Raw genomic sequence first — 225,343 nt, forward strand, 5'->3', positions numbered from 1 at the left:
CGATCACCCTCGCCCCCGGCGAGAGCACCGACTTCACCCTCAACCTCGGCACGGCCCAGGAAAACGCCGAAGACTCCTGGCTGCCCCGGACCGTCGCCGTCACCCCGCCCGACGAGACCACCTCCCTGACCCTGAAATGGCCCTGGGGCCCCCTCGTCGACCAGCGCAGCGCCACCCACCCCGCCACCTTCGTCAACCCCATCGGCTGACCCCACCGCACTGCCGCACCCACCGACCGCACGACTCGCCCGGCCCGCATGCTCCCGCGCGGACCGGGCTCCTGCCTCGTCAGGCTTCGCCGTTGAGCATGGCGGCGGTCAGGACGTCGCCGGCGACGCCCCAGCCGCCGTCGGCGACCTCGTCGACCAGGACGACGGTGGTGGGGCGGGCCCGCTCGCCGTAGATCTCCGCGTACAGGTCGGTGGTGCGCTCGACGATCTTCTTCTTGTCGTCGGCGGTGACGGTGCCCGCGGGAACCTTGAAGTGGGCGAAAGGCATGGGTGTTTCTCCTTGATGTGGTTTCTTCCGGCTCTTCCGGAGTGGGGGGGGGCGGGGAATCGGCTCGGCGGTGAAGCAGGCGTCAGGGAGGGCGGGGAACCGTCACGGGACGAGGAGCAGCCGACCCGCAGCACGTGTCGTTCCCGGTCACACCAGGCCGCCGTTGGCCCGCAGGATCTGGCCGTTGACCCAGTGCCCTGCCGGGCTGGTGAGGAAGGCGACCACCTGGGCGATGTCCTCGGGGGTGCCCAGCCGCTCCAGGGGCGGGGCCTTGGCGAGCTGCTCGACCTGCCCAGGCGTCTTGCCTTCGAGGAACAGGTCCGTGGCCGTGGGGCCGGGGGCGACGGTGTTGACGGTGATGTCCCGTCCGCGCAGCTCGCGGGCGAGGATCAGGGTGAGCGCCTCGACGGCCGCCTTGCTCGCCGCGTACGCGCCGTAAGCGGGGAACCGGGTGCCGACCACGGAGGTCGAGAACCCCACGAACGCGCCGCCCGCGCGCAGTCGGCGGGCGGCCTGCTGAGCGACGACGAAGGTGCCGCGGATGTTGGTGCGGTGTACGGAGTCGAGCACCGCCAGGTCGAGTTCGGCGATCGGTGACAGGGCGAGCCGCCCGGCGCAGTTCACCACGGAGTCCACACCGCCGAACTCCCGCTCCGCCCGGTCGAACAGGGCGGTGACCGCGTCCTCGTCCGCCACGTCCGCCCGTACACAGAGGGCCCGCCCACCGGCGGCGATGACCGCCGCCGCCGTCGCCTCGGCGGCAGCCGCGTCGTGGGCGTAGTTCACCACGACGGCCAGACCGTCCTGGGCGAGCCTGCGGCAGACCGCCCGGCCGATGCCGCGCGATCCGCCGGTGACGACGGCGACCCGCCCGCCCGCCGTGGCGGTAGCCGGTACGGGAGGGGCTGGTACATGGGCGGGAGGGGGATGGTTTGCCGTCATGGCCTCCACGATGCGCGGTGCCGGGCGACGTAACCAGGGGATGGCATCCCCTGGGTCGCCGGCCCGGCCGGGCGCACAATGCCAGGCATGGGGTCTGCGAAATACACCGAGCTGGGGGCCTTCCTGCGCTCGCGGCGTGCCCGTATCCGACCGTCCGACGTGGGACTCGCCCACGGGCCCCGCCGCCGGGTGCCCGGACTCCGCCGTGAGGAGGTCGCCCAGCTCGCCGGCGCGTCGGCGGACTACTACAACGAACTTGAGCGCGGCGCCGGATCCCAGCCCTCCGAACAGATGATCGCCGCGCTGGCCAGGGCCCTGCGCCTGACCGCCGACGAGCGCGACTACCTCTACCGCCTGGCCGACCGCCCGGTCCCCGCGCACGGCGGACCCGCCTCGCACGTCCATCCCGGCATGCTCGACCTGCTCACCCGCCTGACCTCGACACCCGCACAGGTCATCACTGACCTGCACGTCACCCTCGTACAGAACAGGCCGGCGGTGGCGCTGCTCGGTGACCACTCCGGCCTGCGGGGCGCTCGGGCGAGCTTCGTGTACCGCTGGTTCACCGAACCCGCTTCCCGGCGGCTGTACCCCGAGGCCGACCACCCGGGCCAGTCGCGGGCCTTCGTCGCCGACCTGCGGGCAGCCGCCGCCCGGCGCGACGCCAAGGACACCGAAGTCCGCTCCATGATCAGCTCGCTGCTGGCCGCCTCCTCCGAATTCGCCGCTCTGTGGGCCGACCACGAGGTGGCGTTCCGGCGCGACGACCGCAAACGCATCGACCACCCCGCACTCGGCCTGATCGAGGTCAACTGCCTCAACCTGTTCAGCGAGGACGGCCGACAGCGCCTCCTCTGGTTCACCCCCGCGGCCGGCACCGACAGCGCCGGCCTCCTCGACCTGCTGGCCGTCCTCGGTACCCAGGAAGTCACCGTCCCGGCGCGCTGACAGCCACGTACGCCGCGATCAGTCCGTCCCGACCCGCGCTCCGGCGGCACGTGCCGGCGCTCCTGCCCCAGGGCTGACGCCCTTCTTGCGGGGCGACGGCCGGGAGCCCGTCGCCTCCCGTCGGGCGACCGGCACCAGGCGCCTCGGCCCGGGGGCGCGACGACGCCTGCCCCCACACGTTTTTCGCCGGCCGAGCAGCGCGGCCGGTGAACCGCCGACTCTCCGAGCGCGGCGTTACGAAGCGAGCGAGGGATGCCGTGTGACCGGCAGGACCGACTGTTCCTCGGCGGTTTCCTCCACCCGGCTCATCTCGGCCCAGAGGGCGTCGAGAGACAGGCCGAGGGTGTCGGCGATCGCGGCGATGGTCGGGAAGGCGGGGGTGGCCACGCGGCCGGATTCGATCTTTCGGAGGGTTTCCGGCGAGATGTGGGAGGCGAGCGCCACGTCCAGCATCGAGCGGCAGCCCCGGGCTTGGCGGAGCAGGGCGCCGAGGCGCTGTCCGCGTGCTACCTCGGCGGGGGTGAGCGGCAACCTGACCATGGGCCCATTCTAATACCGGTATAGTTAGACCGGGATAGTTATTGGACGTACGCGAGAGGCCACCATGATCGAGATCCTGAACGCCGCACGCCTTGAGCGTGCGAGGGACGCCGGCGCCTTGGTCGGGGACATCCTGCACACGTTGCGGCAGCGCAGCACGGTCGGGACGAACCTGCTGGACATCGACCAGTGGGCCAAGGAGATGATCACCGAGGCGGGGGCGCAGTCCTGCTACGTCGACTACGCGCCGTCCTTCGGGCGCGGCCCGTTCGGTCACTACATCTGCACGGCCGTCAACGACGGGGTGCTCCACGGGCGGCCGCACCACTACACGCTGGCGGACGGGGATCTGCTGACCCTCGACCTCGCCGTGGCCAAGCGCGGGGTGGCCGCGGACGCCGCGATCAGCTTTCTGGTGGGCGAGGCCAGACCGGCGGAGAGCGTCGCGATGATCGAGACGACCGAACGCGCCCTCGCCGCCGGCATCGCCGCCGCCAGGCCCGGGGCGCGCATCGGCGACCTCTCGCACGCCATCGGCACGGTCCTCGGCGAGGCGGGCTACCCGATCAACACCGAGTTCGGCGGCCACGGCATCGGCTCGACCATGCACCAGGACCCGCACGTCGCGAACACCGGACGGCCCGGCCGCGGATACAAGCTGCGCCCCGGACTGCTGCTCGCCCTGGAACCCTGGATCATGGCCGACACCGCCACCCTCGTCACCGACGCCGACGGCTGGACGCTGCGCAGCGCTACGGGCTGCCGGACCGCACACAGCGAGCACACCATCGCCATCACCGACGACGGAGCCGAAATACTCACGCTGCCCTCGCATGCGAGGCCGTAGGGGACCGGGCCACCGCCCGCGCTTCGCACGCTGGACGCGAGGGGCGGGCGGCGCGGGCGACATGAGCCCCCGGGCAGCACGCAAAACACCCCCCTGACCGCGTTTCCGCAGATCAGGTGCCGCTTCGATGCTGTCGGGTCCTGTCCGGCCCCTCAAGCTCTGCTTCCGTGTTGCACGTGCAACACGGTCATCGTCACCGAATCAACCGTTATCTCGGAAGACCCCCATACCTATCGTTCAAGGAGGTATGTGAGCTGCGGTCAGTCTGCCCCGACCCGTGCTCCAGCGGCACGCGCCAGGGCTCGTGCCCCAGGGCTGACGCCCCTCTTGCGCGGGGACATCCGGGAGTCCGTCGCCTCTCGTTGGGCGACCCACAGGAGACGCCGTGGCCCAGGGGCCGCGACGACGCCCAGGTACCGAGGGTCGCCTGCGAACCACGCTTCGGTGGCCCGCCCGGACTTCACCGCGCGTACCCAGAAGTGCCCTTTCGTCCCGATCAGACCGCCATAGCGGAGGCTTACGGTCTTCTCCGGCCGTTCCGGGTCCGGCACGACGAACTGCGTACTGCCATTCTTCTTCGGCCGGGCCTCGGCGATGCCCACCTGCCACGGGTAGACGCGCAGCACCCGGAGTGTTCGTGTCAGGGAGGCTGCCGCGATCACCGCGAGCAGGGCATACCAGATGCCGACGCACAGCATCGGCATCCACAACACCAGCAGCCAGGACGGCGTCATGACGACGGCGAAGAGCCACGCGAAGAAACCCAGCAGCCAGATCAGCAGAGCGGCACACCGAGACATCGCGGCACGGCGCCACACCCGGCGGGTGTCCGGGTCTTCCCAGGCCGTCTTGTAGTGCACCGGAGACGTCATATCTGACCTCACAAGTTTCTCGTCAGCCGAAGGTGTCTCGCGCGGCGGCGACTTCCCGGGTCTCCGGCATCCGCTCGCGCATGTGCGGCGGAAGAGGATTGTCGAAGCTCACCATGCGGATGATGCCGTGGAACACGTCGCGGTAGTGCTCGTGGTCGGACTTACTCGTCGTGCTCAGCGCCAGCACAGCGACACGACAGCCGTCGGGATGCGGCAGACAGGCGGTCATCTGGAAGACTTCTCGGCCCTCGCGCTGACCCACCATCTCCACCACAGCCGCCGGACCGCAGGGCAGATCGACAAGGTCGGCGCTGCGAGCTCCTGCGGATGCCAGCGAAGCCTTCGCCGCTGAGAGCTTCGGTGGGGTCCACGGCAGCTCTTCCCACTTGATCAGAAACACGGAGTGCGCAACGCCGTCCGCCTCGTCGTGGTGCACCCCTATCGAGAGATGGGCGGCGCCGCTATGCGCCAGAAGCCCTCCCATGGCGCGGGCTTCTCCAATGCTTTCGCGGAACGCCCGGTACTGCTCCTCCGGTACCACTGTGGAGAGCAACTCCAAACCCTCCGCCGGTGCTTCGGAATCGGGCACCAGCGGCACTTCGACAAACCCGGGCGGCAAGGCGAACCAGATGTCGCATTCGGCACTCATCGCCGATCCAGCGATGGCGAAATCATCCATGTTTCCCTCAGTGGCCGACATCGAGAAGCACCTTCAGGGTTTTCAGGGCAGTGGCGCCGTGGCCAGCGCCGTCGAAACTGCCGGCGCGGGCGCCATCCATGCCAGTACCCACGCTGTTGACGGTGTCGTCGTCCAAAGCGCCGATCAGGTCCTTGGCTGTGCCGTACGTGCCGGTGGCGGCCCCAGCGCCGGCGACGCCGAGATCGATCATCCGCCCGGCTCGCTCAGGATTGGCGGCGCCCCTGACCACCCAAGTGGTCAGAGGGTTATCGGCCCCAGCGATCCGGTTCGCGGCCAACCACGTCTTGCTTCCTGCGCTTGCCAGGTGGTCGGTGAGGGTCAGAGCCTCGGTTGCCGCTCCGGCCGAGCGGGCTGCTCCATTGATGCCACGCGCCACGGCGCCGACTCCAGGCACCATTCCCAGGGTGTCCCCCGCCACCCCTACCGCGTTGCTCCAGAAGTCAGCGTCGAACTCGCCCTTGGTGAATGCGTCCTTGAGCGAGGCCCTGACGGCAGGGTCCGACAGACGGGAGGCCAGAGTGGCTGCGCTCGCTGTGGCGGCAATCAGGAGAAACGCCACGCCTATGGGGCCACTCAAGATCAATGCGAGGAGGCCTGTGATCGCAGCGACCGTGCCCAGCACATCCGTGAGGTTGTCGTCCAGCCAGTCCATGGCCTTGCCGAACCAGCCGGGCTCCTCAGGCGCCAGTTTGTCTGTCGCGTCGCGGATCGAGTTGGCCTTACTTCGCGCTGTGGACGAGTGCTCGCTTTCCAGGTCGCGGGCTCGCCGCTTGATGGACGAGAGGTGATCTTGTGCATCGGTGACGGAGCCACGTGCGTCGTTGAGCGCCGCCGTGGCCTTGTCCAGCCGGGCCTGCGCGTTCTGCAGTGATGCTGCGTCATCGAATGTCTGGTGCGCCAGTTTCAGGTCCGGGTTGTTGCTGGCGTTCTTCTCCCGCTCTTTGGCAACGTCGAACTTGTCCTGCGCGGCTTTGGCTTCTGCATCCAGTTTCTTCGCATCGCCTTGGTAGCCATGCAAGGCACGGCCCCAGCCATCTAGGGCATCTGCCGCCTTCAGCAGGGATGTATGGGCTTTCTTGAGGTTGTCCGGAAGTACACCGTCCAGTTCCTCACGGAAGGCGACGGCAGCATCGCCCTCCCACGAACTGCAGGACTGCAACTGCTGCACCAATCGATGCGCCTTCGCCAAAGTGTCTACCGAGGCGGTTAGCTTCGCCTTCAGGGCCGAGACGGCGCTGATGTTTCCGGGAGCGGGGTTGAAGCCCAGATGAGGGTATGGCTGTGTCACTTCGACCGTGCCTTTCCTGCGGCTTTCTTGAAAGCGTCCTCCAAGGCCTGTTCGACCTCTTCGTAATTCTGCTTGGTCTTACTGACGGAGTCGGTGAGTTTCTTGGTCTGCTCTGCGATCTGTTCGGAACCGTACTTCCAGTGCTCTTGGAAGTCGTTGCAGGCTTGGTCCAGGTCGTCGGTCCCCATGGGGTCCGATGTGACCTGGTTCATATGCTTCCGTACTTCTTCTAGCGAATCATGGGCTTTTTTGAGTGTTCTCATGAAGTCGCCCAATTCTCCGGTGTCGACCGAGAAATTATTCCCCACGCGATGTTCTCTTTGGTTGAAGCCGGTGCGATGGTTCGCCGAACGGATGGCTGGAGCGTCCGTACCTTACATTGTTCGTCAGTATTCTCGTGCCTTGTTCGCCCTTCATGAGAAACCGTTCCGTCTGGCAGTTGGGCCACAATTGTTTGAATGCGCAGGCTGTATCGAACAACCCCACGCCTGATCCGTCACATGAGAGCTGCGGTATCGCTGTGCAGGCGGGGCGCGCCCGTGCAATCTTTGGGGTGGCGGATGCACAAGGAGGCAATCTCTTATGCGGCCTCGACGCAGGGGTACTCGCACAGCACCGCCGTGCCGCACGTGCAACCCGCACACACAACCCTGCCCAGGAGAGCACTGTGAGCGGTAGCGGCGGGGCTTGGTCCCGTCAGATGTCTCGCCTGTGGTTCAACTTGGGTGTCGGAAAGAGTGGGCGAAGCGACGCCGTGGTGATCTGACGTCCTCCACTGTAGGTGCAGGGATACGAACTGATCTATGAACCTTTTCCGGGCATCGGCAAGTGTGGTTGCGGGCAGTGCCCGCAGAATGGAGCTTCGGCGCCGTTGATGCGCGTGAGTGAAAGCCCGGCGGGTCGAACATCCGACGCTTCCATCACAGACCGCACCGGCATTCGAATTGCGCGCCAACGCCTTTCCGCCGAAAGGTCAGGGAACTGCTGGGCATGCCGGACACCCGGCCGGTCCTGCGGCTGCTCTAGCGGTTGGCGGCGGAAGTGGACGGCCGTCGGGCGGGAAGCCTCCTGTGGGATCTGTGGGACCGGATCCCACAGGAGGAGACGGCGCGAAGCCCCGAGTTCTCAAGGGACACAGCGTCCATCCGGGTCACGTGTGTGGCAACGTGCAACACCACCGTGCTGCACATACACCACGCAAAACACCCCCCTGACCGCGTCTCCGCAGATCAGAGGGGTGTTACAAGCGGTAGCGGTGGGATTTGAACCCACGGAGGAGTTGCCCCCTCACGCGCTTTCGAGGCGCGCTCCTTCGGCCGCTCGGACACGCTACCGAGAGGAACTCTAGCCCACGGGGGGCCGTACGCCGAAATCGGTATCCGGCGGTGGGGGTGGGCGGGGGTCAGCGGGAGCGGAAGAAGGTGGTCAGGAGGGCGGCGCAGGGGGCGGCCAGGACGTCGGTGATCACCTCGGGGCGGTGGTTGAGGCGGCGGTCGCGTACGACGTCCCAGAGGGAGCCGGCGGCGCCCGCCTTCTCGTCGGCCGCCCCGTAGACGACGCGGTCCAGGCGGGACAGGACGATGGCGCCCGCGCACATCGTGCACGGTTCCAGGGTGACGACGAGGGTGCAGCCGGTCAGCCGCCAGTCGCCGGCCTGCCGTCCGCCGTCGGCAGGGGTGCTGCGCAGGGTGCGCGCCGCCTCGCGGATGGCGAGGACCTCGGCGTGCGCGGTGGGGTCGCCGGTGGCCTCGCGTTCGTTGCGGCCGGTGCCGATGACCGTGCCGTCGGGGGACAGCACGACGGCGCCCACCGGGACGTCACCGGTCCCGGGGGCACGGGCAGCCTCGTCCAGCGCCCGTCGCATCGCCGCGGTCCAGGGATCGCGCAGCGGGTCGGGCGCCGGGGTGTGGAGGGGGTCGGGCAAGGAGGCGGTCATGCCTTCCAGTGTCCGTGACGGGCGTTACCTCACGGCCTCCAGGACGTCCGTGCAGCCGAGGGCGTCGGCGATCTCGGACAGCGCGTCGGTGTCGAGCGCGAGCAGCTCCTTGTCGCCGATGCCCAGGTCGGTCAGCAGGCCCGGGTCACCGAGCGGCCCCGGGGGTGGCGCGGGGGCGTCGGAAGCCGTCGCCGTCTCGTCGCCCTCGCCCGTGCCGTCCGCCGGGTCGGGTTCGCCGTCCTCCGTACCGTCCAGGTCGAGGCTGTCGAGGTCGTCGGTGCCGTCCTCGTCGCGGCCGAGCAGTTCGTCGGTGAGCATCGCACCGTACGAGCTGCGGGCAGCGGCGGCGGCGTTCGAGATGAAGATCCGCGGATCGTCCTCGCCGTCCACACGGACGACGCCGAACCACGTGCCTTCCTGCTCGATGTATGCCACCACCGTGTCGTCGTCGACCGCGGCCTCACGGGCCAGGTCGGCCAGATCGGTCAGGGTCTCCACATTGTCGAGCTCCGTGTCGCTCGCTTCCCACCCGTCTTCGGTGCGCGCGAGCAGTGCGGCGAAGTACACCGTGACTCTCCCACTGGTCATAGGCGTGCCGGGCCGGACGGGGCGGCGCCTCGGCGCCGCAGGTCCCCGCCCATCGGAATCGTGGCAGAAACAACGCGATTGCGCGGGGTCTTCGGCGTTGCGTCGTGCGGGCGTTATGAGAGATGTGGCTCACGTCTTGTGGGACGAGAGGTTCTGATGGGGCAAAAGTGACGTTCGGCTACCAGCGGAACGTGCGCATTCTCATGGCCTGCCGCATCCGTGCGGCCCGGGCGCGGCGCGGCTGGACGCGGTCGCGCAGTTCCTTGGCCTCGCTGAGATCGCGCAGGAACTGGGCGCGTCGCCGTCGGCGCGCCGCGTCGTTCTCACCGCCGGTGGCGCCTTCGTCGGGAGTGCCTTCGTCGGGGGCGACTTCTTCGGGAACGACTTCTTCGGTGGTGGCTGTTTCTCGGCGATCCCGGGGTCCCCGGGGCTCCCGGGACGGTCGTACGGGACCGGCGCCGGCGCCTCTGCCGGCCCGGCGCCGGCTCGCGGATCCGCTGCCGCCCCCGCCGTTCCCACCGCGTCCGGCACCGCGTCCGGCCCCGGTTCCGTTGCCGCTCCCATTCCCGTCGGGCACGCCGTACACCGCCTTGGGACGAGGTCCATGCCCGGCGCCGGTACCGCGGACCGGGCGTTTGTGCCCACTTTCCCCCGGACCGGTGGTTCGATGCCATCGGGGACGGAATCGGTTTCCGGGCCGCGCGGCGCGGACGGGCGGGCACCGGCGCCCGTGACCTCGGCTACTGTCGATGTCATGCGGATCCACGTCGTCGACCACCCGCTGGTGGCGCACAAACTCACTACCCTGCGCGACAAGCGCACCGATTCCCCGACCTTCCGGCGTCTCGCCGACGAGCTGGTCACCCTGCTCGCCTACGAGGCCACCCGCGATGTGCGGACCGAGCAGGTCGACATCGAGACCCCGGTGACGGCGACCACCGGAGTGCGGCTGTCCCACCCCCGGCCGCTGGTCGTGCCGATCCTGCGGGCCGGTCTGGGGATGCTGGACGGCATGGTCCGGCTGCTGCCCACGGCCGAGGTCGGTTTCATGGGCATGGTCCGCAACGAGGAGACGTACGAGGCCCACACGTACGCCACGCGGATGCCGGACGACCTCTCGGGCCGCCAGGTCTACGTGGTCGACCCGATGCTGGCCACCGGCGGCACGCTGGTCGCGGCCATCCGGGAACTGATCAACCGCGGTGCGGACGACGTCACCGCGATCTGCCTGCTGGCGGCGCCCGAGGGTGTCGAGGTGATGGAACGCGAGCTGGCCGGCGCGCCGGTGACGGTCGTCACGGCGGCCGTGGACGAGTGCCTGGACCCCGACCGCTACATCGTCCCCGGCCTGGGCGACGCGGGCGACCGGATGTACGGCACGGCGGGCTGAGACCGGTCCGCGGAGGCCGGTGAGCTTCCGGGCCGGGTGGGGAGGCGCTCGTCCCGTCCCGTGCGGGCGTCCGGCCCGGGCCGGTCACTTCCGGCAGTGCGGGTCCGTCCTGGGCGGTGCCGTCAGCGCGGAGAGCGACTTCTGGGCCGCGGCCGGCTCGGCCAGCGCCTTGAACGTCTCGCCGATGAGCAGGTCGACGTCGCCCGTCTTACGGGTGTCGGTCTTCAGCTCCGCGCCGGCGAGCTGCGTGCCCAGCACCTTCTGAGCGCCTTCGGACGTCGTCCGCGCGCCCAGCAGCACGCCGGTGCCCTTGATCTTCTTGTCGTACGCGGGCGGGGCGTTGCCCACCTTGCCGACCTTGAAGCCGCGCTTCTTCAGCTCGTCCGCGGTCGTCTTGGCGAGGCCGCCGCGGGCCGTCGCGTTGAGGACGTTGACGGTGACGTCGGCGGGCTTGGGCAACGCCTTGCCCGTACCGGCGACCAGGGCGCCGGCCGGCTGCGTGCCGTCCCCGCCGCCCTTGCCGGGGCACTTCTTCTTGTCCTGCGCGGCCTGGGCCGTACCGCCCCGGCCGCCGAAGACGTCGATGAGCTGCAACGTGCCCCAGCCGGCCAGGGCCAGGGCACAGACGGCGGCGGTGATCGCCAGGGCGATCCGCCGGCGGTGACGGGGGCGGCGCATCCGCGGATATCTGTCGCCCGTGATGCGGTACTTCTTACCGCCCATGCCAGGGGGCGTCAGCATGCTCATGTTCGCAGCGTAGTGCGGGGCCGGTCCCGTGCCTATCAAATGATCAATACGCGTCGTGAGGCCCACCCGAAAGGGCCAATGCCGTGCGCCGATCGGGGGGCGGACCGTGTCGGGCGGCGGCCGTGGGGCCCGCGGCCCCGTACGTCGGCCACCCGTACCGGAGGGGCCGGCCGGTGCGTCAGCCCAGTTCCAGAACGCGGGCGTGCAGCACCTGGCGCTGCTGGAGGGCGGCGCGCACGGCGCGGTGCAGCCCGTCTTCCAGGTACAGGTCGCCCTGCCACTTCACGACGTGGGCGAAGAGGTCGCCGTAGAAGGTGGAGTCCTCGGCGAGCAGCGTCTCCAGGTCGAGCTGCTGCTTGGTCGTCACCAACTGGTCGAGGCGTACCGGACGAGGGGCGACATCCGCCCACTGGCGGGTGCTTTCCCGGCCGTGGTCCGGGTACGGCCGCCCATTTCCGATGCGCTTGAAGATCACACGGAAAGCCTACCGGGCCACCGGCTCCGGGCGCAGCCATGCGGCCGGAGAGCGAAGACGGCAAAGAGGGGCATTTCCGGAGTGGGGCGGGAGAACGGCGGCTGCGGTGCGGCACCGGGGAGGTGGTGCGCGTCCGGCGCGGCCGTGGTGGGGAAAGGGCCGCTCCCCGTGCCGAAAGGCGGCCGCCGCCCCGGGGAAGTGGCGCGACGTGCTCCCGAGGACGGCTGGAAATGAGCGTTCGGCGGGGTGAGGCGGGCGGGGCGGCGGCTCGCGGCAGGGCGTGAAGAAGGCCGAATTCCGCAACGTCCGTGAAGGATGGGGTGTGGGGGAATTCGACACGATCGGAGTACTGCTCGTCGCGCCGGGCGGTCGAAATCCGGGGTGAGTGCTAAGCGCGCCCCTCCTCAGTGGCCGGACGCGCTGCTCGAAGCCGCCGCCCGGCCCGGCCGCGGCGCGCTGTGCCCCGCCGTCGCCGTCCGGACCGGCCCGGCCGGGGGCGGTGCGGACGCTTGCCGCCGTGCCTTCGAGGGGGAGGGGTGTCCGCTCGGGTCGGGGGTGGCCGTACGCGGGGCAGGCGTGCCGGGCCGCGCGGTGGGACCGGACGAGGGGGGCCGCTCCGGCGGGGAAGAGGTGGCCGCGTCGGCGGGGGACGACGGCGAGGGGGTGGGGTCGGCCGGTCGGGGACTGGCCGGCGCGGGGCGGGTCGGTACGGGGCTGGGCGTCGCCGCGGGCACGGGGCGCGGCGGGACCGGGGTGTCCGGGGCCAGGACCAGGCAGCCCACCGCGGCGGCGGCCACCGTGGCCGCCGCCGTCAGCGGCAGGACGAGGCGCCGCACCCTCAGCCGTGGGCCGCGGAACGCGCCGCGGCGGAGGCCGGAGGGGCCGGGGGGTGCGGCGGGCCGCAGCTCACGGAGGTCGATCTGTTCGGCGCGGGCCGCGAGGGCGAGGCGCAGCCGTGCTTCGACGGGGCGGGTCCCGGGCCCGGAATCCGGTTCGTGGTCGGCTCCCGACCCCGGCCTGTGCGGTGTCATGGCCGCGCCTCCAGCATCTTCTCCAGGGAGTCCAGCGCGCGGCTGGCGATCGACTTCACCGCGCCCCGGCTGATGCCCAGCGTGGCCGCGATCTGCGCCTCGGTCAGCTCGCCCCAGTACCGCAGGACGAGGACCTCGCGGCGGCGGGCGGTCAGCCGGCCCAGGGCGGCGAGGACCTCGCGGTGCTCCTCGTCGAGCACGACGCGTTCCTCGGCGGAGGGCGCGTCCGTCTCGTGCGGGGGTGTGTAGTCGCGGGCCGTGCGCCGGCGCCGCAGTACCGAGCGGGCCGCGTTGACCACGGCGGTGCGCAGGTACGCGAGGGCGTTGTCGACCTCGTCGAGGCGCTCGCCGTGGCGCTTGTAGAGGGCCGCGAACGCGTCCTGGACGACGTCCTCGGCCGTCGCCCGGTCGTCCACCAGCAGCACCGCCAGCCGCACCATGGACAGCCGGTGGGCGTGGTAGAGGTCCGTGACGGTGGGGCTCTCGTCGGGGAGGCGGGCGGCCGGACCGTCACCGGGGAGGGGGGCGGTGGGGCCCACGGGGCCGACGGGGCCGGTGGGGCCGGTCCGGGCGGCGGACCGCTGGGCGGGCGCCGGCCCGTACGCGTTCTGCGGCGCCGTGGCGCGGGCGAGCAGGCGCCGGCGCAGGGCGCGCCAAGGCCCCGGCACGGCGGCCCGTGCCGGGGAGAGGGACGCGGCGGCGGTGAACTCCATCGGTTCCTCGGCCGTCGGAAGCGCTGCGGGTGGCTCAGGCGGTGCTGTCGCGGCGGCGGGCGGCGTACACGGCACCGCCGCCCCCGGCGATCAGCAGGACGGCTCCGGCGCCCAGCGCCACGTTGGTGGTCGTGGAGGTGCCCGTCTCGGCGAGTTCGTCCTTGGCGTGCGAGGGCGCGGGGGCGGGCTTCGCGGCGGAGCCGTCGGACGGCCGGGCGGAATCGGCGCTGCCGGAGCCCTGGCCGGGTACCTTGCTCGCGCTCGGCACGGGGCTCGGCGCGCGGCTGGGCTCGGCGCTGGGGCGCGAGGCGGACGGGGTGCTCGTTCCTGGCGCCGGCTGCGGGGCGGAGCCGGCCTCCTCCGGGGCGCTCGCCTTCGGGGCCCGCTCCTCGGCGTGCGCCGTACCGGTCAGGGAGAACGCGGACAGGGCGATTGCCGCCAGCAGTCCGGCGGTCACGGCACTCCGTACCCTGCGGCGGGCCCCGTGCCCGGCGCCGCCGGACGGTGCGTACGAGGGGGCGGGCGGGCAGGACGAGGGGGACGAGGCGGAGGTGCGGGAGTCGTTCACGATGGCTGCTCCACGATCGGCGGGACGACGCCGGACGGCGGCCTCACCCGTCACGACGTGCGGAAGTCACGGGGGTTGCCGGTGGGGCGGAAAAATTTTCGGGGCGGGCCGCGCCTCAGTGGTCGTCCCAGTGGTCCTCGTGTGCGGCGTGCCGGTGGCCGTCGTGGACGAAGTCCACATGGGTGCCGTGCGGTACGGCGACGTGGCCGCAGCCGGGGCGGTGGAGGTGGCCGTCGTGGACGTAGCCGACGTGGTCGTCGTGGGGCACGGCGACGTGGCCGCAGCCGCTGCCGTGCTCGTGGGTGTGGTGCGGACGCGGTGTGTGGGTGGTGGCTGTCATGGCAGGCGCCTTCTTTCCTTCCTCGCCATGGGGTCGCCTTGGACGCGCCTGGGACGCGCGCCCCCTCTTCGAGTCTCCCGCCGTCCGGCGCCGGGCGCATCGCCGAACGGGACGCACCGCCGTACGGGCCGCACGTCCACGGGCGCCGTGCTCCGCGACGCTATGGGCACGCCCGGTGCAGCCCGGTGCAGCGGGCGCAGATGCCGCTGAGTTCCACGGTGTGCTCGACGGCGCTGAAGCCGCTCTCCGCGCCCACCCGATCCGCCCAGCGCTCCACCACGTCGGAGTCCAGCGGGCGGCTGCGGCCGCAGCGGCGGCAGAGCAGGTAGTGGCGGTGGCCGTCGGCGGGCCGCGGCCGGTAGAGGCGCTCGCCCGCCTCGTCCCGTACGACGTCGACCTGCCCCGTCCGCTCCAGGGCGTGCAGGGCCCGGTAGACGGTGGACAGGCCGACGGATACGCCGGTGGCGTCCAGACGCAGGTGCAACTCCTGGGCCGAGACGAAGTCCTGGCACCCGGCCAGTGCGCGCAGCACGGCGGCGCGTTGTCGGGTCAGCCGCCCGCCCATGCCGGTTCGCCCTCGTGGTCGCAGGTGTCGTCCACGCCGTACGTGGCCCAGGCCGGGAACGGGTCGGCGCCGTACGCCTCCGTACGCGTCTCCGCGTCCGTGACGAGGCAGTCCCCGAGGGCGGCGTGCAGGGCTTCGGCGCGCAGCCCGGTCCCGATGAAGACCAGTTCCTGGACGTCTGCGGGAAGGCCGTCCCGGCCACTGTCCCCGTCCCGGCCGGCTCCGTCCGGGGCGTGGGTGCCCGACGGCTCGAAGCGGGCGACGGAGCCCGCCTGCGACCACAGTCCGGTCACGTGCGGGCGGGCGGCGAGGCGGAAGAAGCCCTTGGACCGCAGGATCTCCCCGTACGCCCCGCTGTCCATGCCCTCCGTGACGAAGGCCCAGAGCCTGCCGGGGTGGAAGGGGCGCGCCGCGCGGAAGACCGTGCTGGAGATCCCGTACTCCTCGGTCTCCGGTACGTGGTCGCCGTTCAGCTCCCTGACCCAGCCGGGAGCCTGCTGGGCGCGCTCCAGGTCGAAGCGGCCGGTGCCCAGGATCTCGGCGGGCGCCACCCGGCCGTGCCGGGCGGGGACGATCCGGGCCGCCGGGTTCAGCCGGGCGAGGGCGGCCCGCAGGCGTGCGGCCCGCGCCTCGTCCACCAGGTCGAGCTTGTTGACGACGATGACGTCGGCGAACTCGACCTGGTCGACCAGCAGGTCGCTGACGGTCCGCTCGTCGTCCTCGTACGGGGCGAGGCCGCGCTCGGCCAGGCCGTCGCCGCCCGCCAGTCCGTCGTGGAAGTGCGCGGCGTCGACCACGGTGACCATGGTGTCCAGCCGGGCCAGGTCGTTCAGCGTCGCGCCGTCGTCGCGCGGGAACGCGAAGGTGGCGGCCACCGGCATCGGCTCGGAGATGCCGCTGGACTCGATGAGCAGGTGGTCGAAGCGGCCCTCACGGGCCAGCCGGGCGACCTCGTCGAGGAGGTCGTCGCGCAGGGTGCAGCAGATGCACCCGTTGGTCATCTCGACCAGACGTTCCTCGGTGCGGGACAGGGCGGCCCGGCCGCCGCGGACGAGCGCGGCGTCGATGTTGATCTCGCTCATGTCGTTGACGATCACGGCGACGCGCAGTCCCGCCCGCTGGTGCAGGACGTGGTTGAGCAGCGTGGTCTTGCCCGCGCCGAGGAATCCGGAGAGCACGGTGACGGGCAGCGGGCCGGCCGGGTGCGGCGGGACCATCGGCGGTCAGTCCTCCGGGCGCAGCAGGCCGAGCCGGTACGCCTTCACCAGGCGGCGCGGCACCTGGCGGACGGAGCCGTCCACGGTCACCGGGACCAGGGCGGGCGTGCGGGCCTTCCACTGGGCGCGGCGGTGGCGGGTGTTGCTGCGGGACATCTTCCGCTTGGGAACGGCCATGGTCCGGGAACCTCTCCTGGGCGCGGGTGTGCTGACGGGCACGCGGTGCGCGGCACGCCGCCCCGAGGCGTTGCGCGGACACGAACCGGTGCCGGTTCCGGACGAGGCTATATGAAAATGAATCCCATTACTAGCTAAGGGTCGCGGCGTCCCGGACGGGGTGACGGCCGCGGGCCGGGCAGGGCGGCCATCTCCTCGTCCAGTTCGGGGTACGGGATGACGTGCCCGCGGCCGAAGCTCTTGTAGGCCGCCGGGCGGTTGCGGCGCCCCGCGTTGTTGGCGTGGCAGATCTCGCGGCGCCCGCACTGCGCGCAGTACAGGCTGGCGACGAACGGTGACAGGGCGACCGGGCCCGCCGGACTGAGGGCGTACACCGTGTCGTCGGCGACCGGGGCCGGGCAGGAGAAGGTCATGCGGTCGAAGTCCGGGTGGTCGCCCATCAGATGGTCCGCCACGACCTCGAACGTGCCGGTGCGGCGCTGGTAGGCGCACGAGACGGTGAGCAGCCAGGGCAGCCCGGTCAGGAACTGGGCGGACATCAGTGCCTGTTCGAGGGCGAGCTGATGCTCGGCGACGCGCAGGGCGGCCTCCTCCTGCGTCCGCGGCTTGTCGCCGTGCGAGGTGCGGTTGCGTTCGCCCTTGAGGCGGTCGAGGAGCTGGGCGAGCCCGGGATCGTCCGGCCGGGCCGCCATGTCGGAGTCGTCCCGGAGCGCCTCCGCCAGGCCGGGGATCACGTCCGTGCGCTCCCGCGCGACCTTGCACAGGTGGTGGAGCCAGACCGTCCAGGTGCCGAAGGTGGTGCCCGTGCCGGCGAGGGCGGTACGCAGCTCCGCGAGGTTGCGCTCACCGGCGCCGTGCGCCGTGAGCAGTCCCGCCGCGGTGACGGCGACGGCGGCGGCGAGCGTCTCGCCGGCTTCGAGCAGCGCCTCGTGGCGGTCCTTGGGAGTGTGCGCCCGCTGCATCTCGTGCACGGTCCGGGCCACGGGGTGCGGGAAGGCCCGGCGGGCGGCGGCCAGCGGGTCGGGGGACGGCGGGTACGCGGACTCGGGGCGGGCGGGTCCGTGGGGCGGCGGTGGGGGCGTGCGTCTCGGCGCGTTGGTGCGAGGGGGTGGCGGGTCGGTGCGGGGAGCTGGGGTGGTGCGAGGGGGAGGGGCGGTGTGGAAGGTCGCGGTGGTGTGAGCGGGTGGGGCGGTGCGCGGGGCCGTGGCCGGGGCCGGGGTCACGCCGGGTGACGGCTTCGGGTGGCTCGGCCGGTCGCGCCACCGCCACTTGCGGATGCCCAGCCGGGTCCAGGCAGGCACCACCCCGAAGAGCAGCGTGAAGGTGAGCACCGCGAGCAGGGTGTCCAGCCAGCGGGGCAGACCGCTCGTCTGCTCCTTGCTCGTGCCGATGCTGAGCGCCGCCAGGACGGCGAAACCGACGGTGAGCCAGAAGGCCCAGTCCCGGTGCAGCGGCGCGTCGTACAGCCGGAGCACGGTGTTGTACCGCCGCGGCGACGGCTGCGGCGGACCCGACGGCGCACGGCCGGTGGCCCTGGTCATGTACCCATAGTGCCTGTGTGGCGTGGATCACAGCCAGCCCTGTGGATAACCCCCTTGGGGAACATCGGTACGGCCGTATCCGGGGTGAACCGCTACGAGTTCTGGATCCCCGTGCCGTGCGGCCGGGCACCGGTCCGGCCCCGCCCCGAGCGCCGTGACGAGGTCTGACGGTCGGACAGCGCGCAGCCGTGGGACGTCAGGCTGCTCCGGCCCGGCCTCCGCGACGACCGTGAGGCGAGCGGGGGCTCGATGTCGGCGGTCTCCTCCGGCCGGCGCCTCAGCTTCGACTTGAGACTGGTCAGTCCGCTTTTGACGTACGGCGCGGCCTTCACCGCAGCGGCCCCCAGTGCGACGCCCGCGCCGAGGATCACCAGAGCCGTCTTGGTCCCGTCGAACAGCACGGCGTGCGTGACGAGCTTGTTGTCGTCGTCCAGCGCCAGCGGGCTCTTTCCGCCCGGGGTGCTCGACTGCGAGAGGTGTGTGCCGGTGGGACGCTGCACCAGCATCAGTTCCCAGTTCGAGTCACCCCGGTCGAAATCCATGACGCGACAGTAGAGGTGACCGGGCACGCCGCGGGCCGGAATGCCGCGTTCTCCATCACCGCGTAGCCGCGCAGCGATGGTCCCGGCGGGTCCGGGCCGTCCCGGGAGCAGAGCTACCGCTCCTGGCGGTCCGGGCTTTCGTACGCCGGGCTTCCGTAGGCGGGCCTGCCGTAGCCGGGGCTGGCGTACTCGGGGCTGGCGTACTCGGGGCTGGCGTACTCGGGGCTGGCGTATTCCGGGCTGCCGTATTCGGGAGCGGAGTAGCCGGGCCGGGTACGGGCGCGGGGTGCCGGTGCTGCTGTCGGGGCGGTGCGGGCCTCTTCCTCCTGGGCGCGGATGCGGTCCAGCAGGAACGGCAGGACGCCGCGCTCCAGCAGCGCGCGCTGCCAGGCCGCGCGGGCCCGCGCCACCTCGGACTCCAGGTCCCGCGCACCGGTACCGGCATCGGCGCCAGGACCCGGGGCCGGGCCGCCGTCCGCGGTCGTCGCCGAGCGGTTGCGGGCCGCGGTCACCAGCATCCAGGCCAGTCCGGCCACGGTCGCCGCCGCCGCGATGCCCGCGGCGAGCCAGCCCGCGTACACCAGCTCGTCGGCGAACTGCCGGTGGAAGCCGACGAGCCGCATGCCGAAGCCGATCGCGAGGAAGAGGACGGCGGCCACCGCTCCCAGGCTCGGTACCAGGACGGCGAGGGCGGGCAGCAGGCCGCCGCCGGAGTCCGCGGCCGTACGGGACCGCGGGTGTGTCTCGTCGGGCGGCGCGCCGTGCGCGGAGCGTAGCCGGGCGTACGTCTCGTACTCGGGTGCCGCCGCGGCGCAGAGGGTGTCGCGTGCCCGGTGGGCCTGGGTGCGCAACTGTTCCCGGCCGGCGGTTCCCGGGACGCGGCGCATCGCCTCCCTGACCTCCGGGGAGTCGAGTGCCTGGCCGAGGGCGTGCGCGAAGGCGGCGGCCACCTCGGTCCGTAGGGAGTCGGTGCCTGGCATGGGATCCCCCCGGCGGATCGGTGCGCTCCCGCGCAGCGCTGATTAAGTTGCTGGATTGCGCAACTGTACAACTCCGTAGGGTGGTGACCGTTCCGACGCTGCCGACTTCCGGCCATTCGGCAGCCCGTCGGCTGTCCGCAATCCCCGGATCGGGTGGCCGGCCACGGCCGGGTGAACCGTGCCGCGCGCGACCCGTGCCGGGTCGCGCGTTGACGGGCCGGTCGAACTTTCGACCGAGAGGGCGCCCGCGTGGGACCGTGACGGACGGTCCGCGGGCCTCGTTCTGCGAGCACCCGTCCGAACCGGCGTCAACCGAGGAGGAACTGTGCCAACCGTCCCGAACCCCGTCGCCGCCTGGGCCCGCAGCCGGGCCGGCGGTGAGATCACCGAGGTCCGCGACGTCTCGCGGCAGCGGGCCGGCGCGCGGGTGTGGGAGCTGACGCGCGCGGACGCGGCCCGGTTCTTCCTCAAGGTGGCGCCGACGCCGGACCGCTACACGCGTGAGACGCACGCGTACCGGCACGCCGTCCCCGCCCTCGGCCACGCGCACGCGCCGGTCCTCGTCGACAGCGACCCGGGCCGCCTCGCGCTGCTGCTCACCGCCGCGCCGGGGTCCGGTCTGCCCGCTTCCGCGCCCGGCCGTGCCGACCGTACGGAGCTGTACCGGCAGGCGGGCGGGCTGCTGCGCCGACTGCACGACGCGTGCGGCCCGGCGGGCGCGGCGGGCCCGGTGGGCGGCGCGGACCGGTGGGCCGCCGGCCGGCACGCCGCCGCCGAGGAGCAGGTGGCGCAGTTGACGGACGCGGGGGTGCTCGACGCGGCGGAGCGGCGGTTCGTCCTGGACCGGGCCGCGGTGCTCCACCTGCTCCCGCCGCTGCCCGCGGGCTTCCTGCACGGCGATGTCGGCGAGCACCACTTCCTCTGGGACGCGGCGGGCCGCCGCCTGGCGCTCGCCGGGTTCGCGCAGGCGCGGCTGGGGTGCGCGGCGGAGGATCTCGTACGGGTGGCGTACGGCGCGTGCCTGCGTGATCCGGCCCTGCGCGCCGCCTTCCTGCGCGGTTACGGGCGGGAGTTGACGGACGCGGAGCGGTACGCGCTGCCGGCGCTGGCCGCGCTGGACGCCGTGGAGGTGTGGGCGCGCGGCCTGCGGACGGGCGACGAGGAAGCCGTCGGGCGGGCCCGGGGGGTGGTGGGTGCGCTGATGGACGGTGTTGGGTTGCGGGTATGAGTGGTGACAACGACCTCACCGACGCCGCCGACACCGGCACCGGCCGCACTTCCGCCGCCACCGGCCTCACCGGTACCGACGCCGACATCACCGGCCTCACCTACACCGACGCCACCGACCTGGCCGCCCGCATCCGCCGCCGCGAGGTGTCCGCGCGGGAGGTCGTACAGGCCCACCTGGACCGCATCGAGCGCGTCAACCCACGCGTGAACGCCCTCGTCTCCCTCGATCCCGAAGGCGCGATGGCGGCCGCCGCGGCCGCCGACGAGCACCTGGCGCGCGGCGGGACGGCCGGGCCCCTGCACGGGCTGCCCATCGCCTTCAAGGACACCCACCTCACCCGCGGCATGCGCACCACGTACGGCTCGCCGCTGCGCGCGGACAGCGTCCCCGACGAGGACGAACTGCTCGTCCAGCGCATCCAGGCCGCCGGGGCGATCCGCATCGCAAAGACCAACGTGCCGGAGTTCGGCGCCGGTTCGCACACCTTCAACCCCGTCTTCGGTGTGACCCGCAACCCGTACGACCTCACCCGCTCGGCGGGCGGCAGCAGCGGCGGTGCGGCGGCCGCGCTGGCCGCCGGGCTGCAACCCCTCGCCGACGGCTCCGACATGGGCGGTTCGCTGCGCAACCCCGCCTCGTTCTGCAACGTCGTCGGGCTGCGCCCCACCCCCGGCCGGGTGCCGTCGTACCCGGCGTGGAATCCGTGGGACACGCTGACCGTGCCCGGCCCGATGGCCCGTACGGTCGCCGACGCCGCGCTGCTGCTCTCGGTCATGGCGGGGCCCGATCCGCGGTGCCCGGTGAGTCTGGAGGGACCGGGGGAGCCGTTCCGGGAGCCGCTGGAGCGTGACCTCGCCGGGCTGCGCGTGGCCTGGACGCCCGATCTGGGCGGCCGGGTGCCGGTCGACGCCGAGGTGCGGGAGGTGCTGGAGCCGCAGGCGGAGGTGTTCCGGCAACTGGGCTGCCGGGTCGAGGCGGACTGCCCGGACCTGGACGGGGCCGACGACGTGTTCCGCATCCTGCGGGCCCACCACTTCGACCTCGCGCTCGGCGCTGCGCTCGACGCGTCCCGCGAAGCCCTGAAACCGAGCCTCGCGTGGAACATCGAGCAGGGCCGCCGCCTGACCGGCCCCGACCTGGCCCGCGCGACGGCCTGCCGCGCGCGGCTGCATCTGAGCGCCGTCGACTTCTTCACCCGGTACGACGTGCTGCTGGCGCCGGTGTCCCAGGTCGCGCCGTTCGACGCGGCGGCGGAGTATCCGGCCACGGTCGCGGGGGAGCCGCAGCACACCTACATCGACTGGATGCGGTCGGCCTACTTCGTGTCCGTACTGGGCGTGCCCGCCCTGTCCGTACCGGCGGGCTTCACCCCGGACGGCCTCCCGGTGGGCCTCCAGATCGTCGGCCCGCCGCGCGCCGACCTGGCCGTCCTGCGGGTCGGTGCCGCCTACGAAGCGGCTACGGGGCACGGCCGACGCCATCCGGACATCCTTGGCAAGATCGCCACCTGAGCCCGCCGCCGGTCACTTCTCATCCTTAGAATCACCCTCATGAGCGAGGGGGAGCGTGCGGAGCAGCTCGGCAACCGGGCGGCCCGCATCACGGTGTCCGTGGTGTGTGCCGTTCTGGTGGTGGGCCTGGCCCTGTTGCTGGCCTGGTGGCGGGGGCTGTGGGTCCCCTGGTTCGCGTGGCTGTCGACGAAGCTGGCCGTCAAGGCCGCCGTCCTCGGGCCGATCGCACTCGTGGGACTGCTTGCCTGGCGGCGTAAGTGCCTCTGAGGAGCTGCCCGTTCGCGTCGTCCTGAGACCGCCGGCCCGGATCGCCGTCTCACCCCGGTTCGTACGCCTTCGCCCACGCCGTGGTGAACGGAAAGGTGACCCGGTGGGGCACCGTGGTGCCGTGGACCGGGTGGGGGTCGGGGGTGAGGGCCGAGTAGGCGTGGACGGTGGCGCAGTAGAAGCGCTTGGGGGAGCCGCCCTGGAACTCGGCGGGTTGGCGGGCCTTGCGGGCGCGGACGGCGGGGTCGGGGTAGCGGCGGGCGTAGAAGACCGCGAGGGCCGTCGGCAGGTCGGCCGGGGCGAGGGCGTGGGCGGTGCCTTCCCCGTAGAGGGCCTGCGCCTCGGCGTCGGACACCTGGGAGTCGAAGACCAGGACCGAGACGGCGGGGTTGGCCGCGATGTTGCGGGAGTGCGCCGCGTCCGACGCGGACCACCAGTAGAAGTGGTCCGCGTCGTCCCAGGCATAGGTGACGGGGACGGCCCAGGGGGTGCCGTCGGGTCCGGCGGTCCCGAGGGTGAGGTAGCGGTTGGTGTGCAGGAGGCGGGCCGCCTCGGCACGTAAGTCGGGGGTGGTGGACATGGTCAGGAGCCTTCCTGGGGGAGGGCGTGGGCGGGGGCCGTGGTGGCGAGGGTGTCGGGCGCGGTGCGGCGGCGGGCGATGAGCCAGTACGCGACGCCGGGGATCAGCAGGCCCACGGCCCAGGAGAGGTCTATCCCGTCGAGGGCCGCGGCGACCGGCCCGGTGTAGGCCGAGGTGTGCATGAAGGGGATCTCCAGCGCGAAGCTGACGGCGTAGACCAGGACGGCCGGGCCGTTGACGCGTCCGTACACGCCGCCGCCGGGGGCGAAGAAGGACGGTACGTGGTAGTGGCCGCGCCGGATCAGGTAGTAGTCGACGAGGTTGATGGCGGTCCACGGGATCAGGACGTACTGGAGGATCGCCAGGAAGTCGGTGTACGAGGCGAGGAAGGTGTCCTGGAAGGCGAGGGCCAGCGTCAGGCCGAGGGCGAGCGGTCCCGCGATCAGCGCCGTACGGGCCGGTCGGCCCGGCAGCCAGTCGTGCCGGAACGTCTGGGCGGCGGTCACCAGGCACAGGGAAGTGCCGTACAGGTTCATCGAGTTGACGTGGACGACGATGACGGCGAAGGAGCACAGGACGACCGCGGACAGGGTGCCGCCGAGGACGGTGTCCAGTCCGGCGATCGCGTCGTCGGCCACCGCCAGGGCCATCACGATGCCGAGGAACATCGGCAGCACGCTGCCCAGGACGCTGCCCCAGTAGGTGAACCACAGGGTGGAGCGGCGGGACGCGGCGTGTGCGGGCATGTAGCGGGTGTAGTCCGAGACGTACGGGGCGTAGGTGATCTGGAGCAGGATGCCGATCGCGGTCATGCCGACGAAGCCGGAGAGGGTGAAGCCGGTGGCGTTCGTGGCGCGTTCGAGGACGCCGGGGGCCATGAACACCCGTACGGCGCACAGGGCGAGCAGCGCGAGGGTGACGACGGTGGCCCAGCGCCCGACCCGGTGGATCAGGCGGTAGCCGACGACCGCGACGACCAGCCCGGCCAGCGCGCACAGCACCAGCCAGCCGGAGGTGGCCACGGCGGGCACCGACCGGTTCAGCGCCTGCCCGGCGATGACCAGGTTGGACGCGAACCAGCCCGCGTACATGAAGACGACCACGAGCGTGACGAGCAGCGAACCGTGGCTGCCGAACTGGCCGCGGCTCTGGATCATCTGGGGAACCCCGAGCCGCGGGCCCTGCGCCGCGTGCAGCGCCATCAGGAAACCGCCGAGCAGGTTGCCGAGGGTCACGGCGGCGACGGCGGGCCACAGGCCGAGGCCGAAGACGAGCGGGGCGATGGTGCCGGAGACGATGGTCAGCGGGCTGATGTTGGCGGCGAACCAGACGGCGAACAGGTCGCGCGGGCGGCCGTGCCGTTCGGTCTCCGGCACGGCGTCGATGGTGCGGCCCTCGACGAGGTGGTGGGCCTGGCCGCCGGGCCCGGCGTGGGGGCCGGTTCCGGCGGATTCCGGGGCGGCGGTGGGGCGGGGGGCTCCGGAACCGGAGGGGCCGGCGCCGGAGACGGGGTGCTTCATGGTCGGGACCCTTTCAGGGGAGGAGAACCCGGCGGGGGAAAGCGAACCCGATGGACGGCCCTCGGGGACGGTTCGCCGCGCCCACTGCGGTGTACATGCCCGTTTCCCCCGCGTCCGCCGCGCCGCGGGCAGACCTGGTCAGCGGGGGCCGCACGGCCGGTCAGGGCCGGGTCGGCAGCCGACGCGGGTGTGCGGCTGGGGCGGGCTGTGCCCGCGTACGGGCACGGACACGACCGCTTGTGCCCGGCCGTGGACGCTCATGTCCGTACGCCTTCGTGGGCGTGGAGGAGGTCCCAGGCCAGCAGTCCGGCGCCGATCCGGCCCGCCCGTTCACCCAGCCGGGCGAAGACGAGGTCGGGCAGCGCCTGGAAGGCGGCCCGCTGTTCGAGGCCGCGCCGCAGCGGCGCACGCAACTGCTCACCCGCCTGGCTGAGCCCGCCGCCCAGCACCAGGACGGCCGGGTCGAAGAGCGTGACCGCCGCCAGCAGCGTCCGGGCCATCGCGTCGGCCGCCTCCTCCCACACCTGTACGGCCACCGGGTCGCCGGCCGCCGCGCGCCGCGCCACCTCCTCGGCGCCGGAGACCGGGGGCAGGGCGCCGCACCGCTGGTTGTAGCGGCGGGCCACGGCGACGCCGCCCGCGATGGTGTCCAGGCAGCCGCGCTGGCCGCACGGGCACGCGTCGCCGTCCGGCCGGGTGACGACGTGCCCGACCTCCGCCGAGCGCCAGTGGCTGCCCGGGAACGGCTTCCCGTCCAGCAGCAGCGCGCCGCCCACCCCCGTACCGACGGGCACGAACAGGACGACCCGGTGGCCGCGCCCGGCGCCCAGCCGCGCTTCGGCGAGGCCGCCGGAGCGTACGTCGTGCCCGAGGGCGACCGGCAGGCGGAGGCGCTCGGCCGCCAGCCGCCGCAGCGGCAGGTCGCGCCACTGGATGGAGGCGGAGAACACGACGGTGCCCGCGTCCTCGTCCACCAGCCCGCAGGAGGCGATGCCCACCGCGCGGACGTCCTCGCCCGCGTCGCGGGCCACGGCCAGGGCCTCGGCGGCGTGGTCGAGGACGGCGCCCAGGACGGCGTCGGGGCCGTCCGCGCTCCGGGTCGGGCAGCGGCTCTCGTGCCGGACCGTGCCGTCGGCGGCGACCAGCGCGGACTTGACGAAGGTGCCGCCGATGTCGAGGCCGAGGGTGCAGCCACCGGGCCCGCCGGGCCCGCCGTTCACCCGGCCGGGCCCCGGTGGGGTGAGGATCGTGCCGGGCAGGGTCAGTACGGCGTCGGCCGCCCCCGCCTGCTGGTGGGCGCTCCGGTCCGGGTCCGTCATGCTTCCTCCGATCGCAGCCGGCCTCAGTGGTCCTGGGGCCGCGGCGCGCGTTCGCTCCGCGGGCCCATGGTCTCCAAGTGACGCCGGATACGGTCGTACTGCCGCACGCCCGTGTCGACCGCGAGGTGCGCCCCGTACAGGGCAGCCCGTACCTCCGGGGGTGTGAGGCGGGGGCGCTGGGCGCGCAGCCCGTCGCACAGTTCCCGGCTGTGGCGGGGATCGATGCGGGTGTGGGCGGTGTAGTACACGCGGGTGGCGTCGTCGTGGATGCCCACCCGCGTCATTCCCTCCAGGAGGAGGGTGAAGTGCGGCTCGACCCAGCTTTCGAAGACGAGGAAGCAGCCGTATGCGGCCTGCACGCGCGCCGGGCGCAGCAGCAGCGCGGCGAACAGGTTCGAGGTCGGCTTGGCGAACCAGGGGTGGGCGCGGCGGTACCGGGCCAGCGCTTCCCACCCGGCGGGGGAGCCGAGCTGGCGGCGCAGCCAGTACGTGTGGAAGTTCTCCAGCCGCCCGCGTCCGCACTCGTCCCACAGGTTGGCCGCCGCGACGGCCTTCTGCTGTCCCTGGAGGCCGACGACGAGCAGGGCGACCTCGTCGTCCACGACTTCGTTGCGGATCAGTTCACAGCGCAGGAAGTACTCGATCTGCTCGCGGGTGGCGTCGGCGGCGAGGAAGCGGAAGAGGGGGTGGGAGGCGCCGGGGTTGTCGGCGGCCAGCGCTTCCAGGTGGTCGGCGGCCGCTTCCTGGGTCGGCAGGGCCAGTACGGGCCCGGGGGCGCAGCCGTACGTCAGGAACTCGTGCTCCAGCCGGGTGCGCGCCGCGTACAGGGCGATCTCCAGGTCGTCGTCGGGGGCGTGGGCGGCCGGGCCGTCGCGGTAGCCGAAGGAGTGGGCGTAGAGGGTGGCCAGGTGGTCGTGGAGGAAGCGGCCGTGGGCCTCGGGGTCGGCGCGCAGGCGGGCGAGGTGCGCGGCCTGGGCGGGCGGGGGAGCGGCCAGGAAGCGGACGAGCGCGGGGTCGAGGGAGCGGAAGGGGTGGACGGGGGGCCAGTACAGGTCCTGGAGGCCGTCGGCGTCCTCCGGGGCGGCGTGCGTGGCGGAGGCCGGGGCGGCGGCGGGGGCCGGGACGGCGTCGGCGGGCGGGTTCATTCAACGCACCTCCTCTGGGGCGGACTGCGCGGTGCCGGGCATCCGGGGGTGGCCGGTCGTCGCGGCGCCGAAGTGCTCGGTGACCCAGACGTCGTCGTACACGGTGTCCAGGTAGCGGTCCCCGAGGTCGGCGGAGAGCGCCACCACGCGGGCGCCCGGCGGGATGCCGGACCGCAGCCGCAGGACGGCGCAGAGCACGGAGCCGGTGGAGCCGCCGACGGCCAGGCCGTGGGAGCGGGCGAGGCGGCGGCACATCCGTACGGCGTCCCGTTCGGGTACGGCGACCACCCGGTGCACGGCGCGCGGACGGCAGAGTTCCGGCACCCGGCTGGTGCCCAGGCCCGGTATGCGGCGGGTGCCGGGCGGTCCGCCGAAGGTCACCGAGCCCTCGGCGTCCACGGCGACCACGGTGGTCCGGGGCGAGCAGCGGCGGAAGTGCGCGGCGCAGCCCATGACGGTGCCGGTGGTGCCGGCGCCGACGAAGAGGTAGTCCACGGTGCGGATCTCGCGCAGCACGGCGGCGGCGGTGCGGGTCGCGTGCACGGCCGGGTTGGCGGCGTTGGCGTACTGGTTGAGCCAGGTCAGGGACGGGTCGAGGTCCAGGGCGCTGCGGATCAGGGCGATCCGGCTGCCGAGATAGCCGCCGTTGCCGTCGGGGGTGTCCACGACGCACACATGGGCACCGAACGCGCGCATCAGCGCGACGCTCTGCCGCGGTACGTGCGGGTCGGTGACGCAGGTGAAGGTGTAGCCCTTGGCCGCGCAGACGGCGCTCAGGGCGATGCCCAGGTTGCCGGAGGAGGACTCGATCAGGGAGCCGCCGGGGCGCAGCAGGCCACGGCGTTCGGCGTCCTCGACCAGGCCGGTGGCGGTCTTGAGCTTGACCGATCCGGCCGGGTTGAGCCCTTCCAGTTTGAGGAAGAGTTCGGCGTGCGGCAGCAGTCCGGGCAGGCGCAGGAAGACGTCGTCGGTGATCAGTTCGTAGGCGTGGTCGACGATCATGTGCCCGCGGTCCCTCCGTCCCCGGGGCCGCCGCCGCGCCCCGCGTCGGAGGCGCGGATGGCACCGGCTTCGCGGCGAGCGTCGGCCGTGGGGACTTCGTACGTCTCCTCCGGAACCTCCGGAGCCCCCGCCACGTCCGGCGCGATGCGCAGCGCGTTGGCGGCGATCGTCAGCGCCGGGTTGACCGCGGCCGACGACGGGAACCAGGAGCTGTCCGCGATCCACAGGTTGTCCAGCTCGTGGGCCTTGCACCCCGGGTCGACGACGCTGGCCGCCGGGTCGGACCCGGCCACCGCCGTGCCGCACTGGTGCGAGTTGACCGCGATGCCCAACCGCCGGGTGCGGACCAGGGGGAAGCCCGCGCGCCGCATCATCTGTACGGCGCGGCGCGTCAGTCGGCGGTGCGGCGGCAGGTTCCCCGGCCGCCAGTGCACCTCGGTCCGGCCCCCGGGGCCGACGGCCACCCGGTTCTCCGGCACCGGCAGGTCCTCGCTGGTGAGGTACAGGTCGACGCTGCGCCGGGTGGCGGCGGCGAGCAGCGGGCGCGGTGTCCGGGGCCACAGTCCGCCCGCCGACGGGGGACGCAGCTTGCCCAGGGCCTGGATGTTGCCCAGGGGCCCGTGCGAGCCGTCGCCCAGGTACCAGTCGTTGACGCCCAGCGTCTTCTGGAACACCACGTCGTTGGCGTGGCGCGGGTCGACGGCCATGAGGAAGGTGCTGTTGTGCACCATGTAGTTGCGCCCGGCCTGTCCGGACCCGTTCGCCAGACCGGTGGTCCGTACCGGTCCCGTACGCAAGGAGCCGGGCTCCGAACGCAGCAGCAGCGCGGCCGTGTTGACGGCGCCGCAGGCCAGGACGTACCGGTCCGCGCGGATACGCAGCTCACGGCCCTCGTACCGGGCCAGCGCCTCGGTGACCCGCCGTCCGGACGCGCCGGTCACCAGCCGGGTGACCGTGGCCCGGGTGAGCAGCGAGACGTTGCCCGAGGCCAGCGCGGGCCGCAGCGCGCACACGTCGGCGTCGCTCTTGGCCTCGACCAGGCAGGGGAAGCCGTCGCAGGTGCCGCAGCGCAGGCACCGCCCGTCCTCCCGGAGGTCGACGCCGGTGGGCAGGGTGAACGGGGTCAGGCCCTGGTCGCGCAGCGACTCGGCGAGCGCGGCGACCGCGGGTTCGTGGGGGACGGCCGGCCAGGGGTAGTCGCCGGAGCGCCACGGGTCGGTCGGGTCGGCGGCGCGGGTGCCGTGCACCCGGTAGAGGCGTTCGGCGTGCGCGTAGTGCGGTTCGAGCGCGCCGTACGGGAACGGCCAGCCGGGCGAGATGCCTTCGGCGTGCTCCAGCGGCCCGAAGTCGGCCTCGCGGAAGCGCGGCAGGGTGGCGCCGAAGACCTTGGTGTTGCCGCCGACGTAGTAGTGCACGCCGGGGGAGAAGTACCGGCCGGCCGTGGCGTCGTACCAGGGTTCGGCGTTGCGGTAGCGCGCGGCGGTGAAGACGTCGGGCGCCGACCAGTTCTGCCATTCCCGCGGCAGGAAGTCGCCGCGCTCCACGACCAGGACCCGTGCGCCGGTGCCGCGCAGCGCGTACGCGAGGGTCGCGCCGCCCATGCCGGAGCCGAGTACGGCGATGTCGCAGTCCAGGACGGGCCCGGCCGGGCGCAGCAGGCCGCGCGGGCGCCCCGCGGCGTCGGTGGCGTCAGGGGCGTCAGGGGGTGGTGTCGCTGTCACAGTGCCTCCTCGTGGGGACCTGTGGTGCGGAGGAGAGGTGGCGGGCGACGATCTCGTGCGCGAAGGCCATGACCGTGCCCTGGGGGCTGATACCGGACGGCCCCGGCAGCACCGACGCGTCGCACAGCCGGAGATTGGTGAAACCGTACGGTCGGCCGTCCTGGTCGCACACCCCGCCGAGCGCGGGCCGCCCCATCGGGCAGGACGCCATGGCGTGGACGGAGACCAGGTCCCAGCCGCGCGGGTCCGACCGGGCGGCGAACTCCTGCGCCGTACGGTCCGAGCGCAGCACACCCGGGCACGGCGGGTACAGCTCCACGGCCCCCGCCCGGAACAGCAGCCGTGCCGCCCGGCCGAGCGCGAAGCGCAGCAGGCCGTGGTCGTACGGGGTGATCCGATGGCGCAGGAACCGCGCCCCGCCCCCGAGGTGGCGCACGGCGACGCGACCGCTCATCCGTACCTGCACCGTGTACAAGGCGACTCTGCCCAGGTCCGCCAGCAGCGCGTCGAGCACCGCCGGGCCGTGTCCGGCGAGGGCCGCCGCCAGTGATCCGGCGGTGAGGTTGGCGGGCATCAGGTGGATGCCCAGCTCGTCGAACTCCCGCACCTGCGCGGTGAAGATGGTGCCCCGCACGGCGTGCAGCGGGTCCGCGAAACGGGCCGCCAGACGGAAATTGACGTGGAACCCCATGGCGCGTCCGGCCCGGCGGCGGTGGATGCCGCTGCGCTGGAGGAGGAGGGCGCTGCCGACGGCCCCGGCGGCGAGGAAGACCGTGCGCGGGCGGTAGTCGATGCGGGTGCGGCCGTCCGGGCTGTGCGTCCCGCCCGGATCATCCGGTCCGTCCGGTCCGCTGAGGGCCGTCACGCCGTGTACGGTCCGGCCGTCGTGCCGGAGCAGGACGGCCCGCGTCCCGGGTTCGATCCGGGCGCCGTACCGCTCGGCCTCCGGCAGGTAGCTGACGAGCATGCTGCGCTTGGCGCCACTCGGGCAGCCGGTCGGGCAGCGGTTGCGGTGCCGGCAGCCGGGGGCAGCTCTTCTGGCGGCGGCCCAGCGCCAGTTCAGGTCGTCGGCGGCGGTGGCCAGCAGCCGGGAGTCCGCGTTGCCGTCGCCGTGCGGCTGCTCGCCGACGCCGAGACGCTCGGACACCGTACGGATGTGCTCCGCCAGCCGGCCGGCGCGGTAGTCGGTGGTGCCCATCACCCGCGCCCAGCGTTGCAGCAGATCGTCCGGCGGTGCCCACAGGACCCCGCCGTTGACGACCGTGCTGCCGCCCACGCAGCGGCCCTCGCCGTACGGGACGACCGGGCTGCCGAAGAGCGGGGTGAGTCCGGCGTCGCGGTAGAGGCGGCGCAGGTTCTCGGCGGGCGCCGAGGCGGCTATCCGGGCGGTGCTCGTCCGGGGCCCTTCCTCCAGGACGACGGTACGGTGACCGGCCCGCGCCAGTTCCAGCGCGGCGACCGCGCCGCCGGCGCCGGAGCCGATGACCAGGGCGTCACAGGGGACGGTGCGGGACGGTGCACGGCGGCGGGTCATGTGTCCGGCTCACCGTCCCGTGCGCTGTCCGGTGCTCCGTCCAGTGCGCCGTACAGCGCGAGGGCGTCGGTGACGGCGAGGAAGCGGCCGAAGCCGGGGAGCCGCGCGAGCCGGTCGTACCCGGCGGCGGGTGCGGAACTCCGCGCCGGAACCAGCCCGGCGACGCGCAGCGCGACCTCGGCGCCGACTCGGTAGGGCCTCGGCAGCCGCTCCAGCGAGCCGCTGACATGCGCGGCGGCGCGCGCGCTCGCGAGGGGCCCGGCGAGTGCCGGGTAGCGGGCCGCCCACAGACGCGGCAGACCGCTGGCGCACAGTGCCCGCGCCATCCGGCTGCCGTGCCGTGCGCGCGCGCCGCTCACCGCGCCACCGCCTGCTCCCTGGCGTCCTTGCCCCGCATGGGCACATGCTGCGCCAGTACGTCCTTGGCGAAGCGGCCCAGCAGTCGTCCGGCCCCCTGCTCCAGCACCGAGTCCAGCGCCTGGAGGAACACCTCGACCTCGGTCTCCCCGGCGACCAGCGGCGGCGAGGCGATGAGCGGCAGGCCGTGGTTGGAGCCGTAGTAGGCCAGGACGCCGAAGTCGCGGTAGAGAGAGGCGATCACGGCGGCTGTGACGAGCTTGCGGCGGGCCCGCGGATCCCGGGCGAAGGAGGAGGGGACCAGGCGCAGCAGCCGGTCCAGTGCGGGGTTGCCGTCGTTGAGGAACAGGCCGTGCAGTGCGCCCCGCCCGCAGGTGCCGGACACCAGGGAGCGGTGGCGGGCGGCGAGGTCGGCGAGGCCGCCGCCCAGCCGCTCGCCGATCCGCACGGCGCGCGCCGGGTAGTCGTCCTCGACGGCGATGGCGACGGCTTCCAGCGCGGTCGCGGTCTCCTCGCCGAAGCCGTAGTAGGTGGTGCTGTGCAGGGTCGCGTCGGCGAGGTTGTCGTACGCGGCGCGGAATACCGGCTCGCGCGCGACGTAGCCGGAGATGGACGCCTTGCCGCCGCCGAACGACTTCGAGGTGGTCAGGACGTCGGGCAGCAGGCCGGGGTGGCGCATGAAGTGGAAGAGCGTGCCGGTCCGTCCCCAGCCGGTGTACACCTCGTCGAAGACCAGCACGATGTCCCGTTCCGTGCACAGCCGGCGCGCCTCGTACAGGAACTCCGCCGAGCACTCGCGCACGCTCGACGCGCTGAACGGCTCCAGCACCACCGCGTACACGTCGCTTCCGCCGTCCCCGGTGCGGTGCCGTTCCAGGGCGAGGGCGAAGGACTCCAGGTCGTCGTAGGCGAAGTGGTCGGTGCCGGGCAGGCCGGGATAGGGGAAGCCGACCTCGGGGGAGGCGGTGAGGCTGCCCGCGCCGAGGAGCTTGCCGTGGAAGGAGATGTCGCTGTGCAGCACGGTGCCGCGGTGGCCCCGGTGGTACTTGAAGGCGAGCTTCACGGCGCCTTCGACGGCCTCCGCACCGGAGTTGGGGAAGTAGCTGAGGTTCAGGTCGCCGGGGAGCAGCCGGGCCAGGTTGTGGCTGAGTGCGGCGACGTACGGGGACAGGAAGTTCTTGTGGACCTCCATGGCGCGCCGGTCGGCGAAGCGGCGGCGCGCGGCGAGCAGCCGGGGGTGGTTGTGGCCGTGGTTGAGGACACCGATCCCGCCGGTGAAGTCCAGGATGCGCCGCCCGTCGCGCAGGGTGATCCAGCAGCCCTCGGCGTGGTCGACCAGGTCCTGGCCGAAGCCGAAGGAGCCGAGCAGGGAGACCTGGGCGCGGCTGACGTACTGCCGGTAGAGGTCGTGCACCTGGTGGGCGGGCATCCGCTCGCAGTCGTCGACGCTGAACAGCTCAGACATGGTCCGCTCCGGTCCGATGGGTGGTGTGGGCAGGGGCGGGGGCGGTGCCGCCCGTGCGGCGCTCCGCCGTACGGACGCGGTCGGCGATCAGCCGTCCGGCGCGCTGCCCGCCCCGCAGCGCGTAGTTGGTGCCCCGGTCCTCGGGGAAGACCTGGGCCATTCCGGCGAGGTAGAGGCCGGGTACGGCGTTCTCGACGCCGGGCACGGTCCGCGAGTAGTGCCGGGTGATGACCGGCTGCGCGTACCGGGCGCGCCAGACGTGGTGGGCGCGCACCCACTCCGCGCGGAACGCCGGGAACATCCGCCGCAGGTGCGGAAGGCTGTACCGGAAGACCTCCGGGTCGCTCATCCGGTACAGCGCGGCGTCCGCCGGCAGGTACGTGGACAGGTAGACGAGGTGCCGCCCGCCGTAGTGTTCCGGGGCGTCGAGGTTGGTGTGCTCGATGACGCCGACGTACGGGAAGTGCGGGTCGGTGACGTTGAGCCAGTACGTGTCCGACAGCGGCCGGTCGTTCTCCAGCACCAGACAGAGGTTGGCCAGGTACGGGATCGCCGTGAGGCGGCGGCGCAGGGCCGGGGCGGCGGGGTGTGCCGACCGGTCGAGCAGCGCGGCGGCGGGCCCGGGGGCGCAGGTCACCAGCGTGCGCGGGGCGCGCGTCACTTCACCACCGCAGCGCACGCCGCGTACGCCCTCCGGCCCGGTCAGCACCTCCGTCACCGGGCTGCCGGTCCGTATCCGTACGCCCAGCCCGGCCAGCCGGGGCAGCCAGGCGTCCAGCAGGGCGCCGCAGCCCCCGCGCAGGTAGTGCAGCACCTCGCGGCCCGACCGGCTGCGGCTGCCGCCCCGCAGATGCAGCTTGGTCCACATCCAGGTGGCACCGACCTCGGGCGCGTACGGGCCGAACTTGCCTTCCAGCAACGGCCGCCACACCCGGTCGTACACCCGCCGCCCGCCCAGCCCGACCAGCCATTCCTCGGCGGTCAGCGCCTCCAGCTCGCGCCAGTGCCGGACCCGGCCCGCGCGCAGCACGGAACGGCCCAGGCGCAGCCGGTCGGCGGGCGGCAGCGGCGCGAAGCGCAGTACGTCGAGCGGGGTGGAGAGGCGGTGGATGCCGCCCGCGTAGTAGAAGCCGGTGCGGCCGTGGTGGCGCTGGACGAGGTCGGCGCGGCCGAGGGCGGTGCAGAGCCGGAAGATGTCCGTGTCGGAGGCGAACCAGTGGTGGTAGAAGCGCTCCAGTTGCCGGTCGCCGACGGTGAAGGTGCCCGCGAGGCCGCCGACGTGGTCGTCCGCCTCCAGGACCAGGCAGCGCAGCCCGGCGCGGCCGAGTTCGTGGGCGGCGGCCAGGCCGGTGAATCCGGCGCCGACGACGATGACGTCCCAGTCCGCGCCGCCGGGGCTCGTGTCCCGTACCTCCCGGTCGCCGTTAACGGCCGTCACCGCGCGCTCCCGGCGGCCCATGCCTCCCGGGGCCCGGTCACGTCGTCGGCCGTCAGTCCCGTCGGTGCCGGGACGCCGGCCGCCCACCGCTGGAGGACCACGTACGGCGGCCTGCCGCGCACCTCGCGGTGGACCAGCAGCAGGTACTCGCCCAGCACCCCGAGCAGCACCGCCTCGCAGCCGAAGGTCCACGCGGCCAGCGGCACCGGGCGGCGCAGCACGGCCGAGGTCACGGCCGTCCCGCCGAGCCAGGCCAGGCCGACGGCGGCGGGCACCCGGGCCGGGGCCGAGGAGCAGGCGAGCAGGCCGCGCCGGGACAGGCCCGCCATCTTGCGCAGCGTGTACTTCGTCCGGCCGGCGAGCCGCGGCCGCCGCCCGTACTCCAGGCTCGTCTCCGGGAAGCCCGCCCAGCACACCGAGCCGCGCAGGTACAGCTCGCTCTCCGGGAGCAGCGTGAGGGTGCGGACGACTTCGCGGTCCAGCAGCCGGAAGTCGCCGGTGTCGAGGCTGACGGGGTGGTCGGCGACCGCCGCCAGCAGCCGGTAGAAGACGTGCGCGGTGCCGGTCTTGAAGCGGGTCTCGCCCTCCCGGCCGGAGCGCCGCGCGGAGACCACCGGCCAGCCCGCGCGCCAGCGTTCGACCATGTCGGCGATGAGGCCGGGCGGGTCCTGGAGGTCGGCGTCGATGGTCACCACGGCGTCCCCGGCCGCCTCGCGCAGGCCCGCGAGGACGGCCGGCTGGTGCCCGAAGTTGCGGGTCAGCCGCACCAGCCGGATGCGTGCGTCGGCGGCGGCGAGCGCCGTGAGCCGGTCCCACGTCCCGTCCCGGCTGCCGTCGTCCACGTACACGACCTCGTACTCGCACTCCGGCAGGCCGCGCAGTACGGCGCGGAGCCGGCGGTGCGTCTCCCCGATGACGGCCGCCTCGTCGAAGCACGGCACCACCACGCTGACCAGGGGCCTGGCGGCCACGGCGGTGAGCTGCGCGGGCGTTCGGGTCGCGGGCATGACGGTCCTTAGGTCGGTGGGTGGTCGGGGGAGGGGAGCGGCGGATCGGACGGTTCGGCCGGTCAGCCGAGCACGTCAGCGACCGTCTCGCGGAACCGTTCGGCGACCTCGGCGACCTCGTCCGTACCGCTGAAGACGTTCACCCCGAAGTCGGCGCCCAGGTAGGTGTCGGAGGTGCCGACGGTCAGCGCCAGCGACCGGCTCAGCACGTCGTCGGTGCGCGGCAGCGCACCCGCCCGCCAGCCGTCCCGCCGCCAGGACTCGGCGGCCGGGCGGAACGGGCAGGAGGAGCCGTCCGGCGCGGCCAGCGCGGCCAGTTCGGGCATGCCGCCGTAGTGGTGCTTGGGCGAGTGCAGCAGCGTCTTGGTGCCGAGCCGCTTCGCGACGGCCTCGGCGTCCGCCCGCTCGTCGAAGACGTGGACCAGGAGGGTCGCGCAGTCGCCCGCCGCGTCGTGCAGGGGGCGGCGGACCAGCCCGTCCCGTACGGGGATCTGCGCCAGCAGTTCGTCCCGCAGCTCCCGGGTACGGGCCAGCACGGCGTCCAGCCGGCCGAGCTGGGCGCGCGCCACGGCCGCCGTCAGCTCCGTCATCCGCAGGTTGAGGCCCCACAGCCGGTCGCCGGGGCCGTCCTCGCGGCGGTACGGGAACCAGCCGTGGTCGTGGAAGCCGTACGCCCGCTGGAAGACCCGCTCGTCGGCGGTGAGCAGGAACCCGCCGTCCCCGCCCGTGATCACCTTGAACATGTTGAGGGAGAAGGCCCCCGCGTGCCCGAAGGTGCCCAGCGCCCGGCCCCGGTACGTACCGCCGCACGCCTGCGCGGCGTCCTCCAGCACCAGCAGCCCGTGCTCGTCCGCGATCCGCCGCAACGCCGCCATGTCACAGGCCGCGCCGAGCATGTGCACCGGCATCAGCGCCTTCGTGCGCGGCGTGATCCGCTGCCGTACGTCGTCGGGGTCGAGGGTCAGCGAGGCGTCCACCTCGGCCAGTACCGGCGTCGCCCCGCTGTACGCCACGGCGGCGAGGCACGCGCCGTACATGTATCCGGGCACGACGATCTCGTCACCGGGTCCGATGCCGAGCGCCGCGAGGCCCGCCTGGAGCGCGGACGTGCCGCTGTTCACGGACAGGCAGTACGGGCTGCCCAGCCGGTGCGCCGCGGCCTGCTCGAACAGCCGGGTCTGGGTGAGGTCACCGAGCGGGTAGGAGTGCGCGGCGGTCGTGCGCGCCCAAGCGTCCAGCACCTGCTGGACGTTGTCGCGCTCCTCGTCACCGAAGAAGGCATAACCGGGTCCGGGCATGGGGGACTCCTCGCAGGAAGACGGGTGGTGCGGTCACCGGCGGCTTCCCTCGGCCCGCGGGGACGCCGCGCGGCCTGCCGCCGGCGGGACGGCGGTTCGCGGGCCGCCGGTCACCTCACCGGCCTCAGAAGGCCGTCGGACAGAACGGCGCCGGATCGTGGCGGAAGGCGGCGGAGGCGGCGCGCAGCGCGCCCGGCCGCAGCTCCGCGACCCGGCCCGCGAGCGCGAGCTGGGCCGGCGATCCACCGCCGAGCAGCACCGCACCGACGTCCCGGGCGTCCAGCGCGAGATCGGCCGCGGCCCCCGTCCGCGCACACACGGCACCGCCCCCGGCTTCCGCGCACAGCCGCCAACGCCCCTCGTTCCAGGGACACATCACGTCCCGCACCTCCAGCACCACATCCACCGGCGCGCTGTACGTACGGGAGGTCAGCGCGCGGTCCAGGTCCACGGCACGGGCGTACAACTGATCACGAACGGTCGGCGCGGCGCTGCGCGGATCGTCGAGCAGTGCCAGCAGCGGGTCGTCGACCGGGCGGCACGCAGCGCTGACGGTCCCGGCCAGGTCGGTGTCCAGCAGCGCCCGCCACACGAAGGCGTACGCGGCCGGGTCGCGCGCGAACACCTCCCGGACCGACAGGGCATAGCGCGGCCGGGACCGCTCCCAGGCGGGCCGCAGCCGGTACAGCGCGTACGCGCGCGCTTCGCCGCCGGGCCCCGAGACCACCATGCACAGCAGCCGGCCCGCGCCGTGCCGTCCGTCCGGCTCGTCCTCGACGGCGCGGCGCTGCCAGGCGGCGTCCCGGCGCAGCAGACCGGGCCGCTGGGACAGACAGGCGCGGTAGACATCGGCTATGACCGCGTGCGCCTCGTCGGGCGGGACGACGTTCAGGGTCAGCCCCGCGGCAGCCACCTCCCCCGTGAAAGCCCGTGCCTCGGGCGGCACGGACACCTCCACGGCCTGGGAGGCGAGCCCGAACCCGAACCGCCCGTAGATCCCCGGCTCGGTCGAGTGCAGGACCGCGACCGGCTCGGCCCGCTCCTCGTGCAGCGTGGTGAGCGCCTGTCGCAGCAGCTCGCGCATCAGCCCGCGGCGCCGGTGCGGCGGCGCGACCGCCACGTACCCGATGCCGGCCACGGGGGCCGGGCCGCCCGGCAGCGTCATCTCCAGCGCGTACCCGGCGAGGGTGGCACACGGGCGGCCGCCGTAACACGCGACGAGGGAACGCTTCGGTTCGAAGAGGGCGCCGACCACGGCGCTGTGGGCCGGCGAGTGCGGATGTCCGCCGTACGCGAGGTCGAGCACCGCCCCGAATTCCGCCCATTCCGCGGCGGCCCGGAAGGTGTATCCCGCGGCGGCCCGGCCGCCTTCCGCACCGGTCCGCACGGCCGTTCCGGTATCCGGCCGCACGTCCTCCCGCGCTGCCATGTCCGCCACGTTCCCCATAACCCGCTCCAAGCCCGTCATCGGCCTCGTGCCCGGGAAGAGGTGCGGCGAGCGCGGCGCGTAAAGGTCGTCGGCGTTCGACGCAGAGGCCGTATCGGCTGCTCCGGTGCGGCGCGGTACGCCGCGGAACCGGAGAGATGGTGATCGCGAGGCCCGGATCGCGAATTCCTCATGCGTCGATGTGCCGGGGCCGCCGGAAAGGCTGGGTTCCAGGTTTGTGAGACGGCAGGGGACTGTCAACCCTCCGGAAAAAAGAATCATGCCCCCGCCCCCGCCGCCGGTTACGCCCGCCCCGCCCCCCGGTCAACCCTCCATTCCGGCCAGCGGGCCCGCCGCCGGCCCGCACTCCCCACATCTGGCCAACGTTGTCGAACGCCCTTGCTGGCCAGTGACGTCCGGGCCCAAACTGCCCTAGCCGTCGGTCAGTTGATCGCCGGCCCGCATTCCTACGAGGACGCGACAGGAGCAGGCAATGCAGAACGGCACGTTCCTCTCCGGCAAAACCGCCCCCGGCGAAGGCTGGCAGAACTACCCCGACCGCAATGGCGACGGCATCTACATCGACGTCGACACCAGCGCCGGGCAATTCACCGAAACCCCCGCCTATATCGCCGCCCTCACCGGAGACGACCGCATGTGGATGACCACCGGCGGAAACACGGTCTACGCCGCCACCCCCACCGGCTTCCGCATCTACGTCCGCCGCGTCGACCGCCAGCCCATCGACCCCGAATACGCCGCCAAGAACGGCTGGCACATCGCCTGGATAGCCGCCGAAACGTGACGCCAGGGCCTCGCCCGCCGGCCCCCGCGGGAAATGCCGCGGGGGCCGGCGGGGGCGGGGGAATTCCCACTGAGTGGATCAGCCCGTGACAGCGGCCTCGGCCGGGTCGGTCGCGGAGGTACGGCGTGCGGAGCGGCGCTCCGTGCTGCCGGACTGCGCGAGAGGGGCGACGACACTCGCGTAGAACCGGTCCACGGCTTCGTCGACGCTGCGGATGAAACCGGACTCGGCGTTGCCGCGGGTGCTGCCCATGCCCTTGAACAGGGACAGCCGGAACCCGCTGATGGGCACCCCGTCCTTGGGCAGGAGGTCTCCGGGCTCCGGGCGCAGCCGCTCCAGCGTGCCGCGCGGCCCCCTGTTGCCCTCTGTCAGAGTCTCCACATGCAGGTCCGCCGGTGCTTCGGCGAGCTGCCTGACCAGGCGCTTGGCCCAACTGAGGGGATAACCCTGCTCGGGCGCCGGGATCTCGATGGATGTACGCAGCTTCCCGGTCCGCAGGTCCGCGGCGATCGCGAGGATGCCGGGCGTGGTGTCGATGCGCAGCTCGGCGGAGAGGCGCCCCTCCTCGCAGAGCCGGTCGGCGAGCGCCGCGCGACGGCTGGCCTGGTCCGTCCCGCGCTTGGCGCGCTGCACCGGCAGCACTTTCTGGCCCAGTTCCCCGCCCAGCCGCAGACAGACCTGGCGGACGAGCCGCTCCCAGCTCTCGACGACGGCCACGGCACGCTCGTCACCCTGGCAGAGCGTGTCCGTGTCGATCCCGTTGCGCACCGGTACCCACGCCGGGCCCATGTTCTGGAAACCGTGGCAGCCCGAGTTCTCGTGCTGGAGGTAGTGCAGCAGCTCCTGGAGCAGCCAGGCGTGTGCCGCGTCGCCCACGCCCTCGTGGCGGATCAGCAACTGTGCCTGGTGCGCCACCTCGGCCCAGGACAGGTGCCACAGCGTCACCTTGTGCTTGCGGCGGCCGTCGGTCTTCACCTCGACCAGCGGACTGCCCTCCAGCGCCACGTCGTTGGAGAGGGTGATCACCACTTCGTAGCCGCGCCGGGCCGCGATATCCATGTAGTCCTGGACCTGCTCGGACTTGAGCGGGTTGCCGTTGGTCTTCGTCTCGACCAGGGCGGTCCACAGCTTGCCTGCCCGCTCCACCCGGATCACCCCGTCGGGGCGCCGGGGCGTGTCCCCGTTCGGCAGGGTGACTTCGGTGAACGTCTGCATCCGGCCGGCCGGGGCGCCGAAGGCCGCGGTGAGCCGCCGTCCGAACTCCGGAACCTGCGCCATCACGGCCAGCAGGACCGATGTCGCGCGCATCTCGCGCTCCCGGTCGCTCTTCAGGGTGGGCGCGGGGAACAGCCGGGCCTGGCGCCAGGAGTCGTTCTCGGCGAGGGACTTCTTCGCCACCTTGGGCAGGGTGACCTTCTTCTTCGCCGTACGCGGCCCACGGGGACGCCGCACGGGAGCCGGATCCGGCGTGGCCGACGGCGCGGGTACGGCCGCCGGTGCCTCGGCCGCCGGTACGGTGGCTGCCGCCTCCGGCCCGGAGAGCGTCGGCGCCTGAACAGCCCCCGCCCCCGCCGCGGTCCCGGGGTGCGGTGCGCCCGCTCCCGCCTCCTCCTCGTCCGCCGGCTCCTCCTCGTCCACGGAGATGCCGAAGTCCGTGGCCAGTCCCGCCAGGCCCGTCGCGTAGCCTTGCCCGACCGCGCGGAACTTCCACTCCCCGGCCCGCCGGTACAGCTCACCGAAGATGAACGCGCTCTCTTCCCCGGCGTCGGCGATGGTGAAGCCCAGCAGCGCCTCACCGGTACGGTCGGCGACCGTCACCCGCAGGTCGTCCAGCTGACCGAAACGGCCCGCGCCGTACTGACTGGCCGCCACGACCAGGCTCTCGACGTCCTGCGGGACGGCGGTCAGGTCGATGCTGACCCGGTCCTCACTGCCGTTGGCCGTCGGCGTCTTGCCCAGTAACTGCACGCTGCCGTCGGCGGCGGCCGGATTGTTGTAGAAGTAGAAGTCCGCGTCGCCGCGCACCTTGCCGTCGGCGCCCAGCAGCAGAACGGAGACGTCCGCGTCGCCGTCCCCCGACGCGCTGCTCCAGCTCAGGCTCACCATCAGTGAACCGGTGTCCTCGCTCAGGGCCGCAAGTCCGACGTTGCCACCCTTGGTCATCTCGTGCATGGAGCCCCCACAAATGCCGCCGCATCCAGGGGCACGGGCACACCCGGCAGGCTGCTACGTGGTGACCTGCGATGCAGCACAACTCAGTGTGTACGCCGCGAACCTTAAACCCCTATCAGGGGTTTCGGGAGGTGCCGGGACCAGCGGATGTCCGGATCTTCCGGATGCGGGACGACCTCCAGATGTCGATCTCCGCGCCACCCCACGTGCGGGCCCGTGCCACCGCCGGCCAAGGCCACGCCAGGCGTTCCGCGCCGAAAAACCAGGTGCGCTCCCCCGCCCCACCCTCTACCCTCGCCACCATGTCGACCCCCCGGATCTCCTAGCTCGGACACCCGCTTTCGCGCCACCCGTGTGTCCTTGAGCTGTTCCGGAGTGTCAAATCATGATTACCGTTCGTGGTGCCGACGTGCGCGTCGGTGCCCGGCTTCTGCTGTCCGGTGTGTCCTTCCATGTGGGGCCCGGTGACCGTGTCGGTCTGGTGGGCCGTAACGGGGCGGGGAAGACGACCCTGCTCGACGTCCTGGCGGGGCGGGTGCCGCCGGCTGCCGGGGAGATCGTGCGTACGGGGAGTCTCGGCCACCTGCCGCAGGACTCCCGGGCGGCCGACCCGGCCGTCACCGTCACCGACCGCATCCTGTCCGCGCGCGGGCTGGACCGGGCCGCGGCGGAGCTGCGGCGGGCCGGGGACGCGCTGGCCGCGGCCGTGGGGCCGGGGACGCAGGAGAAGGCGATGGCCGCTTACGCGCGGGCCGAGGACGCCTTCCAGGCGTCTGGCGGGTATGCGGCCGAGGCCGAGGCGGCGCGGGTCGCGGACGGGTTGGGGCTGCCCGAGCGGGTGCTGCGTCAGCCGGTGGGCGGGCTGTCGGGCGGGCAGCGGCGGCGGGTGGAGCTGGCCCGCATCCTGTTCGCCGGACACGGCACGCTGCTGCTGGACGAGCCGACCAACCACCTCGACGCCGACTCGGTCGCCTGGCTGCGCGGCTACCTGGCCGCTCACCGGGGCGGCCTGGTACTGATCAGCCACGACACCGGGCTGCTCGCCGACACCGTCAACCGGGTGTTCCACGTGGACCCGTCGCGGGCCGCCCTCGACGTGCACAACACCGGGTGGCACGCCTACCTCGCCCAGCGCGCGGCGGACGACCGCCGCCGGGCACGGGAGCGCGCCAACGCCGAGCGCAAGGCGGCGGCGCTGCACAGCCAGGCCGACAAGATGCGCGCGAACGTCGCGACGGCCGTCTCCGCGAAGAACATGGCCCGCCGCGCCGACCGGCTGCTGGCCGCGCTGGAGCCGACGCGCCGCAGTGCGCGGACCGCGCGCATCCGGCTGCCCGAGCCCGCGCCGTGCGGCCGGGTGCCGCTGGGAGCCGTGAGCCTGGCCAAGGCGTACGGGGAGCACCGGGTGCTGGCCGGCGTGGACCTGGCCGTCGACCGGGGGAGCCGGCTGGTCGTGCTCGGCCTCAACGGGGCGGGCAAGACGACGCTGCTGCGGCTGCTGGCCGGGCGGGAGACACCCGACGCGGGCCGGGTCGTCGCCGGGCACGGCCTGCGGCTGGGCTACTTCGCGCAGGAGCACGACACGCTGGACCCGGCCCGTACGGTCCGGGAGAACCTGGCCGCCGCGGCGCCGCACCTGAGCGACGGCGAGGCCCGGCACGTCCTCGGCTCGTTCCTCTTCTCCGGGGACGACGCGGACAAGCCGGTACGGGTGCTCTCCGGCGGCGAGAAGACCCGGCTGGCGCTGGCCGGGCTGGTCCACTCGCGCGCCAACGTCCTGCTCCTGGACGAGCCGACCAACAACCTCGACCCGGCCTCCCGGGACGAGGTGCTGGGCGCGGTCGGCACCTACCCCGGCGCGATCGTGATGGTCAGCCACGACCCGGGCGCCGTCGAGGCGCTCCGGCCCGACCGGGTGCTGGTGCTGCCGGACGGTACGGAGGACCTGTGGGGGCGGGAGTACGCGGAGCTGGTGGAGCCGGCGTGAGGGGCGGCCGGCCTCCGCGGGAGGTCAGGCGGGCTTGCGGGCCTCGATGAGGAAACGGGTGGAGTGGGCCACGAACGGGCCCTCCGCCCGGATCTTCTCGTCCAGTTCCCGCAGCCGGCCGCGGTAGCGGTCCACCGTGAAGCCCGGGACCATCCAGATCACCTTGCGCAGGAAGTAGACCACCGCGCCGATGTCGAGGAACTCCGTACGGAGGGCTTCGGCGCGCAGGTCGGTGATCTCCAGACCGGCGGCCTCGGCGTCCCTGCTCTCGTCGTCGGGGTGGCGCCGGCGCCGTACGTCCTCGGGCTGCGGGCCGAGGAAGTACTCGACCAGCTCGAAGACGCTGGCCGGGCCGACGTGCTGGGCGAAGTACGTGCCGCCGGGCCGCAGCACCCGGGCGATCTCCGACCACCACACGGTGGCCGGGTGGCGGCTGGTGACGAGGTCGAAGGCGCCGTCGGCGAAGGGCAGCGGCGGCTCGTCCGGGTCGGCGACGACGACCGCGCCGAGCGGGTGCAGCAGCGCGGTCGCCTTCGCGACGTTGGGCGGCCAGGACTCGGTGGCCGCCATGACGGGCGGCAACGGCCCGGCGCCCGCGAGGACTTCGCCGCCGCCGGTCTGGATGTCCAGCGCCGCCCGGGCGTGAGCCAGCCGCTCGCCCAGGCGGCGCTGGTACCCCCAGGAAGGGCGCTGCTCGGTGGCCCGGCCGTCCAGCCAGGAGAAGTCCCAGCCTTCGACGGATACGGATTCCGCCTCGGCCACCAGGTCGTCGAAGGTGCGTGTGGTCATGGGGGGATCGTCTCAGGGGGAGGGGGTGGTTTGCTACGTAATTTGGTGGTTTGTTCGGAAGGAGGGAGGGAGGTCAGGCCGGTGTCGGGGCCGGTGGCCGGGGCGGTGGCAGGCCCCGGGTCAGGGGTGATGGCGAGTCCGGTGTCACGGGCGCAGGGCTTCGCGCAGGGCGCGTACCTGGTCCGCCAGACTGCGCTCGCTGACCCGGGCCTTCGGGAACAGCAGGTCGAAGCCGTGCACGGCGCCCGGGACCTGGACCAGTTCGGTGGTGACCCCGGCGGCGCTGAGGCGCCCGGCGTAGGCGCGGCCCTCGTCGCGCAGCGGGTCCACCTCCGCCACGGCGATGTAGGCGGGCGGCAGTCCGCCGAGGTCGGCGGCCCGGATCGGGGAGGCGTACGGCTCGGGGTGGCTCTCTTCCGCGTAGTAGCGCCAGGCCAGCTCCATCGCGGCCCGGTTGAGGACCGGGGTGTCGGTGAACTCGCGCACCGAGGCGCTCGTCAGGCCGCCGTCCACGCCCGGGTAGGTCAGCGCCTGGAAGACGATGTGCGGCCCGTCGAGGTCACGGGCGCGCAGGACGGTGGAGGCCGCGATGTTGCCGCCGGCGCTTCCGCCGGCGACGGCGATGCGCTCCGGGTCGCCGCCGATCTGCGCCGCGTTGGCGGCGATCCAGGTCAGGGCCGCGTAGGCGTCGTCGGCCGCGGCCGGGTAGGGGTGTTCGGGCGCGAGGCGGTAGTCGACGGAGACGACGACGGCTTCGACGTCCCGGGCGTACCGCAGGGAGCGCTCCTCCTCGGCCTCGGGGGATCCGTAGGTGAAGGCTCCGCCGTGCACGTAAAGGATCATCGGCAGGCTGTCGCGGGTGTCGGGCCGGTAGACGCGCAGGCGCAGTTGTCCGCCCGGCCCCGGGATGAACAGGTCCCGGACCTGCACCCGGTCGTCGGCGGGAAGGTCGGGGTGCTCCCGCAGCAACGCGTACCGCTCGGGGTCGGCGAGGACGGCGTCCAGGCCGTACACGGGGAAGATGCCGGTGTCGGCGGTGTCGAGCAGCGTCTGGATCTCGGGGTCGACAGCGGGAACGGTCATGACGGGCCGCCACCTTTCGGGTGGGAGTGCGGAAAAGGAGACGGCACCAGCTTCTCCGGACTCCGAGAGCGACAGAAGTGGCCCGGGGGCCAGCATGTGCAACTATCGGGCCATGACTGTCGCAGCTCCGCACCGGGTGACGGTGCTCGCCCTCGCGCCCGTGGTCGCGTTCGACCTCAGCATCCCCGCCCAGATGCTCGCCATGGTCACCCCGCGGGCCGGAGACGCGGCGTACGAGGTGCGGGCCGTCACGCCGGACGGCTCCACGGTGGCGACGGTGAACGGGTACGGCGTCATGCCCCAGGGCGACCTGTCCCTGCTGGAGCACGCCGACACCGTGATCGTCGCGGGCACCCGCTGCCCGGACGTGCTCGACGACGGCGTGGTGGACCCCCGTGTCGCGGACGCGTTGCGCGCGGCCACCGGGCGTCGCGCCCGGATGGTGTCCCTGTGCACCGGGTCGTTCGTACTCGCGGCCGCCGGCCTGCTGGAGGGGCGCCGGGCCGCGACGCACTGGCGCTACGCGGAACAGTTCCGGCGCCTCTTCCCGTCGGTCGCCCTGGACACCGACCCGCTCTACGTCGCCGACCGCGGGATGCTGACCTCGGCCGGCGGCGCGGCGGCCATCGACCTGTGCCTGCACCTGATCCGGGAGGACCACGGCAGCTCCGTGGCCAATCAAGTGGCCCGGTACAACGTCGTCGCGCCCATGAGGGACGGCGGACAGGCCCAGTACATCGACCATCCGGTCGCGGAGGACGCGGGTACGTCGACGGCCGCGGCACGCGCGCTGATGTCGGAGCAACTGGACCGGCGGCTGTCCCTCAAGGAGCTCGCGGCGCACTGCCACATGAGCGTGCGGTCGTTCACCAGGCGGTTCCGGCAGGAGACCGGCACGTCACCGGCGGACTGGCTGACGTCCGCCCGCCTGAAGCACGCCCGCTACCTGCTGGAGTCGACGGAACTGCCCGTGGACGACATCGCCGCCCGTACCGGTCTGGGAAGCGGTACGAACCTGCGTCAGCACATGCGGGTCACCCTGGACACCACCCCCTCCGCCTACCGGAGGGCCTTCCGCTCGACCACCGCTTCCCGTACGGAACCACGGCCCTGACCGCGGCCCCGGGTGCACGGTCCACACGGGGCGTGTCCGGATGCGTGGCCCTCTTGCCCGTACGGCCATGGCGCCGGGCGGGCCGACGGGCGAAGGTGGAAGCCGGCCCCGGAACCCTGGGACCGAAAGGCCGGAACCCTGGGGCCGAGAGGAAGGAGGACGTCGTGAGCGAGGTGATCGCCGATGTGCGGATCCCGGACAGCGCCCTGGCGCGGGAGGCGACCGAGCTGGTGCGCGAGGCCGCGCCGCCGCTGCTGTTCGACCACTCCCGCCGGGTGTTCCTGTTCGGGGCGCTGCGCGGGCGGGAGCAGAAGCTGGAGTTCGACTCGGAACTGCTCTACGTGGGAGCGATGTTCCACGATCTCGGGCTGACCGAGCGGTACCGCCGCACCGACCAGCGTTTCGAGATCGACGGTGCCGACGAGGCCCGCGCCTTCCTGCACCGGCACGGCATCACCGGCGAACCGGCCGACCGCGTCTGGACGGCGATCGCCCTGCACACCACACCGGAGATCCCGCTGCACATGGCGCCCGAGGTGGCCCTGGTCACCCGGGGCGTGGAACTGGACGTCCTGGGCATCGGCTACGACGCCGTCTCCGACGAGCAGCGTGCCACCGTGGTCGCGGCGCACCCGCGGCCCGACTTCAAGAACCGCATCCTGGCGGCCTTCACCGAGGGCATCAAGGACCGGCCCGGCACCACCTTCGGGAACGTCAAGGCCGATGTCCTCGCCCACTGCGTCCCCGGGTTCGAGCGCGGCGACTTCGTGGAGGTCGTCCGGGGGTCCGACTGGCCGGAGTGACGGAGTGGGAGCCGTGCGGGGACGGTGCGGGGCTGCGTGTCAGGTGGCGCGTGAGGTGGACGAGCCGCCCGGACCGACCCGACCGCCCGGCCCCTCCGTCGCCCCCTCCGGGCGGCTGGAGGCCCGTACCCGCAGGGACCAGTCGTGGTGGCGTACGGTCAGCGGCCCGGCGCGGCCGGCCAGGATGTCGCAGAGCAGGGCGGCGCAGGCCCGCCCGTACGCGTCCGGGCGCAGGTCGATCGCCGTCACGGGCGGCGCGCAGGCGCGCAGGGCCGGGCCGTCCACGCAGGAGGCGACGAGCAGGTCACGCCCGGCCGTACGGCCGAGTCCGGCGGCGGCCCGCAGGACTCCGGCGGCGGCACCGTCGGGCGCGCAGACCACCGCGTCGACGGCGGGCGTGTCCGCGAGCAGGTCCACGGTGGCCTGCGCGGCCTCGTCGGGGGTGGCGGCGAACGGCACGGTCCGCACGGTGACGGGAAGCCCGTGCGTACGGCTCCAGTCGTCCGCCGTCCCGCGCAGCGCGGTGGCCCACGCCGAGGTGCCGGCGGGCGCGAGCAGCGCCGGGCGGCGGGCGCCGGACGCGCGCACATGGTCCAGCAGCGCGGTCAGCGAAGCGGCGTTGTCGCAGACCACGGCACCGGCGGGGGCGGCGGCCGTACCGAGGTACCGCTCACCCGTGACGACGGGTACGCCCGCGTCGAGCAGGCCGGGCACGTCGGCATCGGTGGCCTCCGGGTCGATCACGAGCAGGCCGTCCACCCGGGAGGCGAGCCGCCCGGCGGCCCCGCCGCCCGGGGCCAGCAGCACCACGTCCAGGCCGTCTTCCTGGGCGCGGGTCACCGCCCCGAAGGCGAGGGTCATGTAGTAGTCCAGCCGGGTCGCGGTACGGGGCAGGTGCAGGCCGATCGCCCCGGTGCTGGCCCGGCGCAGCCGCTGGGCGGCGCTGTTGGGCCGGTAGCCCAGCCGGTCGGCGGTGTCCCTGACCCGGCGGCGGGTGTCCTCGGCCACCCGGCCGGACCCCTGGAGCGCGTCGGAAACCGTGCTCTTGGAAACCCCGGCGGCCCGCGCCACATCGAGCAGGGTCACGGTGCGGCGGCTGGTCACGGGGCGCAAGTCTAGACGTACGAGGGCGCTGGCAGGCCGGGGCGCGGGCCGGGTACGGGGAGGGAGGAGGGGACGAGGGCGTCGCGTCGTGACGGTGGCGTGTCGTTGGTACGCCGGCGTCGCGTCGATACGCCTGCGGCTCGTTGGTACGAGGGTGTCGCGTCGCTACGCCCGGAGCTCGTCGATACGGGAGCGTCGCGTCGTCACGGTAGCGGCTCGTCGGTACGGGGGCGTTGCGTCGTTACGGCCCTGGCTCGTCGAGTCGTGTGCGCCCCGTCGTTACGGTGGCGTATCGCCGGTACGGGCAGGGCAGGTCACGTCGGTAACGGCGGTGATCCGTCGATGCGGGGCCGGTTCGTCGATACGGTCCCGTTGCGCCGATACGGGGCTGACCCGTCGCTACGGCCCCGACTCGTTGCTGCGGCCTCGACTCGTCGCTACGGGCCGTCCCATACGTCGGCCACCCCCTTGCCGGAACGTTCCGGCACTCGTACATTGCTCTCTGCCGGAACGTTCCGGCGCGGTGTGCCTGCCTCCGCGCTCCGCCGCATCCGTCTATCTACGCCCCCGCGACCTCCCGCGCCCCAGGAGCCCCCATGCGTGTGATCACGGCCCTCACCCCGCCCGCCTCGCCGGCCCGTACCCGGCCGGCCGACCGTGCCCCGCTGCGCGTCGCCCTCGTCCAGGAGCGCTGGCACCCCGACCCCGCCGAGCACCGCGCGGCCCTGGCGGAGGGTGTCCGGTTGGCCGCGGCGGAAGGCGCGCGCGTCGTCTGCCTCCAGGAGCTGACGCTCTCGCCGTACTTCGCGGTGGTCCGCAAGGCCGACCACCCCGAGCCCGCCGAGCCGGAGGACCTGCGCACCGGGCCCACGGTGACCTTCGCCGCCGAGGCCGCCCGTGCCCACGGCGTGTACGTGCACGCCTCGCTGTACGAGCGGGCCGACCCCGAACCGGGTCCGGACGGCACGGTGACGCCCGACGGCCTCGGCTACAACACGGCCGTCCTGGTCGCCCCGGACGGCACCCTCGTGGCCCGTACGCGCAAGACCCACATCCCCGTCACCGAGGGCTACTACGAGCACCACTGGTTCCGCCCGGGCCCGGCCGGCGCCGACGCCTTCCCGACCCACGCCGTCGAGAACGCCGTCCTCGGCCTGCCCACCTGCTGGGACCAGTGGTTCCCCGAGCTGGCCCGCGCCTACTCGCTGGCCGGCGCCGACGTGCTGGTCTACCCGACCGCCATCGGCTCCGAACCGGGCCACCCCGGCTTCGACACCCAGCCGCTGTGGCAGAAGGTGATCACCGGCAACGCCGTCGCCAACGCCACCTTCATGGTCGTGCCGAACCGTATCGGCACCGAAGGCCCGCTGACGTTCTACGGCAGTTCCTTCATCGTCGACCCGTACGGCCGCGTCCTGGCCCAGGCGCCCCGCGACGAACCCGCCGTCCTGGTGGCCGACCTCGACCTGGACGCCCGCCGCGACTGGCTGGAGCTGTTCCCGTTCCTCGCCACTCGCCGCCCGGACGCCTACGGCCCGCTGACGGTGACGGACTGACCGCGGTACGGACCGACCCCAGTACGGACCGACCGCGGTAAGGACCGATCGCGGTACGGACCGACCCCAACTCCCTGCGAAGACGGCCGACCGGCATCACCCGTAAAGACACCCGACCATCCCCATCCCCAAAGACAGCGGCGGGCGCCCCCGTCCAGGAGCCGCCCGCCCGTGTCACCTCACGCCTGCCTCTACTCCCCGAGCAGCCCCCGCTACTCCCCGAGCAGCCCCGGCAGCGCGCCCAGCGTCTGCGGCAGTTGGTCGGCCGCCAGGCCGCCGCCCTGGGCGAGTTCGGGGGAGCCGCCGCCGCGCCCGTTCAGCAGGCGCTTGACCAGGTCCGACGCCGAACCCCCGGCGGCCTTGCCGGCCTTGTTCAGGGCGACCACCAGGGCCGCCTTGCCGTCCGTGGCCGAGCCGACGGCCACGGCAGCGGGCTGCCCCGCCGGCATCCGGTCCCGTACGGCCATGGCCAGCGCGCGGGCCTCGTCGGCGCCGCCGTCCGCGGTGGCGGTGACCACCAGGAAACCGGCGGCCTGCACGGCGGAGCCGGCCAGCTCGGCGGCGCGCGCCACGGTGGCCTGCTGCCGCAGCCGCTGGTTCTCCCGGTCGCTCGCCTTCAGGCGCTCCAGCAGTCCGGCCACCCGGTCGGACAGTTCGGCGCGCGGGGCCTGGATCTGCTCGGCGACCCGGGCGACCAGGTCGCGTTCGCGGGCGAGGTAGCCGAAGCCCTCGATGCCGACGGAGGCCTCCAGGCGGCGCATGCCGGCGCCGACGGACGACTCCGCGGTCAGGGCGACGATCCCGACCTGCGAGGCGTGCGAGACGTGCGTACCGCCGCACAGCTCGCGCGACCAGGCGCCGCCGATCTCGACGACCCGCACCTTCTCGCCGTACGTCTCGTCGAAGAGCGCGAGGGCGCCCAGTTCCTTCGCCTCGGGGAGCGTCATCCACCGCACGCCCACCGGCAGGTCGCGGCGGAGCGCCCGGTTGGCGGCCTCCTCGATCTCGCTGCGGGTGGTGGCGGAGAGGCCGCCGCGCCACGGGAAGTCCAGGCGCAGGTAGCCGGGCCGGTTGTACGAGCCGGACTGGAGGGCCGTCGGGCCGAGGATCTCGCGCAGCGCGGCGTGCAGGACGTGCGTACCGGAGTGGGCCTGGCGTGCGCCGAGCCGCCACTCGGGGTCGACGGCCGCGTGCAGGGCGTCTCCGAGGGCGAGTTCACCGGCGGTGACCCGTACCTGGTGGGCGACCAGGCCGGGCACCGGCCGCTGCACGTCCAGCACCTCGGCCTCGACGGAGGTGCCGGACAGCCGTCCGGCGTCGCTGTCCTGGCCGCCGGACTCGGCGTAGAACGGAGTGCGGTCGAGGACGACGGTGACGATCTCGCCCTCGCGGGCCACCGGCACCGGGCCCTGGGCGCCGAGCAGGGCCAGCACCTTGGAGTCGGTCTCCAGGGTGTCCCAGGCGCGCCAGTCGGTGGGCCCGTGCCCGTCCAGGACCGTGCGCAGCGCGGAGGTGTCCACCGCGCCGCCGGACTTGCGGGCGCGGGCGTCGGCGCGGGCCCGTTCACGCTGTTCGCGCATGAGGGCGGCGAAGCCCTCGCGGTCCACCTCGACGCCCTGCTCGGCGGCCATCTCCAGGGTGAGGTCGATGGGGAAGCCGTAGGTGTCGTGGAGGAGGAAAGCCTGCTTGCCCGGGAGCGAACGGCCGCCCTCGGCCTTGACCTTGGTGACGGCGGTGTCCAGGACGGCGGTGCCCTGGCGCAGCGTCGCGCGGAAGGCGTCCTCCTCGCCGGCCGCCTGGCCGGCGATCCGCTCGTAGGCCTCGGCGACCTCCGGGTAGCTGGGCGCCATGCAGTCGCGGGCGACCGGCAGCAGTTCGGGCAGGGCCCGGTCCTCGTAGCCGAGCTGGCGCATCGAGCGGACGGCGCGGCGCAGGATGCGGCGCAGCACGTAGCCGCGGCCCTCGTTGCCGGGGGTGGTGCCGTCGGCGAGCAGCATCAGGGCCGTACGGACGTGGTCGGCGACCACGCGCAGCCGTACGTCGTGCTGCTCGTCGTCGCCGTAGCGGACCCCGGCGAGGGCGGCGGCGCGGTCCAGGATGGGGCGGGTCTCGTCGATCTCGTAGAGGTTGTCGACGCCCTGGAGGAGGGTGGCCATCCGCTCCAGGCCCATGCCGGTGTCGATGTTCTGGCGGGGGAGTTCGCCGAGGATCGGGTAGCCGGACTTGCCGGTGCCCTCGCCGCGCTCGTACTGCATGAAGACGAGGTTCCAGAACTCCATGTACCGGTCCTCGTCGACCTCCGGGCCGCCCGCCCGGCCGAACTTGGGCCCCCGGTCGTAGTACAGCTCCGAGCAGGGCCCGCACGGTCCCGGCACGCCCATCGACCAGAAGTTGTCCTCGTCGCCGCGCGAGACGATGCGCTCCTCCGGCAGCCCGGAGATCTCCCGCCACAGGGTGCGCGCCTCGCCGTCGGAGTGGTGCACGGTGACCCAGATCCGTTCGGGGTCCAGGCCGTACCCGCCGTCGGCGACGGACTTGGTGGACAGCTCCCAGGCGAACCGGATGGCGTCTTCCTTGAAGTAGTCGCCGAGCGAGAAGTTGCCGTTCATCTGGAAGAACGAGCCGTGCCGGGTGGTCTTGCCGACCTCTTCGATGTCCAGGGTCCGCACGCACTTCTGCACGCTGGTCGCCCGCGGCCAGGGCGCCGCCACCTCACCGGTCAGGTACGGCTTGAAGGGCACCATGCCCGCGTTGACGAACAGCAGGGTCGGGTCCGGCGTCGGCAGCGGCGCGCTGGGGACGACGGTGTGGCCGCGCTCGGCGAAGAAGTCGAGGAAGCGGGCGCGGATCTCGGCGGTACGCAAAGGGGGCTCCGGGGCGGTCGGTGGCGGAAGGGGGCGGTGGCGGTCGGCCGTCGGGCCGTCAGGCTGCGGTCGCCGCCGCGGCCCGCGCCGCCCTGGCGACCGGGTGCAGGGCCGCGTACTCCAGCGGCGCCGACGGGTCGATCGAGAGGTCCAGCGGAGCCGGTGCGGCGCCCGCCCGGACGAGGAGGTCGCCGACGGCGGCGATCATCGCGCCGTTGTCCGTGCACAGCCGCAGGGGCGGCACGCGCAGCGTGATGCCCGCCTTCTGGCAGCGCTCCTCGGCGAGGGACCGGACGCGCGAGTTGGCGGCGACACCGCCCACCACCACCAGGGTGCCCACGCCGTGCTCCTTGCAGGCCGCGACGGCCTTGCGGGTCAGGACGTCGGCGACCGCCTCCTGGAGGGAGGCCGCGCCGTCCGCGACGGGCAGTTCGCCGTCGGTGTGCCGTTCGGCCCAGCGCGCGGCGGCCGTCTTGAGGCCGGAGAAGGAGAAGCCGTACGGGTCGTCGCGCGGCCCGGTCAGCGGGCGCGGGAACGCGACGGCCTTCGGGTCGCCCTCGCGCGCGGCCCGGTCGATCGCGGGGCCGCCCGGGTACGGCAGGCCGAAGACCCGCGCGACCTTGTCGAAGCACTCCCCGGCGGCGTCGTCGAGGGTGTCGCCGAGGTGCACGATCGGGTCGCGCGCCAGGTCCCGTACGAGGAGGAGGGAGGTGTGCCCGCCGGAGACGATGAGCACCATGCAGGGGTCGGGCAGCGGGCCGTGTTCCAGGGTGTCGGCGGCGACGTGCCCGGCGAGGTGGTGCACCCCGTACAGCGGCACGCCCAGCCCGTACGCCAAGCCCTTGGCACCGGCCAGGCCGACCTGGAGGGCGCCCGACAGGCCGGGGCCGGTGGTCACGGCCACCGCGCCGATGTCGGCCATGGTCAGGCCCGCGTCGTCGAGGGCGCGGTGCACGACGGGGGTGAGGGAGTGCACGTGCGCGCGGGCCGCGATCTCCGGCACGACGCCGCCGTAGCGCGCGTGCTCGTCCATGCTGGACGCCACCGCGTGCCCGAGCAGCTTTCCGTCGCGGACCAGGCCCGCCCCGGTCTCGTCGCAGGAGGACTCGATCCCCAGCACCACTGGAGAGCCTGGAGATGCCACCGCACCGCTCCTTCGTACCCGTTCCGTACCCGGCTTCGCCGCCGCCTTGCTGCAAGTGGGGCGCCTTGTTGCGAGTTATGTGCAACAACTCGTCTCCGACCAGGATACGGCGGCCCGTACCGGCCCGGGCGGGGGCCGCGGGCGGGCCGGCCCCGCCGGGGAAGGGCCGCGGGGCGGTCCGCGCGGGCGGTCACGGCGCCCTGGGAGCCGCCGGCCCGCCGAGTTCCCCCGCCACCCGGGCGTTCCACCGGCCGTCCCGCCCGCTCAGCGCCGTCACGGTCAGCGGCGGTACGTCCACCCGCCAGAAGGACGAGGGCGGTGCCCCCAGCGCGCACACCACGCACGCACGTACGACGTCCGGTTCCGCTACGGCCACGATCCGGCCGCCCTCCGCCGCGAGGCCCGCCAGCCAGTCCGCCACCCGGCCGAGGAACTGCGCCAGCGTCTCGCCGCCGTGCGGCGCGCTGTGCGCGTCGGACAGCCAGGCCGTGACTGCCGCGGGCTCGGCGGCCAGCACGTCCTCCAGGGCCAGCCCCCGCCAGCGGCCCATCGCACGGCCCGCCGCCCCCGGAGCCGGGTCCGCGCGCAGGCCGAGCGCTTCGGCCGTCTCCCGGCAGCGCGCGGACGGGGAGGTCAGAGCCCGGTCGGCGGGCAGTGCGGCGGCAGCGGGGCGGGCGGCGTGGGCCCGGCGCAGACCGTCCGGTGTCAACGGTTCGTCGGCCGGGAAGCGCACGGCGCCCAGGGCGTCGTCGAAGGACGGTGAGACCAACATCACCCGAGTTGTCATGCGCACCTCTTTCGACGGGGAGAACTGAGGGCGCACCAGGGGAACGGCCGGGCGCGCGCCCGTCGCCGTGCGCCCTCGGCGCCGTCCGCGGGGCCTTGGCCCGGCCGCCGCCACGCGGTACGTTCCCGATGATATTGACGATGACATGACGGAAGCCGGTGGAATTCCGGCGCGGTCGCGCCACTGTGAACCCGCACCGGTCCCGTACGGGACCGACGGACGAGCCAGACCCGTCCTGTCGTCACGACTCCCCGACCGGGACGCGAGTTCCCCAGGAGGTTCCGCCATGGCCCAGTCCGTCGCGCCGCCCGCCACCGGCCGCGCCGCGCCCGCCCCCCTCCCCGTCCGGACGGTCCTGCCGTGGGCGGTGTTCGGCGGCATCCTCATGCTCGTCCTGCTCTACTTCGTCGGCGCCGAACAGGGCGCCACCGCGCTGTTCTCCGGCACCGGCGTGCACGAGTGGGTCCACGACGGACGCCACCTCCTCGGCTTCCCCTGCCACTGACCGGGGGCTCCGCACATGAACTCCGCCACCGTCAGATCCCTCCTGGTGCGCGGCATGCTGGCCGGCCTCGCCGCCGGCCTGCTCGCCCTGCTCGTCGCCTACCTGCTGGGCGAACCGCAGGTCGACGCCGCCATCGCCTTCGAGGACGCGCACGCCCACGAACACGGGGCCGAGGTCGTCAGCCGCGCGGTGCAGTCCACCGCGGGCCTGGCCACCGGCGTCCTGGTGTACGGCGTCGCACTGGGCGGGATCGCCGCCCTGGCCCACTGCGTCGCCCTCGGGCGCGTCGGCCGCTTCGGCCCCCGCGCCACCGCCCTGCTGCTCTCCGGCGCCGCCTTCGGCGCGCTCTGCCTCGTACCGTTCCTGAAGTACCCGGCCAATCCGCCGTCCGTCGGGGACCCCGACTCCATCGGCACCCGCACCGCGCTGTACTTCCTGATGATCGCCCTCAGCGTGCTGCTGGCCGTCGCCGCCGTCATCCTCGGCAAGCGGCTCGCACCTCGCCTGGGCACCTGGTACGCGACGGTCGCCGCCCTGGCCGCCTTCGCCGCGGCCGTCGGCCTCGCCTACGCGTTCCTCCCGGCCGTCAACGAACTCCCCGCCGACTTCCCGGCCCTGCTGCTCTGGAAATTCCGCCTCTCCGCACTCGGCGTCCAGCTCGCCCTGTGGACCGCCTTCGGCCTGCTCTTCGGCGAACTGGCCGAACGGGCCGTGGGAGTACGGGCGGCCACCGCTCCACGAGGGGCGGAGGGGGACGCCGTGCCGTCGGCGCACTGAGCCGGGGCGTCACCGCGGTTCCGGAGCGCGAGCATCCGCAGCGGTCCGGGACCGTAGGGGGTGCCGGCCGGGGCACGTCCGGTGCCTCCCGGAGACGTACGTGCCGTCAGGTGGCGTACGCCGGCCGGGGCGCTGGCACCCCTCTCAGAGTGAGCGGATCCCAGAAGGGCGGACCTCGGAGTGAGCAGATCCCAGAGGGGGAGGACCTCGGGGTGAGCGGATCTCAGAGGGGGCGGGCCAGCAGCAGCGTCCACCACGGGCCGCGGTCGTCCGTGCCGCTGTTGATCCCCACTCCCGCGTGCCGGAACGCGCAGTCCGCCAGCACCACCTGGTGCTCCGGGCTGCGTGCCCACGCCCGCACCACCTCCGCGGCCCCCCGCTGGCCGCGCGCGATGTTCTCGCCCGCGCGGCGCCAGTCGTACCCGACGGCCGAGAGGCGGCTGCCGGGGCCGGAGCCGCCGCGTTCCCGGTGCGAGAGCGAGCCCTCGCGGGCCATGTGGTCGCTGTGCCGCTGGGCGGCCTTGGTGACCGTACGGTGCGCCCGTACGGGACGGCAGCCGGCCTTCGCGCGCTCCCGGTTGACCAGCCGGACGACGGCCGCCCTGGTAGCCGCGGCGTTACGGGGGGCGCGGGCGAGGGCGGGTGCCCGGAGGGTCTGCGAGGCCGGGGCCTCGTACGGTGCCAGTGCCGTGTACGGCGAAAGGGCCGGGTGGGCCAGCAGTGTCTCGTACGGCGCCAGTGCCTCGTACGGCGCCAGTGCCTCGTACGGTGCCAGTGCCGCATACGGCGACGGGGCCGCGTACGACGAAAGGGTGGTGGACGCGGCTTCCGGAAGCCCCGAGCGTCCGCCCGGAGGCGTCGCGATGGCGGACCCGCCCACCGTCAGCCCCGCCAGGGCCAGTACCGCCACCACCGCCCGTACCGCGTACCGCGCAGCCCGCCGGTCCGCTCCGCGTCCCCGACGCCCGCGCGCTCCCGCCGCCGCGCCCCGGTCCGCGGTCACGTCCGTACTCCCGCCCGCACTCCCGCGCTGACGTCCACCTGTACTCCCACGCTGACGTCCACCCGTACTCCCGCCCATTCGGCCCCAGTTCCTCGACAGTCATCGGCTGTGGCGACCCGTCGTCACCCGGCCGGCGCCGTACCCGGCAGCCGGCCCGGTGACAGTCTTGCCGTCCCCGCCCCCGCCTCTGTCGTCCGCGGCCGATACCCGACCCGTTCGGCTGTACGGACCGGCCACCCCGCTGACGTACGCCAGATCCATCCCCGCCCGGAACGGGTACCCGCCCGCCCATGACCACCAGCACTCCGGCCCCCACTCCCGCTCCCACCCCCACCCCCGCCCCCGTCTCCGCCGTCCGCGGCCCCCTCGTCCGCTTCCGCGCCGACCCCTTCCGCACCGGCACCGCGGAAGCCCTCGTCCACGACCCCGACGGGCTGCTGATCTGCGAGGCGGGCCGTATCACCGCCGCAGGCCCGTACGCCGCCCTCCGCGACCGGCTGCCGCACGGCACCGAACCCGTCCACTACCCCGGACACCTCATCACCGCCGGCTTCGTCGACGCCCACACGCACTACGTGCAGACGGAGGCCGTCGCCCGCTTCGGCGCCCAGCTTCCCGACTGGCTCGACCACACCTACGTGACCGAGGAACGCTTCGCCGACAGCACCCACGCCCGCCGCGTCGCCTCCTCCTTCTGCGACGAACTCCTGCGCAACGGCACCACCACCGCCCTCACCTTCGCCTCCGTGCACCCCGGCTCGGCCGACGCCCTGTTCGAGGAAGCCACCCGGCGCGACCTGCGCATCGCCGCAGGCAAGGTCCTGATGGACCGCAACGCCCCCGAGAGCCTGCTCGACACGGCCCAGCGCGCCTACGACGAATCCCTCGACCTGATCCAGCGCTGGCACGGCAAGGGCCGCAACCTCTACGCCGTCACCCCCCGCTTCGCCCCCACCAGCACCCCCGCCCAGCTCGAAGCCGCCCGCGCCCTACGCGCGGCCCATCCCGACACCCTCCTGCACACCCACATCTCGGAACACCGCGACGAAATCCCCTGGGTCCGCTCCCTCTTCCCCGACCGCGACGGCTACCTGGACGTCTACGACCACTACGGCCTGCTCGGCCCCCGCACCGTCCTCGCGCACGGCATCCACCTCACCCCCTCCGAACGCGACCACTGCGCCCGCACCGGCACCGCCGTGGCCCACTGCCCGTCCTCGAACCTCTTCCTCGGCAGCGGTCTCTTCCCCCTCCGCGAAGCCAAGGAAGGCGACCACCCGTTCACCGTAGCCCTCGGCACTGACATCGGCGCCGGCACCAGCTTCTCCCTCCTCCAGACCATGCGCGACGCCCACCAGGTCGCCAAACTGCGCGACCACGCCCTCGACGCCGTCAAGGCGTTCCACCTCGCCACCCGCGGCGGCGCGGAGGCCCTGGGCCTGGCCGACACGATCGGCTCCCTGACACCGGGCCAGGAAGCCGACTTCACCGTCCTCGACCCACGCGCCACACCCCTCCTGGCCGACCGCACCGCCCGCGCCGAGTCCATCGAGGACCTCCTCTTCGCACTGAGCATCCTCGGCGACGACCGAGCCGTACGGGCCACCTACACAGCGGGCCGACTGGCGTACGAGCGGGACGGGGGCGAGGGGGAGTAGGCGGTGGGCACGTGTCGTCCCCCACCCTCGCTCGTACCCGTCACTCCTTCCCGGCGGCAGCCCACTTCTTCAGCGCGTCACGGTTCTCGAACTGCGCGACGTTCTTGTCCAGCGGCCGGTCGGTGTGCTGGTGGAAGAGCCACTTCGCCTTGATACGCGGCTTGCCGGGGCTGACGTAGTCGGCGATCCACAGTCCGTCCGCCGCGTACGACGAGGTGTCGTGGCCCTTCCAGAAGGACACGTTGGTGTACAGCAGTACGCGATGGCCCGGGGCCAATTTCTTCACCTCGCGCAGGAACTGGTCCTTCTGCGCCCCGCTCGCGTGCGTACCGGAACTTGTCGTTTCCCAGTCGGCGGCGAGCACGTCACCTTCTTTCGCCCCGCATTTCTCGACGAAGTACCTGGCCTGGGCGGCGATGTTGCCGGGCCAGAGGAAGTGGTAGAAGCCGACCACACACCCCGCTTTCCGGGCCTCGGCCGCTTGATCCGCCCGGTGCGGGCTGGCGTAGGAACGCCCTTCGGTCGCCTTGATGAACACGAAGTCCAGACCGGCCGCGTCGTAAGAGGACTGGTGAGCGGAGATGTCGACGCCGTGCAGCATGGGATGCCTCTCGGTGGGGGAAGGGCGAAGGGACGTGATGTGGCGATTCGTGCGAGGAATGCGGAAGGCCGCTTCGCCGGGAAGCGGGAACGCAGGCCATCGCGCCGCCAGGACAAGGGAGCGGGAGAGCAGCAGAGCGATAGATCAACCGGTCAACAGCGCAACAAGGGGTCGGAACCTCAACCCGAACCCAAGGCATCACAGAATGCGAATCCGGACGCCTCTCGCCCCACTCCCGCTCCACGTCCTCCTCGGCACGCCTCCCTCATACATTCCCCGTAATTCCCGCGTGTCATCCCCCGCCGTCCCGAGCCCCCGTGGCACTCGTGTGCGCCCCCACCCTCACTTCACCCCTCGACCCTCACCCCAGCCCTTCGGGCAGACCGAGCAATCTCCGCATCGACTCGGCGGCCCGCACGGCCGCGTCCGCACAGCAGTTGTTGAACAGCACGTGCACCAGGCCGGTTCGCCCCGCCATCGTGCGAAGGCGCGGCACCCACTCCGCCAACTCCGTCTCCGCATACGTGTACCTGAACCGCTCCTCCTTGCTCCCGGTGCCCCACGCGGCATTACGCCCGTGAAAGCGCACCACCGCGAGCCGGTCGTCCGTGACCGGGGTGACCGGAGGTATCGACACCGGCAACGTCTGGACCATGTCCACCGCGACGGCCGCCATGCCCAGTTCCGTCAGCATCGCGGCCGTGGACGCCTGCCGCTTTCCGTCCCGCCACCATTCGGGATGCCGGAACTCCACCGCGACCGGCCACCCTTCGGTCCGCTCCCGGCACCGCCGGAGAAACGCCTCCGCCCGCGCGCCCGGCGCGAACCACGGCGGAAACTGAAACAGCAACGTACCGAGTCGCCCCGCCTCCCGCAGTGGCTCCACCGCCCCGCTGAACCGTCGCCACACCTCGTCCAGCAGCCCACCGTCCTCCGCGTCGGTGCTTCCCCTGCGGCGCACGAAAGCGGACCGCAGATCCGCGGGCAACGCGGCCGGCCGCGTCGGATGCCCGGTGAGCAACGAAAACGCCTTCACATCAAACCGGAACGTCTCCGGCGTCCGTTCGGCCCACAGGCGGCTGTTGCGCTCGCTCGGCAATGCGTAATACGTCGCATCGACCTCCACCACCGGAAACCGTCCGGCGTAATGCCGCAACCGCCCCTCCGGGTCCCGCCGCCCCGCCGGATACCACCCACTCGAAACCAACGCCCGATCCGTCCACGAACACGTCCCGACCAAGATCTCACCCATGGCACCCGGCTACCCCAATCCGGCTCCTAGGATCCCGTCATGACCGTCACCTACGAATGGCGGGGCGACTTCGACAACGCGGCCGTCAACGCGCTGCACGCCGAAGGGTTCGACCACCCGCCCCTGAAGATCGACTGGCTGTCGCGGCTGCGTCGGCACAGCCTCGGTTGGGTCTGCGCCCGGGAGGACGGCCGGCTCGTCGGCTTCGTCAACGTGGCATGGGACGGAGGCGTCCACGCGTTCGTCCTGGACACCGTCGTGGACCGGCGGCACCGGAGGAGCGGAGTCGGCACAGGTCTCGTCGCGCGGGCCGTACAAGAGGCCCGCGCCGCACAGTGCGAGTGGCTGCACGTCGACTTCGACGACCATCTGAAACGCTTCTACCTCGACGCCTGCGGCTTCACCCCGACGGACGCCGGGCTGATCCAGCTCTGAGGTGAGGCACCCTGTACACGTCGAAGGCCCCCACCGCGGACGGTAGGGGCCTTTCGACGCGTCGCCAGGTGAGGCACTGGTGGCGGGGTCCTGTCGGCGAGTGATCAGTTGGCGATGCCGACCGGGTGGACCTTGATCTTCTCGTCGTACGGGCCGGCCGGCTTCAGCGCGTCAGCGGGCCACTTCAGGGACACGCTGTGGGTCTCGTTCGGCGGCGTCACGATGAGGTGGGTCGGGGAGACGAGGCCCTCGCCACTGGAGTCGACCGAGTACGAGATGCTGAAGGTGGCGGTGTCGCCGGGCTTCAGGTCGGTGATACGGGGCTGCTCACCGCCACGGTGGACCGGGGCGGAGGTGCCGTCGGCGTCCTTCAGGTCGACACCTGCGAAGCCGGTCACCGAGCAGGTCCGCCCACCCTTGTTCGTCATCTGAACGGTGACATCACCCGTCTCCTGGTCGGGCGAGCTGTCCACCGCCTCCATCGTCAGCTCGTTCGTACGGCAGAACTTGCCCTTGCCCCCGCCCTTCGCCGCTCCGTTCCCGGACCCGGCCCGGGACGAGGCGCCACCACCGGAGCCGGCGCGGGGCGCGGTGCCGCCGCCGGAGCCCGGCTCGGCACTGTCCGGCTTGGCATCGGTGCCCTGCCCGCCACCGGAGGAATCCGCGCCACCGGCCCCGGCGGAACCCGCACCGCCGGCCTCGGGAGCAGCGCCCGACCCCGACTGGCCCCCGGGCTTGGCGGCGGCGTCCGAGCCGGAGCAGGCGGTCAGGGACAGCGCGGCGGCCGCGGTCAGGGCCGCGGCGGCAACGCGCAGGGTGCGGCGACGAGTGGTGCGGTCAAAGGTGCTGGCGCTCATTTCGGGTCCCCCCGGGAAGTCGGTGTCGGTCTCTCCTCCGTACGACACCCACTCTGGCCGGGGCCGTTACCGCCGTACTGGTGCCCCGCTAACTTCCGGCTAATACGGGCGCGAGCAGGGAAGACACCAAGGACCCGGCGGAGCCCTCGGGGTGGACGACTGCATCGGCCGGTGGACAGAGACCAGGACCACGAGGACCGAGAACGGGACGAAGGCCCCCACCGCGAACGGTAGGGGCCTGCGACGCAGTGTCCGGTGAGGCACTGGCGGAGGGTGTGGTGGGGCCTCGTCCGAACAGCTCCGGACGGGGCTGAATGAGACCAGGAGCGAGAGGCAGGACCGAGGCCGGAGCTCCGTGCGGGCGACCGTGAAGAGGAGCGGAAGCCGGTCAGCCGGCGAAGCCCGGGACCACCAGGCCGGACTCGTAGGCGATCACCACAGCATGGGTCCGGTTCTGCGCGCCGAGCTTGGTCAGCACGTTTCCGACGTGGGTCTTGATCGTTTCCAGGCGCACCGTGAGGGACTCCGCGATCTCCGGATTGGAGAGCCCGGTGGCCATCAGGCGCAGCACCTCTTCCTCCCGGCCGGTCAGGGCGGCCCGCGGCAGGGCCTCGGCGGAGCCCAGCGGGCGGGGGGCGACCATGCGGCCCAGCGCGGCCGGGAAGAGGACCGCTTCGCCCGCCGCCACTACCCGTACCGCCTCGGCGATCTGGCGGACCGGGAGGCGTTTGAGGACGAAGCCGCTGGCGCCCGCGCTGAGCGCGGCGGTGACGTAACCGTCGTTCTCGAAGGTGGTGATCACCACGATCCTCGGCGGGTCGGCCGCTTCGGCCAGCAGTTGCCGGGTGGCGTCGATCCCGTTGAGACGCGGCATGCGGACGTCCATCAGGACCACGTCCGGCCGCAGGCTCCGCGCCCGGTCGACCGCCTCGACGCCGTCGGCGGCCTCGCCGACCACCGTGATCCCCGGCTGTGCGGTCAGCAGCATGCCCAGACCGCTGCGGGTCACCTCGTCGTCGTCCGCGATCAGGAGGGTGACGGCGGGGCCGGCGGCAGCGGGGAGGGCCGTGCCTCCGTCCGCGTCGGATCCCCTCACGCCGACACCCGTACCGGCAACCGGACGGCCAGCCGCCAGTGCTGCGTTCCGTCCGGGCCGGCCTGGAAGTCGCCGTTCAGTAGCCGGACGCGCTCGGCCAGTCCGGCCAGACCGTGGCCGGACGTCGGGAAGGCTCCTGTGCCCGGCCCGGTCCGTGCCCCGGTCCGGTTGACCACCGTGAGGTCCAGTCCGTCCGGTCCGGCCGCCACCCGTACCTCGATCGGGCCGCCCGCCCCGTGGCGCAGCGCGTTCGTCAGCCCTTCCTGGAGGATCCGGTACGCCGCCCGGGAGAGCGTCCCCTGTACCTGCTCCGGCTCGCCCGACAGCTCCGGTTCCACCACCGCCCCCGCGTGCCGCAGGCGGTTCAGCAGCTCAGGGAGGTCGGCCAGGGTCCGGGCCGGTGCCGTCCCCGACTGTTCCTCGCGCAGCACTCCGAGCACGTAGTCCAGGTCCTCCAGCGCGGCCCGCGTCGACTCCTCGATGCTGCGCATGGCGGCCCGAGCCGCCGTCGGGTCGGCGGAGAGCACCTCGCCCGCCACCGCCGCCTGGATGGTGGCCGCCGTCAGCGTGTGCCCGATCGAGTCGTGCAACTCGTGGGCGATCCGGTTGCGTTCGGCCAGCAGCAGTTCCCGCTCGGCAGCCAGCGCGAGCCGTTCGGCCGCCGACGGCCCCAGCAGCCGTGGCGCCGACCACCGTAGGACCTTCGTCACCAGTACGCCGACGGCGACCGCCAGCAGGACGCACACGGCCGCACCCACCCAGCTCCACCCGCCCGTCACCCGCACCGGCGTGCCGGACAGGCTCGCCCGTACCTCGCCGCCGAGCCAGTTGCCCGGCAGGGAGATGCCCATGATGAACAGCACCCCGCTCGCCAGTGCCCCTGTCCATCCGACGGTCACGTGCAGCACCAGCCAGAGCGGGGTCCGCCAGCGGCCGAGGCCGAGTGAACCGGAGGACCGGTGTCCGGCCACCGGGTTCGGCAACGGCACCCGCAGCAGCCGGCGGGCGGACACGACCAGCGCTCGCCGTACGGGGCGCGCCAGTCCGACCACGCCGACCAGCACCGCCCAGATCAGCAGGACCAGGACGACCTGCACGCTCTCGGGTGCGGATCGCCACGACAGCGCCGGCAACAGGGCGAAAGGCAGCAGCGGAAGGCTCGCCAACGCGCCGCCATAGGCGAACAGCACACCTGAGTACGTGGAGCCGCGCAGCAGCAGCCGGATTCCCCTGATCATGGTCGCCAGTATCACCGGGCGGCCCACCTGCGGCCTCCCCCGATCGGGGGAGCGATTTCTCCCGCTGTCACGCGATGCGTTCAGAGGGCCCTGGAAGCAAGGATCGTGCTCCGACGAAACGATGACCCAGGAGTTGACTCATGCGTACTCAGACAGGGCAGAGCCGTTGTTCCGCGGCCCGGCGGGGCGGTCGGCGTCGACGAGCCGTTTCGGCCGCGGCCGCGGTGGCCATCGGTGTGCTGACGCTGGGCACCCTCGCCCCGCCCGCCGCCTCCGCTGCTGCCGCCGCCAGGCCGGACGCCGTCCAGCAGGCCCTGAACACGCTGGTGCGCGACGATGGGATGCCCGCCGCGCTGGCGAGCGTCCAGGACCGGAACGGCCGCACCCGCACCTACACCGCGGGAGTCGGCGACCTGGCCACCGGCTCGAAAGTGCCCAGGGACGGTCAGGTGCGGATCGGCAGTAATACCAAGGCGTTCACGGCGGTTGTGGTGCTGCAGCTCGTCGGCGAGGGAAAGATCGACCTCGGCGCCTTCGTGGACACCTACCTGCCCGGCCTGGTCCGCGGAAAGGGGATCGACGGGAGCCGCATCACGGTCCGTCAGCTCCTCCAGCACACCAGCGGACTCCCCGATTACGGCATCCACCTCGACGACGACGAGATCAGGAACCGGTATTTCGAGCCCCGCGAGCTGCTCGACCTCGCGCTCAAGCACCAGGCCGACGCGGCTCCGGGGAAAACCTGGGGGTACAGCAACACCAACTACGTCCTGGCCGGCCTGATCGTCCAGAAGGTCACCGGCCGCCCCCTCGCCGAGGAGATGGACCGGCGCATCATCAAGCGCCTCGGGCTGCGTCACACGTACTTCCCCGCCCCCGGCGAGATGACCGTCCGAGAGCCGCACCCTCGGGGCTACCACCGCAACCCGGCGGACGGACCACTGCGCGACTTCACGGAGATGGACCCCTCCGCAGGCTGGGCCGCGGGCCAGTTGATCTCCACCAACTCCGACCTGAACCGCTTCTTCACCGCGCTCCTCGCCGGCCGCCTCCTCCCGGCGGCCCAACTCGCCGAGATGCGCACGACCGTCCCCGCCGGGACCTCCGGCCTCCGCTACGGACTGGGGCTCACGAGCAGGCCACTGTCGTGCGGCGGCGTCTACTGGGGCCACGGCGGTGACATCGCGGGGTACGAGACGCGGGGCGGTGTCACCGACGACGGCCGCGCTGCCAACGTCGCGGTCACCAGCATCCCGACGGACAAGGCGGCCGCACGGCACGTGAACGACGCCGTGGACAAGGCCCTGTGCGGCTGAAGCACGCAACCGGCAACCCGGACGACGCCCCAACGACTCTCAGGACTTGACTCATGCGTGGACAGAAGCGGCGAGTACTCCGCTCGACGGGCCGGCCGCACGGCACGCGGCGACAGATCCTGCCCGGCGCAGCCGCGGTGACCATCGGTGTGCTGACGCTGGGGGCCCTGGCCCCGCCCGCCGCCTCAGCCGCCAGGCCGGACGCCGTCCAACAGAGCCTGAACGCGCTGGTGCGCGACGGCGGGACGCCCGCGGCGCTGGCGAGCGTCAAGGGCCCCGGCGGCCGCAACCGGACCTACACCGCAGGGATCGGTGACCTGGCCACAGGCGCGCCGGTGCCCGTCGACGGGCAGGTGCGGATCGGCAGCAACACCAAGACCTTCGTCGCGGTCGTCGTTCTCCAGCTCGTCGCGGAGAGGAGAATGAGTCTGGACGCCACCGTCGAAACCTACCTGCCCGGCCTCGTCCGCGGAGAGGGCATCGACGGACGGCACATCACCGTCCGCCGGCTCCTCCAGCACACCAGTGGGCTTCCCGACTACAGCAACCGCCTCGGGGACGACGTCCGCTACTACAGCCCCCGTGAACTGCTCGCCACAGCTCTCCGCCACCCGGCCGAATTCGCCCCCGGGGAGAGCTGGAAGTACAGCAACACCAACTACGTGCTCGCCGGCCTGATCGTCCAGAAGGTCACCGGCCGACCTCTCGCCGACGAGATCGACCGGCGGGTCGTCCGACGCGCCGGGTTGCGCCACACCTACTTTCCCTCTCCGGGGGACGCGAGCATCCGGGAGCCTCACCCGCACGGCTACCACCAGGAGCCGGCGGGGACGCCGCTGCGCGACATCACAGAGATCGACCCTTCCTGGGGCTGGGCGGCAGGACAGATGATCTCCACCAACTCCGACCTGAACCGCTTCTTCACCGCGCTCCTGGCCGGCCGCCTCCTGCCCGCGGCCCAGCTTGCCCAGATGCGCTTCACCGTCCCGGCCGAAGCGACCTTCGGCCCGGGCGCCCGCTACGGCCTGGGACTCGTCAGCAGGCCGCTGCCGTGCGGCGGCCTGGCCTGGGGCCACGGCGGCAGTTTCCCGGGGTACGAGACCCGCGGCGGCGCCACCGACGACGGCCGCGCCACCAACGTCGCGGTCACCCTGCAGCTCACCGGCGAGGCGTCCCGGAGGAATCTCGAACGCGCGGTGGATACCGCCCTGTGCCGCTGACCCCCACCGAGGCGTCCCGTGCCTGCGGGCCCGAAACGATGCCGGCCCCACCGGCACGCCCGCACACAGCCACCGCGCCACAACTCCGCCGGGGCTGCGTCCGCGGCACTTGCGACCAGAGAACGTCGAAGGCCCCGGCCGGTTTCCCGGTCGGGGCCTTCGACGTTAGTGCCCGGTGAGGCACTGGCGGAGGATACGAGATTCGAACTCGTGAGGGGTTGCCCCCAACACGCTTTCCAAGTCTGTTGGTAGGCCACATCGGGCATGTGCAAGTGTGTTCACCTGCGTTCTGGCCCGTGTCCCGGGAGGACTAGGAGCCCGATCATGACAGGCCTCAGCCGTGTCACCGATCAGATGCGTTGGTTGCCTCGGGCCGGGAGATGCTGGGGCGTGCCGTCGTCGACGTGAGGCTTGGGTTTCGGTCGAACTTAGCGCAGCCTGTGGCGGGCTTGTCGACTTCTAGGGGCCCGGCTCCGAAAAGAACGGGTGCGGCCCCGGTTCGCTTGGAGGAGGTCGGGAGGCTCGCCCAGGGCCGAACTGACGGGCAGATTTCGAGGCGTCGGCCTGCGATCGCCGACCGTGTATCAACTTCTTGCGTGAGTCGAGGACAGGCGCCCGCAAGATCCTGACGCCTCCGGAGCCCGACATGACGAGATCAGCAGCACTTGTCGCTCTACCCCGTTGCGCTGATCGTCATCTCTCGAAGACCATGGTCGGGGCGAGGCTGCGATCCGCGGCAAGGGGGCAATGGGTGGGGTTGAACAGCGAAGTGAAATGCAGAGCTTCTTGCGAAATCTCCACGTCGTGAGCCAAGCCTCAGTGTGCCTCGGTCTCTGGCATCGGTTGGCTGTGTGCTGTGTGCTGTGTGCGCCGGACGGAAGTGATAAGGCGAAAGGGAGCGCATGCCTGGTTAAGGGCCGGGTGCTGTGAGCGGAGCGAACTTCCTGCAATCCATCCCGTTTACGCACCGGTACTGCGACTCCCCGGCCGGGGCGGTGGCAGCAATAGGTCGCGCTCGGGGTGCTTGCTCCCGATGACGGTCCCTTGAACTCCGAGGTCTTTGCGGGCTGCCTCGTGGAATTCGTTGATGGAGCGGAAGACGGCCCGGTTTCGGTCTCGCCACTCCTGCAACGTGCCGGCCGTCTTGCCTGCGGCCTGCCAGTCGACTTCGAGGGCTGCGGCGTTGAGTTCGTGGGCTGCCTCTACGACGTCGTCGCCGCCCAGCAGCATGACGCGTTCGAAGGCCCTGCCTCGGAGGCGTCCTGCCTCCGCTACGTCGGCGAGCAGTTCCTGCTCCGGCTTCTCTGCCTCGCGCATGCCCTCGCGTTGTTCGTAGAGCCGGGCGGCCAGGAAGATGCAGGCTCGCATCCGGTCGATGTAGGTCTCGTAGGCGCTGAGCTTCTTGTCGTCCCAGCGGGTCTTGAGCTGGTACCTGTTGCGGCTCCGCTCCATGAGGAAGTTGGCCACGTAAGAGCTCATCGCGCCCAGGAGTACGGCAGCGATCGTCACGAACTGCTCAGTGGTCCCCAAGCCATCCCCCAGGCACGGAACTTGTGTCGTCGTGTTGAGGAGTTCATGAGTGCGGCGGGGCGCACGGGGTGGGGTGGCGTAAGCCTGTGGCTGGGGAGGGGAAAGTGGTCGAGGTACGTGGGTGGGGCTCAACGTGCTGCAGCCCGGTTTCCAGTGGGGACACAGCTGGAAACCGGGCTGCCGACGCCGGGCTGGGCCGACGCGGCCCCTCGGCCGGTGGTGCCTCGGTGACGACGCTCAGCGGGTGGACCGCCGAGCAGGCACGCCGAGAGGTTTGGAGACCGGGGGCGGCCAGGCCCGTGCCGGCTCGGCGGCCCCCGGCCGGTCCTCAGTGGGGTTGTGCGGTGGTGAGGCTGTCAGCGGGGTGGGCGTCGAAGTACTGGAAGGCGACGACCTCGTACCTGGTGCATCTGGAGAGGCCGGCGTGCTTCAGGCACCAGAGCTGCGCATCGTCGGATGCCTCGGAGTCGGTGGACTGGGCGAAGCATTCCAGGCACTTCCCGTAGTACCGGATCTCCGCGCCCGGGACGGCGCTCAACGTCCACTCGGTGAAGCGGTAGGGCGACCTCATGTCGGCTCCCCAGTCGACCGTGCGGAGTCCTCAAGGTCGTCGTCGGACTCGTCGTCATCGTCCCGATCGGGGATTCGTTCGCCACGGCTGTCTGCGACTCGTAGCGCGTCCACCAATGCTTCGCGCAGCCGACGAGCCAGGAAGTGGAGCTCGCCCGACGACGCCTTGGGGTCGTCCAGCAGCCGGCCGGCGTGGTCGAGGAGCTCTTCTCCGATGTCGAGCTGCGCCTCTTCCATGCTGTCTGCCAGGCGCGATACGAAGCCGGGGGTGCCGTCCGTCGCCACGTAGCAGCGTCGTCCGTTCGGGCCGGACCACGGGAGCAGGCGCAGCCCTGATGCGGTGCTCATGTCGCCACCTGCACACCGTGAATCCAATACGGGCCGACGTCGATGCCATGCACGGCCAGCCACAGGGCTCGGCGACGTTGCCGCTGGAGTCGCTCTTCTTCCTGTTCCTCGTACGCGATCAGGTACGGGCGGATGAGGGCCACGTCTTCGCCGCGTAGTAGTGGGACATGACTGGTGGGCCTGACGGGTTGGCGGCTGATCGGCGCGGTATCTGCGGCTTGGAGGCGTCGGGTGGCGGTGGCGCGATGGCGCCCTTGGCTGGGGAGCAGCGGCTGAAGAAGCGACTTGATGAAGTGAGCGGTACGGTGCGGCATGTTGACCTGCACTCTCAGATTGGCCACGCCCCGGGCCGTTCGCCGCGGCCGCGGGGGTCTCTGTGATCAGGTGCCACGGAGCTTGCGGCTTGAGTGATCCGCGAGTGCTGGTCGCCGCTGGGTTTACGTGGATGCTCGGTGGTGACAGGCGGCAGATCAGGCACGGGTCAATCACTCAACGTACAGCTAGTTAACTAGCATAGTCGGTGGTGACGCTTCTACCGCTCCCCTTTGAGATTTCACTCTCCGCGGCCAGCCGCGCCTACCTCGGGGAGTCGGGCGCCTGCGCAGTGGCGCTCAGTGGCGTGCCGCCGTCGGGAAGGCGGTGCTGACGGCGGCTTGTTGGTCGGCGGGGACGTCTATACCCTCGAACTGACGGGTCGTCAGGTACGTCGCCGACGCGGCGACCGCTGAGAGGGGCCTCATGACTGGCCAGGCGAACGGCATGAAGGGCACGAACAGCACCACCGAGTCCATCGACATCCCCCGCGTGATCAGCGTTGACGACCACGTGATCGAACCGGCGCACCTCTTCGAGACCTGGCTGCCCGCGAAGTACCGCGATCTCGGGCCGAAGCCGTTCACCGCCGGTATCGGCGAGCTGGCGTACATCGGGGGCAAGTACAAGTTCACGACGGATCCGGCCGGCCAGCTGACGGACTGGTGGCGGTACGAGGGAGACCTCTTCCCGTACAAGCGGATCATCGCGGCCGTCGGGTTCTCCCGGGACGAGATGACACTCGACGGCATCACCCGGGAGCAGATGCGGCGCGGTTGCTGGGACCCGAAGGCACGCCTCGCGGACATGGACCTCAACCACGTCGAGGCGTCGCTGTGCTTCCCGACCTTCCCCCGCTTCTGCGGGCAGACCTTCGCCGAGGCCCAGGACAAGGAAGTCGGCCTGGCGTGCGTCCGCGCGTACAACGACTGGATGGTGGAGGAGTGGTGCGGGGACAGCGGCGGGCGGCTGATCCCGCTGTGTCTGATCCCCTTGTGGGACGTCGACCTGGCGGTGCAGGAGATTCGGCGTAACGCTGCCCGAGGGGTACGCGCCGTGACCTTCAGCGAGATCCCCACCTACCTGGGGCTGCCGAGTATCCACTCGGGTTACTGGGATCCATTCTTCGCGGAGTGCGAGGCGACGGGAACGGTGGTGTGCATGCACATCGGCTCGTCGTCGCAGATGCCGGCCGCCTCGCCGGACGCTCCCCCGGCCGTGCAAGCTTCGCTGTCCTTCAACAACGCCATGGCATCGATGATGGACTTCCTCTTCAGCGGCGTCCTGGTGAAGTTCCCCAGACTGAAGTTGGCTTACGCGGAAGGGCAGATGGGGTGGATCCCCTACGCCCTGGAGCGCGCGGACGACGTGTGGGAGGAGCACCGCGCCTGGGGCGGCGTACGCGACCTGATCCCCGAACCGCCCTCGACGTACTACTACCGGCAGGTCTTCTGCTGCTTCTTCCGCGACAAGCACGGCGTCGCATCGATCGAGACGGTTGGCGTCGACAACGCCACCTTCGAGACCGACTATCCGCATGTCGACTCGACGTGGCCGCACACCAAGAAGGTGGCCGCGGAGCACGTCGCCGGGATGCCGCCGGACGTGGCTTACAAGGTCCTCCGCGGCAACGCGATCCGGATGCTCGACCTGGACCTCGACAGGAAGCGGTGACGACCGAGGGGTAGGCGTCGATTCGTCCTGGCGGCGCCGCTATAGGCACTCGGACCGGGGCCGCTGATCGTCAGAGCGGCCGTACCGGGGGGGCTGATCCCGGTACGGCCGCCCGAATGGTGATACCTCAGTAGGGCTGACGCGTACGCACGCACGGCGTGGAGTACACCGCCGCCACGCGGTCTCCGGACATCAACAAGTCAGCCGCCTCCACCACCGTGCCGCGTGCGTCGTACGACGTGCGCTGAATCGCGATCACTGCCACGCCGGGAGAGATGCCGAGTTCGGCCGCCTCCCTTGCGCTCGGTGGCCGGGCCGTAAGCCGTTCGACGATGTGGTCCAGTTCAATGCCGGCCTCGGTCAGCCAATCCACGGACGCGTCGCCCCACGGAGAGGCAGCGCTCGCAAGTTCCGTCGGTGCCGGGGGCGCCATCGCGTACAGCAGGTAGGAGCGCACGATGCTGTACGGAGCTTCGTCCTTCGGGCGCCGGCCGCGTTCGACGAGCTCAAGCAGTCGCGTCTCGACCTGTACGTTCATCCGCGACGCCAGCTCGTCGTTGGCCCAGACCTCACAGCAGCTCACGGTGACCTCCGGGGAGCCGTCGAGAGCACGTCCCTGCGGTGAGCTGGAGACGTCGGGAGGCTGAGCAGCTCGGTGGTGCCGGTTGTTCGCGTACTCGATCTTTTAGTTCGCTGCTCGGACGAACGTGCCCCGACCGTGGTGCTTCTCGATCAGCCCTTCCGCCTGCAGAACGTTCAGCGCGTGCCGCACGGTCGGCAAGCCGACGCGATGCTGCACGGCGAGGGCGCTCTCGGAAGGCAACCGTGCAGCGGCTGGAAGAGTGCCGTCCTCGATCTGCTTACGCAGGTCGGCGGCGATCTGCTCGTACCGGTCAGCCATGTGGGCTCATCGCCTCCACAAGCTCGGGTACAGGGGTTCTCCTCTTGTCGGCGTTCACGGGTTCATGTCCTCGTCGCGTCTGTTGGGGGCTGTCGACACGGCATCGTCCAGACGAGGGCCCAGGCGGTGAGCCCGTGCTCGTTCCCTCGAAGGCCGAATCGATCAGCGCGGTCTGGTGCGGCAAGGAGGGCCTGCCGGCGGGGCGGGGACGGCTCGCCGAGCACCTTGGTCACGACATGGATCCGGGTGAGGCGCCGGTGTACGTGCGGTTCGTAGCCGGCGTCGGTGAGCCCTGCCGCGATGTCCTGCGCTCGGGATGCAGGTGCAGGCACGGCGGGTCCTCCGTTGCAGATGGATCACGTACTGTGAAGCTAGTTAACTAGGACGGAGCTAGTGGACTAGATTTGCTACATGCCTGAGCAGCCTCCGTACCTCGCCGCCGCTGACCGGCTCCGGCAGAGCATCGCCAACGGCGACTGGTCCCCCGGTGACCGGCTGCCGTCGCGCGCGCAGCTAGCCGGCGAGTACGGGGTGGGCGACAACGTCATCCGGCGCGCGCAGGAGTTGCTGATCGCGCAGGGTTTGCTGGAGGGCCGCGCCGGTTCCGGCACCTACGTTGCTGAGCCGCGGCAGCGGTTGCGCATGGTCAGGTCCTCGTCGCGGGAGCAGCGCGGCGGAGCGCCGTTCCGCGCCGACATGGCGGGGCTCGGGAAGCACGGTACGTGGGAGCACAGCACCGAAGCGAAGGTGCCCGCCCCTCGTGAGATCGCCTCGCGGCTCGGCATCGCCGAAGGTGACCTGTGCGTCCGCACGGCGTACGAATTCCTGGCCGACGGGAAGCCGGTGCAACTGTCGACAAGCTGGGAGCCGTACAGCATCACCGAGGGCACGATCGTGGTGCTGCCCGAGGGCGGACCGTACGCCGGCCGAGGCGTCATCGAGCGGATGGCCGCCATCGGCGTGGCGATCACTCACGCCGTCGAGCGGCCGGAGCCCCGGCAGGCCACCACCGCGGAGGCGAACCTTCTCGGTATCCCGAAGAGCGCGCTGGTCACGCACATCCGGCGTACGTACATCTCGGAGGACGGCCGGCCGGTCGAAACGGCGGACATCGTCGTGCCGGACGCGTACTGCGAGATCGTTTACGAGGTGCCGATCGAGCGCCGTACGTAGGGTGATCCGATCCGCACGGCCGGCTCAACTTCTTCGAGGGCTCAGGTGACTTCTCTCCTCACGCAGTTCAAGTTCGACCTCTCCCGCTGGTACGTGCGCTACGCCCCGGGCACGCTCGGCAAGGCCGGCATCGTGGAGTCCTACCTGAACGCCGGCCTGCGCGACCACCCGCGCATCCGCCGGGCCCGTACGCGCTTCGGCGCCACGATCGTCACCGACACCCAGGACCTGATCCAGCGGTACATCTACCTCTTCGGGGTCTGGGAACCGCATCTGACGCGATGGCTGGAGCGACGGCTCCGGCCGGGCGACGTCTTCGTCGATGTGGGCGCGAACATCGGTTACTACAGCCTGCTCGCCTCGCGGCTGGTCGGCGAGAAGGGGGCTGTGGTTGCTCTGGAGGCGTCCTCCGACTTCCATCGCGTACTGCGCAAGCAGGTGGCGCTCAACGGGTGCGGAAACGTTCGTGCGGTGAACGCCGCGATCTCGGACCGGGAGGAGATGCTCACCTTCATCCTCGCGAGCTCCCACAACATGGGGGCCAACAGCATCGTGCCGTATGCCGGTGAGGCCGAGTCCACTTTCGAAGTAGCTGCTCAGCCGCTGTCGGAAGTCCTCAGTGCTGATGAGCTTGCACGAGCCCGGGTGATCAAGATTGATGTGGAGGGGGCTGAAGGCTCCGTCGTACGGGGGCTGGTCCCGCTGCTCGGCCAGCTCCGGCCCGACGCGGAGCTGGCCATCGAGGTGACGCCGCAGCGGATGCTCGAACTCGGGGAATCGGCCGAGGAACTGCTGGGCGCGCTGCGGGCGAACGGATTCCACATGTACCGCCTTCCGAACGACTACACCGCCAGCCGTTACCCGGCAGCCTTGCGACGCGAAGCAGCGGTGCCGATCCGGTGGCGAGAGCCGATCACCGAGGAGAGCGAGCTGCTCTTCTCCCGCGTTGACGCCGAAGCCCTGCCCTAGTGTCCCGGCAGCCTCGGTCGTCTCCGCGCACTCTGCGCCGCAGGCAGTGCGCCGGTTGGATGCCTGCGATGGTCATCCGAAGGGGGATGTGGCGGCCGCGGTTTCCTCGTCAGCCAGGGGACCACGACCCTGCTTCAGTTGCGGGGCGGTGAAGCTGATACCGCCGGCCACCACCGTCGCCAGCTCCAGGAATTCCTCCTGCGCTTGGAACTCTTCCGTCGACAGTGTTACCACCACAGCTTTGGGCAAGCGAGGGAACGCCATGTGAAAGCTGACGGATAGAACTTCGGTGGCCCCGTTTTCGGGAACTCCGAAGAACACTCCTGGCACCGGAATCACCGTGTCCGACACAACGACCGCAGCGAGCCCTGCGGGCAACTCGACGATGCCCCTGTGCTCACCCCTACCGCCTCCGTCTGGTTGCGCGTCGAGCACGGCTCGCGGGTAGAGGTTGGGGTCTCCCATCGGCCGATCGGCCACAACGATATTGCATGTTCCAGTGAGGAGCAGCCCATCATCTGTCCGCAAGGTGAAAGAGCTGAAGTGGACGAGCCCCTCTTCGACCAGCTTGCTGAGCGTCGCTTCGAAGCTGAGGACGCTGGTGATCAGTTGCTTCGAAGTTGCCGCAGGGTAGATCCGGGCGAGCGCGTCGTAGTGGGCATCCATACGAGTCCCGGGTTCCTGCGCCAGGTCGACGGGGTGGAAACCCTCAGGCAGCGCGTACCACATCGGTAGCAACTCAGCCACTACTGTGTTGTCGAGATCTCGATCCATCACAACGCCTTGGCCACGGTGAAAATTTTCTTCAACGGGTCGACGGCCATGCCGGCGCCGACAAGACCGTCATTGATTTCTGTTCCTCGCAACGCTCTGTCAGTTGTGGCGTCGCTGTGAGTCCAGCCGATGTCCAAAGTCTGGGCCGTGGGCACAGCGAGACCACCGGTTACAACAGCTTGCGTCACGTCAGCGGTCATCTCAGCAGCCGCTCGCGACGACCCCAGTTTCTGAGCCGCCCATTCGATGGGCTTCCCCATGACACGATTCGAGGGGTCTGCTGCTTTGGCGAATTCTCTGAAGTGCACAGCTCCTGTTTTTGCTGCCTGCGAGACAGTCGCGGTACTTTTGGCCACCGCACCAGCGCCACGAGCAGCCCCAAAGCTGGCCCGCCCGGCACCAATAGCAGCCTTGGTCCCCTTGATCGCGGGCCCGACACCCGGAACGGCACCGAGTACGTCGCCAGCCAGCGTCGCCCATTCGCTGATGTTCTTCGATGTCGGCGGAAACATGTCCTTTCCGCTCTTGATGTACTGGTTGGCGTGCTGAGCCGCAGCAGCCAGGCTAAGTCCGATAGCTATCGGCGCGAGCACCGGAACGAAGATGGCAGCGATACCTGCGATGGTGGCAACAACGGTCAGCAGATCGCCTCCGTGTTCGTCCCACCAGTCCCCGAGTTTGTCCAAGAATCCACCGTCGGGAGCATGGTCACTGGCATGTTTCCGTATCTGATCAGCGAAATTTTGCGCCGTGTCGGAGTGTTCACGCTCCAGCTTCTTCGCGTCATCGATCAGGTTCTGAAGCTTGGCCCTCGCGTTTTCCACCGCACGCGAGGCACTGTCCATACGCCCCTGGGCGACGTCCAGTCGATGCTGGGCACTGTCGAGTTCAGCCTTGGTCTCGAATACCTGCCCGGCAAGCTTCAGATCGGGATGGGTTCGGGCTCCCTCGTACTGATGCTCAGCATTCTTGACCTTTTCTCTTGCGTCTTTAGCGTCCTCCTCATAGTTTCTGGCCTTGACTTTCATGTCGTACAGCGCAACACTCCACTTCTTTATTTCTCCTCCTGCCGCTTCGAGTGACTCGTGGGCCCGGCTGAGATAGTCGGGGAGGTCTGATATTTTTTCGGTGAACGCCTTCGCCGCTTCGCCGCTCCAGTAGGAGCTTTCCTTGTCCAGGGAATCGAGCAAATCGTAGGTGCTCTTGAGGGTTGCCGCCGTTTTTGAGAGATTGCCGGCGAGATTGTTTGCCAAGTTCGGGTGGCCAGGTGTCGGGTTCCACCCCAGCCCGCTCCAGTCGTCACTCACTTGGTCTTTCCTTCAGAATTCGCGAACCCTTGCTTGATCTCCTCTTCGGTCTTCTCGTATGCTTTGAGAATGGCTGGCAGCGCTTCATTGAGCGTCTTCAGTCGTTTTTTTGTCTCTTTCAGGCCGTGCTCCCATTCGTCTTCGAAGTCTTCACACGCTTTGTCAAGCGATCGTTTTCCGAGGTTCTTCGGCCCTGTATCTTTCATCCTGCGCAGGGCCTCCTCCATCTGACTCTCACTGTCTTCCAGCTTCTTCTTCAGCTTGCGCAACTGCGTCAAATCAACCGAGAAGTCCGACATCGCTTTCCCCTATTACTCAGGTTCACGCCGACTCTTTTTCTCATCCGCCTGCGCAGCTACCGTGTCGCGGTAGGCGGCGAGGACCACTCCATCCTTCCTGCGCCCTTCCGCTCTTAGCCTCCGCGCCCTGATGAGCATTCGTACACCAACTATCAGAAGTGTCGCCGCGCATATTTGAAAGGCCGCATAAAGTGGCCATTCGCCCCACGCGAACCGCGCGAGGATCTCCGCGAACACCCACCCCAAAAGAGCCAACGCGCATCTGACAGTTGCCCGGTCGCTTCTGGCACGAGCTGTCCGAAGTTCCTTCTCCGCCGTCGCCAGTGTCGTTTCGTCCAGGGGGTCGAAACCGTCCTGTGTGCGGAATTCTTCGGCTACGCGGCGAGCCGCCGCGCTCTCGCGCACTACCTCAGGGGCAGGCCCCCCTCGTACATCGATACCTGTTGAAGAACCAGGCTGCGTTCCCACGCGATAGAAAAGCCACTGCCCTTTTGCTCCCTGCGACTGCCGGAGAAAACCTTCTTCGCGTGCGACGTCCTCGGCCTGACTGACAGAGATGCCCGGATAGCCGACCGGATCGACACGAATGTGACCACGAGCATTCGGAGTGCCCGTACGCAGCTCCTCACGCAGCACATCGACACGCTGCTCCACCGGGAGTTTCTTTTTCCTTCTACGGCTCTCCCAGGTAGCGACAACGGCGAACAGCAACCAAAGCCCGAACCCGACTGCAGTCCACTGCAGAAAGGCTGGACTGTTCTGGCCGCCCGGCGGAGCCATCAACTGAGTGTCAGCCCAAGACATGTGACTCAACTCGCTTCTTCGGTCGCACTTTTGAAGTGACGCTTCCCGCTCTTCACATGCGGTCCTGGGCAGTGATACTGGTCAGGAAGGCGGAACGGATGGCACTCTGGCCGAGGTCTTCCCGCTGCAGCCCGGTCACATCACAGCAACGCCACATCCGCCAGGCGGCCGGATACGATGCAGGGGACTGCTGGGGGAATAGGAATGAAGCGCATGTAGTCGGCCATGCCGACGTTTTGACGCGCAGACAGAAGCTGACGATGCGGGCGGTTCGCATACCGCGGCCGTACAAAAATACGCAGCAACCATGTGGTCTACCCCCAGTCAGCGAAGAGACTTGTCCCTTACTCGCCGACCAGACTTCCCGGCACACCAATGCCAACATACACGGCCCCCATGCCCTACTGACAAGAGGGTGGTCCGCCGTTTTAGTGGCTCTCGTGCTTCCTCGCCAGGAGGTGCACGGATAGGTCGTACGCGGCGTCGACATCGCCGCGGGCGGGGCCCGTTGAGCATTCATATGTCGCGACGATGAGCTGTGCTGACCTGTGCGATTGGCACGACGAGGCATTGGCCCATGTCTGGTGCCCGCGAGCTCAGTCGAGCATCTCCCAGCGAAAAACAACGGGGGTGAGGCTTAGCCACACCCCCGTTGTTCCCGAGCCGTTACTGCTCGGCTTGGTATTGCCAGCCTTCCATTGCCGCCAAGGTGCGCGCTCTGGCCTCGACCACCGCGAACCGTGCCTCCCGCTCGCCTTCATGGACGTGGGCCGCCTGGTTCGTCGCCTGTCCAGGCCACTTCCGGTACAGCAGCCCCGTCTCGGCGGAAAAATGCCCGCGACTGACCGCGCTCAGGGCCATCAGCAGACCGGTGTCCTCGCTCGCCGGCAGGGCCATCCACCCGCCCAGCGCCAGGAGCAGGTCACGGCGTATGAAGAGGGTCGCCGGGTGGACCTGGGCGCGGTAGTTGTGGGCCTTCCAGTGCTGGAGGACGGTGCCACGTTCGATCGGGCCCTCGGGCGGGTCCTGGTCGAAGCCGACGGTAGAGCCGTCGGGGAGGAGGTCCAGTACGCGAGAGGTGGCCCAGCCGAGGGAAGAGTCGGAGGCGAGGGCCTGGAGGTCGCGTGCCAGAGCGCCCGGGGTCAGCATGTCGTCAGCGTCCAGGACCTTGACGTACTCGCCCTCGGCGCGGGACAGGCCTAGCGTGCGTGCGACCGCGGCGCGGCCCTGCCGGCCCTGGCCGAAGGAGATGCGCGGGTCGTCGGGCAGGTGGGGCGTTACGCCGTCGGTCTCGCCGTCTTCCTGGATCACCCACTGCCAGTCCCAGCCGTCCGGCAGCTGCTGCTCGGTCAGCGACTTGTACGCGTCGGCCAGGTACTTCGCGGCCGGCGGGTGGACGGCCGTGATCACCGTGATGAGGTTCGTCATCGTCACCACCGGTCCAGGCGGGTCGTGAACACCAGCTCGGTGCGGTCGCCGGGCATGATCACGTCGGAGACGTCCACCACCCGTCCCTCGGTGTCGATGGAGATCTTGCGGAGCACGATCACGGAGACGCCCTTCTGGAGGCCGAGCTCCTCGGCCTCCTCTGATGTCGGAGGCCGGGCCGTTATCCGTTCGACGATGTGGTCGAGCTCGATGCCGATGGTGTGCAGCTGGCTCTGGGTGCCACCTGGCCACGGCTCGTTGGTCTCGTCGAGAAGGTCGGGGTTGGCCGCCACCACGTCGTGGACGAGGTGGGAGCACACGAGGCTGAAGGCCGCGTCCCCGTCACGCGGGTAGGTGCGGTAGACACGTTCGAGCAGCCGGGTGCCTACGGGGACGGCGAAGGCTGCGGCCAGGTCCTCGTCGGCCTTCGTTTCGCGGTACCGGGCCTTGAAGACGAGATCAGAGACGGTGAGGCCGGTGTCGTGCTCGGTGGCGCCGGTCTTTTCGCGCTCGTTCCGTGCCGCGCGCGCCCGGTCTTTCTCCCACTGGTGGCGCTCGTTGGTGCGCTCCACGCGCTGTGGGGGCTTGCGGACGAAGTTGCCGACCCCGTGCCGTTTATCGATCAGCCCCTCGGCCAGCAGCTCGCCCAGCGCGTCGCGCATCGTCGGCACGCTGGTCTTGTACCGCTTCGCGAGTGTGGTCTCCGCCGGAAGACGCTCTCCAGGCTTCAGCTGGCCTGCGCGGATGTGCTGACGCAACTCGTCAGCGATCCGCTCGTACTTCTTGGCCATGTGGTGCTCACCGTCCCTGATCGTTGGACGGTTTCAGCATAAGTCCTCAAGAGGAGTTGACGACATCAGGACTGGTCCTATGTTCATGAGCTCTCCTCAAGAGAAGTAGAGGACATGAGGTCTTTACGACCTATCGCGCCGCTCGCCCATGCCTGCCCGCGCCGGCAGAGCCGCGCGATCCCGCAGTGCTCGCGCCCGGAGATCTCCGTGAAACGGGGTCGAAGGAAGCGTCCGTTCCTTGAGAACTGAATGGCACGGCGCCTGGCAAGCAGACCGTGCCCGTACCAGTGGTTTTGGCCCTGGCGCCTCCTCGCGGAGGCGCTGACGGCCATGGCCACTCGCCCACGACGAATGGGCGCCGCTGCCCGGCCCTCGCCGGCGCGCGGCTCGCTCAACACAGATCTGCCGGAGCGCCGGTACTCCCGTGCAAAGGACAACGCCGTCGCTCCGGGGCTGCCTGCCAGCCCGTTCAGGTCAGGAGAGCACCCATGAAGCATTGGTTCGGCAGCCACCAGCTCGTCATCGACGACGTAGAGCTGTCCCTCGGCACGCCGCCCGAGCTCTGGCTCGGTGACGAAAGCGAGAGCGCGGAAGAGCGCTAGGCCCGGCTCGACGCAGGCCGCGGAATCCTCGACGCGCCCGAGCTGCTCGACCTTGTCACCCGGATCACCGTGGCCTCGATCGAGGCGGACGTCCCCGACTCGCTGGGGTACGCGCCCGGCGGCGGCACCCGCCTCGCCGGTCGGCCCACGACGTAGCGGAAGGACTTCCCCTGCGAACGGATACTTCGACTACGACGAGACCGAGTACGGCTTCACGCCACTGGACGCCGCGATGAAGCCGGCCTCGACGAAGTGACCGGTGCAGGTTCCTGCCGGGTGAGGCGGTCGCCGTCGGCCCGCTATCCGCGGTGTGCGCCTGCTGGGTCGGGCGGGGTGCCCCCGCGGAGGAGTGCGAGTGCGGGCCCGAGCGTGGGGAGGTGGCGGGTGGCCACGCCCCCGACTGATTCAACTGCGCCGTCGGTCCTCCCGGCGTCGACGATTTCGACGACGGGAGGAGCCGCACCGGTGACAGAGCAGGAAGCCGGAGCGGCTCGCCGAGCGATCGAGCAGTTGGAGAAGGTCGGGCGCCTGGTGACCCGTTCCCTGCTGGTGCTGGGCATCGGGGCTCTGGTCTTCACCTGCGTCAACATCACCACGTTCGCCGTTAAGCACCACGTACCGGGCTGGGTGGCCTGGATGCTCGCCCCGCTCGCGTCACTTGCCCTGTTGACCGTCCTGTACGTCGACGGGGTCCTGGCCGAGCAGGGCGACTACCGGGCGAGGGCGTGGCCGTTCGTCCTGCGCTGGTTCGCAGGGATGTCGAGCTGGATCATGAACTGTTGGCAGTCCCTGTACCCGGACGGTGTCTTCCGGATCATCCCCGAACAGGCGGACGCCGGCGGCTTGCTGCTTCGCTCGGTGGCACCGTTCCTGCTGATCATCCTGGCCGAGGCCTCCGCGGGATACCGCACGTATCTCGCCGCCAAGGCCGTCGCTCACCGCGACACGACCCGCGCATGGGGTGGGAAGACGCTCGTGCCGTCGACCGTGCCGCCCGTGAGCGGCGCGCGCAGGAAGAGCGGGAGCGAGCCGAAGCAGCCGAACGTGAGCAGGCTCTGGAAGCGGCTCGCGCCGTGCGGCAGCAGGACGAGCGTGAGGCGGAACGCGAGGCGCGCGAGCACTCCGCGTGCCTGGCTCGTGAGGCTCAACAAGCGGAAATCGCGAAAGCTCGCGAGCTGGCCCGCATCGAGCAGGAGCAAGAAGAACGCGCCGCGCGGCGAGAAGCGGAGCGGCTGCGCGTCGAGGCGGACATCGAGGCAGCGGAACGGGATCGTGCTGCTGAGCGCGAGGCCCTGCGCACCAGGGCGGAAGCCCGAGGCGAGGGCCATTGAAGAGGCCGAGCGCGTGAGGCGGGAAGCTGCCGCCGAGCGGCGGGAGCGTGCTCAGCGCAGCCGTGCCAAGCACCGTCGGAACAGTACGGGTGGCGCCTCGAAGAGGAGGGGATCGAGCCGTACACCATCGAGGAGATTCAGAGCCTTCTGCGGACGGCCTCGAAGGCGCGCAACAGCGCTCGCTGGATCATCGCCATCGCCCTCGGGCTGCACCAGGGTGAAGCGCTCGGGCTCATGTGGGAGGACACCTACCTGGACGCTGGGTACATCCGTCTTTCGCAAGAACCGCCTGCGGCCCAGATATGAGCACGGGTGCGGGTACACCTGCGGCCGGAAGCCGAGGTACTGCCCCGCGCGCCGTCAGACCCGGCGGGAGTTCAAGAACACCAAGTCACGCGCCGGGCGGCGCACCGTGGGGCTTCCGGATCCGCTGATCAAGCTGCTTCGTAAGCACCAGGAGGAGCAGGAGCGCGAGCGCCAGGAGATGGGGGGAGGACAGGGGGTACGTCTTCGCTCAGCCGACCGGTGGTCCGCTGAATCCGCACACTGATTACCACCGGTGGAAGCAGTTGCTGGAGAACGCGGGAGTACGGGACGGACGGCTCCATGACGCTCGTCACACGGCCGGCGCCGTCCTCCTTCTGCTGGGAGTCCCGGACGTGATCGTTGACGCGATCATGGGCTGGGAACCCGGTGGCTCGGCCCGGATGCGCGCTCGGTACATGCACGTGACGGGCCCGCGCCTGAAGCAGGTCGCCCGTCAGGTCGGGGATGCGCTCTGGGGCGGGACCGGGCCGGAGCGCGAGGGCGGCGGGGGAGGCGCTCCGCCGGCCAACTGAGACGAAAACTGAGACGGACGCGACGAAGGCCCCCACCGCGGACGGTAGGGGCCTTCGACGTAGTGCCCGGTGAGGCACTGGCGGAGGATACGAGATTCGAACTCGTGAGGGGTTGCCCCCAACACGCTTTCCAAGCGTGCGCCCTAGGCCACTAGGCGAATCCTCCGCCGCAAACAATACAAGACGTTGAGGGGTGCTCGCGAACATGATCCGCCGGAGGGGGTCGGGAGGGGGCGTCGAGAGGGGTGGGAGTGATCTTGCGGTGGGGTGGGAGCGGAGTGGGGTCGTGCGGGGGGCGGGGGATCCGCTAGGGTTGGGCACAGCCCCTCACGTGGCGCTATCTCACCGAACTCCCCCAGGGCCGGAAGGCAGCAAGGGTAAGTGAGCTCTGGCGGGTGCGTGGGGGGCGTTTGCGTTCCGGGGATCGGGGGCGGCCCGGTTGTCGGTGCGGGCCGATATCGTCGTATGCGTGTCGTCCCTCGCGCTGTACCGCCGCTACCGCCCCGAGACCTTTGCTCAGGTCATCGGGCAAGAGCACGTGACCGATCCGCTGCAGCAGGCCTTGCGGAACAACAGGGTCAACCACGCGTATCTGTTCAGCGGCCCGCGCGGCTGCGGCAAGACGACCAGTGCGCGCATCCTGGCGCGCTGTCTCAACTGTGAGAAAGGTCCCACCCCCGATCCGTGCGGGGAGTGCCACTCGTGTGTGGACCTCGCGCGCAACGGGCGGGGGAGCATCGATGTGATCGAGATCGACGCGGCTTCGCACGGTGGCGTGGACGACGCCCGTGAGCTGCGGGAGAAGGCGTTCTTCGGGCCGGCCGCCAGCCGGTACAAGATCTACATCATCGACGAGGCCCACATGGTCACGTCGGCGGGCTTCAACGCGCTGCTCAAGGTGGTCGAGGAGCCGCCGGAGCACCTGAAGTTCATTTTTGCGACGACCGAGCCCGAGAAGGTCATCGGGACGATCCGGTCGCGTACGCATCACTACCCGTTCCGGCTGGTGCCGCCGGGGACCCTGCGTGACTACCTGGGCGAGGTGTGCGGGCAGGAGGACATCCCGGTCGAGGACGGCGTGCTGCCGCTGGTCGTGCGGGCCGGGGCCGGGTCCGTACGGGACTCGATGTCGGTGATGGACCAGCTGCTCGCCGGCGCGGGCGACGCGGGTGTGACATATGCCATGGCCACGTCCCTGCTCGGGTACACCGACGGATCGCTGCTGGACTCGATCGTGGAGGCGTTCGCCGCGGGTGACGGGGCGGCGGCCTTCGAGGTCGTGGACCGGGTCATCGAGGGCGGGAACGACCCGCGGCGGTTCGTGGCCGACCTGCTGGAGCGGCTGCGTGACCTGGTGATCCTGGCGGCGGTTCCGGACGCGGCGGAGAAGGGGCTGATCGATTCGCCCGCCGATGTGGTGGAGCGGATGCAGGCCCAGGCGTCGGTGTTCGGAGGGGCGGAGCTGGCGCGGGCCGCCGATCTGGTCAATACCGGGTTGACGGAGATGCGGGGGGCCACCTCGCCGCGGCTCCAGTTGGAGCTGATCTGTGCGCGGGTGCTGCTGCCCGCCGCGTACGACGACGAGCGCTCGGTGCAGGCGCGCCTCGACCGCCTGGAGCGCGGGGCGAGCACGGCCGGGCTGAGCCTCGGCGCGCCGGTGACGACGGGGGTCGGCGGGCCCGAGGTCGAGTACGTGCCGGGGCCGGGTGCCCATGCGGGAATGCCGCCTTCGGGGTCGCCCGCCGGCGCGCCAGCCGGGTCGCCTGCCGGGCCTGCCGGCCCCGCCGCCGCGCGCGCCGCGGTGCGGGGGATGAACGGCGGGGGCGCCGGGGGCGGCGCCGGGGCCGGAATCGGTGCTGGTGCTGGGGCGAGTGCGCCCGGGGTGTCCTCCGGTGGTGCGCCCGCTGGGGAGATGCCCTCCGGCGGGGGGCAGGCGGAATCCACAGGGGCGGATGCTGCGGCTGCCGCCGCGCCGGGCGCTTGGCCTGGGGCGGCGAATGCAGGAGCAGGAACCGGAGCAGGAGCAGGGGCCGGCGCGGGTTCCGGCTCGGGCGCTGAGCAGGCGGCGCAGCCTGGGGCCTGGCCCGGTCAGGGGGGAGGCCAGGGAGCCGGACAGCGGCAGCCCGGTGCGTGGCCCGGGCAGCAGGCGGCCGGGGGCGCGGCCGGGCGGCAGCCTGGCGGGTGGCCCACGGCGGCGGCGCCGGGGCAGGGCGGCGGCCCGGGAGGCGCCGGGGGCGCCGGCGGCCCTGCCGGTGGCGGTGTGCAGGCCGGTGCGGGCCAGTCCGGGCAGCCCGGCCAGTCCGTACCCGTACAGCACGGACAGCAGTCTCCACAGCCTCCGCAGGCGCAGCAGACAGCTCAGGGCGGCGGGAGCATGGCGCAGGGAGCCGCGCAGGTGCGGCAACTGTGGCCGGAGATCCTGGAGGCGGTGAAGGGCCGCCGGCGCTTCACCTGGATCCTGCTCAGCCAGAACGCGCAGGTCGCCGGTTTCGACGGCACGACGCTGCAGATCGGCTTCCCGAACGCCGGAGCCCGGGACAGCTTCGCCAACGGCGGCAGCGAGGACGTGCTGCGGCAGGCGCTGGCCGACAAGTTCAACGTGCAGTGGAAGGTCGAGGCGATCGTCGACCCGTCCGGGGGCACCAATCCTCCCGGCGGGCCCGCCGGGGGCGCGCCGCAGGGTGGCGGCTTCGGCGGCGGCAATGCCGGCGGTGGCGGCGGCTTCGGCGGCTCCTCCGGCGCTCCGGCGCAGGGCGGCGGGCCGAGCGCTCCGTCCGGTGGCGCGCAGGCCGGGTCCGGATCCGGGTACGACGCGGGCGGCGGCCAGGGTGCGCAGATGGCGCGGCAGGCGGTGGCTCCGACGGGGGCCGCGTCCGGTGGAGGTGGCTACGGGACCGCGGGCGGCCATGACGGTGGCGGCGGCAACGGCGGTCAGGGTGGCAACGGCGGCTCCAGCGGTTCCTACGGGGCCGGGACCGGGGCCGGTGCCTCCGGGCCTGCCGGTGGTGGCGCTGCCCGGTCCGCGTACCGCGAGCCGGACCCCGCACCGGTGTCGATCGAGGACGACATGCCCGCCGAGGACGACCCCGACCTCGTCGACTCCGCGCTGAGCGGACACGACCTGATCGTCCGCGAGCTGGGCGCGACGGTGGTCGAGGAGTTCAACAACGAGTACTGAGCGGTCGAGCGGCTGTCGTCGCGTCCGTACGGAGCGTTACTGAGCGTTCGCTCCGGGCGTGCTGTTCGGGTACGGGCGCGCGCCGGATGGCTGCCGTACGACGGTCGGCCGGGCGTACGGCCCCGCTCCTCCGTACGGCGTAGGGCGTCGCGCCGTTCGAGCACGTAGGCTCGGGCTACCGCACCAATCGTTGTCGTACGGCAGGAGTCACGTAGTGATCCCCGGTGGTCAGCCCAACATGCAGCAGCTGCTCCAGCAGGCCCAGAAGATGCAGCAGGATCTCGCGGCGGCCCAGCAGGAGCTGGCCGAGACGCCCGTGGAGGGTTCGGCGGGAGGCGGCCTGGTCAAGGCGACCGTGAACGGCTCCGGCGAGCTCCAGGGCCTGGTCATCGACCCCAAGGCGGTGGACCCCGAGGCGGGCACCGCCGAGGAGAACGCCGAAACGCTCGCGGACCTCGTCCTGGCCGCCGTACGGGACGCCAACGCCAGCGCTCAGCAGCTCCAGCAGGAGAAGCTCGGCCCGCTCGCCCAGGGGCTGGGCGGCGGCGGCATTCCCGGCCTCCCCTTCTGAGCCACCGGTCACCGGTCACCGGCCACCGGCCACCGGCCACCGGTCGTACGGCCGCCGACCGGAAGGCGGCAGGAGGACGACACAGGCTCCGGCTCCGGCTCCGGCTCCGGAACCACCGTTCCGGATCTCCGGGGCCGAAGTCGTCGGAAGATGGGTCTCCCTTTCCGGGGAGGAGACAACTAGCGTACGCAGCACGGCAGAAGAGAGAGAAGACGTTCCGTGTATGAAGGCGTGGTCCAGGATCTGATCGACGAGCTGGGCAGACTGCCCGGCGTCGGTCCCAAGAGCGCGCAGCGGATCGCCTTCCACATTCTTCAGGCCGAGCCGACCGACGTCCGCCGGCTCGCGAACGCGCTGATGGAGGTCAAGGCGAAGGTCCGGTTCTGCAGCGTGTGCGGCAACGTCGCGCAGGACGAGCAGTGCCGGGTCTGCCTGGACCCGCGCCGCGATCCGGCGGTCATCTGTGTCGTGGAGGAGCCCAAGGACGTCGTGGCGATCGAGCGGACGCGGGAGTTCCGCGGCCGCTACCACGTGCTCGGCGGGGCGATCAGCCCGATCGAGGGCGTGGGCCCCGACGATCTGCGGATACGGGAACTCCTGGCCAGGCTCGCGGACGGCACGATCACCGAGCTGATCCTGGCCACCGACCCGAACCTGGAGGGCGAGGCCACGGCCACGTACCTCGCGCGCATGGTCAAGCCGATGGGCCTGCGGGTGACGCGGCTGGCCAGCGGACTGCCCGTCGGGGGCGATCTGGAGTATGCCGACGAGGTCACGCTCGGGCGGGCCTTCGAAGGGAGGAGACTTCTCGATGTCTGATGCCACGCTGCACGACGCCACGCGGAATCCGGACGATTTCGCCGTACAGATCTCCGACTCGATCGAGAGCTTCATCGTCGCGGTCACCGAGGTGGCCAAGGGTGACGAGCCGGACAGCGCCGTGCCGTTCCTGCTGCTGGAGGTCTCCCAGCTCCTGCTGACCGGCGGCCGGCTGGGGGCGCACGAGGACATCGTGCCGGACGAGCGGTACGAGCCCGACGTGGGCCCGGAACCGGACGTCGACGAGCTGCGGGAGCGGTTCGCGCGGCTGCTGGACCCGGTGGACGTCTACTCCGAGGTCTTCGACCCGTACGTACCGCGCAGCGCGCCCGTCGCCTGCCGGATCTCCGACGACCTCGCGGACCTCATCACGGACCTGCGGCACGGCCTGGCGCACTACCGGGCGGGCCGGGTCAGCGAGGCGCTGTGGTGGTGGCAGTTCTCGTACCTGTCGAACTGGGGGCCGACGGCGAGCGCGGCGCTGCGCGCGTTGCAGTCGCTGGTCGCCCACGTACGGCTGGACCAGCCGCTGGACGAGCTGGACGGCCTGGACACGGACAGTGACGCGGCGGACGGCGACGAGGAGCGGCTCGCCGAGGAGGCCGGCAAGGTCATGGCGGCGGAGATCGCCGGACCGCTGGGGCTGCGCGGGGTGTGAGACGGCCGCGCGGCCGGGTACGCGCCCCGAAGCGCCCGCAACGGCCACCGCGACCGGTGTGACCTGGCTTACCTTTCCGTGTGCCCTTGTGAGAAGCGGGCATGTGCTGGCCGAGCGGGCGCAACGGCGCGCCCACGCCGGTCCACGGACGTTCGTGACGTGAGCGCTGTGTCTCACCATGTGGTATTGGCGAGGCGGATTCCGCCTGCTCGTTAGACTGAGCCGACCGCAGTACCCCCTTTCCGGGGGTCCGGGAGGAAACTCCCGAAGAGACAGTTGCGAGGAGCGCACGTGGGCCTTGTCGTGCAGAAGTACGGCGGCTCATCCGTTGCGGATGCCGAGGGCATCAAGCGCGTTGCCAAGCGAATCGTCGAGGCCAAGAAGAACGGCAACCAGGTGGTTGTGGTGGTCTCCGCGATGGGCGACACGACGGACGAGCTGATCGATCTCGCGCAGGAAGTGTCCCCGATCCCGTCGGGGCGCGAGTTCGACATGCTGCTGACCGCCGGAGAGCGGATCTCCATGGCCTTGCTGGCGATGGCGATCAAAAACCTCGGTCACGAGGCGCAGTCCTTCACCGGGAGCCAGGCCGGTGTCATCACCGACTCCGTGCACAACAAGGCGCGGATCATCGATGTCACCCCGGGCCGCATCAAGACGTCCGTGGACGAGGGCAACATCGCCATCGTCGCCGGCTTCCAGGGTGTGTCCCAGGACAAGAAGGACATCACCACGCTGGGGCGGGGCGGCTCGGACACCACCGCCGTCGCGCTGGCCGCGGCGCTGGACGCGGACGTCTGCGAGATCTACACCGATGTGGACGGTGTCTTCACCGCCGACCCCCGGGTCGTGAAGAAGGCCCGGAAGATCGACTGGATCTCGTTCGAGGACATGCTGGAGCTGGCCAGCTCCGGTTCCAAGGTGCTGCTGCACCGCTGCGTCGAGTACGCCCGCCGTTACAACATCCCGATCCACGTCCGCTCGTCCTTCTCCGGACTGCGCGGCACCTGGGTCAGCAACGAACCGCAAGGGGACCAGCCCATGGAGCAGGCGATCATCTCGGGCGTCGCGCACGACACCTCCGAGGCGAAGGTCACGGTCGTCGGCGTCCCGGACAAGCCGGGCGAGGCCGCGACGATCTTCCGGGCCATCGCGGACTCCGAGGTCAACATCGACATGGTCGTGCAGAACGTGTCGGCCGCCTCGACGGGTCTGACCGACATCTCCTTCACGCTGCCGAAGGACGAGGGCCGCAAGGCCGTCACGGCGCTGGAGAAGACCAAGGCGTCGGTCGGCTTCGACTCGCTGCGCTACGACGACCAGATCGCCAAGATCTCGCTGGTCGGCGCGGGCATGAAGACCAACCCCGGCGTGACCGCGACCTTCTTCGAGGCGCTGTCCAACGCGGGCGTGAACATCGAGCTGATCTCGACCTCCGAGATCCGCATCTCGGTCGTCACCCGTGCGGACGACGTCAAGGAGGCCGTGCAGGCCGTGCACAGCGCCTTCGGTCTCGACAGCGAGAGCGACGAGGCCGTGGTGTACGGCGGCACCGGTCGATGACGACCCCCTTCTCGGGTACGGCTACGGGCCGCGTGGGTGACCGCGCGGCCCGTAAGCCGCATCTGGCCGTCGTCGGCGCCACCGGCGCGGTCGGCTCGGTGCTGCTCGGAATCCTCTCCGAGCGGGCCGACATCTGGGGCGAGATCCGGCTGCTGGCCTCGCCCCCAAGCTCTCAGCTTCGTTCGGGCAGGGGGGACCCCCACCGTTCGGCCGGCCGCAAGCTGACCGTACGGGGCGAGGAGGTCGAGGTCCTCGCGCTGAGCGAGGAGGCCTTCGACGGCATCGACATCGCGATGTTCGACGTACCGGACGAGGTCTCCGCGCAGTGGGCGCCGATCGCCGCCGCCAAGGGCGTGGTGGTCGTGGACAACTCCGCGGCGTTCCGGATGGACCCGGACGTGCCGCTGGTGGTGCCCGAGGTCAACGCGCACGCGGCGCGGGTGCGCCCGCGCGGCATCGTCGCCAACCCGAACTGCACCACCCTGTCGATGATCGTCGCGCTGGGCGCCCTGCACGCCGAGTACGGGCTGAGCGAGCTGATCGTCTCCTCGTACCAGGCCGTCTCGGGCGCGGGCGAGGACGGCGTCGACACGCTGCGCTCCCAGCTCGCCGCCGTCTCCGGTACGGACCTGGGCACCGCCCCCGGCGACGTACGGCGGGCGATGGGCGACACGCTCGGCCCCTTCCCGGCGCCGGTCGCGCTCAACGTCGTGCCGTGGGCCGGGTCGCTGAAGGAGGACGGCTGGTCCTCGGAGGAACTCAAGGTCCGCAACGAGTCGCGGAAGATCCTGAGCCTGCCCGACCTGCGGGTCACCGCGACCTGCGTACGGGTCCCCGTGATCACCACGCACTCGCTGACCGTGCACGCGCGCTTCGAGAACGAGGTCACGGTCGTCGGGGCGCACGAGATCCTCGCGTCCGCGCCGGGCGTCGTGGTCTGTGACGACCCGGAGGCCGGCGAGTTCCCCACGCCCGCCGACGTGGTCGGCACGGACCCGACCTGGGTCGGGCGGGTACGGCGGTCGCTGGACGATCCCAGGGCGCTGGAGCTGTTCGTGTGCGGGGACAACCTGCGCAAGGGCGCGGCGCTGAACGCCGTGCAGATCGCCGAGGTGGTCGCGGCGGAGATGACGGCATAGGCCCGTAGGGCGGGGTACGGAACGCGGGGTACGGGACCGGCCTGCGGACCCGGCGCACGGCATCCGCGCCCGGTGTGCGACGCTCGTTGGCCGGGAAACGTCGACCGTGGCCGAGGAGTGCCGTTTTGGAGAGCTGCTGACCCGATTGGTGCTGTCACTGATCCGCTCAGGAGATACCTTGTGAGTTGTGTGAAGGTCCTGTGAGCGACTCGTTGGTCCAAACCACTTGAACTGGCCCGACGCCGTGTTCGACTATTCGCTCCCCCCTTGCTGCAACCGGTAGTTGGGCGGGGAGCGTCTTTGTGGCCGCCCCTCAGGGGTGTCCATGGACCTGTTGGACAAATGGGGTATTGGGGAAGAGCTGGTACGCATGAGGGCATTTGACCCGCCGTCAAAGACGGTGTCGTGCGCGTACAACCCTGATGGGGGGAAACGTGTCCAACAGGCGTGGCAGAGGTATTCGGCATCGCGATCGCCCCAGGGGGCTCCGGCGGCACGGCAGTGCGGCCGTTGCGGCCCCGCATGCCCGGGGGCATGCCGGTGATCGCCCCGTGGCCCGCCGCGCAGCCCGCGCAGATCTCCCCTCAGCGTGGGGACACTGACGACGCGATGGCTGCGGGCACGACTGTCGACCATCTCACCGAGACCTACCGCGCGCACTACCGATCACTGCTGGGCCTCGCCGCGCTGCTGCTGGACGACACCGCCTCCTGCGAGGACGTCGTCCAGGAAGCCTTCATCCGGGTGCACTCCGCCCGCGGCCGGGTGCGCGATCCCGAGAAGACCCTCGCCTATCTGCGCCAGACAGTCGTCAATCTCTCCCGTTCGGCGCTGCGCCGCCGCATCCTCGGGCTGAAGCTGCTCTCCAAGCCGATGCCCGACATGGCGAGCGCCGAGGAAGGCGCGTACGACCTCCTGGAGCGCGACCAATTGATCAAGGCGATGCGGGGGTTGCAGCGCCGCCAGCGCGAGGTCCTGGTCCTGCGGTACTTCGCGGACATGACCGAGGCCCAGGTCGCCGAGACGTTGGGGATATCGCTCGGTTCGGTGAAGGCGTACGGCTCACGGGGTATCGCGGCGCTGCGCGTCGCCATGGAGGCTCCCGCATGAGTGGCAAGCAGTTCGGCCCGTACGACCCGCAGGACAGGCAAGGCCCGCGGAACTCCCGTAACGAGGGGGAGCCGCGGCATCCGCAGCACCGGCAGGACGCGCAGGACCAGCACGGCACGCAGGACCAGCCCGATGCCCGGCCCCCGCAGGGAGCACAGGACCCGCAAGGCACACAGGACCGGCGGGACCCGCGGGGCTCGCAGGCAGCGAAGGATGCGCCGGACCCGAGGGGCGAGCCGCAGGAACGCGGGGAGACCGACCAGCCCGGACAGGACACCGGCCACAGCGTCGGCGAGGACGAGCTGCGGCGGCTGCTGCACTCCGCCGTCGGCGACCTGGAGCCCGCCCCCGACTCGCTCGAACAGTTGCGCCGCGCGGTCCCGGCCCGGCGCCGGCGCCGCCGCCACGCCGTGGCCGGCGCCGCCGCGGCCATCCTGCTCGGCGGTACGTCCATCCCCGCGATGGTGCACGTGGCCGACTTCGCCGACGGCCCCGAGGACCGTCCCGCCAACGCCGCCAGTACACAGCGCACCCCGGGCAGCACCGAAGGCACGCACGGCGAGGGCACCGAGCACAGCGGCAAGCCGCCGGCCGGGCACGGCGGGAAGAAGACCGGTCCGGGCAAGTCGGCCGAACCGGGCAAGAGCCCGGACGCGGCGGAGAAGCAGCCCAGCGCCGGCACCGGCACGCCGTACCCGTCCGGGACGATGGACGTCACCTCGCCCGCCTGTTCGCGCGCGCAGCTCGGCAACGGTGTCAGCTCGGTCGGCCCCGCCGACGCCGGCGGCCGCGTCTACGGCTCGTTCCGGGTGGTGAACACCTCCGACACCGCGTGCTCGGTCGAGGGCGGCGGCGAGATCGGCGTGCTCCCGCAGGGCGGTACGGACAGCTCGCGCGTCAGCGTCGTCGACCACACGGCGGGCGACGCGGCCCCCGCCCTGCCCGACCCGATCACCACCCCGGACCAACTGGTGCTCAAGCCGGGCCAGGCGTACGAGGTCAAGTTCGCGTGGGTCCCGGCGGAGGGCGGCGGCACGACCGGCTGCTCCGCGCCGCCCCCGTCGCCGACCCCGGTTCCGTCCAAGGCACCCGGTGAGAAGACGCCGGACTCCTCCTCGTCGGCGTCCGGCGAGGGCGGCGGCAGCACCACGGGCGGCAGCCAGGCCGGCGGCAACGAGGGCACCCCGGGCGGTGGCTCCAACCCGCCGGGCGGCATCGTGCTGAACCACACACCGGAGGCCGGGGAGCCGGCCGCGGCGGACGTCAAGCTTCCGGACGCCTGCGCCGGGACGGTCTACCGCACCGAACCCCTGCCGGCGCAGTAGCGGCCCGCCCCGGGCACTGCCTGCCCTGGGTGAACTCTCCAGGGCCGGTGCGGGCGCGGAGCCGGGCTGAGGTCCGCGTCCGGGCCCGCGCGCGGGTTCTCACCCGGGCCGCGCGGGGCGGCGTGGGTACGGCCCCGCCGTCCGGTCCGGGTGGCGCTCCCCGTACCGTTGGCCTTGTGTACCGGTTCCTGCTGACCCCGCGGTGGTGGGGAATCAACGTCTTCGCCGTACTGGCGATTCCTTTCTGCATCTTCATGGGCAGCTGGCAGCTGAGCCGCTTCGAGGACCGCGTCGACACGCACCACCAGCAGGAGGACCGGTCCGCCGAGGCGCAGGCCGCGGCCGCCCGGCCGCTGGACGAGCTGCTGCCGGTGGACAAGGTCACCTCGGGCCGCCAGGCCACCGCCACCGGTCGCTACGACACCGGACACCAGTTGCTCGTCCCGGACCGCCGTCTCGACGAGCGGAACGGTTTCTACGTACTGACGCTGCTGCGTACGGACGGCGGCAAGGCGCTCCCGGTCGTACGGGGCTGGCTGCCCGGCGACGCGAACGCGCCCGAGGCCAGGGCGAAGGTGCCCGCGCCGCCGAGCGGCGCGGTGACGGTCACCGGGGCCCTGCAGGCTTCGGAGAACCAGGGCACCGACGGGGTGCACGCGGGCGGCGGGCTGCCGGCCGGGCAGCTCGGCATGATCAGCGCGGCGTCACTGGTCAACATCGTCCCGTACGACGTGTACGACGCCTGGATCACCGTGACCGAGGCCGACGCGCCGCTGGTCGCCGTGCCGCCGACGGCGGCGGAGGGCAGCGGGCTGGACCTGAAGGCGTTCCAGAACCTGGGGTACACCGGGGAATGGTTCGTGTTCGCCGGGTTCGTGATCTTCATGTGGTTCCGGCTCTTCCGCCGGGAGGCGGAGGCGGCCAGGGACGTGGCGCTGGGGCTGGTCCCGGCGGAGGAGAGGGCGGCGGCCGGGGCCTCCGGGAGCGCCGAGTCTGCCGGGAGCGCCGATGACGGTACGAGCGCTGCGAACGGCGCGAAGGGCGCGAGCGGCGCGAACGGCACCTCCTCCGCGACACGGTCCTGAGCCGGCCACCTCGCTGCTGTCCCGGCCGCGGCCCCCGTCTCCCGCGGCTCCCCGTCGTCCGCTACTCCCCGCCTCCCGCTACTTCCCGTTTCCCGATGGCCCCTGCCCCCGCTCCTGCCAGTGCGCCGGGCGGCTGAGCGCCTCGGGCAGCTTCGTCGAGGCGTCGCCCCTGGCCGCGTTGAGCTGGGCCTGGGTGAGGAAGATGCTGCCGGTCAGGTCGGCGCCGCTCAGGTTCGCGTCCCGGAAGTCCACGCCGATCAGGTCGGCGGTCCGCAGATCCGCGCCCTTGAGGTCGGCGGCGATGAGGTAGGCGCCGCGCAGGTTCGCGCCCCGCAGGTCGGCCCCCCTGAGCCGGGCGCCGATCAGGTCGGCCCCCCGGTGGTTCTTCTTACGGCCGGGAACGGTGGCCCGCACCAGTTCGCTGGTGCGCAGCAGCAGGGCGTTGACGTCCTGCCGTACGGCCGCGACGTCCACGTCGGCGAGCGCGTCGGCGCTGCCGCGGGTGAGCCGGTCGGTCTCCTTCAGGGCGCGGCGGAGGTCCTTGTGGACGGGACGCGCGGCCGGCAGCTCCAGTGCCTCGGCCAGGTACCAGAGCAGTTCGTGGAGCTGGCGCATGACGGGGAACACGTCGAACATCTGCCGCGCGGTGCCCGGCGCGCTGCGCCAGTCCGTACCGCCGAAGGTGACCTGGGAGACCTTCTGGCCAGCGCCGAAGCAGTCGAAGACCGTACAGCCGGAGAAGCCCTTGTCGCGGAGGCGGGCGTGGATGCCGCAGCTGAAGTCCGCCTGGAGGTTCGTGCACGGCTTGCCGGCGGGCTTGTCGACCGCGAAGTCGGCGGAGGCGGCGAAGGGCAGCGCGACGCAGCACAGCCCGAAGCAGTTGCCGCAGTCGGCCTGCAGGTCGAGACGGTCACCGCCGGCCGAGGGGGCTTCATGCTTCTGGGACACCGTGAGCGCTCTCCTGCCACAAGACGAGCGGGAGTGCGCCCCCGCTCCGTTCCACGTACGAACCTCCATTCTCCCGGACGGGGGAGAGCGCCGGGGGAGACGGGGCGGGGGGCGGGCGCGGGGCGGTGCGGTCACGGGCGGGGGAGGGGGCCTGGGGCCTCGGGATCTGAGGGCCGGGGGCCCGGGGACCGGGGCGGGCCCACGTGGCGCTCTGGGGGCTTCCCCCCCCGCCCCACCCACCCCCGCCCCTGCTCTCGACCGCTACTGCTTCAGCTCACCGCTGCTCTCCACCCCCGCCCCCAGGCCCAGGTACCGGCGCGTGAAGTCCAGCTCCAGGCGGACCTGCTTGATGCGCTCCTCGACGACCAGGGAGCCGTGGCCGGCGTCGTAGCGGTACACCTCGTGCGGGTGGCCGCGGTCCTTCAGGCGGTCGACGTAGTTCTCCACCTGGCGGATGGGGCAGCGCGGGTCGTTGACCCCGGCGGAGATGTAGACCGGCGCGCGCACCGCGTCCACGTACGTCAGCGGCGACGACGCCTCGAAGCGCTCCGGCACCTCCTCCGGCGTGCCGCCCAGCAGCGTGCGGTCCATCGCCTTCAGGGCCTCCATCTCGTCGTGGTACGCGGTGACGTAGTCCGCCACCGGGACCGCCGCCAGGCCCAGCGCCCACGCCTCCGGCTGGGTGCCCAGCCCGAGCAGCGTCAGGTAGCCGCCCCACGAGCCGCCGGAGAGCACCAGCCGCTCCGGATCGGCCAGCCCGGAGGAGACGGCCCACTCCCGCACCGCCGCGATGTCCTCCAGCTCGATCAGCCCGACGCGGTGCTTGAGGGCGTCCGTCCACTCCCGGCCGTAACCCGTCGAGCCGCGGTAGTTCACCCGCACCACGGCGAAGCCGTGGTCCACCCACGCCGCGGGCGCGGACGCGAATGCGTCGCTGTCGTGCCACGTCGGGCCGCCGTGGATCTCGAAGACCGTCGGGAACGGGCCATCGCCGGCCGGCTGCTGCACCAGCGCGTGGACCGTGCCGCCCGGGCCCTCCACCCACGCGTCGGTCACCGGCACCGAGCCCGGCGCCTTCATCCCGGGCGGGTCGAGGACGACCCGCCCGCTCGTCGAGCGCACCTCCGGCGGCTGCGCGGCCGACGACCAGAGGTACTCCACCGAGCCGTCCGGCCGCGCCGTCGCCCCGGCGACCGTCCCGGCGGGCGTCTCGACGCGGGTCAGCTGCCGGGTCAGCGGCTCGTAGCGCCACAGTTCGGCGCGCGCCCGGAACTCGTGCTCCACCAGCAGGGCGGCACCGTCCGGATACCAGTCGGCGGCCACGTCGCCCGGCAGGTCGATGTCCAGGGCGCTCTCCTCGCCCGTCAGCGGGTCCCAGATCATCGGCTCCCAGCGGCCGCGCCGCTGGTGCCCGACGAGCAGCCGGGAGTCGCCGTCCACCGGCGCGAAGCCCATCACGGACAGGCCCAGCTCCTCGGTGCCGCCCTTGGTGTCGTCCAGCTCGGCGACGGTCGAGCCGTCCGGCCGCAGCACCCGGATCGCGGAGTGCATCGCGTCACCGTGCTCGGTGTGCTCGACGGCGATCAGCGAACCGTCGTGCGACAGGGCGCCCACGCCCGCCGACTCGCGGTGCCGGTAGATCTCCACGGGTTGCTGCCCGGGCCGTACGACGTGGATGGTGGTGCCGTCCTCGTCCGTGGAGCGGCCGATCACCGCTGTGCCGTCCCGGCCGAGCGCCAGGCCCGCCGGGTACGAGGGCTCCAGGCCGGGCGCGGCCGGCTCGTCCGGGCCGCCGCCGAACGGCTGCCGCTTCCAGATGCCGAACTCGTCGCCGTCGGTGTCCGAGAACCACCAGATCCACTCGCCGTCGGGCGTCAGCGTGCCGTCCGTCGTGCCGTTCGGCCGGTCGGTGGCCTGCCGCTGCCCGCCGCTCGCCCGGTCCCAGGCGTACAGCTCGAAGGTGCCGGTGGCGTTGGAGACGAACAGCGAGCGGTCCGAGGCGTCCTCGGCCCACTCGGGCAGGCCGACCCGCGGCGCCCGGAAGCGCTTCTCCCAGTCCGGCACGGTCGCGGGGGAACCGGCCGTCCCCGGGGCGCCCGCCCCGGAAGCTTCGGTGTTGGCGTTGGTGGTCTCGTCAGTCATGGCCCCATTCTGCGCAGGCCCGGAAAAATTCCGCTGACACGGCCCCCAGCCTGTGGATAACTTCGCCGGATGCTGACACACACGGGACCTGAGGACTGGCGTGCGGCCAACCGTGCCATGTGGGACGAGCGGGTCCCCATCCACCTCGCCAGCGACTACTACGACCAGGACGGTTTCCGCCGGGACCGGGACGTCATCCGTGACTTCGAGGCGGCGGAGGTCGGCGACGTCACCGGCAGGACGCTGCTGCACCTCCAGTGCCACATCGGCCAGGACACCCTGTCCTGGGCCCACCGCGGCGCCGCCCACGTCGTCGGCCTGGACTTCTCCGAACCGGCGATCGAGGCCGCCCGCGCACTGGCCGCCGAGGTCGGCATCGGCCCCGACCGTGCCACCTTCCTCACCGCCGACGTGTACGACGCGGCCGACGCCGTCGCCGCCACCGGGGCCCCAGCGGCGTACGACGTCGTCTACACCGGCCTCGGGGCGCTCTGCTGGCTGCCGGACATCCGCCGCTGGGCCGAGACGGCCGCTTCCCTCGTCGCCCCCGGAGGCTTCCTCTACCTCGCGGAGTTCCACCCGCTCACCGACGTCCTGGACGACGAGAGCGCCTCGCGCGTCGCGTACGACTACTTCAGCCGGGACGCGTGGGTGGACGAGAGCCCGGGGACGTACACGGACTTCTCGGCCCCCACGGTCCACAACCGCCGCGTCGAGTGGCAGCACACCCTCGGCGACGTCGTCTCGGCGCTCGCCGCGGCCGGTCTGCGCCTGGAGTTCCTGCACGAGCACGACATGACGATGTTCCAGCGCTTCGGCTCGCTGGCACGCGGGGACGACGGCTACTTCCGGCTGCCCGCCGACCGCCCCCGCGTCCCGCTCATGTACTCGCTCAAGGCGACGCGCCCGTAAGGCTCAGGCGGCCGCGGGACTCACCCGCACGTCTGCGGGACCCGCACCGACGCCTGCGGGACTCACACGAACTTCTGCGGCCGGTGCCACAGCGCCTCGTCGGTGCCGCGGAAGAACAGCTCCAGCCGGCCGTCCCGGTTGGTGCCGACCACCGGGTCGCCGCCGACGTTGCGTACCAGCTCGAAGTGGCCGCTCCAGTCCACGCCGTTGATCTTCGATTCCTCGGCCGCGTACATGTGGCCGTTGGTGCTGTGGTGGAAGACCACCAGCCGCCCGTCGGCCGCGCGCGCCAGCGCGGGCGTGCCCTGGACGCCGCCCCCCAGGCTGGAGGCGGAGGTCCAGGAGTCGTACCCGGCCTTCTGCTGGATGTGCCACAGCTGGGTGTCCGTACCGCGGAAGAACACCTGGACGCGCTGGTCCGAGTCGAGACCCGCCTCGATGCCGCCGCCGATGTTGCGTACGAGCTCGAAGTGGCCGCTCCAGGAGTCGCTGGAGTCGGGCACCTTCTGCTGGTTGTCGTAGAGGTTGCCGTTGGTGCTGTGGTGGAAGACCTCCAGCTTGCCGTCACCGGCCCGCGCGACCGCCGGGTTGCCCTGCACGCCGCCGGCCAGGCTGGACGGCGCCACCCAGTTCTCGTAGTCGACGTTCTGCTGGTACACGTGCCACAGCTGGGTGTCCGTGCCGCGGAAGAAGACGTCCAGGCGCCCGTCGGCGTTGACGGCCGGGACCGGGTCGCCGCCGATGTTGCGCACGATGATGTCGTCGGGGCTGAAGCCGACGTTGATCGCGCCCTGCCGCACGTGGTGCAGGTGACCGTCCGAGCCCTTGTAGAAGACCGAGATGCGGCCGTCCAGGCTGCGGATGGCGTTCGGTTCGCTGCCCAGCGAACCGCCCAGGTTCTCCCAGTCGCTCCAGCCGCCGTCGCGCTTCTGCCAGATGGTCCACAGCGCCTGCTCGTTCTTCCCGCGGGCGAACACCTGGAGGCGGCCGTCGGCGTTCGGGGCCACGGAGGGGTTGCCGACGATCTGCCCGTGCAGGGAGGTGGCCTCGTCCCAGGCCATACCGGGTGTGGTGGGGATGTCGACCATGATCGCTCTCCTTCGTGCGTACGAGTGGAGCAGGTCGGCGCACAGGCTAGCCACGGGAACGGCACCCGAGAACACGGCCCGGCCGATTGACCGGAACCACCCGTCATACCCGGCCATGAGCGACATCGGGGGCGGCGAGCGGGCGGCGAGGGGACAGCGGGCCGGTCAACGGCGAACCGGCGAAGGGCGCCGTTCACCGGGCCACCGGCGGACCGCCGACGCCCCACCACCGGCCCCGCCCCTACTCCAGCCCGCGGGCCTGCTGGAACCGCGCCAGACCGTCCGCCAGGTCGATCACCGGGTCCGGGTAGTCCAGCGCCGCCCGCGCCGCGGCGGGCCTCAGCTTCCACGGCTGGTGGACGGCGCCCCCTTCCAGCCCCGGTACGTCCGCCAGCTCCGGCACCCAGCGCCGTACGTACGCGCCGTCCGCGTCGAAACGCTTCGCCTGCGCCAGGGGGTTGAGGACGCGGTTGGGGCGGGTGTCCGTACCGGTGCCCGCCGCCCACTGCCAGTTGAGCTGATTGTTGGCCAGGTCGCCGTCGACCAGGAGCGACAGGAAGTGCGCCGCGCCCAGCCGCCAGTCCAGATACAGCGTCTTGGTCAGGAAACTGGCGGTCAGCAGTCGCGCCCGATTGTGCATCCACCCTTCGTGGGCGAGCTGCCGCATCGCCGCGTCCACGACCGGGTAGCCGGTGCGGCCGGTGCGCCACGCCTCGGCCTCCTGCTCGTCGTGGCGCCAGCGGTCGTGCCGCGCCCGGTAGTCGGCGTGCGCGGCGGCCGGGCGGGCCGAGAGAACCTGGTGGTGGAAGTCCCGCCAGGCCAGCTGCCGTACGAACGCCTCGGCGCCGTCCCCTCCGCCACCCGCCGCACGGGCGCGCCGGACCAGTTCCACGGCGGACAGCGTGCCGAAGTGCAGATGCGGGGAGAGGCGGGACGTCGCGTCTCCGGCGAGGTCGTCCTGCCCCTGTGCGTAGCGGCGCAGCGGCGTGCCCATCCAGGCCGTCACCCGGCGGCGGCCTTCCACCTCGCCGCCCGCCGCCAGCCCGGGGGACACCCCGGACACGTCACGCCGCCGCGGTACGGGACCGGAGCCGGCCGCCTCGGGCACCCGCACCCGCCGGGGTGCTGGCAGCACGTCGCGGTGGCGTTCGGCCTGCCAGCGCCGGAAGTACGGCGTGAAGACCGCGAAGTGGTCCTTGCCGGCCGGGGTGACCTCGCCCGGCGCGAGGGCGGTGACCACCGCGTCGTGCACGTGCAGCCGCCGCCCGGCGGCCTCCAGGGCGCGCCGCAGCCGCTCCTCCCGGCGGTGCGCGTAGCCGCTGACCCCGCCCGCCACATGGACGTCGCGCGCGTCCGCCTCGGCAGCGGCCCGCGCGGTCTCCTCGACCACGTCCCCCGTACGGACGACGAGCCGGCCCCCACGGGCGCGCAGCGCCTCGTCCAGGTCCGCCAGGCAATCGGCCAGGAAGGCACGCCGGTTGGGGACGTCGAACCCCGCGGCCCGTACGCCGTCGTCGAGGACGAACAGCGGGACGACACCGCCCGTGGCCCTCACCGCGGCGTGCAGGACGGGATTGTCGTGGACCCGCAGGTCGGAGGTGAACAGGGCGATCGAGGCAGCACTCATGGGGGTTGCTCCGGGCGTTGTGGGGGAGAGAGCCGAGGTTGGTGGGAAGGCGCGTACGGGTTACGCCCGCGCGCCCCGGCCACACCGCCCGGTCGCCGGCCACAGCACCCCGGCGACCGACAGCGCCCCCCACCCCACGGAGACGGCCACCGCGGCCCGCCGCCGCGCCCGCCCCGGCAGGGTCATGCCGAGCAGTGCCGCGTCACCGAAGTCCGCCGCGATCCGCAGACAGGCGGCGGTGCGCAGGGCCGGCCCCGCCGGTGCCAGGAGCAGCGCCAGGCCGCAGGCCGCGTCGCGCCAGGCCAGCGGGCGCAGCGAGGTACGGGTGGCGGGGGCCGTCCGGCCGTTCGCTTCCGCGAGGCCGGAGGGCTGGGCCAGCAGGCCGGGCCAGGCGGTGACCGCCAGTCCGTACACCGCCGTCGTGGCACCCACCGTGCGCAGCAGTCCCACGTGCATCGTCCGTCTCCTCCTGTCGGCCGCCGTGGCAGGCCCGGAGCGTGCGCCTGCGCGTACCCACTCTTCCCCTTCCGCCGCCTCCCGGCGGTACAACGCGCCCGGCGGACCGTTCCGGCGGCGCGGCGGGTGGCGGCGGCGCTCAGACGTCCAGCTCCGCCTCGACCCCGCGCAGGCTCTCCCGCGCGGCCTCCAGGTCGCCGCTGGCCCGGTCCAGCACGAGGAAGACGAAGATGCCCTGGCAACTGCGCCGGGTGAGGGGGCGGATGACGTGGAACGCGTCGTCGAGCGTGACGACGATGTCGTCGATGCGTTCGGGGCGGTAGCCGATGAGTTCCAGTGCGGAGAGCTTGGCGCGCACCACGTCGGTGTCGCCGCGGGCCGCCGCTTCGAGGTCGGGCCCGGCCGGATCGCCGACCGCGCCGAGCGTCAGACGGCTGAAGTAGTCGACGATCGAGGCGCCGAGGACGCCTTCCAGCTCCGCCAGGTCCCGCAGCGTCTCATCGATGCCTGCCATGGCCACCTGCCCGGGCACCCGGCCCCGTCGCACGTCGAACCGACCGCCGACCAGACTTCCCGGCACACCAGGAGTGCGCCATGGCGACCCCATACGTTCATCCTGGCACGGTGCGCGGCAGCATGACGGCGTACCAGGCGGTGCGTTCGGGGCGGCAGAGGCGCCGGCTCGGGGCGCGCCCCGGCTGTACGCGAGCGTGTTCCGTGGCGTGGGCGCCGGGTCGCGTACTCACGCGCCTCAGTGTGCGCATACGCGCCCCCGGCCCCCTCGGCACCCCAGTACCCCTGGGCCCGTGACCAGTGCCCCTGGGCCCCGTGACGGCCCTGTCAGGCCGCCTCCGCCGCGATGATCTCGTCGGCCGCGCGCTGCCCGCTCGCCACGCAGTCGGCGACGCCCACGCCGTCGTAGGCCGCGCCGCACAGCCGCAGCCCCGGCAGCGTGGACAGCCCGTTGCGTACCCGCGTCACGCGGGCGGGGTGCCCGACCGCGTAGTGCGGCAGCCCGCCGATCCACCGGGTCACGTCGGTCGCCACCGGGCGCGCGGTCAGACCGGTGGCCTCGCCCAGGTCGCGCAGCGCGGCGCTCACCAGGTCGGCGTCGTCCAGGTAGAGGATCTCCTCCTGGCCGTACCGGCCGATGGACGTCCGCAGCAGGAACAGGTCCTTGGCCCGCTCCGACAGCCAGTCCCACTTACGGGTCAGGAACGTGGACGCCTTGATGGTGTGCCCGTCACCCGGCGGCACGAGGAAGCCGCACCGGCCGTCGAACGCCGTCAGCCCTTCCAGGTGCGAGCGCCGGAACGCCATCGTCACCAGGGCCATCGACGCGTAGGCGACCTCGGACAGCTCGGCCGCCGCGAGCGGCGCCTCGGCGGCGAGCAGGGTGGCCGCCGTCCAGGCCGGAGTGGCGAGGACCAGACCGTCGCACAGCAGGGTGCGGGCGGCGGTGCGTACCTCCCAGCCGTACGGGCCACGGGTCAGCGCCAGGGCCGGGGTGTTGCGCAGGATCTCGCCCCCGGCGGCGCGTACGGCATCGGCCACGGCGCCCGCGAGGGTGCCCGCGCCCCCGTCCAGCCCGAGGTAGTCGGGGCCGCCGCGGGAGAGGTCCGGGATCGTGTGGGCGCCTCGGGGGCCGCCGGGGAGGCCGCCGGCGGACTCCGGACCGGCACATCCCACGTCCGCACCCGCACCCGGTCCCGGTCGGGTGAACCCGGAGCGGGGCCGGGGGACGAGCGGACCGGAGCGTGCCCGCCCGGGAAGTCCCGGCTGACCGGCGGTTCCCGGCCGGTCGGCGAGGCGCCGCTGCTCGGCGATCCGCCGTTCCTCCGCGATCCGCCGCCGCTCCACCGCCTGCCGTTCCTCGGCGGCGCGCCGCTGCTGCTCGGCCGTCCGCCGCCGCACCGCCCGTACGCCGGTGAGCAGCGCGCCGTCGTGCCGCGCCGCCTCGAAGAGCTGCGGTACGGCGGCCCGCAGGGACACCTCGTACGTGTCGGCCGTACGGGCCCTGCCGAGGACGTCCCGCCCACGGCAGCTCGGGATCGGCCGCAGCGCGCCCCGCGTCCACAGCGCGGCGTCCGTCGCGGCCGGGACGCGCAGCCGGTCGCCGAGGCCGACCGCCCGCGCCAGGTCGACCGCCTCCGGCCGGGGCACCCGCAGGGCCTCGGCGCCGAGGTCGACCGGCGTCCCGGCGATCTCGCCCGAGCGCAGCTTGCCGCCGACCCGGCCGGTGGACTCCAGCAGCGTCACCCGCAGGCCCGCGCCGGTCAGCCGGTGGGCGGCGGCGAGCCCGGCGATGCCGCCGCCGATGACGACGATGTGCCGCGCGAGCGTCGGACCGGACGCGTCGGGCCCCCCGGACGCGGCGGCGGTTCCGGGCCGGGGCGCGGGACCTGTCGCCCCGTCAGGCCCGGGGCGGCCGGCGGGACGTACGGCGGACACGGTCGTCGGCACGCTCATGAGTCGGCTCCTTCGAACGTGGTGCTCGCGGTCGTCCGCCGGCCGGCCGCGGCGCCCCGGGACCGGGACACCACGGCGGGGCCGCCCGACGCCGGATCGCCGGCGGCCTCCTCGGGGCGGGACGGCGGGCGCAGGATGTCGGAGAGCGGATCGTGGCGGATGTTCTGGGGCGGCACTCCGGCGGCGGTCAGCCGGGCCACGGTCGTGTCGACCACCGCGGCCGGTCCGCTGACGTACGCGAGGTGCCCCGACCAGTCGGCGTGCCGCGTCACCGCGTCGGCCACCGCCTCGGCCAGCGCGTCGTAGCCGTGCGCGTCCGGACCGAAGGCGCCGCCGGTCTCCGGACGCCGCCCGACGACGGGCGTCACCCGCAGCCACGGCCGCCCCCGTTCCAGCTCCGAAGGCGCCCCCGCGTCGTACAGGTCGGCGAAGCTGTGGGCCCCGAGGAACAGCCGTACGCTGCGGTGACCGCGGCGCGCGGCCAGCTCCTCCAGCAGCGCCTTCACGGGCGCCCAGCCGGTGTCCGCCGCGACCAGGACCAGGTCGCTCGCCAGCTCGTCGTCCAGCGTCATCGACCCGCGCGGCGGACCGACCCGCAGCGTGTCACCGACCTGGGTCCGCGCCACCAGCGCCTCGCTCACACCGCCCGTGCAGGTCTGCCGTACGTGGAACTCCAGCTCGGCGTCGGACCGGGGCGCGCAGGCGATCGAGTACTGCCGCCACGCCTGCGGCAGCCGCGGCGACTCCAGCGCCGCGAACTGCCCGGCCCGGTACGGGTACGGCTCGTGCGGCCGCACCCGCAGGACGGCGAGGTCGGGGCGGCGCCGCTCGTGCGCGGTCACCGTGGCCTGCCAGTACGGCGGTTCGGCGAGCGCGGCCTCGGCGCCGCTGACCATGGCGGCGACGGCGAACCGCAGCATCCGCACCCACGCCTGCTCCACGGCCTCGGCCCAGCGCGGGCCCGCCGTACGGCGCAGTGCCTCGCACAGCGCCGCCTCGAACGCCTCGAAGTGCACCGGACGCACCCCGAGCTTGCGGTGGTCACGGCCGAGCCGCCCGAAGACCTCCGCGATGTCGTCGGGCCGGTGCAGGTTCTCGATCAAGTACCAGAAGGCGCGCGCCAGGTGGGCGCGCTGGAACTCCATCGACTCCGGGAACAGCGACCGCAGGTAGGGCCACCGCCGGAACATCGCGTCGTAGAGGTGGGTGATCAGCTCGCCGAAGGGCGTCACGAGTTCCAGGTACTCGGTGATCACCCGCTGGTCGGCGGCGCCGTCGTAGGCGTCGGCCTGCGGATCGGCGGGGTACCGACCGGCGGCTCCGGAGACGTTGCCGGAGTGGATCGGGGGCCGGCCGAGCGCGCGGGAGCTGCCGGACGGGCCGCCCGCCTGCCCGCCGTACGTCGGGCGCTCCTGGACCGCGTCCTCGCGTTCCGGGCGCGGCGAAAGGATACGGCGGCGCAGCCGCATGGCCTCGTGCCGGGCGAGCAGGGCGTGGTAGTCGTCGTTGACGCCGCTCATGGCTGGACGACCGGGTTCGTGACGGAGGCGGTGGCGTTCGCGGCTCCGGCGGCGACGGTGGTCCCGGCGGATCGCGGGGACGTACGGGCCGGGCAGGCCGGGGCGAGGGGGGAGACCGGGAGGGCCGGAACGGCTCGGAGCGCTCTGACCGTGAGGGCGTACGGCACGGGGGCGTACGACGCGAGGCGTGGCATGAGCGGACCTCCTGAAGGGGATGGGGCGCGTCAGTATGGCACCAGGCAAAGGTGCCCAAACGGCCCTATTCCCGAGGGACTTTCGGCCCTCGCCGGGCGCGGACGCACGGGTGTGTGATGCCCTCGCACCCCTTTGCGCGCGTACGGAGCACCCCCCGGCCACCGCCGGCAGCCGCTCCCGACGCGCGCGTACGGAGCGGGTGTTACGGCGGCGGCGGGCCACCGGTCCGGGCGGCCGCCGACCGGCCCGCCCCGCCGGACCGCCGCACCATGGACCGGTACCCCGCACGCCCGGCCGACAGATCGAGAGCCGCATGAACCAGCACACCGGACCCACCGGCCCTATCGGACGCACCGGCCCTATCGGACGCACCGGCCCTACCGGACGCACCGGCCTCGCCGGACCCATCGGCCCCGCCGCGCCGGGCACCCCGCCCCTGCGCGTCTTCATCCTCGACGACCACGAAGTGGTCCGCCGGGGCGTCCGCGACCTCCTCGACGCGGAGGACGGCATCGAGGTCGTGGGGGAGGCGTCCAGCGGCCCCGAGGCGCTGGCCCGGGTGCCCGCCGTGCGCCCGCAGGTGGCCGTGCTCGACGTACGGCTGGGCGAGCGGGGCGAACCGTCGGGCGGCGACCACGAGGGCATCGAGGTGTGCCGCGAACTGCGCGCCCGTATGCCCGACCTGGCCTGCCTGATGCTGACGTCCTTCGACGACGACGAAGCCCTCTTCGACGCCATCATGGCGGGCGCGGCCGGGTACGTCCTCAAGCAGATCAACGGCTCCGACCTGGTGAACGCCGTACGGACGGTGGCGGCGGGCAAGTCGATGCTGGACCCGCGTACGGCGTCCCGGGTCATGGCCCGGCTGCGCGCGCCGCAGCAGGCCGAGACGTCCCCGCAGTCCGAACTGGACCGGCTCGCACCCCGGGAGCGCGAGATCCTGGAGCTGATCGGCGAGGGCCTGACCAACCGGGAGATCGCGGACCGGCTGTTCCTCGCGGAGAAGACGGTGAAGAACCGCATCTCCACGATCCTGTCCAAGCTGGGGGTGGGGCGCCGGGTGCAGGCCGCGGTGATCGCCGGGCGGATACGGGGGCAGCAGGAGCGGCAGGGGGAGCAGCGCGGGGGGTGGTAGCGGGGCGGCAGGGGCGGCTTCCGGTGCGGGGGCGGGCTTCCGGTGCGGCGGCCGGCTTCCGGAGACGTACGCCGGGCGTCACGCACCGGTTCCCGCTCGGCGCCCTTTCCGTCGGCATCCCACCCATCGGCGCCACTGCGCGGTCGCGCCCGCGGTCGCGTCCCGGCTTCGTTCCCCGGCCCCGCCCGCTGCCTTCCTGGCACGACCTCCTCGTACATCCTCGCCGTACGTACCCCTCGGCCGTCCGCGCCTACGCCCTCCTCCTGCCTACCTCCTACCTGCTCGCCGTACGTACCCCTCGGCCGTCCGCGCCTACGCCCTCCTCCTGCCTACCTCCTACCTGCTCGCCGTACGGCCTCGTCACCCGCCCCACCACCGGGGCCTGACGGCCACTCAGCTCAGGGACCCTCGGCGCCCACCCCGGCCCGCCCGGCCCTATGGCGGCGGATGCGCCGCGACGGACCCTGATGGGGCCGGGAAGAGCCGGTCTCTCCCCCGTGCTGAGGCTCTTCCCGGCCAGAGTCGAGTCAGGCGCCAGAGGCGCGTCAGAGGTGAAGGACACAGCCCGGTGGACGGATCGGATACACGTACGCAGTCAGACCCCGGAGCGGAGGCTGGACCTGGCGCTACGGCGGGCCCCGCCACCGGGCCGGACACCCACCGGGACGACCCGGCGTCCGCGGCCCAGGCCCCCGGCCCGGCGTCCGCGGTCCCGGATTCGGCGTCCGCCGCCACCGGCCCGCCGCGCGCCGTCACCGGCCCCCGCCCGGTCCGCCGCCGGATCCCGGTGGAGTGGCTGACCACCACCGACCACAAGAAGATCGGGACGCTCTACCTCGTCACCGCCTTCGTGTTCTTCCTCGTGGGCGGCCTGATGGCCCTCCTGATGCGGGCCGAACTGGCCCGTCCCGGCACGCAGATCATGTCGAACGAGCAGTTCAACCAGGCGTTCACGATGCACGGCTCGGTGATGCTGCTGCTGTTCGCGATGCCGCTGTTCACCGGCTTCGCGAACTGGCTGATGCCGCTCCAGATCGGCGCGCCCGACGTCGCCTTCCCGCGACTGAACATGCTTGCCTACTGGTTCTTCCTGTTCGGTTCGCTGATCGCGGCGGCCGGCTTCCTGACGCCGCAGGGCGCCGCCGACTTCGGCTGGTTCGCCTATGCGCCGCTCTCGGACGCGGTGCACTCGCCCGGTGTGGGCGCCGACATGTGGATCATGGGAGTGGCGTTCTCCGGGTTCGGCTCCATCCTGGGCGCGGTCAACTTCATCACCACCATCATCTGTATGCGCGCCCCCGGCATGACGATGTTCCGGATGCCGATCTTCACGTGGAACGTGCTGCTGACCGCGCTGCTGATCCTGATGGTCTTCCCCGTACTGGCCGCCGCCCTCTTCGCCCTCGAAATGGACCGTAAATTCGGTTCGCACATCTTCGACGCGGCCAACGGCGGCGCGCTGCTGTGGCAGCACCTGTTCTGGTTCTTCGGCCACCCCGAGGTGTACGTCCTCGCCCTGCCGTTCTTCGGCATCATCTCCGAAGTCATCCCGGTCTTCTCCCGGAAACCGATGTTCGGCTACATCGGGCTGATCGCCGCCACGATTTCCATCGCGGGCCTGTCCATCACCGTGTGGGCCCACCACATGTACGTCACAGGCGGCGTGCTGCTGCCTTTCTTCGCCTTCATGACGTTCCTGATCGCCGTGCCGACCGGTGTGAAGTTCTTCAACTGGATCGGCACGATGTGGAAGGGATCACTGTCCTTCGAGGCACCGATGCTCTGGGCCACCGGCTTCCTCATCACCTTCGTCTTCGGCGGCCTGACCGGCGTCATCCTGGCCTCGCCGCCCATGGACTTCCACGTCTCCGACACCTACTTCGTCGTCGCGCACTTCCACTACACGCTCTTCGGTACGGTCGTGTACGCGATGTTCGCCGGATTCCACTTCTGGTGGCCCAAGTTCACCGGCAAGATGCTCGACGAACGGCTCGGCAAAATCACCTTCTGGACCCTCACCGTCGGATTCAACCTCACCTTCCTCGTCCAGCACTGGCTCGGCGCGGCGGGAATGCCCAGGCGGTACGCGGACTACCTCGCAGCCGACGGATTCACCACCCTCAACACCCTCTCCACGATCGGCTCCTTCCTGCTCGGCCTGTCCTTCCTGCCCTTCTTCTACAACGTCTGGAAGACCGCCAAGTACGGCAAGAAAGTCACCGTCGACGACCCCTGGGGCTACAGCCGCTCCCTGGAATGGGCCACCTCCTGCCCGCCGCCCCGCCACAACTTCACCTCGCTGCCGCGCATCCGCAGCGAATCCCCGGCCTTCGATCTGCACCACCCGGAGATCGCCGCCCTGGAATCGAGCCGCACCTGACGTCCCCGGCCCACGGCTGCGGAAGCACGCCGACGCTCCCGCAGCCGTGGGCCCCACCCACCGGCCCCCGTCCCCGGCGCCGCCATCGGGCCCCCGCCCACTGGGCCCCGCTCACCGGCTCCGCACGTCAGTCCCCACCCGCCCGGCCAGGCCCTGCCCGCCCGGCCTCCGCCCGCCCCCCCCGAGGGAGGAACCCACCATGTCCCACGCCACCCTCGCCCTCGGCGCCACCGCGCTCTTCGCCGCCGGTTGCGTCTGGTACCTCCCCGCGGCCGCGGCCCTGCGCGCCGGCGCCGACCGGCCGTACTCGCACCGCATCGCCGCCGCGTCCTGCGTCACCTTCTGGTGCACACCCGCGCTCGTCGCCGTACTCCTGCTGACCCCCGCCCCCTGGCCCGCGCTCGCCGCCGTCGCGGCCGCCGGGCTGCTCACGGCCGCGGCCCTGCTGGCCGTATCCCGTCTTCAGCGCGCCCGCGAACAGCAGGAGGAGTCACAGCGCTGGTCCACCCTGCAACAGGGCGGTACGGGCGGCCCCGCCCCCACGCCGCCCCGCAACCCGGCCCGAGCCCAACTCACCTTCCTGCTCTACCTTTTACCCGGCAACATCGTCGCCTCGGTGATCGCGGCCACCGTCCTGCTGACGGCGGACAGCCTGACCCGGCAGAGCGCCGTCACCGCGACCATGACCGCCGTCGGCATCTCCGCCGCCTCCCTGGCCATCGCCGGCACCCGCGCCCAGGCCACCCGCCGCCACTGACGCCCGTACCGCCCGACGCCGGTCCCCACCCGTACCACTCGCCACCGGTAGCCGCCCCCGTACCACCCGACGCCATTCCCCCCCCGTACCGCTTACTCGATCTCCACCCGCCCGCCCCCCTGCTCCGGCACCCGCCCGTCGGCCGTGTTCTCCTCCGGCGCGCCCAGGTTGCGGCGTACGGAATCCAGGATCGTCAGCCCCTGCCCGACCAGCCCGGCCGCGATCTCCCCCAGCCCGTCGGCGCCGTTGAGCACGTTGACGTTGGCGCCGGAGAGACCGGCCGCGGCCTCCTTGACGATCTGCGGGAGCTGGTCGATCAGCATCCGGTCCAGCGCCACCCGGTCGTACGACGCGGCGGCCTCCGCCTGGATCTTCATCCGCTCGGCCTCGGCCATGGCGAGCACCCGGATGCGCTCGGCGTCCGCCTCGGCGGGCTTGACGACCTCGGCCACAAGCTGCTGCTGGCGCAGTTGGGCGGCCCGTTCCGCCAGTTCGGTCTGCGCGTCCAGCACCTCCTGCTGAGCGTGGGCCTCCGCCAGCGGCCCGGCCTGCGCGGCCTGGGCCTGCGCACGGTCCACCTCGGCGGAGTACTCGGCCTGGACGACGGCGGTCTGCCGCGCGTACTCCGCCTGCTTGCGTGCCGCTTCCTGCTCCGCCTCCGCCGCGGCCTGCGTCGCCTGTGCCTGCGCGATCTGCGCCTGCCGCTGGATCGCCGCCTTGTGCGGGGCGGACATGGCGTCGATGTAGCCGGTGTCACCGTCGTCGATCGACTGGATCTGCAACGAGTCCACGTGCAGCCCGATCTTCGCCATCTCCGACTTCGAGGTGTCCAGCACCTCGGTGGCCAGCTTCTGCCGCTCGGTGACGATCTCCTCGACCGTCATCGAGCCGATGATGGACCGCAGGTGACCGGCGAAGATGCGGCCGGTCAGTACCGACATCTGGTCCTGGTCGGAGAGGAACCGCTGGCCCGCGTTGACGATGCTCTCGGTGTCGTTGCCGACCTTGAAGGCGATCACGGCCCGTACCGTCAGCGCGATGCCCTGCCGGGTCACACAGGTCTCGACGACCTCCGACTCGCACATGGCCAGGGTCAGGAAGCGGGTCTTGCGGAAGACGGGCAGAACGAACTTGCCGTGGCCGGTCACCACACGGAACGGCGCACCCCCGAGGCCCCGCCTGCCACCCGAGATCAGCATCGCCTCGTCGGGGGCGGGAACGCGGTAACCGAACATCTCTCGTCGTCTCCTCAACCGGCGTCGCCGGCGTCACCGGCCAACGCGTCCAATGGATCGGCCCATCTGATCACGTCGACCTGGCGACCGCCCCGGGACGCGACCACGAGCACGGTCGTCCCGCGCGGCAGGGGATCGTCGGACCAGGCGAGAAACGTTTCCGTCCCGCCCCTGACCCGCACCAGGACCTCGCCGGGCCCGGTGGCGCCACGGGTCCCGAGAACCAGCTCCCCAGCACAACCGATCACCGCCTCATCCGGCACCATCGGCGGCCGCCCCCTCATCACTCTGGCCTGCGCTCCGACCATTCCGACCTTAGCGTCCCGCGGCGCACGGCCCCGTCCCCCGGAGCCGTGTGCCACGCACCTCTGACGTACTTACGCATGTCAGCGCTCCCGCAGGTGGGCGGACTTACGCATGTCAGTCAGCGCACCGGCAGGTGGCGGGCGAAGAACGTCCGCACCTGGCGGCATACGGCGGGCACCGACCATGCCGGATCGGCCGCCCCCACCAGCCTGGCCCGGCCCTCACCCGACATCAGCCCCGCCGCCTGCAACTGCGGAGCCATGGACGCGTAGTCCGTGAACACCCAGTGCGACGTGCCATCGAGCCGGTCCCGGCACACCCGCCCTCCCGGGTGGGCGAGCGCGGCCGCCCAGGAACGTTCCATCTCCGCCCGCCCCGTGAAGCTGTCCGTGCCCACCAGGAGCAGCGCCCGTTCCACCCCGTCCCGGGCCACCGGAAGCAGTTCCCCAGGACGGCCGGAGGCGTCGGGCGCCTGGTCGAGGAAGCCCTCCCAGTCGACCGCGGCACCGATACGGGAATCCTCGTACAGAGCCTGTGCAGCCGCGGTGCCACCCGCCGAGTGCCCGTACACACCCACCCGCCGCAGATCCAGCGCATGCGCCAGCCCCTCGGGCACCGGCCGCCCCGCCGCGTCCGGATTCCGCCCGGCCACCAGTTCCGCCAACCGGCACAGGACGAACCGCAAGTCAGCGACCCGCGCGGCAATCATGATCCGGAACAGCTCCGCATCCGCCCGGGGATCACCCCGGAACACGGTCGTACGCACCCGCTCCCGCCCGGCCCGCGCCACCGGGAACTCGACGGCAAGGGCGTCCCCCGGGTGGTCGACGGCCACCACCACCCACCCGCGGCTCGCCAAGTCCGCGGCCACCGAGGTCCCGAGAGCGCGCGGGTCGCCCCCTCCAGGGCTGTGGAGCAGTACGGGCCACCGTCGCTCGCGCTGCGCGGGCGCGTCCCCGTACGCGCCGGTCGTGGTGGCCGCCCAGTCCACACCCGTACGCGGCAGCTCCGGATGCACCTGGGGCGCGCCCTCCGAGAACACAGCAGCGACGCCCCGCGTCATATACCGAGCCCGCGACGCCCCTTGGACCGTGCCCGCCGGATAGAACACCGTGGCCATCAGCTCACGTACGGCGATCTCCGCCGCCCACGGGTCCTTCCTCGTGCGATCGACGAGGTACAGCGTGGCGGCCCCGACCGGGTACCTCCCGCCGGCATCCGGCAGCCGCAACCGAACCGCCTCCGCCACGCGCCTGTTGCTCGTGTCCGTCATCGCCTCTCCTCCCACCGGTCGATGGCGTGAATACTGGCCGGAGGCGGGGGATGCCGACGAGGGTTGCGGCCCTGCCCGAAACGATGGCGCGACAGCGCCAAGGGGAGTACGAGACCACCGGGGGACCCAGTGATCCGTATCCATTTCACCGCAGCCGACTTCGCGCGGGTCCGATTCGCGCCCCGGCCGGCGCCCTTGCAGGAGATGAACACCGCCTTCCTGAAGCTGGCGTGCGGCGACGACCCGTTGCTTTTCGGCCACTGGAGGCAACGCCTGCTCCGGTCCCTGCCACGCACCACCCTGCCCCTGCGCGACCTGGTCCCCGCAGGGCAAGCACCCAGCTTCCTCGACGTGTTCAGCGACTCCCTCACGGAGGGCCTGGACTCCGTACGCGCCACCCGACAGGACCTGATCCGCTCCGAGTTGCGACGGGTGTACGAGGGGAGCGGCAGCCCGCCACCCCCATGGCTCCGCGACCTGTACCGCGGCGACAGCGACGCCCGGAGCTTCCTACGCCGGGCTCAGCAGGCGGCCTTCGAAACGGCCCTGCGCCCCGTATGGCCCCTGGTACAGGACCTCCACCGGGACGAGTTCACCCGCCACGCCCTGACCGCCGCCGAACACGGCACAGCCACCGCCCTGACCCGTCTCGTCGGAACGTCCCGCCTGAACGGCACCACCTGGGAACTACCCGCCCCCGCCACCCGGAACATCACCCTCAACGGCCGAGGCGTCCTCCTCCTGCCCACCTTCCACTGGACCGGCCACCCCCTTCTCGGCGACCACCCCGACCAGCCGGTGACCGTCACCTACCCCGCAGGCCCCGGCCTCCCCCTCACCCCCACCGGCACGACAGATCCGACCGCCGCCCTGTCCGCCGTCCTCGGCCGAACCCGCGCCACGATCCTCACCCTCCTCACCGAACCCCACAGCACGTCCGCCTTGGCCCGCCGCCTGGGCCTCAGCAACCCCACCGCCTCCGCCCACACCGCCGCTCTGCGCGCGGCAGGGCTGCTGACCACGACCCGCGCCGGGCGGTCTGTACTGCATCGGCGGACGGAGGTGGGAGCGCTGTTGGCCCAGCGCTGTGTCATACATCACTGACAACTGCGCCCGGTGAACTCCCCCGACTTTCCCCACCGCCCCCGGAAACGAGTCAGGGCCACCGACTCTTGCGAGTCGGTGGCCCTTGACCTGCTACTTCTCAGTCGGGGTGGCGGGATTTGAACCCACGACCTCTTCGTCCCGAACGAAGCGCGCTGCCAAGCTGCGCCACACCCCGAAGCAACGAGCTCTACTTTAGCGGACCGATCCCCGAAGGTGAAATCCGGTTCTCCGGGCGACGGGGGTGGGGCCTGACCTGGTCGATCGCGATGAGGATCAGGGCGAGGGCGTAGAAGGCGGAACCGAAGATGAGGGTGTTCAGGGCGATGCCGGCGTAGCCGTGGAGGTCGACGTCGAGGAAGGGGTACGGGTAGCGGCCCTCGGTGCCCGGGGCGAGGAGGGCGCCGCGGATGAGGGCGAAGGGGAGGTAGAGGAAGGGGTAGGCCAGCCACTGTGCGGCGTAGCGCCAGCGGAAGCCGCGGGGGGCGGTGAGGAGGAGCCAGTCGAGGGCGGCGCCGATGGGGGTGACGGTGTGCAGGAGGTGGGTGGAGACGGTGCGGACGGTGTCGTGTTCCGGGGTGCCGGTCATGGAGAAGCTGCTGGAGTCGTTGGTGAGCACCAGGTGGTAGACGAGACCGGTGATGGATATGAAGAGGAGGACGCCGCCGCTGACGCGCGAGGAGATCGGGGGGCGGGCGGACCAGGCGCGGTAGGCGGACCAGGCGAAGAAGACGGCCACCGCGATGTTCGTCTGGACCGTGAAGTAGCTGAAGAGGCGGCCCAGGTCCGGGGTGATCGCGATGTCCAGGACGAGGCCGGTCAGCGCGGCCAGGGCGATCAGCAGGCGGAAGGCGGCGGCCAGCGGGCGCCGGACCGGAGGGACGACCGCGGAGGCCGGGGTGTGGGCCGAGGCGGCCGCCGCTCCCCGGGCGTACCGGGTGGAGGCGTGCGAGGTGGCCTGGGGCGGACGGGAGCTCGGGACGCGTGCGCTGGTCGGGTCGATCATCCCCCCACGCTAGACGGGAGTGGGGGGTGATGCGGAGGGTGTGTGCGAATTCGGGGGAGGAAGGGGGGAGGGGAGAGGAGGGAGGGGGCTGGTGGGTCGGGTGGAGGGGGTGGGGCTTGTGGCCTTGCTCGGCCCGTACGGGGACCGACCCGCCCGCGCCCGTACGGGGCCCAGCCCCACCCACCGTTCTAGTCCCGTGCCGTCAGGGTCAGCAGCGTCGCCTCAGGGGGGCAGGCGAAGCGGACGGGGGTGTAGCGGTTGGTGCCGCAGCCTGCGGAGACGTGGAGGAAGGAGGTGTGGCAGGCCGTGGTGTGGGTGGACAGGCCCTTGACCCGCTCGGTGTCGATGTCGCAGTTGGTGACCAGGGCCCCGTAGAAGGGGATGCAGAGCTGGCCGCCGTGGGTGTGGCCGGCCAGGATCAGCGGGTAGCCGTCGGCGGTGAAGGCGTCGAGGGTGCGCAGGTAGGGCGCGTGGACGACAGCCATGGAGAGGTCGGCGTCCGGCTCCGGGCCGCCGGCGACCTGGGCGTAGCGGTCCCGCTTGATGTGCGGGTCGTCCAGGCCGGTCAGGGCGATCTCGAAGCCGCCGGCCGAGCCGTCGAGCTTCAGGCGGCCGCGGGTGTTGGTGAGGTTGACCCAGCCGGCCGTGTCGAAGGCGTCACGCAGCTCTTCCCAGGGGTTGTGGATGGCGCCGACGACGGGCGGGTTGCCGTTCAGACCGTGCCGCTTCTGAACTTTTTCGACCAGGTAGCGGGCAGGGTTGCGCGGCTTTGGCCCGTAGTAGTCGTTGGAGCCGAAGACGTACGCACCCGGGAACTCCATGAGCGGGCCGAGCGCGTCCAGCACCTCCGGGACACCTTCGGGGTCGGAGAGGTTGTCGCCGGTGTTGATGACGAAGTCGGGGCGCAGCCCGGCCAGCGACTGGAGCCAGCGCTGTTTCTTGCGCTGGCCGCTGACCATGTGGATGTCGGAGACCTGGAGGACGCGCAACGGCCGCATCCCGGGCGGCAGTACGGGCACGGTGACCCGGCGCAGTCTGAAGGAGCGGACTTCGAATCCGGCGGCGTAGGCCAGGCCCGCGGCACCGGCCGCGGCGAGGGACAGGGGGACTCCGTAACGGGCGCGCATGATTCCCATCGTGGCAGAGCGCGCGGGGGAATCGCCCATCGGTACGTCCTGCCCCGTTCTCCGGTGCGTCACACCCGTACGCAGGTGTGGGGCAACCGGTATGCAGATACGTGACAGCCGGACGCCGGCAGGCGGCGCCACACCTGTCCTCCGGTACGTCGCGCCCGCCCCTCAGTACGTCGGACCCGCCCATCAGCACGTCACGCCCGTACACCGGAACGTAATGGTGGGGCGCAGGGCTCCGCGTACGGGCATACTCGACGTCATGACCACGCTCAAGTCGAAGCTGCAGGACGACCTCACCACGGCCATCAAGGCCCGTGACGAGCTGCGCTCTTCCACCCTCCGTCTCACCCTGACCGCCGTCCAGAAGGAGGAGGTCGCGGGCACCGAGGCGCGCGAGCTCTCGGACGCCGAGGTCGAGAAGATCGTCGCGCGGGAGGCGAAGAAGCGCCGGGAGGCCGCCGAGGCGTTCGACAAGGGCGGCCGCGCCGAGTCGGCGGAGCGGGAACGCGCCGAGGGTGAGGTGCTCGCCGAGTACCTGCCGAAGCCGCTCTCGGACGAGGAACTGGAGAACATCGTCGCCGAAGCCGTGGCGGAGGCGAAGGGCGGCGGCGCCGAGGGGCCGCGGGCCATGGGCGCCGTCATGAAGATCGTGAACCCGAAGATCGCGGGCCGGGCCGAGGGCGGCCGGGTGGCCGCGGTGGTCAAGAAGCTGCTCGCGGGCTGAGGCGAAGGCGAAGGCGGGCGAGGCAGGCGGACCAGGGGCCCACGCGGTCCAGGCGAGCTACGCGGTCCAGACGGACCAGGCAGTTCGGACGGTGTGAGCCCAGGCCGCAAGATCACTGCTTCGCCGGCCCGGCCGTTGTACGGAAGGGGCGCCCCCACCACCCGGTGGGAGCGCCCCTTCGTACGTCCTGCCCGATCGCCGCCTCGGTCACCTCAGCGGCCTGGGCCGCCTCAGCGGTCCGAGCCCCCGAACAGGTCGGGGAACCCGGGGAGGTGCCAGCCACCCCCCGGCTTGCCGTCACCGTGGCCACCCCCGCCGCCGGGCCGGTCGTGGCGGCCGCCGCCACCGCCGCCCTTGCCGTCGCTCTTGTCGGAGTCGCCGAGCGGGACGGTGGGCAGGGACGGCGCGGGCTTGCCGGACAGCGCGCCCGACATCGCCTCGCGCCAGATCGGGCCCGGGGTGTCCGCGCCGTACACCTTGTCGTGGAAGGTGCCGCCGATGGTGATGTCGAACATCCGCCGCTTGTGAGCCGGGTCACCCACCCACACCGCGCCGGCCATGTTCGGGGTGTAGCCGGTGAACCAGGCCGCGTACCGGCTGTCGGTGGTGCCGGTCTTGCCCGCGCTGTCCCGGCCCTGGAGGCCGGCCTGCCTGCCGGTGCCGTCCTCGACGACGCCCTTGAGCAGCGCGTTGATGGTCTTGGCGGTCTGCTGGGACATCGCACGGTGGCAGCTGGTCTTCGGTACGGTCAGCGCCTTGCCGGTCGCGTCGATGATCGACTCGATGGCCACCGGGGAGCAGTGGACGCCCTCGTTGGCGAAGGTCGCGTAGGCGTTGGCCATGGTCAGCGGGGAGACCTCGGGGGAGCCCAGCGCGATGGCGGGGCTCTGCTCCACCGGCTTGCCGTTGGAGCGCTTGATGCCCATCTTGTCGGCCATCTTGGTCACCGGGCAGATCCCGATGTCGCTGATCAGTTGCACGAAGTAGGTGTTGACCGACTTCGCGGTCGCCTCCTTCATGCTGTACGGGCCGACCTCGGAGGTGTTCTCGTTCGAGACCGGGTCGTTGCCCGTCCACTGCCCGGTGCAGGTGGAGACCGGGCTCGGGTACTGCATCTTGTACGGCGAGGAGTACGACTGGTCCGGGCCCTTGCCGGCCTCCAGGGCCGCCGCCGCGATCACCGGCTTGAACGTCGAACCGGGCTGGTAGCCCGCGCCGCCGCCCATCTTCTGGTCGACGGACAGATTCATCTGGGTCTGGTTCTGACCGAAGCCGTACGGGCGTGACTGACCCATGCCCAGGATCTTTCCGGTGCCGGGCTGGACGATCGTCGCCGCGGTGGCGACCGGGTCGTTGGCGTAGACCTGGCCGGTGACGGCCGACTGGATCGACCGCTGGGTCTGCGGGTCGAGCGTCGTACGGATCGTCAGGCCGCCCTGGTTCCAGCGCTTGCTGCGCTCCTTGCGGGTCTTGCCGAACGCCTGGTCGTTCAGCAGCACCTCGCGTACGTAGTCGCAGAAGAACCCGGCGCCCGAACCGGCCGTGATGCAGCCGTTCTTGGGGCGGCTGACGTCCAGCTTGATCGGCTTCTTGGCCGCGGCGTCGGCCTCGGCCTGGGTGACGGCCTTCGTGTCGGCCATCCGCTGCAGCACGGTGTTACGGCGGCGCTGCGCCTCCTTGGGGTCGTTGACCGGGTCGTACCGGCTCGGCGACTGCACGATGCCCGCCAGCAGCGCGGACTCGTCCAGGGTCAGGTCCTTGGCGTGCTTGCTGAAATACCGCTGGGACGCGGCCTCGACGCCGTACGCCTGCTGCCCGAAGAAGGTGATGTTCAGGTAGTTCTGCAGGATCTTCTGCTTGCCCAGCTCCTCCTCGACCTGGATCGCGTACTTCAGTTCCTTGACCTTGCGGCCGATGGTCTGCTGGGTGGCCTGGGCGACCTTGTCCGGGTCGTCACCGGCCTCCTCGATGAAGACGTTCTTCACGTACTGCTGCGTCAGCGTGGAGGCGCCCTCGGAGACGCCGCCGGACCGCGCGTTCTTGTTGACCGCGCGCAGGATGCCCTTCAGGTCGATGGCGCCGTGCTGGTAGAAACGCGCGTCCTCGATGGCGACGATCGCCTTCTGGACGTACGGCGACATGTCCTTGAGGTCGACCACGGTGCGGTCGCGCGAGTAGACCTTGGCGATCTCGCCGCCGTTCGCGTCGAGGATGGTGGTCCGCTGGCTCAGCGGTGGAGTCTTCAGGTTGGCGGGGATCTCGTCGAAACCTTCGACCGATCCCTTCGCCGCGAGGCCCAGCGCGCCGGCTGCGGGGAGGGCCAGGCCCGCCAGCACCGCTCCGGCCAGGACGCTGACACCCAGGAATTTAGCGGCCTGCTGGGTCTTGGTCAGACCCCCGCCGTCGCGCTTCTTACCCATGAGGGCAGCCTAAGCCCTCGTGTGCGGGGGCCCGAGGGAGCGGGGCTGGGTCGGTACATCCGCGTATCGGGACCGGTGGCCCCGCTGTCCGGCCCGGCGCACGAGCCGGACACGGCGGCAGGGGTGGGACCGCAGTGGCGCAGGTGACGACCAGCCGGTGCGACTTCACGAGGTGGCTACGTTCTCAATCGCCGGACAGGGGCGCATCTGTTCGTTTAACCTGATCCCGGCCGGCGCCCGCAGAGGGATCACGCCGGTCCGTCAACCCCGCCTCCGCGGGTGCGAGGCGCCCCGTACGTCCGCATGTGTCGGCGTACATCCGTTGTGCCAGTGGCGAACTGTCCCGTGGCGCCGGGAACGTGGCGTATGCCACCGGCTCACTCCGTTGGGTGATCTGCCGCGTACGCATAGTCCGTTCGGGCCATCCAAGATTGGGCCCGAAGGGGGTGTTGCGCCCTGCTCGCCTTCCGTAACGTCCTCAACTGGCAACGGTGAATATGCCGCTTGCCGCCGTGGGGGAGCCTCGATTCGGGAGAGGACGGCGCCAGCATGAGCTGGGTAACCGACTGGAGTACACAGGCAGCCTGCCGCACCACCGATCCGGACGAGCTGTTCGTTCAGGGCGCGGCCCAGAACCGGGCCAAGGCGGTCTGCACCGGATGCCCGGTGCGGACGGAGTGCCTGGCCGACGCCCTGGACAACCGCGTGGAGTTCGGAGTCTGGGGCGGCATGACCGAGCGCGAGCGGAGGGCGCTGCTGCGCCGCCGCCCGACCGTCACCTCGTGGCGCCGGCTGCTGGAGACGGCGCGTACGGAATACGAGCGCAGCACCGGCATCCTGCCCGTGGACTGTGAGGACGACGAGACGTACGAGAACACCTACGACAACGCGTACGGCGACCGCTACGACGGTACGTACGACGACTACGCCGCGGTCGGCTAGACGACGTCAGTAGCCGTCTGCCGTCTGTCGTAAGCCGTCTGCTGTGGGCCGACGGTCGACGGGCGTATTCGGCGTGGGCCGGAACGGGCGGCGTACGGGCGTGAACGCTGTGCGGTCGTGACCAGCGCACGGTCCTGTTCGGCGCGCGGTCCTGACCGGCGGTGGACGTTCCCGGTGCACGGGCATGGCCGGCGCGCGGACGCGGCCGGTGTGCGGTACCGGTGTCGGCACGGCGGTGCGGGCATGTCCGTACGGGACGACTCGGCGACTCGGTACCGGGAAAGGCGCGAGCGCGCGTGCAAGCGGTCGGCCGGGCGGTGTTACAGACGCGGGGATCGTTGCTCAGGCTGTCTGCGTTCGCTGTAGTCCGCTGTTTCCGCCGCTCCTGGGTGAAGTCCTTGGTCCCTCTCCCCTGGGACCTCTTGGGGCCCGTACAGGGCCGCGTCAGGGCTGGAGCAGGGCGGCGACAGGGCCGTGCTGCGGCTGGGTCTTACCCGGACGGCCCCTGGCCAGCCCTCTGGTCAGTTCTCCGGCCACTTCTTCGACCGGCCCTCGGGGCAGCCCTCTGGTCAGTCCTCGGTCTGCCGGGTGTCGTCGTCCGTCCGTTCCTGGGTGGCGAGGCGGTCGCCGATCGCGCGCAGGCCCGCCAAGTCGTGCACGTCCCCGGGCAGCGCGGCGATCTCCGCGACCGGGACCTCGGGATGCAGCGCGGTGAAGCGGTCGCGCGTCCGCCGCTCGCGGGCGAGTACCTGCATCCGCTCGGCGTGCAACCGCAGCAGCCCGGCAGCGAGCCGTGCTGCCGACGGGGTGTCGTCCGTTGTCCGTGGGTCCGCCGCGGCGGGGGAGTGGCCGTCGGCGGTACGAGAGTCAGCCTTCCCGTCCGCTAGATCCACAATGCCGTCACCGTCAAGATTTTCCGACCGGTTGCCGGACCGTTCCTCGGCGGCGGCCCGGTCGCGGTCCGCGAGGGCCTCGGCGGCGGCCAGCGCCCGCTCCGCGCCGAGCCGGGCGGCGCCGCTGCCGTGCACCCGGTTCAGGACCAGCCCGGCCAGCGGCATCTGCTCGGCGGCCAGCCGCTCGACGAAGTACGCGGCCTCGCGCAGCGCGTCCCGCTCCGGCGCCGCCACGACGAGGAACGCGGTGCCGGGCGCCTGGAGCAGCCGGTACGTCGCGTCCGCGCGGGTACGGAAGCCGCCGAACATGGTGTCCATGGCGGCCGCGAACGTCTGCACGTCACGCAGCAGTTGACCGCCCATGATCTTGCTGAGGGTGCCGGTCATCATCGACATGCCGACATTGAGGAACTTCATGCCGGCCCGCCCGCCGGCCTTCGCGGGCGCCATCAGCACCCGGATGAACTTGCCGTCCAGGAAGGACCCGAGCCGCTTGGGCGCGTCCAGGAAGTCGAGCGCGGACCGGCTGGGCGGGGTGTCGACGATGATCAGGTCCCACGCGTCACGGGAGCGCAACTGGCCCAGCTTCTCCATGGCCATGTACTCCTGCGTGCCCGCGAAACCGGCCGACAGGGACTGGTAGAAGGGGTTCTCCAGGATGGCGCGGGCCCGCTCGGCGTCCGCGTGCGCCTCGACGATCTCGTCGAAGGTGCGCTTCATGTCCAGCATCATGGCGTGCAGCTCGCCGCCCGCGCTCTCGTCGATGCCCTTGACGCGGCGGGGGACGTTGTCCAGTTCCGAGATGCCCATCGACTGCGCCAGCCGGCGGGCCGGGTCGATGGTCAGCACGACGGCCTTGCGGCCGCGCTCGGCGGCGCGTACGCCGAGGGCCGCTGCGGTGGTGGTCTTGCCGACACCGCCGGAGCCGCAGCACACGACGATACGGGTGCGCGGATCGTCGAGCAGCGGGTCGACCTCCAGGAGGGCGGCGGGGGAGTGCAGCACGCCGTGTCCTGAGGCGGACGGTGCGGTGTGCCGGGACGGCGCGGCACCGGCGTCCGGGGCGCTGACAGCCGCGGTGCCGGCGTCCGGGGCGCCGGCATCCGGAGTGCCGGCGCCCGCCGTGCTGTCGTCCGGGAGGCTTGCATCCGCGGTCATATGGGCCCCTGTTTCCGCAGGTCTCGCGCGAGCCGGTACAGCCCGGCGAGGTCCACTCCCTCGGGGAGCAGCTCCAACTCGTAGGTCGGCAGGTCGAGACCGGCCAGCTCGGCGTGCCCGGCCCGCTCCAGATCGACGCGCTGCGCGTGTTCGCGGGCTTCTTCCAGGAGGGGGTCGATGAGCCCGTCGGCCCACTTCACGCCGGCCGCGCCGCGGCGGCCGCCGCGCAGGCCCGCCTCGGCCAGCGCCTCGGCGATGCTCCTGCGCGCCCCGTTGGCGGCGATGTCGACCTCGCCGGTGTCCAGCACCTCGGGCCGGGTCATGTTGATCACGACGCCGCCCACCGGCAGCCCGGCGGCGCGCAGCTCCGCGACGCCGTCCACGGTCTCCTGGACGGGCATCTCCTCCAGCAGGGTCACCAGGTGGACCGCCGTCTCGGGAGACTTCAGCACCCGCATCACGGCCTGTGCCTGGTTATGGATCGGCCCTATCTTGGCCAGGCCCGCGACCTCGTCGTTGACGTTCAGGAAGCGGGTGATGCGGCCGGTGGGCGGGGCGTCCATCACGACGGCGTCGTAGACGAACCGTCCGCGCTTGTCCTTGCGGCGCACCGCCTCGCACGCCTTGCCGGTCAGCAGGACGTCCCGCAGGCCGGGTGCGATGGTCGTGGCGAAGTCGATCGCGCCGAGCTTCTTCAGGGCGCGGCCCGCGCCGCCGAGTTTGTAGAACATCTGGAGGTAGTCCAGGAGCGCCCGTTCGGCGTCGATGGCGAGGGCGTACACACCTCCTCCGTCGGGCCCGGGGGCCACCGCGATCTTGCGCTCCTCGTACGGGAGCGCCTCGGTCTCGAACACCTGGGCAATGCCCTGCCGGCCCTCGACCTCGACCAGGAGGGTACGGCGTCCCTCGGTGGCCAGGGCGAGGGCGAGGGCAGCGGCGACCGTGGTCTTGCCGGTACCGCCCTTGCCGCTGACGACATGGAGCCTGCTCACGCCAAGGAGCCTAACCAGTCCGGCGGCGGGCTACGCACGGGACCGGCGTCGGGTTGTGCGCCGGGGGCGCGGAAGGGGCGCGTACCGGCCGCGCACCCGGGCCGCGCCGCCGCGTCCGCGCGCCGCCGGGACAGGCATTACGCTCGGCCCCATGACCAAGTGGGAATACGTGACCGTGCCGCTGCTCGTGCACGCGACCAAGCAGATTCTGGACACCTGGGGCGAGGACGGCTGGGAGCTGGTCCAGGTCGTGCCGGGGCCGAACAACCCCGAGCAGCTGGTGGCCTACCTGAAGCGGGAGAAGCAGGCATGAGCGCGGTGGAGGACAGGCTCGCCGAGCTGGGCCTGAAGCTGCCGCAGGTCGTGCCACCGCTGGCGGCGTACCAGCCCGCGGTGCGCTCGGGCGCGTACGTCCACACCTCGGGACAGCTGCCGATGGTGGACGGCGCGCTGCCGGCCACCGGCAAGGTGGGCGCCGAGGTCAGCCCCGAGCAGGCCAAGGAACTGGCCGCGACCTGCGCGCTGAACGCGCTGGCCGCCGTGAAGGCCGTCGTCGGCGACCTCGACAAGATCGTGCGGGTCGTCAAGGTCGTCGGCTTCGTCGCCTCGGCCCCCGACTTCACCGGTCAGCCGGGCGTCATCAACGGCGCCAGCGAGCTGCTGGGCGAGGTGCTGGGCGACAAGGGCGTGCACGCCCGTTCCGCGGTCGGCGTGGCCGTGCTGCCGATCGACGCGCCGGTCGAGGTCGAGATGCAGGTCGAGGTCGCGGACTGACGTCGGGCGATCGCGTACGACTGCGGAAGACCGCGGGTGACCGCATGAGGGCACGTACGAGCGCGTACGGCTGAGGACGATGAAGTACGGCGGAGTGTGCCGGACCACGGCCGGATGACGGCGTACGACCGGACGTGACCGAGTACGACGGGGCGGGACCGGGGAACCGGACCCGCCCCGTTTCCGTACCCGCGGCTCCGCACCCGGCCCTCACGCCCGGACCCGCACCCATCCCGCACCCGGCCCTGGCGCCCGCGCGCAGCGGCCGGAGAGGCGCCCCCTCGAACATCCGCGCGCCAGCGCATAGCATCCGGCCATGTCGTCGACCCCCAATGGCCAGTGGTATCCGCCGGAATGGCCGGCCCGCATCCGGGCCCTCGCGCACGGCGAGCTGACTCCGGCGGCGCCCCGCCGGGCCGCGACCGTGCTGCTGCTCCGGGACACCGACGCGGGTGGTCCCGCCGTCCACATGCTGCGCAGACGTACCTCCATGGCCTTCGCCGGAGGCGCGTACGCCTACCCGGGCGGGTCCGTCGACCCGCGCGACGAGCGGCCGGTGGCCTGGGCCGGGCCCTCACTCGCCGAGTGGGCCCGGCGGCTCGGCTTCGGGGCGGACGAGGAGGCCGCGGCGCAGGCCGTGGTCTGCGCGGCCGTCCGGGAGACCTTCGAGGAGGCGGGTGTGCTGCTCGCCGGCACCTCCGCCGGGACCGTGGTCGCCGACACCACCGGCGACGACTGGGACGCGGACCGCGCGGCACTGGTCGCCCACGAACTGTCCTTCGCGGACTTCCTGGACCGCCGCGGCCTGGTCCTGCGCAGTGACCTCCTGGGGGCGTGGGCCCGCTGGATCACCCCGGAGTTCGAACCCCGCCGCTACGACACCTGGTTCTTCGTGGCGGTGCTGCCCGAGGGCCAGCGCACCCGGAACGTCTCCACGGAGGCCGACCGTACGGTGTGGATCCGCCCCGCCGAGGCCGCCGCGGGCTACGACCGCGGCGAGCTGCTGATGATGCCGCCGACGATCTCGACGCTGCGTGGCCTGGAGGCGTACGGGACGGCCGCCGAGGCCCTCGCCGCGGCCGGCGGCCAGGACCTGACACCGGTCCTCGCGCGGGCGGAGCTGAAGGACGGTGAGGTGGTCCTGAGCTGGCCGGGGCACGAGGAGTTCACCAAGCACCTCACCCCGGTCGCGCCGCCCGCGACCGGGAGCCCGGCCACCGCCGCGCCACCCGCGACCGGGGGGCCGGGCACCGTCGCGCCGCCCGCGACCGGGGGTCCGGGCACCGCGCCGCCCACGAGCCCGCCCACGACCACGGGAGAGTCCACCGCATGACGTACGCAGCCGCCCTGCCCGGCCGGCCCCGCGGAGGGGACATCGCCGGACCCGCCACCGACCGCGCCCGGTGCGTGCTCGCCCCGAACCCGTCCCCGATGACCCTGGACGGCACCAACACCTGGATCGTCGCCGAGCCGGACGCCGACGTGGCGGTCGTCATCGACCCGGGGCCACTGGACGAGACCCACCTCAAGGCAGTCGTGGACGCCGCCGAGCGGGCCGGGAAGCGGGTCGCCCTCACGCTGCTGACGCACGGTCACCCGGACCACGCCGAGGGCGCGGAGCGCTTCGCCGAGCTGACCGGCTCCCCGGTACGGGCCCTGGACCCGGCACTGCGGCTGGGCGACGAGGGGCTGGCGGCCGGAGACGTGATCACCACCGGTGGCCTGGAACTACGGGTCGTACCGACCCCCGGGCACACCGCCGACTCGCTCTCCTTCCACCTGCCGGCCGACGCCGCCGTACTGACCGGCGACACGATCCTGGGCCGCGGGACCACCGTCGTCGCGCACCCGGACGGCCGCCTGGGCGACTACCTGGACTCGCTGCGGCGGCTGCGGTCCCTGACCGTCGACGACGGCGTCACGACCGTCCTGCCCGGTCACGGGCCCGTACTGAGCGACGCCCAGGGCGCGATCGAGTTCTACCTCGCGCACCGCGCCAACCGGCTGGCCCAGGTCGAGACGGCGGTCGAGGCGGGGTACCGCACGCCCTCGGAGGTCGTCGCGAGCGTGTACGCGGACGTGGACCGCATGCTGTGGCCCGCGGCCGAGCTGTCCGTACGGGCGCAGTTGGACTATCTCGGGGAGCACGGGCTGATCTAGGGCGGATTCAGTAGCCGCGCCGAGGGCGAATTCAGGGGCTGAGCCGAGGGGGCTGACTCGGGGGCAGATCCAAGGACTGGTCCAGGGCCGATCCGGGGCTGGTCCAGGGTTGGCCCAGGACTGGTCCAGGCGCGGTGCCCTGCCCTCAGTCCTCTTCCGCCGCCGGGCCCAGCTCGCGTTCGATGCCGCCGCGCAGCAGCTCGCGGGCGCGCTCCAGGGGGACCGAGCCGCTGAGCCAGCGCGTGCTGAGCCCTTCCACCAGCGCGGTCAGCCGCTCGGCGGCGTCGGCCACCGGAACGTTCCGGTCGGCCGTACCGGCGGCCTGTGCCTCCCGTACGAGGTCGGCCACGTCGTCCGTCCACTGCCGGGTCGCCTCGCGCAACTGCTCCCGCAGCCCGGTGTCGAAGATGGCGCTGGACTGGAACTCGCCCCAGGCGGTGCTGTTCTCCACCAGCTCCGGGGCGTCCTGGAGCTCGCGCAGCAGCATCTCCCTCAACTGCGCGCGCGGGCCCGCCGTGCGGACGGTCTCCGGGTCCGGCGCCGTGCAGCGTTCGGCGCGTTCGCCGATGAAGTCCAGGGTGCGGCGGAGCAGTTCGGCCCGGTCGCCGAAGTGGTAGTAGATCAGTCCGGTGGAGACGCCGGCCGCGGCCGCGATCTCCTCCACCCGCAGGCCGCGTACGCCGCTCCGCGCGATGGTGCGGGTCGCGGCTTCCAGGATCTGCAGTCGGCGCTCGGACACAGTCGACCACCGTACTCGGTGCCCGGTCGGCGGTAACCGGTCGCCATCGGTTCTCGGCGGTGCTACGTTCGGGACAAGTCCTGACTGAAATTTCAGTCAGGTTCCAGGGAAGGCTCGTCCGGCGTCGGCGGGCGGCCCGGAGAGGAGAACAGCCGGTCATGAACCGACCTCGACGTCTTCTGACGCGCCGCGGGCTGCTCGGGCTCGGCGGTCTGGGAGCGCTCGCCGGTACGGGCTTCGCGTACGCCGCCCGGGCGCCCCGGTCCTCCGGGGCCTCCGCTTCCCCCGGGGTCGCCGTGCCGGCCGCCGCGACCGTCCCGGCCCGGATGCCCGCCGAGTGGCGGCCCCATGCCGCCACGTACCTCGCCTGGCCGCCGGCCGACTCCCTCTGGAAGGACCAGGCTCCCGCCGTGCAGCGGGACATCGCGCGGCTGGCGCACACCCTCGCCGAGTACGAGCCGGTGGCGCTGCTGGCCGGTCCGGAGGAGGAAGGGCGGGCCCGCCGGGCGTGCGGTGCGGCGGTCGAGATCGTGCCGGTGCCGGTCGACGACCTGTGGATACGTGACACCGGCCCGGTCTTCGTCACCCGGCCGGGTACGTCGCCGGGGCCCGGCCGGGCGGGCGTGGACCTCCACTTCAACGGCTGGGGCGGCAAGCAGCGTCACCCGCGCGACGCCCAGGTGGCCCGCGGGCTGCTGGGCCGCGAGGGGATCACCCGTGTCGAGGCCGGGATCGTCGCCGAGGGTGGTTCCGTGGAGGTCGACGGCGAAGGAACCCTGCTGGCCACCGAGAGTTCGCTGGTCAACGCCAACCGCAACCCGGGCAGGACACGGACCGACGTCGAACGGGAGCTGAAGCGGGCGCTGGGCGTGACCCGGGTGATCTGGGTCGCGGGCGTGCGCGGCGCGGACATCACCGACTGCCATGTCGACACCGTCGCGCGCTTCGTGGAGCCGGGCGTCGTCGCCCTGAACCGGCCCTGGCACGGGGACGGCCCGGACGTCTGGGCGCGGGTGTACGAGCAGGCCCGCGGCGTTCTCGCACAGGCCCGCGACGCCCGGGGCAGACGACTGGAGATCGTCGAGATCGCGGAGCCCGATCCGTACGCGATCGGTGAGCGGGGGGAGGAGTTCCTGTCCTCGTACCTGAACTACTACGTGGCGAACGGCGTGGTGGTCCTGCCGCGCTTCGGCGACCGGCGGGCCGACGACCGGGCCGCCGGGGTGCTGCGTGACCTGCACCCGGGCCGCGACATCCGGCAGATCGCGATCGACGCGGTCGGCGAGGGCGGGGGCGGCATCCACTGCGCCACGCAGCAACTGCCGGAGGTGCCGGGCGGACCGGGAGGGGGCAGGGGGGAGAGGGCCGGTCGGGCCCGGTGAGGGGGCCGTCCGGGGACGGTGACCCGGGCCGTCCGGGTCCGGTCGCGCGGGCGGTTTCACGCGAAAGGGTCCATGCTCCCCCGGGGGAGCATGGACCCTTTCGGTGCCTTGACGGCGGCGGGCGTCAGCGCGAGCGCTTCGCCAGGCGCTCCACGTCCAGCAGGATCACCGCGCGCGCCTCCAGGCGCAGCCAGCCGCGGCCCGCGAAGTCCGCGAGGGCCTTGTTGACCGTCTCGCGCGAGGCGCCGACGAGCTGGGCCAGCTCCTCCTGCGTGAGGTCGTGCACGACGTGGATGCCCTCCTCGGACTGCACACCGAAGCGGCGCGACAGGTCCAGGAGCGCCCGGGCGACCCGGCCCGGTACGTCGGAGAAGACCAGGTCGGACATCTGGTCGTTGGTCTTGCGCAGGCGGCGCGCGACGGCGCGCAGCAGCGCCGTGGCGACCTCCGGGCGGGCGTTGAGCCAGGGCTGCAGGTCGCCGTGGCCCAGACCCAGCAGCTTGACCTCGGTCAGTGCGGTGGCGGTGGCGGTACGCGGGCCCGGGTCGAACAGGGAGAGCTCGCCGATCAGCTCACCGGGGCCGAGCACCGCGAGCATGTTCTCCCGTCCGTCCGGGGAGGTGCGGTGCAGCTTCACCTTGCCCTCGGTGACCACGTACAGGCGGTCGCCCGGGTCCCCTTCGTGGAACAGGGCGTCGCCGCGGGCGAGCGTGACCTCTCCCATCGAGGCGCGCAGCTCGGCCGCCTGCTCATCGTCGAGCGCCGCGAAGAGCGGTGCGCGCCGCAGAACGTCGTCCACGAGATCTCTCCTTGTCGACATGCTCAAAGGGACCTTGGTCCCCATCATGCCGGAATGCAAAACAGTGCGATCAATCACAAGGATGCCGGACCCGTGGCGCAAGCCATACGGCAGGGGGCCGATTGGACCCACGGGCACTGGTGATCGGGCCGTATGTCAGTGGGTGGCCTTAGTCTGGCCGAGTGTCCAATACGCCGGTGAGAGCACAGGACAAGGGGGCTGAGCGAGTGAGCGCGGGCCGTGATTCCGCTGTGGGCGAACAGGCGCCCGCCGAAGCCGCGAAAGCGGTGAAATCCGGAGAAAAGGTGCGCAAGGCGACGACGCGGAAGAAGTCCGCCGCCACGGCAGCGACCGGGACCTCTGCCGCGAAGAAGACCACGGCCAAGAAGACCACGGCCAAGAAGACCGCCGAGGCGACCGCCGTGAAGAAGACCACGGCCAAGAAGACCGCCGCGGCGAAGAGCACCGGCGAGACGGCCCCTGCCAAGACGGCCCCTGCCGAGACGGCCCCTGCGAAGAAGACGGCACCCGCGAAGAAGACGGCCGCGGCCAAGAAGGCGCCCTCCAAGGCCCCCGCCAAGGCCGCCCCCGCCCCCGCCCTCAAGGACGAGTCCCGCACCGCCATGGTGCGCCGGGCCCGCCGGATGAACCGTGAGCTGGCCGAGGTGTATCCGTACGCCCACCCCGAGCTGGATTTCCGTAACTCCTTCGAGCTGCTCTGCGCCACGGTCCTGTCCGCGCAGACCACCGACCTGCGGGTCAACCAGACCACCCCGGCCCTCTTCGCCGCCTACCCCACGCCGGAGGACATGGCCGCCGCCGATCCGGAGCGGCTGGAGGAGCTGATCAGGCCGACCGGCTTCTTCCGCGCCAAGGCGAAGTCCCTGCTGGGCCTCTCGACGGCGCTACGGGACCGTTTCGACGGCGAGGTGCCCGGCCGCCTGGAGGACCTGGTGACGCTTCCGGGCGTCGGCCGCAAGACCGCGAACGTCGTGTTGGGCAACGCGTTCGGCGTGCCGGGCATCACGGTCGACACCCACTTCGGCCGGCTGGTCCGGCGCTTCCGCTGGACCGGACAGCAGGACCCGGAGAAGGTCGAGGCGGAGATCGCCGAGATCTTCCCCAAGAGCGAATGGACGATGCTCTCGCACCGCGTCGTCTTCCACGGCCGCCGCGTCTGCCACTCCCGCAAGCCCGCCTGCGGCGCCTGCCCCATCGCGCACGACTGCCCCTCGTACGGCGAGGGCGAGCTGGACCCGGAGAAGGCGAAGAAGCTGCTCAAGTACGAGATGGGCGGTCAGCCGGGCCAGCGGCTGCGGCCCCCGGCCGACTACCCGGGACAGCCCGCGCCGCCGCTGGCGGGCCGTTGAGCGCCGCCCGTGCCCGGCGCCCGCGGCCCCGGCCCGCCGGTGCCCGTTCCGACGGTGCCGCCCCGCGCGGGACGAAAGCGTCACATTCCGGAGGGGAACCGGACCGGCCGCCGCGGGACTCACCCCCAAGAGGACCGGCCACGGCCGCATGACCATCGATCCCACCGATCCAAGGGCCTGAGGGGGCGCGGATGACGAGCGCACGGGAGCAGTACGGCAAGACAGCGGCGTACGGGGCGGACGGGGCGGCCGTCAGCTCCGACGGCCTGCCGGAGTGGCTGGCGCCGGTCTCGCGCGCCGCCGCCACGATCGAGCCCCACCAGCTCAGCAGATTCCTGCCGCCCGAGAGCGGCGGCCGGCAGTCCGCCGTCCTGGTCCTCTTCGGGCACGGCGACCGCGGCCCGGAGCTGCTGCTCATGGAGCGCGCGGGCACCCTGCGCTCGCACGCCGGCCAGCCCTCGTTCCCCGGCGGCGCCCTCGACCCGGAGGACGGCGATCCGGAGGGCGACGGTCCGGTGCGCGCCGCGCTGCGCGAGGCGTGGGAGGAGACCGGGCTGGACCCGTCGGGCGTGCAGGTCTTCGGCGTGCTGCCGCGGCTGTACATCCCCGTGAGCGGCTTCGTCGTCACGCCCGTCCTGGGCTGGTGGCGGGAGCCGAGCCCGGTCGGGCCGGTGGACGCGGCGGAGACCGCCCGGGTCTTCACGGTTCCCGTGGCGGATCTCACGGACCCCGCGCACCGGGTGACGGCCCGCCACCCCAGTGGCCACGTGGGCCCCGCCTTCCTCGTCGAGGATGCCCTGGTCTGGGGTTTCACGGCCGGGGTGATTGACCGGATCCTGCACTACGCGGGGTGGGAACGGCCGTGGGACCGCACGAAGCAGGTCCCGCTCGACCGGCGCGCGTGAGACGGTGGCGGGCGTGAACGTGCTGGACATCGTGTTGCTGCTCGCGGCCGTGTGGTTCGCCGTCGTCGGCTACCGCCAAGGCTTCGTCGTCGGCATCCTGTCCGTGATCGGCTTCCTCGGGGGCGGCCTGGTCGCGGTCTACCTGCTCCCCGTGATCTGGAACGAGATCACCGACGACGCCACACCGGGCACCTTCGCGGTGATCGCGGCGGTCGCCGTCGTGGTCGTGTGCGCGTCCGTGGGACAGGCGCTGACCACCCATCTGGGCAACAAACTGCGGCGCTACATCACCTGGTCACCGGCGCGCGCCCTGGACGCCACCGGCGGCGCGCTGGTCAACGTCCTGGCGATGCTGCTGGTCGCCTGGCTGATCGGCTCCGCGCTGGCGCGCACCTCCCTGCCGACGCTGGGCAAGGAGGTCCGCAACTCCAAGGTGCTGCTCGGCGTCTCCCAGGTGATGCCGGAACAGGCCAACACCTGGTTCCAGGACTTCTCCTCGGTGCTCGCGCAGAACGGCTTCCCGCAGGTCTTCACGCCGTTCTCGAACGAGCCGATCCACTCGGTGCCCGCGCCCGACCCGAAGCTGGCCAGCAGCCCGGTCGCGGCCCAGGCGCGCAAGAGCATCGTCAAGGTCGTCGGTACGGCCCCGAGCTGCGGCAAGGTCCTCGAAGGCAGCGGCTTCGTCTTCGCGCCGCACCGCGTCATGACCAACGCGCACGTGGTGGGCGGCGTCAAGGAACCGACCGTCCAGATAGGCGGCGAGGGCCGTACGTATGACGCGAGGGTCGTCCTGTACGACTGGGAGCGCGACATCGCGGTGCTCGACGTGCCGTCGCTGCCCGCGCCCGCGCTGCGCTTCGCGGCGGACGACGCGAGCACCGGCAAGGGCGCCATCGTCGCCGGCTTCCCGGAGAACGGCGGCTACGACGTCCGCGCGGCCCGTATCCGCAGCCGCATCCAGGCCAACGGCCCGGACATCTACCACCGCGGCACGGTCGGCCGTGATGTGTACTCCCTGTACGCCACGGTCCGGCAGGGCAACTCCGGCGGCCCGCTGCTCACGCCGAGCGGCGAGGTGTACGGAGTGGTCTTCGCCAAGTCCCTGGACGACGCCCACACCGGCTACGCGCTGACCGCCGACGAGATCCGCGAGGACATCACCAAGGGGCGTACGGCCCAGCGGGCGGTCGACAGTCAGGGATGCGCGATGTGACGGGACGCCGAGCCGGATCGGGCCGGGCGGGAGGCGGAGGCCGCCCCCTGGCCCGGGGCTCCGGCGGGGGTCAGGTCCGTGGATGCTTGAGCCGCGCGGTCATCCAGCGCGCCCGGCGGCGCAGGATGCGCGGAATGCCCAGCGGATGGGCGAGCTCGGGAGACTCACCGGACACAAGGTCCGAGGATCCCCTCTCCTGAGTGCCCATCGCAGCGGCGTTGCTGCGGCGGTTGCGTGCCACGTCACGGTAGTCGTGCGTCCAGCCCATACCCACGACTCTGCCCGGGCCCCGGGCTCCGTAACCGCCCGGCGGCCCGTCAATTGGCCTATGCGGGCGGCAATTGGCTGTTCGTCATACGCACGTTCGATCGGGTCGGCGTGTCGCGCCGCCCGGCCCCGCGCCCCGGCCCGCCGGCCAGGGTCTACCGGTCCGGCTCCGGATCCTTCAGCCAGTTGATCAGTTCGGCGGAGAACGCCACCGGGTCCTCCTCGTGCGGGAAGTGCCCGAGCCCGTCGAAGAGCCGCCAGCGGTACGGGGCCTCCACGTACTCGCCGGAACCGGCCGCGCTGCGGGTGCGCATCACGGGGTCGAGCGAGCCGTGCAGGTGCAGCGTCGGCACCCGTACGGGCCACTTCATGCGCCGGTTGAACTGGATGCCGTCCGGCCGGGCCATCGACCGGACCATCCAGCGGTACGGCTCGATCGCGCAGTGCGCCGTCGAGGGGATGCTCATCGCCCGCCGGTAGACCTCGACGTCCTCGTCCTCGGGCAGCCGCGGCCCGGACCAGTCCCGGATCAGGCGGCCCACCAGGGCGGCGTCGTCCGCCACCAGCCGGCGTTCGGGCAGCCACGGCCGCTGGAAGTTCCATACGTAGGAGCTCTGCCGGCTCTGCTTGAAGTCCGCCAGCATGGCCGCGCGCCAGCGGCGGGGGTGCGGCATGGAGGACACCGCCAGCCGCCGTACCAGCTTCGGCCGCATCACGGCCGCGGTCCACGCCAGGTAGCCGCCGAGGTCGTGCCCGACGATCGCGGCGTCCGGCTCGCCCAGGGACCGTACGACCCCGGTGATGTCCAGGGCCAGGTTGGCCGGATCGTAGCCGCGGGGCGTGCGGTCGCTGCCGCCCACGCCCCGCAGGTCCATCGCCACCGCACGGAAACCCGCTCCGGCGAGCGCCGGGAGCTGATGGCGCCAGGTCCACCAGAACTGCGGGAAGCCGTGCAGCAACAGCACCAGCGGGCCGTCACCCATCTCGGTGATGTGGAAACGCGCACCGTTGGCCGCCACGTCCCGGTGGGTCCAGGGCCCGTCGGGACGTACGACCGAGTCGGAACTGTCGGTAGCCGTCATACGGAGGAGCGTGTCACAGACTCCAGGACCGGGTGGTCCTCCGGCACCGCGCGCGGATGCGGCTTGACGTTCCCCAGTACGGCCGCCGTCTCCTTGGCCGAACTGATGGTCTTCTCCGGCTTCTTGATCTTCTTGAGCTTGCTGACCGCCATCAGGACCAGCAGCAGGGCGACGATCAGGAAGGCGCCGCCCACGATCAGGAAGGACCAGGCGAGGCCGAGGCCGAGGTTGTGGATGCCGTACGCCGCGGCGAAGCTCAGCACCGGCAGCGCGAACAGCGCCAGCGCGCCGGCCACGAGGAACGCGGCGCTGCCGATGCCGGCCCGCTTGGCGTCCTGCCGCAGCTCGGCCTTGGCCAGTGCGATTTCGTCGTGCACCAGTGCGGACATCTCGGCGGTGGCCGTGGCCACCAACTGCCCGAGGCTGCGGTCCGCGCCGTCGTCGGCTGTGCTCATCGACGTCTCCCTCTTGTCTTCTCCCGGATGCAAAGCCTCTCAGATCATGCCGGACCATCGTCCCCGGCGTTCGCGCCGGAGGCCACTTCGGCAAGGCGGCGGTGTTCCGCGGCCTTGGCTTCGAGGAGTTTCGCCATCCGCAGGTGGTACTCCGGGTTGCCCAGTTCGTACACGTCCGGGATGCCGTCCTGGTCCTCGTCGCGGTCCTCGTCCTCGCACAGCTTCTTGTACTTGGCGTTGCGTATCTTCAGCAGGGTTCCGGACAGCACCGCGGCGATCAGCGAGCCCGTCAGCACGGCGGCCTTGATCTCGTCGGTCAGCAGCGGGTCGTCGGTGAAGGCCAGCTCGCCGATGAGCAGCGAGACCGTGAAACCGATGCCGGCGAGCGAGGCGACGGCGAAGAGGTCCGGCCATCTCAGGTCGGGGTTCAGCTCCGCCTTGGTGAAGCGGGCCGCGCACCAGGTACCGCCGAAGATGCCGAGGGCCTTGCCGACGACCAGGCCGAGCACGACGCCGAGCGTCTCCGGCTTGGTGAACACGTCGTGCAGCGCGCTGCCGGAGATCGACACGCCCGCCGAGAAGAGGGCGAACAGCGGCACCGCGAGACCGGCCGAGACGGGCCGCACCAGGTGCTCGATGTGCTCGCCGGGGGACTGCTCCTCGCCGTCGCGGCGGTGGCAGCGCAGCATCAGGCCCATGGCGACGCCCGCGATGGTGGCGTGGATGCCGCTGTTGTACATCAGGCCCCAGATGACCAGGGCGAGCGGTACGTAGATGTACCAGCCGCGTACGCCCTTGCGCAGCAGCAGGTAGAAGACGGCGAGGCCGGCGACGGCGAAGCCGAGCGCCAGGAAGTTGAGCTGCGAGGTGAAGAAGACCGCGATGATCAGGATCGCGAAGAGGTCGTCGACGACGGCGAGGGTGAGCAGGAAGGCGCGCAGCGCGGACGGCAGGGAGGTGCCGATGACGGCGAGCACGGCCAGTGCGAAGGCGATGTCGGTGGCGGTCGGCACCGCCCAGCCGTCCATCGAGCCGCCACCGGCGGTGTTGACCACGACGTAGACGAGGGCGGGCATCGCCATGCCGCACAGCGCGGCGACCACCGGGAGCGCCGCCTTCTTGGGTTCGCGCAGGTCACCCGCGACCAGCTCGCGCTTGAGCTCGATACCGGCGACGAAGAAGAAGACGGCGAGCAGGCCGTCGGCGGCCCAGTGCTGTACGGAGAGGTCCAGCCCGACGGAGCCGATGCCGAGGTGGAAACCCCGTACCGACTCGTAGCTGTCCCCGAGGGTGTTGGCCCAGACGAGGGCCACGACGGCGGCGATGAGCAGCAGGACGCCGCCCACGGTCTCGGCGCGCAGGGCGTCCGCGATGAAGTTCCGCTCGGGCAGGGACATCCGCCCGAGGAATATGGATCGGCGGTTGTGGGGCGCGCTCACGCGAAGACCTCCGGTGTTTCGGCAGCTGGATACGGCTGTTGCAGTTGCCGACCAGACTTCCCGGCGCACCTTTGGTATTTGTCGCGTTCTTGACGCGATCCCTACTGTACCCGGGCTGCGCGGGGAACATTCCGGCGATCTTCACCTTACGGGCAAATGGTGTGATCGGCCGCCCGGCGAGGGGTACGGGGCGCCCGGAACAGGCGAAAGGCACCCGGCCGGTCTGCGGACGGGTGCCCCTCGGAGTGGCGGTCACGCATCGGCACACGCGTTCGAACGCGGCGTGCCGGGTGCGACCGCCCGGTCAGTCCTCGCTGGCCGCGCCGGGCAGCTTCGCCTGGATCAGGTCCATCACACCGGAGTCCGTGAGCGTCGAGACGTCGCCCAGGTCGCGGTTCTCCGCGACGTCGCGCAGCAGACGGCGCATGATCTTGCCGGAGCGGGTCTTCGGCAGCTCGGCCACCGGCAGGACACGCTTGGGCTTGGCGATCGGGCCGAGCTGCTTGCCGACGTGCGCCCGCAGCTCCTCCACCAGCCCCTCGTCCTCCGCCGCGGTGCCGCGCAGGATCACGAAGGCACAGATCGACTGGGTCGTCTGCGGGTCGGTCGCGCCGACGACGGCGGCCTCGGCGACCTTCGGGTGCGAGACCAGCGCGGACTCGACCTCGGTGGTGGAGATGTTGTGGCCGGACACCAGCATCACGTCGTCCACCCGGCCGAGCAGCCAGATGTCGCCGTCCTCGTCCTTCTTCGCGCCGTCACCGGCGAAGTACTTGCCCTCGAAGCGCGACCAGTAGGTGTCCAGGTAGCGCTGGTCGTCGCCCCAGATCGTGCGGAGCATGGACGGCCACGGCTCGGTCAGCACCAGGTAGCCGCCGCCCCCGTCCGGCACCTCGCGGGCCTCGTCGTCCACGACGGTGGCCGCGATGCCGGGCAGCGGGCGCTGCGCCGATCCGGGCTTGGTCTCCGTGACACCGGGCAGCGGGCTGAGCATCATGCCGCCGGTCTCCGTCTGCCACCAGGTGTCGACGATGGGGGCCTGGTCGGCACCGATGTGCTTGCGGTACCACATCCACGCCTCCGGGTTGATGGGCTCGCCCACCGAACCGAGGACCCGCAGCGAGGACAGGTCGTACTTCGCGGGGATGTCGTCGCCCCACTTCATGCAGGCGCGGATCGCGGTCGGCGCGGTGTAGAGGACCGTGACGCCGTACTTCTGCACGATCTCCCACCAGCGGCCCTGGTGCGGGGTGTCGGGCGTGCCCTCGTAGAGCACCTCGGTCGCGCCGTTGGCCAGCGGCCCGTAGGTGATGTACGAGTGGCCGGTCACCCAGCCGACGTCGGCGGTGCACCAGTAGACGTCGGTCTCCGGCTTGAGATCGAAGACGGCATGGTGGGTGTACGCCACCTGGGTGAGGTAGCCGCCGGTGGTGTGCAGGATGCCCTTGGGCTTACCGGTCGTGCCGGAGGTGTAGAGGATGAACAGCGGGTGCTCGGCGTCGAACGCCTCCGGGGTGTGGATCTCGCTCTGTCGCCCGACGATGTCGTGCCACCACACGTCGCGGCCCTCGGTCCAGGCCACGTCCTCCTGACCGGTACGGCGCACGACCAGCACGCTGCGCACGTTCTCCGTGCCGGGCTTGGTCAGCGCCTCGTCGACGGCGGGCTTGAGGGCGGACGGCTTGCCGCGGCGGTAGCCGCCGTCGGCGGTGATCACCACACGGGCGTCGGCGTCGTTGATGCGGGTCGCCAGCGCGTCGGCGGAGAACCCGCCGAAGACGACCGAGTGCGGCGCGCCCAGACGGGCACAGGCCAGCATGGAGATGACGGCCTCGGGGATCATCGGCAGGTAGATCGCGACCCGGTCGCCGGCCGTGACGCCCAGCTCGGTCAGCGCGTTGGCGGCCTGGGAGACCTCGCGCTGGAGCTGCGCGTAGGTGATCGAGCGGGTGTCGCCGGGCTCGCCCTCGAAGTGGATGGCGACGCGGTCGCCGAGCCCGTTCTCGACATGGCGGTCCACGCAGTTGTACGCGACGTTGAGCTTGCCGTCGGCGAACCACTTGGCGAACGGGGGGTTGGACCAGTCGAGGGTCTCGGTGGGCTCGGTCGCCCAGGTCAGGCGCTTGGCCTGGGTGGCCCAGAAGCCCAGCCGGTCCGCCGCCGCCTGTTCGTACGCCTCGGCGGTGACGTTGGCGTTCGCGGCCAGTTCGGCGGGCGGCGCGAACCGCCGCTCCTCCTTGAGAAGGTTGGCCAGGCTTTCGTTGCTCACGTCATCTCCCATTCAGGGCGTGCGATGTCTCTCCCGGCCCTAGCTCATCAGCCCACCACCCGCCCTGACAAGGGTCGCCACCAAAAATTGGTGTAGACCTTTACTGTTGCGCAGGTCAAGTGCTGTTTACGGGCGGGTTTAAGGGGAGTTGGAGGGGGGTGAAGGGAAGGCTCCGGGCTGACGGTCCGGCGGCCGGCGCGGTGGCTCGACGCCCAGCAGGTGAGCGGTCCGGTCGTACACCGTGCCGGCGAGGTCGTCGTCCTGGGCCGGACGGGAGGGCGTGGTCGGCCGGGACTTGCTGAAGAAGCCGCCGTTGGGCCGCGGCGCGGGTGCGGCCGTGGCAAGCCGGACCACGGTCCGTACGCCGGTGTCCGGGGCGACGGCGAACGGCTTGAACAGCGGGGCCGTCAGCCGCATCAGGCCACCGGCGTTGCTGTTGATGGCGGTGCCCTTCACCATGCCGGGGTCGGCGTTGTAGGCGCTCATGCCGTCGGGCAGGCGCCGTGCGAGTTCCCGGGTGGCCAGGAGGCTGACGAGTTTGCTGGAGGCATAGACGTTGATCTGGTGATAGAAGCGGGTCTGCCATGATCTGCCGGTGACGTCCGGATCGCCGGTGTCGACCTTGCCCCGCTTCTCCACCAACGTCGACAGGTTGACGATCCTGGCCTCGGGGCGAGCGTTCCGCCGGCCGGGAGGGCGTGCGTGAGCAGGAAGGGCGCGTGGCGGTTGAGGGCGTAGGTCCGCTCGGCGCCGTCCACGGTCCGCTCGTAACGGGGGAACACGCCCCCCGCGTTGTTGATGAGCACGTCCACGGACACGGCGCCCGCGGCGAGCCTCTTGGCCAGGTCGCGGACCTGCGACCACTGCTCCAGGTCGGCGGTGTACGTCCGGGGCGGAGCGGTGCCCCGGCCGGCGGGCGCGAGGCCGCGCAGGCTGTCGGCCGCCGCGACGGTGCGCGCCGCGTCCCGGCCGACGAGGACGACCGTCTGCCCGGCCGCGACGAGGTGACGTGCCGTCACCAGGCCGAGTCCCGAGCTGCCACCGGTGATCACGGTGGTGGTCGTGCTCGTCACTGCGCCGTGCCGTGAGGGTCTTCGGCGCCGGGAGTTCCGGCCGGCCGGGAGCCGCCGGCCACCTGGCGCAGCAGTGCGTGCAGACGCAGCCTGCTCGCCCGGTCGAGGCGGGCGAAGGGTGAGTGCTCGGCGCTGTGCCGGACGACGCGGTCGCGCAGTGCGCACCCCTCGTCGGTGAGCTGAACGAGCTTCGCCCGGCGGTCGGTGGGGTGGGGGACGCGGCGCACCAAGCCGCGCTTCTCCAGCCGGTCGATCATCGACGTGGCCGTCGAGGCGTCGCACTGGAGGCGATCGGCCAGGTGGCGTGCGGTCATCTCCTGTCCGCGGCTCAGCCGCCACAGCACGTCGGTCTGTGTGTCGGTCAGTCCCGCTTCGCGCGCCAGGTCCCTCAGCTCGGCGTGCACCTGGGTGCGGATGGCGAACAGGTCGTCGATCAGTTCTTCGGTCAAGCGGGCGTCGTCCGCGGCGTGGGTCACGTCATCAGCCGCGTCATCAGCCACGCCATCGCGCACGGCGTCATCCATGGCGAGGACGGTATAGGGAACTTCCCATCATTTGGAGTCCCCTGCACATGGGATGCGGAGGCTCCGGCTACGAGGTGACGGCTGCCGTCTCCGGCCGCACCGCGCGGAACCGGCCCGTCGTGCGGTCCAGGACGTACGCCTGGGCCTCGGCCACGTGGAAGTACATGCCGTGCAGGGTGAGCGCGCCCTCGGCGACGCGGTGGGCGACGCACGGGTACGACATCAGGTGGTCGAGCTGCTGGACGACGTTGACCAGCGCGAGCCGTTCCACGTCGTCGGCGACCGGGCGTTCGGCGAGCGCGACTTCACCGCGCCCCAGCCGGCCGATCCGCTGCATCCGTGCCAGGCTCGGGCGGCCGTGCCGCAGCCAGCGCGCGAGCGGGGTCCGCGCTCCCGGCTCGTGGTCAGCGCCGAGCAGCGCCTGCATCGCGCCGCACCCCGAATGCCCGCAGACGGTCAGCGAGCCGACCTTCAGCACCTCGACCGCGTACTCGATGGCCGCGCCCACCGAGTCGCAGGCGGCGTCCGTGCCGGGCGGCGGCATCAGATTGCCGACGTTGCGGACGGTGAACAGGTCACCCGGGCCACTGGAGGTGATCATGCTGGTGACCAGCCGGGAGTCGGCGCACGTCAAGAAGAGCTGGGTGGGCCGCTGCCCTTCGTGGGCCAGCCGGGCCAGCTCGTCCCGTACCAGCGGGGCCGTATGGCGCTGGAACGCGCTGACGCCGCCGAGCAGTTGATCGCCACTGGTCCGCGGAGCGGCCGCGGCCTCCTCGGGCAGGCGGGTGCAGTAGTGGTTGCGCCACGGCGTCCACGGGCGGCAGTGGTGGGCGCTCGCGGGCTCCGCGATCGGGCTCCCGGCGCGGCCGCCGAGGGTCACCCAGCCGCCGCCCGCGCGATGCCCGTCGGACCAGGCCCGCAGGGCCTCGTAGGCGGCGTGGTCCATGAACGAGCCTCCCAGTTCGACGACGGTGTCCGCCCCGGCGGGCACCTGGGCGAGCGCCCGGGTCAGCCTCGGTACCGCGAGAAAGGTCAACTGCCCATTGACGCGCACCCGGTGGCGGCCGTCCTCGGCGCTGACCGTGACCCGGGTGTGGGTCAGCCGCCGCAGCGACAGGAAGACCGTCACCCCGACGCCCAGGGCCACCCCCTGGAGGACGCCGAACAGCACCACACCGCCCAGGGTGACCGCGTAGACCGGAAACTCCCGGTGCCGCTGCACATGTTTGATGTGCGCGAAGCTCACCATCCGTACGCCCATGACCATCACCAGCGCGGCGAGGGCGGCCAGCGGGATCAGCTCCAGCGCCGTGGCCAGCAGGCCGGCGCAGAGCACCACCCAGGCGCCGTGCAGCACGGTGGCGCGCCGGCTGACGGCGCCCGCCCGCACGCTCGCCGAGCCGCGCATCGCCCCGCCGGCCACCGGTAGCCCGCCCAGCAGCCCGGACACCACGTTGGCGACGCCCTGACCCGTCAGTTCGCGGTTCAGGTCCGTACCGGACGTGGGGACGGCGCGGTCGGCGGCGAGGCGGTCCACCGCGACCGCCGACAGCAGCGACTCCATGCTGGCGACGAGGGTGACGGTCAGGACGGCGGCGGCGATCCCCAGGACCGGCCCGTCCGGGAGGGTGGGCAGGGCCTGGAGCGACCACTCGGGCAGGGCGACGCGCGGCACCGGCACCGGGAGGGCCGCGCTCACGGTCGTGGCGGCGGCCACGGCGGCCAGTGGGGCCGGGACCGTCCGCAGCGTCCGCCCGGCCCGCCCGGGCAGCCGCTGCCAGCCGGCCAGCACCGCGACCGTGACGGCGCCGATGAGCAGGGCGGCGACGTGCGGGTGCGCCAACTGGCCGGGCAGCGCGGCGACGTTGTCGACGGCCGAGCTGTCGGGGCTGCCCCCGAGCACCACGTGCAGTTGTCCGACGGCGATGGTGACGCCGATGCCCGCGAGCATGGCGTGCACGATCGCGGGGCTGATCACGAGCGCGCCCCGGGCCACCCGGACGGCGCCGAGCGCGAGTTGGGCCAGCCCGGCGAGGACCGTGACGGCGCAGGTGGCCCGCCAGCCGTACCGCTGCACCAGCTCGGCCGTGACCACGAGCAGGCTCGTCGCCGCGCCGCTGACCTGGAGGGGAGCGCCGCCGAGCAGTCCGGCCACGATGCCGCCGACGGCCGCGGCGACCAGGCCCGCCTGGAGGGGCGCCCCGGTGGCCAGGGCGAGGCCCAGTGAGAGCGGTACTGCGATCAGGAAGACGACGACCGAGGCGGACAGGTCGCCGCGGCGGGCGGCGGCCCGGTCGGCGGGCGGCGGGGGCTGCGTACGGCGGGTGCTCGGAGCGCCGGTCGGTCCCGGCGGCCCTGGCGGCTTCTGAAGCTGCGACATTCCCGTCTCCTCCGGGGCGGCGCGGTCGCGCGGGGCGCGATCGTGGGCGGCGGTGTACTGCGGCGGGAGGCGAGCCGGCCGGCTGGCGTCACGGTTCGTGACGGACCGGTGACTCTCAAGTATCGGTAAATGAAGCGTAATGACACGTAAAGGCGCAGAGAAGCCTTTTCAGGCATTCGGGTCTGCCGTTCCGTCTTTCGAGTGAACACAGCGACGAGTCGCTTGTACCTTACGGCCCATTCCGTGGCTTATGCGGGCTTGAAAACGGTTAATCAGTTTTTCTGATGTTTCCGTTTCGCAGTTCGCAGCTCAGGGAGTGAGGTGGCTGATGGCAGCCGCATCAAGGGTCACGGCCGGGGTGGTCACGACGATGGCGCTGGCGGCGGTCGCCGGCTGTGCCGGGGGGAACGGGGGCGGGCCGGGCGGCGCCCAGGGCGGCCAGGCCGCGCCGCAGCGCACCGCCCAGCAGGTCAAGCTCATCGGCGACGGCTCGACCGCATACACCGGGGCGCAGCCGATGCAGCCGAAGGCCGAGCGCCTGAGACCCGGTGAGCGGCCGCCGCAGTTCGTGGTCTTCTCCTGGGACGGCGCCGGTGAGGACAGCCAGAAGCTGTTCTCGCACTTCCGCGCGGTCGGCAAGAAGTACGACGCCCGGATGACGTACTTCCTCAGCGGTGTCTACCTGCTCCCGGGCAACAGGAAGGACGCCTACCACCCGCCCAAGCACAGCCCCGGCGCCTCCGACATCGGCTTCAACGACGTCAAGGGCGTCCGGGCCACCGTGGAACAGATCCGCGGCGCCTGGATGGACGGCAACGAGATCGGTACGCACTTCAACGGCCACTTCTGCGGCGCGAACGGCGGCGTCGGCACCTGGTCGCCGGAGGAGTGGCAGAGCGAGATCCGGCAGGCCGAGGCGTTCGTCAAGACCTGGAAGACGCACACCGGACTGAAGACCGAGAAGCCGCTGCCGTTCGACTACAGCAAGGAACTCGTCGGCGGCCGTGCCCCCTGCCTCGAAGGGCAGCGCAACCTCATCCCCGCGGCCAAGGCGATGGGCTTCCGTTACGACTCCAGCTCCGTCGGCGGCCGGCAGTTGTGGCCGAAGCAGATCGACGGCATCTGGGACTTCCCCCTCCAGCAGGTCCCCGTCCCCGGCCGGGCCTTCGAGACGCTCTCGATGGACTACAACTTCCTCGCCAACCAGTCCGGTACGACCAGGGGCGACCCGGCGATGCACGCCACCTGGGGCAAGCAGATGCGGGACGGCCTGGTCGCCGCGTTCGAGCGGGCCGAGAAGGGCAACCGGGCACCGCTCATCGTCGGCAACCACTTCGAGTCCTGGAACGGCGGCACGTACATGCGCGCCGTCGAGGACACCATCAAGACCGTCTGCCCCCGGCAGGGCGTGCGCTGCGTGACCTTCAAGCAACTTGCCGACTGGCTGGACGCGCAGGACCCGCGGGTGCTGGAGAAGCTGCGCGCGCTGCCGGTGGGCGGCGCCCCGAAGGGCGGGTGGGGGAGCTACCTGGCGACCTCGTCCGCGAAGCCCGGGGCGCCGGGTGAGCCCGCCGGTTCGGCCGAACCGGCGCGGCGGGACGCGGAGTAGCGGGAGGCGGCTCGGCAGGGACCCGTGGGGCTCCGGGACCCGTGGGGCTCCCGGGCCCCGTGAAGCTTCCGGGCATCGTGCCGCTTCCGGTCGCCGTTCCGCTTCCGGGCCCCGTGGCGGCCCCCCGACCGGGGGTCAGGCGGGCTGCGGGGCCCCCGCGGGCTCGGCGAGGACGAAGGCGGGGTCGACCTGGGCCGCCAGATCGGCGCCCGTCTTCGCGTTCGCCCAACTCTCCGCGTTCTTCAGGTGGAAGTGCACCATCTGGCGGGTGTAGCGCTCCCAGTCACGCTGCTCGTACGTCTCGTCGGCGGCGGCGTGCAGCTCCTTCAGCGCCTGCCGGTGGTCGGCCTCCAGCAGGTCGAAGCGGCGCGGCCGGCCCTTCTCCATGGCCCGCACCCACGCCGAGTCCCCCACGGTCAGCAGCAGGTCCTCGCCCACCTCGTCGGCCAGGAAGGCGGCGTCGTCCGGGCCCTGGACCTTGTTGCCGACGACCTTGAGGGCGATGCCGTAGTCGCGTGCGTAGTCCTTGTACTGGCGGTAGACCGCGACGCCCTTACGGGTGGGCTCGGCGACCAGGAAGGTCAGGTCGAAGCGGGTGAACATTCCGGAGGCGAAGGAGTCGGAGCCGGCCGTCATGTCGACGACGACGTACTCCTCGCGGCCGTCCACGAGGTGGTTCAGGCACAGTTCGACCGCGCCGGTCTTGGAGTGGTAGCAGGCCACTCCCAGGTCGGACTCGGTGAACGGGCCGGTCGCCATCAGGCGCACCGGTTCGCCCTCCAGGAGGACGGGCCGGGCGCACGCCGCGTACACGGGGTTGTCCTCGACGACCCGCAGCAGCCGGGAGCCCTCGCCGGGCGGCGTCGTCTTGATCATCGTCTCGGCGGACGCGATACGCGGGTTGGTGCCGCGCAGGTAGTCCTTGACCAGCGGCAGCCGGGCGCCGAGCGCCGGCAGCGCGGCGGCCTCCGTCTCGTCCATGCCGAGGGCGCTGGCCAGGTGCTGGTTGATGTCGGCGTCCACCGCGATCACGGGGACGCGGGCGGCGGCGAGGTGGCGGATGAACAGGGCGGACAGCGTGGTCTTCCCACTGCCGCCCTTGCCCACGAACGCGATCTTCATGGTCACGAAGCGTAAGCGCCGAGTTGCCCCGGGTGAGAGGTTCGGGTGAAGAAGACCACTCCTTCGAGCGGTTCGGCCTTGCGGCTTCCGGGGTGCGTAGGGTCGTACCCATGAGTACGACAGCCGATCCGCTCGCGACCCTGGCCTCGCTCCCGGGGGTCGCCGACTCCGTGGACTCCGTGCGCACGAGCGTGGACCGGGTCTACGGGCACCGGATCATGCGACGGCGCAGCAACGAGATCACCTCCGAGGCGGCGCTGCGCGGAGCGCGGGCCTCCGCCGCGCTGGCCGGAGCCGACTGGGCGCTGGAGGAGGTGCGGCGGCGATCCGACTTCGGCGTCGAGGGTGAGCCGCGTACGGTCGGCGCGGCGCTGCGGCTGACCGCCGAGGCCGGGCAACTGCTCAGCGTGTGGCGGCAGTCGCCGCTGCGGGTGCTGGCGCGGCTGCACCTGGTCGCGGCGAGCGGCGACGCCCGGCAGGAGTCGGTGGGGCGGCCCCGGCTGGCGGGTGAGCCGGTCGACGAGCCCCTGGTGGAGCTGGCGTTGCCGGATGCCGACGAGGTCGCGGGGCGCCTGGACGGGCTCGCGCGGCTGCTGCTGGCGGGCAGCGAGGCGCCGGCTCTGGTGGTGGCGGCCGTGGTGCACGGCGAACTGCTGGCGCTGCGCCCCTTCGGCTCGTACAACGGGCTGGTCGCGCGGGCCGCCGAGCGCATCGTGCTGGTCGGCAGCGGGCTGGACCCGAAGTCGGTCTGCCCGGCGGAGGTCGGCCACGCGGAACAGGACCGGGCCGCGTACGTGGCGGCGCTGGAAGGCTATGTGTCCGGCACCCCGGAGGGTGTGGCAGCGTGGATCGCGCACTGCGGCCGGGCGGTGGAGCTGGGGGCGCGGGAGAGCACGGCGGTGTGCGAGGCGATGCAGCGCGGGGCGGCCTGACGGGGGGCGGCCGGGGCCGGTATCCGGGCGGCGTGAAGGATCCCGGTGGGTACGGGCTTCCGGCCGTGTAGTCCCCGGACAAAGGGTTGCGGCGGTACCCAGTCGTTCCGGTACCGCCGCTGGCACGTCCACCGGGTTACCAAGCGCGCTCCGGATGTTGCCGATCAGGTCGGAGACTTCGTCCGTCACCTGGTACGGCTGGCCCGTAATCGACGGGTCGGCGTCGCGTGGGTGCCCGGTTTCCGTGCTTCGGTCCGTGGGGCCTTGCTGCGTAGAAGGTCTTCCTCTCGGATGTCCTCGGTCTCGCGGGCCGTTACGTCCTTTGTACTCCTGCGGCGGGGGAAGCGGAACCCCTCGCCGCAGTTCTTTACTTTTCCCTTCAAACTCGGGTGATACGGGCAAAAACCGGGCGCCGTCGGCTCGCGTACCAGACGAGGCCCGCCGTCGCGGCGGCCGCGCCCACGGCGGCCACCGTGGCGAGCACCGGACGCGACGGCATGCCCAGGGAGGGCAGCCGCTGCTTCAGCTGGACCGGCCGGGTGAACGACAGAACCGGCCAGCCCCGGCTCGCGGCCTCACGGCGCAGTGCGCGGTCCGGATTGACGGCGTGCGGATATGGCCGACCGCCTCCAGCATCGGCACGTCGGTCGCCGAATCGCTGTACGCGTAGCAGCGCGCCAGGTCGTAGCCCTCGGACGCGGCGAGGTCCCGGACCGCCTGCGCCTTGGTCGGGCCGTAGGCGTAGTACTCCACCTCGCCCGTGAAGCGGCCGTCCGCGCCGACGACCATCCGGGTGGCCACCACGCGGTCGGCGCCGAGCAGGGCGCCGATCGGCTCGACCACCTCGGCGCCCGAGGTGGAGACGATCACGACGTCGCGGCCCGCCGTGTGGTGCTCCTCGATGAGCGAGGCGGCCTCGTCGTAGATGAGCGGATCGATCAGCTCGTGGAGGGTCTCCGCGATGATCTCCCGGACCTGGGCCACGTCCCAGCCCCGGCAGAGCGCCGAGAGGTAGGCGCGCATCCGCTCCATCTGGTCGTGGTCGGCGCCGCCCGCGAGGAAGACGAACTGGGCATAGGCGGTGCGCAGTACGGCCCGGCGATTGATCAGGCCGCCTTGGTAGAACGACTTGCTGAAGGTCAGCGTGCTCGACTTAGCAATGACTGTCTTGTCCAGGTCGAAGAACGCGGCTGTGCGGGGTGTCGAGTGAGTCGCCGAGTGGGGCACGGAGTGGTTTTCCACGGGGCGAGCATAGGCGCCCACCATTCGGCGTAAGGTGTGGCGCGTGGGTTTGCCTGAGAAGGCTCTCGGGTACACCATGGAAGTCACGGATCGTTCGCGACCGTGCTAACCCGGTCCGACTCCTCCCCCCCCGAGTCGGCCGTGGGGACGACCCCCGCTCTCCCCCCCGGCGGGGGTCGTCGCATGTCCGGACGCGTTTTTGCCCGTCCGAGGCGGATCGGCCGCTTCCTCTTCATCGCTCGGCCCCGAGCGTGCCGACGCCCACCGGCCGTCACTCAGGGTAGCCGTAGCGATGCTCTAAGGGAGCCTGCAAGGTCGCCGGTATAGGTGACTGGGATATTCACAGCCTTTGAGTTGTCCACAGTTTTGGACCAAGATCCACGGGATTTTCCGGATCGCCACACGATGAAAACTCCGCGAGTTCGCGGATGTGTGAGTTGCGTAGCGATAGGGGAACGGAACGTGGCCGGACGTATGACTCCCGATCAACCGCCCGGGCCTGCCGAAGGGCGCGGCGGACCGCTGGTCGTCACCGAGGACGAGGACCTTCTCGACGACGTCCTGAGACTGTGCGCGGCAGCCGGTGCGACGCCGGAGGTCGCCCATGGCGTCGCCCGCGGCCGCAGTCCGGGCTGGGCCTCGGCGCCGCTGGTGATCGTCGGCGCCGACTGTGCGCCCCGGCTGTGCGGGGCGGGCCGCCGGGACGGGGTGGTGCTCGTCGCCCGGGGCGCGGACGACCGGCAACTGTGGCGGCTGGCCGTCGCCCTCGGGGTGGAACGGGTGCTGGTGCTCCCCGGTGGCGAGAGCTGGCTCGTGGACCGGATCGCCGACGCGGTGGAGGGCGTCGGGCCGACGGCCGTGACGGTGGGGGTGATCGGCGGCAGCGGCGGCGCCGGCGCGAGCACCCTCGCCTGCGCCCTGGCCCTGACGGCGGCCCGCGCGGGCCGCCGGACCGTCCTGGTCGACGCGGACCCGTTGGGCGGCGGACTCGACGTGCTGCTGGGCGGTGAGAAGGAAGAAGGGCTGCGCTGGCCGGCCTTCGCCGAATCGCGTGGGCGGGTGGGCGGCGACGCCCTGGAGGAAGCGCTGCCGCGGCTGCATTCCTTACGTGTACTGAGCTGGGACCGCGGTGACGCGGTGGCGATTCCGCCGCAGGCGATGCGCGCGGTCATGGCAGCGGCGCGCAGACGGGGCGGCGCCGTGGTGGTGGACCTGCCGCGTCGGCTGGACGAAGCGGTCGTGGAAGCGCTCGCCCAGGTCGATGTCGGGCTGCTGGTCGTCCCCACCGAACTACGGGCGCTGGCGGCGGCCCGGCGCGTGGCGGCTCTGGTGCGTACGGTCCTGCCGGACGTGCGGGTGGTGACACGCGCCGGCCCCGGCCCGGACAGCGGCCGCGCCGCGGAGCTGGCGCCCGAGGAGGCCGCCCGGCTGCTCGACCTTCCACTGGCCGGAGAGCTGGGCTGGGAGAACGCCCTCCCGGGAGAACTGGCCCGGGGCGCGCCGCCGGGGGCGAACGCCCGAGGTCCGTTACGGCACTTCGGCACGGCCTTCTGGAAGCGGGTGTTGCCCGAGGCCGTGGGGTCGGGGACCACGGGACCGGGGACCACGGGACCGGGGGTCGCAGGGCCGGTGACTGCGGGCTCGGGAGCCCCGGGGGCGAGGGCCGGGAGGCCGGAGGCCGGTGGGCGGCGCGGATGGCTCGGTGAGGGCGCGGCGGGTGGTCCAGGTGAGGACTGAGCTTCCCCGGGGGAACGGGTCGCGGGCGTCCGGGCCGCGGGCGAGCGGGGCGCAGATGCCCGGGCCGCAGGTATCCGGACTGCGGGCGTTCGACGGGCCATCCGGCGCCGACGCCCACGGCACACCTCGCACGGGCGGCATCGGCGCCGGTCTTCTGGAGGCGGTGCGCGGGCGGCTGGCCCAGGCGGGCGCCGAGCCGACGCCCGCACGGGTCGCGATGGCGCTGCGCGCCGAGGGTCGCCTGCTCGGCGACGCGGAGGTGCTGGGGGTCGTATCGGCGCTGCGGTCGGAGCTGGTCGGCTGCGGCCCCCTCGAACCGCTCGTCGCCGCACCGGAGGTGACCGACGTCCTGGTCAGCGCGCCGGACGAGGTGTGGGTGGACCGCGGCGGAGGCCTGGAGCGCACCTCGGTGCGCTTCGCCGACGAGGCCGCGGTGCGCCGGCTCGCGCAGCGGCTGGCCTCGGTGGCCGGACGACGGCTGGACGACGCCCACCCCTGGGTGGACGCCCGGTTGCCCGACGGCACCCGCCTGCACGCCGTCCTGCCGCCGGTGGCGGTCGCGGGCACCTGCCTGTCGCTGCGCGTCCTGCGCCCCCGCGCCTTCACCCTCGCGGAACTGGTCGCGGCAGGCACGGTGCCACCGGACGGCGACCGCCTGCTGCGGGCCGTGCTGGACGCCAGGCTCTCCTTCCTCATCAGCGGCGGGACCGGCTCCGGGAAGACCACACTGCTCAGCTCGCTGCTGGGCCTGGCCGGCCCGGCCGAACGGCTCGTCCTGGCCGAGGACTCCGCGGAACTGAGGCCGGACCACCCCCACGTCGTACGGCTGGAGACCCGGCCCGCGAACCAGGAAGGCGTCGGCCGGGTCACCCTGCGGGACCTGGTGCGGCAGGCGCTGCGGATACGGCCGGACCGGCTGGTGGTCGGCGAGGTGCGCGGCGCCGAGGTCACGGACCTGCTGGCGGCCCTGAACACGGGGCACGAGGGCGGCTGCGGCACGGTGCACGCGAATGCCTCAGGTGACGTCCCGGCGCGCCTGGAGGCCCTGGGCTCGACGGCCGGGCTCGACCGGGCAGCACTGCACAGCCAGGTGGCCGCCGCGCTGTCGGTGCTGTTGCACCTCGTACGGGACCGGGACGGCCGTCGGCGCCTCGCCCGGGTGGACGTCCTGGAGCGGGATCGGGACGGCTTCGTGGTGACCGTACCGGCGGCGGTGTGGGCACCGCGGGGATTCCAAGAGGCTGCGGGCTGGGCGCGATTGACCGGGCTGTGCGAGCGGGGGAGGGGCGCGGGATGAGTGATGTCGGTACGGCGACGGTGCCGGTGTGCGCGGCCGTGCTGTGCGCGGGGATGGCGGTCTGGCTGTCCGGCGGCCGCAGCGGTGACGTACGACGGGCACGACTGTTGTTGGTGGACGGAGAGGCGGTGGGCCCGAAGGGGGGAGCGTGGGAACTGGGCTCTGAAGAAGGTGGATTCACGCCTCGACGGGTGCTGCAACGGGTGGCGCATTGGGCCACGTGGGCCGCGTACCGGGTCTTCGGGCCGGGTGGCGGAAGGTGGAAAGCGAACCGAGCTCCTCGGTGCGGCGGAGGAAGCCGGGGCGGGACCGTCCGCTTCCCCCGAGAGCTGTGGTGCCTGCCGGCCGGTCTCGGCCTCGGTGTCATGGCCGGTTCGGTGGTGCCCGTGATCGCAGCCGTGGTGGCGTCGGTCCTGGTGCGGCGATGGCTCCGGGCCCGGGAGCGGGTGCGGGAGCGGGAGCGCCGGGGCGCGGCGGTCATCGAGCTGTGCGAGGCGGTGGCGGGCGAGTTGCGGGCCGGACGGCAGCCGGGGCAGGCCCTGACGGCGGTCGGTGCCGCGAGCTTCGGCGAGACGGGCGCGGTGGTCACGACGGCGGCCCGGTTCGGCGGGGACGTGCCGGCAGCCCTGCGTGCGGCGGCGCGGCTGCCGGGTGCGGAGGGGCTGGCCGGTGTGGCGGCGTGCTGGCAGGTCGCCGTCGACGGCGGGGCCGGGCTGGCCGCCGGGCTGGAACGGATCGCGACGGCCCTCCGGGCGGAACGTGACCAGCGCGACGACCTGCGCGCCCAGTTGGCGGGCCCGAGGGCGACCGCACTGATGCTCGCGCTCCTCCCGGCCGGAGGGCTGGCGATGGGCAGCGCCCTCGGCGCCGACCCGCTCCGGGTACTGCTGCACACCCCCGCCGGATGGGCGTGCCTGCTGGTCGGCGGCCTGCTGGAGTGGTGCGGCGTCGTCTGGACGGCGCGGATCATCGCGGCCGCCGAAGGGGGCGGTCATGTCCGCTGATGCCGGCCACGGGGCCGTCCCGGAACTTGTCCACACCCTGGGGACAGTTTTTCTGATCCTGGCCGCCGTGGTCGGCGCGTTGACCACGGCCGGGGAAGCGCGCGGCCTACGGAGTACCCGACGGCGGGCGACAGCGGTCCTGGGCAAGGCCGTACGGCACCACGACGGCTCCGGCCGGCGCCCGGCACCGGAGCTGAAGCGCGGCCGAGGGCGTCGGTGGCCCGGGGCCGTCCGGGAACGGGCCGGGCCCGCGGTGATCGCGGGAGCCGTGGCCATTCTCGTCGGCGGGGTGACCGGTGGCGTACTGGGACTCGCCGTGGCGTACGGAGCCTGGCGGTGGCGGCGCCGTACACAGGCACAGGCCAGGCGGCAGGCGGCCGAGAGCGGCCTGCGTGCGGCGCTGGCACCGGCCGCGGACCTGCTCGCGGCCTGCCTGGCAGCGGGCGCCGGGCCACGGGAGTCCGCCGAGGCGGTAGGGCGGTCGCTCGGCGGAACCGTCGGCGAGCACCTGTGGCGCGTGGCCGCGGAGCTCCGGCTCGGCAGCGAGCCCGCGACGGCATGGCGGCGCTTCGGCGCCCTCCCCGGCGCCCGGGGGTTGGCCCGGTGCCTGGAACGGGCGGGCATATCGGGGGTCCCGGCCGTGGAGGGCGTCTCCCGGATCGCGGCGGAGTTGCGGGCACAGGACTCCCGCTCGGCAGCCGAACGGGCCCGGCGGGCCGGGGTGCTGGTCACGATGCCGCTGGCGGCCTGCTTCCTGCCCGCCTTCCTGGCGCTCGGTGTCGTACCGGTCCTGTTCGGCCTGGCCACAGCGCTCACGAAGAACTCATGACGGCACACGACCGATCCGGGCCGCACCGGATCACCGACAGCGGAAGTGATCACAAGACCTCAAGGGGGAAGAGATGGTGGTAAGTAGGTGGCTGGAGCGGCGCGTTGCGGCCGTCCGGGCAAGGGGCTCCGCCGACCGGGGCATGACCACGGCCGAGTACGCCCTGGGAACCCTGGCGGCGTGTGCGGCCGCGGCCGTGCTCTACAAGGTGCTGTCGGGCGGTGCGGTGGAGGCGGCGCTGCGCGCGGTGATCGGCAAGGCCCTCGGTGTCCAGGTCTGACGACGGACGCGGCCGTGAGCGTGACCGCGACCGGGGATATGTGACGGCGGAAACGGCGCTGGTCATCCCGGCATTGGTGCTGTTCACGGGGCTGTTGCTGTGGGGGCTCGTGGCCGCCTGCGCGCAGATCCAGTGCGTGGACGCGGCCCGCGCCGGGGCCCGGGCGGCAGCCCGGTCGGAACCACCGTCGGCCGTCGGCGCGGTGGCCCGCGAAGCAGCCCCGCACGGCGCGCGGGTGGCGCTGGAGAGGCGCGGTGACCTGGTGCGCGTACGGGTCGAGGCGGCGACGCCCGGCGTCGGCCCGTTGACGCTGACGCTCCGAGGGGAGGCGACGGCACTTGCGGAGGAGACGGTGGGGCGATGAGGGCTCGGCCACGGTGTGGGCGGTGTTCGCGGCGATGGCACTGTGCACGGTGTTCGCGGTGGTGATCGCCATGGCTCAGGTGGTCGTGACACGTCATCGTGCGGGAGCCGCGGCGGATTTGGGCGCCCTGGCGGCGGCGGACACCGCGCTCCGGGGCGCGTCGGCCGCCTGCCGAGCCGCCCGGGAGGTGGCGGCCGCGCAAGACGCTCGCCTGGTGCGCTGCACCGTTCGGGGCGACATCGCGGACGTCACGGCCCGGGCCCGTACCGGACCGTTCACCTCGGACCTCCGCGCCCGCGCGGGCCCGGCGACGACAGCGGGCCGGGCCGCCGAGCCGATACCCGAACGGGGCGGCCCCGTCCGGGAATAGTGCCCGGCGGCGGCGACCGGCGGCAGCGACCGGCGGCAGTGGTCGCCCGTGCCCGGGGAGGTTTTACCGAACGGTCGACCACCTCCGGCCCCGTCCCGGATAGCGTCCGGATCATCCATTGATCTTGATGTGCGGGCTCTTCGGGCGTGACCGGGGCGGTCCGCCGGGAGGCGTGCCATGAAGGCGATCGACGTACGGGGAACGGCGGCTGCCCTGCCGGAAGCGTGGAGCTCCCGTGCCCTGGGGAAGGTGGGCGCGGCCCGCGTGAAGGTGCTGCGCATGGACGAGTTGCCGGGGGAGGAGGAAGCGCACGGGACGGCCGAGGCGCTGTTCGTGCTCGACGGGCGGTTGGAGCTGTCGGTGGGCGGCGCGGGCGTCTCGGTGCGGCCGGGAGAGCTGTATCTGGTCCCGGCGGGTGCGACGCACGCGGTCCGCGCGGGAAGCCGCGGCGCGCTGCTGATCTTCGCTGCGGACGTGGGCGCTGGCGCTGGCACGGACGCAGACGGTGACGCGGACGCAGACGGTGACGCAGACGGTGACGCGGACGCGGACGCTTGGCGCGGACGCGGATGTGGCGGACGCTGACGTGGAGGCGGAGGCGGAGGCGGAGGTGGGGGTGGGGGTGGGGCGGGGGAGGGGAGGGGGAGCAAGGCCCGGGCATCGCCCTCCGGCCCCGGCCCTTACCCCGGCCTACGCCCCGGACGCCCCCTCGTCGTAACCGTACACACGCACCGGATCGAGGTGCAGTTCATGCGGCCCCATGCAGTCGGCCGCGAGGGTGGCGACGAGCGTCCCGCAGGTGCACGCCATGTTGCGGCCGCTCGTGCCCAACGGGCCGCAGCAACCGTGGTGGCCCGCGGGGACGGCGACCTGGCGGAGATCCGGCGTGTCGTCCGGGTGGACGATCACCGTGTTCCGTGGGCCGGCGGAGACCAAGTCGGCCATGCCGGGCGGCATGAGCAGAGCCCGGTCGTTCATGACGCGCCCGCGCCCGGGCCCGGCGGGCTCGAACGGGGCGCCCCACGGCTCGGGATCGATCGCGTAGTGGCCCGGCGGCACGGTGGAGGCGGCGAGTCCCGTCCTCCTGTCGCGGTCCTTGTCGTGCGTCGACACGTCGGGGACGGCGGGAAGCCGCCGCAGGTCCGGGGTGAGCGTGTTGCCGCACTTGGCACAGAAGAAAACGGTCATCAGTCGATTCCGCAGGCGCTCAGGAAGCCGGTTCCGGCGCGTTCTTGAGGAGTTCGGTCAGGAGTCGTACGGCGCCCCGCTTGTGGAGCGGGTCGTTGCCGTTGCCGCACTTGGGCGACTGGATGCAGGACGGGCAGCCGGCCTCGCACTCGCAGGAGGCGATGGCCTTGCGGGTGGCCGCGAGCCACTCCGGGGCGGTGCGGAAGGCGCGTTCGGCGAAGCCCGCGCCGCCCGGGTGGCCGTCGTAGACGAAGACGGTGGGAAGGAGGGTGTCGGGGTGCAGCGGGAGGGACACGCCGCCGATGTCCCATCGGTCACAGGTGGCGAACAGCGGCAGCAGGCCGATGGAGGCGTGTTCGGCGGCGTGCAGGGCGCCGCCGAGCTGTTCGGGATTGACGCGGGCCGCGTCGAGCTGGTCCTCGGTGACGGTCCACCACACGGCCCGGGTGCGCAGCGTACGGGGCGGCAGGTCGAGTTTCGTCTCGCCCAGCACCTCGCCCGTGATCAGCCGGCGGCGCAGGTAGGAGACGACCTGGTTGGTGACCTCCACCGAGCCGAAGCACAGGCGCGCGTCGCCCCACGGGACCTCCGTCTCGGTCTCCAGTACGGCGATGGCGGTGGTGTCGCGCGCGGTCGTCGAATACGGCGGGTTCGCCTCCTGGACGAGGGCCACGTCGTCCTCCAGGTCCAGGTGCTCGACCAGGTACGTACGGCCCTGGTGGAGGTGGACGGCGCCGTCGTGGACGCTGGTGTGCGCGGCGCCCGCGTCCACCGTGCCCAGCAGACGGCCGGTGCCCGCCTCCACGACCTGTACGGGCGAGCCGCCCTGCCCGCGGATGTCGGCGAGGTCGGCGGCCCGCTCGCGCCGGGTCCAGTGCCACGCCCTGGCGCGGCGGCGCAACAGCTTGCGGGCCTCCAGCGAGGGGAGGAGGCCCGGTGCGGCGGGGCCGAAAAGGGGGAAATCGTCCTCGGTGAGCGGGAGTTCCGCGGCGGCCGCGCACAGGTGCGGCGCGAGCACGTACGGATTGTCCGGGTCCAGCACGGTGGACTCGACGGGCTGGTCGAAGAGCGCCTCCGGATGGTGCACGAGGTAGGTGTCCAGCGGGTCGTCCCGGGCGACGAGGACGGCGAGCGCGCCCTGTCCGGCCCGCCCCGCGCGCCCGGCCTGCTGCCACAGGGAGGCGCGGGTGCCCGGGTACCCGGCGATCAGTACGGCGTCCAGCCCGGAGACGTCCACGCCCAGCTCCAGGGCCGTGGTGGCGGCCAGGCCGAGCAGGTCGCCGGTGTGCAGGGCGCGCTCCAGCGCCCGCCGCTCCTCCGGCAGATAGCCGCCCCGGTAGGCGGCCACCCGCTGGGCCAGGGCCCGTGCGACCGTCCCCAGCCGCTCCTGCGCGATGAGGGCGATCAGCTCGGCGCCGCGCCGCGACCGTACGAAGGCGACGGTACGGACATCCTGGAGCGCGAGGTCGGTCAGCAGGTCGGCGGTCTCGGCGGTGGCGGTCCGGCGTACGGGGGCGCCCTGCTCGCCGTGCAGCTCCGTCAGCGGCGGCTCCCACAGCGCGAAGACCACCTCGCCGCGCGGCGAGGTGTCCTCCGTGACTTCGGCCACAGGAAGACCCGTCAGCCGCTCGGCCGCCTGCGCCGGTTCGGCGGCGGTGGCCGAGGCCAGCAGGAAGACCGGTTCGGAGCCGTACCGGGCACAGACACGCCGGAGGCGGCGTATGACCTGGGCCACGTGGGAGCCGAAGACGCCGCGGTAGGTGTGGCACTCGTCGATGACGACGTAGCGCAGGGCGCGCAGGAAGGAGGACCAGCGGGGGTGGGCCGGGAGGATGCCCAGGTGGAGCATGTCGGGGTTGGTCAGGACGTAGTTGCCGTACTGGCGCACCCATTCGCGTTCCTCGACCGGCGTGTCGCCGTCATACACGGCCGGCCGCACCGCGGTACCGAGCGGCGCGGCGAGTTCGCCGACGGCGCGCCGCTGATCGGCGGCGAGCGCCTTGGTGGGCGCCAGGTACAGGGCCGTGGCGCCGCGCCCGTTCGGGGCCTCGGAACCGTCCAGGAGCCCGGACAGCACCGGGACCAGGTAGGCGAGCGACTTCCCGGACGCCGTACCGGTGGCGATGACGACCGATTCGCCCCGCAGCGCGTGCTCGACGGTACGCGCCTGATGGGTCCACGGGCGGGCGATCCCGGCGGCGCCGACGGCTTCCAGCACCTCCGGACGGATCCGTGCGGGCCATTCCGCATGGCTGCCGATGCGCGGGGGCAAGTGCTCCGTATGAGTGATGCGCGTAGCGCGGGACGCCCCCTGGGTGAGACGGTCCAGGACCGTGCGCGGGGAGGGTCTGGTGCCCCCGTCCGGGGGCAACTGATTGGAGGCCATCGGCACCGAGTGTGTCACCGGTGTGACGGACAATGCGCACAAGGCGTCGTGCACGCCTGCTGGTAAGTGATTGAATGCCATCGCGGCTGCCGATCCATGGGGGGCGACCGCTCGATAGCAAGGTGCTGGAGGATCCGTGGACCTGTCCCTGTCGACCCGGACCGTTGGCGACCGTACGGTCGTCGAGGTCGGTGGCGAGATTGATGTATACACCGCGCCCAAGCTGCGGGAGCAGCTGGTCGAGCTCGTGAACGACGGAAGCTACCACCTCGTGGTGGACATGGAGCGTGTCGACTTCCTGGACTCCACGGGGCTCGGCGTTCTGGTCGGCGGGCTCAAGCGGGTGCGTGCCCACGAGGGCTCGCTGCGCCTGGTCTGCAACCAGGAGCGCATTTTGAAGATCTTCCGTATCACCGGACTGACCAAGGTGTTCCCGATTCACACCTCGGTCGACGAAGCCGTCGCAGCCACCGACTGACGGCTCGCCGGTCCCCGCGCCGCGGCGCGGGGGTTGGAAGCAGTGGGGGGAACCGGGCTTGGCGGTCCGGCCCCCTGCGTTGCACGCCCGCATACCGAGGGGGATGGCATGGCCACCGTCGAACTCCGCTTCAGCGCCCTTCCCGAGCACGTCCGCACCGCGCGGCTGGTCGCGGCTGCCGTGGCGAGGCGGGCCGGGGTGGACGAGGCCGTGCTGGACGAGGTTCGGCTCGCCGTCGGTGAGGCGTGCACCCGTGCGGTGGGGCTGCACCGCACCAACAACATCACGGCCCCGGTAAGGGTCGCCCTGGTCGAGGACGAGAAGAAGTTCTCCATCGAGGTGGGCGACGAGGTCCCGGGGAGCCCGGCGGGTGCCGGTGCGGTGCCCGGCGTCCGCGGTCTGAACGGGGAGCCGCTGCCCGGCGGACCCGCCTCGGACAACGGTGACGCGGCCGAGAGCGACGACGAGATGGGGCTCGCGGTCATCAGCGGGCTGGTCGACGACGTCGAGGTGACCGCCGGCGACACCGGCGGCATCATCCGCATGAGCTGGCCCACGACACCGGCGCCGGTGCTGCCGTAGGGGCCGGCCTGCCGTAGAGCTGGCGGTTCTGTCGTCGGGGTTCTGTCGTCGGGGCGGCGTTCTTCTGGTGCGGGGCTGCCCACGTTGCAGTGACGCATGCGTAGCGCGGCTGCCCCGGTAGCGGGGAGGCCCTCGCCGTAGCGTCTGCCGGCTGCTGCGACGGGCTACGGGCGCGCGCCTGGCGCACCGGCGATCCCACCCGCACCGCAGGAAGCCCGTCTCGCGCCCCTCCGCGCCCGCACGCGCCCTTCCGCGCCTGCACGAGCATCTCCGCGTCCGCACGCGCCCTCTTTCACTCCCGCACGCCCCATTCAGCCGTACGTGCCCCAACTCTTTCGTGTGGCATGCGGCGGCCAGGGCTCACCATCCGGCCACTCGGGGGCCTTCCCCCTCACCCTCCTCTTCCGGCCACATCCGCACGCTCGTACCCATCGGGTTCCCCGTACCCACCGGTCCCGTGCGCCCGGCTCCTCCGCCTCCCCACCCGGCCGTACCGGGCGTACGGTCCGCCGTCGTCCCGGGGCCGCGTGCCCCCTACCGGAGTGCGTACTTCCGTGGCGGTACGCAGGCACCGACGCAGCCGGGCGTCCACCGACCCCGTACCGCCGCCGGACCATGCCCGCGGCGCCACCGGCACCTGGCGGGGCGGCCGGGCACACCGGGGCCCCGTGCGGGACCCCGCACGGGGCCCCCGAGCCGCCCGGTGCCCGCCGGCCCGACGGTGGCCCGACGACGGCCCGACGGCGGCCCGGCCGGGCCGCGCGGCGCTCGTTCGCGGCGCCGTGAGCAGCGGCGTTAGGTAAGACCCTGAGATCATCATTCAGTTGTCAGCTAATTATTCGCATTCATTCGTCCAGGCGAATTGCGGCGACGCGGCTACGGCCCCGCTATTTTCGATCTTCGCTGCTTCTTCGCCTGATCTCTGTCCGATCTCCGTCCGTTCTTCGAACGATCTCGGCCGCCACCGGCGAATTCCCTTTGAGGCGCCCTGTTTTGATCTGGTGCCGCTACCTACAATCCGTCCACAACTTTGCTCAGGACGCCTGAGCGTGCATCCGCGCGCCCATGTGCCAAACGTCAAGGAGGACGAATGGCGGGGCCTTACACCCCTCAGTTGCTGGAACACCCCTCTTACCTGGCCGAGCCATCGCTGACGTCGGGCAACCGCGGCATGGTGCTGGTGATCGCCGTCGTGGCGCTCGCGGCACTGGCCGTCGCGGCGGTGCTGGTGCGGCAAGTGCTCGCCGCCGGTGAGGGCACCGACAGCATGAAGAAGATCGCTGCCGCCGTGCAGGAAGGCGCGAATGCCTATCTCGCCCGGCAGTTGCGCACCCTCGGCGTTTTCGCCGTGGTGGTGTTCTTCCTGCTCATGCTGCTTCCCGCGGACAACTGGACGCAGCGCGCCGGGCGCAGCGTCTTCTTCTTGATCGGCGCCGGTTTCTCGGCCGCCACCGGCTATATCGGGATGTGGCTGGCGGTACGCAGCAATGTGCGTGTCGCCGCTGCCGCCCGGGAAGCCACGCCGGGCGAGGGCGAGGCGAAAAAGGATCTCACCGCCGTCTCGCACAAGGCCATGAAGATCGCTTTCCGTACGGGCGGCGTCGTCGGCATGTTCACCGTGGGGCTCGGCCTGCTCGGCGCGTCCTGTGTGGTGCTCGTCTACGCGGTCGACGCACCCAAGGTCCTGGAGGGCTTCGGTCTCGGCGCCGCGCTGATCGCGATGTTCATGCGGGTCGGCGGCGGCATCTTCACCAAGGCCGCGGACGTCGGCGCCGACCTCGTCGGCAAGGTCGAGCAGGGCATCCCCGAGGACGACCCGCGCAACGCCGCGACCATCGCGGACAACGTGGGCGACAACGTCGGCGACTGCGCCGGCATGGCCGCCGACCTCTTCGAGTCGTACGCCGTGACGCTGGTCGCCGCCCTCATCCTGGGCATGGCCGCCTTCGGCGACTCGGGCCTGGCCTTCCCGCTGCTGGTCCCGGCCATCGGTGTGGTCACGGCCATGATCGGCATCTTCGTCGTGGCGCCCCGGCGCTCCGACCGCAGCGGCATGACCGCCATCAACCGTGGCTTCTTCATCTCCGCGGCCATCTCGCTGGTCCTCGTGGCGGTCGCGGTCTTCACGTACCTGCCGTCCTCCTACGCCGACCTGTCCGGTGTCACGGACCCGGCGATCCTGGGCCGCAGCGGCGATCCGCGGGTGCTGGCGCTGGTGGCGGTCGCCATCGGCATCGTGCTGGCCGCGCTCATCCAGCAGCTCACCGGTTACTTCACGGAGACCAGCCGACGGCCGGTACGGGACGTCGGCAAGACCTCCCTGACCGGCCCGGCGACGGTGGTGCTCTCCGGGATCTCCCTCGGTCTGGAGTCCGCGGTCTACTCCGCGGTGCTGATCGCCCTGTCCGTGTACGGCGCCTTCCTGCTGGGCGGCACGTCCATCATGCTGGCGCTGTTCGCGGTGGCGCTGGCCGGCACCGGCCTGCTGACCACCGTCGGCGTGATCGTCGCGATGGACACCTTCGGCCCGGTTTCCGACAACGCCCAGGGCATCGCCGAGATGTCCGGCGACGTCACCGGCGACGGCGCGCAGGTCCTCACCGACCTGGACGCCGTCGGCAACACCACCAAGGCCATCACCAAGGGCATCGCCATCGCCACGGCCGTACTGGCCGCGGCGGCGCTGTTCGGCTCGTACCGCGACGCGATCGCCACGGCCGTACGGGACGTCGGGGACGCCGCCCGGGGCATGGGCCTGAGCCTGGACATCTCGCAGCCGAACAACCTGGTCGGCCTGGTGCTGGGCGCCTCCGTCGTCTTCCTCTTCTCGGGGCTGGCGATCAACGCGGTGTCCCGGTCGGCCGGCTCGGTCGTCTTCGAGGTGCGGCGGCAGTTCCGTGAGAAGCCCGGGATCATGGACTACACGGAGCAGCCGGAGTACGGGCGTGTCGTGGACATCTGCACCAAGGACGCGCTGCGCGAGCTGGCCACCCCCGGCCTGCTGGCGGTGCTCACGCCGATCGCCGTCGGTTTCTCGCTCGGCGTCGGCGCGCTCGGCTCGTTCCTCGCGGGCGCCATCGGCACCGGCACCCTGATGGCGGTCTTCCTCGCCAACTCGGGCGGCGCCTGGGACAACGCGAAGAAGCTGGTCGAGGACGGCCACCACGGCGGCAAGGGCAGCGAGGCGCATGCCGCGACCGTCATCGGCGACACGGTCGGCGACCCGTTCAAGGACACCGCGGGCCCCGCGATCAACCCGCTGCTGAAGGTCATGAACCTGGTGGCACTGCTGATCGCGCCGGCCGTCGTGAAGTTCAGCTACGGCGCGGACAAGAGCACCGGCGTGCGGATCGTGGCCGCCGGGGTGGCGATCGTCGTCATCGTCGGCGCGGTGTACGTCTCCAAGCGCCGCGGCATCGCGGTGGGTGACGAAGACAACAACTCGGGGAAGGTGGCGCAGACCGCCGACCCGGCGGTGGTCTCCTAGCGGGCGGGGCGTCCGCGCCGCTCAACGGGCGGGCGGAGGGCGTGCTTTGAGCACGCCCTCCGCCCGCACTGCTGTGCGCCCGGCCGCGTCACAGGGCTTGGTGCAAATGGCTGCAATGAGGGGCGTACGGGCCGACCGGCTCATGGCCGGGGGCCCTCGGACGTGTATGTTCCGGGGCCGAGAGCCATGGAAGGGACCAATCCGGTGAAGAAGAAGCTTGTGGCCGCGCTGTCCGGCGGCGCGGCACTGATGCTCGCGCTGACCGGCTGCAGCGACGACGGTGACAATAAGCTCGACGCCTGGGCCAAGAAGTTCTGCGACCCCGCCCAGGCCCAGTTCAAGAAGATCCAGGACGCCAACACGTCCATGCAGACGGCCGACAGCGGCGGCACCGACTCCAAGAAGGTCCAGGAGGCCGACTCCAAGGCGTTCCAGCAGATCTCCGACGCCTACGCGTCGCTGGCGAAGTCGCTCGACCAGGCCGGCGCGCCGCCCGCCGACGGCGGCGAGGAGTCCCAGAAGAACGCGGTCAAGGAGCTCAACGACCTCTCCAAGGGCTACGCCGACCTCAAGAAGCAGGTCGACGGCCTGGACACCGGGGACAAGGGCAAGTTCGCGGACGGCCTGCGGACGCTGTCCGACGGCATCAACAAGCTCAACAAGAAGAGCGAACAGGCGTTCAGCAAGCTGGAGTCCGGCGACGTCAAGAAGGCGATGGCGGGGCAGTCCGGCTGCCAGAACCAGAAGGCCACCGAGGGCGGCGGGTCGGCCGCGCCGAAGAAGTAGCCGAGGCGGGCGCGGCGGCCGCCGCCCCCCGGGCACGGCTGTCGCTCAGGGATGCTGGGGCCGGCCTCGGGAGGGCCACCGCGCAGGGCCGCCACGGCCGCCGAGTACGGCCACCGTGCACGTCCACGAGCGCCCCGGGGAGCGGCCGACACGCCGTCAGGCGCGGCCGGGTCGCGGCCGACACGCCGTCGGGACATGGCGGGCGCGCGGCCGACACGCCGGCGGGCATCCCGTCGGCCGCGCCCGCCCCACCGCTCGCCTCCCGACTCGCCGTCCGCCGCTCGCCCCGCACCCCGCAGCCCGACTCGCCGTCCGCCGTCCGCCGTGCCCCGTCGGCCGCGGCGTGGCCGGGCCGTGGCCGTTTGTCAGTGGTTGGCCTGACAATGGGAGCGTGAGTACGCACCTCCCCACCGCAGACCTTCGAGACCCCGATTCCGCCGCCCGTACGGCCCGGATGCGCGACGCGCTGCGCGACGCCGCGTTCACCGCCGACGGCCTGCTGGAGCTGCTCGGCGCGCCCGCCTACGCCGCGCTGGCCCGCAGCGAGACCGTTCCGGCGCTCCGCGCGACCCGGGACGACGGCCCGCTGTCCACCCTGGTGCGGCTGTTCCTGCTCCAGCGCCCGGTGCCGTACGACCGGGCCGCCGCCGCGCTGCCGGTGGACGACTGCCTCGCCGACGGCTGGCTGGTGCGCGACGGCGACGAGGTCCGGGCGAGCGTCGACGTGCGTCCGTACGGCGGCCCCGACGGCCAGGACTGGTGGATCGTCTCCGACCTCGGGTGCGCGGTCGGTGGCGCGGGCGGCATCCGGGCCGCCGAGGAGGCCGCGGGTGTGGACCGCGCGCAGTTGGTGCTCGGGGTCGGCGGCGCGTCCACGACGCTGGCCGGCATCACGGTCCGCACCCCCGTCGCCAAGGTCCTCGACCTCGGCACCGGCTCCGGCATCCAGGCGCTGCACGCCTCCCCGTACGCGACCGAGGTCACGGCCACCGACCTGAACCCGCGGGCGCTGCGGATCGCCGGGCTGACGCTGGCGCTGTCCGGCGCGGCCGCCGCCGACCTGCGGGAGGGCTCGCTGTTCGACCCGGTGGGCGAGGAGACGTACGACCTGATCGTCTCCAACCCGCCCTTCGTGATCTCGCCGGGCGCCCGGCTGACCTACCGGGACGGCGGCATGGGCGGCGACGACCTGTGCCGCACCATCGTCCAGCAGGCCGCGGACCATCTGAACGACGGCGGGTACTGCCAGCTGCTCGCCAACTGGCAGCACGTCGAGGGCGAGGACTGGCGCGACCGGCTGCGCTCCTGGGTGCCGCGCGGCTGCGACGCGTGGATCGTGCAGCGTGAGGTCCAGGACGTGACGCAGTACGCGGAGCTGTGGCTGCGGGACGCCGGCGACCACCGTACGGGCCCGGAGGAGTACGCGGCGCGCTACGACGCCTGGCTGGAGGAGTTCGCGACCCGGCGGACCAAGGCCGTCGGCTTCGGGTGGATCACCCTGCGCAAGTCCGGCGCGACGGACCCGTCGATCACGGTCGAGGAATGGCCGCACCCGGTCGAGCAGCCGCTGGGCACCGCGGTCGTCCAGCATTTCGAACGCCAGGACTACCTGCGCGCGACGGACGACGCGGCCCTGCTGGCCGGCCATTTCCGGCTCGCCGACGAGGTCGTGCAGGAACAGGTCGGGCTGCCCGGGGCCGAGGACCCGGAGCACGTGGTCCTGCGGCAGAACCGCGGCATGCGGCGCGCCACGAAGGTGGACACGGTCGGCGCGGGCTTCGCCGGGGTCTGCGACGGCTCGCTGCCCGCCGGACGGATCCTCGACGCGATCGCGCAACTGGTCGGCGAGGATCCGGTGTTGCTGCGCGACCGTACGCCGGACGCGATCCGGACCCTCGTCGAGCAGGGCTTCCTGGAGCCGGTGGCGACCGGGACGGACTGAATCCCGGGCCGAGGGGGTGACGGCGTGGTCGAGCCGAAGGGGTGACGGCGGGGCCGGGCCGAGGAGCGGCGGAGAGAGGCCCCGCCCCCGGTCCGAGGGACGACGGCCCCGAGGGGCGACGGTCAGGCCGTACAGGTGGCATTCACCCGAGGTTCGTCGCCGCGCTGCCCGGGAGTGCCACTCTGCCCGCATGGAGAGTGGTCCCGAGGCGTTCGCCGGGGCGGCCTTCGCGCTGTTCGGCGCCGGCCTGCTGGTGTGGACGGGCGTGTGCGTACGGGCCGGGGAGCCGGTCGCCGACGGGGTGGGCCGGACGTCGGGTACGGCGCTGGCGCTGCTCTTCGGCGTGCTGTTCCTGGGGACGGGATGCTGGCTGCTGCTGTAGCGCGGACGGGGCGGACGGGGCAGGCCACCGGGCGCATCCGGAAGTTCCCGGGAGCCCCGAGGGAACGCCCCACCCTCCCCCGCCGTCTTCACAAGAAGCGCCTGCCGCCCAGCCTTCTCCATCCCTTTCGTTGCGCACTCAACTGCATTGCGGCCACGGCCTGTTCACTTCCGCACCACCAGAAAAAACTCACGCAAAACCACTCCCCCGTGAGGCAACCGGAACGGCCATCTGCCCGTGTTCCAGAGGGAAGGCCATCAACCGGCCCAACAGGGAGGAACACGTCATGAACCGTGCATACCGCCTCGCCGCCGCAGGGGTTCTCAGCGCCGCTCTCGTCGCCGGGACCGCGGCCGCCGCCTCCGCGGCCCCCGCGTCCCCGGCCGCCCACTCCGTGGCCGCCAAGGCCCCGCAGAAGGCCACGCTCACCGCCAAGGCGAGCACGACCTCGGTCAAGGCGTGGCAGGAGTTCCGTATCTCCGGCACCTCCACCGGCATCAAGGCGGGCACCAAGGTCACCGTCCAGCAGAAGCAGGGCGCCAAGTGGGTCTCGCTGCCCGCCAGCGTCACCACCAACAAGACCGGCGCCTACTCGCTCCGCGTCAAGCTGGGCATCAAGGGCGTCAACCAGCTTCGGATCGCCGGCGGCGGCGTGATCTCCCCGGTGATCACGGTCACGGTGCGCTGAAGCGGGCCGTAGGGCACCTCTCAGGACGCACGGTACGCCGGGCGCGCCGCTTCCCCCGCGGCGCGCCCGGCGGCCGTCCGCGTGCGGGCGGTGCCCGCGGGGTGAGACCCCCGGTCAGCCCGTGAGATTGCGCACCAGCATCCAGGCGGCGGCGACACCGAGGACGACGGCGTTGCCGCGCGCCCCGAGGCGGGCCCGGAACCGGTGCCCGCGCAGCCCCGCGTACAGCCACCGGCTGGTCATGTACGCGGCGGCCGGTCCGCCCAGGGTCAGCAGGACGGCGTTGTCGTGGAAGGCCGTCACGAGGTCGCCGTGCATCAGGTCATACGCCATCCGGGTCCCGCCGCACGCGGGGCAGAGCAGCCCGGTCGCCCAGCGGAACGGACACGGAAGCAGTACCTGCCCCGGTTCGTGGGGATTGGTGTGCCACAGATAGGCCGCGCCGAGGGCGCCGACGCCGACGGCGACCGCCGCGCGGCGCAGCGTCGCGTTCCGTACGGCGGCGGGGGAGGAGGGGGCGTTCACGGAGTACTCACCGCACCGGGCCCGGCTCGACGACCTGGCGTAGTCGCCCTGATTCAGGACAAACGCGCTCTGCCGGGGCGACGGCCCCGGCCCCGGCTCCACACAGACCCACCGGCCCCTCCAGTCATCCCGGCTACCGCGACTCTCCCGGCCGCTCCAGCCGTCCCCGCCACTTCCCGCACGCCGGCGACATCACGCCCCGCCCCGGCCGGGACGGCGGCACCGCGTGGGAGGGCACGGTCGAGAGGGGACAGTACGGGGTGAGAACGGATACGGCCACCGGCCGTCCTGTCCGCGCAGCCCGTAACCCCGCAGCCCCCAGTCCGCAGCCCCCGGCCGACCGGCCCGGAGCCGGGTCCGGCACCGGCCCGTGTCCGGTCCGGGCGGCATGAAGGCATGTAGTCGGGTTACCGTTCGAGTGGCGTTGCGGGGTTTTTCCGTTTGACACGAGGGCGGGATGTACCGTCACACTCCGCAGCGTCAAGCGTCACCGCAGTGTCCCCCAGAGCTCCGGCCCGGGGGGTTACCCCCAGCGTCGACCGGAGAGAAGAGCGAAGTTGTCCCCGACCAGCGAGACCGCACAGGGCGGCGGCCGCCGACTCGTCATCGTCGAGTCGCCTGCCAAGGCGAAGACGATCAAGGGCTACCTCGGCCCCGGCTACGTGGTCGAGGCCAGCGTCGGGCACATCCGCGACCTCCCGAACGGCGCGGCGGAGGTCCCGGCGAAGTACAAGGGCGAGCCCTGGGCCCGTCTCGGCGTGAACGTCGACGCCGACTTCCAGCCGATCTACGTCGTCAACAGTGACAAGAAGGACCAGGTCAAGAAGCTCAAGGAGCTGCTGGCCGAGTCCGACGAACTCTTCCTCGCCACCGATGAGGACCGCGAGGGCGAGGCCATCGCCTGGCACCTCCAGGAGATCCTCAAGCCCAAGGTCCCGGTCCACCGGATGGTCTTCCACGAGATCACCAAGGACGCGATCCGGGCCGCCGTCGCCAACCCGCGCGAGCTGAACCAGAAGCTGGTCGACGCCCAGGAGACCCGCCGCATCCTCGACCGCCTCTACGGCTACGAGGTCTCGCCGGTCCTGTGGAAGAAGGTCATGCCGCGCCTGTCGGCCGGCCGGGTGCAGTCGGTGGCCACCCGCCTCGTCGTCGAGCGGGAGCGCGAGCGCATCGCCTTCCGCTCCGCCGAGTACTGGGACCTGACCGGCACGTTCTCCACGGGCCGCGAGGGCGACACCAGCGACCCGTCCACCCTGGCCGCCCGCCTGTCCACGGTCGACGGCCGCCGCGTCGCCCAGGGCCGCGACTTCGGCGCCAACGGGCAGTTGAAGAACGCCGACGTCCTCCACCTGGACGAGACCAACGCCCGCGCGCTGGCCGCCGCCCTGGAGAACACCGACTTCGCGGTCCGCTCGGTCGAGTCCAAGCCGTACCGCCGCTCCCCGTACGCCCCGTTCCGTACGACCACGCTCCAGCAGGAGGCCAGCCGCAAGCTGGGCTTCGGCGCGAAGTCCACCATGCAGGTGGCGCAGAAGCTGTACGAGAACGGCTTCATCACCTATATGCGTACGGACTCCACGACGCTCTCGGACACCGCGATCTCCGCGGCCCGCGCCCAGGTCACGCAGCTTTACGGCGCCGCGTACCTGCCGGACAAGCCGCGCTCGTACGCGGGCAAGGTCAAGAACGCGCAGGAGGCGCACGAGGCGATCCGGCCTTCGGGTGATCGTTTCCGCACCCCGGCGGAGACCGGCCTGACCGGTGATCAGTTCAGGCTGTACGAGCTGATCTGGAAGCGCACCGTCGCCTCCCAGATGAAGGACGCCACCGGCAACTCCGTCACCGTCAAGATCGGCGGCCGGACGGCCGACGGCCGGGACGCCGAGTTCAGCGCCTCCGGCAAGACCATCACCTTCCACGGCTTCCTCAAGGCGTACGTGGAAGGCGCCGACGACCCGAACGCCGAGCTGGACGACCGCGAGCGGCGGCTGCCGCAGGTCGCCGAGGGCGACCCGCTGACCGCGCGGGAGATCACCGCGGACGGCCACGCCACCAAGCCCCCGGCCCGCTACACCGAGGCGACGCTGGTCAAGGAGCTGGAAGAGCGCGAGATCGGCCGCCCGTCGACGTACGCGTCGATCATCGGCACCATCCTGGACCGCGGCTACGTCTTCAAGAAGGGCACCGCCCTGGTGCCGTCCTTCCTGAGCTTCGCCGTGGTCAACCTCTTGGAGAAGCACTTCGGGCGGCTCGTCGACTACGACTTCACCGCCAAGATGGAGGACGACCTCGACCGCATCGCGCGCGGTGAGGCCCAGTCCGTGCCGTGGCTGCGCCGCTTCTACTTCGGCGAGGGCGAGGCGGCCGGCGCCGCCTCCGAGGCGGGCAACGGCGACGGCGACCACCTCGGAGGCCTGAAGGAACTGGTCACCGACCTCGGCGCGATCGACGCCCGCGAGATCTCCTCCTTCCCGGTCGGCGACGGCATCATGCTGCGCGTCGGCCGCTACGGCCCGTACGTGGAGCGCGGCGAGAAGGACGCCGAGGGCCACCAGCGCGCCGACGTGCCGGAGGACCTGGCGCCCGACGAGCTGACCGTCGCGTACGCGGAGGAGCTGCTCGCCAAGCCGAGCGGCGACTTCGAGCTGGGCATGGACCCGCACAGCGGCAACCAGATCGTCGCCAAGGACGGCCGCTACGGCCCGTACGTCACCGAGATCCTGCCCGAGGGCACCCCGAAGACCGGCAAGAACGCGGTCAAGCCGCGCACCGCCTCGCTCTTCAAGTCGATGTCCCTGGACACCGTCACCCTCGCCGACGCCCTCAAGCTGATGTCGCTGCCGCGCGTCGTCGGCAAGGACCCCGAGGGCGTCGAGATCACCGCGCAGAACGGCCGCTACGGCCCGTACCTGAAGAAGGGCACCGACTCGCGCTCCCTGGAGAGCGAGGACCAGATCTTCAACATCACGCTGGAGCAGGCCCTCGCCATCTACGCGCAGCCCAAGCAGCGCGGCCGGGCCGCCGCCAAGCCGCCGCTGAAGGAGCTGGGCACCGACCCGGTCAGCGAGCGCCCCGTGGTCGTCAAGGACGGCCGCTTCGGCCCGTACGTCACCGACGGCGAGACCAACGCGACGCTGCGGCGGGACGACGACGTCGAGACGATCACGCCGGAGCGCGGGTACGAGCTGCTCGCCGAGAAGCGCGCCAAGGGCCCGGCGAAGAAGAAGACCGCCAAGAAGGCCCCGGCCAAGAAGGCGACGGCGAAGAAGACCGCCGCGAAGAAGGCCCCGGCGAAGAAGACGGCCGCGAAGAAGACGACGGCCGCGAAGAAGACCACGACGGCGAAGAAGACGACCGCCGCCAAGAAGACCACGGCTGCGGCCGCGACGGCGAAGAAGGCGGCGGCCGAGAGCGTGGAGGACTGAGGGGGAGCACGTTGACGTACCGCGTCACCTGCACCGTCGAGGCGAAGGCGACGGCGGACGTCATGGCTCCCGAGCGGCGTGACCTGCTCGAACGCGGGCCGGCCAAGCTGACGCTCGACCCGTACCACAAGGCGACGGTGCCGGTCGGCACGCACGGGACGACCGCAGGGTCCAGGTGGCGCCGGGACTCCTCATCGAGTACGTCGTCGCGCACGGGCTGCTCGTCATCGTGGTGATCGAGATCTTCGACGACATGCTGCTGGAGGACTGAACCCACCCGCCCGTGTGTTCGGGTGGACGCTGGACCTGTCATATCCGGCCGATAGGCTGGCGGGATGACGCGTGCCGAGCTCCCTACGGTCGTGACCCCCACATCCGGCGCCCTCGTCGCGGACTCCCGCGAGCGCGCCGTGCGAGCCCTGCTCCGCTTCCCCCCACTGAAGCGGCTCTGGAGCGCACAGTTCGTCGGGGCGATCGGCGATGCCCTAGCCCTGTTGGTGCTCGTACTGCTGACGCTGCAAGCGGCGGTGTACGTACCCTTCGGCGGCCAGGCGGCCTTCGGCGGCGGCTACCGCGGCGCGGCCCTGGCCGTCGCCGCCGTCTTCGCGGCCCGGATGCTGGCCACCCTGCTCTCCGGGGCGGTGCTGCTGGGCCCGCTGTCCGCGCTGACCGCGCCGTCCGGACCGCTGGACCGCCGCTGGACCATGATCGGCGCGGACGGGGTGCGGCTGGCGCTGCTGGTCGTGGCCCCGCTGTGGATCGACTGGACCCCTGACACCGCGCTGATCTGGCTGCTGGTGACGGTCTTCGTCGGCGGCGTGGCCGAGCGCTTCTGGACCGTCGCGCGGGAGAGCGCGGCGCCCGGACTGCTCCCCGCGCCACCCCCGGCCCCGGCCCCGTCCGACCGGGGGGACCGGGCCGAAGGACCGTCCGTCCGCCCGCTGCCGGACAACCTGGACGCGCTGCGCCGCCTGTCGCTGCGCACCGCCTTCGTCTCGCTGCCGCTGGCCGCCGCGGGCCTGATCGTCGTCGCGCTGGTCAGCAGGCTGCTGGCCAACGGCATCGGCTGGTTCGCCGACCACCAGGCCGCGCTCGCCTCGTACGTGGCCTCCGGCCTCTTCGCCGCCTCCGTCTCGATCCTGTACTTCCTCGAACTTCCCGGTACGCAGACACCGCGCCCGCGCTCCCCCCTGGAGGGCCTGCGCCGCCCCAAGGGTGACGGCGGTGTCGACCGCGGCCGTACGAACGCCGTACCGCTGTTGGTTCTGGCCTGCGCGGCGGTGGCCGGCGCGATCGCCTCGGCCGTCTCCGTCGCCGTCCTGCACGCCGGTGACCTCGGCGGCGGACCGGTCGCCTTCGGACTGCTGGTCCTCGGCCTGAGCGCCGGCCCGGTCGCGGGCATCCGCGGCGCCCGCAAGGTGCTGCCCGCGCTGTCCCGGCGCCGTCTGCTGGCCCTCGCCGTGGCCGTCACGGGCCTGGCCCTGCTGGCGGCCGGGCTGGTCCCGGACACCACGACGGTCGTGCTGCTGATGCTGCTGGCCGGAGTGGCGGCGGGCGTCGCGGCCAACACCGGCCACACGCTCCTGGACCAGGAGACCGAAGCCTCCCGCTCGGCCCGGACGACCGATCACCTGCACGCGGTCGTCCGGCTCGTCGTCGCGCTGGCCGTCATCGTGGCGCCGCTGCTCGCCGGGGCCATCGGCCCGCACCACCTGGCGGGCGACAAGAACGTCTTCTCGCACGGCGGCGCGGCCTTCACCCTGATGCTGGTCGGCGCGCTGCTGCTGCCGGTCGCCGCATGGGTGCTCGGCAAGGTCGACGACCGGCAGGGCGTCCCCCTCGGCCGCGACCTGCGCGAGGCACTGCGCGGCGGCGACCCGGACCAGGCCCCGGCCCCCACCGGCTTCTTCATCGCCCTGGAGGGCGGCGACGGCGCCGGGAAGTCGACCCAGGTCGAGGCGCTCGCCGCATGGATCCGCGGCAAGGGGCACGAGGTCGTGGTGACCCGCGAGCCCGGCGCCACCGCCATCGGCAAGCGGCTGCGCTCGATCATCCTGGACGTGTCCACCTCGGGCCTCTCCGACCGCGCCGAGGCCCTGATGTTCGCCGCCGACCGCGCCGAACACGTCAACAGCGTGATCCGCCCCGCCCTCGAACGTGGCGCGGTCGTCATCACCGACCGCTACATCGACTCCTCCGTCGCCTACCAGGGCGCGGGCCGCAACCTCGCCCCCACCGAGATCGCCCGCATCTCCCGCTGGGCCACCGACGGCCTCGTACCGCACCTGACCGTGCTCCTCGACGTCTCCCCGGAGACCGCCCGCGAGCGCTTCACCGAGGCACCGGACCGGATGGAGTCCGAGCCGGCCGAGTTCCACCAGCGCGTCCGCTCCGGCTTCCTGACCCTGGCCGCCGCCGACCCGGCGCGCTACCTGGTCGTGGACGCCGGCCAGGAGCCGGAGGACGTCACCACCGTCGTACGCCACCGCCTCGACCAGGTGCTGCCGCTGTCCGAGGCCGAGGTCAAGGCCCAGGAAGAGGCCCGCAAGGCCGCCGAGGAGGAAGCCCGGCGCAAGGCCGAGGAAGAGGCCGCGCGCAAGGCCGAGGAGGAGCGCAAGGAGCGCGAACGGCAGGAGCAGCTCGCCAAGCTCCGCGCCGAGGAGGAAGAGCGCAAGCGCCGCGAGATCGAAGAGGCCAAGGCCCGCGAAGCCGCCCGCCAGGCCGAAGAAGCACGCAAGCGCGCCGAGGAGGCCCGCCAGGCCGCCGAGGAGGAGCGCCTGCGCCGCGAGGCCGAAGAGCGCGCGCGCCAGGCCGAACAGGAACGCCTGCGCAAGCGGGCCGAGGAAGAGGCCCGGCTGCGCGCGGAGGCCGAGGAACGCCGCCTGGAGAAGCAGCGCAAGGCCGAAGAGGCGCTGCTGCGCGCCGAACAGGCTCGCCTGGCCGCCGCGGCCGAGGCGGAGGCCGAGGCCGCGCGCAAGGCCCGCGAAGAGGCGGTGAGGGCGGCGGAGACCGCGGAGGCGCCCACGACGGAGACGCCGATGGCGGGGCTGGAGCAGCACGGCCGAGCGGAGCAGGAGCCGTCGTCCCGTTCGTCCGCGGCCTCGGACGCCGAGGAGACGGCTGTGCTGCCGCAGCACCGGGACGACGCCCCGGGAGCCTCCGACGAGACCGCGGTGCTGCCGCCCGTACGCCCCGAGGCGGGCCAGGGCTGGCAGCAGCGGGAAGAGGCGCGGCGCGGGGACGACCCGGCGGACCGGGTGCCTGAGTGGATGTTCCGCAAGGAGCACGACGGCCGTACGGGGGAGCGGGGCGCGCGGGGCACGTCCGGAGCCTCCGGTGTCTCCGGCGTGGAACGTACGAGGGAACTCCCGCAGATCGACCCGGCCACCGGCGAACCGGTCCAGCCCGCACCGCGCCGCCGCCCGGCCTGGGCGGAGGAGACCCCGCTGGACGACCTGCCGACACTGGCCGACGAACTCCTCGGCCCGCGCGAGGACGAGGACGAACAGCAGGGGCGCGGCCGACGGGGGCGCCGGGGCTGAGGCGGCGGCCGGATGATGGGTCCGTAAAAGGGTGAGCCCCTGGCAGCCGTCTTCTGACGGACGCCGGGGGCTCACCCCTTCCCCACCACCAACCGCCGCCCCCCCACCCCCTCTCCTCATCCCTTCCTCCTCCCCTCCCCGCCCGCGCTGTCAGTGGGAGGCCCCACAATGGAACGAGCGCGGGGCGCGGCGCGACGGCGCGGAAGAACGCGCGTCGGCGGGGCGGCGTGACGGCACGGGCAGGACGGACAGGAACGGCGGGCAGCGAAATGGCTGTGTGGGACGACGTGGTCGGGCAGGAACGCCTGACGGAGCAGCTTGCCGCTGCCGCGCGCGACGCGGACGCGCTGGTCACCGCCGAGGGCGCGGTCGCGAGCGGCGCGGACCCCATAGCGCAGTCCGGCACGTCCAAGATGACGCACGCCTGGCTGTTCACCGGCCCGCCCGGCTCGGGCCGGGCCACCGCCGCCCGCGCCTTCGCCGCCGCTCTCCAGTGCGTCAGCCCGGACCGCGCGCTCGGCGGTGTCCCCGGCTGCGGCTTCTGCGACGGCTGCCACACGAGCCTGGTGGGCACCCACGCCGACGTCGAGGTGGTCCGTACGGACCTGCTCTCGATCGGCGTCAAGGAGACCCGCGACCTGGTCCGCCGCTCCTCCATGTCCCCGTCCGGCGGCCGCTGGCAGGTCATCGTCCTGGAGGACGCCGACCGCCTCACCGAGGGCGCGGGCAACGTACTCCTCAAGGCCGTCGAGGAGCCCGCCCCCCGTACGGTCTGGCTGCTGTGCGCCCCCTCCATCGAGGATGTCCTGCCCACGATCCGCTCCCGCTGCCGGCACGTCACCCTGCGCACGCCGCCGGTGGCCGCCGTCGCCGACGTCCTGATCCGCCGGGACGGCATCGACCCGGACGCCGCGGCGGCCGCCGCCCGTGCCACCCAAGGACACATCGGCCGGGCCCGCCGCCTGGCCACCGACGAGCGCGCCCGCGCCCGCCGTGACGCCGTCCTCAAGCTGCCCCTGCGCGTCGACGACATCGGCGGCTGCCTCAAGGGCGCCCAGGAACTGATCGACGCGGCGTCGGAGGACGCCAAGCAGGTCGCGGAGGACGTCGACACCAAGGAGACGGAGGAGCTGCGCGCCGCCCTCGGTGCCGCGGCCGGCACGGGCGGCCGGCTGCCGCGCGGTACGGCGGGCGCCATGAAGGAACTCCAGGACAAGCAGAAGCGCCGCTCCACCCGTACCCAGCGCGACAGTCTCGACCTCGCCCTGACCGACCTCACCGGCTTCTACCGCGACGTCCTGGCCGTCCAACTGGGCGCCACGGTCCCGCTCGCCAACGACGAGGTCCGCGACAGCATCCGGCGTATCGCCTCCTCCTCGTCCCCGGAGCGCACCCTGCGCCGGATAGAGGCGGTCATCGCCTGCCGCCAGGCCCTCGACCGCAATGTGGCGCCCCTCCTGGCCGTCGAGGCGATGACAGCGGCCCTCCGCGAGGGCTGAGGCCCACCGGTCCCTTCCGGGACACACCCCTCACCCGTACGAGCGTACCCACTCACCCCCACGGAACGTCCCGACCCGGATACGCTCCGTCCACCACCGAGGTCGACGCGACACCCCCCAAAGCACCTCCCACCACCTCCCACCACCTCCCACCACCTCCACCTCTCCACTCCACCAATTCCGCCCCGCCCCTCCCACCCCACTCCCACCCCCTTCCGCCCTTCCTCTCCCCAGGGACCGAGGGACCGCCCATGGCCACCAGCCGCCTGCTCCGCACCGCCGGTACCGTCCTGACCGCCACCGTGCTGCTCGTCTCCGGTTGCTCCTCGGGGGATTCCTCACCCGGCGCCGCTGCCTCCGGGCAGCCGACGAACGGCCGTACGGGCTCCGCCGAAGCCATGCCCGACGCGGCGACGGCCACCCTCAAGCCCCTCCCCACCGCCGTCCCGGCCGCCCTCCGGCCGTATTACGACCAGAAACTCACCTGGCGTGAGTGCGGCATCGTCGGCTTCGAGTGCACGACGATGAAGGCCCCTCTCGACTACGCGAAGCCCAGCACCGCCACCGACCTGAAGCTGGCCGTCTCCCGCAAGAAGGCCACCGGCCCGGGCAGCCGCATCGGTTCCCTCATGGTCAACCCGGGCGGTCCGGGCGGCTCGGCGATCGACTACCTCCAGCAGTACGCGCCGCAGCCCGACGCCGTCCGGGCCCGGTACGACATGGTCGCCGTGGACCCGCGCGGCGTGGCCCGCAGCGAGCCGGTCACCTGCCTGTCCAAATCCGAGATGGACGAGTACACCCGCGTCGACCAGACCCCCGACTCGGACGCCGAGGTCGACCGCCTCACCAGCGCCCAGCGCGACTTCAGCCGGGGATGCCGCGCCCGCACCGGAGCCCGCCTCGGCCATGTCTCGACCGTCGAATCGGCCCGAGACATGGACGTCCTGCGCGCCGCCCTCGGTGACGACAAGCTCACCTACGTCGGCGCCTCCTACGGGACCTTCCTCGGCGCGACCTACGCCGGCCTCTTCCCCTCCCGCGTCGGCCGCCTCGTACTCGACGGCGCGACGGACCCCTCCCTGCCGGCCCGGACGATGAACCGCGACCAGACCGCCGGCTTCAACACCGCCTTCACCGCATTCGCCAAGGACTGCGCCAAGCAACGCGACTGCCCCCTGGGTACCGGCGGCCCCGAAGAAGCGGGCCGCCGCCTGAGCGCCCTCTTCAAACAGCTCGACGCCCGTCCCGCCCCCACCGGCAGCCCCCGCACCCTCACCGAGTCCCTCGCCACCAGCGGCGTGACGGCCGCCATGTACGACGAGGGCGCCTGGCCGGTGCTGCGCGAATACCTCGCCCAGGCCCAGAAGGGCGACGGCCGCGGCCTGCTCGCCCTCTCCGACTCCTATTACGAACGCGACCCCGACGGCACCTACGCCAACCAGATGTTCGCCAACCCCGCCGTGAACTGCCTCGACCTCCCCGGCGCCTTCTCCGGCCCCGACGAGGTACGCGCCGCCCTGCCCGCCTTCCGCAAGGCATCCCCGGTCTTCGGCGAAAGCTTCGCCTGGGCCGCCCTGAACTGCGCGTACTGGCCGGTCGAACCCACCGGCGAGCCCCACCGCATCACCGCCGAGGGCGCCGCCCCGATCCTGGTCGTCGGCACCACCCGCGACCCGGCCACCCCGTACCCCTGGGCCCGCTCCCTGGCCTCCCAGCTCTCCTCGGCCACCCTCCTCACCTACGAGGGCGACGGCCACACCGCCTACGGCCGCGGCAGCGACTGCATCGACACCACCATCAACACCTACCTCCTCGAAGGCACACCCCCACCCCCCGACAAACACTGCACCTGACCCCACCCCCACCCGGTTCGGACCACCCCCATCCGATGTGTAGACTGGGCTCCGCACCACGCCGCCTTAGCTCAGTCGGCCAGAGCGACGCACTCGTAATGCGTAGGTCGGGGGTTCGACTCCCCCAGGCGGCTCAGCGAAAGGGCCAGATCAGAGGAGTCTGATCTGGCCCTTTGTCGTGCCTCTGACGGGGGCTGTCCTTCGGTGCGAGGGTGACGTGAGCGCTTCTACGGGTTCAGTGACTGTCCGGTCGAACCGAATTTCTCTTCGGTGACTGATCGGGTCCCGTCAGAGCAGGTCGGTCAGATCGGGGCCGAGTCCGTCAATGATGTCGGGAGCCTTGATTCCGTACTTCTCTGTGGTCCCGAAGTAGGTGGGCTCGCCAGGCTCGGCCTCGATGCCCAGCAAACTGTCAAGCCCGCGCAGCGCTGCTGCCAGGCGAGGGGCATTGCGGGCTTGCACCGCTGGGTGGGGGTTCCCTCGAAAGTCGCACGGGCTCCAGACATCGTGGTGCACGGAGAGTCCCGCGAAGGGACCGACCGGGTCTGGAGATACGGTGAGTTCGACCAGACGAGGTTCGCTATGCCAGTTTCCTTCAGAATCCACCCATGAGCCTGAGCCTGCCACCAAGATCGCGGACATCTCGGCTGCAGGGTAGCCGACCGGCTGACACTGTCGTGCCTGTTCGGCGATCTCGGCGTCGTTCAAAGAGCGCCCGACGATGTCGAGGCGGCTGTGAATTCCCAGCCCTCCCTTGCCTACCTCAAACCAGGACCATTCCAGTGACGCAGGCTCCAACAAGTTGTTCTCTTGCAGGAGGGCAGACATGCGAGCCGCCGTGTGCAGGGCTGTTTCCAACCCTGGCGCCATCACGTCCTCAAGGTCCCAGAACCACGAACCGACTTCCCTCGGTGCTCGCATCAGAGTCGACAATTCGGGTTCCTCACGGTTTGTTCGCATTGGTCGGGAAGACGGTCAATGAGCCGTCGATGAATCGTAGCTCGAAGTAGGCGTTGGTCCGGTCTGCGGCCCTCTGGATGTTCCTCAGGATGCGATCGGTCAGTGAACCCTTGATGTCGTTGATGTCGAGAATCGCCACCTTGGTTCTTACGCCGGGTCCTGCCAGTTGTTTTTCTGCAATTTTCGACACTGCTGATTTGATTCCACTGGTGCTCTGTACGTCCTTGAGTTGGGCGCCGTATTCGATTCCGTTCTCGGACCTTACCAGGACGTCCAAGTCAAGTTTCTGATCCGGTATTTTTAGTTCGAATCCGATGTTTTCCACGCTCTTGGCTTGCAGTTCGGCTGCGTGCTCCAGCGCTTGATGGACAGCCGGCAGCATGTCATTCTGCTTCACCTGATAAATAAGGTCCTTGTAACCAGGGAAACCAGCAAATCGTCCACTGGCGATGTGCTCGGCGACAGCGCTTCCGTACCCCGACTTCCGGAGCTGGGTCAACATGCGCTCCTGGTCCACCGGCGGCACCTTCGACTCCGTCAGGGCCGTCGTCACGGCTTCCTCCTGCTCGGGAGCCATCTTGCCGATGGGCTGTTGCGCTACGCGGTCACCCTCCAGGTGCACAGGAGGCAGACCGTCAGGGACGCCGGGGCCGTGGGTACCTCCGTGACTGCCACCACCAGGCCCACCGCTGCTCCCGAAGCCGGTGTCCGACGACGCCGAACTGTCGTGTCCGCTGGCCGGCCGGGCCCCGTGACTTTCCCGGGGCGGGGAATCCTGAGCGTTTCCGGGTCCGTGTCCTCCGCTCGTGGAATCGCCGTTGTCCTTGAGGTGGTTCCCTCCGGCCTTGCCCTCGGTCGAGTTGTGGCCCAGGTTGTCAGCGGGCATGTGTTCACCTGCGTTGTTGCCTGGGGCCCCATGGCTACCCGCACGGCTCGGGGGAATGGAGTCGCCTGCATTGCCGCCATGGCCGGCCCGGCCCTCGGCTTCCGTCGGACCCGAAACCTCCGACCCCACCCGCGCAACCTCATCACCCCGCCCACCGACACCTGCCATCGCCGGCTGTTCCCGATGGCTCGGAGAATCGACCCGGGGCACGTCCGCGCCGTCCGTCGGTTTGGACGTGATGTCTCTGGGGGCTGTCTGTGCGTGGTGTTCGACGGTGCCGTCCGGTCTGTGGATGGTGCCGTCTTCGGCCAGGAAGCGGGGTGGGCCGTCGGTGGGGAGGCGGACGGTGCCCGGGGGGAGGAGGGTGACATGGGCCGGGGGCTGCACGGTGCCGTCGGGGAGTCTGGTGAAGCCTTCCGGGATCTTCTGGCCCGTGGGGAGGCGGATGGTGCCGTCGGCGGTCAGGTGGGCGCCGTCCGGGAGGGCGACGGTGTTCTGCGGGAACTTCGGGAGGTCGAGGCCGCGCAGGTTCTTGAGGTGGGACAGTACGTCGCCGATCTTGGACACGCCCGCCCCCGCGCCCTTGAAGGCGTACGTCATCGGGTCGATGACCTGGCCCACCTTGCCGGCGAAGGAGAGGGCCTTGGCGGCAGTTCCGGCTTTGCCGGCGCCCGATACGGCCGCGCCGCCGCCGCGGGTGACGAGGGCGGTGAGGACGTTGAAGGTGACGGCGCCCGCGGCGCGGGAGTTGTTCGTGCCCCACTGGTCCCAGGCCAGCATGGCCTTGCCGGTCTCGACCATCGCCTTCCGCGAGTCCCGTAGCCAGGACGGGAGCATGTTGCCGGGGACGGTCAGGTAGGCGGCGCCCAGGCCGGGGACGGCGGCGATGGTGACGGCGGTGGAGAGCTTGGCCAGGTTGACCCATGCTTCGCCGGCGGCGTCCCAGCCGTCGACGCCGACCAGGGTGCCCAGGCCCCTGACGGTGCCCCACAGGCCGTCGACGATGACTCCCTTGCCGAAGTCGTAGACGTGCTCCCACACCTGCCAGGCGGGGACCGACTCCTCGACCGCGTCCCCCCAGGGCAGGCTCTTGGACTGTTTGAGGGCTTCGGCGTCGTAGCCGTACATGCCCTTCTGGTTGGTCCCGTCGTTCGTCCTGAGGGCGGTGCCGCCCACCAGGGCGACGATCTTCGCGTGGCAGTCGCGTTCGGCGGCCTGGAAGGCGGTCCAGACTTCGGCGATCTTGTTACGGCGGGCGAGGTTCTCCTCGATCAGATCGCCGTCCTCGTCCCAGTCGTCGTCGGCGGCGTCCTTGGCGCGGAAGTCGGCGGCTTCCTGCTTGAGCCGATTCAACTGGTCGACCAGCGGGGTGATCTCCTGGGCGTAGGTGCCCAGGGCCTTGGAGACGGTCTGCATGTCGTCGCCGAGGGCCCGTGCTGTGCGCGCCACCGGTTCGGTCACGGCGAACAACTGCTCGGCCTCGGGTGCCTTGTAGAAGGCGGACAGGCCGGCGAAGGACGTGTGGACGTCCGAGCCGACGGTCTTGACCTTGGTGCCGCCCTGGGCCAGCGACGTCACCTTGGCCTGGAGGCTGTCCAGGTCACCGGTGTAAACCGGCACCTCGGCCGGGTCGACCGGCGCGTTGCTCACTGCTTCCCCCCGAAGGTCTTCAGCGCGTCCAGCCGCACGGCCCGGGCGGCGGCCTGGGCGTTCCTGGCCGCTTCCAGGTCGCCTTCGACGTACTCGTTGGTGGCCTGGGCGGCGCCCAGGACGGCGGCCTGGACACGATCGGCCATCGCCTTGATGTCCTCCTGGCGCCGGGACGCGTACTCGACCAGTGCGGCAGCGACCGGCCCCGTCGCCTTCTGCGGCAGTCTGTCGGGGGCGACCGGCCCCACCGGCTTGGCCGTCGTCAGTACCGGTGCCCCGCCCGGCAGCGTCGTGGCCTGCGAACCCGGCACGGCCGTGCCGGCCACCCGGGCCGCCTCCTGGAGGTCCTTGAGCAGCGTGGTGAGGGCCTTACCCAGATCTTCGGCATGCGCGCCGACGACCTTCAACTGGCCTTGGACCCCCTGCGGCTGAATGTCCCATGACGCCATGTATGCCCCCCTGGCTGCAAAACTGTAGCGCCGCCCGCACGTGCCGTGCGGCGGCGCCGTCACCCCCGTGACTCTCCATCCGTCGGCGCGTCACGGAGAGGTGTGTCTGACGCGCCGAGCCGGCTCAGCCGATGTTGTCGACCGCGGCCTTCGCGCGGGCGAGCGTCTGGTGCGCGGTCCCGTCGTTCTTCTCCAGCGTCGTGCGCAGGAGCTGGATGATGCTCCTGACCTCCTGGGACGCCCGGTTCCAGCGCAGTTCCTTGCCGTGGTACTCGTCCGCGACACCGTCCGCCGTGAAGTCGGCCATCGCGGCCTTCACCTGCGCGTCGCGTTCCGTGATCACCTGTTCCAGGCGCGCGATCACGGCCTGGATGTTGCCCTGTGCCTCCGCCGAGGCACCCGTGTCGTACGAACGGCGGTCCATGCCGGCAGCCATGACGATCTCCCCCCTGAGGTTTCCGGTTCCTTCTTCGGCAGTCGGCCGTCAGCGGCCGGAGAAGCGCGCCGCGTCGAAGTTCGCGGCCGCCATCTGCGACCGTGCGTTGTCGGCCTGCTCCTGGTCACCGGAGCCGAACGCCGACTCCATGCCCGACTGGCCGCCGACGATCGCGGACAGCGCGCTGTTCAGGGCAGCCGTGATCTCGTCGGCGCGCGACTTGAACGAGTCGAACGCCGCCTTGCCCGATCCGTTGAACTTGCTCTCCAGCGGCTGTGCCGCCTGCACGAGCTGATGGATCAGAGCCCCCAGCTCCGAACCCGAACCCTGGGACTGTGACCTCAGGGTCGAGAGCGTCTGCGCCCCCATGTCGAACTTCATCGGGCCCCCCTGCCAGACGTGACATTCACATGTGGTTCATCTCTATCAACTCGGATATCACTGGTGCAATCCGTAATCCGACGCTGTGACACACCCATGACGTCCAGACGTCACACGCCCCTCGGACACCTCGCGGACGCCTCTCAGATCCGCTCTCCGCCCCCTTTCAGATGGCTCATCAGGCGCTCGAAATCCCGCCAGCCCGACAGGTCCGACGGGTCACCGGGCAGCGGGTAGTACAGCGCGGGCCTGGTCTTCGGGCCGAGGCGGACCGGCGCTTCGGCCAGCGGGGTACGCAGAGCGCGGTCACCGGGCATCCGATGGACCTCGCCCGCGCCGAGCACGAACGCCACGGGTACGCCCGGACCTTCGAAACGGGGCGGCACCGCGAGGTCGCGGCGGGCCTTGCGGATCTGTACGAGCATCGACCGGAGGCCGTGCCGGGTGGCCAGCTCTTCCGCGACCCGGGGCACGGACTCGACCGGCGGCTCCTCGACCGCCCCGTAGCCGAACATCAGCCTGACGTCTTCCTCCACGCCCGCCCTGGTCCGGCTGACGCGCACCGTGGCGAGGCCGGGCCGTGCCGGGCTGCCGACCACCACGACCCAGGTGGGCTCGGGCGCTCTGGCGTAGGCGAGGTCGGTCAGGTGGCGCGGCGACCAGGGAAGGCCGGCGGGTTCCGCGGTTCCCCAACCGGCGGGAGGTCCGCCGGTCAGCTCGCGCCACACCGCTTCCAGCGCGCCACCGAGTACCAGTCGTTCGTGTGCGGGGTGGACGGTGCGGAAGGTGACGGCCAACTGCCGCTCGCCGGTGGGCACGGCCTCCTGGAAGGCGGCGGCCACGGTGGAGCGCTGGTCGTCCGGAGTCGCGTCGGCGGCCGCGACCGGCGCGAACATCTGGCCCTGCCAGCGCAGTACGGCCCCGGTCAGCCCGTCGTAGTAGCCGTCCCGTTCGTCCCGCACGACCCAGCGTGACGGCCAGGTGCCGAGGTTGTCCCGGACGGCGGGCGAGAGGGTGGTGCCCGCCGGGGTGACGATCTGGAGCCCCAGCTCGGCGCGGGCGGCGGAACGGAAGGCGTCGGAGAGCCAGGCGGTCATGGCGACGACCGGTCTGTCCTGGATCACGACGGCGACCGTGTCCGTGAGGACGTCGACGGCGGGCTGGGCGGTGGCGGGTGCGGGGACGACACCCATGCCGTCGGCCGGCACCACGGCCAGGCTGCGCGCGGCCTCCGGAGGCCAGGCGGTGCCGCCGGACAACGAGGCCAGCCGGGCCGCGAACGTACCCGCGAGCCGCTCGGCCTGTTCGACGCCGGTGGTGGCACGGGCCTCCGTCCACCAGTAGGGAAGCGACGGCGCCGGGGCACCGAGCAGCCGCTCGGCCTCGCCGTCGACCTGTATGAGCAGGGGCGCCTCCACCGAGACGAGCGGGCGCCCCTCCGGGTCGCAGAGGCGCAGGACCGCGCCCTCTCCCGTCGTGTCGAGGAGCTTGTCGGTGCCCCCGGAGAGCAGGCCGGCGAGCAGGCTCCAGGGGTCGGGCATGCGCTCCGTGAGGGCGATGACGTCCTTGGTCATGGGGTCGTCCGGTCCTTCGTGGTTCGGGCTGGTCTGCTGCGGGCCGGGTGGTCCGCGGGCGTCGGGAGAGCCGTCCGGCGGATCACGCGGGGGAGTGCACGGTCTGGATGAGGCGGTCGGGCCTCCCCCTGCGGACGAGTACGCCGCGGCCGGCGGGCTGCTGGGAGGCGTACAGGCCGGGGAACAACTGCCCCTCGCCGCGGTCGCCCGCCATGAGGAGCGCCGCGGCCCCCGATTCGCGCAGGCTCTGCACGAGGGGCTCGTACATGCCGCGTGAGGCGCCTGCCACGCGGCGCGTCAGGACGAAGTGGAGTCCGATGTCCGCAGCGGCGGGGATGTAGGGCAGGAACGGAGCCAGTGGCGCCTGGCCCGCGGTGGTCAGGACGTCGTAGTCGTCCACGAGGACCACGATCCGCGGGCCGCCGCCCCAGCTGCCGGGTTCCAGCTCCTCCAGGCGTGCGGTGTCGTCGGGCAGCCGCTGCTCCAGTACGGTCGCGATGCCGTTGGCGAGGCCCGCGCACAGTTTGGCGTTGTACGCGTAGCCGCCGTTGAACTCTTCGGGAATCGCGCCGCGCAGGCCGCGTCGCGGGTCCATGACGGCGAAGACCAGTTCGTCCTCGCCATAGCGGTCGACGAGGCCGCCGGCGACGGCCTTCAGGAGGTTCGTCTTGCCGCACTCGCTGTCGCCGAGGACCAGCAGGTGCTGGTCGTGGGCGAACAGGTCGAGCAGGACGGGTTCGAGTGCCGTCTGGTCCAGGCCGATCGGTACCCGCGTGGGTTCGGCTGCCGGGCCCGGCAGGAGGCGGGGCTCCAGGAGGTGCGGGAGGACCCGTACCGGCTGGGCGACCTCGCCGCTCCAGGACGCGCGGACCGTGCGGGCCGTCCGCTCCAGGACCGCGCCCAGATCCGCGGCGTCGGCGATGCCGTCCGTACGGGGCAGCGCGACCTGTGCGAAGAGCCGTCCGTCGGTGAGGACGCGGCCGGGCTCGTCCGGCGAGAGGGTGGCGGCGAGCTTGTGGTCGATGCAGGATTCGCCGGGATCGTTCAGCCGCAGCTCGACGCGCGTGCCGAAGTTCGACTGCACGGCGATGCGCGCGTCGTTCCAGCGGAGCATGGCGGCGACGACGTGGACGCCGTAGCCGCCGCCGCGCCTGAGGATGTCGGCGACGTCGTCGTACAGTTCCTCGAAGTCGTCGCGGAGACCGCCGAATCCGTCGATGACCAGCACGATCTCGGCGGAGGCCAGCTCGGGCAGCCGGCCCGCGGCGTGCAGGGAACGGAGCTGGTCGAGGGAGTCGATGCCGTGCTCACGGAAGAGGTCTTCGCGGGCCGTGAGCATGTTCCGTACCTCTTCGACGGTCCGTGCCGCGCGTTCCCGGTCGGCCCGTCCCGCGACACCGCCGACGTGCGGCAGGGCCGAGAGAGCCTGGAGGCCGCCGCCGACCAGGTCGAGCCCGTAGACGCCGACCTCCTGAGGGGTGTGGGTCAGTGCGAGCGAGAGGACGAAGGTGCGCAGGAAAGTGGTCTTGCCGGACTGCGGGCCGCCGATGAGCGCGGCGTGGCCGCCGGCCACGGTGAGGTCCAGGTACCACTGGCCCTGCCACTGTCTGGCCGGGTCGTCGAGCAGGCCGAGCGGCACCCGGAGCGGGGACCGGTCCGGGCCCGCCTCCCGCCTGGCGTCCGCCGAGGAGCCTTTCGCGACTCCTGCCGTCGCGCGGCCTCTTGTGTCCAGGAGCTGGAGCCCGCGCCGACCCACGTCCAGCGGCCCGGCGACGGTGTCCAGGGCGATCGCGCCGGGCAGCGGCGGCAGCCAGATCCGGCGTACCGTGCCGGGGGCCTCCGCCAACTGCCCGACCATGACGCTCAGCTCGGTCGGCCCGGACTCACGGCGGCGTACGGCCGGTTCCTCCACGTCCGTGCCCTGCCCGTCCCCCGTGGTGTTGAAGGCTTCGTAGCGGAGGACGCGGGGCCCGGTGGTCTCCTCGTCCGAGCGGGGTACGGGGCCTCGGTAGGGGCCCGACACATAGCTCGCCTTGAAGCGGTCGTAGTGGCTGGTGTCGACCTTGAGGTAGCCGAAACCGGGCAGCGGCGGCAGGTGGAAGGCGTCCGTGGTGTCCAGGACCGTACGGGACTCGTCGGCGGAGAAGGTGCGCAGGCCGAGCCGGTACGAGAGATAGGTGTCCAGCCCTTTGAGGTTGCCGCCCTCGATGCGCTGGCTGGAGAGCAGCAGGTGGACGCCGATGGAGCGGCCGATGCGTCCTATGGACAGGAACAGGTCGATGAAGTCCGGCCTGGCCGTGAGCAGTTCGCCGAACTCGTCGATGACGACGAACAGATGCGGCAGCGGGTCCAGGTCGGGCCGCCGACTGCCGCGCAGGGCCGCGTAGTCGCCGATGTCGGCGATGTTGCCGGCGTCCTTGAGGAGCTGCTGGCGGCGCTTGACCTCGCCGGCGAGCGAGGCGTGGACGCGTTCGACCAGGCCGGCCTGGTTCTCCAGGTTGGTGATGACACCGGCGACGTGCGGCAGGTCCGCGAACGGCGCGAAGGTCGCCCCGCCCTTGTAGTCGACGAGGACCAGGGCGAGATCCTCCGGCGGGTGCGTGGCCGCCAGGGCGAGGACGAGGGTGCGCAGCAGCTCCGACTTCCCGGAGCCGGTGGCGCCGACGCACAGGCCGTGCGGCCCCATGCCCAGCTCCGACGACTCCTTCAGGTCCAGCAGGACCGGCTCGTGGGAGTCGTTGACGCCGATCGGTACGCGCAGGAAGGCGCGCTCGCCGCGCGGCGCCCACAGGCTGTGGACGTCGAGCCGTGCCACGTCGTCGATGCCGAGGAGGCCGGCGAACCCGACCGGCCCGGACAGGGGCGTGTCGACGAGCGACTCGGCGGACAGGCGCAGCGGCGCCAGCATCCGCGCCAGCCCTTCGGCGAACGGGATGCTCACCTCGTCCACGGTGCCGTGCGCACCGACCGGTTCCGGTTCGCGCAGGTCCTCGACGATCACCTGATCGCCGTCGACGGTGATCCGGACGCTGACCTGCCCTGGCTCCTGGACCCGCTGGTCGAGCAGGTGCAGGACGGTGACGGCCATCTCCCGCAGGTCCACCGCCTCGTCGGGACGCGGGAGTTCGACGGCGTCCGCGCCGTGTCCGTCGGCGACGACGAGCAGTCGGGACGTCAGGGACAGGGCGTCCTTGCCGGAGAGACCGCGCCGTACCTCCGCCGCGTACGAGGCGCGCCGGCGCAGTTCGGGGCCGAGCTGCCGGGCGAGCTGCGGCGTGGAGGGTGCGATACGCCGAGCGGCGACGGGGCCGTCGGACTGCTCCGCGTCGAGCAGGTGCGGCAGCCACTTGGCCCACTCCCAGTCCGCCAGCCGGTGGCCGGGCACGGCGAGCGCCATGCCCACGTCGTCGGGGGCGTGCAGAGCGGCAGCCTGGACGAGCAGGGCGCGCGCGAGGCGCAGGCAGTCTTCACGAGGGCCGATGACACTGACGTTGCCGACGCGATCGAGCGGGACGGTGAGCGGGAGATCGGTGCCGGTACGGAAGCGGGCCATCAGGGCCGAGGCCTCGTTGAGCATGAAGCGGTCGGGCGGGGTGAGGACGGACGAGCCCTGCTGGGTGATGCGCAGATCGCGCACGGGCATCTCGCCGGTTCCGGCCCGGACGCGCAGGAAGTCACGGTCGGTGCGCCGGCGCTCCCACAGACGGGCCGGGTCGCGGGCCACGTCGTACAGGGCGGGCGGCGGCGGGTCGAGGACGTCGGCGCGGCTGCGCCGCTCGCGCTCCTCGGCGGCGAGCTCCTCGCGCAGGTCCTCCAGGTAGGTGAGGTACGCCTCGCGCTGGGTGCGCCGGGTGCGCTGGGCCTTGCCGCGCTGCGAGAGGACGAGCACGACCGAGCCGATGACGGTGACGACCAGGATGATCGCGCCGAGCGCGGCGAACCGGCTGTTGCGTACGACGGTCATCATCACCACGGACGACATGACACCCGCGACCGGCAGCAGCGACATCGCGACGTTGCCCGCCTTGCCCTCCGGGAGGTTGGGCGGGGCCTCGACGAGGCGCGCCTCGGGGGCGGCCGGGGGCTTGACGGTCCTGGCCGGGCGGTGGATCAGTCGGGTACTCATCGGCGTCCGTCGTTCACGTTCGGGCTCGGCATCCGGTTCAGTGGCGCTGCTGGGCGAGGTGGAAGACCTCGGCGGCGAGGCGGGCGGCGGCTTTCCTGGTGGGGTGGGCGAGCGCGGCGGTGCGGAGCGGGCCGCCGGACGCCAGATGGCGGTCGTACGGCAGGGTGCGGACGGCTGCCCCGGTGGACCGGAGCTGCCGGGTGGCCGCGTCGAGGTCGATACCTGGGTGGGGCGTCAGTTCGGTGAGAACGACGACGGTGCCGGCGAGCAGACGGCGCGGCAGTTCCTGCATCCACCGGAGCACCGCGTACGTACTGCTGACGCCTTCCGTCGTGGCGGGGCTGGTCAGCACGCGGCTGTGGGCCGCGGCGAGTGCGACACGGCCGACCTCGGCGGGCAGCGTCTCGCAGTCGATGACCATCACGCCGAAGTAGCGGCGCAGCGCGACCACCGCCCGCTCGTACGTCCGGCTGTCCAGGCTCGTACCGACCTGGCCCCGACTCGCGGGCAGCAGCCAGGCGTTGTCGGGGAGCGGCACCAGATGCCCGGTGACGTCGGGCAGCGACATGTCGGGGGTGACCAGGTCGGCGAGGTCGCCGGTGGTCCAGCGCACCGTCTCGGCACCGAGTCGCAGCGGCAGCGAGCCGAGCGCCGGGTCGGCCTCCAGGAAGAGGACCGGGTCCTGCCGGTAGTGCGCGTACGCGGTGCCGAGCAGCGCGGCGACCGTGGACTTGCCGGATCCGCCCCGGATGGAGGTGACGGCGATCTGCCGGCCCGTCGTCACCGGTCGCTGGAGCAGTTCGGCGGTACGGGTGGCATCGGCGACCTCACGGGTGGCCGACGCGTAGAGCGTACGGCGCAGGGCGCGTACGGCTCGCGCGGTGACGGACTCGCCGTGCCGCGGCGTGCGGCCCAGCGCGACGGACGGCCCGTCGCCCATGACGGGGCGGGCTTCCGGAGTGCCGCGGGGCGCGGGGGCCGGGGTTTCTCCGGCCACTTCCCGCGGTGTCCGTTCCTGGTGCTGGTGGCCGGCCCGCCCGGAGGCGTCATCCCCGTGAGCAGGGGCCGGCTCCTGTGCGGCCTCCACGGGGTGTCCCGGGCCCGGCGCGGAATCACTGTGGACCGGCTCGGCTGTGCTCCGCGCCACCTGGTGAGGACCTCTCAGGTCCCGCAGCACATCACTTTGCCAGTCGCCTCCGTTCGGCATACCTGCCCTTCACCCCCCAAAGTGCTGCCCCGCCCGGAGCACCCGCGAAACGACTCAGAACCGGTTGAGCAACTGCCCGTACACACCGAACACCCCGAAGGCGAGCGGGAAGAGTGCCACCATGCCGATGGATTCGGCCAGGTCGGCCACGCGCCGCAGGCGTACCCGCACATGCTCGGGAAACTGCACCGCCAGCACGAGCAGGGGAAGCGCCGCGGCCGCGCACAGCACGGCGAGCGGCCCGGCAGCCCCGGTGTGCTCCATCCACACCACGACGAGCCGTACGACGACGCACGACGCGGCGGCGAAGAGCGCGACGACCTCGGCGACCAGCGGGAAGGCCCGTGCCTTCGACATCAGCACCACGACGATGAGCGAGGCGAGCGCCACGGACCACACGGACGGCTGTGCCGCCAGAGTGAGCAGCCAGCCCGCGGCGGCCGCCGATACCGCGGTGACCGTCGTCGACAGGGCCAGCCCGCGGTGCGTCACCGCGAGCGCGGTACCCACCTGGTGGCGGCTGACCGAGGCACCGGCCGAGCGCCGGTCGTCGAGCGCGGTGAGACCGGACGCCATCAGGGCGAGCCGCGGCAGCAGGCCGAGGAGCATCAGGGAGAGGACGGCCAGGACCGCGCCGAGCCGGGCCGGTTCGTCCTGTACGGCGGCGACCGCCTCCCATCCGACGGTGAGCGCGCCGGTGGTCACGGCACCGACGAGGCCGCCCTTGCCCAGCGGCGAGAAGTGTCCGAGGAACACCAGCGTCAGGACCAGCGCGCCCGCGACGGCGGCGAGCCGCGCCGGGCCCGGCCAGACGTACGCGTCGGCGGCCGTCCACGCGGCGAGCACGCCGAGCCCGCCGGCGGTGGCCAGCAGCGCGGTCGCCAGGCCCCGATTGCCGCGCCCGAGCCTGGCGACCAGCGCGCCGGCCGGCAGCAGCACCAGCGTGACGGCGGACAGCACACCGGCCAGGGCGCCGAGCGCGACCTCACGGCGGGCGAGCAGCGCGGCGGCCACCGCGAAGCCCACGGACGCCGCACCCGCGCCGACCCTGCGCGCGGCGGGTCGCCAGCGCCAGGCCCGTACGTCGAGGTCGTCGGCCACCTGGTCGGTGACGTCGTGCACGACGGGAGCGGGCGGCGCGGAATGCGTCCGGACGAGCCGGAGCACCGCGCCGTCGGCGATCCCGGCGGAGGCCAGTGTGCTGTCGTGCGGCAGCGCGGACCCGTCGGACGTGATCAACTGCCGGGACAGCGGCCGGGGTCCGGGCCGGTCGTCCAGCAACGTCAGGATGTCCGGGATGAGCTGACCTATCGGAGTGTCGGAGAGCAGCACGATGTCGGCCCGGCGTCGTTCGCCGACCAACGTCACCCGGCTCAGCCGGGCCTGCGAAGTCGTCGTTCTGCTCACCACTCGCGGGAACCTACCATCGGGGCGCCGGCGAACTCCCGGGCCGACTGGACCTGCCGGTGTTCTCGGTCCCCACTCGTCGCTGTTCCGAGAAGGCGCCCCCCAGCGGGGGAAGCACTTTGCGTTCGTCCCCGGAATGCCGCAACGCCCGTCCGGACATGATCAGTGGGTTTTCGGGATTCCGCCGACTTCACCGACTTCGCCGGTTGTTCGTACTGCCGCGTCCGGCGCTGCTGCTTCTCCTGCTCGGCCTTCTGCTGGGCCAGCGTGTGCTGCAAGAACGACCATGCGACGCAGCCCGCGCACAGGACGGCCGCGACGACGATCCCGGCGAACATCTTCCCGAGCCGCTCGTCCACCGTGCGCCGCCCCCGCTGGGCGCCGAAGAGCAGAGCGTCACGCATCCTGCGCCGGCGGACCGCCACCGACTCCAGTAGTTGACTGTCGTAATCCCGCACCATTTCGGCCCCCCTACCGTGCCTCTGCAACATAGGGCATGGGGGTGACAGAAGCGCACGCGGGCGCTGCCTGCGGCTGGAGGTCGCCGCAGTACTGACGCAAATATTTCGCGTTAAGGTGGAGGGGTGACGGGCAGGATGAACGAAGGTTCCGGTGCTGGGGCGGTGGCCAAGGGGAGCAGGAAGGCTGCTCGGCCCGGGGGGCGCAGTGCGCGGGTGCAGGAGTCGGTGCACCGGGCCGTACGGGAGCTGATCGCTGAACGCGGGCGGGACGGGCTGACGGTGCCGCTGGTCGCGGCGCGGGCCGGTGTGACGCCGTCGACCGTGTACCGGCGGTGGGGCGACCTCCAGGAGCTGCTGTCGGACGTGGCGGTGGAGCGGCTGCGGCCGGAGGGGGCGCCGGAGGATCACGGGTCGCTGCGTGCCGATCTCGGGGCCTGGGCCGAGCAGTTCCTGGAGGAGATGGCGTCCGCCGCCGGGCGCGCGTACATCCGGGACGCGCTGGCGGGTGATCCGGACGGCAGCAACGCCGGGCAGTGTTCCGCGTACGCGGCCGAGCAGGTGCGGATCCTGCTGGGGCGGGCGGCCGAGCGCGGGGAAGCCGTGCCGGAACTGGAAGAGGCCATGGATCTGGTCGTGGCGCCGGTCATGTACCGGATTCTGTTCCGGCCGGGGCCGGAGACAGCGGTGGAGGAGAGGGCGGCGGGGACGGCCGGGGCAGCCGGCTCCGGGGCCGTCGCCGACTATGCGCGGCGCCTGGTGGAGCGGCTGCTGGCCGGCTGACGATCAGGCCGGGGCTATCTGCGGCACCGGCCGGTGCGCGGTCTCGTAGGCGTGGCCGAGTTGCAGGAGGGTGGATTCGGCCAGCGGGCGGCCGATCAGCTGCATCCCGATGGGCAGGCCCTGGTCGTCGAAGCCGACGGGGAGGGAGAGGGCCGGGAAGCCGGTGAGGTTGGCGGGGGCGGAGAGGCGTACGTAGGCGTCGGAGACGCTTTCGGTCGAGCCGTCGGACCAGGTGAAGGTCGTCTGGTCGGCGCGGGCGGCGGTGGCGGGGACGGTGGGGGCGGCGAGCACGTCGATGCCGTCGTGGTGGACGGTGCTGCCGGGGTGGCCGATTCCGTCGTGGCCGTGGTGGGCGGTGCTGCTGGGGGCGTCGGTTCCGTCGATGTGGCCGGTGCCGTCGAAGAGTTGGAGCCACGCCTGGTGCATCAGGGTCCGGGTGCGCTGGGCGCGGATGTAGTCGGTGGCCGGGAAGAACTCGCCGGCTTCGAGGAGCATCCGTACCTCGTCGGAGTACAGGTCGGGGACGGCCCGCAGCGTGTCCTGGTGGTACGCGGTGGCCTCGGGGACCATGTGGCCCCACTGGGCGGCGTGGACGTACTCCGTCATGGGGACGTGTACGGGTACGGCGGTGGCGCCGAGCGCGGTGAGCGCGTCGACGGCGGCGCGGACCGCGGCCGCCACCTGGGGCTGTACGCGGTCGAAGTAGTAGTTGACGGGGACACCGATGCGCAGGCCGGTGACCGGCTTGCCGAGGGCGCGGGTGTAGTCCTCGTGCGGGCGGTCCAGGGACGCCGGGTCGCGCGGGTCGTGTCCGGCGAGTGCCTGGAGGACCAGGGCCGCGTCGCCGGCTGTACGGGTGATCGGGCCCACGTGGTCCAGCGACCACGACAGGGAGGTCACGCCGTGCCGGGGGACCAGGCCGTACGTCGGTTTCAGACCGACGACGTGGTTGAGGGCGGCGGGTACGCGGATCGAGCCGCCGGTGTCGGTGCCGAGGGCGAAGGTGGCCGTGCCGGCGGCGACGGCGGCCGCAGAACCGCCGCTGGAGCCCCCGGCCACGTGCTCGGGTGACCAGGCGTTACGGGTCTGCGGCGTGGTCAGGCCGTACGCGAACTCGTGGGTGTGGGTCTTGCCGGTCAGCACCGCGCCGGCGGCCCGGAGCCGTACCGTGACGGCGGCGTCCGCGTCCGGCGTGTGGCCGTCCCGTACCCGGGAACTCGCCGTCGTCGGTACGCCGGCCACGTCGATCAGGTCCTTCAGCGCCACGGGGACGCCGTGCAGCGGCCCGCGGTGGCGCCCGGCGGCGATCTCCCGTTCGGCCTGCGCGGCGGAGGCGAGCGCCGCTTCGGCGGTCACCGTCACGTAGGCGCCGGCCTTCCCCTCCACGGCGGCGATCCGGTCGAGGACGGAGGTGGTGAGGTCGACGGGGGAGAGGGCGCGGTCCGCGATGAGGCGGGCGGCTTCCGTGAGGGAGAGGTGGTGGGGGAGGGGGATTGAGGCAGGCGTGGAGGCAGTGGCGGGGGTGGCTGAGGGGGTGTGATTCATGAGGTCTTCCGGGGGCGGGAGGAAGGGGTGAGAGGGGCGGCGGTGAAGACGGGGGCGGGTGGTGTGTCGCCCAGGGGCAGCGTGCGCAGGGTGCTGAGGACGGTGTCGATGGCGTTCACGGTGGCGGCGACGCCGGCCAGGCGGTCTTCGGGGAGAGGGAGCCCGGCCCGTCGGGCCAGGTGGGCGATGTCGTCGGGGGTGAGGGCGGGGGAGGGGAGAGAAGGGGGCATGGGACCTCCGTACGGGGCAGGGGCGGGGGACGGGTGTGGCGCCGGGGGTTGGGGGCGGGCACTCGTTAAAGCTAATGCTTTGCGTTTGATGAGCCTAGGGGGCTAGTCTCGGTTAACGCAAATGGTTAGCTTTTGCTGCCACGGGGGTGACCCCCGGCTCCGGCCTGGTCGCGGCCTGGCCCGGTCATGCCCCGGCCAGGCTCGCCCCGCCCCGCTCTCCCCGCCCGTACGGAGGCCCCATGTCCCCCCGCCCCGCCCGCACCTGGCACGTCGGCGACATCGTCGTGCACCGCATCGACGAAGTCGCGCTGCCGCCCGAGACCGGTGCCTGGCTGCTCCCCGAGGCGACGCCGGATCTCGTGGCCGGAGTGCCCTGGCTCGCACCGGAGTTCGCCCGCCCCGACGGCACGCTCCGCGCCGCCGTGCACACCTTCGCGCTGGAGGTCGACGGTGTGCGCGTACTGGTCGACACGGGGATCGGCAACGGCAAGACGCGCGCCAACCCCGCCTGGCACCAGCTCGACACGCCGTACCTGGACCGGCTCACCGCCGCCGGCTTCCCGCCCGAGCAGATCGACCACGTGATCCTCACGCACCTCCACGCGGACCACGTCGGCTGGAACACCCGCCTCGCCCCCGACGGCAGTTGGCAGCCGACCTTCCCGCGCGCCCGCTACCTCACCTCCCGCGCCGAGTACGCCTATTGGTCCGGCGTCGAGATGGAGGAGAGCCGCCGGCAGATGTTCCGTGACTCGGTCGAACCCGTACGGGAGCACGGCCTGCTGGACCTGATCGACGTCACCGCGCCCGGCGTCGACATCCTCCCGGGCGTCACGCTCGTCCCGGCGCCCGGCCACACGCCCGGCCAGAGCGCGGTCGCCCTGCACAGCCAGGGGCAGTCGGCGATCATCACCGGCGACTGCGTGCACCACCCCGTACAACTGGCGCACCCTCAGTTGTGCAGCAGCGTCGACGTCGACCCGGAGGAAGCCGTACGGACCCGCCGGTGGCTGTTCGACGAGGTGGCGCGGAGCGGCGCGCTGCTGCTCGGGAGCCACTTCGCGGCGCCGACCGGCGGACTGGTGCGGCGGGAGGAGGGCGGACCGGCGGAAGCCGGGGCCGAGGGGGGTACGGACATCGAGCGCTACCGGCTGGAGAGCGTCGGCGGCGAGTGACGGTCCCTCATGGCCGCCCTGGAAAGCACTGCCCACCACCGGGAGCGCCCGGCCTGACGACACGCCGGCGCGTACGCCCCGCGGCGTGTGCGCCCCCGCATGGCGGCATTCTTGAATGCTTAAGGGCATATCGGGGCAAGGCTGTCGCAGTCGTTGCTGTCTGCGGTGGGCGTGCCCGGGAGGCCCTGATGAACCAGAGATCGTTCCGTATCGCGGCGGCCACCGGATGCGCACTGCTGATCACCGGCCTGACACCCGTCTGCGCAGGCAGCGCGCAGGCCAGTCCGGGCACCGCCGGCCGGGTGACGGCCCCGCTCGCCGACATCGTGAACATCCCCTGGCTCTCCGGCCCGGTCGTCGTCGCGCACCGGGGTGCTTCCCAGGTGGCGCCGGAGAACACCCTCGCCGCCGTGGACGCGGCGGACCGGCAGGGCTTCAAGTGGGTCGAGAACGACGTGCAGCAGACCCGGGACGGGAAGCTGGTGGTGATGCACGACACCACACTGGCGCGGACCACCGACGTCCGGCGCGTGTTCCCCAAGCGGGCGCCCTGGCGGGTGCGGGACTTCACGGCTGCCGAGATCGCACGGCTGGACGCCGGGAGCTGGTTCGGCAAGCGCTTCGCGCGTGAACGGGTGCCGACGCTAGCGGAGTTCCTGCGGCGGATGGAGGACCACGACCTGCGGCTGCTGCTGGAGATCAAGAGCCCGCAGCTCTACCCCGGCATCGAGGCACGCATCGTCAAGGAGCTGGCGGGCGCGGGCTGGCTCGACCGGGGGCACGCACGCCGCCGGCTGGTGGTGCAGAGTTTCAGCGCGAGCAGCATGCAGACGGTGCACCGTCTGGTGCCGGGTGTCCGTACGGGGTTCCTCGGCAACCCGCCGCTGAAGGCGCTCGCTTCGTACACGCGCTACGTCGACCAGATCAACCCCCAGCTCTCCAAGGTGAACGCGCAGTACGTGGCCGCCGTCCACCGGCTGCGCGGTGTGCACGGCCGCCGGATGGAGGTCTTCGCCTGGGACGTACCGCTGCGGAACCACGCGGCCATCGCGTCCGCTTACGGCTTCGACGGCGTCATCGTCTGAGGAAGCGGGGCAGGACGTCCCCGCCACTGCCGATCCCGCCCCGCCCCCGCTGCCTCCGCCGCTGCCGATCCGCCCCCACCGCCCCCGCCGCCCCGGCCTCCGGCCGTCTCGTAAGGTCGCAGGGGCGACGCGTCGCCGACCGCAGATGAGCATCCGCCCCGGGGTGTGGCCCGGGGCACAGAAGGAGCAGGGACCGGCCATGACCGACAGCATCTGGAGCGGGGACCAGCTCGACCTCGACGCGTACCTCGCACGGATCGGGTACGAGGGCGAGCGCGCGCCGACGGCGGCCGCCCTGCGGGAGCTGCACGCCCGGCACGCGGCCGCCTTCGCCTTCGAGAACCTGGAGATCGTTCTGGGGCGGCCGGTCCTCCTCGACGTGAAGTCCCTCCAGGACAAGATGGTCGGCCGCCGCCGCGGCGGCTACTGCTACGAGCAGAACCTGCTCTACGCCGCCGCGCTGGACCGTCTCGGCTTCCGGGTCTCGGGGCTGGGCGCCCGGATCCGCATGGGGGAGACCAAGATCCGGCCGGTCACCCACGCCCTCCTCAAGGTGCGGCTGGACGGTGAGGACTGGATCACCGACGTGGGCTTCGGCGGGGAGGCGCTGCTGGAGCCGGTCCCGCTGCGCGACGGTGTCGAGGTCCGGCAGGGCGGCTGGACGTTCGGCCTGGTGCGGGAGGGGACGGACGGCGTCTGGGTGCTGCGTTCGCGGCACGCGGACGGCTGGTTCGACCTGTACGCGTTCGGCCCGGAGGCCCGCCACCCGGCCGACTACGGCATCTTCAACTACTACATCTCCACCCACCCGCGCTCGCCGTTCACCGGCCGTACGGTGGTCCAGCAGCCCGGTCCTGACCTGCGGCGCGCCCTGATCGGTACGGAGCTGACGCTGACCCGCCCGGACTGGTCCCGCGAGGTGCGGCAGGTTCCGGCCGAGGAGATCCCGGCCGTACTGGAGACGGACTTCGGGCTCGTACTGGACGGGCGGGACGCGGCCGACCTGGTGGCACTGCACCGGGAACAGCCGGTGGCCTGAAACGTGCCGACGGCCTGACGCGTGCCGGTGGCCTGACACGTACGGGCACCGGCAACGCCTCCGCCGGCCGCTACCGGACGGCGACCGGCCGCGCCTCCTCCGCCGCCCGCTACCGGACGACCGCGACCCCTTCGATCTCCACCAGCGCCGCCTCGTCCCACAGCCGTGTCGCGCCGATCACCGCCATCGCCGGATAGTCGGTGCCGACCAGCCGTTTCCATACCCGGCCGATGGCTGCCGCGTTGCGGCGGTAGTCGGCCACGTCCACGGCGAAGACGGTCAGCTTGGCCAGGTCGCCGGGGCCCGCGCCGGCGGCCCGCGCCGCGGTCAGCAGGTTGGTCAGCGCCCGTTCGAACTGCTCGACGACGCCGGCACCGACGACGCGGCCCGCTCCGTCGAGCGCGGTCTGGCCGGCCAGGAACACGAGGGTGCCGGGCGCGGCCCGTACGGCATGGCTGAAACCCGTCGGCGGCGACAGCTCGGGCGGGTTCACCCTCTCGAAGCCACCGGCGGCCACGGGCGGCTGCTCGCTCTCCTGCTCGCTGCCCGGAACCCGTTCGTCACTCACGCCCGACGCGCCCCCTCCGCCCTTCACGTCCGGTACGCCCCCTCCACCGCTCACGTCCGATGCGCCCCCTCCGTCGCCAACTCGTACCGTACTCCCAGCGCTTGCAGCGCGTCCCGCTCCTCCCGCGGAAGCTGTTCGTCGGAGATGACGAGGTCGAAATCGGCCAGCGGCGCCAGCTCGTACAGTGCCTGACGGCCGAACTTGGAGTGGTCCACCAGCAGCACCTTGCGCCGTGCCGCGGCCATCAGCGCCCGCTTGACCAGGACGTTCTCCTGCGCCTGGTGGTAGCAGTGGCCGTTGTCGACGGCGGAGGTGGACAGGAAGGCGACATCGGCGCGGAAGCTGCGGGCGATGTCGGCCGTGGACATGCCGAGGAAGGCGTTGAAGGCGGCGTGGTACTCGCCGCCCAGCGCGATCACCCGGATGTCGGGTTCCTCGGCCAGCTCGTTGATGACCTGGAGCGAGTTGGTGATGACCGTGTACGCGCCGCGCGAGGCGAGCGAGCGGGCCAGCGGCAGCGCCGTACTGGAGTCGTCGATGATGACGGCCTGGCCGGGCTCGGCGATGGCCAGCGCGGCCGCGCAGATCGCCTCCTTCGCCGCCACCTGCTCGTTGCCGCGCCAGCGGGCGTTGGACTCGAACAGGGCGTTGGGCGCGGCGGTCGCCCCGCCGCGCACCTTGCGCAGCCAGCCCTGGTGCTCCAGGGAGTCCAGGTCGCGGTGGACCGTCATCTGGCTGACGCCCAGTTCCCGCACCAGGTCCTCGATGCTGACCTGCCCCTCGGCCAGCACCCGGTCCGCGATCCGCTTGCGGCGCTCCTTGGGGCCCAGCTTGGTCTCGGACGCCGTCGCCGGGGCCGCTCCGCTCTTCGCGGCCTTCGCGGGTTCCGAGGTCTGCGCGGGCGTCGGCGCGCCGGCCGGGTGTGTGGCCGGTGCCGAGGCGTCTGGAGTCCCTCCGGTGTCGGCCAACGCTGATCCCTTTCCGTACGTGCTCGGCTGTCCGCCGAGTCTATGGCGTGGTCACGCCGAGGTCGCCGCTCCGGAGGGCGGGGGCCCGCCGGGCGTTCCGGCCACCGCGTACGGGCGGAAACGGGCGAACGCCGCCTCCTGGTGGGACGGCCGTGCCTGATGCGCCGCGACCGTGTCCCGGTGTTCGGGCCGCCGGGCACCGTAGGCGTACGCCGTCATCGCGCGCAGGCTGCGCCACAGGGAGAAGGCGCCGACGAAGCGCGGCGGCCGGGCCATCGCGACCGACGTGGTCATGGCCGGATCGGCGGCGGCCCGGCCGGACGCCGGGGAGTCGGCGCGCAGGAACGGGCCGAGACACCGGAGCCGGGTCTCGCCCAGGGTGAGGACGGCGACCTGTTCGTCGTCGTTCTCCCAGGACGCGATCAGCGCGGCGCGTCCGGGACGCAGCCGCGGCGGACCGGTGGCGAGTCACCGGTGAGCGCGGTCCGGGCGTGCCGCAGTCCGGGCAGCGAGCCGGGGCGCGGACGGGACCGCGGAACGTCGCGGGCGGCGCGGAGGCCGACGTCGGCGAGACGGAAGGAAACGATCATTGTGGACCCCGTTCCGGGGCGGGGCGCCGGCACCGGGAAGGCCGGAGGCGAGAAGGCGGGACAGGCGTCATGCCCCCCGTCGAACGCACCCGTGCCGCCCGCGCCGAGACCCGTACGCACATCGAGGACACCGCCGCCCGCCTCTTCGCCGAACCCGGCTACGCCGGCACCACCATCGGCGACACTGGCCGCCGCGCCCGTCGAGCGGCTCCTGCACGGTGGGGCGACCTGCTCATCCGCACGACGGCGACGTACGACGCCTGGTTCGGCCATGTGCAGACCCACCCGTACACCTGGCGCATGGTGTTCCGCGACACCACCGGCGACCCCGAGGTGCAGGACTTCCACCGCGAATTGCAGCGCCGTCAGCAGCGCCACCGACGTGGCGCTGCTGCGCGAGTACGTACCGGGCCTGCCGGAGGCCGAACTGGAGCCGCTGGGCGAGGCGATCCGCAGTTCCCTGTACGGGCTGGCGCTGTGGTGGCTGGACCTGCCGGAGAAACCGCGGTAGGCGCTGGTCGCGGCGATGGTGCGGTTCACGCGGGGGCTGGTGGCGACGGCGTCCGGCTGAGCGGCTCGCGGTCCCCGTGGAGGGCGGCGCGCAGCAGTCCTGTCCAGCGGGCCGTCGTCTCCCGCGCGAGGCGGGAGTCCGGCGCGAACATCTCGAAACCGTGCCACGCGCCCGGTACGTGGTGCAGCGCGACCCGCACCCCGGCGTCCTTCAGCCGGCGGGCGTAGGCGAGCCCGGTGTCCCGCAGCGGATCGAGGCCGCAGACGACGACGCAGGCGGCGGGCAGGCCGCGCAGATCGGTGGCGCGGGCCGCCGCCGCGTACGGGTACGCGGCGGCCCCCTCCGGCGCGTAGTGCCGCCAGCCCCGCTGGATGAACGCGCCGTCCGGCAGCCGCGGGTCGCCGTCCGCGGGCGTCGGCCCGGTACCCGCCGTGTCGTCCAGGTCGGGGACGACCAGCGACTGGTGGACGAGGGCCGGACCGCCCCGGTCCCGCGCCATCAGGGCGACGGCGGCGGCGAGCCCGCCCCCGGCGGACTGCCCGCCGACCGCGAGGCGCGCGGCATCGGCACCGAGCGCCGCGGCCTGCCCGGCGGTCCACTCCAGGGCGAGGTAGCAGTCCTCGACCGCCGCCGGACACGGATGCTCCGGGGCGAGGCGGTACTCCACCGAGACCACCGCGGCCCGCACCTCGCGGACCAGCCCGATCGCCGTACGGTCCTCACCGGGCGGCGCCTGCCCGAAGGTGTATCCGCCGCCGTGGAAGTGCAGTACCGCGGGCAGCGGACCCGGTGCGTCCACCGGCCGGTAGACCTCCACGGCCAGCCGGGAACCGTCCGGCCGCGGCACCGCGAAGCGCTCGCTCGTCACCCCGTCGCGGTCCGCGGGGAAGTGCCGGGCGAGCGTGTGCATCCCGGTGCGGGTGCCTTCGATGTCGGCGTACGGGTCGAGAAGCGGAGGCAACCGCTCCAGGACGGGCGCGAGCTCAGGGTCGACATGCACAGCAGGCACTCCCTCTCCTCCCTCCTCCTCGCTCTCCGGTTTCCACCCTTCCCCTACCCCGCCGCCTCACTTCGCATCGGCGTAACACTCCACCACCGCCGTACTGAACGGGAACCGCACCGGCGTCACACCGAACGCCGTGCGCCCCGCCAGCTCGGCGGCCTCCGCGACGGCCTCCGCCACCGTCCCGGCCTCCTCCTCGGGGGCGTGCACGATCACCTCGTCGTGCTGGAAGAAGACCAGCTCCGCCCGGAGCGGCGCCAGCGACCGGCGCAGCGCGGCCAGCATCAGCAGCGCCCAGTCGGCGGCACTGCCCTGCACCACGAAGTTGCGGGTGAACCGGCCACGGGCCCGGGCACTCGCCGTACTGCCGTACGCCGGAACGTTTTCCTCCTGCGGCAGCCCCGCCTCGTCGGGCGGCGCCACGGAGGCCGGCGGGCAGGTGCGCCCCAGCCACGTCCGTACGAGCCGGCCCTCCTCGCCCGCGCGGGCGGCCGCGTCCACGTACTCCACCGCGTCCGGGTAGCGCCGCCGCAGGTCCGCCATGTGCTTGAGGGCGTCCCCGGACGTCTGGCCGTACACGGCGCCCAGCAGCCCCAGCTTCGCCTGCGCCCGGTCGCCCCCGAAGGCCCGCGCCGCCAGATCCGCGTACAGGTCACGGCCGCTGCCCGCCACCTCCATCAGCCCCCGGTCCCGGGAGACCGCCGCCAGCACCCGCGGCTCCATCTGCTCGGCGTCCGCGACCACCAGCCGCCAGCCCGGATCGGCCACCACGGCCCTGCGGATCACCTTCGGGATCTGGAGGGCGCCGCCGCCGTTGGTCGTCCAGCGGCCCGAGACCGTCCCCCCGGGCAGGTACTCCGGACGGAACCGGCCCTCGTGCACCCACTGCTGCAGCCACGCCCAGCCGTGCGCCGTGTGCAACCGGTACAGACGCTTGTACTCCAGCAGCGGCGCCACCGCCGGGTGCCGGATCTCCCGCAACTCCCACTTACGGGTCGAACGCAACGTGATCCCGGCACCGGCGAACGCCTTGACGATCTCCCCCGGCAGATCCGGGCGCACCCGTACGCCTTCCCCGAACGCCCGCGAGACCTCCTCGGCCAACTCCGCCATACGGCGCGGCTCCAGACCACCCGGGTAACGCTCGCCGAGCAGCTCGTCCAGCAGCTCCCGGTGCACGTCCGCCCGCCACGGCAGCCCGGCCCGCCGCATCTCCGCGGCCACCAGCATCCCGGCGGACTCGGCGGCCAGCAGCAGCCGCATCCGGCCCGGATGCTCGGCCCGCTCCGTACGTTCCAGCTGCCCCGCGTACACCTCCAGCAACGCCGTGAACTCGTCCACCCCCGGCGGCAGCGGCACCGGACCCGGCTCGAACAGCGACGGCTGGGTCTCCGCGCCGCGCACCGGCGGATCGTCGGGCACCGGCAGCCGGTGCCGCCGCGCCCACGCCGCGGCCAGCGACCGCGGCTGGCCCGACTGGCCCTCCTCGTGCCCGATCAGCAGCGCCTCGGCCGCCTCGACGTCGTAGCACCGCTCGACCCGGACGCCTGCCGCGAGCAGCTTCCGGTACGTCTCCGCGGTCGAGCGCCACACCCACCGCTCCGCGTCCGGACACGCGCGTACGGCCTCCGCCACGCTCCCCGCCCGCACCGGTGCTCCCACCGGGCGCCCGGCCTCGTCCACGGCACACGCCGCCACCCGCCCGTCGCCCGTTCCCCCGACCACCCACCGCATACGGGTACTTTCCCACCTTCCGCCTCACACGTCCCGGTACCCGTCTCCCGCCCGGCCCGGCTCCCGTACCCCGTACGGCCCGGTACCCGTCTCCCGCCCGGCCCGGCCCGCGTCAAGGCGCGCCGTCAACCCCGACGTTGGCCGGATACCTCCCCTACCCGACCCACCTGACTAGGGGGAGAATGCGCGCGCCGACCCAGGTCACGCCCCCGCACCAGCATCCCCGCCCACCGCAGACAAGACGGCAGACAAGGGAGTCGCCCGTATGGCCATCGCGCACCGCGCCATCGGTACAGGACCGCACCCGGTGATCGTTCTCCACGACTGGTTCGGCACCTCGGCCGGCTGGGGTACCGTCCTGGACTTCCTGGACCGCACAGCCTTCACGTACGCCTTCCTCGACTGCCGCGGCTACGGCGACCGCAAGTACGTACCGGGCCGCTTCGACCTGCCGGAGATCGCCGGCGACGCGCTGGCCCTCGCCGACCAGCTCGGCTGGGAGCGGTTCTCCCTGGTGGGCCATTCGATGGGCGCCAAGGCGATGCAGCAGGTGCTGGTCCGCGCGCCCCATCGGGTGAACCGGATGGTCGGCCTGGCGCCGGTGCCCGCCGGGGCGTACCCGATGGACGACGCGACGCACGAGCTGTTCTACGGGGCCTCGGCGGACCCGGCCAAGCGGCGCGCCATCATCGACCTGGTCACCGGCCACCGGGCGAGCCCGGTCTGGCTGGACCGCATGGTGCGCCACTCGCTCGACATCTCCCGCGAGGAGGCGCACGCGGCCTATCTCGCCAGTTGGCAGCAGCTCGACCTCTCGGAGGCGGTCGCGGACGCGGCGAAGCGGTACTCCGTCCCCGTACGGGTGGTCGTCGGGGCGTACGACCTGGCGCTGACCGCCGAGCTGATGCGGGAGACCTGGCAGCGGTGGTACCCGCAGGCCGAGATCGTCACGATCGAGGGGTCGGGGCACTATCCGATGCACGAGACGCCGGTGGCGCTGGCCACCACCATGGAGGAGTTCCTCCGCGCCTGAGGCGCCTGGGGTGCCCGAGGTGTCTGACGCGTCTGAGCAGCCGGGTGGGGCCGGTCCGCCCGTGAACAGGCCCGCGCCCGCATCCTCTGTCAGCATGACTACGTACCGCCCGTAACGCCGCAAACTGGGCGCAAGGCGGGTGTACCGCCCGTCACGCGTCGTCCCGGCGGGCGCGACGGCCGACGGAGCGAGGTGCGGGCATGCGGGTGGCGCTGGCGCAGACGGACTGCGCGCTGGGCGAGGTCGACGCGAACCTCGCCACCGCGCGCGAGGAGGTCGAGAAGTCCGCTGAACAGGGCGCCGACCTCGTCGTCTTCCCCGAACTGAGCCTGCACGGGTACCACCTGGGTGCCCTGCCCCGGGACGTCTCGGTCGAGGCACAGGACCCGCGGCTGCGCGACCTGAGCGCGCTCGGCCCGGACGTCCTCGTGGGCTTCCACGAGCACACGGTCCTGCGCGCCTACAACACGGCCGCCTACTACGCAGGCGGCACGCTGCTGCACGCGCACCGCAAGCTCTACCTCCCGAACTACCTCTCCTGGGAGGAGCGCAAGCACGTCAGCCCGGGTCAGTCGCTTCGCGCGTACGGCCTGACGAAGTCCCCCAGCGGCGGCCGTGGCGCGACGCTGGTCTGCAACGACGCCTGGCAGCCGGTGCTGCCCTGGATCGCGGTGCAGGACGGCGCCGAGGTGCTGTTCGTCCCCACCAACAGCGCCGCCGGCCTCGACCCGGAGGCGATGGACACCGGCTCGTACTGGGACACGCTGCTCTCCTACACGGCGCGGATGCTCCAGTGCTGGATCGTCTTCGTCAACCGCGTGGGCAACGAGCACGGCGCCGCCTTCTGGGGCGGCTCCCGGGTGGTGGACCCGCGCGGCACGGTGGTGGCCCAGGCCCCGAAGTGGGAGACCGCACTGGTCACGGTGGACATCGACCTGTCCGAGGCCCGCCGCCAGCGCCGCGCCGTCCCCCTGGTCGCGGAGGCCCGCCTCGGCCTCATCGACCGCGAGGTGCGGCGTCTGATCGACGAGGGCGGGGACAGCTGACGTGTACGGAAGGGAGGGCACGCTCGTTCGGGTGAGATTTCACCCGAATGCCCGCGTGGCGTCACCTGCTCTGGCAGCGTCGCTCCGCACGAAGGAGGTCCCGTGGCATTGGCAGCACCAGACCGCGCCCCGCACGCGATCGGTGATGATCCCGTGATCGCGCCGGTCGAGGCGGCCTTCGAAGCGTTGAGCGCGGCAGCCCCGAGGGGTGGCGCGTGGAACTGATCGAAGGGAAGGTCCACGTGGTGCCGCCCGCAAACGGCGAGCACGAGGAAATCGTGGCCGAGGTCGCGGACCAGGTGTCCGGCCGCCGCAAGGACGCGAAGCTGCGCACACGCACCGGGCTCGGCTTGAACATCCCCGGTGTCTCGATCACCGGGAAGGTCATTCCCGACCTCGTGATCGCCCGAAGGGGAGTTTCAGCGACAGGCTGGAGTACCACGACCCGTCACCGGTGATGCTGGTGGGTGAGGTGACCTCGAAGTCCACTGCGGAGCAGGACCGCGGGGCCGAGCTGGGTGGCTACGCCCGGGCCGGTATCCCCTTCTACCTCCTGGTGGGCCGGAAGGCGGAACCGGTGACCCTCCACTCCGAACCACGAGACGACAAGGACACCCGCCTGTCGGCGGTCGTCCTCTCCAAGACGATCGTCCTACCCGCACCGTTCGACTTCGAGATCGACACGGGCGAGTTCTGACCCGCGTGGCCCACGGGCCCACCCCGAATTCCGCGAACGGGGTGGGCCGCACCCGCACCCCCTACCAGCTCGACTTCCGAACCCCCGGCAGGAACCCCGCGTGCGCCTGCTCGCGGAGCTTGACCCGGGAGAGGCCGAAGGCGCGGAAGTAGCCGCGCGGGCGGCCGTCGACGCTGTCGCGGTTGCGTACGCGGGTGGCGCTCGCGTCGCGCGGCTGGCGGGCGAGTTCGCGGTGGGCGGCCAGCCGTTCCTGCTCCGGGGTGTGCGGATTGCGGATGACGGACTTCAGCAGGGCCCGCCGGGCGGCGTAACGGGCCACCGTCGCGCGCCGCTTCTCGTTCTTCGCGATCTTGCTCTTCTTGGCCATCAGACCTTCTCCCCTCGTGCGCGGATGCGGGCGACGGCCGCCTCGATCCCGATCGTGTCCACGGTCTTGATCCCCTTCGCGCTGAGCGTGAGGCGCACGTGCCGGCCCTCGCTCGCCAGCCAGTAGCGCTTGCGCTGGATGTTGGGGTCGAAGCGCCGGGATGTGCGGCGGTGCGAGTGCGAGACGGATTTGCCGAAGCCGGGGCTGCGGCCGGTGAGCTGGCAGTGGGCGGACAAGGTCAGCACCTCCTAATGAAAATGGAAACCATTTCTGTATAGTAGCGCCCATGGCCCGCAACGAACTACGACCCGTGATCAAGCTCCGGTCCACCGCCGGGACCGGCTACACCTACGTCACCCGCAAGAACCGCCGGAACCACCCCGACCGGCTGGTGCTGAAGAAGTACGACCCGGTCGCCGGCCGCCACGTCGACTTCCGAGAGGAGCGCTGAGCAGCGCCATGAAGCCTGGAATCCACCCGCCGTACGGGCCCGTCGTCTTCCGTGACCGGGCCGCCGGCCACGCCTTCCTGACCCGGTCGACCGCCACCAGCGACAAGACGGTCGAGTGGGAGGACGGCAACACGTACCCGGTCATCGATGTCGAGATCTCCTCGGCGAGCCACCCCTTCTACACGGGGACGGCGCGGGTGCTGGACACCGCGGGACGCGTCGAGCGGTTCGAGCGCCGGTACGGGAAGCGCGGGGCCCGCTGATGGGCGGCCCGTCGCGGAAGGGCGCCGCCGGCCCCGGAGGCGGCGGCGCTGACCGGCTGTCCGTGGTGATCGTCGGCGGGCTGCACTCGGACGCCCGCCGGACCACGGTGGAACGGTTGCTGCACGCCGTACCCGGCAGCGTCGCACTCCACCACGATCTCGCCTCCGCCGCTGAAGGAACGGTCCGCCGGACGGTGCGGGACGCCGGCGGGGTACTCGACACGGGCGAGGCGCCGCTGGCCAACGACTGCGCCTGCTGCGCGCTCCGCGAGGACCTGGTCCCCGAACTGGAGCGGCTGGCCGCCGGACGCACCTGCCGGCTGGCCGTCGTCGAACTGTGGGACTCCGTTGAGCCCAAGGCCATGGCCGAGGTCGTCACCGCCTGCGGCGGCGAGGAACTCGCGCTGACCGGCGTCCTCACCGCCGTGGACCCGGCGCTGCTGCTGCCCTACCTGGGCTGCGGCGACGACCTGGCCGAGGCCGGGCTGGCCGCGGCCGCCTCCGACCAGCGGACCGTCGCGGACACCTGGGCCCGGCAACTGGAGTACCCGCCGGTGCTCGCCCTGGCGCCGGGGGAGGAGGAGGGCGACGCGGCCGACTTGGCGCTGCTCGCCCAACTGCACCCGACAGCACGGCTCGTGGACGTCGGGTCCCCGGGCGAACTGGCCGGGGCGGCCCTCGCCGGGTTCGACGTGGAGGCGGCCGCCGCGCGGCAGCACCCGGCGTGCGCGCTGCTCCCCCAGGAGGCCGACGCGGACGGTGTCGGGACGCTCGTCTGGCACCGCACCCGGCCCTTCCATCCGGCCCGGCTGTACGCGGCGCTGGAGGACCTGACCTGTGCGGCGGCCCGCAGCCGTGGCCGGTTCTGGCTGGCGGACCGGCCGGACACGCTGCTGTCCTGGGACGCGACGGGCGGCGCCCTGTGCGTCGAGAGCGCCGGGCCGTGGCTGGCCGCGCTGCCGGACGCCGCCTGGGACCTGGTGCCTCCGGTGCGCCGCGCCGCGGCCGCCCTGGACTGGCACCCCGAGCACGGGGACCGCGCGCAGCACCTGGTCTTCACCTCGCCGGGGCTGGACCGCGACGGGCTGCTGTCGCTGCTGGAGTCCTGCCTGCTCACGGACGAGGAGTACGCGGGCGGGCCGGGGGCGTGGAAGCGGCTGGCTCCCGCGTTCGACGCACTCCTCGACCCCGTTCCGTAACTTCCCCTGCCCCGCGGTCTTCCTGCCCCGCTGCCGCCGGAATCTGTTTCCACCGGCCCCTGCCTCCACCGGCCGCGCCCGACCCGTACCGCCCTCAGGAGCCCCGATGCCCCGTCGCCACGACCCCCGTAAGAAGACCGCACCCCGTCCCAACCCGCTGGACGCGGCGGGAATCACGTACATCGACTACAAGGACACCGACCTGCTGCGGAAGTTCATCTCCGACCGCGGCAAGATCCGCAGCCGCCGGGTCACGCGGGTGAGCGCGCAGCAGCAGCGGCAGCTGGCCCGCGCGGTCAAGAACGCCCGGGAAATGGCGCTGCTGCCGTACACGTCGAAGTGAGGGCCGCGCGGCCGCCCGCCGCTGTTTGCCGGGTTGCCGCCGCTTACGGAGAAGCCCGGCCCGCCGCCGGCCTTCCGGAACACCGTGCGGTGTTGCGGAAGGCCGGCTCTCCAGTTCCGGGGAACTCTGTCGTCCGCTGATACGTCCCGTGAGCATGGAGTTCGACGAGCTGTGACCGGGGCGCCACGGGCCGTCGTGCACGTGCATCCGACCATGCATCGGCATATGAACGCAGCTATGATCCCCATCAGTTGCAGTTGACACCGGTTACCGCTGTGCGCACTGCTGCTGACAGCCCATCATCGACCGCTCAGCGCGCCACGACCCGTCACCGCTGACCACCGCATTCACCGGGAGAGACCTGTGCCCGACGCATACAACGGCATGGCCGCAACGGATCTCCACGGTGTGACCTGGCAGAAGAGCCGGCACAGCAACTCGCAGGGGTCCTGCGTGGAGTTCGCGCGGCTCCCGGGCGGGGAGATCGCCGTACGCAACTCCCGGTTCCCGGAGGGGCCGGCGCTCGTCTATACGCCCGCCGAGGTCGAGGCGATGATCGCGGGCGTCAAGGACGGCGAGTTCGACCACCTGGTCCGGGACTGACCGGTACGGCCCGCACCGGGACCGGGACGCTACGGTTCCGGTCGCCACGGCCCCGGCCGGCTGCGCGCCTGCCCGGACGGTCCCGGCCGTCCGGGCAGGCCGGCGAAGGCTCCGTGGCCCCCGGGCCCCGTGCCCCCGAGGCCCCGGAGCCTCCGCCGCTCAGGGCAGCCGGAACTGCGCCCACACGACCTTGCCGTGCGGTGCGCCGGCCAGCGGGTGCCAGCCCCAGCCGTCGCTGAAGGAGTCGACCAGGTACAGGCCGCGGCCCGACTCCGCGCCGGCGTCGGCCGTCCCGGCCTCCGGGGACGCGTCGCTGGCGTCGCGTACCGCGCACACCAGCCGCGACGACCACCGCATCAGGTGCAGCCGGGCGGGCAGGGCGCCCGGGTCGGCAGGGGGCTCGTACACGGCGTGCGCGGGCTCGTAAGCGCTGGTGGCGCCGGCCGGGGAGGCGTGCCGCAGGGCGTTGGTGACCAGTTCGGAGACGACCAGGGTGACGCTGTCGAAGATCTCCTCCAGGTCCCAGCGGTGCAGGGTGTCGCGGGTGAACTGCCGTGCGCCGCGCACCGATTCGTAACGGGGGGCCAGCGAGTAGGAGACGGATCCGGAGACGGCCAGGGGGTCGACGGGAGGGAAGCCCTGCCACAACGGCTGGAGCATGGTCAAAACCTTGGTCCCCATGCGAGGCACTCCTGGCGTTCGCGGACGTCATGACCCTGGCCGGGCAGCCGGATCTGGCGGTCTGGCGGATCTTTCCCGAGCGTGCATGCGTGCGCTGTCCATGGTTCCCAATGCGTACGCCAGATGCAAGGGCAGATGCACGTGCACGCGCCCTGTTTGGGAGCGGCCGTGCCACTTCACGCGTATTTCTTCCTACGTGTTCTTGTGGAGCGCACGCCCGGACCTCCCACATCCGTAACCGGATGAGCACTCAACGAAGCCCGGACGTGGCAGACTGCGGGCCACTGTTGGACGGGGTGGGCCATGGGAGGGTCACAAAGGTGTCCGCAAGCGAATCGAGCGGGTCCGTGGTGCGGCGCATCCTGCTGGGGGCACAGCTCCGCAGGCTGCGTGAATCCCGCGGGATCACCCGCGAGGCGGCCGGCTACTCCATCCGCGCGTCCGAGTCGAAGATCAGCCGGATGGAACTGGGCCGGGTCAGCTTCAAGGCGCGGGACGTGGAAGACCTGCTCACGCTGTACGGCGTGAACGATCCGCAGGAGCGTGAGGCGTTGTTGGTGCTGGCCCGCGAGGCCAACGTCGCGGGCTGGTGGCACAGTTACGGCGACGTGCTGCCCGGCTGGTTCCAGACATATGTGGGCTTGGAGGGCGCCGCTTCGCTCATCCGCGCCTACGAGGTGCAGTTCGTGCACGGGCTTCTGCAGACGCAGGAGTACGCGCACGCCGTCGTGCACCGTGGGATGCCGGGGGCGAGTGCGGCGGAGATCGACCGCCGGGTCGCGCTGCGCCTGGAGCGGCAGAAGTTGCTGCTGGCGGAGCGCCCTCCGGAGTTCCACTGCGTGCTCGACGAGGCGGCGCTGCGCCGCCCGTACGGCGACCGGGAGGTGATGCGCGGGCAGTTGAGACATCTGATCGAACTGTCCGAGCGGCCGAATGTGCGCTTGCAGGTGATGCCGTTCAGTTTCGGCGGGCACGCGGGGGAGAGCGGTGCGTTCACCACACTCGGCTTCCCGGAGCCCGGACTGCCCGACGTCGTGTACCTGGAACAGCTGACCAGCGCGCTCTATCTCGACAAACGCGACGAAGTTGCCCAGTACGCGCGGGTCATGGACCGCCTCCAGGAGGACAGTCCGAATCCGGCCGAGACCAGAGACTTGATACGTGGTCTACTCCAACTGACTTAACTCGTAGGTAGCATGAGTTCCCATCAGGAGTAAGCACCCCCCCCCGGCCGGGGCGCTGTGACCGGCGCCCTGTCCTCCAGATTGGGATTTCGCATGTCCTACTTCGACGAGTTGGCGTATCAGTACATCGGCGGCGAATGGCGGGCCGGCAGCGGTTCGTGGGACATCGTCGATTTCAATCCCTATGACGGGGAGAAGCTGGCGTCCATCACCGTGGCCACGGTCGACGAGATCGACCAGGCGTACCGTGCAGCCGAACGCGCACAGGGGGAGTGGGGGGCCACCAACCCGTACACCCGCCGGCTGGTCTTCGAACGCGCACTGCGGATCATCGACGACCGGGAGCAGGAGCTGGGTGCCGCGATCGCCGCCGAGGTCGGCGGCACCCACGCCAAGGTGGCTTTCGAACTCCACCTGGTACGGGAATTCCTGCGCGAGGCGATCCAGTTGTCGCTGCGGGCCGAGGGCCGCATATTGCCGTCCCCGGTGGACGGCAAGGAGAACCGGCTCTACCGGCTCCCGGTCGGTGTCGTGGGGGTCATCAGCCCCTTCAATTTCCCCTTCCTGCTGTCGGTCAAGTCGGTGGCGCCCGCGCTCGCGCTCGGCAACGCCGTGGTGCTCAAGCCCCACCAGAACACCCCGGTCTGCGGCGGCGGCCTGGTCGCGAAGGTCTTCGAGGAGGCCGGGCTGCCGGCCGGACTGCTGAACGTCGTGGTCACCGACATCGCGGAGATCGGTGACGCGCTCATCGAGCACCCGGTGCCGAAGGTCATCTCCTTCACCGGTTCCGAGAAGGTCGGCCGCCACGTCGCGACCGTCGCCGCCTCCCACTTCAAGCGCACGGTCCTGGAACTGGGCGGCAACAGCGCGCTGGTCGTCCTGGACGACGCCGACATCGACTACGCGGTGGACGCCGCCGTCTTCAGCCGCTTCGTGCACCAGGGGCAGGTCTGCATGGCCGCCAACCGGATACTGGTCGACCGGGCGGTGGAGCAGGAGTTCACCGAGAAGTTCGTCGCCAAGGTCAAGACGCTGAAGGTCGGCGACCCGAGCGATCCGGCCACCCACATCGGCCCGCTGATCAACGAAGGGCAGGCGGAGGCCGTCGCCGCGGTGGTGGACCGCGCCGTCGCCGAGGGCGGCACCGCGCTGGTGCGCGGCACGGTGCGGGGCACCCTGGTCGCGCCGACCGTGCTGGCCGGGCTGGCGCAGGACTCCGTGGCACTCACCCAGGAGATGTTCGGGCCGGTCGTGGCGCTGGTGCCGTTCGACGGTGACGACGAAGCCGTACGGATCACCAACGCCACGCCGTACGGACTCAGCGGCGCGGTGCACACCGCCGACATCGAGCGGGGCGTGCGGTTCGCCAAGCGCATCGAGACCGGCATGATCCACATCAATGACGGCACGGTGCACGACGAGCCGATCGTGCCCTTCGGCGGCGAGAAGGCGTCCGGGCTGGGGCGGCTGAACGGGGACGCGATGGTGGAGGCGTTCACCACCACCAAGTGGATCTCCATCCAGCACGGCCGGTCGCGGTTCCCGTTCTAGCCGCCCGCCGCGGTTCCCGCTCCAGTCGTCCGCCGCGGGGCCGCTCCAGCCGTCCGCCGCGGGTCCCGCCGGGGATTTTTCCGATCGGCGGCCCGTTGAGGACAGTATCTGTCCTCAACGCTTCCTAACGTTCTTCGTGTCGGGCCGCGGCACCAGCGCCGCGGTCCTCACGAAAGGCGGACCCCATGCCCACTCACGTTCCGGCCGAAGCCCACGGTGACGAGCGCGGCGCGCTCCTGGCCTTCCTGGAGGCGCAGCGCGGCGGCCTGCGCCGGTCCGTGCTCGGCCTCACCGACGAACAGGCCGCGCAGAAGCCGTCCGCCAGCGAACTGTCCCTGTCCGGCCTGATCAAGCATGTCGCGGAGGTCGAACAGAGCTGGGTGGAGACCGCCCAGGAGAAGCCCCACTCCTTCAAGCGGGACATGGACACCTGGCACCTGGGCTTCCAGTTGGAGGGCGCCGAGACCGTCGAGTCGACGCTCGCCCACTGGGACGAGGTGGCCCGTAAGACCGAGGAGTTCGTCCGCGCGCTGCCGGACCTGAACGCCACCTTCCCGCTGCCCGAGGCGCCCTGGTACCCGCCGAACGCGACGCAGTCGATGCGCTGGCTCCTGCTGCACCTGATCGAGGAGACCGCCCGGCACGCCGGGCACGCGGACGTCATCCGCGAGTCCCTGGACGGCAAGACGGCCTTCACGCTGGTGGACGAGGAGCGGGCGGCGCAGGGCTGATCGGGGGGGGCGGGGCAGAGGCGCCCCTGGCCCAGCCCTCCGGCCGCGGTCCCCTCCCGACGCGTCCTCAATCCTCCCCGTCCCGCAGATCCGCCGCCCGGCGCAGCGCGTCGCGCGCGGACTCCCGGTCGGCGTCGCCGAGTTCGACGGCGTCCGCGCGGCCGAGCCAGGGAGCGGCCGCCTGCAAGCCGTCCAACTGGGCAGCCATCTCGGCGCGCAGCAGGAGAAGCCGTACGAGCTGGAGCGGGGTCGGCCCGGCGTCGTCGCCGGGTTCGTGCTCCAGGGCCCGGTCGATGATCCGGGCCGCCGCGGCGTGGTCGCCCCTGGACTCGCCGATCAGCGTCGCCTGGTGGAGGACGCGCGCGTAACGCTCCTTGGGCACGGCCGTGTGCCCGACGCTGTCGGCGATCGGCTGGCCGACGCGTATGCCGTTGCCACCGGGGTCGGTCATCAGGAACTGCCGTACGCCGTACGACATGTCCTTCAGCGCGCCGATCCGCGGCAGGCCGCGCGCCGGCACCTTGCCGAGCGCGGCCTTCAGGCCGGCCCGGAAGGACGCGTAGAGCCCGTCCACGTCGTCGGTCAGCACGTAGCAGGTGCTGTACGAGGTGGCCGGGTCATGGCTCTTCAGCCCGAAGAAGTGCAGCTCGATGCCGCGCAGGCGGACACCGCAGTACGGGTTCGGGCTCTTCTGGTAGGAGGTCACCTCGAAACCGAGGGCCCGGTAGAAGTCGAGGAGTACGTCGATGGACGGGCACGGGAGGATCGGGATCACGGTCTCGGCCATGCCGCCGAGCGTAGAGTGCCAGGAGCGGGTATTCAAACTTGATTAGAGAGGCGGTCTAGGCTGGCCGCAGCGCGAGCGTGAAGGATGCGAGGAAACGATGTCGGCGATCCGGCTGTTGGTTCTGGGGGCCGTGCGTCAGCACGGGCGGGCGCACGGGTACCAGGTGCGCAACGACCTTGAGTACTGGGGCGCCCACGAGTGGTCCAACGCCAAACCGGGGTCGATCTACCACGCGCTCAAGCAGATGGCCAAGCAGGGGCTGATGCTCGCGCACGACATCGCGCCGAGCCCGGCCGGCGGCCCGCCGCGTACGGAGTACGAGCTGACCGAGGCGGGCACGGAGGAGTTCTTCAAGCTGCTGCGCGAGTCCCTGTCCCGGTACGACCGCAAGGTCGACGAGCTGACCGCGGCGATCGGCTTCATCGTCGACCTGCCGCGCGAGGAGGCCGTGGCCCTCCTGAAGGAGCGGGTGCGCGGCCTGGAGGAGTGGCGGCTCTCGGTCACCGAGTACTACACACCGGCGGACGGCCCGGAACAGCTCGGCCACATCGGCGAGATCATGAACATGTGGGTGCATTCGGCGGACGGCGGCGCCGAGTGGACGCGCGGGCTGATCGAGCGGATCGAGGGCGGGGCCTACGTGTTCGCGGGGGAGGGTGAGCCGTTCGTGGGCGTGCTGGCGGAGGGGCAGGAGAATCCGTTCGCGACGGGGGAGCCGGATCCGGCGGAGCGCGGCGGCGAAGCGCCCTCGTCCCACGAATAATCAAGTTTGACCAGACGCCCTCCGGGGGCTACGGTCTCCAACCGGTAGTCAAACTTGTCTACCGATGCTCCGGAGATTCCTGGAGGAGGCATCTTGAACCCGTCACCTGCCCCCACCTCCACGCCCGCCCCCGCCTCACCCTCCGCTCCCGCCATCGCCGTCGAAGGGCTGCGCAAGACCTACGGGCGCACGGCCGCCCTCGACGGCCTCGACCTGACCGTCCCCCACGGCACCGTGCACGGCATCCTCGGCCCGAACGGCGCGGGGAAGACCACCCTCGTCCGCGTCCTGGCCACCTTGCTGCGCCCGGACGCCGGTACCGCCCGGGTCGCCGGTTTCGACGTCTGCCGCCGGCCCGACGAGGTGCGCGTACGGATCGGACTGCTCGGCCAGCACGCCGCCGTCGACGAGGAACTCAGCGGCCGGCAGAACCTGGAGATGTTCGGTCGGCTCTACCACCTGGGCGGGCGCGCGGCAGCGGCCCGGGCCGTCGAGCTGCTGGAGCGGTTCGGCCTGGCCGGCACCGGCAAGAAGGCGGTCGGGAAGTACAGCGGCGGGATGCGACGCCGCCTCGACCTCGCGGCCAGCCTGATCATGTCGCCGCGCATCCTCTTCCTCGACGAGCCGACCACCGGCCTGGACCCGCGGGGCCGTACCGAGGTGTGGCAGGCGGTGCGTTCCCTGGTGGACGGTGGCACGACCGTTCTGCTGACCACGCAGTACCTGGAGGAGGCCGACCAGCTCGCCGACCGGATCTCCGTGGTCGACGACGGACGGGTCATCGCCGACGGCACGTCCGACGAACTCAAGGCCAAGGTCGGCGGCGACCGGATCGACGTGGTCCTGCACGACCCGGCCGGCCTGGCGCGTGCGGCGGCCGTCCTCGACTCCGTCGCCAGGAGGGCCGGGGGCACCGGAACCGCCGTCACCGACGCCGACGCGCGGCGGGTCAGCGCCCCCGTCACCGACCGGATGGCGGCGCTCACCGAGACCGTACGGGCACTGGCGGCAGCCGGTGTCGACGCGCAGGACATCGCCCTGCGCCGTCCCACCCTCGACGAGGTCTTCCTGCACCTGACCCACCGGCCCACCGAGGAGAGGACGACCGTATGAGCACCGCCACGGCACCGGCACCCGCGCCCAGGATCGCCGCCTACCGGTACCGGTGGCTCCTCACCGACTCCTGGACCATGACCCGCCGCGGCCTGGCCCACTGGGCGCGGCAGCCCGTCCAGGTCGTCGTCGGGCTGGTCTTCCCGGTGATGATGCTGGTGATGTTCGGCTACCTCCTCGGCGGCGGGATGGCGCTGCCGGGCGGCGGCGACTACATGGAGTACCTGGTACCGGGGATGCTCGCGCTGACCATGGCCTTCGGCCTGGAAGCGACGATGGTCGCGGTCACCCAGGACCTCGACAAGGGCGTCATCGACCGCTTCCGTTCCATGCCGATGGCCCCGGCGGCCGTGCTGATCGGCCGCAGCGTCCTGGACATGCTGGAGTCGGCGGTCAGCCTGCTGGTGCTGCTCGGTGCCGGGCTGGCGATGGGCTGGCGCTGGCACGGCGGCTTCGGCGACGCGCTGTACGCGGTCGGCCTGCTCCTCCTGCTGCGTTTCGCGATGCTGTGGATCGGTATCCACCTGGCGCTGGTGGCGGGCAAGCCGGAGCTCGTGCAGGCCGTACAGATCCTGGTCTGGCCCGTCGGCTTCCTGTCCAGCGCGTTCGTCTCACCCGCGTCGATGCCGGGCTGGCTGGGCGCCGTCGCCGAGTGGAACCCGATGTCCGCGACGGCGGGCACGGTACGCGAGCTCTTCGCCAACCCGCGGTGGACGGGGGACGGCTGGGCGGCTCAGCACGCGGAACTCCTGTCGGTCGGCTGGCCGTTGGTGCTGCTGGCGGTGTTCTTCCCGCTGGCGGTGCGGAGGTTCGGGCGGCTGGGGCGGTGAGTCGGGTCACGCTTCGGTGAGGTCCCGGAGACCGATGTCGGCGGGCAAGGGGACGTTCGTCACGGGCTTGTCGGTATGGATGCGGCGATCGGGGCTCGGGGCGTAGACCGGCGATTCGGGGTGCAGCCGGAACTCGTGCACCACCGGCAGGCCGTTCTCGTCGCGCTCGATCCGCCAGTAGGAAGCGATGCCGGCCTCGGCGTACAGGGCCGGCTCGGCGAAGTGGCCGGCGAGACGGGAGCCCTCGGAGACCACCTTCACGGCGAGTACGGCCTTGTCCACGGGAATCTGTTCCACCGTGCGGACATCGAGCCCCGTCCTGTCGAAGACCGTCACGTCGGAATGGGGGCGTTGCGGTCATCGATCACCACGCATTGCCCGCAGTCGACGGCGAACGGCTCACGCCGGACGCTCTGCAACTGGAGATACCGTTGGTTTCGCAGACGGTTGTGCCACCCCACGGCCATTTCCCGGACCGCGATGTTCCCAGCCAGCAGTTCCCTTCGACCGGCAATTCCAGGTCCTTCACCTGGTCGTCCGTCCAGCCATCCGGCAGCCGGTGCATCCAGGTCTCCGGGATGGCCCGCGCTCCCCGCTCCTGCTCGGCTTCTGCGGCCATCGCTGCTCCCAAGTACCGGAGCGTGCACGTGCGCGTGCACCTAACTCCGCGTCCTACCACCGACCGTGGCGCCACCCGCCCGAGTGACGCCGGACGGCGCGACCTTCAGGGCTCTCAGTGGTGGAACGCGGTGCCCCTCCCCGCCCGGCCCCCCAAAGGCCCGCTCTGTGCCCGTAGTTCCGGAAGCAGCCGCTCCAGATCGGCCACGAACAGATCGCTCAGGTCATGCGAGAACCCGTTGCGGCAGACGATCCGCAGGACGGAGAGGTCGTCCCGGTCGGGCGGGAAGGTGTACGCGGGGACGAGCCAGCCGCGCTCGCGCATCCGGCGGGACACGTCGAAGACGTCGAAGTTCCGCACGCCGTCGGCCGTGGTGAAGGCGAAGACCGGCAGTTCGTCGCCGCGGGTCAGCAGGCGGAAGTCGCCGAGCGCGCCGATCCGGTCGGCGAGCGAGCGGGCCACGTCGCGGGTGGTCTGCTGTACGGCGCGGTAGCCCTCCCGGCCCAGCCGCAGGAACGTGTAGTACTGGGCGACGACCTGGGCGCCGGGGCGGGAGAAGTTGAGGGCGAAGGTGGGCATGTCGCCGCCCAGGTAGTCGACGTGGAAGACCAGTTCCTCCGGCAGGGCCTGCCGGTCGCGCCACAGGGCCCAGCCGACGCCGGGGTAGACGAGCCCGTACTTGTGGCCGGAGGTGTTGACGGAGGCCACGCGCGGCAGCCGGAAGTCCCACACCAGGCCGGGGTCCAGGAACGGCGCGATCATCCCGCCGGAGGCCGCGTCCACGTGGACGGGGATGTCCACACCGGTGCGTTCCTGGAGGTCGTCCAGCGCCGCGCAGATCTCCGCCACCGGCTCGTACGAACCGTCGAAGGTCGAGCCGAGGACGGCCACGACGCCGATGGTGTTCTCGTCGCAGAGCGCGGCGGCGGTCTCGCCGTCCAGATGGAAGCGGTCGCCGCGCATGGGTACCTGCCGTGCCTCGACCTCCCAGAACGTGCAGAACTTCTCCCAGCAGACCTGCACGTTCGCGCCCATGACCAGGTTGGGCCGGGCGTGGGCCGGATACCGGTCGGCGTTCGCCCGGCTCCAGCGGCGTTTGAGGGCCATCCCGGCGAGCATGCACGCCTCGCTGGAGCCGGTGGTGGAGCAGCCGACGGCGGCGGACGGGTCGGGGGCGTGCCACAGGTCGGCGAGGATGGCCACGCACCGCTGTTCCAGGTCGGCGGTGCGCGGGTACTCGTCCTTGTCGATCATGTTCTTGTCGCGGCACTCCGCCATCAGTACGTCGGCCTGCGGCTCCATCCAGGTGGTGACGAAGGTGGCCAGATTCAGCCGGGAATTGCCGTCCAGCATCAGTTCGTCGTGCACGAGCTGGTAGGCCGCGCGCGGGGCGGTGGGGCCGTCCGGCAGGGTGTGCCGGGGCGGCGCCGTGGCCATCCCCGCGACCGGGTCGGCCTCGCCGTAGAAGGGGTTGACCGACAGGTGCTGCCTGCCGTCCTCGGCGTCTGATCCCTCGTGGAGTGGCATGGTGCGCGCGTACCCTCAGCCGTTCGCGGAAAGCCCTGCCTTCGGGACGCGGGTGAATTTCACGACAGGCCGCGCCCAGGGGTGATGATACGGGGATGGGGGCATATGCGGCATTCGGCGCGCCTGTGATGCGCCGGCCTGGGGTGTGTACCGAAAGGTGTTCTCCGGGTGGGGCGGGGGCACCGCTTGGACTCTTGCCGGGGGCGGGCGCGGCCGGCAGCGGTGGTGATCCTCAACTGGGCGTCGCCTCCGCGGCGCTGGACGATTGCCGCGCCCTTGCTTTTCTCGGTTCATTGCATGCGGGCACGGAACCGGGCGCCGAGTGTCACCAGGAATTCCTTCCGAGGGGGCGTGGTGGAAGAAACTGCACATCAACGCCATGGTCGGTAAGAGCGACTCGGCCCGGAAGTGGGCAGTACCGTGGAAGAGCAGGGCGACGGACTTCAAGGAGATGGAGAAGGAACTCGAAAAGTTCCTGAAGAACAACACATGACGCAGATAAACTCTTACGGCAGCCGCCGGGATTACCTCCCCGCTTTCTTGAGGAGCGGGGCCGGCGCGGCGGGTGGTCATACGGAAGCCCAGTTGCTGAGCCGGGAGGAGAGCCGCGCACTCGAAGCCGTCAGCCTGAATCGTTTTCCGCAGCTCCCGAGCGGTGAGATCGGCTGGGAGGACGCCTCCTGCTCCGAGCGCCTCTGGTACGAGGACGACGAGGAAGGGATGCGCGGCGTCACGGAGTTGCTGACCAGGAACGTCCGCCAGGACGCGCACGTCGTGATCTTCTGGGGGACGCTGGTGATGCCCTCCGTGCGTCTCCCGGTGAACGATGTCGTGCGGCATGTGGCGGACATCCTGGACGAGTTTCCGCACTTCTGGGTCTACTCGTCCGAGGACCGGGTCCTCATCGAATTCCTGCCGGACGGCCGAGTGACCGTGGCGGACATTCCGGATGAGGCTCCGGCATAGTCGACGCGCTGCGGCACTGCGGAAGTGACGGTGCCCCGCCCGGCTGGTTGCCGGGCGGGGCACCGCTCTTGCCTCAGGGGCTCGGGGCGCAGCCGCCGGGCTCACCCCCCTGCCCCCCTGCCTGACTGCGTACGGTCCGGCCGCGACCCTGCGGGCCCCGGTGTGCCGGGGACGTCACAGCACCCTTCCCGCCTTGGCGTCCAGTGGGTGAACGGTCAACCTCCGCAGCGCTCCAGTGTGTTGCCCGCGTATTGCGCCACCCTGTACGGGAACTTAGTTTTGCCTGACTTATCGCGCGGGACGGGGGACACGGATCCGCCGGCCCCGCCGTGCCGTCACCCGGCCGCCGGTCCGGCGCGGGAGCGGTGCCCGACGCGACCCGAAGGAGCCGACGTGGAAGCGAACGAGGAACGGGCGACGCCGGCCCGCGAGGCCCGCGCCACCGTCTCCCGGCTGCTGTTCGGACAGCTGGCCACGTACGCCGTGGGCGCGGGCGTCCGGCTGGGCGTGCTGGACCGCATCGGTGACGGCACCCGTACGGCGGCCGACGTGGCGGCCGCGTGCGGCACCGACCCACAGGCCACCTTGCGCCTGCTGCGCGCACTGGCCGCCCTGGACCTGCTCACCGAACACGGAGCGGGCGTCTTCGAGGTCACCGCCGCCGGAGCGCTGCTGCGCAGCGACACCCCGGACTCCATGGCCGCCCTGGCCCGCATCTTCTGCGAGCCGGTCATGACCCGCGCCCGGGAGCGCGTGGAGGACAGCGTGCGCACCGGTGCGCCCGCCTTCGACTCGATCTTCGGTACGGACTTCTTCAGCCACCTCAAGGACGAACCGGAACTGTCGCAGGCGTTCAACGCCGCGATGAGCCAGCGCACCCACACCGCCGCCCAGACCGTGCCGCCCCACTACGACTTCGGCCGCTTCACCACCATCGTCGACGTGGGCGGCGGCGACGGCACCCTGCTCGCCGCGATCCTGCGGGCCCATCCCACGTCGCGCGGCATGATCTACGACAGCGCCGAGGGCCTCGCCCAGGCCCCCGCGAAACTGGCCGCCGCGGGGGTCGCCGACCGCGTCACCCTGGAGCCCGGCGACTTCTTCGCGGCGGCACCGCCCGGCGGCGACCTGTACCTGCTCAAGAGCGTCATCCACGACTGGAACGACGAGCAGTGCGCCGGCATCCTGGGCCACATCCGGCAGGTACTGCCCCCGGACGGCCGACTGCTGATCATCGAGCCGGTCCTCACCGACACGGTACGGCCCGGCGCGACCGCCCTGCCCTACATGAGCGACCTCAACATGCTGGTCACCGTCGGCGGCCGCGAACGCACCCGCGCCGACTTCGAAACCCTGTGCGCCACGGCCGGCTTCAAGATCACCGGTCTCACTCCGCTGCCGACCGCGGACGCGCTGTTCGTCATCGAGGCCGCGGGGATCTGATCCGGAAGGGAGCCGATATGGAGCCGGTACGGCACGCCAGGGGCTTCGGCCGGACGGCCGACGTGGTCGCGTACGCCCGGCGGGCGGGCGTACCGGTCGACATCATTTGGCCGGGCGGTGCGGTGCGGGATCAGCGGGGTGTGCGTCAGGGGCGATGTGCCGGCTGGCTCCCCTGGCGTTCAGGAGGAATGCGTCAGCCCGCACTCGCCAGGGACAGTTTCGCCGCGAAGCCCAGGAATGCCGCGCCCGCGCCGGCCGACAGGCCCGCGGTCAGGCGTTTGCGGCGGCGGAAGGTGGCGGCGAGGTAGGTGCCGCTGAAGATGAGGATCGAGAGGTAGGTGAGGCTGAAGAGCTGGGCCCAGGCGCCGAGGGTGAGGAAGGAGAGGACGGGGTGGGCGTAGGCGGGGTCGACGAACTGGACGAAGAAGGAGATGAAGAAAAGGATCGCCTTGGGGTTGAGGAGGCTGATGACCAGGGCCCGGCGGTAGGGGCGTTCGCGGGCTTCCCTGGTGGCGGGGGCCTCGCCGGACGTGGCCTGCTTGCGGAGGGACTTCGCCGCCTCCCGGTTGCGCCACAGGGCCCACGCGCCGCGCAGCATTCCCACCGCGAGCCAGGTGAGATAGCCCGCTCCGGCGAATTTGACGAGGGTGAAGAGGACCGGGCTGGCCTGTAGGAGCGAGGCCACGCCGCCTGCCGACAGGGTCATCAGGACGGTGTCGCCGCACAGCACCCCGGCCGCCGCGCGATAGGCGACGCGCGGGCCGCGGCGGGCGGCCACGGAGACGACGTACAGCGAGTTCGGGCCCGGCAGCAGAATGATGAGCGCGAGGCCCGCCAGGTAGGTCGGAAGGTCGGTTATCCCCAGCATGGCGGCAGGATGCCACTCGTGCCCCGTCCGCCCCACATGTTTCCGGTATACGGACTTGCACCTCACGTGGCGTGAGGACTCATCGTGGAGCGCGTACCGAGAGGGAAGGAGGGCGGGACGGTGAGTTATTCGGTGGGGCAGGTCGCCGGGTTCGCCGGGGTGACGGTGCGGACCCTGCACCATTACGACGAGATCGGGCTGCTGGTGCCGGGGGAACGCAGTCACGCGGGGCACCGGCGCTACGGCGACGCCGATCTCGACCGGCTCCAGCAGATCATGTTCTACCGGGAGCTCGGCTTTCCGCTCGACGAGGTGGCGGCCCTCCTGGACGACCCGGACGCCGACCCGCGGGAGCACCTGCGGCGGCAGCACGCGCTGCTGAGCGCCCGGATCGGCAAGCTCCAGGCGATGGCCGCCGCCGTCGAACACGCGATGGAGGCACGCGAAATGGGCGTCAATCTCACCCCCGAGGAGAAGTTCGAGGTGTTCGGGGACTTCGACCCGGACGCGTACGAGGACGAGGTGCGCGAGCGCTGGGGCAGCACCGACGCGTACCAGGAGTCGCAGCGGCGGACGGCGTCGTACACCAAGGAGGACTGGAAGCGGGTGACGGAGGAGTTCGACGCCGTCCACCGGAAGATGGCCGAGGTGATGGCGAGCGGGCTGCCCGCGGACTCGGCCGCGGCGATGGACGTGGCCGAGGAGCACCGCCGGTGCATCGCGTCCGGTTACTACGACTGCTCGCACGAGATGCACACCTGTCTCGGCGAGATGTACGTCGCGGACGAGCGCTTCACCGCCACCTACGAGGCCATCCGGCCGGGGCTGGCGGTGTACATGCGGGACGCGATGCTGGCCAACGCGGTCCGTAACAGCTGAGTGCGTACGGGGGCAGGGGAGCGAGTCCGTACGGGGCAGAGCGTCCCCTGGCCCGTACGGGCGTGCTCCCGGCCCGTACGGGCCCGTACGGCGGGGTCGGCGACCGGGCGGGCTCAGGCGTTCTTCGGGGCGATCACGACGGCGGTGCCGTACGCGCAGACCTCCGTGCCGACGTCGGCCGCCTCCGTCACGTCGAAGCGGAACATCAGCACCGCGTTGGCGCCACGCGCCCGCGCCTGTTCCACCAGCCGTTCCATCGCCTGGTTACGGGTCTCCACGAGCGTCTTCGTCAGGCCCTTCAGCTCGCCGCCGATCATCGACTTCAGCCCGGCCCCGATCTGGCTGCCCAGGTGCCGGGAGCGCACCGTCAGGCCGAAGACCTCGCCGACGACCCGCTGCACCTCGTATCCCGGGACGTCGTTGGTCGTCACCACCAGCACGTCGGCCTGCGCGGCCTGGCCGCCGCCGAACTCCTCGATGCCCATCGTGTGTCCTGTCCCTCCGTACGGTGAGCCGCCTGTCCGGCGGGCTCCTCGCGGGGAGCGTCTCATGGGGGAGGTGCGGAACGGGGGAATCAGGAGGGAACGGGGACATCGGGGCCGTCGTGTCCGGCCATGACGGGGGGAGGGGGAAGGGGAGGACCGGTGCTTGTCGCTCGTACGGAGGTGGAGGGGAGGGCCCGTGCGGAGGCGGCGGAGTCCGCGGCGGGGCGCCCTCGTACGGCCGTGGAGGGGGCCGGCGCGGGGTGTACGGGGGCCGCGGAGAGCGGCTGGAACCATGGCTCGTCATCCGGCGTTGATAGCTTTGGGCCGCACACTGCGCCTGCATCCCGTCGTACCGCACGATCCGGCGCCCTCGACCCAGGAGCCTTCACCCCGTGAATACTCTCGCGCTCGGCCCCCAGTGGCTGGACCCGGACTATCTGATCGGCACGTTCGGGCTGATCGGCGTGCTGATCATCGTCTTCGCGGAGTCCGGTCTGCTGATCGGCTTCTTCCTGCCGGGCGACTCGCTCCTGTTCACCACCGGCCTGCTGGTGACGACCGACAAGCTGGACAAGCCGCTGTGGCTGGTGTGCCTGCTGATCGTGCTCGCGGCGGTCCTCGGTGACCAGGCCGGTTATCTCTTCGGCCGCAAGGTCGGACCCGCGCTGTTCAAGCGCCCGGACTCCAAGCTCTTCAAGCAGGAGAACGTGGAGAAGGCGCACGAGTTCTTCGAGAAGCACGGGCCGAAGTCGCTGATCCTGGCCCGTTTCGTGCCGATCGTCCGGACCTTCACGCCCATCATCGCGGGCGTGAGCAAGATGAACTACCGCTCGTTCATCACCTTCAACGTCATCGGCGGCACCCTGTGGGGCGCCGGTGTCACCCTCCTCGGCGCCTCCCTGGGCAACATCGAGTTCGTCCACAAGCACATCGAGCTGATCCTCGTCGCGATCGTGCTGATCTCGGTCGTCCCGATCGTCATCGAGTACCTGCGCGCCCGCGGCAAGAACAAGAAGGCCGCCGCCCAGGCGCCGTACGACCCGACGGGCGCCGTCCAGCCGCCCCGCCAGCCGGGCAACGACGGCCGCCGCGGCCGGCACGCCAAGCGCTGAGCCGACCGGCGTACCGCCGCCGACCGCCGTCCGGTGACATCCGTACGGCGGTCGTCGCGGTGGTCGGGACAGCCTCGGAAGGGCCTCGGTACGGCGCTGCCGCCGAGTGCCGCGCCGGAATTCACGGGTTTCCCCTGAGAAACAGGGGACACTCGCAGCCCGTATGAACCTCAGGAGGGGCCCCGCCACGCGCGCCCCTGCCGACCATCAGGCATCGTGTCCTTGACGGTCGGCAGGAGGCGTACGAGGAGCGAAGAGACGTGGCGTCGGACGCACAGCGGGGCCAGCGCGGAACCAACGGCACGAACGGGAAGAGCGGCGTGAACGGCGTCAGAGGCGCACAGAGCGCCAGCAACGGCACGAACGGTGGCAGTGATCAGGCCGAGGACCGCAAGCCCCAGTCGGACGAGGCGCGCAGCGCCTTCACCCCGCCGCCCGGGATGCCGTACCCGCAGGTCCCCGAGGAGGAGCACCCCACCTCCGAGTTCGCCCTCCCCGAGGGCCTGAAGACCGAGGCGCCGGCCGAGCCGGAAGGTTCCGCCTTCACCCCGCCCGCCGGTACCAACAGCACCACCGGTCAGCACCAGCTTCCCGACCGGACGCCGGCGGGCTGGCCCGCCTTCACACCGCCGCACGGCATCCCCGTCATCAGCCTGACCAAGGAGACGCCCTGGCAGGACCGGATGCGCACGATGCTGCGGATGCCGGTCGGCGAGCGGCCGGTCCCCGAGCGGGTGGAGCGCGCCGAGGAGAGCGGCCCCGCGGTGCCGCGCGTCCTCGACCTGACCCTGCGGATCGGCGAGATCCTGCTGGCCGGCGGCGAGGGCGCGGAGGACGTGGAAGCCGCGATGTTCGGCGTCGCACACGCGTACGGACTGGAGCGTGTCGAGCCCACCGTCACCTTCACGCTGCTGTCGATCTCCTACCAGCCGTCGCTGGTCGACGACCCGGTGACGGCCAGCCGCACGGTGCGGCGGCGCGGCGTGGACTACACCCGGCTCTCCGCGGTCTTCCGCCTCGTGGACGACATCACCTCCGACGGCATCACCCTGGAGGAGGCGTACCGCGGCCTGGCCGAGATCCGGCGTAACCGGCACCCCTTCCCGAGCTGGGCGCTGACCGTCGCCTCCGGGCTGCTGTCCGGCGCGGCGAGCATGCTGGTGGGCGGCGGGGTGGTCGTCTTCATCGCGGCCATGGTCGGCTCGATGCTCGGCGACCGGCTGGCCTGGCTGGCGTCCAGCCGCGGGCTGCCGGAGTTCTACCAGTTCGTGGTCGCCGCCATGCCGCCGGCCGCCATAGGGGTCGCCCTCAGCTTCTCGCACGTCGCCGTGCAGGCGTCCGCGGTGATCACCGGTGGACTGTTCGCGCTGATCCCGGGGCGGGCGCTGGTGGCCGCCGTGCAGGACGGCCTGACGGGGTACTACATCACCGCGTCGGCCCGGTTGCTGGAGGTCGGCTACCTCATCGTCGGCATCGTCATCGGTGTGCTCGCCGCGCTCTACATCGGGCTCCAGCTCAATCCGGAGTACCTCTACCCGGCCGCCGGGTTCGCGTCGTTCAACGATCCGCCGGTCCAGATCGCGGCCGCGATGATGCTGGCCCTGGCCTTCTGCGTACTGCTCCAGCAGGAACGTCACACCGTCCTGCTCGCCACGCTCAACGGCGGCGTCGCATGGGTCGTGTACGGGGCGCTCGCCAACGTCAGCGGCATGAACGCGGTACCCGCCACGGCCATCGCGGCCGGCCTCGTCGGCCTCTTCGGCCAGCTCCTCAGCCGCTACCGGTACGCGTCCGCGCTGCCGTACGTGACCGCCGCGATCGGGCCGCTGCTGCCCGGTAGCGCCACGTACTTCGGGCTGCTCAACTTCGCCCAGGGCGACATCGGCCCCGGCGTCTCGTCCCTCATCAAGGCCGCCTCCCTGGCCCTGGCCATCGCGGTCGGCGTGAACCTCGGCGGCGAGGTGGCCCGCCTCTTCATGAAGGCGCCCGGCGTCACCCAGGAGGAGCCGGGCGAACGGCGCGCCGCGAAGCGGACGCGAGGCTTCTGACGGGCCGCGGCGCCCCGGAAGCGGCGGACGGTGTTCTCCGGGGCGGCGGTTCCGGCCGCCCCGGTGAAAAGCGCCGGGCACCCAACAAAGCAATTAACTGACGCCGGTCGCGTACGGCCGCTCCCCGCCCGAAATGCGTGCGCCGGCGAGGAAACTAACGCATAACTTTACGGCGGGACGCCGTGCTACTTTCGGCCCTCCTGATGACCGGCCCCCACGAGGCAGGGCAGTTCTTCCGGCCGCGCGTGCGGCGCGGCCGTCGTCCGATCGGGGGAGCACTTCATGACGGGACGTGCCGGGAACGCGGGGCCGGACGGCGGGGCCGAACACGGTGCCGGAAACGGCGCCGGTGCGGTGGCGAGCGTGTTCAAGCAGCACAGCACCCTGTTGATCACTGGCGTGCTGCTGGGCCTGCTGGGGGTGGCCGCCTCGCTCACCCAGCCCTGGGCCATCGGAGAACTGATCGCGGCGGCGGGTTCGGGCGATCCGCTCGGCCTGCCCGTCACCCGGCTCGTCGTCCTTTTCTGCGCGGGCGCGCTTTTCTCCTCGCTCCAGTCCTACGTGATCGGGCGGGCCGGGGAGAACATCGTCCACAGCGTCCGCCGGCTCGTGACGGAACGGCTGCTGCGGGCCGATCTCACCGCGTTCGGAAAACGGCCGCAAGGGGATGTTCTCACCCGCGCGGTCACCGACACCTCACTGGTGAAGATCGCCCTTTCGCAGAGCCTCGCGCAGTTGATCACCAGTGGCGCCACCGTGACCGGCGGTGTCGTCCTGATGTTCGTCATCGATCCGTGGCTGATGCTCATCACCATGAGCTGCCTGGGGGGCGCCGCCGTCATCTCGCTGGCGCTCGCCCGCAAGCTGCGCAAGGCGGCCCTGCAGAACCGCGACGACACCGGCGCGTTCGGCAGCGACATGCAGCGCGTGCTCTCCGCACTGCCCACGGTCAAGGCGTCCCGCGCCGAGTCCCGCGAGACCGCCCGTATCGGCGGACTGGCCGGGAAGGCGCGGCGCTCGGGCATCCGGGTCAACGCCTACAACGCCCTGCTGGTCCCGTCGATGAACGTCGGCACGCAGGGCGCGCTCGCCGTCGTCGTGGGCGTCGGCATGACGTGGGTGGCGCGCGGCGAGATGAACATGGCCGTCCTGACCACGTTCATCATGTATCTGTTCCAGCTGGTGTCGCCGCTGGTGATGTTCTTCATGGCGGTGGGCCAGTTCGTGCAGGGCCGGGCCGCCATCCAGCGGGTCGACGAGCTGGTCGCGCTGCCCCAGGAGGGCGGCGGTACGGCGGCCGCCCGGGGAAACGGCGGTACGGCAGGAGCGGGGCGCCCGGCACCCGGCGCGTGGCCGGGGCAGGACCCGCCGGCGGTCGAGTTCCGCGACGTACGGTTCGCCTACCGGCGCGGTCGGCAGGAGGACCGGACGCAGGTCCTCCACGGTGTCTCCTTCAGCGTGCCGGCGCGCGGTCTGACGGCGGTGGTCGGCCCCTCGGGCGCGGGCAAGTCCACCCTCTTCCAGCTGATCGAGCGGTTCTACGCGACGGACGGCGGCCGCATCCTGCTCGGCGGACAGCCGGTCGACACGCTTCCGCTCGACACGGTCCGGGGCCTGGTCGGCTACGTCCAGCAGGACAGCGCGGCCATGCGCGGCACCGTGCGCGAGAACCTGACGTACGCCAATCCGCACGCCGGCGAAGGCGCCATCCGGGAGGCCGTGGAGATGGCCGGCCTCGCCACCGTGGTCGCCGGCCTCCCGCAGGGCCTGGACACCGAACTCGGCGACCAGGGCAGCGGCCTGTCCGGCGGCCAGCGCCAGCGGCTGTGCATCGCCCGCACACTGCTGCAGAAGCCCGCGGTCATGCTGCTGGACGAAGCCACCTCCCACCTGGACTCGGACTCCGAACGCGACTTCCGCGACGTGCTGCGCCGGGTCTCCCGGCAGTGCGCGGTCGTCGCCATCGCCCACCGGATATCCACGGTCGTCGACGCCGAGCAGATCGTGGTGCTGGAAGGGGGCAGCGTCCGGGCCACCGGCGCCCATCAGGAGCTGATGGAGCGCGACGAGCTCTACCGCAGGCTGGCGGGCTCGCAGCTGTACGCGGGGCCCGGCCTCGACGGCGCGGCGGACGGTCCGGCGCGCGGGGAAGCGGAGCGGGCCGCGCACGTGATGACGGCCGGCGGGGTCCCGGCGAGCCGCCCCGGCGGGCCCCCGGCGGCCCGGCCCGGCGAGCAGACGATGCGGCTCCAGCCTGTC

Annotated in this window: 207 protein-coding genes, 4 tRNA genes, 1 other RNA gene, 5 pseudogenes and 1 riboswitch (1 of these 218 cut by a window edge); of the genes and pseudogenes, 95 read left to right on the forward strand and 122 right to left on the reverse strand. The window is 72.0% G+C overall.

Going from position 1 to position 225,343, the window contains the following annotated elements:
- Positions 1-209 (forward strand): DUF4232 domain-containing protein (locus AB0A97_RS28780; RefSeq protein ID WP_361155281.1); only part of this gene is annotated, 209 nt, incomplete at its 5' end.
- A gap of 79 nt (positions 210-288) precedes the next feature.
- Here the strand turns inward: AB0A97_RS28780 and AB0A97_RS28785 are convergent.
- Together AB0A97_RS28785 and AB0A97_RS28790 are read right to left on the reverse strand one after the other, a co-directional pair.
- Positions 289-498: a tautomerase family protein gene (locus tag AB0A97_RS28785; protein WP_361155283.1), complete on the reverse strand. Its 210-nt coding sequence runs from the start codon at positions 496-498 to the stop codon at positions 289-291.
- 147 nt (positions 499-645) lie between these two features.
- Positions 646-1,440: an SDR family oxidoreductase gene (locus tag AB0A97_RS28790; RefSeq protein WP_361155285.1), complete on the reverse strand. Its 795-nt coding sequence runs from the start codon at positions 1,438-1,440 to the stop codon at positions 646-648.
- A 78-nt stretch (positions 1,441-1,518) separates the two neighbouring features.
- Here AB0A97_RS28790 and AB0A97_RS28795 point away from each other — a divergent pair, with 78 nt between their 5' ends.
- A complete protein-coding gene (locus tag AB0A97_RS28795) occupies positions 1,519-2,388 on the forward strand; it encodes a helix-turn-helix transcriptional regulator (protein WP_361155287.1) in 870 nt (289 codons plus the stop codon).
- Between the two features lie 234 nt (positions 2,389-2,622).
- Here the strand turns inward: AB0A97_RS28795 and AB0A97_RS28800 are convergent, their stop codons facing one another.
- Complete coding sequence (locus AB0A97_RS28800; RefSeq protein ID WP_361155289.1) at positions 2,623-2,928, reverse strand: helix-turn-helix transcriptional regulator; 306 nt, start codon at positions 2,926-2,928, stop codon at positions 2,623-2,625.
- Positions 2,929-2,992: 64 nt separating this feature from the next.
- Here AB0A97_RS28800 and map point away from each other — a divergent pair, with 64 nt between their 5' ends.
- Complete coding sequence (gene map / locus AB0A97_RS28805; protein ID WP_361155291.1) at positions 2,993-3,775, forward strand: type I methionyl aminopeptidase; 783 nt, start codon at positions 2,993-2,995, stop codon at positions 3,773-3,775.
- A gap of 260 nt (positions 3,776-4,035) precedes the next feature.
- Here map and AB0A97_RS28810 read toward each other — a convergent pair whose 3' ends face one another.
- The 7 genes from AB0A97_RS28810 to AB0A97_RS28840 form a co-directional block, all read right to left on the reverse strand.
- A complete protein-coding gene (locus tag AB0A97_RS28810) occupies positions 4,036-4,635 on the reverse strand; it encodes a hypothetical protein (RefSeq protein ID WP_361155293.1) in 600 nt (199 codons plus the stop codon).
- Positions 4,636-4,669: 34 nt separating this feature from the next.
- Positions 4,670-5,347: a hypothetical protein gene (locus AB0A97_RS28815; protein WP_361155295.1), complete on the reverse strand. Its 678-nt coding sequence runs from the start codon at positions 5,345-5,347 to the stop codon at positions 4,670-4,672.
- Positions 5,334-6,635, reverse strand: a complete 1,302-nt coding sequence (locus AB0A97_RS28820; RefSeq protein ID WP_361155297.1) for a hypothetical protein — start codon at positions 6,633-6,635, stop codon at positions 5,334-5,336. The genes AB0A97_RS28815 and AB0A97_RS28820 overlap by 14 nt, the downstream gene beginning before the upstream one ends.
- A complete protein-coding gene (locus AB0A97_RS28825; RefSeq protein WP_361155299.1) occupies positions 6,632-6,943 on the reverse strand; it encodes a hypothetical protein in 312 nt (103 codons plus the stop codon). The genes AB0A97_RS28820 and AB0A97_RS28825 overlap by 4 nt, the downstream gene beginning before the upstream one ends.
- Positions 6,944-7,882: 939 nt before the next feature.
- Positions 7,883-7,969 (reverse strand) — tRNA-Ser (locus AB0A97_RS28830).
- A 68-nt stretch (positions 7,970-8,037) separates the two neighbouring features.
- Positions 8,038-8,571: a tRNA adenosine(34) deaminase TadA gene (tadA, locus tag AB0A97_RS28835; RefSeq protein WP_361155301.1), complete on the reverse strand. Its 534-nt coding sequence runs from the start codon at positions 8,569-8,571 to the stop codon at positions 8,038-8,040.
- A 24-nt stretch (positions 8,572-8,595) separates the two neighbouring features.
- On the reverse strand, positions 8,596-9,159 hold the full coding sequence (locus tag AB0A97_RS28840) for a hypothetical protein (RefSeq protein ID WP_361155302.1): 564 nt from the start codon (positions 9,157-9,159) through the stop codon (positions 8,596-8,598).
- A 754-nt stretch (positions 9,160-9,913) separates the two neighbouring features.
- Here AB0A97_RS28840 and upp point away from each other — a divergent pair.
- A complete protein-coding gene (gene upp, locus AB0A97_RS28845; RefSeq protein WP_030018025.1) occupies positions 9,914-10,549 on the forward strand; it encodes a uracil phosphoribosyltransferase in 636 nt (211 codons plus the stop codon).
- Positions 10,550-10,633: 84 nt separating this feature from the next.
- Here the strand turns inward: upp and AB0A97_RS28850 are convergent, their stop codons facing one another.
- From AB0A97_RS28850 to AB0A97_RS28905, 12 genes are all read right to left on the reverse strand, one after another.
- Positions 10,634-11,296, reverse strand: a complete 663-nt coding sequence (locus tag AB0A97_RS28850; RefSeq protein WP_361155304.1) for a LytR C-terminal domain-containing protein — start codon at positions 11,294-11,296, stop codon at positions 10,634-10,636.
- 178 nt (positions 11,297-11,474) lie between these two features.
- Positions 11,475-11,771, reverse strand: coding sequence for a type II toxin-antitoxin system VapB family antitoxin (locus tag AB0A97_RS28855; protein WP_003986294.1), 297 nt, complete (start codon positions 11,769-11,771; stop codon positions 11,475-11,477).
- A gap of 404 nt (positions 11,772-12,175) precedes the next feature.
- Positions 12,176-12,802 carry a hypothetical protein gene (locus AB0A97_RS28860; protein WP_361155307.1) on the reverse strand — a complete coding sequence of 209 codons (627 nt, stop codon included), beginning with the start codon at positions 12,800-12,802 and terminating at the stop codon, positions 12,176-12,178.
- Positions 12,799-13,515: a sigma-70 family RNA polymerase sigma factor gene (locus tag AB0A97_RS28865; protein ID WP_361155309.1), complete on the reverse strand. Its 717-nt coding sequence runs from the start codon at positions 13,513-13,515 to the stop codon at positions 12,799-12,801. Before AB0A97_RS28865 ends, AB0A97_RS28860 begins: the two co-directional genes overlap by 4 nt.
- 34 nt (positions 13,516-13,549) lie before the next feature.
- Positions 13,550-14,083 (reverse strand): LAETG motif-containing sortase-dependent surface protein, encoded by a 534-nt coding sequence (locus AB0A97_RS28870; protein ID WP_361155311.1) that lies wholly within the window; start codon positions 14,081-14,083, stop codon positions 13,550-13,552.
- A 115-nt stretch (positions 14,084-14,198) separates the two neighbouring features.
- Positions 14,199-14,423 (reverse strand): hypothetical protein, encoded by a 225-nt coding sequence (locus AB0A97_RS28875; protein WP_361155313.1) that lies wholly within the window; start codon positions 14,421-14,423, stop codon positions 14,199-14,201.
- Positions 14,424-14,583: 160 nt separating this feature from the next.
- Positions 14,584-14,988 (reverse strand): Fur family transcriptional regulator, encoded by a 405-nt coding sequence (locus AB0A97_RS28880; RefSeq protein WP_361155315.1) that lies wholly within the window; start codon positions 14,986-14,988, stop codon positions 14,584-14,586.
- Positions 14,973-16,205 carry a GTP-binding protein gene (locus AB0A97_RS28885; RefSeq protein ID WP_361155317.1) on the reverse strand — a complete coding sequence of 411 codons (1,233 nt, stop codon included), beginning with the start codon at positions 16,203-16,205 and terminating at the stop codon, positions 14,973-14,975. The genes AB0A97_RS28880 and AB0A97_RS28885 overlap by 16 nt, the downstream gene beginning before the upstream one ends.
- Before the next feature lie 6 nt (positions 16,206-16,211).
- Positions 16,212-16,382 carry a 50S ribosomal protein L32 gene (rpmF, locus tag AB0A97_RS28890; protein ID WP_361155319.1) on the reverse strand — a complete coding sequence of 57 codons (171 nt, stop codon included), beginning with the start codon at positions 16,380-16,382 and terminating at the stop codon, positions 16,212-16,214.
- Positions 16,383-16,516: 134 nt separating this feature from the next.
- On the reverse strand, positions 16,517-17,923 hold the full coding sequence (locus tag AB0A97_RS28895; protein WP_361155321.1) for a hypothetical protein: 1,407 nt from the start codon (positions 17,921-17,923) through the stop codon (positions 16,517-16,519).
- Positions 17,924-18,015: 92 nt separating this feature from the next.
- Entirely contained in the window at positions 18,016-18,465 is a 450-nt protein-coding gene (locus tag AB0A97_RS28900; protein ID WP_361155323.1) for a hypothetical protein, read from the reverse strand.
- A gap of 113 nt (positions 18,466-18,578) precedes the next feature.
- Positions 18,579-19,445, reverse strand: a complete 867-nt coding sequence (locus AB0A97_RS28905) for a hypothetical protein (RefSeq protein WP_361155325.1) — start codon at positions 19,443-19,445, stop codon at positions 18,579-18,581.
- Between the two features lie 325 nt (positions 19,446-19,770).
- On the opposite strand from AB0A97_RS28905, the gene AB0A97_RS28910 reads away from it, so the two are divergent.
- Genes AB0A97_RS28910 through AB0A97_RS28920 form a run of 3 tightly spaced genes read left to right on the forward strand, consistent with a single transcriptional unit; the run spans position 19,771 to position 22,454 of the window.
- Positions 19,771-20,673, forward strand: a complete 903-nt coding sequence (locus AB0A97_RS28910) for an aminoglycoside phosphotransferase family protein (RefSeq protein WP_361155327.1) — start codon at positions 19,771-19,773, stop codon at positions 20,671-20,673.
- Positions 20,670-22,187: an amidase gene (locus AB0A97_RS28915; protein WP_361155328.1), complete on the forward strand. Its 1,518-nt coding sequence runs from the start codon at positions 20,670-20,672 to the stop codon at positions 22,185-22,187. The genes AB0A97_RS28910 and AB0A97_RS28915 overlap by 4 nt, the downstream gene beginning before the upstream one ends.
- 39 nt (positions 22,188-22,226) lie before the next feature.
- Positions 22,227-22,454, forward strand: coding sequence for a hypothetical protein (locus tag AB0A97_RS28920; RefSeq protein WP_361155330.1), 228 nt, complete (start codon positions 22,227-22,229; stop codon positions 22,452-22,454).
- Between the two features lie 49 nt (positions 22,455-22,503).
- Here AB0A97_RS28920 and AB0A97_RS28925 read toward each other — a convergent pair whose 3' ends face one another.
- The 13 genes from AB0A97_RS28925 to AB0A97_RS28985 all read right to left on the reverse strand — a co-directional run bounded on the left by AB0A97_RS28925 (position 22,504) and on the right by AB0A97_RS28985 (position 38,269).
- Positions 22,504-23,034 carry a pyridoxamine 5'-phosphate oxidase family protein gene (locus tag AB0A97_RS28925; protein WP_361155332.1) on the reverse strand — a complete coding sequence of 177 codons (531 nt, stop codon included), beginning with the start codon at positions 23,032-23,034 and terminating at the stop codon, positions 22,504-22,506.
- A gap of 2 nt (positions 23,035-23,036) precedes the next feature.
- Positions 23,037-24,554 carry a cytosine permease gene (locus AB0A97_RS28930; RefSeq protein ID WP_361155334.1) on the reverse strand — a complete coding sequence of 506 codons (1,518 nt, stop codon included), beginning with the start codon at positions 24,552-24,554 and terminating at the stop codon, positions 23,037-23,039.
- 257 nt (positions 24,555-24,811) lie between these two features.
- Positions 24,812-25,873, reverse strand: a complete 1,062-nt coding sequence (locus tag AB0A97_RS28935; RefSeq protein WP_361155336.1) for an ROK family protein — start codon at positions 25,871-25,873, stop codon at positions 24,812-24,814.
- Between the two features lie 23 nt (positions 25,874-25,896).
- Complete coding sequence (locus AB0A97_RS28940) at positions 25,897-27,018, reverse strand: iron-containing redox enzyme family protein (RefSeq protein ID WP_361155338.1); 1,122 nt, start codon at positions 27,016-27,018, stop codon at positions 25,897-25,899.
- On the reverse strand, positions 27,019-28,020 hold the full coding sequence (sbnA, locus tag AB0A97_RS28945) for a 2,3-diaminopropionate biosynthesis protein SbnA (RefSeq protein WP_361155340.1): 1,002 nt from the start codon (positions 28,018-28,020) through the stop codon (positions 27,019-27,021).
- Positions 28,017-29,741, reverse strand: a complete 1,725-nt coding sequence (locus AB0A97_RS28950) for a GMC family oxidoreductase (protein WP_361155342.1) — start codon at positions 29,739-29,741, stop codon at positions 28,017-28,019. Before AB0A97_RS28950 ends, sbnA begins: the two co-directional genes overlap by 4 nt.
- The gene (locus AB0A97_RS28955) at positions 29,719-31,275 is read right to left on the reverse strand and encodes a GMC family oxidoreductase N-terminal domain-containing protein (protein ID WP_361155344.1); all 1,557 of its coding nucleotides are present in this window, start codon (positions 31,273-31,275) and stop codon (positions 29,719-29,721) included. The genes AB0A97_RS28950 and AB0A97_RS28955 overlap by 23 nt, the downstream gene beginning before the upstream one ends.
- Complete coding sequence (locus AB0A97_RS28960; RefSeq protein ID WP_361155345.1) at positions 31,272-31,634, reverse strand: hypothetical protein; 363 nt, start codon at positions 31,632-31,634, stop codon at positions 31,272-31,274. The genes AB0A97_RS28955 and AB0A97_RS28960 overlap by 4 nt, the downstream gene beginning before the upstream one ends.
- The gene (locus AB0A97_RS28965; RefSeq protein WP_361155347.1) at positions 31,631-33,097 is read right to left on the reverse strand and encodes an aminotransferase class III-fold pyridoxal phosphate-dependent enzyme; all 1,467 of its coding nucleotides are present in this window, start codon (positions 33,095-33,097) and stop codon (positions 31,631-31,633) included. The genes AB0A97_RS28960 and AB0A97_RS28965 overlap by 4 nt, the downstream gene beginning before the upstream one ends.
- Positions 33,090-34,535: an NAD(P)/FAD-dependent oxidoreductase gene (locus tag AB0A97_RS28970; protein WP_361155349.1), complete on the reverse strand. Its 1,446-nt coding sequence runs from the start codon at positions 34,533-34,535 to the stop codon at positions 33,090-33,092. The genes AB0A97_RS28965 and AB0A97_RS28970 overlap by 8 nt, the downstream gene beginning before the upstream one ends.
- Positions 34,532-35,542 (reverse strand): glycosyltransferase family 2 protein, encoded by a 1,011-nt coding sequence (locus tag AB0A97_RS28975; protein WP_361155351.1) that lies wholly within the window; start codon positions 35,540-35,542, stop codon positions 34,532-34,534. Before AB0A97_RS28975 ends, AB0A97_RS28970 begins: the two co-directional genes overlap by 4 nt.
- Positions 35,543-35,604: 62 nt before the next feature.
- Positions 35,605-36,840 carry a DegT/DnrJ/EryC1/StrS family aminotransferase gene (locus AB0A97_RS28980; RefSeq protein WP_361155352.1) on the reverse strand — a complete coding sequence of 412 codons (1,236 nt, stop codon included), beginning with the start codon at positions 36,838-36,840 and terminating at the stop codon, positions 35,605-35,607.
- Positions 36,841-36,964: 124 nt separating this feature from the next.
- A complete protein-coding gene (locus AB0A97_RS28985) occupies positions 36,965-38,269 on the reverse strand; it encodes a GNAT family N-acetyltransferase (protein ID WP_361155354.1) in 1,305 nt (434 codons plus the stop codon).
- A gap of 490 nt (positions 38,270-38,759) precedes the next feature.
- Between AB0A97_RS28985 and AB0A97_RS28990 the strand changes: the two genes are divergently transcribed.
- Positions 38,760-39,071 carry a hypothetical protein gene (locus AB0A97_RS28990; protein WP_361155356.1) on the forward strand — a complete coding sequence of 104 codons (312 nt, stop codon included), beginning with the start codon at positions 38,760-38,762 and terminating at the stop codon, positions 39,069-39,071.
- Between the two features lie 78 nt (positions 39,072-39,149).
- Here AB0A97_RS28990 and AB0A97_RS28995 read toward each other — a convergent pair whose 3' ends face one another.
- On the reverse strand, positions 39,150-41,234 hold the full coding sequence (locus tag AB0A97_RS28995) for a TerD family protein (RefSeq protein WP_361155635.1): 2,085 nt from the start codon (positions 41,232-41,234) through the stop codon (positions 39,150-39,152).
- 394 nt (positions 41,235-41,628) lie between these two features.
- Between AB0A97_RS28995 and AB0A97_RS29000 the strand changes: the two genes are divergently transcribed.
- A complete protein-coding gene (locus AB0A97_RS29000) occupies positions 41,629-43,230 on the forward strand; it encodes an ABC-F family ATP-binding cassette domain-containing protein (RefSeq protein WP_361155358.1) in 1,602 nt (533 codons plus the stop codon).
- A gap of 24 nt (positions 43,231-43,254) precedes the next feature.
- Here AB0A97_RS29000 and AB0A97_RS29005 read toward each other — a convergent pair whose 3' ends face one another.
- Together AB0A97_RS29005 and AB0A97_RS29010 are read right to left on the reverse strand one after the other, a co-directional pair.
- Complete coding sequence (locus AB0A97_RS29005; protein WP_361155360.1) at positions 43,255-44,019, reverse strand: class I SAM-dependent methyltransferase; 765 nt, start codon at positions 44,017-44,019, stop codon at positions 43,255-43,257.
- Between the two features lie 144 nt (positions 44,020-44,163).
- Positions 44,164-45,102, reverse strand: a complete 939-nt coding sequence (locus tag AB0A97_RS29010) for an alpha/beta hydrolase (protein WP_361155361.1) — start codon at positions 45,100-45,102, stop codon at positions 44,164-44,166.
- A gap of 112 nt (positions 45,103-45,214) precedes the next feature.
- On the opposite strand from AB0A97_RS29010, the gene AB0A97_RS29015 reads away from it, so the two are divergent.
- On the forward strand, positions 45,215-46,216 hold the full coding sequence (locus AB0A97_RS29015; RefSeq protein WP_361155364.1) for a helix-turn-helix domain-containing protein: 1,002 nt from the start codon (positions 45,215-45,217) through the stop codon (positions 46,214-46,216).
- 164 nt (positions 46,217-46,380) lie between these two features.
- Positions 46,381-47,019 (forward strand): HD domain-containing protein, encoded by a 639-nt coding sequence (locus tag AB0A97_RS29020; protein WP_361155366.1) that lies wholly within the window; start codon positions 46,381-46,383, stop codon positions 47,017-47,019.
- A 39-nt stretch (positions 47,020-47,058) separates the two neighbouring features.
- Here the strand turns inward: AB0A97_RS29020 and AB0A97_RS29025 are convergent, their stop codons facing one another.
- Complete coding sequence (locus tag AB0A97_RS29025; protein WP_361155367.1) at positions 47,059-48,123, reverse strand: LacI family DNA-binding transcriptional regulator; 1,065 nt, start codon at positions 48,121-48,123, stop codon at positions 47,059-47,061.
- A 596-nt stretch (positions 48,124-48,719) separates the two neighbouring features.
- On the opposite strand from AB0A97_RS29025, the gene AB0A97_RS29030 reads away from it, so the two are divergent.
- Positions 48,720-49,679 carry a carbon-nitrogen hydrolase gene (locus tag AB0A97_RS29030; protein WP_361155369.1) on the forward strand — a complete coding sequence of 320 codons (960 nt, stop codon included), beginning with the start codon at positions 48,720-48,722 and terminating at the stop codon, positions 49,677-49,679.
- 212 nt (positions 49,680-49,891) lie between these two features.
- On the opposite strand, the gene alaS is transcribed toward AB0A97_RS29030, so the two are convergent.
- From alaS to AB0A97_RS29045, 3 genes are all read right to left on the reverse strand, one after another.
- Complete coding sequence (gene alaS, locus AB0A97_RS29035; protein WP_361155371.1) at positions 49,892-52,543, reverse strand: alanine--tRNA ligase; 2,652 nt, start codon at positions 52,541-52,543, stop codon at positions 49,892-49,894.
- Positions 52,544-52,601: 58 nt separating this feature from the next.
- Positions 52,602-53,687, reverse strand: a complete 1,086-nt coding sequence (gene tsaD, locus AB0A97_RS29040; RefSeq protein ID WP_361155372.1) for a tRNA (adenosine(37)-N6)-threonylcarbamoyltransferase complex transferase subunit TsaD — start codon at positions 53,685-53,687, stop codon at positions 52,602-52,604.
- Positions 53,688-53,877: 190 nt separating this feature from the next.
- Complete coding sequence (locus AB0A97_RS29045) at positions 53,878-54,474, reverse strand: histidine phosphatase family protein (RefSeq protein WP_361155373.1); 597 nt, start codon at positions 54,472-54,474, stop codon at positions 53,878-53,880.
- A gap of 109 nt (positions 54,475-54,583) precedes the next feature.
- Positions 54,584-54,727: riboswitch (cobalamin riboswitch) on the forward strand.
- Between the two features lie 33 nt (positions 54,728-54,760).
- On the opposite strand from AB0A97_RS29045, the gene AB0A97_RS29050 reads away from it, so the two are divergent.
- A complete protein-coding gene (locus AB0A97_RS29050) occupies positions 54,761-54,979 on the forward strand; it encodes a CbtB-domain containing protein (protein ID WP_361155375.1) in 219 nt (72 codons plus the stop codon).
- 15 nt (positions 54,980-54,994) lie between these two features.
- Positions 54,995-55,756 carry a CbtA family protein gene (locus AB0A97_RS29055; protein WP_361155377.1) on the forward strand — a complete coding sequence of 254 codons (762 nt, stop codon included), beginning with the start codon at positions 54,995-54,997 and terminating at the stop codon, positions 55,754-55,756.
- Positions 55,757-55,979: 223 nt separating this feature from the next.
- Here AB0A97_RS29055 and AB0A97_RS29060 read toward each other — a convergent pair whose 3' ends face one another.
- Positions 55,980-56,759 (reverse strand): CAP domain-containing protein, encoded by a 780-nt coding sequence (locus AB0A97_RS29060; protein WP_361155379.1) that lies wholly within the window; start codon positions 56,757-56,759, stop codon positions 55,980-55,982.
- 290 nt (positions 56,760-57,049) lie between these two features.
- On the opposite strand from AB0A97_RS29060, the gene guaD reads away from it, so the two are divergent.
- A complete protein-coding gene (gene guaD, locus AB0A97_RS29065) occupies positions 57,050-58,417 on the forward strand; it encodes a guanine deaminase (protein WP_361155381.1) in 1,368 nt (455 codons plus the stop codon).
- Between the two features lie 40 nt (positions 58,418-58,457).
- On the opposite strand, the gene AB0A97_RS29070 is transcribed toward guaD, so the two are convergent.
- Together AB0A97_RS29070 and AB0A97_RS29075 are read right to left on the reverse strand one after the other, a co-directional pair.
- A complete protein-coding gene (locus AB0A97_RS29070; RefSeq protein ID WP_361155383.1) occupies positions 58,458-59,018 on the reverse strand; it encodes a glycoside hydrolase family 25 protein in 561 nt (186 codons plus the stop codon).
- A gap of 361 nt (positions 59,019-59,379) precedes the next feature.
- Positions 59,380-60,270 carry a DUF72 domain-containing protein gene (locus AB0A97_RS29075; protein WP_361155385.1) on the reverse strand — a complete coding sequence of 297 codons (891 nt, stop codon included), beginning with the start codon at positions 60,268-60,270 and terminating at the stop codon, positions 59,380-59,382.
- 39 nt (positions 60,271-60,309) lie between these two features.
- Here AB0A97_RS29075 and AB0A97_RS29080 point away from each other — a divergent pair, with 39 nt between their 5' ends.
- Positions 60,310-60,705, forward strand: a complete 396-nt coding sequence (locus AB0A97_RS29080; protein ID WP_361155386.1) for a GNAT family N-acetyltransferase — start codon at positions 60,310-60,312, stop codon at positions 60,703-60,705.
- A 104-nt stretch (positions 60,706-60,809) separates the two neighbouring features.
- Here AB0A97_RS29080 and AB0A97_RS29085 read toward each other — a convergent pair whose 3' ends face one another.
- From AB0A97_RS29085 to AB0A97_RS29095, 3 genes are all read right to left on the reverse strand, one after another.
- On the reverse strand, positions 60,810-61,562 hold the full coding sequence (locus tag AB0A97_RS29085) for a DUF4232 domain-containing protein (RefSeq protein WP_361155388.1): 753 nt from the start codon (positions 61,560-61,562) through the stop codon (positions 60,810-60,812).
- Positions 61,563-61,950: 388 nt separating this feature from the next.
- A complete protein-coding gene (locus tag AB0A97_RS29090; RefSeq protein WP_361155390.1) occupies positions 61,951-62,658 on the reverse strand; it encodes a response regulator transcription factor in 708 nt (235 codons plus the stop codon).
- Positions 62,655-63,896, reverse strand: coding sequence for a histidine kinase (locus AB0A97_RS29095; RefSeq protein WP_361155392.1), 1,242 nt, complete (start codon positions 63,894-63,896; stop codon positions 62,655-62,657). Before AB0A97_RS29095 ends, AB0A97_RS29090 begins: the two co-directional genes overlap by 4 nt.
- 140 nt (positions 63,897-64,036) lie before the next feature.
- On the opposite strand from AB0A97_RS29095, the gene AB0A97_RS29100 reads away from it, so the two are divergent.
- Together AB0A97_RS29100 and AB0A97_RS29105 are read left to right on the forward strand one after the other, a co-directional pair.
- Positions 64,037-65,212: a serine hydrolase domain-containing protein gene (locus tag AB0A97_RS29100; protein ID WP_361155394.1), complete on the forward strand. Its 1,176-nt coding sequence runs from the start codon at positions 64,037-64,039 to the stop codon at positions 65,210-65,212.
- Positions 65,213-65,265: 53 nt separating this feature from the next.
- Entirely contained in the window at positions 65,266-66,432 is a 1,167-nt protein-coding gene (locus AB0A97_RS29105; RefSeq protein ID WP_361155396.1) for a serine hydrolase domain-containing protein, read from the forward strand.
- Positions 66,433-67,392: 960 nt separating this feature from the next.
- On the opposite strand, the gene AB0A97_RS29110 is transcribed toward AB0A97_RS29105, so the two are convergent.
- The 3 genes from AB0A97_RS29110 to AB0A97_RS29120 form a co-directional block, all read right to left on the reverse strand.
- A complete protein-coding gene (locus AB0A97_RS29110; RefSeq protein ID WP_361155398.1) occupies positions 67,393-67,962 on the reverse strand; it encodes a hypothetical protein in 570 nt (189 codons plus the stop codon).
- Between the two features lie 328 nt (positions 67,963-68,290).
- Positions 68,291-68,533: a hypothetical protein gene (locus AB0A97_RS29115; protein ID WP_361155400.1), complete on the reverse strand. Its 243-nt coding sequence runs from the start codon at positions 68,531-68,533 to the stop codon at positions 68,291-68,293.
- Positions 68,530-68,880: a hypothetical protein gene (locus AB0A97_RS29120; protein ID WP_361155401.1), complete on the reverse strand. Its 351-nt coding sequence runs from the start codon at positions 68,878-68,880 to the stop codon at positions 68,530-68,532. The genes AB0A97_RS29115 and AB0A97_RS29120 overlap by 4 nt, the downstream gene beginning before the upstream one ends.
- Positions 68,881-68,897: 17 nt before the next feature.
- Here AB0A97_RS29120 and AB0A97_RS29125 point away from each other — a divergent pair, with 17 nt between their 5' ends.
- A complete protein-coding gene (locus AB0A97_RS29125) occupies positions 68,898-69,038 on the forward strand; it encodes a hypothetical protein (protein WP_361155403.1) in 141 nt (46 codons plus the stop codon).
- A gap of 580 nt (positions 69,039-69,618) precedes the next feature.
- The gene (locus tag AB0A97_RS29130; RefSeq protein ID WP_361155404.1) at positions 69,619-70,866 is read left to right on the forward strand and encodes an amidohydrolase family protein; all 1,248 of its coding nucleotides are present in this window, start codon (positions 69,619-69,621) and stop codon (positions 70,864-70,866) included.
- 127 nt (positions 70,867-70,993) lie between these two features.
- Here AB0A97_RS29130 and AB0A97_RS29135 read toward each other — a convergent pair whose 3' ends face one another.
- Together AB0A97_RS29135 and AB0A97_RS29140 are read right to left on the reverse strand one after the other, a co-directional pair.
- Positions 70,994-71,449 (reverse strand): UTRA domain-containing protein, encoded by a 456-nt coding sequence (locus tag AB0A97_RS29135; RefSeq protein ID WP_361155405.1) that lies wholly within the window; start codon positions 71,447-71,449, stop codon positions 70,994-70,996.
- A gap of 102 nt (positions 71,450-71,551) precedes the next feature.
- Positions 71,552-71,767, reverse strand: a complete 216-nt coding sequence (locus AB0A97_RS29140; protein ID WP_361155407.1) for a winged helix-turn-helix domain-containing protein — start codon at positions 71,765-71,767, stop codon at positions 71,552-71,554.
- A gap of 411 nt (positions 71,768-72,178) precedes the next feature.
- On the opposite strand from AB0A97_RS29140, the gene AB0A97_RS29145 reads away from it, so the two are divergent.
- Entirely contained in the window at positions 72,179-72,940 is a 762-nt protein-coding gene (locus tag AB0A97_RS29145; protein WP_361155409.1) for a GntR family transcriptional regulator, read from the forward strand.
- A gap of 45 nt (positions 72,941-72,985) precedes the next feature.
- Positions 72,986-73,909, forward strand: a complete 924-nt coding sequence (locus AB0A97_RS29150) for an FkbM family methyltransferase (protein WP_361155410.1) — start codon at positions 72,986-72,988, stop codon at positions 73,907-73,909.
- A 72-nt stretch (positions 73,910-73,981) separates the two neighbouring features.
- Here the strand turns inward: AB0A97_RS29150 and AB0A97_RS29155 are convergent, their stop codons facing one another.
- The 7 genes from AB0A97_RS29155 to AB0A97_RS29185 form a co-directional block, all read right to left on the reverse strand.
- Entirely contained in the window at positions 73,982-74,683 is a 702-nt protein-coding gene (locus tag AB0A97_RS29155) for a hypothetical protein (protein WP_361155412.1), read from the reverse strand.
- A complete protein-coding gene (locus AB0A97_RS29160; RefSeq protein ID WP_361155414.1) occupies positions 74,683-75,990 on the reverse strand; it encodes a putative T7SS-secreted protein in 1,308 nt (435 codons plus the stop codon). Before AB0A97_RS29160 ends, AB0A97_RS29155 begins: the two co-directional genes overlap by 1 nt.
- On the reverse strand, positions 75,987-76,289 hold the full coding sequence (locus tag AB0A97_RS29165; RefSeq protein ID WP_361155416.1) for a hypothetical protein: 303 nt from the start codon (positions 76,287-76,289) through the stop codon (positions 75,987-75,989). The genes AB0A97_RS29160 and AB0A97_RS29165 overlap by 4 nt, the downstream gene beginning before the upstream one ends.
- Before the next feature lie 12 nt (positions 76,290-76,301).
- Complete coding sequence (locus AB0A97_RS29170) at positions 76,302-77,069, reverse strand: hypothetical protein (protein ID WP_361155418.1); 768 nt, start codon at positions 77,067-77,069, stop codon at positions 76,302-76,304.
- Between the two features lie 690 nt (positions 77,070-77,759).
- A complete protein-coding gene (locus tag AB0A97_RS29175) occupies positions 77,760-78,521 on the reverse strand; it encodes a glycosyltransferase family 2 protein (protein ID WP_361155420.1) in 762 nt (253 codons plus the stop codon).
- A 2-nt stretch (positions 78,522-78,523) separates the two neighbouring features.
- On the reverse strand, positions 78,524-79,312 hold the full coding sequence (locus AB0A97_RS29180) for a GntR family transcriptional regulator (RefSeq protein WP_361155422.1): 789 nt from the start codon (positions 79,310-79,312) through the stop codon (positions 78,524-78,526).
- Between the two features lie 1,537 nt (positions 79,313-80,849).
- Positions 80,850-81,242, reverse strand: a complete 393-nt coding sequence (locus AB0A97_RS29185; RefSeq protein ID WP_361155424.1) for a hypothetical protein — start codon at positions 81,240-81,242, stop codon at positions 80,850-80,852.
- A 96-nt stretch (positions 81,243-81,338) separates the two neighbouring features.
- Here AB0A97_RS29185 and AB0A97_RS29190 point away from each other — a divergent pair.
- Positions 81,339-82,084, forward strand: a pseudogene (locus tag AB0A97_RS29190) (site-specific integrase); the annotation flags it as partial.
- A gap of 78 nt (positions 82,085-82,162) precedes the next feature.
- Here AB0A97_RS29190 and AB0A97_RS29195 read toward each other — a convergent pair.
- Positions 82,163-82,250, reverse strand: a tRNA-Ser gene (locus tag AB0A97_RS29195).
- Between the two features lie 152 nt (positions 82,251-82,402).
- Between AB0A97_RS29195 and ffs the strand changes: the two genes are divergently transcribed.
- From ffs to AB0A97_RS29245, 10 genes are all read left to right on the forward strand, one after another.
- Positions 82,403-82,501: signal recognition particle sRNA small type (gene ffs / locus AB0A97_RS29200), an RNA gene on the forward strand.
- A gap of 52 nt (positions 82,502-82,553) precedes the next feature.
- Positions 82,554-85,262: a DNA polymerase III subunit gamma and tau gene (locus AB0A97_RS29205; protein WP_361155426.1), complete on the forward strand. Its 2,709-nt coding sequence runs from the start codon at positions 82,554-82,556 to the stop codon at positions 85,260-85,262.
- A 214-nt stretch (positions 85,263-85,476) separates the two neighbouring features.
- Positions 85,477-85,833, forward strand: a complete 357-nt coding sequence (locus AB0A97_RS29210; protein WP_106968753.1) for a YbaB/EbfC family nucleoid-associated protein — start codon at positions 85,477-85,479, stop codon at positions 85,831-85,833.
- 219 nt (positions 85,834-86,052) lie between these two features.
- A complete protein-coding gene (recR, locus tag AB0A97_RS29215) occupies positions 86,053-86,652 on the forward strand; it encodes a recombination mediator RecR (RefSeq protein ID WP_003984655.1) in 600 nt (199 codons plus the stop codon).
- Positions 86,645-87,310 (forward strand): DUF5063 domain-containing protein, encoded by a 666-nt coding sequence (locus AB0A97_RS29220; protein WP_030019637.1) that lies wholly within the window; start codon positions 86,645-86,647, stop codon positions 87,308-87,310. Before recR ends, AB0A97_RS29220 begins: the two co-directional genes overlap by 8 nt.
- A gap of 291 nt (positions 87,311-87,601) precedes the next feature.
- Positions 87,602-88,873 (forward strand): aspartate kinase, encoded by a 1,272-nt coding sequence (locus AB0A97_RS29225; protein WP_031012973.1) that lies wholly within the window; start codon positions 87,602-87,604, stop codon positions 88,871-88,873.
- Complete coding sequence (locus tag AB0A97_RS29230) at positions 88,870-90,012, forward strand: aspartate-semialdehyde dehydrogenase (RefSeq protein WP_361155429.1); 1,143 nt, start codon at positions 88,870-88,872, stop codon at positions 90,010-90,012. Before AB0A97_RS29225 ends, AB0A97_RS29230 begins: the two co-directional genes overlap by 4 nt.
- Positions 90,013-90,546: 534 nt before the next feature.
- Positions 90,547-91,122 carry a SigE family RNA polymerase sigma factor gene (locus AB0A97_RS29235; protein ID WP_030019634.1) on the forward strand — a complete coding sequence of 192 codons (576 nt, stop codon included), beginning with the start codon at positions 90,547-90,549 and terminating at the stop codon, positions 91,120-91,122.
- A complete protein-coding gene (locus AB0A97_RS29240) occupies positions 91,119-92,447 on the forward strand; it encodes a DUF4232 domain-containing protein (protein ID WP_361155432.1) in 1,329 nt (442 codons plus the stop codon). Before AB0A97_RS29235 ends, AB0A97_RS29240 begins: the two co-directional genes overlap by 4 nt.
- Positions 92,448-92,623: 176 nt before the next feature.
- Entirely contained in the window at positions 92,624-93,532 is a 909-nt protein-coding gene (locus AB0A97_RS29245) for an SURF1 family protein (RefSeq protein WP_361155434.1), read from the forward strand.
- Positions 93,533-93,610: 78 nt separating this feature from the next.
- On the opposite strand, the gene AB0A97_RS29250 is transcribed toward AB0A97_RS29245, so the two are convergent.
- Positions 93,611-94,480 carry a pentapeptide repeat-containing protein gene (locus AB0A97_RS29250; protein ID WP_361155436.1) on the reverse strand — a complete coding sequence of 290 codons (870 nt, stop codon included), beginning with the start codon at positions 94,478-94,480 and terminating at the stop codon, positions 93,611-93,613.
- A gap of 261 nt (positions 94,481-94,741) precedes the next feature.
- Positions 94,742-96,622, reverse strand: a complete 1,881-nt coding sequence (locus AB0A97_RS29255; RefSeq protein WP_361155438.1) for a prolyl oligopeptidase family serine peptidase — start codon at positions 96,620-96,622, stop codon at positions 94,742-94,744.
- Between the two features lie 69 nt (positions 96,623-96,691).
- On the opposite strand from AB0A97_RS29255, the gene AB0A97_RS29260 reads away from it, so the two are divergent.
- Entirely contained in the window at positions 96,692-97,534 is an 843-nt protein-coding gene (locus tag AB0A97_RS29260) for a class I SAM-dependent methyltransferase (protein ID WP_361155441.1), read from the forward strand.
- 62 nt (positions 97,535-97,596) lie between these two features.
- On the opposite strand, the gene AB0A97_RS29265 is transcribed toward AB0A97_RS29260, so the two are convergent.
- The 7 genes from AB0A97_RS29265 to AB0A97_RS29295 all read right to left on the reverse strand — a co-directional run bounded on the left by AB0A97_RS29265 (position 97,597) and on the right by AB0A97_RS29295 (position 104,888).
- The gene (locus AB0A97_RS29265) at positions 97,597-98,622 is read right to left on the reverse strand and encodes a hypothetical protein (protein WP_361155443.1); all 1,026 of its coding nucleotides are present in this window, start codon (positions 98,620-98,622) and stop codon (positions 97,597-97,599) included.
- A 241-nt stretch (positions 98,623-98,863) separates the two neighbouring features.
- Positions 98,864-100,249: a deoxyribodipyrimidine photo-lyase gene (locus AB0A97_RS29270; RefSeq protein ID WP_361155445.1), complete on the reverse strand. Its 1,386-nt coding sequence runs from the start codon at positions 100,247-100,249 to the stop codon at positions 98,864-98,866.
- 60 nt (positions 100,250-100,309) lie between these two features.
- Entirely contained in the window at positions 100,310-100,705 is a 396-nt protein-coding gene (locus AB0A97_RS29275) for a hypothetical protein (RefSeq protein WP_361155446.1), read from the reverse strand.
- Between the two features lie 139 nt (positions 100,706-100,844).
- The gene (locus AB0A97_RS29280; protein WP_361155448.1) at positions 100,845-101,219 is read right to left on the reverse strand and encodes a hypothetical protein; all 375 of its coding nucleotides are present in this window, start codon (positions 101,217-101,219) and stop codon (positions 100,845-100,847) included.
- A gap of 326 nt (positions 101,220-101,545) precedes the next feature.
- Positions 101,546-103,174 carry an FAD-dependent oxidoreductase gene (locus tag AB0A97_RS29285; protein ID WP_361155450.1) on the reverse strand — a complete coding sequence of 543 codons (1,629 nt, stop codon included), beginning with the start codon at positions 103,172-103,174 and terminating at the stop codon, positions 101,546-101,548.
- The gene (locus tag AB0A97_RS29290) at positions 103,171-104,694 is read right to left on the reverse strand and encodes a globin domain-containing protein (RefSeq protein ID WP_361155452.1); all 1,524 of its coding nucleotides are present in this window, start codon (positions 104,692-104,694) and stop codon (positions 103,171-103,173) included. The genes AB0A97_RS29285 and AB0A97_RS29290 overlap by 4 nt, the downstream gene beginning before the upstream one ends.
- Positions 104,691-104,888, reverse strand: coding sequence for a hypothetical protein (locus tag AB0A97_RS29295; protein ID WP_361155455.1), 198 nt, complete (start codon positions 104,886-104,888; stop codon positions 104,691-104,693). The genes AB0A97_RS29290 and AB0A97_RS29295 overlap by 4 nt, the downstream gene beginning before the upstream one ends.
- A gap of 314 nt (positions 104,889-105,202) precedes the next feature.
- On the opposite strand from AB0A97_RS29295, the gene AB0A97_RS29300 reads away from it, so the two are divergent.
- From AB0A97_RS29300 to AB0A97_RS29310, 3 genes are all read left to right on the forward strand, one after another.
- The gene (locus tag AB0A97_RS29300; RefSeq protein ID WP_361155456.1) at positions 105,203-106,024 is read left to right on the forward strand and encodes a response regulator; all 822 of its coding nucleotides are present in this window, start codon (positions 105,203-105,205) and stop codon (positions 106,022-106,024) included.
- Between the two features lie 568 nt (positions 106,025-106,592).
- The gene (gene ctaD, locus AB0A97_RS29305; protein WP_361155457.1) at positions 106,593-108,404 is read left to right on the forward strand and encodes a cytochrome c oxidase subunit I; all 1,812 of its coding nucleotides are present in this window, start codon (positions 106,593-106,595) and stop codon (positions 108,402-108,404) included.
- Positions 108,405-108,603: 199 nt separating this feature from the next.
- Positions 108,604-109,161 carry a hypothetical protein gene (locus AB0A97_RS29310; protein WP_361155459.1) on the forward strand — a complete coding sequence of 186 codons (558 nt, stop codon included), beginning with the start codon at positions 108,604-108,606 and terminating at the stop codon, positions 109,159-109,161.
- A gap of 92 nt (positions 109,162-109,253) precedes the next feature.
- Here the strand turns inward: AB0A97_RS29310 and AB0A97_RS29315 are convergent, their stop codons facing one another.
- From AB0A97_RS29315 to AB0A97_RS29325, 3 genes are all read right to left on the reverse strand, one after another.
- Positions 109,254-110,396, reverse strand: a complete 1,143-nt coding sequence (locus AB0A97_RS29315) for an SPFH domain-containing protein (RefSeq protein ID WP_361155461.1) — start codon at positions 110,394-110,396, stop codon at positions 109,254-109,256.
- A 14-nt stretch (positions 110,397-110,410) separates the two neighbouring features.
- Complete coding sequence (locus AB0A97_RS29320; protein ID WP_361155462.1) at positions 110,411-110,662, reverse strand: hypothetical protein; 252 nt, start codon at positions 110,660-110,662, stop codon at positions 110,411-110,413.
- A 158-nt stretch (positions 110,663-110,820) separates the two neighbouring features.
- Positions 110,821-111,975 (reverse strand): alpha/beta hydrolase, encoded by a 1,155-nt coding sequence (locus tag AB0A97_RS29325; protein ID WP_361155463.1) that lies wholly within the window; start codon positions 111,973-111,975, stop codon positions 110,821-110,823.
- Positions 111,976-112,104: 129 nt separating this feature from the next.
- Between AB0A97_RS29325 and AB0A97_RS29330 the strand changes: the two genes are divergently transcribed.
- On the forward strand, positions 112,105-113,079 hold the full coding sequence (locus AB0A97_RS29330) for a winged helix-turn-helix domain-containing protein (RefSeq protein ID WP_361155465.1): 975 nt from the start codon (positions 112,105-112,107) through the stop codon (positions 113,077-113,079).
- A 104-nt stretch (positions 113,080-113,183) separates the two neighbouring features.
- Here the strand turns inward: AB0A97_RS29330 and AB0A97_RS29335 are convergent.
- From AB0A97_RS29335 to AB0A97_RS29345, 3 genes are all read right to left on the reverse strand, one after another.
- Positions 113,184-113,257: transfer RNA gene (locus tag AB0A97_RS29335), tRNA-Pro, on the reverse strand.
- Positions 113,258-113,269: 12 nt separating this feature from the next.
- The gene (locus AB0A97_RS29340) at positions 113,270-114,085 is read right to left on the reverse strand and encodes a Pr6Pr family membrane protein (protein WP_361155467.1); all 816 of its coding nucleotides are present in this window, start codon (positions 114,083-114,085) and stop codon (positions 113,270-113,272) included.
- 188 nt (positions 114,086-114,273) lie between these two features.
- Positions 114,274-115,212, reverse strand: coding sequence for a metallophosphoesterase (locus tag AB0A97_RS29345; RefSeq protein WP_361155469.1), 939 nt, complete (start codon positions 115,210-115,212; stop codon positions 114,274-114,276).
- 265 nt (positions 115,213-115,477) lie between these two features.
- On the opposite strand from AB0A97_RS29345, the gene AB0A97_RS29350 reads away from it, so the two are divergent.
- Positions 115,478-115,942 (forward strand): GatB/YqeY domain-containing protein, encoded by a 465-nt coding sequence (locus AB0A97_RS29350; protein WP_031010044.1) that lies wholly within the window; start codon positions 115,478-115,480, stop codon positions 115,940-115,942.
- A 230-nt stretch (positions 115,943-116,172) separates the two neighbouring features.
- Here AB0A97_RS29350 and AB0A97_RS29355 read toward each other — a convergent pair whose 3' ends face one another.
- Positions 116,173-118,362, reverse strand: a complete 2,190-nt coding sequence (locus AB0A97_RS29355) for a transglycosylase domain-containing protein (protein ID WP_361155471.1) — start codon at positions 118,360-118,362, stop codon at positions 116,173-116,175.
- 549 nt (positions 118,363-118,911) lie between these two features.
- Between AB0A97_RS29355 and AB0A97_RS29360 the strand changes: the two genes are divergently transcribed.
- The gene (locus AB0A97_RS29360) at positions 118,912-119,304 is read left to right on the forward strand and encodes a WhiB family transcriptional regulator (RefSeq protein WP_361155473.1); all 393 of its coding nucleotides are present in this window, start codon (positions 118,912-118,914) and stop codon (positions 119,302-119,304) included.
- 569 nt (positions 119,305-119,873) lie between these two features.
- Here AB0A97_RS29360 and AB0A97_RS29365 read toward each other — a convergent pair.
- Positions 119,874-121,355: an ArsA family ATPase gene (locus tag AB0A97_RS29365; protein WP_361155475.1), complete on the reverse strand. Its 1,482-nt coding sequence runs from the start codon at positions 121,353-121,355 to the stop codon at positions 119,874-119,876.
- The gene (locus AB0A97_RS29370; RefSeq protein WP_361155477.1) at positions 121,352-122,347 is read right to left on the reverse strand and encodes an ArsA-related P-loop ATPase; all 996 of its coding nucleotides are present in this window, start codon (positions 122,345-122,347) and stop codon (positions 121,352-121,354) included. Before AB0A97_RS29370 ends, AB0A97_RS29365 begins: the two co-directional genes overlap by 4 nt.
- Before the next feature lie 151 nt (positions 122,348-122,498).
- On the opposite strand from AB0A97_RS29370, the gene AB0A97_RS29375 reads away from it, so the two are divergent.
- From AB0A97_RS29375 to AB0A97_RS29390, 4 genes are all read left to right on the forward strand, one after another.
- Complete coding sequence (locus AB0A97_RS29375) at positions 122,499-122,660, forward strand: DUF4177 domain-containing protein (RefSeq protein WP_003981536.1); 162 nt, start codon at positions 122,499-122,501, stop codon at positions 122,658-122,660.
- Entirely contained in the window at positions 122,657-123,121 is a 465-nt protein-coding gene (locus tag AB0A97_RS29380; protein ID WP_361155479.1) for a RidA family protein, read from the forward strand. The genes AB0A97_RS29375 and AB0A97_RS29380 overlap by 4 nt, the downstream gene beginning before the upstream one ends.
- Positions 123,122-123,437: 316 nt before the next feature.
- Positions 123,438-124,454, forward strand: coding sequence for an NUDIX hydrolase (locus tag AB0A97_RS29385; RefSeq protein WP_361155481.1), 1,017 nt, complete (start codon positions 123,438-123,440; stop codon positions 124,452-124,454).
- Positions 124,451-125,281: an MBL fold metallo-hydrolase gene (locus AB0A97_RS29390; RefSeq protein ID WP_361155482.1), complete on the forward strand. Its 831-nt coding sequence runs from the start codon at positions 124,451-124,453 to the stop codon at positions 125,279-125,281. Before AB0A97_RS29385 ends, AB0A97_RS29390 begins: the two co-directional genes overlap by 4 nt.
- 145 nt (positions 125,282-125,426) lie before the next feature.
- Here the strand turns inward: AB0A97_RS29390 and AB0A97_RS29395 are convergent, their stop codons facing one another.
- Positions 125,427-126,020, reverse strand: a complete 594-nt coding sequence (locus AB0A97_RS29395; RefSeq protein ID WP_361155484.1) for a TetR/AcrR family transcriptional regulator — start codon at positions 126,018-126,020, stop codon at positions 125,427-125,429.
- A gap of 158 nt (positions 126,021-126,178) precedes the next feature.
- On the opposite strand from AB0A97_RS29395, the gene AB0A97_RS29400 reads away from it, so the two are divergent.
- The gene (locus tag AB0A97_RS29400) at positions 126,179-127,402 is read left to right on the forward strand and encodes an agmatine deiminase family protein (protein WP_361155485.1); all 1,224 of its coding nucleotides are present in this window, start codon (positions 126,179-126,181) and stop codon (positions 127,400-127,402) included.
- A gap of 124 nt (positions 127,403-127,526) precedes the next feature.
- On the opposite strand, the gene AB0A97_RS29405 is transcribed toward AB0A97_RS29400, so the two are convergent.
- The gene (locus AB0A97_RS29405; RefSeq protein ID WP_003981529.1) at positions 127,527-128,201 is read right to left on the reverse strand and encodes a Crp/Fnr family transcriptional regulator; all 675 of its coding nucleotides are present in this window, start codon (positions 128,199-128,201) and stop codon (positions 127,527-127,529) included.
- Positions 128,202-128,506: 305 nt separating this feature from the next.
- On the opposite strand from AB0A97_RS29405, the gene nth reads away from it, so the two are divergent.
- The 3 genes from nth to AB0A97_RS29420 all read left to right on the forward strand — a co-directional run bounded on the left by nth (position 128,507) and on the right by AB0A97_RS29420 (position 131,689).
- Positions 128,507-129,571, forward strand: coding sequence for an endonuclease III (gene nth, locus AB0A97_RS29410; RefSeq protein ID WP_361155637.1), 1,065 nt, complete (start codon positions 128,507-128,509; stop codon positions 129,569-129,571).
- Between the two features lie 191 nt (positions 129,572-129,762).
- Positions 129,763-130,476, forward strand: coding sequence for a CoA pyrophosphatase (locus tag AB0A97_RS29415; protein ID WP_361155486.1), 714 nt, complete (start codon positions 129,763-129,765; stop codon positions 130,474-130,476).
- Positions 130,477-130,489: 13 nt separating this feature from the next.
- Complete coding sequence (locus AB0A97_RS29420) at positions 130,490-131,689, forward strand: MarP family serine protease (protein ID WP_361155488.1); 1,200 nt, start codon at positions 130,490-130,492, stop codon at positions 131,687-131,689.
- Positions 131,690-131,759: 70 nt separating this feature from the next.
- Here AB0A97_RS29420 and AB0A97_RS29425 read toward each other — a convergent pair whose 3' ends face one another.
- The 9 genes and pseudogenes from AB0A97_RS29425 to AB0A97_RS29465 all read right to left on the reverse strand — a co-directional run bounded on the left by AB0A97_RS29425 (position 131,760) and on the right by AB0A97_RS29465 (position 141,178).
- A complete protein-coding gene (locus AB0A97_RS29425) occupies positions 131,760-131,957 on the reverse strand; it encodes a hypothetical protein (protein ID WP_361155490.1) in 198 nt (65 codons plus the stop codon).
- 154 nt (positions 131,958-132,111) lie between these two features.
- The gene (locus AB0A97_RS29430) at positions 132,112-133,038 is read right to left on the reverse strand and encodes an alpha/beta hydrolase (RefSeq protein ID WP_361155492.1); all 927 of its coding nucleotides are present in this window, start codon (positions 133,036-133,038) and stop codon (positions 132,112-132,114) included.
- The gene (locus tag AB0A97_RS29435; RefSeq protein WP_361155494.1) at positions 133,035-133,493 is read right to left on the reverse strand and encodes a phage holin family protein; all 459 of its coding nucleotides are present in this window, start codon (positions 133,491-133,493) and stop codon (positions 133,035-133,037) included. Before AB0A97_RS29435 ends, AB0A97_RS29430 begins: the two co-directional genes overlap by 4 nt.
- Positions 133,494-133,537: 44 nt before the next feature.
- On the reverse strand, positions 133,538-134,932 hold the full coding sequence (gene nhaA, locus AB0A97_RS29440) for a Na+/H+ antiporter NhaA (RefSeq protein ID WP_361155496.1): 1,395 nt from the start codon (positions 134,930-134,932) through the stop codon (positions 133,538-133,540).
- Positions 134,933-135,236: 304 nt separating this feature from the next.
- Positions 135,237-137,201: an acetate--CoA ligase gene (acs, locus tag AB0A97_RS29445; RefSeq protein ID WP_361155498.1), complete on the reverse strand. Its 1,965-nt coding sequence runs from the start codon at positions 137,199-137,201 to the stop codon at positions 135,237-135,239.
- Positions 137,202-137,339: 138 nt separating this feature from the next.
- Positions 137,340-137,843: a hypothetical protein gene (locus tag AB0A97_RS29450; protein WP_361155647.1), complete on the reverse strand. Its 504-nt coding sequence runs from the start codon at positions 137,841-137,843 to the stop codon at positions 137,340-137,342.
- A gap of 110 nt (positions 137,844-137,953) precedes the next feature.
- Positions 137,954-138,274: pseudogene (locus tag AB0A97_RS29455) on the reverse strand (SDR family NAD(P)-dependent oxidoreductase); the annotation flags it as partial.
- Positions 138,271-138,798: a MarR family transcriptional regulator gene (locus AB0A97_RS29460; protein WP_361155499.1), complete on the reverse strand. Its 528-nt coding sequence runs from the start codon at positions 138,796-138,798 to the stop codon at positions 138,271-138,273. The gene AB0A97_RS29460 and the pseudogene AB0A97_RS29455, both read right to left, overlap by 4 nt.
- Positions 138,799-138,865: 67 nt before the next feature.
- Positions 138,866-141,178, reverse strand: a complete 2,313-nt coding sequence (locus AB0A97_RS29465; RefSeq protein ID WP_361155500.1) for a SulP family inorganic anion transporter — start codon at positions 141,176-141,178, stop codon at positions 138,866-138,868.
- A 328-nt stretch (positions 141,179-141,506) separates the two neighbouring features.
- Here AB0A97_RS29465 and AB0A97_RS29470 point away from each other — a divergent pair, with 328 nt between their 5' ends.
- Positions 141,507-142,787: a hypothetical protein gene (locus AB0A97_RS29470; RefSeq protein WP_361155502.1), complete on the forward strand. Its 1,281-nt coding sequence runs from the start codon at positions 141,507-141,509 to the stop codon at positions 142,785-142,787.
- A gap of 135 nt (positions 142,788-142,922) precedes the next feature.
- Here the strand turns inward: AB0A97_RS29470 and AB0A97_RS29475 are convergent, their stop codons facing one another.
- On the reverse strand, positions 142,923-143,909 hold the full coding sequence (locus tag AB0A97_RS29475) for an ATP-binding protein (protein ID WP_361155504.1): 987 nt from the start codon (positions 143,907-143,909) through the stop codon (positions 142,923-142,925).
- A gap of 110 nt (positions 143,910-144,019) precedes the next feature.
- On the opposite strand from AB0A97_RS29475, the gene AB0A97_RS29480 reads away from it, so the two are divergent.
- Entirely contained in the window at positions 144,020-144,841 is an 822-nt protein-coding gene (locus tag AB0A97_RS29480) for an oxidoreductase (RefSeq protein WP_361155506.1), read from the forward strand.
- Positions 144,842-145,220: 379 nt separating this feature from the next.
- Here AB0A97_RS29480 and AB0A97_RS29485 read toward each other — a convergent pair.
- Positions 145,221-146,107, reverse strand: a pseudogene (locus AB0A97_RS29485) (HAD-IB family hydrolase).
- A 450-nt stretch (positions 146,108-146,557) separates the two neighbouring features.
- Between AB0A97_RS29485 and ssd the strand changes: the two are divergent.
- The 8 genes from ssd (at position 146,558) to AB0A97_RS29525 (ending at position 152,549) form a co-directional block, all read left to right on the forward strand.
- Positions 146,558-147,820 (forward strand): septum site-determining protein Ssd, encoded by a 1,263-nt coding sequence (gene ssd / locus AB0A97_RS29490; protein WP_361155508.1) that lies wholly within the window; start codon positions 146,558-146,560, stop codon positions 147,818-147,820.
- 139 nt (positions 147,821-147,959) lie between these two features.
- Positions 147,960-149,117 carry a TadA family conjugal transfer-associated ATPase gene (locus AB0A97_RS29495; RefSeq protein WP_361155639.1) on the forward strand — a complete coding sequence of 386 codons (1,158 nt, stop codon included), beginning with the start codon at positions 147,960-147,962 and terminating at the stop codon, positions 149,115-149,117.
- Complete coding sequence (locus tag AB0A97_RS29500) at positions 149,114-150,121, forward strand: type II secretion system F family protein (RefSeq protein ID WP_361155510.1); 1,008 nt, start codon at positions 149,114-149,116, stop codon at positions 150,119-150,121. The genes AB0A97_RS29495 and AB0A97_RS29500 overlap by 4 nt, the downstream gene beginning before the upstream one ends.
- Positions 150,111-150,950 carry a type II secretion system F family protein gene (locus tag AB0A97_RS29505; protein ID WP_361155512.1) on the forward strand — a complete coding sequence of 280 codons (840 nt, stop codon included), beginning with the start codon at positions 150,111-150,113 and terminating at the stop codon, positions 150,948-150,950. Before AB0A97_RS29500 ends, AB0A97_RS29505 begins: the two co-directional genes overlap by 11 nt.
- A gap of 73 nt (positions 150,951-151,023) precedes the next feature.
- Complete coding sequence (locus AB0A97_RS29510) at positions 151,024-151,230, forward strand: DUF4244 domain-containing protein (protein ID WP_361155514.1); 207 nt, start codon at positions 151,024-151,026, stop codon at positions 151,228-151,230.
- Positions 151,217-151,594, forward strand: a complete 378-nt coding sequence (locus tag AB0A97_RS29515; protein ID WP_361155516.1) for a TadE family type IV pilus minor pilin — start codon at positions 151,217-151,219, stop codon at positions 151,592-151,594. Before AB0A97_RS29510 ends, AB0A97_RS29515 begins: the two co-directional genes overlap by 14 nt.
- 22 nt (positions 151,595-151,616) lie before the next feature.
- Positions 151,617-151,964 carry an Rv3654c family TadE-like protein gene (locus tag AB0A97_RS29520; protein WP_361155517.1) on the forward strand — a complete coding sequence of 116 codons (348 nt, stop codon included), beginning with the start codon at positions 151,617-151,619 and terminating at the stop codon, positions 151,962-151,964.
- 177 nt (positions 151,965-152,141) lie between these two features.
- Positions 152,142-152,549: a cupin domain-containing protein gene (locus AB0A97_RS29525; protein WP_361155519.1), complete on the forward strand. Its 408-nt coding sequence runs from the start codon at positions 152,142-152,144 to the stop codon at positions 152,547-152,549.
- 105 nt (positions 152,550-152,654) lie between these two features.
- On the opposite strand, the gene AB0A97_RS29530 is transcribed toward AB0A97_RS29525, so the two are convergent.
- Together AB0A97_RS29530 and AB0A97_RS29535 are read right to left on the reverse strand one after the other, a co-directional pair.
- Positions 152,655-153,152 carry a hypothetical protein gene (locus AB0A97_RS29530; RefSeq protein WP_361155521.1) on the reverse strand — a complete coding sequence of 166 codons (498 nt, stop codon included), beginning with the start codon at positions 153,150-153,152 and terminating at the stop codon, positions 152,655-152,657.
- Between the two features lie 19 nt (positions 153,153-153,171).
- Positions 153,172-155,619: a DEAD/DEAH box helicase gene (locus AB0A97_RS29535; RefSeq protein WP_361155523.1), complete on the reverse strand. Its 2,448-nt coding sequence runs from the start codon at positions 155,617-155,619 to the stop codon at positions 153,172-153,174.
- Positions 155,620-155,674: 55 nt separating this feature from the next.
- Here AB0A97_RS29535 and bldG point away from each other — a divergent pair, with 55 nt between their 5' ends.
- From bldG to AB0A97_RS29570, 7 genes are all read left to right on the forward strand, one after another.
- Positions 155,675-156,016, forward strand: a complete 342-nt coding sequence (gene bldG, locus AB0A97_RS29540; RefSeq protein ID WP_004571875.1) for an anti-sigma factor antagonist BldG — start codon at positions 155,675-155,677, stop codon at positions 156,014-156,016.
- 108 nt (positions 156,017-156,124) lie between these two features.
- Positions 156,125-156,598 carry an ATP-binding protein gene (locus AB0A97_RS29545; protein ID WP_361155525.1) on the forward strand — a complete coding sequence of 158 codons (474 nt, stop codon included), beginning with the start codon at positions 156,125-156,127 and terminating at the stop codon, positions 156,596-156,598.
- 1,090 nt (positions 156,599-157,688) lie between these two features.
- Positions 157,689-160,085 carry a sodium-translocating pyrophosphatase gene (locus tag AB0A97_RS29550; RefSeq protein ID WP_361155527.1) on the forward strand — a complete coding sequence of 799 codons (2,397 nt, stop codon included), beginning with the start codon at positions 157,689-157,691 and terminating at the stop codon, positions 160,083-160,085.
- A gap of 204 nt (positions 160,086-160,289) precedes the next feature.
- Complete coding sequence (locus AB0A97_RS29555; RefSeq protein ID WP_361155529.1) at positions 160,290-160,871, forward strand: small secreted protein; 582 nt, start codon at positions 160,290-160,292, stop codon at positions 160,869-160,871.
- A gap of 391 nt (positions 160,872-161,262) precedes the next feature.
- Positions 161,263-162,813, forward strand: coding sequence for a methyltransferase (locus AB0A97_RS29560; RefSeq protein ID WP_361155531.1), 1,551 nt, complete (start codon positions 161,263-161,265; stop codon positions 162,811-162,813).
- A gap of 190 nt (positions 162,814-163,003) precedes the next feature.
- Positions 163,004-163,195 (forward strand): hypothetical protein, encoded by a 192-nt coding sequence (locus AB0A97_RS29565; protein ID WP_361155533.1) that lies wholly within the window; start codon positions 163,004-163,006, stop codon positions 163,193-163,195.
- Positions 163,196-163,481: 286 nt separating this feature from the next.
- Positions 163,482-163,883: a hypothetical protein gene (locus AB0A97_RS29570; protein ID WP_361155535.1), complete on the forward strand. Its 402-nt coding sequence runs from the start codon at positions 163,482-163,484 to the stop codon at positions 163,881-163,883.
- A 114-nt stretch (positions 163,884-163,997) separates the two neighbouring features.
- Here AB0A97_RS29570 and AB0A97_RS29575 read toward each other — a convergent pair whose 3' ends face one another.
- A complete protein-coding gene (locus AB0A97_RS29575; RefSeq protein ID WP_361155640.1) occupies positions 163,998-164,366 on the reverse strand; it encodes a DUF2752 domain-containing protein in 369 nt (122 codons plus the stop codon).
- A 599-nt stretch (positions 164,367-164,965) separates the two neighbouring features.
- Between AB0A97_RS29575 and topA the strand changes: the two genes are divergently transcribed.
- The 5 genes from topA (at position 164,966) to AB0A97_RS29600 (ending at position 174,864) form a co-directional block, all read left to right on the forward strand.
- Positions 164,966-167,836 carry a type I DNA topoisomerase gene (gene topA, locus AB0A97_RS29580; RefSeq protein ID WP_361155536.1) on the forward strand — a complete coding sequence of 957 codons (2,871 nt, stop codon included), beginning with the start codon at positions 164,966-164,968 and terminating at the stop codon, positions 167,834-167,836.
- 335 nt (positions 167,837-168,171) lie between these two features.
- On the forward strand, positions 168,172-171,378 hold the full coding sequence (tmk, locus tag AB0A97_RS29585; protein WP_361155538.1) for a dTMP kinase: 3,207 nt from the start codon (positions 168,172-168,174) through the stop codon (positions 171,376-171,378).
- Between the two features lie 269 nt (positions 171,379-171,647).
- Positions 171,648-172,877, forward strand: a complete 1,230-nt coding sequence (locus AB0A97_RS29590; protein ID WP_361155540.1) for a DNA polymerase III subunit delta' — start codon at positions 171,648-171,650, stop codon at positions 172,875-172,877.
- A gap of 251 nt (positions 172,878-173,128) precedes the next feature.
- Positions 173,129-174,730 carry an alpha/beta hydrolase gene (locus tag AB0A97_RS29595; protein WP_361155541.1) on the forward strand — a complete coding sequence of 534 codons (1,602 nt, stop codon included), beginning with the start codon at positions 173,129-173,131 and terminating at the stop codon, positions 174,728-174,730.
- 60 nt (positions 174,731-174,790) lie between these two features.
- Positions 174,791-174,864: transfer RNA gene (locus AB0A97_RS29600), tRNA-Thr, on the forward strand.
- A gap of 154 nt (positions 174,865-175,018) precedes the next feature.
- Here the strand turns inward: AB0A97_RS29600 and AB0A97_RS29605 are convergent.
- The 10 genes and pseudogenes from AB0A97_RS29605 to AB0A97_RS29650 form a co-directional block, all read right to left on the reverse strand.
- Complete coding sequence (locus tag AB0A97_RS29605; RefSeq protein WP_361155543.1) at positions 175,019-175,663, reverse strand: hypothetical protein; 645 nt, start codon at positions 175,661-175,663, stop codon at positions 175,019-175,021.
- A gap of 10 nt (positions 175,664-175,673) precedes the next feature.
- Positions 175,674-178,226: a hypothetical protein gene (locus AB0A97_RS29610; protein WP_361155545.1), complete on the reverse strand. Its 2,553-nt coding sequence runs from the start codon at positions 178,224-178,226 to the stop codon at positions 175,674-175,676.
- On the reverse strand, positions 178,223-178,675 hold the full coding sequence (locus AB0A97_RS29615) for a DUF6507 family protein (protein ID WP_361155547.1): 453 nt from the start codon (positions 178,673-178,675) through the stop codon (positions 178,223-178,225). Before AB0A97_RS29615 ends, AB0A97_RS29610 begins: the two co-directional genes overlap by 4 nt.
- Before the next feature lie 124 nt (positions 178,676-178,799).
- Positions 178,800-179,111 carry a pore-forming ESAT-6 family protein gene (locus AB0A97_RS29620; RefSeq protein ID WP_030019277.1) on the reverse strand — a complete coding sequence of 104 codons (312 nt, stop codon included), beginning with the start codon at positions 179,109-179,111 and terminating at the stop codon, positions 178,800-178,802.
- A 48-nt stretch (positions 179,112-179,159) separates the two neighbouring features.
- Positions 179,160-179,492, reverse strand: coding sequence for a hypothetical protein (locus AB0A97_RS29625; RefSeq protein WP_030019276.1), 333 nt, complete (start codon positions 179,490-179,492; stop codon positions 179,160-179,162).
- Between the two features lie 143 nt (positions 179,493-179,635).
- Positions 179,636-181,066 carry a DUF6177 family protein gene (locus tag AB0A97_RS29630; RefSeq protein ID WP_361155550.1) on the reverse strand — a complete coding sequence of 477 codons (1,431 nt, stop codon included), beginning with the start codon at positions 181,064-181,066 and terminating at the stop codon, positions 179,636-179,638.
- A gap of 82 nt (positions 181,067-181,148) precedes the next feature.
- Entirely contained in the window at positions 181,149-185,192 is a 4,044-nt protein-coding gene (eccCa, locus tag AB0A97_RS29635; RefSeq protein WP_361155552.1) for a type VII secretion protein EccCa, read from the reverse strand.
- Between the two features lie 37 nt (positions 185,193-185,229).
- Positions 185,230-186,399, reverse strand: a complete 1,170-nt coding sequence (locus AB0A97_RS29640) for a MinD/ParA family protein (RefSeq protein ID WP_361155554.1) — start codon at positions 186,397-186,399, stop codon at positions 185,230-185,232.
- A gap of 54 nt (positions 186,400-186,453) precedes the next feature.
- Positions 186,454-187,809, reverse strand: a complete 1,356-nt coding sequence (eccD, locus tag AB0A97_RS29645) for a type VII secretion integral membrane protein EccD (protein WP_361155555.1) — start codon at positions 187,807-187,809, stop codon at positions 186,454-186,456.
- 200 nt (positions 187,810-188,009) lie between these two features.
- Positions 188,010-188,267: pseudogene (locus AB0A97_RS29650) on the reverse strand (hypothetical protein); the annotation flags it as partial.
- 135 nt (positions 188,268-188,402) lie between these two features.
- On the opposite strand from AB0A97_RS29650, the gene AB0A97_RS29655 reads away from it, so the two are divergent.
- Complete coding sequence (locus tag AB0A97_RS29655) at positions 188,403-189,047, forward strand: TetR/AcrR family transcriptional regulator (RefSeq protein ID WP_361155557.1); 645 nt, start codon at positions 188,403-188,405, stop codon at positions 189,045-189,047.
- A 3-nt stretch (positions 189,048-189,050) separates the two neighbouring features.
- Here the strand turns inward: AB0A97_RS29655 and AB0A97_RS29660 are convergent, their stop codons facing one another.
- A complete protein-coding gene (locus AB0A97_RS29660) occupies positions 189,051-190,592 on the reverse strand; it encodes an amidase (RefSeq protein WP_361155559.1) in 1,542 nt (513 codons plus the stop codon).
- The gene (locus AB0A97_RS29665; protein WP_361155561.1) at positions 190,589-190,822 is read right to left on the reverse strand and encodes a hypothetical protein; all 234 of its coding nucleotides are present in this window, start codon (positions 190,820-190,822) and stop codon (positions 190,589-190,591) included. Before AB0A97_RS29665 ends, AB0A97_RS29660 begins: the two co-directional genes overlap by 4 nt.
- A 239-nt stretch (positions 190,823-191,061) precedes the next feature.
- Between AB0A97_RS29665 and AB0A97_RS29670 the strand changes: the two genes are divergently transcribed.
- The 3 genes from AB0A97_RS29670 to AB0A97_RS29680 all read left to right on the forward strand — a co-directional run bounded on the left by AB0A97_RS29670 (position 191,062) and on the right by AB0A97_RS29680 (position 194,121).
- Positions 191,062-191,997, forward strand: a complete 936-nt coding sequence (locus AB0A97_RS29670; protein WP_361155562.1) for an MBL fold metallo-hydrolase — start codon at positions 191,062-191,064, stop codon at positions 191,995-191,997.
- Between the two features lie 188 nt (positions 191,998-192,185).
- Positions 192,186-193,082 carry a glycerophosphodiester phosphodiesterase family protein gene (locus AB0A97_RS29675; protein WP_361155564.1) on the forward strand — a complete coding sequence of 299 codons (897 nt, stop codon included), beginning with the start codon at positions 192,186-192,188 and terminating at the stop codon, positions 193,080-193,082.
- 199 nt (positions 193,083-193,281) lie between these two features.
- Positions 193,282-194,121, forward strand: a complete 840-nt coding sequence (locus AB0A97_RS29680) for an arylamine N-acetyltransferase (protein WP_361155566.1) — start codon at positions 193,282-193,284, stop codon at positions 194,119-194,121.
- 109 nt (positions 194,122-194,230) lie between these two features.
- Here the strand turns inward: AB0A97_RS29680 and AB0A97_RS29685 are convergent, their stop codons facing one another.
- The 4 genes from AB0A97_RS29685 to AB0A97_RS29700 form a co-directional block, all read right to left on the reverse strand.
- A complete protein-coding gene (locus tag AB0A97_RS29685; RefSeq protein WP_361155642.1) occupies positions 194,231-194,638 on the reverse strand; it encodes a RidA family protein in 408 nt (135 codons plus the stop codon).
- 101 nt (positions 194,639-194,739) lie between these two features.
- The gene (locus AB0A97_RS29690) at positions 194,740-195,657 is read right to left on the reverse strand and encodes a DeoR family transcriptional regulator (RefSeq protein ID WP_361155568.1); all 918 of its coding nucleotides are present in this window, start codon (positions 195,655-195,657) and stop codon (positions 194,740-194,742) included.
- A gap of 51 nt (positions 195,658-195,708) precedes the next feature.
- Positions 195,709-195,951 carry a hypothetical protein gene (locus AB0A97_RS29695; RefSeq protein WP_361155570.1) on the reverse strand — a complete coding sequence of 81 codons (243 nt, stop codon included), beginning with the start codon at positions 195,949-195,951 and terminating at the stop codon, positions 195,709-195,711.
- A 128-nt stretch (positions 195,952-196,079) separates the two neighbouring features.
- Positions 196,080-196,247, reverse strand: a complete 168-nt coding sequence (locus tag AB0A97_RS29700; protein WP_361155572.1) for a hypothetical protein — start codon at positions 196,245-196,247, stop codon at positions 196,080-196,082.
- 382 nt (positions 196,248-196,629) lie between these two features.
- On the opposite strand from AB0A97_RS29700, the gene AB0A97_RS29705 reads away from it, so the two are divergent.
- Positions 196,630-196,758 (forward strand): hypothetical protein, encoded by a 129-nt coding sequence (locus AB0A97_RS29705; protein WP_361155574.1) that lies wholly within the window; start codon positions 196,630-196,632, stop codon positions 196,756-196,758.
- A 25-nt stretch (positions 196,759-196,783) separates the two neighbouring features.
- Here AB0A97_RS29705 and AB0A97_RS29710 read toward each other — a convergent pair whose 3' ends face one another.
- Positions 196,784-197,767, reverse strand: a complete 984-nt coding sequence (locus AB0A97_RS29710) for an alpha/beta hydrolase fold domain-containing protein (protein ID WP_361155576.1) — start codon at positions 197,765-197,767, stop codon at positions 196,784-196,786.
- 57 nt (positions 197,768-197,824) lie between these two features.
- The gene (locus AB0A97_RS29715) at positions 197,825-199,495 is read right to left on the reverse strand and encodes a bifunctional 3'-5' exonuclease/DNA polymerase (RefSeq protein ID WP_361155577.1); all 1,671 of its coding nucleotides are present in this window, start codon (positions 199,493-199,495) and stop codon (positions 197,825-197,827) included.
- A gap of 265 nt (positions 199,496-199,760) precedes the next feature.
- Between AB0A97_RS29715 and AB0A97_RS29720 the strand changes: the two genes are divergently transcribed.
- The 3 genes and pseudogenes from AB0A97_RS29720 to AB0A97_RS29730 all read left to right on the forward strand — a co-directional run bounded on the left by AB0A97_RS29720 (position 199,761) and on the right by AB0A97_RS29730 (position 202,271).
- Complete coding sequence (locus AB0A97_RS29720; RefSeq protein WP_361155579.1) at positions 199,761-200,528, forward strand: alpha/beta hydrolase; 768 nt, start codon at positions 199,761-199,763, stop codon at positions 200,526-200,528.
- 200 nt (positions 200,529-200,728) lie between these two features.
- Positions 200,729-201,574, forward strand: a complete 846-nt coding sequence (locus AB0A97_RS29725; protein WP_361155581.1) for a nitrilase-related carbon-nitrogen hydrolase — start codon at positions 200,729-200,731, stop codon at positions 201,572-201,574.
- Between the two features lie 245 nt (positions 201,575-201,819).
- Positions 201,820-202,271, forward strand: a pseudogene (locus AB0A97_RS29730) (Uma2 family endonuclease).
- 61 nt (positions 202,272-202,332) lie between these two features.
- Here AB0A97_RS29730 and rpsN read toward each other — a convergent pair.
- Both rpsN and rpmB read right to left on the reverse strand, forming a co-directional pair.
- Positions 202,333-202,638: a 30S ribosomal protein S14 gene (gene rpsN / locus AB0A97_RS29735; RefSeq protein WP_361155583.1), complete on the reverse strand. Its 306-nt coding sequence runs from the start codon at positions 202,636-202,638 to the stop codon at positions 202,333-202,335.
- Entirely contained in the window at positions 202,638-202,874 is a 237-nt protein-coding gene (gene rpmB, locus AB0A97_RS29740) for a 50S ribosomal protein L28 (protein ID WP_030019255.1), read from the reverse strand. Before rpmB ends, rpsN begins: the two co-directional genes overlap by 1 nt.
- Before the next feature lie 50 nt (positions 202,875-202,924).
- Here rpmB and rpmG point away from each other — a divergent pair, with 50 nt between their 5' ends.
- From rpmG to AB0A97_RS29765, 5 genes are all read left to right on the forward strand, one after another.
- Entirely contained in the window at positions 202,925-203,089 is a 165-nt protein-coding gene (gene rpmG / locus AB0A97_RS29745; protein WP_361155585.1) for a 50S ribosomal protein L33, read from the forward strand.
- Between the two features lie 8 nt (positions 203,090-203,097).
- Positions 203,098-203,352, forward strand: coding sequence for a type B 50S ribosomal protein L31 (locus AB0A97_RS29750; RefSeq protein WP_361155587.1), 255 nt, complete (start codon positions 203,098-203,100; stop codon positions 203,350-203,352).
- Positions 203,352-204,551 carry a GTP-binding protein gene (locus AB0A97_RS29755; protein ID WP_361155589.1) on the forward strand — a complete coding sequence of 400 codons (1,200 nt, stop codon included), beginning with the start codon at positions 203,352-203,354 and terminating at the stop codon, positions 204,549-204,551. Before AB0A97_RS29750 ends, AB0A97_RS29755 begins: the two co-directional genes overlap by 1 nt.
- A 106-nt stretch (positions 204,552-204,657) precedes the next feature.
- Complete coding sequence (rpsR, locus tag AB0A97_RS29760; protein WP_361155591.1) at positions 204,658-204,894, forward strand: 30S ribosomal protein S18; 237 nt, start codon at positions 204,658-204,660, stop codon at positions 204,892-204,894.
- 363 nt (positions 204,895-205,257) lie between these two features.
- A complete protein-coding gene (locus AB0A97_RS29765) occupies positions 205,258-205,497 on the forward strand; it encodes a DUF397 domain-containing protein (RefSeq protein WP_030019250.1) in 240 nt (79 codons plus the stop codon).
- Between the two features lie 159 nt (positions 205,498-205,656).
- Here the strand turns inward: AB0A97_RS29765 and AB0A97_RS29770 are convergent, their stop codons facing one another.
- Positions 205,657-206,178, reverse strand: a complete 522-nt coding sequence (locus AB0A97_RS29770; RefSeq protein ID WP_361155593.1) for an ATP-binding protein — start codon at positions 206,176-206,178, stop codon at positions 205,657-205,659.
- A 320-nt stretch (positions 206,179-206,498) separates the two neighbouring features.
- Here AB0A97_RS29770 and AB0A97_RS29775 point away from each other — a divergent pair, with 320 nt between their 5' ends.
- The 3 genes from AB0A97_RS29775 (at position 206,499) to AB0A97_RS29785 (ending at position 209,644) form a co-directional block, all read left to right on the forward strand.
- Positions 206,499-207,362, forward strand: a complete 864-nt coding sequence (locus AB0A97_RS29775; protein WP_125054960.1) for a helix-turn-helix transcriptional regulator — start codon at positions 206,499-206,501, stop codon at positions 207,360-207,362.
- Positions 207,363-207,455: 93 nt separating this feature from the next.
- Positions 207,456-208,913, forward strand: a complete 1,458-nt coding sequence (locus tag AB0A97_RS29780; RefSeq protein WP_361155595.1) for an aldehyde dehydrogenase family protein — start codon at positions 207,456-207,458, stop codon at positions 208,911-208,913.
- Positions 208,914-209,098: 185 nt separating this feature from the next.
- Positions 209,099-209,644: a DinB family protein gene (locus AB0A97_RS29785; protein ID WP_361155596.1), complete on the forward strand. Its 546-nt coding sequence runs from the start codon at positions 209,099-209,101 to the stop codon at positions 209,642-209,644.
- A 67-nt stretch (positions 209,645-209,711) separates the two neighbouring features.
- On the opposite strand, the gene AB0A97_RS29790 is transcribed toward AB0A97_RS29785, so the two are convergent.
- Entirely contained in the window at positions 209,712-210,431 is a 720-nt protein-coding gene (locus AB0A97_RS29790; protein WP_361155598.1) for a VOC family protein, read from the reverse strand.
- Positions 210,432-210,528: 97 nt separating this feature from the next.
- Here AB0A97_RS29790 and AB0A97_RS29795 point away from each other — a divergent pair, with 97 nt between their 5' ends.
- The 3 genes from AB0A97_RS29795 to AB0A97_RS29805 all read left to right on the forward strand — a co-directional run bounded on the left by AB0A97_RS29795 (position 210,529) and on the right by AB0A97_RS29805 (position 213,137).
- On the forward strand, positions 210,529-211,194 hold the full coding sequence (locus AB0A97_RS29795; protein WP_361155599.1) for a PadR family transcriptional regulator: 666 nt from the start codon (positions 210,529-210,531) through the stop codon (positions 211,192-211,194).
- Between the two features lie 93 nt (positions 211,195-211,287).
- Complete coding sequence (locus AB0A97_RS29800; protein WP_361155600.1) at positions 211,288-212,307, forward strand: ATP-binding cassette domain-containing protein; 1,020 nt, start codon at positions 211,288-211,290, stop codon at positions 212,305-212,307.
- Positions 212,304-213,137, forward strand: coding sequence for an ABC transporter permease (locus AB0A97_RS29805; RefSeq protein ID WP_361155602.1), 834 nt, complete (start codon positions 212,304-212,306; stop codon positions 213,135-213,137). The genes AB0A97_RS29800 and AB0A97_RS29805 overlap by 4 nt, the downstream gene beginning before the upstream one ends.
- Before the next feature lie 6 nt (positions 213,138-213,143).
- Here the strand turns inward: AB0A97_RS29805 and AB0A97_RS29810 are convergent, their stop codons facing one another.
- From AB0A97_RS29810 to AB0A97_RS29820, 3 genes are all read right to left on the reverse strand, one after another.
- Positions 213,144-213,473 (reverse strand): hypothetical protein, encoded by a 330-nt coding sequence (locus AB0A97_RS29810; protein WP_361155604.1) that lies wholly within the window; start codon positions 213,471-213,473, stop codon positions 213,144-213,146.
- Positions 213,474-213,501: 28 nt separating this feature from the next.
- Complete coding sequence (locus AB0A97_RS29815) at positions 213,502-213,756, reverse strand: hypothetical protein (protein WP_361155606.1); 255 nt, start codon at positions 213,754-213,756, stop codon at positions 213,502-213,504.
- 114 nt (positions 213,757-213,870) lie between these two features.
- A complete protein-coding gene (locus AB0A97_RS29820; protein WP_361155608.1) occupies positions 213,871-215,283 on the reverse strand; it encodes a glutamate decarboxylase in 1,413 nt (470 codons plus the stop codon).
- Positions 215,284-215,772: 489 nt separating this feature from the next.
- On the opposite strand from AB0A97_RS29820, the gene AB0A97_RS29825 reads away from it, so the two are divergent.
- Both AB0A97_RS29825 and AB0A97_RS29830 read left to right on the forward strand, forming a co-directional pair.
- Positions 215,773-216,249: a hypothetical protein gene (locus AB0A97_RS29825; protein ID WP_361155609.1), complete on the forward strand. Its 477-nt coding sequence runs from the start codon at positions 215,773-215,775 to the stop codon at positions 216,247-216,249.
- Positions 216,250-216,642: 393 nt separating this feature from the next.
- The gene (locus AB0A97_RS29830) at positions 216,643-217,692 is read left to right on the forward strand and encodes a methyltransferase (RefSeq protein WP_361155611.1); all 1,050 of its coding nucleotides are present in this window, start codon (positions 216,643-216,645) and stop codon (positions 217,690-217,692) included.
- Positions 217,693-217,885: 193 nt separating this feature from the next.
- On the opposite strand, the gene leuE is transcribed toward AB0A97_RS29830, so the two are convergent.
- Positions 217,886-218,560 (reverse strand): leucine efflux protein LeuE, encoded by a 675-nt coding sequence (leuE, locus tag AB0A97_RS29835; protein ID WP_361155612.1) that lies wholly within the window; start codon positions 218,558-218,560, stop codon positions 217,886-217,888.
- Between the two features lie 120 nt (positions 218,561-218,680).
- On the opposite strand from leuE, the gene AB0A97_RS29840 reads away from it, so the two are divergent.
- Positions 218,681-219,439 (forward strand): MerR family transcriptional regulator, encoded by a 759-nt coding sequence (locus AB0A97_RS29840; protein WP_361155613.1) that lies wholly within the window; start codon positions 218,681-218,683, stop codon positions 219,437-219,439.
- Between the two features lie 113 nt (positions 219,440-219,552).
- Here the strand turns inward: AB0A97_RS29840 and AB0A97_RS29845 are convergent, their stop codons facing one another.
- Entirely contained in the window at positions 219,553-219,924 is a 372-nt protein-coding gene (locus AB0A97_RS29845) for a YbjQ family protein (protein ID WP_073760643.1), read from the reverse strand.
- A 392-nt stretch (positions 219,925-220,316) separates the two neighbouring features.
- Here AB0A97_RS29845 and AB0A97_RS29850 point away from each other — a divergent pair, with 392 nt between their 5' ends.
- The 3 genes from AB0A97_RS29850 to AB0A97_RS29860 form a co-directional block, all read left to right on the forward strand.
- A complete protein-coding gene (locus AB0A97_RS29850; protein WP_361155615.1) occupies positions 220,317-221,036 on the forward strand; it encodes a VTT domain-containing protein in 720 nt (239 codons plus the stop codon).
- Positions 221,037-221,296: 260 nt separating this feature from the next.
- Positions 221,297-223,084: a threonine/serine exporter family protein gene (locus AB0A97_RS29855; protein ID WP_361155617.1), complete on the forward strand. Its 1,788-nt coding sequence runs from the start codon at positions 221,297-221,299 to the stop codon at positions 223,082-223,084.
- A 282-nt stretch (positions 223,085-223,366) separates the two neighbouring features.
- A protein-coding gene (locus AB0A97_RS29860) for an ABC transporter ATP-binding protein (protein WP_361155618.1) crosses the window boundary here: on the forward strand, positions 223,367-225,343 show its 5' portion. Its footprint extends 57 nt past the window's final position; 1,977 of the gene's 2,034 nt are visible here — the first part of the coding sequence; it begins with the start codon at positions 223,367-223,369; its stop codon lies beyond the right edge, outside the window.

Source organism: Streptomyces sp. NPDC045470, from assembly GCF_040646595.1.
GTDB lineage: Bacteria > Actinomycetota > Actinomycetes > Streptomycetales > Streptomycetaceae > Streptomyces.

Excerpts from the sequence above, each read along its gene's own strand:
- AB0A97_RS29170 (WP_361155418.1), bottom strand. The coding sequence starts at position 77,069 with ATGGCTCCGCCGGGCGGCCAGAACAGTCCAGCCTTTCTGCAGTGGACT.
- AB0A97_RS29615 (WP_361155547.1), bottom strand. The coding sequence starts at position 178,675 with ATGGCGTCATGGGACATTCAGCCGCAGGGGGTCCAAGGCCAGTTGAAG.
- AB0A97_RS28935 (WP_361155336.1), bottom strand. The coding sequence starts at position 25,873 with ATGACGGACCCGGACCGGAGCGCCCACCAGCAGGCGGGGGCGGCCGAC.
- AB0A97_RS29145 (WP_361155409.1), top strand. The coding sequence starts at position 72,179 with ATGCCTGAGCAGCCTCCGTACCTCGCCGCCGCTGACCGGCTCCGGCAG.
- AB0A97_RS29400 (WP_361155485.1), top strand. The coding sequence starts at position 126,179 with ATGAACCGACCTCGACGTCTTCTGACGCGCCGCGGGCTGCTCGGGCTC.
- AB0A97_RS28885 (WP_361155317.1), bottom strand. The coding sequence starts at position 16,205 with ATGGTCCCGCCGCACCCGGCCGGCCCGCTGCCCGTCACCGTGCTCTCC.
- AB0A97_RS29275 (WP_361155446.1), bottom strand. The coding sequence starts at position 100,705 with ATGCACGTGGGACTGCTGCGCACGGTGGGTGCCACGACGGCGGTGTAC.
- guaD (WP_361155381.1), top strand. The coding sequence starts at position 57,050 with ATGACCACCAGCACTCCGGCCCCCACTCCCGCTCCCACCCCCACCCCC.
- AB0A97_RS29120 (WP_361155401.1), bottom strand. The coding sequence starts at position 68,880 with ATGAGCACCGCATCAGGGCTGCGCCTGCTCCCGTGGTCCGGCCCGAAC.
- AB0A97_RS29820 (WP_361155608.1), bottom strand. The coding sequence starts at position 215,283 with ATGCCACTCCACGAGGGATCAGACGCCGAGGACGGCAGGCAGCACCTG.
- AB0A97_RS29255 (WP_361155438.1), bottom strand. The coding sequence starts at position 96,622 with ATGACTGACGAGACCACCAACGCCAACACCGAAGCTTCCGGGGCGGGC.
- AB0A97_RS29470 (WP_361155502.1), top strand. The coding sequence starts at position 141,507 with ATGGCAGCCGCATCAAGGGTCACGGCCGGGGTGGTCACGACGATGGCG.
- AB0A97_RS28795 (WP_361155287.1), top strand. The coding sequence starts at position 1,519 with ATGCCAGGCATGGGGTCTGCGAAATACACCGAGCTGGGGGCCTTCCTG.
- AB0A97_RS29260 (WP_361155441.1), top strand. The coding sequence starts at position 96,692 with ATGCTGACACACACGGGACCTGAGGACTGGCGTGCGGCCAACCGTGCC.
- AB0A97_RS29430 (WP_361155492.1), bottom strand. The coding sequence starts at position 133,038 with ATGACGGCTACCGACAGTTCCGACTCGGTCGTACGTCCCGACGGGCCC.
- rpsR (WP_361155591.1), top strand. The coding sequence starts at position 204,658 with ATGCCCCGTCGCCACGACCCCCGTAAGAAGACCGCACCCCGTCCCAAC.
- AB0A97_RS29660 (WP_361155559.1), bottom strand. The coding sequence starts at position 190,592 with ATGAATCACACCCCCTCAGCCACCCCCGCCACTGCCTCCACGCCTGCC.
- AB0A97_RS29295 (WP_361155455.1), bottom strand. The coding sequence starts at position 104,888 with ATGCCACGCCTCGCGTCGTACGCCCCCGTGCCGTACGCCCTCACGGTC.
- eccCa (WP_361155552.1), bottom strand. The coding sequence starts at position 185,192 with ATGAGTACCCGACTGATCCACCGCCCGGCCAGGACCGTCAAGCCCCCG.
- AB0A97_RS29595 (WP_361155541.1), top strand. The coding sequence starts at position 173,129 with ATGGCCACCAGCCGCCTGCTCCGCACCGCCGGTACCGTCCTGACCGCC.
- AB0A97_RS29240 (WP_361155432.1), top strand. The coding sequence starts at position 91,119 with ATGAGTGGCAAGCAGTTCGGCCCGTACGACCCGCAGGACAGGCAAGGC.
- AB0A97_RS29310 (WP_361155459.1), top strand. The coding sequence starts at position 108,604 with ATGTCCCACGCCACCCTCGCCCTCGGCGCCACCGCGCTCTTCGCCGCC.
- AB0A97_RS29050 (WP_361155375.1), top strand. The coding sequence starts at position 54,761 with ATGGCCCAGTCCGTCGCGCCGCCCGCCACCGGCCGCGCCGCGCCCGCC.
- AB0A97_RS28785 (WP_361155283.1), bottom strand. The coding sequence starts at position 498 with ATGCCTTTCGCCCACTTCAAGGTTCCCGCGGGCACCGTCACCGCCGAC.
- AB0A97_RS28990 (WP_361155356.1), top strand. The coding sequence starts at position 38,760 with ATGCAGAACGGCACGTTCCTCTCCGGCAAAACCGCCCCCGGCGAAGGC.
- AB0A97_RS29345 (WP_361155469.1), bottom strand. The coding sequence starts at position 115,212 with ATGCGCGCCCGTTACGGAGTCCCCCTGTCCCTCGCCGCGGCCGGTGCC.
- AB0A97_RS29045 (WP_361155373.1), bottom strand. The coding sequence starts at position 54,474 with ATGACAACTCGGGTGATGTTGGTCTCACCGTCCTTCGACGACGCCCTG.
- AB0A97_RS29675 (WP_361155564.1), top strand. The coding sequence starts at position 192,186 with ATGAACCAGAGATCGTTCCGTATCGCGGCGGCCACCGGATGCGCACTG.
- AB0A97_RS29005 (WP_361155360.1), bottom strand. The coding sequence starts at position 44,019 with ATGACCACACGCACCTTCGACGACCTGGTGGCCGAGGCGGAATCCGTA.
- AB0A97_RS29755 (WP_361155589.1), top strand. The coding sequence starts at position 203,352 with ATGGGCGGCCCGTCGCGGAAGGGCGCCGCCGGCCCCGGAGGCGGCGGC.
- AB0A97_RS29360 (WP_361155473.1), top strand. The coding sequence starts at position 118,912 with ATGAGCTGGGTAACCGACTGGAGTACACAGGCAGCCTGCCGCACCACC.
- AB0A97_RS28930 (WP_361155334.1), bottom strand. The coding sequence starts at position 24,554 with ATGAAGCACCCCGTCTCCGGCGCCGGCCCCTCCGGTTCCGGAGCCCCC.
- AB0A97_RS28985 (WP_361155354.1), bottom strand. The coding sequence starts at position 38,269 with ATGGCAGCGCGGGAGGACGTGCGGCCGGATACCGGAACGGCCGTGCGG.
- AB0A97_RS29500 (WP_361155510.1), top strand. The coding sequence starts at position 149,114 with ATGAGTGATGTCGGTACGGCGACGGTGCCGGTGTGCGCGGCCGTGCTG.
- AB0A97_RS28800 (WP_361155289.1), bottom strand. The coding sequence starts at position 2,928 with ATGGTCAGGTTGCCGCTCACCCCCGCCGAGGTAGCACGCGGACAGCGC.
- AB0A97_RS28965 (WP_361155347.1), bottom strand. The coding sequence starts at position 33,097 with ATGTCTGAGCTGTTCAGCGTCGACGACTGCGAGCGGATGCCCGCCCAC.
- AB0A97_RS29130 (WP_361155404.1), top strand. The coding sequence starts at position 69,619 with ATGACTGGCCAGGCGAACGGCATGAAGGGCACGAACAGCACCACCGAG.
- AB0A97_RS29340 (WP_361155467.1), bottom strand. The coding sequence starts at position 114,085 with ATGATCGACCCGACCAGCGCACGCGTCCCGAGCTCCCGTCCGCCCCAG.
- AB0A97_RS29185 (WP_361155424.1), bottom strand. The coding sequence starts at position 81,242 with ATGGCCCTCGCCTCGGGCTTCCGCCCTGGTGCGCAGGGCCTCGCGCTC.
- AB0A97_RS29590 (WP_361155540.1), top strand. The coding sequence starts at position 171,648 with ATGGCTGTGTGGGACGACGTGGTCGGGCAGGAACGCCTGACGGAGCAG.
- AB0A97_RS29325 (WP_361155463.1), bottom strand. The coding sequence starts at position 111,975 with ATGACGGACACGAGCAACAGGCGCGTGGCGGAGGCGGTTCGGTTGCGG.
- AB0A97_RS29285 (WP_361155450.1), bottom strand. The coding sequence starts at position 103,174 with ATGAGCGTGCCGACGACCGTGTCCGCCGTACGTCCCGCCGGCCGCCCC.
- ssd (WP_361155508.1), top strand. The coding sequence starts at position 146,558 with ATGACTCCCGATCAACCGCCCGGGCCTGCCGAAGGGCGCGGCGGACCG.
- AB0A97_RS29525 (WP_361155519.1), top strand. The coding sequence starts at position 152,142 with ATGAAGGCGATCGACGTACGGGGAACGGCGGCTGCCCTGCCGGAAGCG.
- AB0A97_RS29390 (WP_361155482.1), top strand. The coding sequence starts at position 124,451 with ATGACGTACGCAGCCGCCCTGCCCGGCCGGCCCCGCGGAGGGGACATC.
- AB0A97_RS29415 (WP_361155486.1), top strand. The coding sequence starts at position 129,763 with ATGACGAGCGCACGGGAGCAGTACGGCAAGACAGCGGCGTACGGGGCG.
- AB0A97_RS28920 (WP_361155330.1), top strand. The coding sequence starts at position 22,227 with ATGAGCGAGGGGGAGCGTGCGGAGCAGCTCGGCAACCGGGCGGCCCGC.
- AB0A97_RS29805 (WP_361155602.1), top strand. The coding sequence starts at position 212,304 with ATGAGCACCGCCACGGCACCGGCACCCGCGCCCAGGATCGCCGCCTAC.
- AB0A97_RS29320 (WP_361155462.1), bottom strand. The coding sequence starts at position 110,662 with ATGGTGCCGGATGAGGCGGTGATCGGTTGTGCTGGGGAGCTGGTTCTC.
- AB0A97_RS29235 (WP_030019634.1), top strand. The coding sequence starts at position 90,547 with ATGCCGGTGATCGCCCCGTGGCCCGCCGCGCAGCCCGCGCAGATCTCC.
- AB0A97_RS29165 (WP_361155416.1), bottom strand. The coding sequence starts at position 76,289 with ATGTCGGACTTCTCGGTTGATTTGACGCAGTTGCGCAAGCTGAAGAAG.
- AB0A97_RS29435 (WP_361155494.1), bottom strand. The coding sequence starts at position 133,493 with ATGAGCACAGCCGACGACGGCGCGGACCGCAGCCTCGGGCAGTTGGTG.
- AB0A97_RS28925 (WP_361155332.1), bottom strand. The coding sequence starts at position 23,034 with ATGTCCACCACCCCCGACTTACGTGCCGAGGCGGCCCGCCTCCTGCAC.
- AB0A97_RS29530 (WP_361155521.1), bottom strand. The coding sequence starts at position 153,152 with ATGACCGTTTTCTTCTGTGCCAAGTGCGGCAACACGCTCACCCCGGAC.
- AB0A97_RS29140 (WP_361155407.1), bottom strand. The coding sequence starts at position 71,767 with ATGGCTGACCGGTACGAGCAGATCGCCGCCGACCTGCGTAAGCAGATC.
- rpsN (WP_361155583.1), bottom strand. The coding sequence starts at position 202,638 with ATGGCCAAGAAGAGCAAGATCGCGAAGAACGAGAAGCGGCGCGCGACG.
- AB0A97_RS29780 (WP_361155595.1), top strand. The coding sequence starts at position 207,456 with ATGTCCTACTTCGACGAGTTGGCGTATCAGTACATCGGCGGCGAATGG.
- AB0A97_RS29785 (WP_361155596.1), top strand. The coding sequence starts at position 209,099 with ATGCCCACTCACGTTCCGGCCGAAGCCCACGGTGACGAGCGCGGCGCG.
- AB0A97_RS29460 (WP_361155499.1), bottom strand. The coding sequence starts at position 138,798 with ATGGATGACGCCGTGCGCGATGGCGTGGCTGATGACGCGGCTGATGAC.
- AB0A97_RS28975 (WP_361155351.1), bottom strand. The coding sequence starts at position 35,542 with ATGCCCGCGACCCGAACGCCCGCGCAGCTCACCGCCGTGGCCGCCAGG.
- rpmG (WP_361155585.1), top strand. The coding sequence starts at position 202,925 with ATGGCCCGCAACGAACTACGACCCGTGATCAAGCTCCGGTCCACCGCC.
- sbnA (WP_361155340.1), bottom strand. The coding sequence starts at position 28,020 with ATGATCGTCGACCACGCCTACGAACTGATCACCGACGACGTCTTCCTG.
- AB0A97_RS29695 (WP_361155570.1), bottom strand. The coding sequence starts at position 195,951 with ATGACCACGTCGGTCGCGATGGCCCGGCCGCCGCGCTTCGTCGGCGCC.
- AB0A97_RS29350 (WP_031010044.1), top strand. The coding sequence starts at position 115,478 with ATGACCACGCTCAAGTCGAAGCTGCAGGACGACCTCACCACGGCCATC.
- AB0A97_RS28915 (WP_361155328.1), top strand. The coding sequence starts at position 20,670 with ATGAGTGGTGACAACGACCTCACCGACGCCGCCGACACCGGCACCGGC.
- AB0A97_RS29220 (WP_030019637.1), top strand. The coding sequence starts at position 86,645 with ATGTCTGATGCCACGCTGCACGACGCCACGCGGAATCCGGACGATTTC.
- AB0A97_RS29510 (WP_361155514.1), top strand. The coding sequence starts at position 151,024 with ATGGTGGTAAGTAGGTGGCTGGAGCGGCGCGTTGCGGCCGTCCGGGCA.
- AB0A97_RS29795 (WP_361155599.1), top strand. The coding sequence starts at position 210,529 with ATGTCGGCGATCCGGCTGTTGGTTCTGGGGGCCGTGCGTCAGCACGGG.
- AB0A97_RS28875 (WP_361155313.1), bottom strand. The coding sequence starts at position 14,423 with ATGACAGCCACCACCCACACACCGCGTCCGCACCACACCCACGAGCAC.
- AB0A97_RS28865 (WP_361155309.1), bottom strand. The coding sequence starts at position 13,515 with ATGGAGTTCACCGCCGCCGCGTCCCTCTCCCCGGCACGGGCCGCCGTG.
- AB0A97_RS29845 (WP_073760643.1), bottom strand. The coding sequence starts at position 219,924 with ATGGGCATCGAGGAGTTCGGCGGCGGCCAGGCCGCGCAGGCCGACGTG.
- rpmF (WP_361155319.1), bottom strand. The coding sequence starts at position 16,382 with ATGGCCGTTCCCAAGCGGAAGATGTCCCGCAGCAACACCCGCCACCGC.
- AB0A97_RS29175 (WP_361155420.1), bottom strand. The coding sequence starts at position 78,521 with ATGACGAACCTCATCACGGTGATCACGGCCGTCCACCCGCCGGCCGCG.
- AB0A97_RS29365 (WP_361155475.1), bottom strand. The coding sequence starts at position 121,355 with ATGACCGCGGATGCAAGCCTCCCGGACGACAGCACGGCGGGCGCCGGC.
- AB0A97_RS29155 (WP_361155412.1), bottom strand. The coding sequence starts at position 74,683 with ATGGATCGAGATCTCGACAACACAGTAGTGGCTGAGTTGCTACCGATG.
- AB0A97_RS29290 (WP_361155452.1), bottom strand. The coding sequence starts at position 104,694 with ATGAGCGGCGTCAACGACGACTACCACGCCCTGCTCGCCCGGCACGAG.
- AB0A97_RS28940 (WP_361155338.1), bottom strand. The coding sequence starts at position 27,018 with ATGAACCCGCCCGCCGACGCCGTCCCGGCCCCCGCCGCCGCCCCGGCC.
- AB0A97_RS28955 (WP_361155344.1), bottom strand. The coding sequence starts at position 31,275 with ATGACCCGCCGCCGTGCACCGTCCCGCACCGTCCCCTGTGACGCCCTG.
- AB0A97_RS29700 (WP_361155572.1), bottom strand. The coding sequence starts at position 196,247 with ATGATCGTTTCCTTCCGTCTCGCCGACGTCGGCCTCCGCGCCGCCCGC.
- AB0A97_RS29770 (WP_361155593.1), bottom strand. The coding sequence starts at position 206,178 with ATGGGGACCAAGGTTTTGACCATGCTCCAGCCGTTGTGGCAGGGCTTC.
- AB0A97_RS29550 (WP_361155527.1), top strand. The coding sequence starts at position 157,689 with ATGGCGGGGCCTTACACCCCTCAGTTGCTGGAACACCCCTCTTACCTG.
- AB0A97_RS29475 (WP_361155504.1), bottom strand. The coding sequence starts at position 143,909 with ATGAAGATCGCGTTCGTGGGCAAGGGCGGCAGTGGGAAGACCACGCTG.
- AB0A97_RS29000 (WP_361155358.1), top strand. The coding sequence starts at position 41,629 with ATGATTACCGTTCGTGGTGCCGACGTGCGCGTCGGTGCCCGGCTTCTG.
- AB0A97_RS28995 (WP_361155635.1), bottom strand. The coding sequence starts at position 41,234 with ATGACCAAGGGTGGCAACGTCGGACTTGCGGCCCTGAGCGAGGACACC.
- AB0A97_RS29280 (WP_361155448.1), bottom strand. The coding sequence starts at position 101,219 with ATGGCAGGCATCGATGAGACGCTGCGGGACCTGGCGGAGCTGGAAGGC.
- AB0A97_RS29265 (WP_361155443.1), bottom strand. The coding sequence starts at position 98,622 with ATGGTCGACATCCCCACCACACCCGGTATGGCCTGGGACGAGGCCACC.
- AB0A97_RS29620 (WP_030019277.1), bottom strand. The coding sequence starts at position 179,111 with ATGGCTGCCGGCATGGACCGCCGTTCGTACGACACGGGTGCCTCGGCG.
- AB0A97_RS29425 (WP_361155490.1), bottom strand. The coding sequence starts at position 131,957 with ATGGGCTGGACGCACGACTACCGTGACGTGGCACGCAACCGCCGCAGC.
- AB0A97_RS28815 (WP_361155295.1), bottom strand. The coding sequence starts at position 5,347 with ATGTCGGCCACTGAGGGAAACATGGATGATTTCGCCATCGCTGGATCG.
- AB0A97_RS29055 (WP_361155377.1), top strand. The coding sequence starts at position 54,995 with ATGAACTCCGCCACCGTCAGATCCCTCCTGGTGCGCGGCATGCTGGCC.
- AB0A97_RS29105 (WP_361155396.1), top strand. The coding sequence starts at position 65,266 with ATGCGTGGACAGAAGCGGCGAGTACTCCGCTCGACGGGCCGGCCGCAC.
- AB0A97_RS29465 (WP_361155500.1), bottom strand. The coding sequence starts at position 141,178 with ATGTCGCAGCTTCAGAAGCCGCCAGGGCCGCCGGGACCGACCGGCGCT.
- AB0A97_RS29085 (WP_361155388.1), bottom strand. The coding sequence starts at position 61,562 with ATGAGCGCCAGCACCTTTGACCGCACCACTCGTCGCCGCACCCTGCGC.
- AB0A97_RS29230 (WP_361155429.1), top strand. The coding sequence starts at position 88,870 with ATGACGACCCCCTTCTCGGGTACGGCTACGGGCCGCGTGGGTGACCGC.
- leuE (WP_361155612.1), bottom strand. The coding sequence starts at position 218,560 with ATGCTGGGGATAACCGACCTTCCGACCTACCTGGCGGGCCTCGCGCTC.
- AB0A97_RS29655 (WP_361155557.1), top strand. The coding sequence starts at position 188,403 with ATGAACGAAGGTTCCGGTGCTGGGGCGGTGGCCAAGGGGAGCAGGAAG.
- tmk (WP_361155538.1), top strand. The coding sequence starts at position 168,172 with ATGACGCGTGCCGAGCTCCCTACGGTCGTGACCCCCACATCCGGCGCC.
- AB0A97_RS29565 (WP_361155533.1), top strand. The coding sequence starts at position 163,004 with ATGGAGAGTGGTCCCGAGGCGTTCGCCGGGGCGGCCTTCGCGCTGTTC.
- AB0A97_RS29715 (WP_361155577.1), bottom strand. The coding sequence starts at position 199,495 with ATGCGGTGGGTGGTCGGGGGAACGGGCGACGGGCGGGTGGCGGCGTGT.
- AB0A97_RS29725 (WP_361155581.1), top strand. The coding sequence starts at position 200,729 with ATGCGGGTGGCGCTGGCGCAGACGGACTGCGCGCTGGGCGAGGTCGAC.
- map (WP_361155291.1), top strand. The coding sequence starts at position 2,993 with ATGATCGAGATCCTGAACGCCGCACGCCTTGAGCGTGCGAGGGACGCC.
- AB0A97_RS29815 (WP_361155606.1), bottom strand. The coding sequence starts at position 213,756 with ATGGCCGCAGAAGCCGAGCAGGAGCGGGGAGCGCGGGCCATCCCGGAG.
- AB0A97_RS29480 (WP_361155506.1), top strand. The coding sequence starts at position 144,020 with ATGAGTACGACAGCCGATCCGCTCGCGACCCTGGCCTCGCTCCCGGGG.
- AB0A97_RS29630 (WP_361155550.1), bottom strand. The coding sequence starts at position 181,066 with ATGACCAAGGACGTCATCGCCCTCACGGAGCGCATGCCCGACCCCTGG.
- AB0A97_RS28860 (WP_361155307.1), bottom strand. The coding sequence starts at position 12,802 with ATGACACCGCACAGGCCGGGGTCGGGAGCCGACCACGAACCGGATTCC.
- tadA (WP_361155301.1), bottom strand. The coding sequence starts at position 8,571 with ATGACCGCCTCCTTGCCCGACCCCCTCCACACCCCGGCGCCCGACCCG.
- AB0A97_RS29570 (WP_361155535.1), top strand. The coding sequence starts at position 163,482 with ATGAACCGTGCATACCGCCTCGCCGCCGCAGGGGTTCTCAGCGCCGCT.
- AB0A97_RS29355 (WP_361155471.1), bottom strand. The coding sequence starts at position 118,362 with ATGGGTAAGAAGCGCGACGGCGGGGGTCTGACCAAGACCCAGCAGGCC.
- AB0A97_RS29720 (WP_361155579.1), top strand. The coding sequence starts at position 199,761 with ATGGCCATCGCGCACCGCGCCATCGGTACAGGACCGCACCCGGTGATC.
- AB0A97_RS29315 (WP_361155461.1), bottom strand. The coding sequence starts at position 110,396 with ATGTTCGGTTACCGCGTTCCCGCCCCCGACGAGGCGATGCTGATCTCG.
- AB0A97_RS29180 (WP_361155422.1), bottom strand. The coding sequence starts at position 79,312 with ATGGCCAAGAAGTACGAGCGGATCGCTGACGAGTTGCGTCAGCACATC.
- AB0A97_RS29100 (WP_361155394.1), top strand. The coding sequence starts at position 64,037 with ATGCGTACTCAGACAGGGCAGAGCCGTTGTTCCGCGGCCCGGCGGGGC.
- AB0A97_RS29030 (WP_361155369.1), top strand. The coding sequence starts at position 48,720 with ATGCGTGTGATCACGGCCCTCACCCCGCCCGCCTCGCCGGCCCGTACC.
- AB0A97_RS29545 (WP_361155525.1), top strand. The coding sequence starts at position 156,125 with ATGGCCACCGTCGAACTCCGCTTCAGCGCCCTTCCCGAGCACGTCCGC.
- AB0A97_RS29665 (WP_361155561.1), bottom strand. The coding sequence starts at position 190,822 with ATGCCCCCTTCTCTCCCCTCCCCCGCCCTCACCCCCGACGACATCGCC.
- AB0A97_RS29640 (WP_361155554.1), bottom strand. The coding sequence starts at position 186,399 with ATGCCGAACGGAGGCGACTGGCAAAGTGATGTGCTGCGGGACCTGAGA.
- AB0A97_RS28895 (WP_361155321.1), bottom strand. The coding sequence starts at position 17,923 with ATGACCAGGGCCACCGGCCGTGCGCCGTCGGGTCCGCCGCAGCCGTCG.
- AB0A97_RS28850 (WP_361155304.1), bottom strand. The coding sequence starts at position 11,296 with ATGAGCATGCTGACGCCCCCTGGCATGGGCGGTAAGAAGTACCGCATC.
- AB0A97_RS28880 (WP_361155315.1), bottom strand. The coding sequence starts at position 14,988 with ATGGGCGGGCGGCTGACCCGACAACGCGCCGCCGTGCTGCGCGCACTG.
- AB0A97_RS29115 (WP_361155400.1), bottom strand. The coding sequence starts at position 68,533 with ATGAGGTCGCCCTACCGCTTCACCGAGTGGACGTTGAGCGCCGTCCCG.
- AB0A97_RS29680 (WP_361155566.1), top strand. The coding sequence starts at position 193,282 with ATGACCGACAGCATCTGGAGCGGGGACCAGCTCGACCTCGACGCGTAC.
- AB0A97_RS28840 (WP_361155302.1), bottom strand. The coding sequence starts at position 9,159 with ATGACCAGTGGGAGAGTCACGGTGTACTTCGCCGCACTGCTCGCGCGC.
- AB0A97_RS29380 (WP_361155479.1), top strand. The coding sequence starts at position 122,657 with ATGAGCGCGGTGGAGGACAGGCTCGCCGAGCTGGGCCTGAAGCTGCCG.
- AB0A97_RS28980 (WP_361155352.1), bottom strand. The coding sequence starts at position 36,840 with ATGCCCGGACCCGGTTATGCCTTCTTCGGTGACGAGGAGCGCGACAAC.
- AB0A97_RS29015 (WP_361155364.1), top strand. The coding sequence starts at position 45,215 with ATGACTGTCGCAGCTCCGCACCGGGTGACGGTGCTCGCCCTCGCGCCC.
- upp (WP_030018025.1), top strand. The coding sequence starts at position 9,914 with ATGCGGATCCACGTCGTCGACCACCCGCTGGTGGCGCACAAACTCACT.
- AB0A97_RS29505 (WP_361155512.1), top strand. The coding sequence starts at position 150,111 with ATGTCCGCTGATGCCGGCCACGGGGCCGTCCCGGAACTTGTCCACACC.
- AB0A97_RS29625 (WP_030019276.1), bottom strand. The coding sequence starts at position 179,492 with ATGAAGTTCGACATGGGGGCGCAGACGCTCTCGACCCTGAGGTCACAG.
- AB0A97_RS29095 (WP_361155392.1), bottom strand. The coding sequence starts at position 63,896 with ATGATCAGGGGAATCCGGCTGCTGCTGCGCGGCTCCACGTACTCAGGT.
- AB0A97_RS29080 (WP_361155386.1), top strand. The coding sequence starts at position 60,310 with ATGACCGTCACCTACGAATGGCGGGGCGACTTCGACAACGCGGCCGTC.
- AB0A97_RS29825 (WP_361155609.1), top strand. The coding sequence starts at position 215,773 with ATGACGCAGATAAACTCTTACGGCAGCCGCCGGGATTACCTCCCCGCT.
- AB0A97_RS29750 (WP_361155587.1), top strand. The coding sequence starts at position 203,098 with ATGAAGCCTGGAATCCACCCGCCGTACGGGCCCGTCGTCTTCCGTGAC.
- AB0A97_RS29790 (WP_361155598.1), bottom strand. The coding sequence starts at position 210,431 with ATGGCCGAGACCGTGATCCCGATCCTCCCGTGCCCGTCCATCGACGTA.
- AB0A97_RS29075 (WP_361155385.1), bottom strand. The coding sequence starts at position 60,270 with ATGGGTGAGATCTTGGTCGGGACGTGTTCGTGGACGGATCGGGCGTTG.
- AB0A97_RS29300 (WP_361155456.1), top strand. The coding sequence starts at position 105,203 with ATGAACCAGCACACCGGACCCACCGGCCCTATCGGACGCACCGGCCCT.
- AB0A97_RS28790 (WP_361155285.1), bottom strand. The coding sequence starts at position 1,440 with ATGACGGCAAACCATCCCCCTCCCGCCCATGTACCAGCCCCTCCCGTA.
- AB0A97_RS29385 (WP_361155481.1), top strand. The coding sequence starts at position 123,438 with ATGTCGTCGACCCCCAATGGCCAGTGGTATCCGCCGGAATGGCCGGCC.
- AB0A97_RS29010 (WP_361155361.1), bottom strand. The coding sequence starts at position 45,102 with ATGACCGTTCCCGCTGTCGACCCCGAGATCCAGACGCTGCTCGACACC.
- AB0A97_RS29070 (WP_361155383.1), bottom strand. The coding sequence starts at position 59,018 with ATGCTGCACGGCGTCGACATCTCCGCTCACCAGTCCTCTTACGACGCG.
- AB0A97_RS29270 (WP_361155445.1), bottom strand. The coding sequence starts at position 100,249 with ATGAGTGCTGCCTCGATCGCCCTGTTCACCTCCGACCTGCGGGTCCAC.
- AB0A97_RS29375 (WP_003981536.1), top strand. The coding sequence starts at position 122,499 with ATGACCAAGTGGGAATACGTGACCGTGCCGCTGCTCGTGCACGCGACC.
- AB0A97_RS29535 (WP_361155523.1), bottom strand. The coding sequence starts at position 155,619 with ATGGCATTCAATCACTTACCAGCAGGCGTGCACGACGCCTTGTGCGCA.
- AB0A97_RS28900 (WP_361155323.1), bottom strand. The coding sequence starts at position 18,465 with ATGGATTTCGACCGGGGTGACTCGAACTGGGAACTGATGCTGGTGCAG.
- AB0A97_RS28905 (WP_361155325.1), bottom strand. The coding sequence starts at position 19,445 with ATGCCAGGCACCGACTCCCTACGGACCGAGGTGGCCGCCGCCTTCGCG.
- AB0A97_RS29670 (WP_361155562.1), top strand. The coding sequence starts at position 191,062 with ATGTCCCCCCGCCCCGCCCGCACCTGGCACGTCGGCGACATCGTCGTG.